Genomic DNA, 230,686 nt, shown 5'->3' on the forward strand with positions numbered 1-230,686 from the left:
CACCGGTGATCATGTTTTTAACATAGTCGGCGTGGCCTGGGCAGTCTACGTGCGCGTAGTGGCGAGTCGGGGTGTCATATTCAACGTGGGAAGTGTTGATGGTGATACCACGAGCTTTTTCTTCCGGTGCGTTATCGATCTGGTCGAAAGCACGAGCAGCACCGCCGTAGGTTTTAGCCAGTACGGTGGTGATTGCAGCGGTCAGAGTAGTTTTACCGTGGTCGACGTGGCCGATAGTACCAACGTTGACGTGCGGTTTTGTACGTTCAAATTTTTCTTTAGACACGGCTATATTCCTTACTATAGTGCTCTCCCCTTCAGGAGAGAGCACGGGACTTAGGTTTTAACCCCGGGGATTATTTACCACGGGCTTCGATTACGGCCTGAGCAACGTTGTTCGGCGCATCATCATACTTCAGGAATTCCATGGTGTATGATGCACGACCTTTGGTCAGAGAACGCAGCTGAGTTGCATATCCGAACATTTCAGACAGCGGAACTTCAGCGTGGATCTTAACGCCAGTTACTTCAGATTCCTGACCGCGCAGCATACCGCGACGACGGCTCAAGTCACCGATAACATCACCAGTGTTCTCTTCCGGAGTTTCTACTTCAACCTTCATGATCGGCTCAAGCAGAACAGGTTTTGCTTTCTTAAAGCCTTCTTTAAAGGCGATAGAAGCAGCCAGTTTAAACGCCAGTTCAGAGGAGTCAACGTCGTGGTAAGAACCGAAGTGCAGACGAACACCCATGTCTACAACCGGGTAACCAGCCAGCGGACCAGATTTCAGCTGTTCCTGGATGCCTTTATCAACGGCCGGGATGTATTCGCCAGGAATTACACCACCTTTAATGTCGTTGATGAACTCGTAACCTTTCGGGTTAGAGCCCGGCTCCAGCGGGTACATGTCGATAACGACGTGACCATACTGACCGCGACCACCAGACTGTTTAGCGTGTTTACCTTCAACATCGGTAACTTTCTGACGAATCGCTTCGCGGTAAGCAACCTGCGGTTTACCGACGTTCGCTTCAACGTTGAATTCACGTTTCATACGGTCAACGATGATGTCGAGGTGCAGCTCACCCATACCAGCGATGATGGTCTGGTTAGATTCTTCGTCAGTCCATACGCGGAATGACGGGTCTTCTTTAGCCAGACGGCCCAGAGCCAGACCCATTTTTTCCTGGTCAGCTTTGGTTTTCGGTTCTACTGCGATGGAGATTACCGGCTCAGGGAATTCCATACGTTCCAGAATGATCGGCGCATCTTGATCACACAGAGTGTCACCAGTGGTTACGTCTTTCAGACCGATTGCAGCAGCGATATCGCCCGCGCGAACTTCTTTGATCTCTTCACGTTTGTTAGCGTGCATCTGAACGATACGACCGAAACGCTCACGTGCAGCTTTCACGGAGTTCAGTACGGTATCACCAGAGTTAACCACACCGGAGTACACGCGGAAGAAGGTCAGGTTACCTACGAACGGGTCGGTAGCGATTTTGAACGCCAGAGCAGCGAACGGCTCGTCATCACTTGCGTGACGCTCAGCCGGCGTGTCTTTACCGTCGTCCAGGATACCGTTGATCGCCGGAACGTCTACTGGGGATGGCAGGTAATCAATTACCGCATCCAGCATCGCCTGAACACCTTTGTTCTTGAACGCAGAACCACAGGTTACCAGGATGATTTCGTTGTTCAGAACGCGCTGACGCAGAGCACCTTTGATTTCTGCTTCAGTCAGTTCTTCACCACCCAGGTATTTCTCCATCAGCTCTTCAGAAGCTTCCGCAGCGGATTCCAGCAGGTTCTGGTGCCATTCGTCAGCCAGTTCCTGCATATCTGCCGGGATATCTTCGTAGGTGAAGGTTACACCTGCGTCTTCTTCGTTCCAGTTGATGGCTTTCATTTTCACCAGGTCAACAACACCGGTGAAATGTTCTTCAGCACCAATTGCCAGCTGCAGCGGAACCGGGTTCGCGCCCAGACGGGTTTTGATCTGACCAACAACTTTCAGGAAGTTTGCACCCATGCGGTCCATTTTGTTAACGAACGCAATGCGTGGAACTTTATATTTGTTAGCCTGACGCCATACGGTTTCAGACTGTGGCTGAACACCACCAACTGCGCAGTAAACCATTACCGCACCATCGAGAACACGCATGGAACGTTCTACTTCGATTGTGAAGTCAACGTGCCCCGGGGTGTCGATGATGTTTACGCGGTGCGGTTCATACTGCTTAGCCATACCAGACCAGAATGCAGTAGTCGCTGCGGAAGTGATGGTAATACCACGTTCCTGCTCCTGCTCCATCCAGTCCATGGTTGCCGCGCCGTCGTGAACTTCACCGATTTTGTGGTTTACACCGGTGTAGAACAGAATACGTTCGGTAGTAGTGGTTTTACCGGCGTCGATGTGCGCACTGATACCGATGTTACGGTAGCGTGCGATGGGTGTTGTACGAGCCATTTGATTCCTCGTTTATCTTTTTAGGCGTTCAGTTAAGTAACCCAAAGCGGGCTGCTTCGCTGAAGCGCCCGCCTGGTGACTAATACTCCGAAGGGATTACCAACGGTAGTGTGCGAACGCCTTGTTGGCTTCTGCCATACGGTGAACGTCTTCACGTTTCTTAACTGCAGTACCTTTGTTTTCTGCAGCATCAGAAAGTTCGTTCGCCAGGCGCAGAGCCATGGATTTATCACCGCGTTTACGAGCAGCTTCAACGATCCAACGCATTGCCAGAGCATTACGACGGACCGGACGGACTTCAACTGGTACCTGATAAGTAGAACCACCAACGCGGCGAGACTTAACTTCGACAGTCGGGCGCACGTTTTCGAGAGCTACTTCGAAAGCTTCCAGTTCATTTTTACCAGAGCGCTGAGCCAGGGTCTCCAGCGCGCTGTATACGATAGTTTCTGCAGTAGATTTTTTACCATCTACCATCAGGATGTTGACAAATTTAGCCAGCAGTTCTGATCCGAACTTAGGATCCGGCAGGATTTTACGCTGACCAATGACGCGACGACGTGGCATGGAAATACTCCGTTGTTAATTCAGGATTGTCCAAAACTCAAAGAGTTTAGTTTGACATTAATTTAAAACGTTTGGCCTTACTTAACGGAGAACCATTAAGCCTTAGGACGCTTCACGCCATACTTGGAGCGAGCTTGCTTACGGTCTTTAACGCCGGAGCAGTCAAGCGCACCACGAACGGTGTGGTAACGAACACCCGGAAGGTCTTTTACACGACCGCCACGGATCAGGATCACGGAGTGCTCCTGCAGGTTATGACCTTCACCACCGATGTAGGAGGTCACTTCAAAACCGTTAGTCAGACGAACACGGCAAACTTTACGCAGTGCGGAGTTCGGTTTTTTAGGAGTGGTAGTATATACACGAGTACATACGCCACGTTTCTGCGGGCAGGCTTCCAGTGCAGGCACGTTGCTTTTTGCAACTTTGCGAGCACGTGGTTTGCGAACCAGCTGGTTAACTGTTGCCATTAAATAGCTCCTGGTTTTAGCTTTTGCTTCGTAAACACGTAATAAATCGCCTCATATAATATGAGGACGCAGAATTTTAGGGCGGTGTCGAAAAGGTGTCAAGAAATATACAACAACCTGGCATCTACCAGGCCATCTGAGACGCATGTTTTACCGCCAGCCTGACGAAGTCAGTATAGCCAACCCTGACGACACTGTTCGAAATTTGACCGCATAGCCCACGCGCTTCAACATCTTCATTCAGCACGAACAGGGATATGGGGGCGGAACGGAGAATATCAAGAAAGCGGCTGCCTTCAATTGCGGCCACAACGCCATCAGAGCGAAGCAGCAGGTCATCCCCCTCTTTCACCATGCGCAGTATCGCGGTGATGTCCGTATGCCAGGGAGAAGTACTTAGGGTATGCAGCATAGAGGCCTCAGAAGCGGAGAATCACATCATAGCCATCAAGCTGCTGACGAAGCGCATCGGGCTCCAGCAACTCAACGTCTGTGACAAAGGCCGTGGCCGCACTTAAGCCGCGCTCACGCAGCGACGCAGCGCACAGCCAGACGTTCTCAATATCGTAGAGCGACATCAGCTTAAAGGTAGCGATGTAATCGCGCGCCAGCACCGCTGACGGCTTTTGATCGCTCAACAGCTGAAACACCCCGTCGCCGATGAAAAATACGCCGAGCTCTTCGCTTAATGCGGATGCGGCCAGCAGGGCATCGAGCCCTTCACGCCCGGAGGCGCTCCCGTGCGGCGCCGTCGAAAAAACAAAAGCGACACGTTTCATCAGAACTGCACCATGCGATCGCAGGTCAACGCGGCTTGCGCCAGCGCACCCAACCCGCTCAGGGAAAACCCCGGCTGAAGATTAAAAGCTGGCAGTGACAGATTTTTCGCTTCGGTCTCGTCCGTCACACCACGACGTAGCGCCGCCGCCACGCAAATATGCAGCTCGACGCCCTGTTCATCATGCAGCCGCTGCCAGCCACGCACCACGTCGAACTCATCGCTGGCAGGCGCAGTAAGCTGATTGGCGTTATAGACGCCCTCGCGATAAAAGAACACACAGGCAAGCTCGTGACCTTCACTCAGCACCGCCTGTGCAAACTGCAGCGCGCTGCTGGCGTGTTGCGTCCCGTAGGCCGGGCCGGTCACCATGATGGCAAAACGCATTACTTATCTTGCCCCACAAAGTCGCCGCTTTTGAACTGGCGAATGTAGAGATACACCGTGTGTTTGGAGATGTTCAGGCGGTCGGCCACCTGATTAATCGCATCCTTGATATCGAAGATTCCTTTCTCGTAAAGATTAAGCACGATCTGGCGGTTTTTAGCGTTATTGGAAACGTTGCGATCGGCATTCACCTCTTCGATCGTGAACTCCAGCGTCTGGGTCACCAGGTCTTCAACTGAAGAGGCAAAGTTAACCTGCGAGTTCACTTCCGGCGTTTCCGGCGGAATAAAGGTGTTCATGATTTGTGAGAAAGGCACATCAAGGTTCATGTTGATGCACAGCAGCCCAATGACGCGTTGTTCGCGATTGCGGATCGCGATGGTCACGGACTTCATCAGCACGCCACTTTTGGCACGAGTAAAATAGCATTTGGAAACACTGCTATCTGCGCCGGTCATATCGTGCAGCATGCGCAGGGCCAGGTCGGTAATCGGCGAGCCGATTTTCCGTCCGGTATGTTCACCGTTAGCGATTCGAATAGCCGAGCACTTCAGGTCCTGCAAAGAATGCAGCACAATTTCACAATGGGAACCAATGAGCATCGCTAACCCGTCCACGACCGCTTCGTAGGACTTCAGGATCTCGAAATCGGTTTTATCGAAAGGACGTTGATCCAGTAAATCAAGTTCACTGGTTTCGTTGGTTAAAAGCGACCTGGACATGTAAAAAAGCACTCCTTTTCAGGAGCCTGTCGTTATGTTGTCAGGGCAGGCTCATCACTAATAGGGGGATCTAAAGTAATACGCGCACCTGGCGCTTTCCAGCATTAATTATATCAGGCAGGTAATAAAAAGCCGCCGCCCAATGGGCGGCGGCTATCAGACTCTTATTTTTTGTCTGCGGTTGCAGCTTTCTCAGCTGGCGCAGCGTCAGCTTTCGCGTCCGCTTTTGGTGCTGGCTTAACGTCTAACAGTTCAACGTCGAAGACCAGGGTGGAGTTAGCCGGAATACCCGGAACGCCGGTTTTACCGTAAGCCAGATCCGGCGGGATAACCAGCTTGATTTTGCCGCCTTTTTTGATGTTTTTCAGGCCTTCAGTCCAGCCTGGGATCACGCCATCAAGACGGAAGGAGAGCGGCTCGCCACGAGTGTAAGAGTTATCGAACTCTTTACCGTCGATCAGCGTACCTTTGTAGTTTACTACCACAGTGTCGCTATCGGTCGGCGCGCTACCGGTACCCGCTTTCTCTACTTTGTACAGCAGGCCAGTTGAAGAGGTTTTCACATCTTTCTCTTTGGCGAATTTCGCGCGGTACTCTTTACCTTTCGCTTCGTTATCCGCGGCGTCTTTCTCCATCTTCGCCTGAGCGGAAGACTTCACGCGCGCTTCGAAAGCCTGCAGGGTTTGCTCGATTTCCTGATCGGACAGTTTGCTCTTATCAGCAAACGCGTCCTGAACACCGGCGATCAGCTGATCTTTATCCAGTTTGATGCCCAGTTTTTCCTGTTCTTTCAGGGAGTTTTCCATGTAACGACCCAGCGATGCACCCAGTGCATAGGCGGATTTCTGGTCGTCGTTTTTGAAAGCGGATTTGCTTTCTGCGGCTGCTGCGGTTTTCGCAGAGTCAGCGGCAAACGCCAGCGGCGCATTCAGTGCAACGGCCATCGTGGTTGCCAGAAGCGTTACTTTAAACAGTGATTTCATCCATCTCTCCAGGGCCGGGGCCTCTCGCCCCAAGATTTACTAAGTGAGAAGCGTACTATATAGCCTTGCAGAACAAATCTACATACGAACGCTCCTGATTCTCGACACTTTTCAGACTATTTTTGTTTAAATTAGTTTCCCCATTGACGAAGGAATGCTGCGTGGGGGCCGAAAGTTAAGTAGAATCCGCGGCACCGGGAAGCACGCCGGAACTCACAGCTAAGAGGTTAATGATGCAAGAAATGAGTATTGAAGCGCGGATGGAAGAACTTGAAAGCCGCCTGGCGTTTCAGGAGATCACCATTGAAGATCTTAACCAAACGGTCACCGCACATGAGTTAGAAATGGCCAAACTGCGTGATCATCTCCGTCTGCTGACGGAAAAACTGAAAGCCAGTCAACCGTCTAATGTCGCGTCCCAGTCAGAAGAGACGCCACCGCCTCATTATTGAGACGTAAAAAAAGCGGGATTATTCCCGCTTTTTTGTTGCCGGATAGCGGCGCAAGCCCCTTGTCCGGCGAAGGCTAAATTAATGGCAACCGCAACCGCCGTTACCACAACCGCCTTTACCGTGTTCGTGACCATGGTCGTGACCGTGGCCGCCGCAGCAACCATCGTGGTCATGATCGTGATCGTGGTCGTGACCGTTCGCACCGTGAACGTGGCCATGAGCCAGTTCTTCTTCGGTTGCTTCACGGATAGCCACAACTTCCACGTTAAATTTCAGATTCTGACCCGCCAGCATGTGGTTACCATCAACCACAACGTGATCGTCTTCGACTTCGGTGATTTCAACCGGAACCGGGCCCTGGTCAGTTTCTGCCAGGAAGCGCATGCCAACCTGCAGTTCGTCAACGCCCATGAACACGTCTTTAGGAACGCGCTGCACCAGGTTTTCGTCATACTGACCGTAAGCGTCGTTCGCGCCCACAGCCACATCGAATTTATCGCCAACTTCGTGACCATCCAGCGCTGTTTCCAGGCCAGAGATCAGGGAACCGTGACCATGCAGGTAGTCCAGCGGCGCACTTACCGGAGACTCATCAACCAACACACCGTCTTCTGTACGTACCTGATAGGCCAGGCTGACCACCAGGTCTTTTGCTACTTTCATGATATCTCCTGAGCAAGGGAAGAATAGTGGCGCAGATTGTAGCGGAATTCTGCACTCGTGTACCCCTTAGCTTAAAAAAAGGCGAGCGATAACGCTAGTCGGGATGAAAAATGCCAATCACTTGCTCATCTTTGCGAACGTGATCGCGGGCTTCTTTATCCGCTTCCCGCATCTGATGACCACACTTAACGCATTCAACAATATCAACATTATTTTCGCGCCACATGGCCATGGAATCCTGCGCCTGACACGCCGGGCATTTCGCGCCCGCGATAAACCGTTTACGTACCGCCATACTTCACCTTTTATTCAAATTCATCCCAGCCATCCAGCTGACGTCGCTCCTGTTGCATCTCGCGCTGGAAGATCTCTTCCAGCTCGCGTCGCGCTTCCCGCACGCGCGAAATCTGTTGCGTATCGCTGTGCACCGGCATCAGCTCGCGCAGCATCCGCATATCGAGCCGACGGAAGTGCAGTTGCGCCCGCTGTGCCTGATGAGGATGCATCCCCGTAGAAATAAGCGCCTTACGCCCCAGTTCCAGCGCGCTGGAAAAGGTCTCACGGGAAAACTGTAACACGCCAGCCTGCAGCAGTTCGTGCGCTTCCACACGTCCCCGGGCACGCGCCATAATATTGAGGTGCGGAAAGTGCTGTTGGCAGATTTCCACCAGCTTCATGGTGTCTTCCGGATCGTTACAGGTGATGACAATCGACTGCGCCTGCTCCGCCCCGGCGGAACGCAGCAACTCAACCTGCGTCGCATCACCGTAGTAAACCTTATAACCATATTTACGCATCAGGTTTACCGCGCTGATATCCCGCTCCAGCACGGTAATACGCAGCTTGTTCGCCATCAGCAAGCGGCCAATCACCTGACCAAAACGGCCAAAGCCAACCACAATCACCTGCGGCTTATCGTCTTCCACCCACGGCGCTTCCTCTTCCTCTTCCGGGCCGTTAAAGCGGCGCGACAGCACGCGGTCGATTGCTTTCATCAGCAGCGGCGTGGTCATCATCGACAGGGTTACGGTCACCAGCAGCAGCGCCATCTGGTCGCCTTTAAAGAGCTTCACGCTCGATGCGGCGGAAAAGAGCACAAACGCAAACTCACCGCCCTGGCTGAGCACGCCAGCGAACTGCATCCGCTCGGAACTACGCAGGCCATGCAGCCGCGCCAGCACATACAGCACCAGCGTTTTCACCGCCACCAGCACCACCACGCTGCCCACCACCCACAGAATATGGGTGTAGAGCACGCCAAGATTCAGCGCCATGCCGACGGAAATAAAGAACAGCCCCAGCAACAGCCCCTTAAAGGGCTCGATAGCCGTTTCCAGTTCGTGACGGTATTCACTTTCCGCCAGCAGCACCCCGGCGATAAATGTCCCGAGCGCCATTGAAAGCCCCAGCGCATCCATAAACAGCGCGGAACCCAACACCAGCAGCAGCGTCGCCGCCGTAAACACCTCGCGCACGCCGGAGGCGGCGATAAAACGGAACACCGGACGCAGCAGGTAGCGCCCGCCAATCAACACGCCACCAAATACCAGCACCTTCATGCCGACAGCCATCCAGTCAACGTGATCGTCGCCAGCCCCCGCCAGCAGCGGCACCAGCGCTAACGCGGGGATGACAGCTAAATCCTGAAACAGTAGTACCGAAAAGCCAAGCTGCCCCGATTCGCTGCGGTTCATGCCCTTCTCGCGCATTAATTGCAGCGCCATCGCCGTCGATGACATCGCCAGGCCAATCCCGCCAATTACCGCCGTCTGCCAGGAAAAATCGGTCAGCATCAACAGGCCGCCGAGAATAAGCGCGCTGAAAATAACCTGTGCCGCGCCGATACCGAAAATAGGTCGCCGCAGTTGCCAGAGCTTGGCCGGATTCAATTCAAGCCCAATGATGAACATCAGAAAGACGACGCCCAGCTCAGAAAAATGAAGTATCTCATCAACGTCGCTGATAAATCCCAGCCCCCACGGGCCAATAGCAATCCCCGCCAGCAGGTAACCCAGCACCGCGCCAATGCCCAAACGAGCGGCAAGCGGCACCGCCACTACGGCGGCAAACAGAAACAGCACGCCGGCCAGTAACAAATCGGAACCTTCCATCAGCGGCCTCCCGGCGCAATCGGCGAGGCCAGCCACTCACCGTACGCTTTCGCGTGACTTGCAAGCTCTTCCGGCGATTGACGGCGCGCCCAGTAGATAATCATCGGGTTCATCCAGTGCATGCGGCACATCGCCGCCGTCAGCTCAAAGGGACGTAAAATATCGCTCATGGGATAGCGGTTCAGCGCGTCATAACGGTAAGCACTTTCTGGCTCGCCAGTGGTAATGACGCTACGCCAGTACTTTCCCGCCAGTTGGTTGCCCCCCACCCCGCTGGCAAAACCACGGCTTAACACGCGATCCAGCCACTCTTTCAGCAATGCCGGGCAACTGTAGGTATAAAGCGGATGTTGAAACACAATCACCTCGTGCTCGCGCAGCAGCGCCTGTTCACGCGGGATATCAATAAAAAAATCAGGATAGTTTGCGTACAAGTCATGCACGGTCACGTTGCTCAGCTGCGTGGCAGGCTTGAGCAAAACCCGGTTCGCCACCGAGTCCTGTGATTCCGGATGGGCATACAGCAGCAATACTTTCGGCGTCTGCGACATCATTCCCCTCCGTTTATCATTTCCGGGCGCACGCGCAGCAGGAATGATTTTGTGTATCGTCATCATTTTGGGCTACCATTGCGGCCCGGTGTGGCGATTCGCTCACCACATTACATTATCACAATGACAATTTAACATACCCAGAACATACGGCGCCTTATGATTGTTTTCTCCTCGTTACAAATTCGACGCGGCGTGCGCGTCCTGCTGGACAACGCAACAGCCACCATTAACCCAGGGCAGAAAGTCGGCCTGGTGGGGAAAAACGGCTGCGGCAAATCCACGCTGCTGGCGTTATTGAAGAACGAGTTAAGCGCCGATGGCGGTAGCTTTACCTTCCCCGGCAACTGGCAACTGGCCTGGGTGAATCAGGAAACGCCAGCCCTGGCGGAGCCTGCGCTGGAGTATGTTATCGACGGCGATCGCGAATATCGCCAGCTTGAAGCGCAACTGAACGCAGCCAACGAACGCAATGACGGCCACGCCATCGCCACCGTTCATGGCAAACTGGACGCCATCGACGCGTGGACTATCCGCTCGCGTGCCTCCAGCCTGCTGCACGGTTTGGGCTTCAGTAACGAGCAGCTTGAACGTTCGGTGAGCGATTTCTCCGGTGGCTGGCGGATGCGTTTAAACCTGGCGCAGGCGCTGATTTGCCGCTCCGATTTACTGCTGCTTGATGAACCGACCAACCACCTCGATCTCGACGCGGTTATCTGGCTGGAAAAATGGCTGAAGAGCTATCAGGGCACGCTGATCCTGATTTCGCACGACCGCGACTTCCTCGATCCGATCGTTGATAAAATTATTCATATCGAACAGCAGGCGATGTTCGAGTACACCGGCAACTACAGCTCTTTCGAACGTCAGCGCGCGACGCGTCTGGCCCAGCAGCAGGCTACCTACGAAAGCCAGCAGCAGCGCGTGGCGCACCTGCAAAGCTTTATCGACCGCTTTAAAGCCAAAGCCAGCAAAGCCAAACAGGCGCAGAGCCGCGTGAAAATGCTGGAACGTATGGAGCTTATCGCCCCGGCGCACGTCGATAACCCGTTCCACTTCAGCTTCCGCGCGCCGGAAAGCCTGCCAAGCCCGCTCCTCAAAATGGAGAAAGTCAGCGCAGGCTACGGTGAGCGCATTATTCTCGACTCGATTAAACTGAATCTGGTACCCGGCTCACGCATCGGCCTGCTGGGGCGCAACGGCGCAGGTAAATCGACGCTGATTAAAATGCTGGCCGGGGAACTCAACCCGATAAGCGGCGAGATTGGCCTGGCCAAAGGCATCAAGCTCGGCTACTTCGCTCAGCATCAGCTGGAGTTCCTGCGTGCCGATGAGTCACCCATTCAGCATCTCGCGCGCTTAGCGCCGCAGGAATTAGAACAGAAGCTGCGTGACTACCTCGGCGGTTTCGGTTTCCAGGGCGATAAAGTCAGCGAGCCAACCGGGCGTTTCTCCGGCGGTGAAAAAGCGCGTCTGGTGCTGGCGTTAATCGTCTGGCAGCGCCCGAACCTGCTGCTGCTCGATGAACCGACCAACCACCTTGACCTCGACATGCGTCAGGCGCTGACCGAAGCGCTCATTGAGTTTGAAGGGGCACTGGTTGTCGTCTCGCACGACCGTCATCTGCTGCGCTCCACCACCGATGACCTCTATCTGGTTCACGATGGCAAAGTTGAACCGTTCGATGGCGATCTGGAGGATTATCAAAAGTGGCTGAGCGATTCGCAGAAACAGGAAGCGCAGGCGGACGACGCCCCGAAAGATAACATCAACAGCGCTCAGGCGCGTAAAGATCAGAAGCGTCGTGAAGCAGAATTACGCACGCTCACGCAGCCGCTGCGCAAAGAGATTACCCGTCTGGAAAAAGAGATGGAGAAGCTCAATGCGAAGCTCGCCAGCGCCGAAGAAAAACTGGGCGACAGCGAACTTTACGATCAGAGCCGCAAAGCGGAATTGACCGAATGCCTGCAACAGCAGGCGCAGGCAAAAGCGGGGCTGGAAGACGCAGAGATGGCCTGGCTGGATGCGCAGGAACAACTGGAAGCCATGCTGCAAAGCGAATAAAGGCGATACACCATGAACCCGGTAACGACTAACGACATCACGTTCCGTAAACTGGCAATCTTCATGACCTTCATGGAGAAGGGCAACATCGCCCGTACCGCCGAGGCGCTGGAACTCAGCGGCGTGAGCGTGCATCGCGCGCTGCACACGCTGGAAGAGAATGTCCGTTGTCCGCTGTTCATCCATAAAGGCCGCAACCTGGTGGCACTTCCGGCGGCCTGGACGCTGCTGGAGTATTGTCAGGAAGTCACTCAACTGATGGCGCGCGGTCTGGAAGAAGCGCGTAAAACGGCGGGTGTCGGTCAGGGGCGTCTGCGCGTCGGCACGCTCTATTCATTGACGCTGGAAACCGTACCGCGCCTGATTATGGGTATGAAGCTGCGGCGTCCGGATCTGGAGCTTGACCTCACCATGGGCTCCAACGATACCCTGCTGCATATGCTGGAAGACGGCACGCTGGACGCGATCATCATCTCTATCTCTGAGAGCGATATCGACCGCAACAACATGGAAGTGCTGCCACTGTTCCACGACGACATCTTCCTCGCTGCGCCTGCGTCAGCCTCGCTGAATACCGATTCCCTTGCCGACCTGCGCGATTATCGTGACCAGAAATTTGTCTCGCTGGCGGAAGGGTTTGCCACCTACGCGGGGTTTCAGGAAGCGTTTCACATCGCCGGGTTTGAACCAGAGATCGTGACAAGGGTGAATGATATTTTCTCGATGCTGAGCTTAGTGCAGGCAGGCGTGGGTTTTACCCTGATGCCAGGGCGGATGAAGAAGGTGTATGAAAGTTCGGTGCAGTTGCTGAAGCTGTCGCAGCCGTACCAGATGCAGCAGCTCATCGCGATTGTGTTCAGCCGCAACCGCGAGCAGGACCCGAACCTCCGCGCGCTCGCCGCCGAAGGACGTATGTACGCGCGGAGCCTGGAAGAGAACGCCTGAGCCGTCGCCGGATGGCGGCGGCCTACAGACGTTATCGCCCTGTAGGCCCGGTAAGCGCAGCGCCACCGGGCAACTCACCGCAGCCGCTGCGCCAGATGCACCGCAACATCCACGCCGCTACGCTCCAGCGAAATCGACTCGCCTTCCCACGCCGCCTGACGCGTTAAACAGGTCAAAATGCCGCCCGGCGGCATCTCAATCGCCAGCCGCGCTTCGCGTTCGTTGGCGGAAATCACCGCCTCCTGCCAGCGCACAGTGCGCGCCATATTCATCGCTAAATCATCGGCGATGCGTTCCGGTTGCCACAACACGCGCCCGGTACTGCCGCTCAGATACGCATAACGCGGACGCGTCAGCGTCACGCCGTTAAATGCCTGCACCAGCTTCTGCGCCGGTTGCGCCAGCAGTTCACAGTGCGACGGTACGCTCACCGCCAGTCTCGGCGCTTTCGTCGCGCCTTTCTCCATCGCGCGTTTTGCCACGATGGCCATGCCGTCGTCCGGCCCGGCAATCACCGTCTGGGTTTCCGCATTCAGATTGGCGATGTACGTTCCCGTACCTTCCAGCAGCGGCTCAACCTGGTTCAGGGTGAGCCCCATAATCGCCGTTAACCCGTAACCGTGCGGATACGCCTGCTCCATCAGATCGCCACGCAGCGCCACCAGCTTCAGCGCATCGCGGAAATCGAGCGCCCCTGCCACCACGGCGGCAGGATACGCGCCAATCGACAAACCGCTGACGATATCCGGCGGCACACCTCGCCGCTCCAGTTCCCGCGCCCAGGCAACCCCCGCAATCAGCAGCGACAACTGCACCGCGCGCGTATGTTTCAGCGCTTCTGGCGTATCCAGCGTCAGTGCCTCGTCGCCCAGCACCTCGCGGGCCTGCGTCAGTTCATCACCGGGCAGGTTTTGCAGCATGTCGGGGTGTTGCGTGCCCTGACCGGGAAAGGTAAACAGAATTTTCATTATTCCTCCCTGCTCCAGGGGGAGCGAACCAGTCGCGGCCCCTGGCTGGTTTTTAGCAACGCTTTGCCATCGCGCAGCCACTCCGCCAGCGCAAACGCGCCTTCCGGCGTTTCCACCTGGGTATCAGCGCGACACAGCGCGCCCGTCAGTTGCTGCTGCCAGCGTTGCAGTGCCTCGCGCGTTAACGGTTCAGGCGCGCGGATCAACAAATCCAGATCGCTTTCAGCGTGGATCACCGGGATCCCCGTTGCCAGTGCATAACCGGTGCTGCCGGTGACGCCCCACGTCCACGGCCAGCGTTGCTGGGCCAGCATTAACGCCAGTTGTACGGGAGGCTGTGAGACAAACGGAGAACGGAGTAATTCGAGGGGATTGACCAGCGATTCAGGCGAGCACACGCGAACCACAGCATCCGGGTTCGCCCAGCCAGCCGCACGCTGGTCGCGCTTCATTCCGCGCACCCCAACCGGGATGCGCCCCTGCGCATCGACATCACGCCGCACCACCACCGGCAGACCGGTATGCCAGATACCGTCTACCCAATCTTCTGTTACCGATTCCAGCGCATCGCGGGAATTGAGCCAGATAAGGTCGTGCGGGCGTAATGTCGTGGTCATAACTTAGATTCCTGAAGTCAGCGAGATAAACAGCGGCAGCGACAGGATACACAGAACCGAGCTCAGCAGCAGCACCGCTTCCGCATCCGGCGATTGCACGCCGAAACGGTTACCGAATACCACGCCGAAGAAACCGGCAGAGAGCGCAATCATCAGAATAGCGGTGATGGCGACAGAACCATGCAGGCCGAACGCCAGCACGATACCCCATGCAATAAACGGCTGAATCAGCAGCTTGGCGATAGTCGCGCTGATAACCATGGTGTTGATTTGCAGTTTACGCGCAGAGAGGATCACCCCGGTCAGGAACAGTGCCGCAGCGGTTGCCGATAGGCCCAGCGGTTTAATCGACGCCAGCAGCATTTCCGGCATTTTGATGCCAATCGCCGAGAGGATCACCCCCAGCAGCGGGCCCATGACGATCGGTTTTTTCAGTGAACGCCACATCAGCACCGGCAGCATTGAGAGCGAACTGCCGCTGTTGCCGCCTTCGGCACGCGCTTTTTCACGTTCCAGAATCAGCAGGCAGAACGGCGTCATCAGTACAGAACCACAGGCAATAGAGACCGCAACAGAAAGCGAGGTCGCCGGGGTTTCACCCAGCACGCTGCCCAGAATCGGCAGGCCAAGCGCGGCATAGTTCGGCAGTGCGACGGTCAGCGTCAGCACGGCGGCATCCTGCGGCGATTTATTGAAGACTTTTACGGCCAGGAAGTAGATAGCCGCATAGATAATCCACATCGCCAGCGTCAGCACCACAATCAGCGGCGACTGGGCGACAATCCCGGCCCACGGGGTTTGTACGGTTGCGCTGAACAGCGCGGCAGGCAGTGCGAAATCCATGACAAAAATATTAAGCAGGGAAACATTCTTGTTATCGACCATTTTGGCCTTACCTGCCCAGAATCCCAGTAGCATGATCACGAAAATCGGTGCCAGGGCATGAATAATTACGTAAGTCATAAATCACCTGTAGTTAAAAAGAAAAGTCACTGACGCGATGGTTATTATTTTCAGAGTGCAGACTCCCGGTGGGCGCAGCAGCTGTGCCCACGGGGTTGACTCTGGCAGGTCTCTTTTTACTTACCAGCTGGCGCGCATACGTTCGCGTACGAGCGCCGAACTGCGGCGGTTGTCAGAACCCAGGCGATTTTTCAGCGAGGTATCCTGACGAGCGTCTTTGATGGCCTGTTGCAGTGTGCTGTTCACCTGCGTCAGATCGTTATCGGTTGGGGCATCCGGGTTGCTGATATCCAGCAGTTTCGCCAGCAGGCCAAGCGTGGCGTAGTTGCTGATGTCATACGCCATCGGCGGAATGGTCGCCGCCAGTTTTTCCAGTGCTTCAACGGTACGCAGGGTGATACGCGCGGCAGACTCTTTGCCCATCGCGTGGATCAACACGCCGGAATCGTTGAAGGCAATCAGTTGGTTGGCCTGATAACCGTGCGCCAGAAACGCGCCGGACATCGCTTTACCGACAATCAAACCAATCACCGGGTGACCGGCCAGACGCGCGTTGGCATACGCCCCGGCAGCACCGGCCAGCGCCTGGTGAATACCGAACGCTTCTTCACGACGGCCATAGGCCTGGCTCGGCACATCAATCACCGCAATGATCGGCCGTTTAACGGCTTTATCGGCATCGGCGGCAACGGTTTCGCTCACCACTTTCGCCAGCGTCCAGCCTTCGAGCAGGCCCACTTCGCCTTTCGCCGCGCGCGGGAAATGGTTATTGGCATCGGGAACAACAGCCACAAAACGCACCGCTTCTCCGTTAATTTCGCCATCAGCCGCCTGGACTGACGGGCAAAGACCTTGTACGCGTTGTGCGTTCGGGGCCAGTTTTTCCAGCCACAATGCCCCACGGCTTACTGAGTTACTCATCATTTCACCTCCCGGGCAAAAAGCGCTTTAATCTGTTCAGAATCAGCCTGTTTGCGGGTATCGAAATTCGTCAGGCGATCCAGATACCAGTCGTAGTTATCGGTGCGATGTTTCGCCGGTACGCCTTTGGCAATCGCGTCGTTCATCGCCGCTTTCACCGCGTTAACGCCGTCACCCACCAGCGCATCGACCAGACCGCTTTGATAACGCACTTCGCCACCGGTCATGCTCCAGATAAACGGACGGTCGCGGGAGTCATATTCAGCAATCCCGGCTTCCTGTTCGATAACCTGCGGGCCGTTCAGGCCGAGACGCGCTTCGCGGGTGACAATCAGATAGCTGCACAGCGCGGCCGCGATAGACATCCCGCCGAAGCAACCAACGGTACCGGCGACAATCCCGACCACCGGGGTATAACGGCGCAGATCAACAATCGCGGCATGGATATCGGCAATCGCCGCCAGGCCGAGGTTGGCTTCCTGTAAGCGCACACCGCCGGTTTCGAGGCAAAGTACAGCCTGTGTCGGGATACCGTTACGGTTATCTTCCGCCGCCAGTTCAAGCGCCGCCGCCATTTTCGCGCCGGAAACTTCGCCCATGCTGCCGCCCTGGAACGCGCCCTCAATCGCCACCACTACGGCAGGTTGACCGTTGATGGTGCCTTTGGCGACAACCATGCCGTCATCGGCCTGCGGCACGATGCCCTGCGGCCCAAGCCACGGTGAAACAATGCCTTCAAACGGGTCCAGCAGTTCGCGATAGCTGCCGTCATCCAGCAGCGCGTGCGCACGCTGACGTGCTTTTAATTCGATAAAACTGCGGTCATCACGCATAGCTCACCTCCTCAAAGACCTGTTCGATACGAATGCGAGCCACGCCCGGGGTTGCACCAAAATCGTGGATCACCAGCTTGCCGGAAGGCAGTTCGCTCACAAGGCTCAGGCGGTTAAACAGCGCTTCCCAGCGGGCGCGGCTGTTGTCCACCGAGGTGGTGATATCAATCGTCAGGGTTTTCTCCTGGTCGGCGGTGAATAACACCTCCATATCCCCGGAGCCCACAACGCCTGCCAGTGCTTTGCCGCTTACAGTGCGGCTGGCAGGCAAAGAGATCGTAATGTGTTCCATAACATCCTCTTAATTCGGTAAATAAGGCGCGGAAGACGCGTCAATACGGTCGAGAAACAGCGTGGCGGCCAGCAGGTCGGCAGCGCCGCCCGGTGACGCGTTGAGCGCCAGCATTTGTGCATCCAGCGTTGCCAGCGCCTCGCGGCCTTCCGGCTGTGCGGTACCGCCAGCCAGCAGGACAGCGCGCGCGCCGTTTTGCATGGTTTCAAGACCGTGCATTCCGCTGCGCGAGAGCACGCAGGTGTCGCTGAGCGAGGTCATAATCGCCATCAGCGCATCCAGTCTGGCGTGCGTTTCGCTGCTGCCGTTCAGGCGGCTTAAGCGAAGCTGCGGTAGAGCGCGCTGCATGACATGCGGGAAAGCCTGTTGAGCTTCTTCCCTCGCCCCTGGCACGCGGTAACGGTGCGTGGCGCGAAGCCCTTTGCTGAACACTTTCGGTGCGACGGCATCCGGCAACATTGCCAGTTTCGCCGCCGTGGTGCTGATGGCTTTCGCTGTACCGGCACCGCCGAGCATCGCCACCGCGCTGACAAGCAGGCCCAGCGCCCAAATCGCGCCACGGTGGGTATTCACGCCGTCAGTGGCGGCCATCATCTGTTGCTCGCCTTCGCGTCCCAGTCGCCCAATGGTTTGTCTGAGCGCAACATCCGCCGGACGCTGCCAGCTTTGCTGCGCCAGGGCATGAAACGTTGGGGTCAGGCTGTGGGCGGAACGCTCCATCAGCGCCAGCGTCAGGTCGTGATGCGCCCCGCTGCCCCGGCTGTCCACCAGACCGGGTTTCGGGCTTAAACGTGCTTCGTCGACAAGACATTGCGTGGCGGTTCGCGCCAGCCATTCGGCACCGCCTTCAACCTGAATCTGTGGCAGAAGTTTCATTACCAGCTCCGGAATTTCGCAGGTGGGTTGTACAAACCACCGGACCATTCCACCAGGTCGGACACGCTGCTGGCAGCCAGCAGGGAACGGGTGGCGTCGGTACGGCGAATGCCCATATCTTCCGGATAAACCACTTTGCCGCTCTTACGCAGCTCAGCGACGCGTTTGGCGTCTACGCCAAGGCCAATATCGGTAATACCGGCAACGGCAGCGACCATCGCGCGACGCTCTTCCAGGCTTTCCGCACGGTAGAGGTAAGCGATACCCTCTTCGGTCAGCACGTGGGTCACGTCATCGCCGTAAATCATGACCGGCGCCAGCGGCATCCCGGAGGATTTCGCCACTTCAACGGCATCCAGCGTTTCGACGAAGGTGGGTTTCACGCCGGCCTGGAAGGTTTCCACCATCTGGACGACGAGTTTTTTACCGCGCTGCATCGGGTCTGGTTCAGTGATCATGTTCAGCCAGGCAGGCGTTGCATGACGACGACCGTGCGGGTCATGGCCCATGTTTGGCGCACCACCGAAACCGGAGAGACGACCACGGGTTACGGTCGAGGAGTTGGCGAGGCCATCAACCTGTAACGTTGAACCGATAAACATATCCACCGCGTACTGACCTGCTAACTGGCAGAACGCGCGGTTAGAACGCATTGAACCGTCGGCACCGGTAAAGAACACATCAGGACGGGCGCGGATGTACTCTTCCATCCCCAGTTCGCCACCGAAGCAGTGCACGCTTTCCACCCAACCGCTCTCAATCGCCGGGATCAGCGTCGGATGCGGGTTAAGCGTCCAGTGTTTACAGATTTTGCCTTTCAGGCCGAGCTGTTCGCCGTAGGTTGGCAGCAGCAGTTCAATTGCGGCGGTGTTAAATCCGATACCGTGATTGAGTGACTGCACCTGATGCTCTGCGTAGATGCCTTTAATCGCCATCATCGCCATCAGGATGTGTTCTTGTTTAATCAGACGCGGGTCGCGGGTAAACAGCGGTTCGATAAAGAACGGTTTGTCCGCAACGACCACGAAATCAATCCACGAGCCGGGAATATCCACGCGCGGCAGGTCGCATTCATCGTCCACCAGTTCGTTCACCTGAGCGATGACGATACCGTCGTGGAAGGCGGCTGCTTCAACCAGCGCTGGCGTATCTTCAGTACTGGCGCCGGTGTAAAGGTTGCCTTTGCTGTCGGCTTTAAAACCGGCAATCAGCGCCACGTTCGGGGCCAGGTCAACATAGAGGCGGGAGTAGAGTTCGATGTAGGTGTGAATCGCCCCGATTTCCAGCAAGCCATCTTCCAGCAGTTGCGAAATACGCAGGCTCTGCGTACCGGAGAAAGAGAAGTCCAGCTTGTGGGCGATGCCTTTCTCGAAAATGTCGAGGTGTTCACTGCGACCGACGCTTGGCATGATCATATGCAGGTCGTGAACAATCTGCGGGTTCACTTCAGCAAGGGAACGAGACAGGAAATCTGCCTGTTTTTGGTTATTCCCTTCTAATACCACTCTGTCGCCCGGGGCGATCAGTTTTTCCAGCATTGCGACAAGGTCTGCCGTCGGTAGCACCTTGCCCTGCACCGGTACAGACGCCAGGCGGCGCTGTTTCTCAGTGCGTCGCGTGTTCCATACCCGTGCGGGTGTTTGCCCAGATAACATTATTAACCTCCTGATTCAGCGAATCATTTTGATTTGCTTAACACTAAGAAGAGTCTGAACCCTGGTGAGAAAGTCATCAATTAAGCTTAGGAAGGAATCATTAGCTTGAGAGTAATAATCACATTAAAAATTTGTGACGCAGGTCAACTCAAAAAGGGGTAAAAGAGGCTACCACCGCCCATTTTCTTAAACACAATCAAAAAGTGACGGTATAGTAGTCAGCAGATTAAAAGAGAACATCGCAACGTTATGGCCCAAATTACTCCCGCAGAGTTTGCTGTCCCGCAGGACGACTCCTCATCATTTCGCCCGATGCCCGGCGTCAGCAACCCGCACCTGCAAACCATGCTGCCGAGGCTCATCCGCCGTCGGCTACACTTTACGCCGCACTGGCAGCGCCTCGATTTACCGGACGGCGACTTTCTGGATATCGCCTGGAGCGAAGACCCAATGCAGGCGAAGCACAAGCCGCGTCTGGTCGTATTCCACGGTCTGGAAGGCAGCCTGCACAGCCCCTATGCGCACGGTCTGATTCAGGCGGCGAAGGAACGCGGCTGGCTCGGCGTGGTAATGCACTTTCGCGGCTGCAGCGGCGAACCAAATCGCCTTAACCGTATTTATCACTCTGGTGAAACAGAAGACGGCACCTGGTTTTTAAACTGGCTGAAGCAGGAACTGGGCGATGCGCCCACGGCGGCGGTCGGTTATTCACTCGGCGGCAACATGCTCGCCTGCCTGCTGGCGAAAGAAGGCCCTACGGTTCCGCTGGATGCTGCGGTGATTGTCTCCGCGCCATTTGTGCTGGAAGCCTGTAGCTATCATATGGAAAAGGGCTTTTCGCGGGTGTATCAGCGCTATTTGCTGAACCTGTTAAAAGGCAACGCCTCGCGCAAACTGGCGGCGTATCCCGGCACGCTGCCGGTCGATTTGCGCCAGTTGAAGCGCGTGCGCAAAATCCGTGAATTTGATGACCTGATTACTGCCAAAATTCACGGTTTCGCCGACGCTATCGACTATTATCGTCAATGTAGCGCCATGCCGTTGCTCAATCAGATAGCCATTCCGACGCTGATTATTCATGCGAAAGACGATCCGTTTATGGATCACCACGTTATCCCCGACGCCGACGCCCTCCCCGCCTGCGTCGAATACCAGTTAACGGAACATGGCGGTCACGTCGGCTTTATCGGCGGCACCTTCCGCCGCCCGCAAATGTGGCTGGAGCGACGTATTCCCGACTGGCTGATGCCGTGGCTTGGAGGTGAAAAATGATCATTCCGTGGCAAGACATCGACGCTGAAACGCTCGATAACCTGATTGAAAGCTTTGTGTTGCGTGAAGGCACCGATTATGGTGAATATGAACGTTCACTTGCGCAAAAGGTCGCCGACGTAAAACAGCAACTACAACGTGGCGAAGCGGTACTGGTGTGGTCGGAACTTCATGAAACCGTCAACATTATGCCCCGCAGCCAGTTTCGCGGTTAATCTTACCGACTCGGGAGTTGTTCGCTATGTCTGCCAAACATCCGGTTATCGCCGTCACGGGTTCCAGCGGGGCGGGAACCACCACCACCAGCCTAGCGTTCCGCAAGATTTTCGCCCAGCTCAAACTCCATGCCGCAGAGGTGGAAGGCGACAGCTTTCATCGCTACACGCGTCCGGAAATGGACTTAGCTATTCGTAAGGCGCGCGATATGGGGCGTCATATCAGCTACTTCGGGCCGGATGCCAACGACTTCAGCCTGCTGGAACAAACGTTCCGCGAGTACGGGCACAGCGGCACCGGACAGTCGCGAAAATATCTGCATACCTATGATGAAGCCGTGCCGTGGAATCAGGTGCCGGGAACCTTTACCCCGTGGCAACCGCTGCCTGAGCCGACCGACGTGCTGTTCTATGAAGGGCTGCACGGCGGCGTGGTCACGCCGCATCATGATGTGGCAAAGCATGTCGATTTACTGGTGGGTGTGGTGCCAATCGTAAACCTGGAGTGGATCCAGAAGATGATCCGCGACACCAGCGAGCGGGGTCACTCCCGCGAGGCGGTGATGGATTCCGTGGTCCGTTCGATGGAAGATTACATCAACTACATCACCCCGCAGTTCTCGCGCACGCATCTCAACTTCCAGCGTGTGCCAACGGTCGATACCTCCGATCCCTTCGCCGCCAAAGGCATTCCGTCGCTGGATGAGAGCTTTGTGGTGATCCACTTCCGCAATCTCGATAATATCGATTTCCCGTGGCTGCTGGCGATGTTGCAGGGCTCGTTTATCTCGCATATGAATACGCTGGTAGTGCCCGGCGGCAAGATGGGGCTGGCGATGGAATTGATCATGACGCCGCTGGTGCAGCGGTTGATGGAAGGGAAGAAGATTGGGTGAAGGGTGCAGGCTGGGCCCCTCACCCCGGCCCTCTCCCGCAGGGAGAGGGAGAAAATCAGCGCAGAACCTGAACACCGCACGGTCAGTCCCCTCTCCCTGCGGGAGAGGGTTAGGGTGAGGGGTGTCTCAACTTACCCCTCCACCACCTCATAAGAATGGGTAATGTTCACCGCTTTGCCCAGCATCAGCGCCACTGAACAATATTTCTCAGCGGACAAATCCACCGCACGGGACACCGCCGCATCTTTCAGCTCTTTGCCGGTCACAATGAAGTGCAGATTAATGTGCGTGAACAGACGTGGCGCTTCTTCGCGGCGTTCAGACGTCAGTTTAACTTCACAATCGGTCACGTCGTAACGGCCCTTTTGCAGAATAGACACCACGTCGATAGCGCTACAGCCGCCCGCTGCCATCAGCACGATTTCCATCGGGCTTGGCGCTTTATCACCTGAGTTGCCATCCATCAAAATCTGGTGCCCGGAAGCCGACTCACCCAGGAAGGTTAACCCTTCAACCCATTTCACACGCGCTTGCATAATTGTCACTCCAGAGTTGCAAATTTATTGTCAGATTACGCGCACATAACAAATCTCGCAACGGAAGTAGACCTGGGTCATGCTGAAGCGAGACACCAGGAGACACACGGCAAAAGCTATGCTAAAACAGTCGGGATGCTACAGAGATACATAAACGTACTGCATGTATGCAGAGGACATCACATACTGGTCGCGACAATCTTTGACGACCAACTTCCCAGGTAGAGGGAAGGATATTATTTCAACCAGTGGCTGCCTGATTTATGCCGCTGGCGATAGCTTATAACAGAGGATAACCGCGCATGGTGCTTGGCAAACCGCAAACAGACCCGACTCTCGAATGGTTCTTGTCTCATTGCCACATTCATAAGTACCCATCGAAGAGCACGCTGATTCACCAGGGTGAAAAAGCGGAAACGCTGTACTACATCGTTAAAGGCTCCGTGGCAGTACTCATCAAGGATGAGGAAGGCAAAGAGATGATCCTTTCCTACCTCAACCAGGGCGATTTCATCGGTGAACTGGGCCTGTTTGAAGAAGGCCAGGAACGTAGCGCCTGGGTTCGGGCGAAAACCGCCTGTGAAGTGGCTGAAATCTCCTATAAGAAATTCCGTCAGCTCATCCAGGTTAACCCGGATATCCTGATGCGTCTCTCGTCTCAGATGGCGCGCCGTCTGCAGGTCACCTCTGAGAAAGTGGGCAACCTGGCGTTCCTCGACGTTACCGGTCGTATCGCGCAGACGCTGCTGAATCTGGCAAAACAGCCGGATGCTATGACCCACCCGGACGGTATGCAGATCAAAATCACCCGTCAGGAAATCGGTCAGATCGTCGGCTGCTCTCGTGAAACCGTGGGTCGTATCCTGAAGATGCTGGAAGATCAGAACCTGATCTCCGCACACGGTAAAACGATCGTCGTTTACGGCACGCGTTAATCCCGTCTGACGGCGTATTGTTCGCGCAATACGCCGTTTTTGTCTCGTATGTGGCGCAGGCTGATTTACCATCCGGAAGTCAACTATGCACTGCGGCAAACGCTGGTGTTATGTTTGCCGGTCGCCGTCGGCCTGATTCTTGGCCAGCTTCAACACGGCTTACTGTTCTCTTTAGTGCCTGCCTGCTGCAACATCGCCGGGTTGGATACTCCCCATAAACGTTTCTTCAAACGCCTGATTATCGGTGGGTCGCTGTTCGCCGGTTGCAGCCTGATTGTGCAACTGCTGTTGGCCGATGATATCCCGCTGCCGTTTATTCTCACCGGTCTGGCGATGGTGCTGGGCGTTACCGCCGAAATCAGCGCCCTGCACGGGCGATTACTTCCGGCCTCGCTAATTGCCGCGATTTTTACCCTGAGCCTGGCGGGCAATATGCCTATCTGGGAACCGTTACTGATCTACGCGCTCGGCACGCTGTGGTACGGGTTGTTCAACTGGTTTTGGTTCTGGCTGTGGCGTGAACAACCGCTACGCGAGTCGTTAAGCCTGCTTTACCGCCAACTGGCGGAGTACTGCGAAGCCAAATATAGCCTGCTGACGCAACATACCGACCCCAATACCGCCCTGCCGCCGTTGCTTAATCGTCAGCAGAAAGTGGTCGATCTGATTTCCCAGTGCTATCAGCAGATGCACATGCTGGCGGCCAATCAGCACAATGATTACAAGCGCCTGCTGCGCGCCTTCCAGATGGGGCTGGATTTGCAGGAGCACATTTCGGTGAGTCTGCACCAGCCGGAAGAGGTGCAAAAACTGGTCGAGCGCAGCCACGCCGAAGCGGTGATTCGCTGGAACGCGCAAACCGTCGCCGCGCGCCTGCGGGTCATGGCCGATGATATTCTCTATCACCGCTTCCCGACGCGCTTCAACATGGATAAGCAAATTGGCGCGCTGGAGAAAATTGCCCGCCAGCATCCCGATAACCCGGTTGGGCAATTCTGCGCCTGGCACTTCAGCCGCATCGCCAAAGTGTTGCGTTCGCAGCGTCCGCTTTATCCGCGTAATCTGATGGCTGATAAAGAGCGCCGTCTGCCGCTGTTCCCGGCGCTGAAAAGCTATCTGTCGCTGAAATCGCCCGCGCTGCGTAATGCCGCACGTTTAAGCGTGATGCTGAGCATCGCCAGCCTGATGGGCGCAGCGCTGCATCTGCCAAAACCCTACTGGATCTTAATGACCGTGCTGTTGGTGACGCAAAACGGTTACGGCGCGACGCGCGTGCGTATCTTCCACCGTGCGGCGGGCACCCTGGCGGGGCTGGTGATTGCCGCCGCCACACTGCATTATCACTTCCCGGAAGGGTTTGCGCTGGCCGCGATGCTGGTGATCACTCTGATAAGCTATCTGATCATTCGTAAAAGCTACGGCTGGGCGACGGTGGGTTTCACCATTACGGCGGTATATACCCTGCAATTGCTGACGCTCAACGGCGAGCAGTTTATCGTCGCGCGTTTCGCCGACACCATTATTGGCTGCCTGATTGCCTTCGGCGGCATGCTGTGGCTGTGGCCGCAGTGGCAAAGCGGCCTGCTGCGGAAAAATGCGCACTCTGCGCTGGAAGCGGATCAGGAAGCAATCCAGTTAATTTTGAGTGACGACCCTTCCGCGGAAAAACTGGCGTATCAACGTATGCGCGTCAACCAGGCGCATAACGCCTTGTTTAACTCGCTCAATCAGGCGATGCAGGAACCGGGCTTTAATACGCACTATCTGGAAGATATGAAACTGTGGGTGACGCACAGCCAGTTCATCGTCGAACATATCAACGCCATGACCACGCTGGCGCGTGAGCACGACACGCTCTCGCCGGAGCTGATGCAACGTTATCTGGAATCGTGTGAAGTCGCCCTGCAACGCTGTCAGCAGCGTCTGGAGTATGATGAATCGGGCAGTAGCGGGGATGTGAACATCATGGAGTCACCGGATACGCTGTCCCACGGGCCACTCAGCACCATGGAACAGCATCTCCAGCGTATTCTGGGCCACCTCAACACCATGCACACCATTTCGTCGGTGGCATGGCGTCAGCGGCCAAGGCACGGTATCTGGCTAAACCGCCATATCAACTGACGACTTTCGCCACCGCCTGCGCAAAACGCGTCATGCCGTCGTCGATGTCTTTTTCTTCCACCACCAGCGATGGCGCGAAACGCATCACGTCTGGCCCGGCGTTCAGCACCATGACACCGGCATCAGCGGCCGCGTAAAGGAATTCACGTGCGCGGCCTTTGTACGGTTCTTTCAGCTCGGCGCCAATCAGCAGGCCCATGCCGCGAATATCGCTGAAGACATCATACTTCGCGTCGATATCCTGCAAATGTTGAACAAAACGCACGCGTTTGGCATGAACGCCATCCAGCACTTCCGGCGTGTTGATAATATCGAATGCCGCACCCGCCACGGCGCACGCCAGCGGGTTACCACCGTAGGTCGAGCCGTGGGAGCCGACGTGAAATGCGCTGGCGATATCTTCGGTAGTGAGCATGGCGCTAATCGGGAAACCACCGCCCAATGCTTTCGCGCTGGTGAGGATATCCGGCGTCACGCCATAGTGCATATAGGCGAACAGCGAACCGGTACGGCCCATCCCGCTCTGCACTTCATCAAACACCAACAGCGCCTGATGTTTATCGCACAGGTCACGCAGCCCCTGTAAAAATTCCGGCGTCGCGGCCAGCACGCCGCCTTCGCCCTGAACGGGTTCGACCACAATCGCGCAGGTATGGTCGTCAATCACCGCTTCCACCGCGTGCAAATCGTTAAACGGCACATGGACGATATCCGCCGGTTTTGGGCCAAAGCCATCGGAATATTTCGGCTGACCGCCGACGGAAACCGTAAACAACGAGCGACCATGGAAGGCGTTGTGGAAGGCAATAATCTTACTTTTGTACGGGCTATGACGCGTAGAGGCGTAGTAACGCGCCAGTTTGAACGCGGTTTCGTTGGCTTCAGTACCGGAGTTCATAAACACCACGCGCTCGGCGAAGGTGGCGTCCACCAGCTTCTGCCCCAGACGCAGCGCCGGTTCATTGGTGAATACGTTGCTGGTGTGCCACAGGGTTTCGCCCTGCGATTTCAGCGCCTCAACCAGCGCCGGATGGCAATGTCCCAGCGCCGTCACCGCAATCCCACCGGCGAAATCGACGTACTCTTTCCCCTGCTGATCCCACACGCGGCTGCCTTTACCTTTTACCGGGATAAACTCCGCCGGTGCATAAATTGGCAGGATCACCTGATCGAATGTCGCGCGGGTAATTGCAGGTTGTTTGGTTGTCATGTCATGCCCTTCTGTGATTATGTAGCAATGATTATGAAATTATAATCACAAAATATGCATAAAAAATCACTCAATGGCAATGACTAAATTAGCGATTAAGGAAGTTTGCCAGCAGTGCATGCCCTTGTTCGCTGAGAATACTTTCCGGGTGGAACTGCACGCCTTCGAGATCCCACTGGCGATGGCGAATGCCCATGATCTCGCCGCTTTCACTGCGCGCGGTCACTTCGAAGGTTTCCGGTAGCGTATCCGGGTCGATCAGCAGGGAATGGTAGCGGGTGACGGTCAGCGGGTTATTCAGCCCCTGAAAAACGCCCTGCCCGTTGTGCGTAATGGGCGAAGTTTTGCCGTGCATCACTTTTTTCGCCCGCACGATGCGCGCGCCAAACGCCTGCGCAATCGCCTGATGCCCCAGGCAGACGCCCAGCAGCGGCGTTTTTCCGGCGTAATGGCGAATGACCTCCAGCGAAATACCCGCGTCATCCGGCGTACAGGGGCCAGGGGAGATAACGATTTTCGCCGGGTTGAGCGCGTCGATTTGCGCGAGGGTGATGTCATCGTTGCGCTTCACGAGCACCTCAGCGCCCAGCTCGCAGAAGTACTGGTAGAGGTTCCAGGTAAAGGAATCGTAGTTATCAATTAGCAGGATCATGGCGGCTCCGGTTACAGCAAACCGGAGCATTCTACCGGGTCAGGCAGCGACTCTCACCACTTTCGTAAACAACGCCAGCAGCGGTTTCAAATCCCCCATCGCCCCCTGCTGGTTGGCGTCGTTCCAGCGTAGCGGTTCAATCTCCCGCCAGTCCAGCGCGTAGCCCGCGTGAATCGCCAGTTGCTCAAAGAAAATGCGCTGCGCCAGGCCGCTGCCAATGCGAAACGGATGCAGAACGTTGATTTCGCAGTAGTACCACGTCAACCGCTCAATAAACGCGTCTTTCTCCAGCCCAGTCAGCCAGTCCTCGTCTTCCAGTTCCTGCATCAGGGCGTTGCCTTCTTTTTCAATGCGCGTGAAATGGCAGAATGGTGTATCGCCGTGGTAGATATTGATTTCCCGATACTTTCCGGCCCAGTCAAACACATCCTGATAGAGCTGATAATGAATGGCGCACAGCCAGGGAAGCCCGCGCACCTGCGGGCCCAGTTCGAGGGTCGCGGCACGCAGAGAGGTAAGCTCCCAGGCGGCCTGCTCAAGGCGGGTGGCTTCGTGGATGCCCAGTTTATTACGCATCACGTTTAAACCGGGGAACAGATAAGGGTCGCGGTCGTTACCGAATTTATCGCTCATAGTGCCCCCGCAGTTGTTCAATGCGTGTCAGCGCGTCTTCGGCGCTCAGGGTGACCAACGGGATATCAACACCTTCCAGGCGGCGACTGGCCTGAAAATTCTCGTTGCGTGTCTTTTCCCAGAGCTGAGCTTTTTGCTTATCGATGAGTTTTTTCATGCAGCCTCCCTGAACTGTTCCCGTTTGCCACAAGTATAAGCAGCAATTCCAGGTTATGCAGAAAGGCAAAAACGCGCGGACGGCATCGCCCGCGCGAAGACGAATTTACGGCAGGACTTTTGCGGAGAGGATAACAACCGGTTTGGTCGGCACATTCTGGTACGGGCCAACGTTATGGGACTGCACCTGAGAAATTTTATCAGCGACGTCCATCCCTTTGACAACCTTACCAAATACCGCGTAGCCAAAATCACGCTGACCGTGATCGAGGAAGGCATTATCCGCAACGTTGATGAAGAACTGGCTGGTTGCGCTATCTTTATCAGCAGTACGCGCCATCGAGATAGTGCCACGGGTGTTACGCAGGCCGTTGTCCGCTTCGTTTTTGATAGGCGGGTTCGGTTGCTTCTGCTGCATCTGCTCGTTAAAACCACCGCCCTGCACCATGAATCCGGGGATCACGCGGTGGAAAGTGGTGTTGTTATAGAAACCGCTGTTGACGTAGTTCACGAAGTTTTCCACGGAAACCGGCGCTTTCTGGCTGTTCAGCTCCAGCTCAATATTCCCTGCGGAGGTCGTCAGCAGCACATGCGGATCACCGGTTGCAGCCAGGGCCGCCGGGGAGATCGCTGAGAGTGCAAAAACAGCCGTCATGGCCGCCAGAGTTGATTTGAGCATGAGAATTCCTTAACGGGTGCAGTAAAGAAGGCAAGTGGCTTGATTCTAAAGAGGGTTTGCACCCCAGGCCAGCCTTTTACTTAAGTTTACTTATTTGAAACAGATGTAACCAGCGTGGCGCTGAGATCTCCGCATTTTTAATGTGATGCAGGTCACGTTAGACAGTGCAATAGATAACATTGATGCAATAAAACTAGGAATGCATCACTGAAATGAATAAAATCTGCGCACCCGGCGGGGTGTCAACGCGTTTTACGTTTCTATTCATACAGGCCAGTCATGACTAACAGCAACCGTATCAAGCTCACATGGATCAGCTTCTTCTCCTACGCCCTTACCGGTGCGTTGGTGATTGTCACCGGGATGGTGATGGGAAATATCGCCGATTACTTTAATCTGCCCGTTTCCAGCATGAGTAACACCTTCACCTTCCTGAACGCCGGGATCCTGATTTCTATCTTCCTGAACGCGTGGCTGATGGAAATCGTGCCGCTAAAAACGCAGCTCCGCTTTGGCTTTGTGCTGATGGTGCTGGCGGTTGCCGGTCTGATGACTACGCACAGTCTGGCGCTGTTCTCTGCCGCGATGTTCGTACTCGGTCTGGTCAGCGGGATCACCATGTCCATCGGTACGTTCCTGATCACCCACATGTATGAAGGCCGCCAGCGCGGCGCGCGTCTGCTGTTCACCGACTCCTTCTTCAGCATGGCCGGGATGATCTTCCCGATGGTCGCTGCGGTTCTGCTGGCACGCAGCATCGAGTGGTACTGGGTGTATGCCTGCATTGGTCTGGTCTACGTGGCTATCTTTATTCTGACCTTCGGCTGCGACTTCCCGGTTCTCGGTAAAAAAGCCGCGCCCGATGCACAGCCTGTGGTGAAAGAAAAATGGGGTATCGGCGTGCTGTTCCTGTCGATTGCCGCACTGTGCTACATCCTTGGTCAGCTCGGGTTTATCTCCTGGGTGCCGGAATACGCCAAAGGCCTGGGCATGAGCCTGAACGACGCGGGTAAACTGGTCAGCGATTTCTGGATGTCATATATGTTCGGTATGTGGGCATTCAGCTTCATTCTGCGCTTCTTCGATCTGCAACGTATTCTGACCGTGCTGGCAGGCCTGGCGACCGTGCTGATGTACTTCTTCATTCACGGCGAGCCGCAGCATCTGGCGTGGTTTATTCTGACACTGGGCTTCTTCTCCAGCGCGATTTACACCTCAATCATTACGCTGGGCTCGCTGCAAACCAAAGTGGCCTCGCCGAAACTGGTTAACTTCGTTCTGACCTGCGGCACTATCGGCACCATGCTGACCTTCGTGGTCACTGGCCCGATTGTGGCTCACAGTGGCCCGCATGCGGCGCTGGTAACTGCCAACGGCCTTTATGCTGTGGTCTTCGTGATGTGTGTGATCCTCGGCTTCGTTAGCCGCCATCGCCAGCACGGCGCGGCGTCTCACTAAGACGATTGTTGTTGTGCCCGGTGGCGTTGGCGCTTACCGGGCCTACAAGGTGTGTCGCGTTGTAGGCCGGATAAGCGAAGCGCCATCCGGCATTTCATCGCCTCAGGCGTTTCGCGCGAAATTCACGCTTTCTCCCCGCACCCAGGTTTTCGCCAGCTGGGTTTCCGCAATCACCTTCCCTTCTCTTATCGACCAGCGTACCGGCACCTGACGGCGTACCGCCTCAAAACCATTCTCCGCCGGTAAAATTATCAGGTTAGCCCTATTCCCCGACGCGATGCCGTAATCCGTCACGCCAAATGTTCGCGCGCTGTGGTGCGTAATCAGCTTCAGCCCCTCGTTGATTTGCTGATACCCCATCAACTGGCAAACGTGCAGCCCCATATGCAGCACCTGCAACATATTCCCGGTGCCGAGCGGATACCACGGGTCGAACACATCATCATGCCCGAAGCAGACGTTAATCTCTGCCGCCAGCATCTCTTTCACGCGGGTGATGCCGCGACGTTTCGGATAATCATCAAAACGCCCCTGAAGATGAATATTCACCAGCGGGTTGGCGACAAAGTTAATGCCCGACATCTTCAGCAAGCGGAATAAGCGCGAGGTATACGCGCCGTTATAGGAGTGCATCGCCGTAGTGTGGCTCGCCGTCACCCGTGCGCCGATACCCTCTTTCAGCGCCAGCGCCGCCACGGTTTCGACAAAGCGCGACTGCTCGTCGTCGATTTCGTCGCAGTGAATATCCAGCGGGCGTCCATACTTCTGCGCCAGGCGAAACGCGATATGCAGCGATTCCACGCCGTACTCGCGGGTAAATTCAAAGTGCGGGATCGCCCCCACCACATCCGCGCCAAGTTTCAGCGCCTCTTCCAGTAACGCTTCGCCGTTGGGGTACGACAGAATCCCCTCCTGCGGGAAGGCCACAATTTGCAGATCAACCCACGGCGCAACTTCCTGCTTCACTTCCAGCATGGCTTTCAGGGCGGTGAGCGATGGGTCGGAGACATCCACATGGGTACGCACGTACTGAATGCCATTCGCCATCTGCCACTTCAGGGTTTTCCACGCTCGTGCTTTCACATCGTCGTGGCTCAGCAGCGCTTTGCGCTCGGCCCAGCGCTCAATACCTTCGAACAGCGTGCCAGACTGATTCCAGTTCGGCTCGCCTGCCGTTTGCGTGGTGTCGAGGTGAATATGCGGTTCGATAAACGGCGGCAGCGCTAAACCGCCCTCAGCGTCGAGAACCTGCGGGTCGTCAGCCTGCACCACCTCCATGGGGGTAATCGCGCCAAACTGGCCATTTTCTATCGCAATTTGCCAACGTCCTTCCTGATTCGGCAAACGCACATTCTGGATTAAGCGAAGCGGTAGCGTTGTCATTCCTTTCCTCTCGTTTTAGTCGCTGTTTTTTTCACCAGCACGAAATGTTCATTTACCACTATTTTGTACACAAAAAGAGCAAGCCGGAAAAGCGTGTCTTTTCCGCAACTTATAAAAATACTGACAAATCAGTAATATACCCATTAAGTGGTAGGTAAAGGTGTATTTGATTTGTATCAATAATCGCCATAGCTGAATCGTTAAGGTAGGCAGTAATAGAAAAGAAATCGAGGCAATAATGAGCAAAGTCAGACTCGCAATTATCGGTAACGGCATGGTCGGCCACCGCTTTATCGAGGATCTTCTCGATAAGTCCGACGCCAGCCTTTACGACATCACCGTGTTCTGTGAAGAACCGCGTAAAGCCTATGACCGCGTGCACCTTTCTTCCTACTTCTCTCATCATACAGCGGAAGAGCTGTCGCTGGTGCGCGAAGGTTACTATGAGAAGCATGGCGTTAAGGCACTGATTGGCGAACGCGCCATCACCATTAACCGTCAGGAAAAGGTGATCCACTCCAGCGCCGGTCGTACCGTTTTTTATGACAAATTGATCATGGCGACGGGTTCATACCCGTGGGTGCCGCCGATCAAGGGTTCTGAAACGCAGGACTGCTTTGTTTATCGTACCATCGAAGATCTTAACGCCATTGAATCCTGCGCGCGTCGCAGCAAACGCGGCGCGGTGGTTGGCGGCGGGCTGCTCGGGCTGGAAGCGGCTGGCGCGCTGAAAAGTTTAGGCGTAGAAACCCACGTGATTGAGTTCGCACCGATGCTGATGGCTGAACAGCTTGATCAGATGGGTGGCGAGCAGTTACGTCGTAAGATTGAAAGCATGGGCGTGCGCGTGCACACCAGCAAAAACACCAAAGAGATCGTGCAGGAAGGTAAAGAAGCGCGTAAAACCATGCGCTTTGCCGACGGCAGCGATTTAGAAGTCGACTTTATCGTCTTCTCTACCGGTATTCGCCCGCGCGACAAACTGGCGACCCAGTGCGGTCTGGCCGTCGCACAGCGCGGCGGTATCGTGATTAATGACACCTGCCAGACCTCCGACCCGGATATCTACGCCATCGGCGAATGTGCCAGCTGGAATAACCGTGTTTACGGCCTGGTTGCCCCTGGCTACAAAATGGCGCAGGTCGCCGTTGACCATATCCTCGGCACGCAGAATGCGTTCCAGGGCGCAGACCTGAGCGCGAAACTGAAGTTGCTGGGCGTTGATGTTGGCGGTATTGGCGATGCGCACGGCCGCACGCCGGGCGCGCGCAGCTACGTTTACCTCGATGAAAGCAAGGAAGTCTACAAACGCCTGATCGTCAGCGAAGACAACAAATACCTGCTCGGCGCAGTGCTGGTGGGCGATACCAGCGACTACGGCAACCTGCTGCAACTGGAGATGAACAAGATTGAGCTGCCGGAAAACCCGGACTCCTTGATTCTTCCTGCACACGCGGGCAGTGGTAAACCGTCTATCGGCGTCGATAAACTGCCGGATAGCGCACAAATCTGTTCCTGCTTCGACGTCACCAAAGGTGACCTCGTCGCGGCGATTAACCGTGGCTGTCACACCGTTGCGGCGCTGAAAGCGGAAACCAAAGCCGGTACTGGCTGCGGCGGTTGTATCCCGCTGGTGACGCAAGTGCTGAACGCGGAACTGTCGAAACAGGGTATCGAAGTTAACAACAACCTCTGTGAACACTTCGCCTTCACCCGCCAGGAGCTGTATCACCTGATCCGCGTGGAAGGCATCAAATCCTTCGACGAACTGCTGCAAAAATACGGGAAAGGCTACGGCTGCGAAGTGTGTAAACCGACCGTCGGTTCGCTGCTGGCCTCCTGCTGGAATGAGTACATTCTCAAACCGGAACATACGCCGTTGCAGGATACCAACGATAACTTCCTGGCGAACATCCAGAAAGACGGGACCTACTCCGTTATTCCGCGCTCTGCGGGCGGTGAAATCACCCCGGAAGGGTTGGTCGCCGTGGGCCGTATCGCGCGTGAATTTAACCTGTACACCAAAATCACCGGTTCCCAGCGTATCGGCCTGTTTGGTGCGCAAAAAGACGACCTGCCGGAAATCTGGCGTCAACTGATTGATGCCGGCTTCGAGACCGGCCACGCGTATGCGAAAGCGCTGCGTATGGCGAAAACCTGCGTGGGCAGCACCTGGTGCCGCTATGGCGTGGGCGATAGCGTGGGCTTCGGCGTTGAGCTGGAAAACCGCTACAAAGGCATCCGTACGCCGCACAAAATGAAATTCGGCGTCTCCGGCTGTACCCGTGAATGTGCGGAAGCGCAGGGTAAAGACGTGGGCATCATCGCAACCGAGAAAGGCTGGAACCTGTATGTCTGCGGTAACGGCGGGATGAAACCGCGTCACGCGGACCTGCTGGCGGCCGATCTTGATCGAGATACGCTGGTGAAATATCTCGACCGCTTCATGATGTTCTACATCCGCACCGCCGATAAGCTGACGCGTACCGCGCCGTGGCTGGATAACCTGGAAGGCGGGATCGACTACCTGCGTGCCGTGATCATCGACGACAAACTGGGCCTGAACGAACATCTGGAATCTGAAATTGCCCGTCTGCGCGCGGCGTTCGCCTGTGAATGGACAGAAACCGTGAACAACCCGGCGGCACAGGTTCGTTTCAAACACTTTATCAATAGCGAGCAGCGTGACCCGAACGTGCAGGTTGTGCCTGAACGTGAACAGCATCGCCCGGCCACGCCGTACGAACGCATCCCGGTCACCATGGTGGAGGAAAACGCATGAGCCAGTGGGTAAACATCTGCAAAATCGACGCTATTTTGCCGGCAACCGGCGTTTGCGCCCTGCTGGGCGACCAGCAGGTGGCGATTTTCCGCCCCTACGCTGACGACCAGGTTTTCGCCATCAGCAACATCGACCCGTTCTTTGAGTCCAGCGTGTTATCACGCGGCCTGATTGCAGAACATCAGGGCGATTTATGGGTCGCCAGCCCGCTGAAAAAACAGCGTTTCCGTCTGCGCGATGGGCTGTGTATGGAAGACGAAAATCACTCTGTCGCCCATTTTGAAGCTCGCGTCAAAGACGGCCAGGTGCAGCTTAAAGCCTGACGTGACAGGTCATAGGTTCCTCCTATGACCTCTTAGAGGTAACAGCAGGAAAAGTCGTATGTTTCATACGGCTTCTGCTGTTATTCTACCCGCCATATTCCCCCTGTTTCTGTCCATTTAAGAGGCTACACCGTGGATCACTTACCTATCTTCTGCCAGTTACACGACCGTGACTGTTTATTGGTTGGCGGCGGTGATGTTGCTGAACGCAAGGCGCGCTTGCTGCTTGATGCAGGAGCCCGTTTGACGGTTAACGCGCTGGAGTACGTTCCTCAGTTCAGGATTTGGGAAGAAGCAGGCATGCTGACGCTGGTTGAGGGCGAATTTGCCCCGTCTCTGCTTGATACCTGCTGGCTGGCCATCGCCGCCACGGATAACGATGTGGTGAATCAGCAGGTCAGTGAAGCGGCGGAAGCGCGCCGCATTTTCTGCAACGTGGTGGATGCGCCAAAAGCCGCCAGTTTTATCATGCCGTCGATTATCGACCGCTCGCCGCTGATGGTGGCAGTCTCTTCCGGCGGCACGTCTCCGGTGCTGGCACGTCTGCTGCGCGAAAAGCTGGAATCGCTGCTGCCGCTGCATCTTGGACAGGTGGCACACTACGCAGGCCAGCTACGTTCACGGGTGAAAAAGCAGTTTTCCACCATCGCTGAACGCCGCCGTTTCTGGGAAAAACTGTTCAGCCATGACCGTTTAGCCCAGTCGCTGGCGAATCAGGACAAAGTTGCCATTGAACAGGTCACCGAACACCTGCTCAGCGAACCGCTGGATCATCGCGGCGAAGTGGTGCTGGTTGGCGCCGGGCCGGGCGATGCGGGCTTATTGACGCTCAAAGGGCTGCAACAAATCCAGCAAGCGGATGTGGTGGTTTATGACCGTCTGGTCTCCGATGACATTATGAATCTGGTGCGCCGCGACGCGGACCGCGTCTTCGTCGGTAAACGTGCCGGTTATCACTGCGTGCCGCAGGATGAGATCAACCAGATCCTGCTGCGCGAAGCGCAGAAAGGAAAACGCGTGGTTCGACTGAAAGGCGGCGATCCATTTATCTTCGGGCGCGGGGGCGAAGAGCTGGAAACGCTGTGCGATGCCGGTATACCTTTCTCCGTTGTGCCGGGTATTACGGCGGCATCGGGTTGCTCGGCGTATTCAGGTATCCCGCTCACGCACCGCGACTATGCGCAAAGCGTGCGTCTGGTCACCGGCCACCTGAAAACCGGCGGCGAGCTGGACTGGGAAAATCTGGCGGCAGAGAAACAAACGCTGGTGTTCTACATGGGGCTGAATCAGGCGGCGACTATCCAGGAAAAACTGATTGAACACGGCATGTCGGCGGAGATGCCGGTGGCGATTGTGGAAAACGGCACGGCCATTAAACAACGCGTCGTTGACGGCACGCTGGCCGAACTCGGCGCAATGGCGCAGCAGATGGAAAGCCCGTCGCTGATTATCGTCGGCCGTGTGGTTGGGCTGCGCGAGAAACTGAACTGGTTCTCAAATCATTAATGCCCTTCGGGCGTGGTAAACCTGCCGCGCCCACATATAATACAAACGCATGACACCTACGATTATTATTAATATTTAATACATTTTTAAGTTAGTCGAATTATTCATTTCCCACCGTATGGCGTTAAATAGAGATAACTTATTCCGGCCTCACCGGAGATAAGTACAGGGATTTAATAACGTCTATCGATTCAAGGGATGATTCTATGAAAACCATACTTAAAGCCGCCGCCGTCGTGCTGGCACTCTCTACTCTCACCGCCTGCACCGGGCACATTGAGAATAAAAACAAAACCTGCTCTTACGATTATTTGCTGCATCCCGCTATTTCGGTTTCCAAAATTATTGGCGGCTGCGGACCTGCGGCAGAGCAGTAATTTAAATGATATAAAAAAGCCGGGAATATTCCCGGCTTCAGTCATTTATTATACAGGCTTACCCACAAACCCAATCGCTTCATACACCGCTTTCAGGGTTTGCCCCGCGCGCGCGCTGGCTTTGTCCGCGCCCTCTTTCATGATTTTGTTGAGCAGCGCTTCATCGTTACGGAAACGGTGATAGCGTTCCTGAAGCTCGGTCAGCATGCCGGAAACGGCTTCTGCCACTTCGCCTTTCAGGTGGCCGTACATTTTGCCTTCGAAGTGTTTTTCCAGCTCCGGAATGCTCTGGCCCGTAACGGCAGAGAGAATATCAAGCAGGTTGGAAACGCCCGCTTTCTCTTTCACATCATAACGCACCACCGGCGGCTCTTCCGAGTCGGTCATCGCACGTTTGATTTTCTTCACCACGGATTTCGGATCTTCCAGCAGGCCGATGACGTTGTTGCGGTTGTCATCAGATTTGGACATCTTCTTGGTCGGCTCCAGCAGCGACATCACGCGCGCGCCGGATTTCGGAATGAACGGCTCTGGCACTTTAAAAATATCGCCATAAATGGCGTTAAAGCGCTGGGCGATATCGCGGCTCAGTTCCAGGTGCTGTTTCTGATCTTCACCCACCGGCACCTGATTGGTTTGATACAGCAGGATGTCTGCCGCCATCAGCACAGGGTAGTCAAACAGACCGGCGTTGATGTTTTCCGCATAGCGTGCGGATTTATCTTTGAACTGGGTCATGCGGCTCAGTTCACCGAAGTAGGTATAGCAGTTCAGCGCCCAGCTCAGCTGCGCGTGTTCCGGCACGTGAGACTGAACGAAGATGGTGCTTTTTTCCGGGTCAATGCCACAGGCCAGATAGAGCGCCAGGGTATCTAACGTCGCTTTGCGCAGCGCCTGCGGGTCCTGACGCACGGTGATCGCATGTTGGTCAACGATGCAATAGATGCAATGGTAGTCATCCTGCATGTTTACCCACTGACGCAGCGCACCCATGTAGTTGCCAATGGTCAATTCACCCGACGGCTGTGCGCCACTAAAAACGATGGGCTTAGTCATTTTCTAATTCCTGATTTTCACTGTGCGGAAGCCCGAGCGCGGGCAAGAGTTCGTTAAACTGGTCGAAGATATAATCGGGCGAGCTGAGCGCGATAGATTCGCCATAGTTGTAGCCGTAGGTCAGGCCCACGGAGCAGCAGCCCGCCGCCTGTGCCGCCTGAATATCGTTGCGTGAATCGCCCACAAACAACAGTTCAGCCGGTTCGATTTCCAGACGCTTCGCCACCAGCAACAGCGGCTCCGGATGCGGCTTCTTGTTCTGCACGTCATCGCCGCCAATCACCACGCTAAAGAAACGCGCAATGCCCAGCGACTCAAGTAGCGGCGCGACAAACGGCGTCGGCTTGTTGGTCACCAGCGCCAGCAGCAGGCCTTTGTCATGCAGCGCCGTCAGCGTCTGTTCAACATGCGGGAAGAGGAAACTGCCCTCTTCGGCAAACTCGGCGTAGTAGCGATCAAACAGGCGACGCAACACGCGCAGCTGTTCATCCTGCGGGATATCCGCATGGTCAACGGAAGGTTTCCCCTGGGCCGCACGTTGAGTCGCACGCTCCTGACGCGACCAGGCCAGCGCCCGCTCCATCAGGACATCAGCACCGTTGCCAATCCAGGTGACCACGCGTTCTTCGCCTGCTACCGGGAGTTCCAGCGCGTAGAGCGCGCTATCAACCGCCGCGGTCAGCCCCGGCGCGCTATCCACCAGCGTGCCGTCGAGATCGAAGGCCACGCCGCGGAGGGTCTGCAATTTATCCATGACTTACCTTTGCCAGTTCACTGCGCATTTCATCAATCACTTTTTTATAATCCGGCTGGTCAAAAATCGCCGAGCCTGCGACAAACATATCTGCCCCGGCGGCGGCGATTTCACCAATGTTGTTCACCTTCACCCCGCCGTCCACTTCCAGGCGGATATCATAGCCAGATTCGTCAATGCGACGACGCACTTCACGCAGCTTATCGAGGGTGTGAGGAATGAAGGACTGGCCGCCGAAGCCTGGGTTCACCGACATCAGCAGGATCACGTCCAGCTTATCCATTACATAATCGAGATAGCTCAGCGGCGTCGCCGGGTTGAATACCAGCCCCGCTTTACAGCCGTGCTCTTTGATCAGTTGCAGCGTGCGGTCAACGTGCTCAGAGGCTTCGGGATGGAAGGTAATAATGCTGGCGCCTGCCGCCGCGAAATCGGGAACAATGCGGTCAACCGGTTTCACCATCAGATGAACGTCGATAGGCGCGGTAATACCGTATTTACGCAGGGCTTTCAGCACCATCGGGCCGATGGTCAGGTTCGGCACGTAGTGGTTATCCATAACATCGAAATGAACCACATCCGCACCGGCTGCCAGTGCGTTGGCGGTGTCTTCACCCAGGCGGGCAAAATCAGCCGACAGAATTGAGGGGGCAATCAAAAACTGTTTCATCCGCATCTCCTAAAAACTATTTTTTATCTGCCGGACGATACAACGCCAGCAGCTCATCCACCTTATTACGCGTGCCGCCGTTGCGGCTAATGCTGCGTCGCACTTTTACGACGTGCTGTACTGCGTTGTTATACCACGCCACCGTCTCGGGTGTGCGATGGTTTGAAATCAGTACCGGAATACGCTTTGCCACCAGCTCTTCGGCTTTATCAGCCAGCAGCTTTTGCTGTTCGCTGCTGAAGCTATTGGTGTGGTAGGCCGTAAAGTTGGCCGTTGCGGAGAGCGGCGCGTACGGCGGATCGCAATAAACGACCGCTTTCTTTGCCTGCTGCGCGCGGTCCATACACACTTCATACGACTCGCAATAGAACTCAGCGTTCTGCGCTTTTTCGGCGAAGTGATATAGCTCGGCTTCCGGGAAGTAAGGCTTCTTGTATCGGCCAAACGGCACGTTGAACTCGCCGCGCAAGTTGTAACGGCACAGGCCATTGTAACCGTGGCGATTCAGGTACAAGAAGAGTACCGCACGACGCATTTTATCCGTGCTGGCGTTAAATTCGCTACGAAACGCATAGTAGCGCTCGGAATCATTCGTTTCTGGCGTGAAAACCTTGCGGGCCTCAGCGACGTAGTCGTCAGGCTGGTTTTTTACGATGTTGTAGAGATCGATAAGATCGCTGTTGATATCAGCAAGGATATAACGAGAAAAGTCGGTATTAAGAAATACCGACCCGGCGCCCACGAAGGGCTCCACCAGGCAGTCACCTGATGGCAAGTGATGTCTAATATCTTCGAGCAGGGGGTACTTGCCCCCTGCCCATTTCAAAAAAGCGCGATTTTTTTTCATGCTGCCTAACTAATTACACTTTCTCCGGCTGTGGAGAAAGCTCCGACAGCATCCTGCGCTTGTAGCACGTCACATTACTTCAGGTCAGATTGCACCTGATGCAACGGTTTCGCCCACGGATTTTTTGCCTGTACATCGGCAGGCAGCGTGGTGACCGCGCGTTTCGCATCATCTTTCGACGCGTAAACACCCGTTACCAGCACATACCATGGCTGACCGTTACGCGTGGTCTGATAAACCACGTAGTCTTTCAGATTCTCTTTCTTCGCCCAACCGTTCAGGTTGTCGTAGTTGGAAGAGGAGCTGAGCTGCAGCGTGTAATGACCGCCTGGTGCAGATTTCAGTGAGTTCACATCACCTGCGGATTTCGCCGCGCTGCTGGACGGAGCGCTGGTTGCCGCAGTGGCAGCCGGTGCAGTGGTCGCCGCAGGGGTAGTCGTTGATGTTGCTGCAGGTGCCGTGGTGGTTGCCGTAGCTGCCGGTTTCGCCGGAGCGGTAGAGGTCGCAGGCGTTTTCGCCGGCGTGCTCGTGGCTGCGGTTTCGGTATGTTTCGGCTGCTGGGCAACAGGTTTAGGCGTTGTCACCGGAGCCGGTTTCGCCGCCGCGGTCGTTTGCGGTTTGCTCTGCGGTTTCGGTTCAATCACAGCTTGTTTACGTTCAGGACGCGTTGCCGCCGTCTGCTGACGCGGTGCCGTTTCCGTTGCCGCCGGGCGAGATGCCGCGCCGTTACGGATAGGTGCAACGGTAGCCGGTTCGGTTGGCAGCGTGGAGTTCACTACTACGTTATCGACCTGGCCCTGCTGCTGAGTCAGTGCGTTGTTCAGATCGCCCTGTACTTCCACACGCTGCTGGCCTTCAGCCGTTGCGGCTGGCTGACCCTGAGTCGGCGTGGAAGAGATAGGCGGCAGAGAAACGTCCTGCTGCGGGTTAGCGCCTGCGGTCTGCTCTGCTGAAGTGGTGCCTGGCGCAGGCTGCGTGCCATTTGCCTGATCGGCAGCATCACCGGAGAGATCGATATTTTTTTCCGTTGACGCGCTCTGGTCGCTGGAAGAGGAAGACGGCGACTTCAGCGCCGAGCCGATGCCGACGATCAGCAGCAGCAGCACCAGAATCCCGACGCCCATCATAATGTACTGGCGGGAGGCCGGTTTACGCGGTGGGGATTTACGTTTACGCGGACGACGCTCGACGACTTCTTCCGCCTCTGCATCATCTTCGTCGTCATACAGCTCATCTTCGGGCTCGACATCTTCACGTGCCTTGCGGCTACGGGCCGGACGGCGCTCATCCGCTTCCAGCTCCACATCATCAAAATTGATCTGCGGCTCATTGTCACGATCGGAAGATTGACGAGAGCGACCAGTACGACGATCGCTGGGATCGGGTTTCAGCTCGTCTTCTGGTTTAAATTCATCCATTTAACACCCCACTAAAAGGCTCACGCCCACAACTATTGCACTTCACCTGAAGATAAAACGCCGCGCGAACGCGGCTTGACCTTTCTTATTGTTGCGCCCGCTGAGTATCAGCAATAGCGCCAAGAACCACATCATGCGGCACACCGCCGCGCACTTCACTTTTACCGATTGCCAGCGGGAGGACGAGTCGCATCTCACCGGCTAAAACTTTTTTGTCGCGCATCATGTGCGGCAGATAGGCTTGTGCCGTCATCTCCTGCGGGCCCGTGACCGGCAGGTTTGCGCGCTTGAGCAGCGCAATAATACGCTGTGTCTCTTCCGGCTTAAACTGACCTAAGCGTTCAGAGGTATGCGCCGCCATGACCATGCCAGCAGCAACCGCTTCACCGTGAAGCCAGTTACCGTAACCCATCTCGGCTTCAATCGCATGTCCAAATGTATGTCCAAGATTGAGTAAAGCACGTAAGCCGGTTTCGCGCTCGTCCGCAGCGACAACTTCTGCTTTTAATTCGCAACAGCGACGAATGCAGTACGCCATGGCTTTCTCATCGAGGGCCATCAGGGCATCAATATTCTCTTCCAGCCAGTCGAAGAACGGCGCGTCAAGGATAATGCCATATTTGATGACTTCAGCGAGACCCGAAGAGAGTTCACGCGCAGGCAGGGTTTTCAGGCAGTTCAAATCGACAACCACGGAAGCCGGTTGCCAGAACGCGCCAATCATATTCTTGCCAAGGGGATGGTTTACGGCTGTTTTGCCGCCAACCGAGGAATCTACCTGCGAAAGCAGCGTGGTAGGTACCTGAATAAAGCGCACGCCGCGCTGATAGCTCGCCGCCGCAAACCCGGTTAAATCGCCAATGACGCCGCCGCCAAGGGCTACCAGGGTCGTATCGCGACCGTGCGGTTTTTGCAGTAGTGCTGTAAAGACGGTGTCCATCACGGCCAGGCTTTTGTACTTCTCGCCATCGGGAAGGATCACGCTATCGACCTTGACGCCAGCCTGTTCTAACACAGAACGGACCTTATCAAGATAGAGCGGCGCCAGCGTTTCGTTGGTGACCAGCATAACCTGGCTGCCAGACTTGAGCGGTAAGAAGGAAGCTGGATCGTTAAACAAACCAGCCGCGATGGTTATCGGGTAACTACGTTCCCCGAGAGTTACAGTAAGCCTCTCCATAACGCGACGTCCACCTTGGTTACTTATATTCGCTTAAACGCTTTACGCTGACGCAGTGTTCGCTGCCCAGTATCAGTTGCTTTCCAGCATATGAATGATCTGGTTCGCGACCACTTTTGCACTCTGATCGTCAGTACGGATAGTGATGTCGGCAATCTCTTCATACAGCGGGTTGCGCTCATCGGCCAACGCCACGAAGACATCGCGCTGCGGTGCATCAACCTGCAACAGCGGACGTTTTTTATCGCGCTGCGTACGTGCCAGCTGTTTTTCGATGGTCGTTTCGAGATAAACCACCACGCCGCGGGCGGAGAGACGATTGCGCGTTTCGCGAGATTTAACAGAGCCACCACCCGTCGCCAGAACAATGCCCTGCTTTTCGGTCAGCTCGTTGATGATCTTTTCTTCGCGGTCACGGAAACCTTCTTCGCCTTCGACATCAAAGACCCAGCCCACGTCAGCGCCTGTCCGTTTCTCAATCTCTTGATCAGAATCGTAAAATTCCATATTGAGCTGTTGGGCTAACTGGCGCCCAATAGTGCTTTTGCCGGCACCCATAGGTCCAACCAGAAAGATATTGCGTTTCTCTGCCATTTTTTTGGTACTACTAAGACTATTCGTTAATGATAAATCCGCGCCGCAAACACTTTGGCGTCGCCGGACATGAACTGAAACCTCTTGTGCGATACTGCGAGAGTCAGACTGAAAATTATCTCAATACTCCGGCTGGTTTGGCAACAGATTAAATTGCCGTCTTGAAGGAGACTGGAAAGAGGCGCCGACGCTCAAATCGGTACTCCTTGTATGCTAAATCCTGTCTCACGTCAAACACCTGACGTCAGTTCGTAAAGAAATTTCAGCGATTAACGGGCCTTCAGCGAGTAGAAATGATGCGTGGGGTGATAAACACCACCAGCTCTCGTCGCTCATTATCTTTGCCGTCATGGCGGAAAAGTTGGCCCAATAGCGGGATATCGCCCAATAAAGGTATACCATCCCGCGCGGTTTTGTTTTTTTGCGAGAATATTCCGCCCAGTGCCAGCGTTTCGCCGCTCTGGACTTCCACCTGGGTTTCAATCTCCTGTTTATCGATAGCCAGCACTTCACCATCGGCCTGTTGCAGTACCTGCCCCGGCATATTCTCACTAATGTGCAGTTTCAGGCGGACGCGGTTTTTCTGTAGCACTGTAGGGGTCACTTCCATCCCCAGCACCGCCTCTTTAAATTCTACCGAGGTCGCGCCGCTTTCGCCGCTGGAGACCTGATAAGGAATTTCGCTCCCCTGTTTGATGCTGGCAGGCTGTAGGTGCGAAGCCAGTAAACGTGGGCTGGCGATAATTTCCAGTTGCTGCTTTTGTTCCAGCGCAGAGAGTTCCAGCTCCAGCAAACGGCCATTAATGCGGCCAATGTTAAACCCCGCGCGGGTGGTCGCATCCGCCACAGACAAGTCGCTACTGAGGGTGGTCACTTTGCCCAGCCCCGGCGGATTGGCGGCATCCGCCAGCGTCCACTTCACGCCAAGCTCGCGCAGACTCTTTTCATTAATGGTAACGATGTGCGCCGCCAGCTCAACCTGACCCACGGGAATGTCCATTTCGCTGGCCCAGCTATCAAACAGTGGCAGATGATTTTCATCATCACGCAGAATGAGCCGATTAGTGCGTTTATCGACGGTGAGCGTGCCGCGCGGGCTCAGCAACTTTTCCCCGGCTTTGGCGAGTTCCCCTGCATCCGCGTGATACAGCACGATGCTGCGGCTTTTCAGCGGAAGCGCCTGCTGGCGTTTTTCCTGCTCAGCCTGCGCGCGCTGCTGACGTGCTTCCTGCCAGGCCTGCGAATGAATGGCGATAACGCTGCCTTGCTGGGTCATGATTAATCCGCTGCTGGTTAACACCGTTTGCAGCGCCTGCTTCCACGGCACATTTTTCAGCTGCAACGACAGCGTGCCCTGCACATCGGGCGCAATCACCATATTGCGTTGCTCCAGATCGGCCAGGCTTTGCAGCACCTGCGCCACCGGCACCTCATCGACAACCAGCGACACATTTTTACTGGCGGCCAGCAGCGGCAGCAGTATCAGCGCCAGCAGGCTTATCCTTTTTATCATGCTCGATTTCTCCTTTAATGATTCGCCACTGCGACGGTTCGCAGGCTTCACCCGTCTCCATCGTCAGGCTTTGTGCCGTGATTTCCGTAATACGCCAGCCAGACATGAGTCGGTCTTCTCGCTGTATTCGTCGCCACTTTCCTTTTTCGTCGCGCAAAAATGCAATCTGCCGTTGCCCGCTATCCACACTGCCCGCGTACTGCAACTGGCTGAGCTGCGCGATTCGACAGGGATCGTCTACCGGCAAAAAGGGGTCACGCATACCCAGCAACAACGGGAGGAACAGCATTAGCGCACCGCGTAAATTATTCTGCATTGATGCTCTCCAGTTGCAGCGTCAGCACATGCCGAGTCTCGCCTGCCTGAAGAGAAAAGGCCGATACCCGCATTCCCCGCTCCGCCAGAAGCATAAACACCGATGGCACCTGCTCCCATTCGGTTTCCAGCACCAGCTCACCGCCCCGCACGGCAGGCGTCCAGCTCATCAGTTCGGCCCCTGGGCGTTGAAAATCGACAGGGGAAAAGGGTTTAGTCGCAGCCAGAGTGGCGTCAGCGGCAACGTTTAGCGCCGCCTGTAGCGGCATCACGCTCTGCCAGCGGGCGATGCGCAGTATCTGCTGTTGCTTCCACGCGGCGTTCGGCGAGGCTGCTTCGGATTGCAGCAGAAACGCCACGCCGCCCGCCGCCATCAACAGCACACCTGCAAGCCCGGCATGCCAGCGTTCAGGGCGCAGCATCGGCGGATCTCCTTTTCATCTGATAGCTGAACAGCCAGCGTCCGTCTTTATCGCGCGCCATTTTTCCGGCAACGGCAGGCTGAAAACCGTCGATACGTTGCATTTGCTCATCAAGGGCGTGCAAGGCGGAAAAACGCGCCAGCACGCCGGAAAGCTGCAATACGTCGTTCTGGTAGCTCAGGCCGGTCAGCCATGCCTGCCCGGGCAACTGTTCGGCAAGCGCCACCAGCCGTGCCTGCCAGGCGAACGTTTGCTGCCGCGTGGCCTGTTGACGCTGCAGCAGCGCGCGTTCTTCCAGTTGTTGCCTGAAGTGCTCTTCACGCTGGGTCAGCGCGTGAATCAACTGGCGTTCGGCATCCACATGGCAAGCCAGCAGCGTCTCTTGCAGGCGCGATTCCACCTGCCTGCTTGCCCCAGCCACCAGCAGCGCCAGCATGACGCCAGTCACGATGAGGTATGCAAGACGGAGCCGTTTTCGCTGACGAGATTGTCGCCAGGGCAGAAAGTTAACCGCCACGCTCATTCCTGTGCTCCCAGCGCCAGGCCAATGGCGATGGCAAACGCATCGCTGTCGGCGGGCAACGGCGGCTGAATCTGCCCGATGACACTCCAGGGGTCGAAGCGAGGAGCGTCATCAGCCTGCGCGGTACAGCGCACCAGCTCAGGCATAGCCAGTCGCGTGCTGAGTTGGTGCAACGAAGACGTCTCCGCCCGCAACACGCTTCCCCAGCCTGCTGCGCCGGCCCATAGCCAATGAGCATCGTCCTGCCACGCCAGCGCGCTCGCCCCGTGGGAAAGCCAGGGCAGAAAGTGGCGCAGCGCACAGGCGTCGGGCGTAATCGCCGTCACATGCAGGCGCAGCGCGCGGGCGACGCGCTGCAACGGTTCAACGTCCTTACGCTGAGCCGCAGTTACGCTCCAGCCTTCTGCCTGCATGTTTGGCTGATAATCAAAACAGAGCGCAGAAGGCTCCATCGCCACCTGTTGCGCCATCGCGCTGGCGATCCACTGCGCCTGCTCGCTGTCACGCAGCGTCATCGACGCCTGCGGTAGCGTTTTCTGTAAGGTGCGATGCGCCGGAAACGCCAGGCTGACCGCATGCTGCCACGGAAGCTCGCGTCGCCAGGCCGCGAGGGCCGCCACCAGCGCGTTTTCCGTCTGTGGGGGAGAAAGTGTCGAGAAACCAGCGGGAAGCGGCAGAAGCCACCAACGACGCAGCGCCCAGCCGCCGCGCACGCGCTGGAGCGCAAGGGCCGCAATTTTATCCTGTTGAATGTGAAGACCTATTTGCCAGCATCCGAAAGCCATTTCGTGATATCCCTTAAACGCCATCATGGTGACGGCTATATCAATGCATCTGGCTTGCCTTTATACTACCGCGCGTTTGTTTATAAACTGCCCAAATGAAACTAAATGGGAAATCTCCGGTGAAGTTCGTAAAGTATTTATTAATCCTTGCAGTCTGTTGCATTCTGCTGGGAGCAGGCTCGGTTTATGGCCTCTACAAGTATATTGAGCCCCAGCTTCCTGATGTTGCGACGCTCAGAGACGTGCGTCTGCAAATTCCAATGCAGGTTTACAGCGCAGACGGCGAGCTGATCGCCCAATATGGCGAAAAACGGCGTATTCCGGTTACCCTCAGTCAAATGCCGCCTGAGCTGGTGAAGGCCTTTATTGCCACGGAAGACAGCCGTTTCTACGAGCACCACGGGGTTGACCCGGTGGGGATTTTCCGTGCCGCCAGCGTCGCGCTGTTCTCCGGCCACGCGTCGCAGGGGGCGAGTACCATCACCCAGCAGCTGGCGCGTAACTTCTTCCTCAGCCCTGAAAAGACGCTGATGCGTAAAATAAAGGAAGTGTTCCTGGCCATTCGCATCGAGCAGATGCTGAGCAAAGATGAGATCCTCGAACTCTATCTGAACAAAATCTACCTCGGCTACCGCGCGTACGGCGTGGGCGCTGCGGCGCATGTTTACTTCGGTAAATCCATCGATCAGCTGAGCCTGAGCGAAATGGCGGTGATCGCCGGCTTACCGAAAGCGCCTTCCACCTTCAACCCGCTCTATTCTATGGATCGCGCCACGGCCCGTCGTAACGTGGTGCTGTCGCGCATGCTGAACGAAGGGTATATCACTCAGGCGCAGTACGATCAGGCACGTAGCCAGCCGATTGATGCGGACTACCATGCCCCGGAAATCGCCTTCTCTGCCCCGTATCTGACCGAAATGGTGCGCCAGGAGATGGTGAAACGCTACGGCGAGCAGGCGTATGAAGACGGCTACCGCGTTTACACCACCATCACGCGTAAGAACCAGCAGGCCGCGCAGTTGGCCGTGCGGACCAACGTGATGGATTACGATATGCGTCACGGCTATCGCGGCCCGTCTAATGTGCTGTGGAAAGTGGGCGAGACGCCGTGGGATAGCAAGAAAATTACTGACTCCCTGAAAGCGCTGCCGACCTACGGGCCGCTGCGCCCGGCGGTGGTGATGTCAGCCAGCGCGACGGAAGCGACCGCACAGCTGGCCGATGGCAGTTCTGTCTCCCTGACAATGGAAGGCGTTCGCTGGGCGCGCGCCTGGCGTTCAGATACATCGCAGGGGCCAACCCCGCGTCGCGTTAGCGAAGTCGTGCAGGCCGGGCAGCAGATTTGGGTGCGTCAGGTTGGCGAAAGTTGGTGGCTGTCGCAGGTGCCGGATGTGAACTCGGCGCTGGTTTCCATCAACCCGCAGAATGGCGCGATCATCGCGCTGGTCGGCGGCTTCGATTTCAACCAAAGCAAATTTAACCGCGCCACGCAGGCGCTGCGTCAGGTGGGCTCGAACATCAAGCCGTTCCTGTACACGGCGGCGATGGACAAAGGCTTAACGCTCGCCAGCATCCTGAATGACGTGCCGATTTCCCGCTGGGATGCCGGGGCCGGTTCAGACTGGCGTCCGAAGAACTCCCCGAACGAGTACGCGGGCCCGATTCGCCTGCGTCAGGGTTTAGGTCAGTCGAAGAACGTGGTGATGGTGCGTGCCATGCGTGCGATGGGCGTCGATTATGCGGCGGAGTATCTCCAGCGCTTTGGCTTCCCGTCAGAGAACATTGTTCGCACAGAATCGCTGGCGCTGGGCTCGCCATCCTTCACCCCGCTACAGGTCGCACGCGGCTATGCGGTGATGGCGAACGGCGGCTTCCTGGTCGATCCGTACTTTATCAGCAAGATTGAGAACGATCAGGGCGGCGTGATTTTTGAAGCGAAACCGAAAATCGCCTGTCCGGAATGTGATATCCCGGTGATTTACGGCGAAACGCAGAAATCCGACGTACTGGAAAACAAAAACGTTGAGGATGTCGCCGCATCACAAACGCCGCAGAATTCCAGCGTACCAATGCCGCAGCTTGAACAGGCTAACCAGTCACTGGTGGCACAGACAGGCGCGCAGGAGTATGCCCCGCATGTGATCAACACGCCGCTGTCGTTCCTGATTAAGAGCGCGCTGAATACCAACGTCTTCGGCGAACCCGGCTGGCAGGGTACGGGCTGGCGCGCGGGTCGCGATCTGCAACGTCACGATATCGGCGGTAAAACCGGGACCACCAACAGCTCGAAAGATGCGTGGTTCTCAGGTTATGGTCCGGGCGCGGTGACCTCAGTGTGGATTGGCTTTGACGATCATCGCCGCGACCTCGGCAGAACCTCAGCCTCGGGCGCAATTAAGGATCAGATTTCCGGTTACGAAGGTGGTGCGAAAAGCGCGCAGCCTGCGTGGGATGCGTTTATGAAAGCTATTCTGGCCGGGGTGCCGGAACAGCCGTTAACGCCGCCGCCGGGTATCGTCACGATTAATATCGACCGCAGCACCGGACAGTTGTCCAGCGGCGGTAACAGCCGCGCCGAATACTTTATCGAAGGCACCCAACCGACGCATCAGTCGATTCGCGAGGTGGGAACGGAGATTATTGATAACGGGGAATCGCAGGAATTGTTCTAACGGTACCGCGAATTGCCTGATGCGCTTCGCTTATCAGGCCTACAAAGCACCATAAATTGTAGGCCGGGTAAGCGCTAGCGCCACCCGGAAAGCTTTAAAACCTGCCCTGCGCCTTCAACCACTCACGCACTAAAAACAGCGCGCTCACATTACGGGCTTCGTTGAAATCCGGCTCTTCAAGCAGTTCCATCATATTGGCGATAGGCCAGCGCACCTGCGGCAGCGGTTCCGGTTCATCGCCTTCCAGCGATTCGGGATATAGGTCTTCCGCCACCACGATATTCATCTTACTGGAGAAGTAAGACGGCGCCATGCTGAGCTGTTTCAGGAAGGTCAGGTTGTTGGCCCCGAATCCTACCTCTTCTTTCAGCTCGCGGTTCGCGGCTTCAAAGACGGTTTCACCCGGGTCGATGAGCCCTTTAGAGAACCCCAGCTCATAGGACTCGGTGCCCACGGCATATTCGCGGATGAGAATTAAGTGATCGTCCACTACCGGCACAATCATGACGGCTTCACGCGACGACGGTTTCATGCGTTCATAAACGCGGCGTACTCCGTTACTAAACTCCAGATCTACGCTTTCAACATTAAATAAACGGGAGCGCGCGACCGTTTCAACATGGAGAATCGTGGGTTTTTGTAATGGTTTACTCATTGGACCGTTCTTTGCTGTGATGACTGTTGTCATTGTGAGCCAAGAGGCGCATTCCGGCAATTTAAAATGGCTGTTATTTACATTTTCGTAACTATTGTTTTTGATAACCCTTATTTGTTCCAAAAAGTCAAGAAGTTGAAACAAATTTGAGAATTTGCTGATATTCGCCGCGAGAGGGGTTTGTTATCCTCGCGAGTTACGATAGTGTGCAACAAATCTGTGAAGACCTGGGTCATTCGTACTAAAAGTGAATAATAAAAAAGACGAATGAAGCGACCGACAAAAATAAGGATAATGGCAATAGCATGGGCACATTGACTCTCTTTACCGCTGCGATTCTGGTCTGTGCCTTACTGGCGGGCTGGTTTATTCGCATGCGCGCAAAGCGACGCCGTTTACCCTGGCTGCATGCATTCCCTGGCGCGACCACGCGCAAATTAACCGACGATGAGCGTCGCGGCATTGAGAACTATCTTGAAGATCTCAACCAGAGTCAGCAGATCCCCGCATCGGGTTCTACGGTCGCCCCTACGCTTATCTCGTTGAATGCGCAAAGCAATACCGTTTTCACCCTGACCCGCGCCATTACCCGCTACGGCATCACGACCGACGATCCCAATAAATGGCGCTATTTCCTCGACTCCATCGAAGTTCATCTGCCGCCCTTCTGGGAGCAGCACATCAATGACGAAAACAGCATCGAACTTATCGTCACCGATGATATTCCGCTGGTGATTGCCCTCAACGGTTATTCGCTGAAAGAGTACACCCTTGAAGGCCAGCGTAAGGCGCTGGAATCCCCCACCTCGACGCAGGCGTCTATTCGCGGCGAAGAGAGCGAACAGATCGAGCTACTCAACATTCGTCAGGAGACGCACGAAGAGTACGCGCTAAGCCGCCCGGACGGGCTGCGGGAAGCGCTGCTGATCGTTGGCGCATTCGTCCTGTTTTATTGCAGCCTGGTCCTGCCCGGCGTCTTTACGCCCTGGTTGCTCGGCGGTGCCGTTTTGCTGCTGCTGGCGGGCCTGTGGGGCCTGTTTGCGCCGCCCACCAAAACGTCGCTGCGTGAAATCCACTGCCTGCGCGGCACACCAAAACGCTGGGGTTTGTTTGGCGAAAATGACCAGGAGCACATTAACAATATTTCACTGGGCATCATCGACCTGATTTACCCGCGCCACTGGCAGCCGTTTGTCGCGCAGGATCTCGGTCAGCAAACCGATATCGATATCTATCTCGACAGGCATGTAGTGCGTCAGGGACGTTTCCTGTCGCTGCACGATGAGGTCAAAAACTTCCCGCTTCAGCACTGGTTGCGTAGCGCCGTCATTGCCGGTGGCGCGCTGCTGGTGGTGGTGATGCTGTGGGTGAGCGTGCCGCTCAACATGCCGTTTAAATTCACGCTCTCCTGGCTGAAAGGCGCGCAGGTGATTGAAGCCACCACCGTCGATCAGCTCGCCAAAGCGGGCGTGCGTGTGGGCGATACGCTACAGCTTCAGGGCACCGGGATGTGTAATATTCATTCGCCGGGTACCTGGACTGCGCAGGAGAGTTCGCCTTTCCTGCCGTTCGACTGCTCGCAAATTATCTGGAATAACGCGCCGCGCCTGCCGCTGCCGGAGTCGGATATCGTCAATAAAGCCACGGCGCTGGTGCAGGCGGTGAACCGTCAGCTGCACCCAACGCCGGATGACAGCTCCCGCGTCAGCCCGGCGCTACGCTCAGCGATTCAAAAATCAGGCATGGTGCTGCTGGATGACTTTGCCGATATCGTGCTGAAAACCAAAGATCTGTGCTCGGCGGCGGACGAGTGTTCGCGGCTCAAAAATGCACTGGTAAACCTTGGGAACACGCGCGATTGGGAAACGCTGGTCAAGCGCGCCAATTCGGGGCGTCTGGACGGCGTGAACGTTCTGTTACGCCCGGTCAGCGCCGAGTCGCTCGATAATCTGGTCGATACCTCCACCGCGCCGTTTATTCTGCGGGAAACTGCGCGCGCGGCACAGGCCCTGAACAGTCCGGCGCCTGGCGGTTTTCTTATCACCAGCGATGAAGGCAGCGATCTCGTTACTCAACCTTATCCAACGATGAGCCTGTATGACTTCCCGGCGCATCAGCAGTGGAGCGAGTTCCAGCGTCTGGCGGGCATGCTGATGCACACCCCGTTCCACGCGGAAGGCATCGTCACCAATATCTTTACCGACGCCAACGGCACGCAGCACGTTAACCTGCACCGCATGCCGGACAGCAGCGGCCTGTGGCGCTATCTGGCGACCACCCTGCTGATGATTGCGATGATTATCTGCGCCGTCTACAACGGCGTTCAGGCGCTGCGCCGTTATCAGCGTCATCGCGAACGTTTGGTCGAAATTCAGAAATATTACGAAAGCTGCACCAACCCCGTTTTGCTCTCCAACCCTGAGGATTATGAGCAAAATATGCCGCATCATTGATTCCATCCTGAATGAAGCAAAGCGGCAGGTTGTGCTAACCTGTCGCGCAATTCTATGGCTGGAGGCTCCTCATGCATTTTGACATCGCCTGGCAGGAGGTCGATACCGTTCTGCTGGATATGGATGGTACGCTGCTCGACCTCGCATTCGATAATTACTTCTGGCAAACGCTGGTGCCTGAGACCTACGGCAGCCAGAAGGGCCTGACGCCGCAGGAAGCGCGCGACGCGCTGCGCCAGGAGTACCACGATGTGCAGCATACGCTAAACTGGTACTGTCTTGATTACTGGAGCGACCGGCTGGGTTTGGATATTTGTGCGATGACCCGCGAGCAGGGGCCGCGTGCGGCGCTGCGTGATGATACTGTGCCTTTTCTCAATGCCTTACAGGCGAGCGGTAAGCGGCGCATTCTGCTGACCAACGCGCATCCTTACAACCTTTCCGTCAAGCTGGAGCATACCGGTCTTGATGCACACCTTGATTTATTACTTTCCACCCACACATTTGGTTATCCGAAAGAGGATCAGCGGTTGTGGCAGGCGGTAGCGGAACATACAGGGCTGAAAGCGGAGCGCACGCTGTTTATCGACGATAGCGAGGCGATTCTGGACGCGGCGGCGACATTTGGTATTCGCTACTGTTTAGGCGTCACTAACCCGGACTCCGGTCTGGCGGACAAAAGCTATTTACGTCATCCCGCCCTGAATGATTACCGTCGTCTGATCCCCTCACTCAAGTGAAGGAGTGACCATGAAAGAGAAATCCGCAGCGGGCGTTCGGCTGGATAAATGGTTATGGGCCGCGCGTTTCTATAAAACCCGGGCGCTGGCGAGGGAGATGGTTGACGGCGGCAAGGTTCACTATAACGGGCAGCGCAGCAAGCCCAGCAAGATAGTCGAACTCAACGCCCTGCTCACCTTACGCCAGGGCAACGACGAACGTACCGTCGTGGTGAAAAGCATTACCGAGCAGCGCCGCCCGGCAAGCGAAGCCATGCTGCTTTATGAAGAGACGGCTGAAAGCATTGAGAAGCGCGAGAAAGTCGCGCTGGCACGTAAACTCAACGCGCTGACGATGCCGCATCCGGACCGACGCCCGGATAAAAAAGAGCGCCGCGACCTGATGAGATTTAAATATGGCGACAGTGAGTGACTGGCGCCTCAAGAGAGAAAATTATGACTCAACACGATCAATTACATCGCTATCTGTTTGAAAACTATGCCGTCCGTGGCGAACTGGTCACCGTATCAGACACCCTCGAACAGATCCTCGCGAACCACGACTACCCGCAGCCGGTAAAAAACGTGCTGGCCGAGCTGCTGGTTGCCACCAGCCTGCTGACCGCAACGCTGAAGTTCGCTGGCGATATTACCGTTCAGTTGCAGGGCGATGGCCCGATGACGCTGGCCGTGATCAACGGCAACAACCAGCAGCAGCTGCGCGGTGTGGCGCGCGTGCAGGGCGATATTCCTGCCGATGCCGACCTGAAAGCACTGGTGGGGAATGGTTATCTGGTGATCACCATCACCCCGGAAGAAGGCGAGCGCTATCAGGGCGTGGTGGGTCTGGAAGGCGATACGCTGGCGGAATGCCTGGAAGATTACTTCCAGCGCTCTGAACAGCTGCCGACGCGTCTGTTCATCCGCACCGGCGAAGCGAACGGTAAGCCTGCGGCGGGCGGTATGCTGTTGCAGGTAATGCCAGCACAGGACGCGCAGCGTGATGATTTCGATCACCTGGCGGCACTGACCGAGACCATCAAAGGCGAAGAGCTGTTCACCCTGCCGGCGAACGATGTGCTGTGGCGTCTGTATCACGAAGAAGAAGTGACGATTTACGACCCGCAGGACGTGGAGTTCAAGTGCACCTGCTCCCGCGAGCGCTGCGCTGGCGCGCTGAAAACGCTGCCGGATGAAGAAATCGACAGCATCCTGGCCGATGAAGGCGAAATCGATATGCACTGCGATTACTGCGGTAGCCATTACGTTTTCAACGCCATGGATATTGCAGAGATCCGCAATAACGCCTCTCCGGCGGACCCGCAGGTACATTAATTATCCGGCTTTGAAAAATGCCATTTGTAGGCCCGGTAAGCGTAGCGCCACCGGGCTTTTTTTTAATTCTGTTGTATCCCCAGAGTAACAACCGTAGCTCTCGAACATCACATGGGGCGCGAAAGTTCAACGTTATCCATGTTGGTATCCACAAATTAGCAGTAAGCGCGATTATCGCATTACGTCTGATATCACGTTTAGAAAGTGTGGAAATTCGGAAAATGGCTCAGCGAGGTGAATCGATTTTTTCCATGAAAGGGTTACGTAATTTTCTTTCAGAAATGCGATTACATTCACATAAACATCGTATTTTAAACCATTTTTTAACCAATTAAGAACATTTACCCCAATTCAAATCATTTTCCTGCCATAATCGGTGCCGCTTCGTGACAGGAGTCACAATGAATTCGTAAGTAGACGTTTTGTCGGGATACGTAAATCTATGAGCCTGGTCGCGGTCAACACCCCTAAAATACCCATAGAATTTGTAGCAATACAATTGGCTAAGGAGCAGTGAAATGCGCAATGGTTTAACTCCGCAGGATCTCAAGGCTTATGGTATCAACGACGCACAGGAGATTGTCTACAATCCGGATTACGACACGCTGTATCAGGAAGAACTTGATCCTAACCTGGAAGGTTACGAGCGTGGCGTCCTGACCAATCTTGGTGCTATCAACGTCGACACCGGTATCTTTACCGGCCGTTCCCCGAAAGATAAGTATATCGTCCGTGACGATACCACGCGTGATACCGTTTGGTGGTCTGATAAAGGCAAAGGAAAGAACGACAACAAGCCGCTCTCTCAGGAAACCTGGCAGCACCTGAAAGGACTCGTTTCAAATCAACTTTCTGGCAAGCGTCTGTTTATCATCGACGCTTTCTGTGGCGCAAACGAAGATACCCGTCTTTCCGTGCGCTTCATCACCGAAGTGGCCTGGCAGGCGCACTTTGTCAAAAACATGTTTATTCGCCCAACCGAAGAAGAGCTGGCAACCTTTAAACCAGACTTTATCGTGATGAACGGCGCGAAATGCACCAACCCGCAGTGGAAAGAGCAGGGTCTGAACTCTGAAAACTTCATTGCCTTTAACCTGACCGAGCGCATTCAGTTGATTGGCGGCACCTGGTACGGCGGCGAAATGAAAAAAGGGATGTTCTCTATCATGAACTACCTGCTGCCGCTGAAGGGCATCGCGTCGATGCACTGCTCGGCAAACGTCGGTGAGAAAGGTGATGTGGCGGTCTTCTTTGGTCTTTCCGGCACCGGCAAAACCACGCTGTCTACCGACCCGAAACGCCGCCTGATTGGCGATGACGAGCACGGCTGGGATGACGATGGCGTCTTCAACTTCGAAGGCGGCTGCTACGCGAAAACCATCAAACTTTCCAAAGAAGCGGAACCGGAAATCTACAACGCGATTCGCCGCGATGCGCTGCTGGAAAACGTGGTGGTACGCGCCGACGGCACCATTGATTTCGACGATAACTCGAAAACCGAAAACACCCGCGTCTCCTACCCGATTTATCACATCGATAATATCGTCAAGCCGATTTCCAAAGCGGGCCACGCCACCAAAGTTATCTTCCTGACGGCGGATGCGTTTGGCGTGCTGCCGCCTGTTTCTCGTCTGACCGCTGACCAGACTCAGTATCACTTCCTGTCTGGCTTCACCGCCAAACTGGCCGGTACCGAGCGTGGTGTCAACGAACCGACCCCAACCTTCTCCTCCTGCTTCGGCGCGGCGTTCCTGTCGCTGCACCCAACGCAGTACGCGGAAGTGCTGGTGAAACGCATGAAAGCCTCTGGCGCACAGGCGTACCTGGTCAACACCGGCTGGAACGGCACCGGCAAGCGTATCTCGATTAAAGATACCCGCGCCATTATCGACGCCATCCTGAACGGTTCGCTGGATAACGCAGAAACCTTCACCCTGCCGATGTTCGATTTGCAGATCCCAACCGAGCTGCCGGGCGTGGATACGCATATTCTCGACCCGCGTAACACCTACGGTTCCCCGGAACAGTGGCAGGAAAAAGCCACCGCGCTGGCGAAACTGTTTATCGAGAACTTCGAGAAATATACCGATACTCCGGCAGGTGCCGCGCTGGTAAGCGCTGGGCCAAAGCTGTAATCGGTCTGGTGAGATGATGAAATCCCCCTTCCGTGAGGTTGGGGGATTTTTTTTGGCCAGGGTTTAGCGAGTGTGCCCGCCTGTTGCCGGGCCAACCAGCTCAGTTTTTGTAGGCCTGATAAGCGTAGCGCCATCAGGCAATACCGACGACGCGCGCTAACTCTCTTTCACCGGCCCATGCACATGTGCCACCGGAACCGGGAGCCAGGCGCGGATCAGCAGGCCGCCGCGTTCGCTGGTGTCAATTTCCAGCAAACCGTTATGGTTGTCGATAATACGTTGCACAATCGCCAGACCAAGCCCCGTGCCGCTGGTGCTGCGCGCGCTGTCGCCGCGCACAAACGGCTGGAACAGATGCTTGCGCTGCTCGGGTTTAATCCCAGGCCCGTCATCTTCCACCTGGAACCAGGCGCGGTTGAGTTCGCTGCCGCTGCTGACCTTAATCCAGCCATTACCGTAACGCGCGGCGTTCACCACCATATTGGCCAGCGCGCGTTTGATAGAGAGCGGGTGCATTCGCAGCAGAATTTCTCCTGCCTGGAGATCGGTTTCTATCTCGCGCTCATAACCACTTTCGGCGGCGATCACTTCGCCAAGAACTGCATTGAGATCCGCCATCTCCATCGGCATCTCCTGCCCGGTGCGCAGGTAGTCGATGAATTGTTCGATGATCGCGTTGCACTCTTCGATATCTTTGTTAATCGATTCCGCCAGATAGCCGTCCTGCTCGCCCATCATCTCCGTCGCCAGACGAATACGGGTGAGCGGCGTGCGCAGGTCGTGGCTGACGCCCGCCATCAGCAAGGTGCGATCATCGGCAAGCTGCTTCACGCCTGCGGCCATATGGTTAAAGGCGCGGGTTACCGAACGTACTTCCGACGCGCCATATTCGCGCAGCGGCGGCGGGATCATGCCTTTACCGACCTGTAGCGCGGCATGTTCAAGGTCAACCAGGGGCCGGTTCTGAATACGGATAAACAGCCACGCACCGCCTATTGCCAGCAGCATGATCGCGAGTGTGTAACGGAACAGCGGCGAGAAATCGCCCTGATGGATTTCAGTAAGGGGAACGCGCACCCAGATGTTGGGAGACAACCAGGTTTTCAGCCAGACGACAGGCGAGCTTTTATTAACCTCGACGCGTACTTCCGTCGGGCCACCCAGCTGCGTCGCCATCTGCTGGCTTAAAAATTCGTAATGCTGCGCCCAGCGCAGCCCCGCCTCTTCCGCCGCTTCATCGGAATAGAGCGAGATACCAAGTTCGCGGTAAATTTCGCGACGGAACGCAGGCGGCACCACCAGCTGCGTACCGTCCTCCAGCTCAAGTTTATCGGTCATCAGCATACGGACTTCGTAGGCGAGGACCTTATTAAACTGCTGGAGGCTTGGCAAAATCGCGAAGTTCAGCACCACAAGATAGGTTGTCACCAGGCTGACAAACAGCAAGGTGACAATCAGCAACAACGTGCGGGCAAACGAACTTCGCGGAGAGAAGCGCAATCGCCTCATGCCTTAGAACCGTCCGGGACAAAGACGTAACCCAGGCCCCAAACGGTCTGGATATAGCGTGGATGGGCCGGATCTTCTTCCACCATGCGGCGCAGACGGGAGATCTGGACGTCGATGGAACGTTCCATGGCGGAGTACTCGCGACCACGCGCCAGGTTCATCAGTTTATCGCGGGAGAGCGGTTCGCGCGGGTGGCTCACCAGCGCTTTCAGTACCGCAAATTCCCCGCTGGTCAGCGGCATCGGCTCGTCTTCACGGAACATTTCACGCGTACCGAGATTCAGCTTGAACTTACCAAAGGCAATCACCGCCTCTTCCTGAGAAGGCGCGCCCGGCAGTTCGTTCGCCTGACGACGCAGCACCGCACGAATACGGGCCAGCAGTTCACGCGGGTTGAACGGTTTTGGAATGTAGTCGTCAGCGCCGATTTCCAGGCCGACGATACGGTCAACTTCTTCGCCCTTCGCCGTCACCATGATGATCGGCATTGGGTTGCTTTGGCTACGCAGACGGCGGCAGATGGACAAACCGTCTTCGCCTGGCAGCATTAAATCCAGTACCATAAGATGGAAGGATTCGCGGGTTAACAGACGATCCATCTGTTCGGCGTTGGCTACACTTCGAACCTGGAAACCCTGCTCGGTCAGATAACGTTCAAGCAGCGCACGCAGGCGCATGTCGTCATCGACCACCAGAATCTTATAATTCTCTTGCATTGTTTTTACTCCCAAAGGTTCGCAACAATTATCAGTGCGTATTCTTAAAAAAGCGTAAGCCGGTCACCAGTTAAATCTGGTATAAATTCCAGGCTAAATTGTTACAAAGCATATTTTACAGCGGCTTAAGTATACATTTAATCATAAGACACATTATTCATCCTGTTGGACTCTTTTGTGCTTTCCAACAGGCCAGCAGAAGGCAGGAAACGCGGATGAAAACGCCTTTAATTACCCGTGAAGGGTATGAAAAACTGAAAAAAGAGATGGATTACCTCTGGCGCGAGGAACGCCCGGAAGTCACCAAAAAAGTGACCTGGGCAGCAAGTCTGGGCGATCGCAGTGAAAACGCCGATTACCAGTACAACAAAAAGCGCCTGCGTGAAATCGACCGCCGCGTGCGTTATCTCACCAAATGTCTGGAAAACCTGAAGATTGTCGATTATTCACCGCAGCAGGAAGGCAAAGTCTTCTTTGGCGCGTGGGTGGAAATTGAAAACGACGACGGCGATGTGAAGCGTTTTCGCATTGTCGGCTACGATGAAATATTTGGTCGTAACGACTACATCTCAATTGATTCACCGATGGCGCGCGGCCTGCTGAAAAAAGAGGTTGGCGATCTGGCCGTGGTGCAAACGCCCGCCGGTGAGGCGAGCTGGTACATCAATGAGATCGAATATGTGAAGTAGCGCGCCTGGAACAATCCGAGAGAATACGGTGTCGACTGGCATTTTTGCCGGTCAATCCGTATAACTATCCCCTGATTTTTCGACCCAACAGATGACAACACCATGATGAATGATTCGCTCTGCCGCATTATTGCGGGTGAACTTCAGGCACGCGCAGAACAGGTGGAAGCCGCCGTTCGCCTGCTTGATGATGGGAATACCGTGCCGTTTATTGCACGTTATCGTAAGGAAGTCACCGGCGGTCTGGATGACACGCAGCTGCGTAATCTGGAATCCCGACTGGGCTATTTGCGTGAACTGGAAGATCGTCGCCAGACCATTCTTAAGTCGATCAGCGAGCAAGGTAAACTGACCGAATCGCTGGAAAAAGCCATCAACGACACCCTCAGCAAAACCGAGCTTGAAGACCTTTACCTTCCGTATAAACAAAAACGTCGCACGCGCGGGCAAATCGCCATTGAAGCCGGGCTGGAACCGCTGGCTGAGCTGCTGTGGAACGAACCGTCGCATGACCCGGAAACGGAAGCCGCCAAATTTATCGATGCCGACAAAGGCGTGGCCGACACCAAAGCCGCGCTGGATGGCGCACGCTATATCCTGATGGAGCGTTTTGCTGAAGACGCGGGCCTGCTGGCGAAAGTGCGTGATTATCTGTGGAAAAACGCCCACATCGTGGCGACCGTGGTGGCAGGCAAAGAGGAAGAAGGCGCGAAATTCCGCGACTACTTCGACCATCACGAACCGATTTCTACCGTGCCGTCTCACCGCGCGCTGGCGATGTTCCGTGGCCGCAACGAAGGCATCCTGCAACTCTCGCTGAATGCCGACCCGCAATTCGACGAGCCGCCGAAAGAGAGCCACGGCGAACAGATTATTATCGATCACCTTGGCCTGCGCCTGAACAACGCCCCGGCGGATAGCTGGCGCAAAGGCGTGGTGAGCTGGACATGGCGCATCAAGGTGCTGATGCACCTGGAAACCGAACTGATGGGCACCGTGCGCGAGCGCGCGGAAGACGAAGCAATTAACGTCTTCGCCCGTAACCTGCACGACCTGCTGATGGCGGCGCCTGCGGGCCTGCGCGCGACGATGGGCCTCGATCCGGGCCTGCGTACCGGCGTGAAAGTGGCCGTTGTTGATGGCACCGGCAAACTGGTCGCCACCGACACCATCTATCCGCACACGGGTCAGGCGGCGAAAGCAGCCGTTGCAGTCGCGGCGCTGTGCGAGAAACATAACGTTGAGCTGGTCGCTATCGGTAACGGTACGGCCTCGCGCGAAACGGAGCGTTTCTTCCTCGACGTGCAGAAACAGTTCCCGAAAGTGACGGCGCAGAAAGTGATCGTCAGCGAAGCAGGCGCATCGGTTTACTCCGCGTCTGAACTGGCGGCGCTGGAATTCCCGGACCTCGACGTTTCTCTGCGTGGCGCGGTCTCTATCGCCCGCCGTTTGCAGGACCCGCTCGCCGAGCTGGTAAAAATCGACCCGAAATCCATCGGCGTCGGCCAGTATCAGCATGACGTTAGCCAGACCTCGCTGGCGCGCAAGCTGGATGCGGTGGTGGAAGACTGCGTAAACGCCGTCGGCGTAGACCTGAATACCGCTTCCGTTCCGCTGTTGACTCGCGTGGCGGGCCTGACGCGCATGATGGCGCAGAATATTGTCAGCTGGCGTGATGAGAACGGTCAGTTCCAGAACCGTCAGCAACTGCTGAAAGTCAGCCGTCTGGGGCCAAAAGCGTTCGAGCAGTGCGCGGGCTTCCTGCGTATTAACCACGGCGACAACCCGCTGGATGCCTCAACGGTGCACCCGGAAGCGTATCCGGTGGTCGAGCGTATCCTGGCGCGGACTCAGCAGGCGCTGAAAGATCTGATGGGCAACAGCAGCGAGTTGCGTAACCTGAAAGCCTCTGAATTCACCGACGAGCGTTTCGGCGTGCCAACCGTCACCGATATCATTAAAGAGCTGGAAAAACCGGGCCGTGACCCGCGTCCTGAGTTTAAAACCGCGCAGTTCGCTGATGGCGTAGAAACCATGAATGACCTGTTGCCGGGGATGATTCTGGAAGGCGCGGTCACTAACGTCACCAACTTTGGTGCGTTTGTGGATATCGGCGTGCATCAGGATGGCCTGGTTCACATCTCGTCGCTGGCGGATAAGTTTGTGGAAGATCCACACACGGTGGTGAAAGCCGGCGATATCGTGAAAGTGAAGGTGCTGGAAGTGGACCTGCCGCGTAAACGTATTGCGCTCACCATGCGTCTGGACGAGCAGCCGGGTGAAACCAACGCCCGTCGCGGCGGTAATAGCAATGAGCGCAACCAGGGTAATCGCCCGGCGGCCAAAGCAGCAAAACCACGCGGTCGCGATGCGCAACCTGCGGGTAACAGCGCGATGATGGATGCGCTGGCGGCGGCGATGGGGAAAAAACGCTAACGCGTGCGGTTTGTGTTGCCGGGTGGCGCTGCGCTTACCCGGCCTACAAACCAGAAACGTCTGTGGGCCCGATAAACGTTATCGGGCTTTTTATTTCGGAAATAGATTAATTGTTTTTATATTTAGCATTATTATCACCGCATTAACATTCAATGAAATAAACAAACATACGGTTTACCCGAATTGTTTTGAGCCAAATCAACTTTGCGCCACTTTATTCTCAGAAAGAACATCCGGTCACATTTTATCTATTGAAGATACAAACCATTCTCATTATCATCGTATTGTAGATTAATTAACCTCTCTCATGTTCGCGCGCCTTTCCGTTCGTTTCTGTTGAACCCGCGCGACAGTGACTCGCGATGAAATAAGTAGGCCCTATGCAATTTACTCCTGATAGTGCGTGGAAAATTACTGGCTTCTCCCGTGAAATCAGCCCAGCCTGGCGTCAGAAACTGCTGTCGCTTGGTATGCTGCCCGGCTCCTCTTTCCAGGTAGTGCGTGTCGCGCCATTAGGCGACCCCATTCATATTGAAACGCGTCGAGTCAGTTTAGTCCTACGCAAAAAAGATTTGGAATTTCTGGATCTTGAATCCATTTCTCGTTAATCCGATTTAGCTGTTATAGAGTTCACAAAAAATGAAAAAACTAACCATTGGCTTAATTGGTAATCCTAATTCCGGCAAGACAACATTATTCAATCAATTAACCGGCGCACGTCAGCGCGTGGGTAACTGGTCCGGGGTGACGGTCGAGCGTAAAGAAGGGTTGTTTTCAACGACCGACCACAACGTCACGCTGGTCGACCTGCCAGGGACCTACTCCCTGACCACCATCTCCTCGCAAACCTCGCTCGATGAGCAAATCGCCTGCCACTATATTCTGAGCGGCGACGCCGACCTTCTGATTAACGTCGTCGATGCCTCCAACCTCGAGCGCAACCTCTATCTGACGCTGCAACTCCTTGAGCTGGGCATTCCCTGCATCGTGGCGCTCAACATGCTTGATATCGCGGAGAAACAGAAAATCCGCATTGATATCGATGCCCTCTCCGCCCGTTTGGGTTGCCCGGTCGTTCCGCTGGTTTCCACCCGTGGCCGCGGGATCGACGCACTGAAGCTGGCGGTTGACCGCTACCAAAGCAACGATGAGATTGAGCTGGTGCACTACGCCGCGCCGCTACTGCGTGAAGCAGAGAATCTGGCGCGCGCGATGCCGGAGTCTATTCCGGCAAAACAGCGCCACTGGCTCGGTATGCAGATGCTGGAAGGCGATATCTATAGCCGCGCCTATGCGGGCGATGCGGCAGATAAACTCGATATCGCGCTGGCTAACCTGAGCGACGAGCTGGATGACCCGGCGTTGCATATCGCCGATGCGCGTTACCAGAGCATCTCCGCCATTTGCGATAGCGTCAGTAATACGCTCACCGCCGAGCCAAGCCGCTTCACCGCTGCCGTGGATAAAATCGTACTCAACCGCGTGCTGGGGCTGCCGATCTTCCTATTTGTCATGTACCTGATGTTCCTGCTGGCGATTAACATCGGCGGCGCATTGCAGCCTATTTTCGACGGCGGCTCGGTCGCTATCTTTATTCACGGCATTCAATGGATTGGCGCAACACTGCACTTCCCGGAATGGCTGACGATTTTCCTCGCCCAGGGGATTGGCGGCGGGATCAACACCGTACTACCTCTGGTACCGCAAATCGGCATGATGTACCTGTTCCTCTCCTTTCTTGAGGATTCCGGCTACATGGCGCGTGCGGCGTTTGTTATGGACCGCCTGATGCAGTCACTTGGTCTACCGGGCAAATCCTTCGTGCCGCTGATTGTTGGTTTCGGCTGTAACGTGCCGTCGGTGATGGGTGCACGTACGCTGGACGCACCGCGTGAACGTCTGATGACTATCATGATGGCGCCGTTTATGTCCTGCGGCGCACGTCTGGCGATCTTCGCCGTCTTCGCGGCGGCGTTCTTTGGTCAACAGGGCGCGCTGGCGGTCTTCTCGCTTTACGTACTGGGCATCGTGATGGCGATCCTCACCGGTCTGATGCTCAAATACACCATCATGCGTGGTGAAGCCTCCCCGTTCGTGATGGAGCTGCCGGTTTATCACATCCCGCATCTGAAGAGCCTGTTTATCCAGACCTGGCAACGCCTGAAAGGCTTTGTGGTTCGCGCGGGTAAAGTCATCGTTATCGTCAGTATTTTCCTCAGCGCCCTGAACAGCTTCTCGCTGAGCGGCCAGGCGGTCGATAACATCAACGACTCGGCCCTTGCGTCAGTGAGCCGTCAGTTGACGCCGCTGCTGAAACCGATTGGTGTGCATGAAGACAACTGGCAGGCAGCGGTTGGCCTGTTTACCGGGGCGATGGCAAAAGAAGTGGTGGTCGGTACGCTGAACACGCTCTATACCGCTGAAAATATCCAGCAAGAAGATTTCGACCCGGCCACCTTTAGCCTGACCGACGAGCTTCTGGGCGCAGCCGATGAAACCTGGCAGAGCCTGAAAGACACCTTCAGCCTGAGCGTGCTGGCGAACCCAATCGAAGCCAGCAAAGGCGACGGGGAAATGGCGACCGGCGCGATGGGCGTGATGAGCAGCAAATTCGGCAGTGCCGCGGCGGCCTACAGCTACCTGATTTTCGTTCTGCTCTACATTCCGTGCATTTCGGTGATGGGCGCAATTGCCCGTGAATCCAGCCGCGGCTGGATGGGCTTCTCGGTGTTGTGGGGGCTGAACATCGCTTACTCACTATCAACGCTGTTTTATCAGGTCACCAGCTTCAAACAACACCCGCAGTACAGCCTGGTGTGCATTCTGGCGGTGATTCTGTTTAACGTGATAGTGATTGGCGCGCTGCGCCGGGCACGCAGCCGCGTGGATGTAAATCTGCTGGCGACGCGCAAAACCGTTCACGCTCATGAAACCTCTGGCAGCTGCCACTAAGGAGAGGCGATGGCATCGTTAATTGAGGTTCGCGATATGCTGGCACTGCAGGGACGCATGGGGGCATCACAACTCAGCGCGCAGTTACACACGCCGCAGCCGATGATCGATGCCATGCTCGAACGCCTGGAAGCGATGGGTAAAGCGCGTCGCGTGCAGGAAGAGGCGGACGGCTGTCTGTCGGGAAGCTGTAAGCAGTGCCCGGAAGGGCGCGCCTGCCTGAGCGAGTGGTGGGTGCTGTGCTGATCTGCCCGGTGGCGCGTTGCTTACCGGGCCTACAAAATGGGCCAACATCCGCTTAGCCGTAGGCCGGATAAGCGCAGCGCTATCCGGCAAAAATGCAGGCACTCATGGCAAAAGCGGGTCCGAAGACCCGCTTTTTTAATTACTTATAAACGTCTGCGTTACCGTGCACAGTTTTCTCATTCTTTGAACCGGCGATAATCACATAGTACTTCCCGCCCAGCTCATCCGCTTTTTTCGACAAATCGCGCTTCGCATCCATCGGCGAGGTGGTGCGCGAAGTAGTAATTTCACCAATTTTGGTGAGATTCATCTTCGCGACATCTTCTTTCTGAATCTCTTGTGCCGCCAGCGCACCAAAAGAGAGCGAGCCCATAACCAGAGTCGCGACAATACCTGTAACAAGTTTCATAACGTTATCCCTATATAAGTTTTTGTTTTATATGCGGTACGCAACGGCTATCAACGCATTAAGCGTACCGGCAGGATAAGTATTATTCCGCTTTGAAACTTTTGCCATGTGGACGCAAAAATTAAATTTTAGCGTCGGCAAACTCGCGAATAACCTGACAAAATTCATCCGGATGCGAGATAAACGGCGCATGGGCGGCTTTGGCAAAAAGGTACGATTCACTCTGCGGCCACAGGGCATCGAGTTGGGGCACTATTTTGCGCGGCACCAGACCATCCAGTCGGCCATAAAGACGCAGGAAAGGTTTGTCCAGCGAGGTCAGCGCCTGACGCAAATCAGCGGTTTTGAGGATCTCCAGCCCGCCATTAAGCGCTTCGACGGTCGGCATCGGCAGTGACAGTACCGTGCTTTTCAGCGCACGCGCATCCTGTCTGGCGCTTTCCGTGCCCAGCGTTTGCAGTGCGAGGAAGCGCTCAACGGTACGCTGAAAATCTTCACTCAGTTGCTGCTGGAAGCCCGCCAGAATCTCGGGCTTGATGCCGACCCAGTCGTCCTGCGCACAGAAGCAAGGTGATGATGCGACGGTAATCAGCGCCTGGACGCGTTGTGGATGCGTCAGGGCTATCTGGCTCGCCACCAGCCCGCCGAGGCTCCAGCCCAACCAAATCGCCTGTTCAGGCGCCTGTGCAAGAACACGCTCCGCCATCGCATCCAGCGACATTGCACCGAAATCACGGCTGCGGCCAAAGCCTGGCAGGTCGACAAGATGCAGCGTGAAATGCGCGCTCAGTTCCGGCGTTATGCAATCCCACACCTGCGCGTTCAGCCCCCATCCGTGCAGCAGCACAAGATGACAATCTCCTTCACCTTTGGTTTGCCACCAAACGTTGTTCATCAGTTATTGTTCCCACATCCAGCTTTCGAGGTGCAATATGCTAACAGTCCACAGCTTGTGCTGGCTATGCCAAATGCCGCTGGCGATCCCACGATGGGGCGTCTGCTCCCGCTGCGCGCGAACGTTATTCAACACACAACCGCGCTGCCCACAATGCGGCCTTCCGGCAGCGATCGGGCACGTCGTATGCGGGCGCTGCCTGCGTAAGGCGCCGCCCTGGAGCCGGTTAATAGCGGTGAATGATTATGTCCCGCCGCTCAGTCATTTGATTCATGAATTTAAATTCTGCGATAAGCCGGAGCTCGCCCCGATTCTGGCACGGCTCATGCTATTGAACGCGCGGCAAAGGTCGGGATTACCCCGGCCCGACCGGCTCATCAGCGTGCCGCTCTGGCAGCGACGCCACTGGCGACGGGGATTTAATCAGAGCGACCTGTTGTGTCAGGCGCTGGCAAAATGGCTTGGCTGCGCCTGGCATCCTTTTGCCCTTAAACGGGTGCGAAAAACCGCCACCCAGCACCAGCTCAGCGCGCGGTTACGCGCCCGTAACCTGAAAAATGCCTTCCGGCTTGAATTACCGGTGAAGGGGCTCCATATGGTGATTGTGGATGATGTCGTCACTACGGGCAGCACTGTCGCCGAAATTTCCCGCCTGCTTTTGCGAAACGGCGCGGCGAGCGTTCAGGTATGGTGCCTGTGTCGCACCTTGTAGACCCCCTCTGATGGGCGTATTATAACCAACTAAAGTAGTCAACTATTAGGCCAAAGCTATGATCCGTATTTCCGATGCTGCACAAGCGCACTTTGCCAAACTGCTGGTAAATCAGGAAGAAGGTACACAAATCCGCGTATTTGTTATCAATCCTGGCACGCCAAACGCAGAATGTGGCGTTTCTTATTGCCCGCCGGATGCGGTGGAAGCAAGTGACACTGCCCTGAAATTTGAACAACTCACCGCCTATGTCGATGAGCTGAGCGCACCGTATCTCGAAGATGCGGAAATCGATTTTGTTACCGATCAGTTGGGTTCTCAACTGACCCTGAAAGCGCCTAACGCCAAAATGCGTAAAGTGTCTGACGATGCGCCGCTGATGGAACGCGTTGAGTACATGATTCAGGCGCAGGTTAACCCGCAGCTGGCAGGCCACGGTGGCCGCGTGACGCTGATGGAAATCACCGACGAAGGTTACGCGATTCTGCAATTCGGCGGCGGCTGTAACGGTTGCTCGATGGTAGACGTGACGCTGAAAGAAGGGATTGAAAAGCAGCTGCTGGCTGAATTCCCGGAACTGAAAGGCGTGCGCGACCTGACTGAACACCAGCGCGGCGAACACTCTTACTACTAAGTTTTCCCCCCTTCCCTGATTGCCCGGTGGCGCTGCGCTTACCGGGCCTACGTGTTTGTGCTCCCCTTTTGCCCGGTGGCGCTACGCTTACCGGGCCTACGGTTTGTGCTGCTGTTGCCCGATGCGCTTCGCTTATCGGGCCTACGTGACTGTGCCTGCTTTTGCCCGATGCGCTTTGCTTATCGGGCCTACGTGACTGTGCAGATTTTGTAGGCCGGATAAGGCGAAGCCGCATCCGGCAAATGCTTCACACCACACAAATCCATCCCCGTAATGTTACCGCGCAACATGGCTCGCAATTCCCTATACACATCTTTGCAAAAACCCGGCAAATAGTATGACATCCGTCTCAATTTTTACATTTATGCTGCCTGGGTAATTCTCACCCTTGCATGTTACCCGTATCATCCGCCCCATAGCGTCGTCACGCAAATCAATAGCCAGCTATCCTTTAGCAGGCAAAAGTGAGATTCCGACGCAATGAAGTGTGTCCACCCTCTCCAGGGGACAATTGGACGTTGTCACTGAAACAATGACGTTACCCATATAAATTAAAGGCCAGGTGCATCATGCCATTAGTCATAGTAGCTATCGGGGTTATCCTGTTATTACTGCTGATGATCCGTTTTAAAATGAACGGCTTTATTGCCCTTATCCTGGTGGCGCTCGCCGTCGGGTTGATGCAGGGTATGCCGCTCGACAAAGTCATCGTCTCTATCAAAAACGGTGTAGGTGGAACCCTGGGCAGCCTTGCGCTGATTATGGGCTTCGGCGCAATGCTCGGTAAACTGCTGGCAGACTGCGGCGGTGCTCAGCGTATCGCCACCACGCTTATCGAAAAGTTCGGCCGCAAAAACATTCAGTGGGCAGTGGTTCTGACCGGTTTCACCGTCGGTTTTGCCCTGTTCTATGAGGTTGGTTTCGTTCTGTTGCTGCCGCTGGTCTTCACCATCGCCGCTTCCGCGCGTATTCCGCTGCTGTATATCGGTGTACCGATGGCTGCCGCGCTGTCCGTTACGCACGGCTTCCTGCCGCCGCACCCGGGCCCGACCGCGATTGCAACCATCTTCCACGCAGACATGGGTAAAACCCTGCTGTACGGTACGCTGCTGGCAATCCCGACTGTGATTCTGGCAGGTCCGGTTTATGCGCGCTGCCTGAAAAGCATCGACAAACCCATTCCGGAAGGTCTGCACAACCCGAAAACCTTCACCGAAGAAGAAATGCCTTCTTTCGGCGTGAGCGTTTGGACAGCTCTGGTTCCAGTTATCCTGATGGCCCTGCGCGCCATTGCAGAAATGGTGCTGCCGAAAGGCCACGCGGTGCTGCCGTACGCTGAATTCTTCGGCGACCCGGTAATGGCTACGCTGATTGCCGTACTGATTGCCGTGTTCACGTTCGGCCTGAACCGTGGTCGTAACATGGACCAGGTGAACGATACGCTGACCTCTTCCATCAAAATCATTGCCATGATGCTGTTGATCATTGGCGGTGGCGGTGCGTTTAAGCAGGTTCTGGTTGATAGCGGCGTGGACAAATACATCGCGTCAATGATGCATGGCTCCAACGTTTCTCCGCTGCTGATGGCCTGGTCTATTGCCGCCGTGCTGCGTATCGCGCTGGGTTCTGCAACCGTTGCAGCCATCACTGCCGGTGGTATCGCGGCCCCGCTGATTGCCACTACTGGCGTGAGCCCAGAGCTGATGGTTATCGCGGTTGGTTCCGGCAGCGTTATCTTCTCTCACGTGAACGATCCAGGTTTCTGGCTGTTCAAAGAGTACTTCAACCTGACTATCGGCGAGACCATCAAGTCCTGGTCGATGCTGGAAACCATCATCTCCGTGTGTGGTCTGGTTGGTTGTCTGCTGCTGGGAATGGTTGTTTAAGTGTAAACCGTCATCCGACACAAAAAGAACCCGCCATCTGGCGGGTTCTTTTTTTTACTTCTTCTTACCTGCCGCTTTGCGCCGCTTATCCAGGTCCTTAATCAGCTTATTCACCCGTTCATCGGCAAACATCTGCTCAAGACTGGTGGTCAGCTTACGACGCCAGTTTTTGTACTGATCGCTGGTACCGGGGATATTGACCGGCTCTTCCATATTCAGCCAGTCTTCCGGTTGCAGCCCCAGCAGTGCGCTGTTGCTGTCAGCGATATAACGCTGCATACCGCGATTAAGCGTGTCGGTCATGCTCATCAGGCTGGCTTTATGCCCGGCACGTTTTGGCAGCACGCCATATTTGTGCAGCGCATCCAGCAAGCCCTGCTTCGCCAGTTCGCGATCCTGGTACAAACCACGTAACACCACTTCGTCAGGATAAAGCCCCAGCGCCCGACCCAGCGTCAGGTCACCGCTTTCCCAGTAACCGCGCAGCGTCGGCAGGTCATGGGTGGTGGCGACCGCCATGGATTGCTCCGGATACGCTTTTGGCGCACGGAAGGTTTTGTCGCTGTCATTTTCGAAGTAGAGCACTTTGTATGAGTAAACTCCGCTCTTGCGCAGTTTGCCGACAATCTCCACCGGTACGGTACCGAGATCTTCGCCAATCACCATGCAGCGATGGCGTTTACTCTCCAGCGCCAGAATCGACAGCAGATCGTCCACCGGATAATGCACGTACGCGCCGTGGTCCGCCGTTTCACCGTACGGTATCCACCACAGACGCAGCACGGACATCACGTGGTCGATACGCAGCGCGCCGCAGTTTTTCATGTTCGCGCGCAGCAGGTCGATAAACGGCTCGTAGGCACGCGCGGTAATGATGTGCGGGTCCATCGGCGGCAGGCCCCAGTTTTGCCCCAGCGGCCCGAGGATATCCGGCGGTGCGCCTACTGACGCTTTCAGGCAGTAAAGCTCGCGGTCACACCAGGTTTCCGCGCCGCCTTCCGCCACGCCCACGGCGAGGTCGCGATAAAGGCCAATCGGCATGTCATGTTGCTGGCTTTCCTGCCAGCAGGCCGCAAACTGGGTGTACGCCAGCCATTGCAGCCAAAGGTAGAAATCGACTTCATCGGCATGCTGCGCGCAGAACGCACGCACTTCCGGGCTATCGACATCCTGATACGCTTTCGGCCAGGCAGGCCAGCCCCAGCGCAGTTTGTCGATTTTCACCTGGTTGGCATGCAGCGCATCATACGCCGCCTGCCAGTAAAGGCTTTCACCTTCACGTTCCACAAAGTTGCGGAACTGGGTCATCTGCGCGTCATCGCGTTTAGCAAAACGCTTCCACGCCATACGCAGCGCGGTCATTTTCAGTTCTGTAACCGCCGTGTAGTCAACCCAGACCGCATCGCAGGCGGCTTTCAACGCTTTCTGCGTGGCCGGTTTTTTCCACCAGGCCTGCGCTTCTTCGCTGTGCTGGAAATCCTCCACCGCATTGACATCGATATAAATCACATTCAGCCAGCGGCGTGAAGACGGGCTGTACGGGCTGGCACTTTCCGGATTCGCCGGATAGAGCGCGTGAATCGGGTTGAGGCCGATAAACGCCCCGCCGCGTTTGGCGATTTCCGGCAGCATCGCCTTCAGGTCGCCAAAGTCGCCAATTCCCCAGTTCTTTTCAGAACGCAGGGTGTAGAGCTGCACGCAGGCGCCCCACAGTTTTTCTTTCTCTTTCAACGCCAGCGGTTCATAGCAGCGTTCCGGGGCGACAATCACCCGGCAGTGCCAGCGTTCATCAGACTGGGTCAGCGTAAGGGAGTGATAGCCCTCAGGCAGACGCGCGGGCAGCGCCAGGTTTTTGCCTCCTGTCGCCTCCCCCTGATATTGCTTGCCCTCTTCGGTGGTCAGCAGCCAGTGAAACTCACCGCTACCTTCAACCGTCAGGGCCATTTTTTTGCCATGCGTCCAGACCATGACGTTCGGGACGGGCGTCACCGCCACTTTCGTGGCGGTAGCGTGCATTGCGTCCAGCAAACGCCGTTTGGTGTCAGCACCGATAGACTGCGGTTTACCGTGCGCATTGATATAGTTGGGGCTGATCCCCGCCGCCAGCGCGGCATTGTCGAGGCGTTTGCTTTCCATAGGCCTGTCCTTAGCGTTTTGCCTGCCAGATACGTTTCTGATAATCGCGAATGGAGCGATCGGAGCTAAACATGCCGCAGCGCGCGGTGTTCAGGATAGTGGCGCGAGTCCACGCTTCCTGATCGCGATACAGCACATCGACCTGTTTCTGCGCTGCCACGTAGGCTTCAAAATCGGCCAGCACCAGGTACGGGTCGCCGCCTTTCAGCAGGCTGTGCAGCATCTGGTCGAACGCGTGTTTGTCACCATCGCTGTATTTACCGCTCTCCAGCTCTTTGAGCACCGCGTCCAGCAGTTTGTCTTTCTTACGCCATTTCAGCGGATCGTAACCTTTCGCTTTCAGCGCCTTCACCTGTTCAACGGTGTTACCGAAGATGAAGATGTTTTCATCGCCGACCACTTCCGCGATTTCCACGTTCGCACCGTCCAGCGTACCGACGGTCAACGCACCGTTCAGCGCCAGCTTCATGTTGCCGGTACCAGACGCTTCTTTGCCTGCGGTAGAGATCTGTTCGGAGACATCCGCCGCCGGGATCAGTTTTTCCGCCGCCGACACACAGTAATCCGGCAGGAAGACCACTTTCAGCTTGTCGCCCACTTTCGGATCGTTGTTGACGGCTTCTGCCACCTTGTTAATCGCGAAGATGATGTTCTTCGCCAGGTAATAGCCCGGCGCTGCTTTCGCACCGAACAGGAATACGCGCGGTACGCGGTCTGCCTGCGGGTTCTCGCGGATCTCTTTATACAGTGCCAGAATGTGCAGCAGGTTCAGGTGCTGACGTTTGTATTCATGCAGGCGCTTGATTTGGATATCAAAAATCGCCTGAGTATTGATTTCAATGCCGGTACGCGCTTTCACGAACTCAGCCAGGCGCTCTTTGTTGGCCTGTTTGATCTCGCGGTATGTCTGGCGGAATTTCGCGTCATCGGCGAATTTCTCGAGGTTGATCAACTGGTCGAGATCGTTCGCCCACTCTTTCTTCAGCGACTTATCAAGCAACGCAGCCAGTGCCGGGTTGCACTGTTTGATCCAGCGACGCGGCGTAATACCGTTGGTGACGTTGTGGAATTTGTTCGGCCACAGCTGGTGATATTCCGGGAACAGATCTTTCACCACCAGGTCGGAGTGCAGCGCGGCGACGCCGTTCACCGCAAAGCCGCTGACCACGCACATGTTCGCCATGCGCACCCGTTTGTCGTGTACCACAGCCAGTTTCGCCCATACGGCTTTGTCGCCCGGCCAGGTTTTATCAACCAGCTTTTTAAAGCGCGCATTGATTTCGTTGATGATCTGCATATGGCGCGGCAGCAGCGCTTTAATCAGTTTTTCATCCCAGCACTCGAGCGCTTCCGGCATCAGGGTGTGGTTGGTGTAGGCGAATGTTTTGCTGGTGATAGCCCAGGCGTCATCCCAGCTCAGCTGGTGCTCATCAATCAGCACGCGCAGCAGTTCCGGAATGGCGATCGTTGGGTGTGTATCGTTAAGCTGAATGACTTCGAAATTCGCCAGTTCATGCAGTTTGCGGCCCGCCAGATGATGACGACGCAGAATATCCGCCACTGAACAGGCGCACTGGAAGTATTGCTGCATCAGGCGCAGTTTTTTACCCGCCGTATGGTTGTCGTTCGGGTAGAGTACTTTCGTCAGTTTTTCGGCGTCGATGCCCTGCTGTTCTGCACGCAGGAAGTCGCCGTCGTTGAATTTGGTCAGGTTAAACGGATGCGCGTGCTTCGCCTGCCACAGGCGCAGCGGCTGTGCGATGCCGTTACGGTAGCCGAGTACCGGCAGGTCCCAGGCTTCACCGGTGATTTCAAATGCCGGGGTCCAGTGACCCTCTTTGCTGACTTTTCCGCCAATACCGACCAGCACATCCAGCGCCGCGTTGTGGCGGAACCACGGGTAGCTACCGCGCTGCCAGTCATCCGGCGCTTCCATCTGCTGACCATCGGCAAAGGACTGACGGAATAAGCCATATTGATAGTTCAGGCCATAGCCCGTCGCCGACTGACCCACGGTCGCCATGGAGTCGAGGAAGCAGGCCGCCAGACGCCCCAGGCCACCGTTACCCAACGCCGGGTCCGTTTCTTCTTCCAGCAGGTCGGTCAGATGAATATCGAACGGCTTGAGCGCATCGCTCACGCCCTCATACCAGCCGAGGTTCAGCAGGTTGTTGCCAGTCAGACGACCAATCAGAAACTCCATCGAAATGTAGTTCACGTGGCGTTGATCCTTCGCCGGTTTCGCCACGGGCTGAGCGGACAGCATTTCTGCCAGCGCACCGCTCACAGCCTGCCACCACTGGTGAGAGGTCATCTCAGAAGCAGCCTGTAAACCAAATCGTTGCCACTGACGCGTCAGGGCAGCCTGAAACAGTTCTTTATTGAAGGTTGGCTGTGACATAGGGAATTCGAGTCCTTTTTACATAAACGTTAGTGATAGTTTGCCTGGCTGACTGGGTGTCTTCCTCATCCCGTCCCGGATTAGGCGGGGAGGAGTCGCAGGGATGAGCGAAAAATGTGATCGCAGACACTATTACATGATTCACTAATTCCTGATTTGCGCAAATTTTACCCAGCATCAGGCGGCCATCCATTCTGCCTGGCGGCAGTTTCAGTTATCAGAACGAAGATATCCGCGCGGTATGTCATAAAAATGAAATGGTGTTTTTCCTAATTTATGGCCGCAAGGAAATAGTTACGCTGATGAAATAACCTGAAATGAAAATAAGATGATCCATGATGCAAATAGCGCAGCTGACTATAAATTTAATAGTTGTTTAATTAACCCCATGCCCTTTGTCGCTTTTTCAGAGTTTTACTCTTTTTGACAAACCCAGTCACCACGCGCCCTGCAACCGGTCTCCGTAATTCAAATGGGCAATAAGTAGAATTGTGACAGAGTGCAAATTCGCAGACATCAAAACCGGACATAACTTGCAATAAATTGTCATTTGGCCGACCTTTGTATTGATTAATTACGAGCCCTAAAAAAAATATTTTTCTCTCCTCACAGTGAAGTGATTGCTATGTTGATTCCGTCAAAATTAAGTCGACCCGTCCGTCTTGAACACACAGTGATTCGGGAACGGCTGCTGGCGAAGCTTTCAGGCGCGAACAATTATCGTCTGGCGCTGATCACCAGCCCTGCAGGTTATGGCAAGACGACGCTCATTTCACAGTGGGCGGCGGGAAAAAACGAACTGGGTTGGTACTCCCTTGATGAAGGGGATAACCAGCAGGAACGGTTCGCCAGCTACCTTATCGCCGCGATTCAGCAGGCGACGGGCGGCCATTGCAGCGCCAGTGAAAACATGGTGCAAAAACGCCAGTATGCGAGCCTGTCATCGCTGTTTTCTCAGCTTTTTGTCGAGCTGAGCGAGTGGCAGAAACCGCTGTATCTGGTGATTGACGATTATCATCTGATCACCAATCCGGTGATCCACGACGCCATGCGCTTTTTCCTGCGCCATCAGCCGGAAAACCTGACGCTGGTTGTCCTGTCGCGTAATTTGCCGCAGTTGGGTATCGCCAACCTGCGCGTGCGCGATCAACTGCTGGAAATCGGCAGCCAACAGCTGGCCTTTAACCATTGTGAAACCAAACAATTCTTCGACTGCCGCCTCACCTCGCCTATCGAGCTTGCGGAGAGTGGCCGTCTGTGTGACGACGTTGCCGGTTGGGCGACGGCGTTACAGCTGATCGCCCTGTCGGCGCGTCAGCGCAATAATGCCACGCAGCACTCCGCCCGCCGTCTCTCCGGCATTAACGCCAGCCATCTGTCCGATTATCTGGTCGATGAAGTGCTGGATAACGTGGAGCCTGCAACGCGTAATTTCCTGCTGAAAAGTTCGCTGCTGCGCTCGATGAACGACGCGCTCATTGTGCGCGTGACCGGCGAAGAAAACGGCCAGATGCGGCTGGAAGAGATTGAGCGTCAGGGGCTGTTCCTGCAACGCATGGATGACTCCGGTGAATGGTTTAACTATCACCCGCTGTTCTGTAGCTTCCTGCGCCAGCGCTGTCAGTGGGAACTGGCGACAGAGTTACCCGATATTCATCGCGCCGCCGCCGAAAGCTGGATGGCGCAAGGCTTCCCGAGCGAGGCGATTCATCACGCGCTTGCGGCGGGCGACCCCAAAATGCTGCGCGATATTCTGCTGAATCACGCCTGGGGTCTGTTCCATCACAGCAAACTCGCGCTGCTGGAAGAGTCGCTCTCCGCCCTGCCGTGGGAAAGCCTGCTGGAAAACCCGCGTCTGGTACTGTTACAGGCATGGCTGATGCAGAGCCAGCATCGCTATAGCGAAGTTAACACCCTATTGGCGCGTGCCGAACAGGAGATGGACTTCGAGATGGACAAAGCCCTGCATGGCGATTTCAATGCCCTGCGCGCGCAGGTGGCAATTAACGATGGCGACCCGGAAGAAGCGGAACGTCTGGCGATGGTTGCCCTTGATGAGCTGCCGCTGGCAAGCTTCTACAGCCGTATCGTCGCCACCTCCGTGCACGGCGAAGTGCTTCACTGCAAAGGGCAACTGGGGCAGTCGCTGTCGGTGATGCAGCAAACGGAGCAGATGGCGCGCCGTCATGATGTCTGGCATTACGCCCTGTGGAGCCTGATCCAACAAAGTGAAATTCTGTTTGCCCAGGGCTTTTTGCAGGCCGCCTGGGAGTGCCAGGAAAAAGCGTTCCAGCTGATCCGCGATCAGCATCTCGAACAGTTGCCAATGCACGAGTTCCTGCTGCGCATTCGCGCGCAGTTGCTGTGGGCGTGGGCACGTCTGGATGAAGCCGAAGCCACTGCGCGTACCGGCATGGACGTGCTGGTAAACTATCAGCCGCAGCAGCAGCTTCAGTGCCTGGCGCTGCTGGTACAATGCTCTCTGGCGCGCGGCGATCTCGACAATGCCCGCAGCCACCTGAACCGTCTGGAAAATTTACTCGGGAATGGCCCGTATCACAGCGACTGGGTCTCTAACGCCGATAAAGTGCGGGTAATTTACTGGCAAATGGTTGGCGACAAAAAATCCGCCGCCAACTGGTTGCGCCATACGCCAAAACCGGCATTCGCCAACAACCACTTCCTGCAAAGCCAGTGGCGCAACATCGCCCGCGTGCAGATCCTGCTCGGCGAATTTGATGCCGCTGAAATGGTGCTGGAAGAGTTGAACGAAAATGCGCGTTCGCTGCGTCTGATGAGCGATCTCAACCGTAACCTGCTGTTGTTGAATCAACTGTACTGGCAGGCAGGGCGGAAAAACGAAGCCCAGCGCGTACTGCTGGAAGCGCTGACGCTGGCCAACCGCACCGGGTTTATCAGCCACTTTGTGATTGAGGGCGAAGCGATGGCGCAGCAGTTGCGTCAGCTTATTCAGCTCAACACACTGCCGGAACTCGATCAGCATCGCGCTCAGCGCATTCTGCGTGAAATCAATCAGCATCATCGGCATAAGTTCGCGCACTTTGATGAGAACTTCGTCGAACGTCTGCTGAATCACCCGGAAGTGCCGGAGCTCATCCGCACCAGCCCGCTCACACAGCGTGAATGGCAGGTGCTGGGGCTTATCTACTCGGGTTACAGCAATGAACAGATTGCCGGTGAACTGGACGTGGCCGCCACGACCATCAAGACGCATATCCGTAATCTGTACCAGAAACTGGGCGTGGCACATCGTCAGGATGCGGTACAGCACGCGCAACAGCTGCTGAAAATGATGGGATATGGCGTTTAATATATATTTTGGTGGTAAATTATTATCACCAAAATATATTGTATATTGATACTTCTAATTAAGAAGAGATAGCTACGTCACATTAGAGAAGAAACATAAATCAGAAGTGAAAAATTAGAATATTTCTTCCCCGCCTCACCTTTTATAACTACTGCTGCGAGTTGGCACGTTATAAAAGGGTGATTATATGTCGGCATTAACCGAAAAAGTCAGTGCTAAAGAGAAGTTTGGATTTGGTTTGGGCGATGCCGCAAGCCATATTGTTTTCGATTCCTCTGTTGCTATTCTGGCGTACTTCTACACAAATATTTATGGCTTACCCCCGGCGGTAATGGGGACATTATTTTTAGTTGTCAGAGTCCTGGACGCCATTACCGACCCTATCATGGGCGCAATTGCGGACCAGACAAAAAGCCGCTGGGGGCGTTTTCGTCCGTGGCTGTTAATTATCTGCGTACCGTTTGCCGTGAGCTGCATTTTAGTTTATTCCACGCCAGACTTTGATCAGACAGGAAAAATCATTTACGCCGTCATCGCCTATATATTTATGACGCTAATGTATACCGCGATTAATATTCCTTACTGCTCACTGGGTGCGGCCATTACTGCCGATCCGTCTGAAAACCTCTCCCTGCAATCCTGGCGCTTCGCCATCGCACCTATTGGCGGTGCAATGGGTACGGCGCTGATTCTTCCGCTGGCAGACTTCCTTGCACCAGGCGATCGCGCAAGCGGTATGCAGTGGGCGATGGGGATATTTGGTGTCATTGGCTGCATTATGTTCCTGATCTGCTTCCTGACCACCAAAGAACGTATTGAACCGGTGAAAGAAGAGAACCTGAATATTCTGCGCGACGTGAAAATCCTGGCGAAAAACGATCAGTGGTGGATTCTGTCGGTTTATAACCTGGCGATGTTGTGTGGCGTCGTTGTGCGCGGCAGCTTACTGGTTTATTTCGTGCAATATATCCTGAATCAGGGTAGCAGCGTTATTTCCATGTTTATGCTGGCGACAACGGTTGCTGCGGTGGTCGGAAGCCTGGCCGCAAAACCATTGGGTTCAAAAGTGTGCAAAATCCGCGCTTCCGTGTGGGTAAACATTCTGAGTGCCTTAATTGGCTTGCTGTTCCTCGTGTTGCCAACGGAATACTGGATCCCGGCATTTATCGTTCACATTATTCTGAACGTATTGCAGGGCATTAACGCGCCGCTGCAATGGTCAATGATCACCGATGCCAACAACTACGGCGAATGGAAGACTCAGCGTCGTATTACCGGTATGAACGTCGCAGCGAATATTTTTATCATCAAACTGGGCGTGGCAATTGGTGGCGCACTGACGGGCTGGGGCCTGGCTTTCTACGGCTATCAGGCTGGCGTGGAGCATCAATCCGCCGAAGCGATTCGCGGCGTACTGATTCTGTTTACCGTGTTACCGGCTATCTTCTATCTGATTACCGCGATTTCCATTCGCTACTATCAGCTGACGGAAGACAAAATGAATGCCATCGTGACTGACCTGAGCAAAGGGCAGTTCCAGATGTAACGAATGCCGGATGGCGCTTCGCTTATCCGGCCTACAAGCACTCTGTAGGCCGGATAAGGCGCAGCCGCCATCCGGCACTTCTCACCGCTACTCCCGACACAACTCCAGCTGGATGTTATGTTCGGCAATCACCTTCATTACCCCATCCGGCGGCAACACATCTGTGTAGACTGCATCCACCATGCTGATACTGCCCATATTCACCATCGCGTTACGGCCAAACTTAGAATGGTCAACCACCAGCATCACATGACGCGAGTTCTCAATGATGGCGCGCTTGGTGCGCACTTCATGGTAATCAAACTCAAGCAGCGAACCGTCGCTGTCGATGCCGCTGATCCCCAGAATGCCGAAATCGAGGCGGAACTGAGAGATAAAATCGAGTGTCGCTTCACCGATAATCCCGCCGTCACGGCTGCGCAATTCACCGCCCGCGAGGATGATGCGAAAATCTTCCTTCACCATCAGCGTATTAGCCACGTTGAGGTTATTGGTGACGATACGCAGGTCACTATGATTTAGCAGGGCGTGGGCGACCGCTTCCGGTGTGGTGCCGATATCGATAAACAGCGTAGAGCCGTTCGGGATTTCGCTGGCCACCTTACGGGCAATGCGCTCTTTCTCCGCCGTCTGCGTCGATTTTCGGTCGTGCCACGAGGCATTTACCGAACTTGACGGTAACGCCGCGCCGCCGTGGTGGCGCAGGATCATCTTCTGCTCCGCCAGGTCGTTCAGGTCGCGGCGGATGGTTTGTGGGCTAACGGAAAAGTGCTCTACCAGCTCTTCAGTGCTGACATAGCCCTGCAATTTGACCAGCTCAATTATCGCGTCATGACGTTGTGTTTGTTTCATGGTGAGTCCCTGAAAAAATTACGCGCGCTTTCGCGCATTTAGCGTATCGACAAACGCCATCGCCAGACCGACCACCAGGCCGGTAACATGTGCGCCATTGGCAATCGACATGCCAAAAAGATCAAACCAACCGGCAACCAGCCAGACCAACGAAAAGATAATCAACCCACGCTGCAGGTAAATACCGCTGTCCGGATCGCGCTCGCCACGCAGCCAGACGTAACCCATCAGCGCATACACCACGCCAGACAGCCCACCAAACCATGGGCCACTAAACTGGTGCTGGATAAAACCGCTCAACAGCGCACTGATCGCGGTGATCACTACCAGTTTACCGCTGCCGATGCGTTTCTCCACCGCCCCACCGAGATACCACCACCACAGCAGGTTAAACAGAATATGCAGCACCGAGAAATGCATGAGCGCGTGGCTAAAGTAGCGCCAGGCTTCAAACTGCACCGAGCTGTCATAGGGCCAGGCCAGCCACATCATCACGGCCTGATCGCCCACCACATTCATCAGGACGAAAACCAGAATACAGGCGATCATCACCGCCATGGTCACCGGACCGGCATTGGCTTTCAGCGTTTCGAGGAACGGGAAACGACGATAGTGCAGCCCACTGTTGGTGTGGCCCGATTGCCAGCTCGCCGCCAGATAACGCGGATCTGCCGGGTTTTCCAGAAAGCGGGTCAGCTCGGCGCGCACACGTTCTGCCTGACTTTCATCTGCGAGCCAGACATCACTCTGAGTATGTTGTTGTATTGTCAGGATAATACCCTGCGTCGCCATATAGTCCACAAAGGCCTGGGCGACGCGCGGGTTAGTAAAAGAGGTGATCATCAACATGCAGAGGGTCGCTTATTCCACACAAAGGGGGACAGTATAACATCGCATTCAAATGCCTAAAGCGCGATGTGTTCAACCTCTGCCGGGAAGTGGCGATGCCAGGCGTCGAAGCCGCCGTCCACGCTGTAGACTTCATCGTAGCCCTGCTGTAGCAGATATTGCGCTGCGCCTTTGCTGCTGTTGCCGTGATAGCACATCACCATCACCGGCGTGTCAAAATCGTTGTCGCGCATAAATGCGCCCAGCGTATCGTTGGTCAGATGAAACGCACCCGGTGTGTGGCCCAGCGCATAACTCTGCGGGTCACGAATATCGACCAGCACGGCGGTCTGCTGGCGTAACTTCTGGTGCGCTTCTTCTACATTGATACACACAAACTGTTCCATGGTTTCTCTTCTCTTTATTGCAGGTGGGCGAACTCACGCCATTTTACCGCCAAGTGTACGTCCTGACGGCAGTGAAACGCCAATATGTTACACACATCACTGTAAATTGTTTTTTTGATGTTACCGAACGCGCGTTTATTTGCTATTATTTTCGTTATCGAGCATTATTGAGCTATAACGAAAGTGAACGAGGTAGCGAGCATGGAAACCAAAGATCTGATTGTGATAGGTGGCGGGATCAACGGCGCAGGGATCGCAGCGGATGCCGCCGGGCGCGGATTATCCGTTTTGATGCTGGAAGCGCAGGATCTGGCATGCGCCACCTCCAGCGCCAGTTCTAAGCTCATCCACGGCGGCCTGCGCTACCTTGAACACTATGAATTCCGCCTGGTGAGCGAAGCGCTCGCCGAACGTGAAGTGCTGTTAAAAATGGCACCTCATATCGCTTTCCCGATGCGTTTTCGTCTGCCGCATCGCCCGCATCTGCGTCCAGCCTGGATGATCCGTATTGGTTTGTTTATGTACGATCACCTGGGTAAACGCACCAGTCTGCCGAGCTCAGCGGGTTTGCGTTTTGGCGCAGAATCGGTCCTCAAACCTGAAATCGTGCGCGGATTCGAATATTCCGACTGCTGGGTCGATGATGCTCGCCTGGTATTAGCCAACGCGCAAATGGTGGCGCGTAAAGGTGGTGAGGTACTGACTCGCACCCGTGCCACCTCCGCGCGTCGTGAGAATGGCCTGTGGATTGTGGAAGCGGAAGACATCGATACCGGCAAAAAATACACCTGGCAGGCGCGTGGCCTGGTCAACGCCACCGGCCCGTGGGTGAAACAGTTCTTCGATGACGGCATGCATCTTCCCTCGCCTTACGGCATCCGCCTGATCAAAGGCAGCCACATTGTGGTGCCGCGCGTGCATACTCAGAAGCAGGCATACATCCTGCAAAACGAAGATAAGCGTATTGTGTTCGTAATCCCGTGGATGGATGAGTTTTCGATTATCGGTACCACCGACCAGGAGTATCACGGCGATCCGAAGAATGTCGAAATCGACGAAGGGGAAATCAGTTATCTGCTGAAGGTCTATAACGCGCACTTCAAAAAACAGCTGGGGCGCGACGACATCGTCTGGACTTATTCCGGCGTACGTCCGCTGTGCGATGACGAATCTGACTCACCGCAGGCCATTACCCGCGACTACACGCTGGACGTTCATGACGTCGATAACCAGGCCCCGCTGCTGTCGGTGTTCGGCGGGAAGCTCACCACCTATCGCAAGCTGGCAGAGCACGCGCTGGAGAAACTGGCGCCGTATTACAAAAATATCGGCCCGGCATGGACCAAAGGTGCAACGCTGCCCGGCGGCGACATCAACGGTGACCGTGATGACTACGCGGCTACCCTGCGCCGCCGCTATCCGTTTATCAGCGAATCGCTGGCGCGTCATTTCGCCCGCACCTACGGCAGCAACAGCGAGCTGTTACTGGGTCAGGCGAAAAGTGTGGCTGATTTAGGCGAAGATTTCGGTCATGAGTTTTATGAAGCTGAACTGCGTTACCTGGTTGAGCATGAATGGGTACGCCGCGCCGATGACGCGCTGTGGCGCAGGACCAAGCAGGGGATGTGGCTGAACGCCGAACAGCAGTCACGCGTGGCGCAATGGCTGCTGCAAAACGCGGGAAAGCGTGAACTGTCGCTGGCGTCTTGATGAGAATACCGCCGGGTGACGGTTAATTAATACATTGAAGGGGCCTTCCGGCCCCTTCGCATTTTTTAGGTATTACAACCTCACCGGGTCAATATGCCAGATATGTTTGGCATATTCCTGAATGGTGCGGTCAGAGGAGAAATACCCCATATTGGCAATATTGAGCATCGCTTTAGTGGTCCACTCTTCCGGGTTACGGTAGAGCTCATCGACTTTATCCTGGGTGTCGATATAGCTACGGTAATCCGCCAGCACCTGATAGTGGTCGCCAAAGTTGATCAGAGAGTCAACCAGGTCGCGATAGCGCCCCGGCTCTTCCGGGCTAAACAGCCCACTGCCGATTTGCGTCAGCACCTGATGCAACTCTTCGTCCTGCTCGTAGTAATCACGCGGTTTGTAACCGTTACGGCGCAGCGCTTCCACTTCTTCTGCGGTGTTGCCGAAGATGAAGATATTCTCTTCGCCCACTTTCTCCTGCATCTCGACGTTTGCGCCGTCCAGCGTGCCGATGGTGAGCGCGCCGTTCAGGGCAAACTTCATATTACTGGTGCCGGAAGCTTCTGTTCCTGCCAGTGAAATCTGCTCGGAGAGATCGGCCGCCGGAATGATCACCTGCGCCAGACTGACGCTGTAGTTCGGCACAAACACCACTTTCAGCTTATCGCCAATTTGCGGATCGTTGTTGATCACATTGGCCACATCGTTGATCAGGTGAATGATGTGCTTCGCCATGTAGTACGCCGATGCTGCTTTCCCGGCAAAGATATTCACACGCGGCACCCACTCCGCCGTCGGGTCAGCTTTGATACGGTTGTATCGGGTGATCACATGTAGCACATTCATTAACTGACGTTTGTACTCGTGGATACGCTTAATCTGTACATCAAACAGCGCATTCGGGTTGACCACCACGTTCAGGTGTTGGGCAATCGCCGCCGCCAGCCGTTTTTTGTTTTCCAGCTTGGCGCGATGCACGGCCTGTTTCACCGTCGGGTAATCAATGTGCTGTTCAAGGTCGCTGAGCTGGCTGAGATCGGTGCGCCAGGTACGACCAATGTTCTCATCCAGGACCTCTGACAATGGCGGATTCGCCAGCGCCAGCCAGCGACGCGGCGTGACGCCGTTAGTTACGTTGGTAAAACGCATCGGGAAGATACTGGCGAAATCGGCAAACAGTGATTGCACCATCAGGTTGGAGTGCAGTTCAGACACGCCATTAACCTTGTGACTGACCACCACTGCCAGCCAGGCCATCCGCACGCGGCGACCGTTGGACTCATCAATAATAGACGTACGACTCAGCAGCCCCATATCCTGCGGGTATTGCTCCTGCAGGGTTTTGAGGAAGTAGTCGTTGATTTCAAAGATGATTTGCAGGTGACGCGGCAGAATTTTACCCAGCATGTCGACCGGCCAGGTTTCCAGCGCTTCGCTCATCAGCGTGTGGTTGGTGTAAGAGAAGACCTGGCAGGTCACCTCAAACGCGTCATCCCAGCTGAATTTGTGCTCATCAATTAACAGGCGCATCAGCTCAGGGATCGACAGCACCGGGTGGGTGTCGTTGAGGTGAATCGCGATTTTATCCGCCAGGTTGGCATAGGTTTTATGCAGTTGGTAGTGGCGGCTTAAAATATCCTGAATGGTTGAGGAGACCAGGAAATACTCCTGACGCAGACGCAGCTCGCGGCCCGAATAGGTGGAGTCATCCGGGTAGAGAACGCGTGAGACGTTTTCCGAGTGGTTTTTGTCTTCCACCGCCGCGAAGTAATCGCCCTGGTTAAATTTACCGAGGTTGATTTCACTGCTCGCCTGGGCGCTCCACAGACGCAGCGTATTGGTCGCGTCGGTGTCGTAGCCAGGAATGATTTGGTCGTAGGCTTCGGCGATGATTTCTTCGGTTTCGACCCAGCGGCTCTTTTTGCCTTCCTGCTGGATACGGCCACCAAAGCGCACTTTGTAGCGGGTGTTATGACGTTCGAACTCCCATGGGTTACCGTATTCCAGCCAGTAATCCGGCGATTCTTTCTGGCGACCATCGACAATGTTCTGGCGGAACATGCCGTAGTCGTAACGAATACCATAGCCACGCCCCGGCAAACCAAGGGTAGCAAGGGAATCCAGGAAGCAGGCCGCCAGTCGGCCTAAGCCGCCGTTGCCGAGCCCAGGGTCGTTTTCTTCGTCGATCAACTCTTCAAGGTCTAACCCCATCCCTTCCAGCGCGTTTTTGACATCTTCATAGATGCCGAGGGATAACAGCGCGTTGGAAAGGGTGCGGCCAATCAAAAACTCCATCGACAGGTAATAAACCTGTCGCGTTTCCTGAGAAAGTTGTGCGCGGTTGGAGCGCAACCAGCGCTCCACCATGCGGTCACGCACCGCAAACAGCGTGGCGTTCAGCCACTCATGTTTGTTGGCAATGGCCGGATCTTTCCCAATCGTGAACATCAGCTTATAGGCAATAGAGTGCTTGAGAGCCTCAACGCTAAGAGTCGGTGATGCATATGTAAATGGCGCATTCATAGAAATGGTTCCTGTGATTACATCAAGCGTTGATAAAGCTCGCGGTAAGAGTGCGCCGCGACTTGCCAGCTAAAATCCACGCTCATCGCCTGACGCTGTACATAGCGCCAGAGTGATGGGCGAGACCACAACACGAAAGCACGCCGGATGGCTCTCAATAGCGACCAGGCATTACTGTCCTCAAAGACAAAACCGCTGGCTACGCCATCGGCCAGGTTTTCCAGTGAACTGTCTGAGACCGTATCCGCCAGGCCGCCGGTACGACGCACAAGCGGTAGCGTGCCGTACTTCAGGCCATAGAGCTGCGTTAAGCCGCAAGGTTCAAAACGGCTTGGCACAAGAATGACGTCCGCGCCGCCCATAATGCGGTGCGAGAAGGCTTCATGATAGCCGATCTGGACGCCAACCTGCCCCGGATGCTCCGCCGCAGCCGCAAGGAACCCTTCCTGCAGAACAGGATCGCCGGCCCCCAGCAGCGCCAGTTGCCCGCCTTGCTCCAGCAAACCCGGAAGGGCTTCCAGAACCAGGTCCAGACCTTTCTGGCTGGTTAATCGGCTGACAACGGCAAAAAGCGGCACTTTATCGTTAACATTAAGGCCCATCGCAATTTGTAGCTGGCGTTTGTTTTCCGCTTTCTCCTCAAGAGTATCGCGGTTATAGCGTGACGCCAGCAGTATGTCCTTTTCCGGACTCCATACGTTGTCATCCACGCCGTTCAGGATGCCGGAAAGCCGGCCCTCCTGGTGGCGCTGGCGCAGCAATCCTTCCATGCCGTAAGCAAACTGCGGTTCGGTAATCTCTCGTGCATAGGTTGGGCTCACCGCCGTGATGTGATCGGCGTAATAGAGCCCTGCTTTCAGGAACGAAATCTGGCCGTTAAACTCCAGCCCGTGCATGTTGAAGAACGACCACGGCAGCTCGATGTCATTCATGTGATGCGCATAGAACATGCCCTGGTAAGCCAGGTTATGCACCGTAAACACCGACTTCGCCGGGCGGCCACGCGCCGCCAGATACGCCGGGGCCAGGCCCGCATGCCAGTCGTGCGCGTGCACCACTTCCGGGCGCCAGAACGGGTCAAGCCCGCAGGCCATTTCGCAGCCTACCCACCCCAGCAGCGCAAAGCGCAGCACGTTATCGGTGTAGGCATGCAGGTTAGTGTCGTGGTACGGGCTCCCCGGGCGGTCATACAAATGCGGCGCGTCGATCAGGTAAATGCCCACTCCGTTAAAATGCCCGAACAGCAGCGAAATCGGCCCGGCAAACGTCTGACGACGCGTAACCACCTGCGCATCCGTGATGCCCCGGCGGATATCCGGGAAACCCGGCAACAGCACGCGCGTATCCGTTCCATCAGCAATTTGCGCTGCGGGCAGCGCGCCAATAACATCAGCCAGACCGCCAGTTTTCAGTAACGGGAACATCTCTGAACAAACATGTAAAACCTGCATTATCGCTCCTGTTTGACCTGCAATTTGCGCAGCATGTCACGCGTTACCAGCACAATCCCCTCTTCCGAGCGGTAGAAACGGCGTGCATCGTCTTCCGCATTTTCACCAATCACCATTCCTTCTGGAATGACGCAGGCGCGGTCGATAACGCAACGGCGTAAGCGGCATGAGCGGCCAACCCAAACGTCCGGTAATAAGACTGCCGAATCAATGTTACAGAACGAGTTCACGCGTACGCGCGGGAACAGTACCGATTGCACCACCACGGAACCTGAAATAATGCAGCCGCCGGAGACCAGCGAGTTCAGGGTCATGCCGTGGCTACCGGAGCGGTCCTGAACGAATTTCGCTGGCGGCAGAGATTCCATGTGAGTACGAATCGGCCAGTTCTGGTCATACATGTCCAGTTCGGGCGTGACGGACGCCAGGTCAAGGTTCGCTTTCCAGTACGCTTCCAGCGTACCCACGTCACGCCAGTACGGTTCTGCATTCGGGTCAGACTGTACGCAGGAGAGTGGGAATGGATGTGCATAAGCCATGCCAGCTTTGGTGATTTTCGGGATGATGTCTTTGCCGAAGTCGTGGCTGGAATTTTCATCCAGATCGTCTTCTTTCAGCAATTCATAAAGATAATCTGCATCAAAGACATAGATGCCCATACTGGCGAGCGATTTATTCGGGTCGTTCGGCATCGCCGGTGGGGTCGCCGGTTTTTCAACGAATTCGATAATCTTTTCGCTTTCGTCTACCGCCATGACGCCGAATGCTGATGCCTCTTCAATGGGCACCGGCATGCACGCAACAGTGCAGCGCGCGCCTTTTTCGACGTGGTCGATAAGCATGCGCGAGTAATCTTGTTTGTAGATATGGTCGCCCGCGAGGATCACCACATATTCCGCTTTATAGCGATTGATGATGTCGAGGTTCTGGGTCACCGCATCGGCGGTACCGCGATACCAGTTTTCGCCGTGTACGCGCTGCTGCGCAGGCAGAAGATCGACAAACTCGTTCATCTCTTCGCTAAAGAAGGACCAGCCGCGCTGGATGTGTTGTACCAGCGTGTGCGACTGATACTGCGTAATCACGCCAATACGACGAATCCCTGAGTTGATGCAGTTCGACAGCGCAAAGTCGATGATGCGGAATTTCCCGCCAAAGTGCACTGCCGGTTTCGCACGCTTGATGGTGAGATCTTTTAAGCGCGTGCCGCGGCCACCCGCGAGGATCAGCGCAACCGTTTTATTCGGTAACTGGCGCGCCAGCATTAAGGGATCGTTTTTTTCCAGCCTAACCATGATTAACTCCTTTTGTTGCTCGTCTTCATCCATTCTTTGTTGAGATGAATCAGAACTTATGACCTTTGAAATACGCACACTCCGTGCGCGGGCCCATGCCAGACAGCCATGACGACCGGATTATCCTCTCCGGCGAAGGGGGGAACAGCGCGCCACTCCCCCTCAGGTAAAACGAGTGTAGCCACGTCGTGCGTCGCATTGAGCGTAATAAGCCAGCGATGGGAAAGCAGGACTTGCATCCGCCTTACGCCGTTTTGCCACTCATCAGGATGCAGCGGTTGCGCATGCTGATTGAGCCACTGCACATTGCCGTCACCCTCCTGCCACCAGGCATCCTGCGTTAAGGCAGGGATGTTCTGACGCAGATGAATCAGCGCGGCGGTAAATGCGGTAAGCCCGGCATTGGCGTTTTCCCAATCCAGCCAGGTCAACGGATTGTCCTGGCAGTAGGCGTTGTTATTACCGTGCTGGCTGTGACCATGTTCGTCACCGGCCAGCAGCATTGGTGTCCCCTGGGACAGCAGCAGCGTCGTCAGCAAAGCGTGGAGGCTTGCCCGACGGCGCTCAATAATGTCCAGGTTACCACCTAATCCTTCTATACCATGATTGTTGCTATGGTTATTGCTAGTGCCGTCGCGATTTTCCTCACCGTTGGCTTCGTTATGCTTATTGTTGAAGCAAACACAGTCACGCAGCGTGAAGCCATCATGCGCCGTCACCAGATTTACCGCAGCCGACGGGCTGCGACCACCTCGCGCAAAAACATCGCTGGAGGCGGCAAAACGTTGGGCAAACTCGCCCAACGAGAGATTTTCCTGCAACCAAAATCGGCGCATTGCATCGCGGAAATGGTCGTTCCACTCCATAAACAGCGGCGGGAAATTACCGACCTGGTAACCGCCCATCCCGATATCCCACGGCTCGGCAATCAGCTTCACCGCTGACAGAACCGGGTCATGTTTAATCGCTTCAAACAGTGGCGCATCCTGACGAAATTCCGGCGTACGCCCCATAATGGTGGCTAAATCGAAGCGAAAACCATCAACATGGCAGACATCTACCCAAAAACGCAGGCACTGACGGGCATACTCCACGCCGCCAGGATGACTGAGATTGAGCGTGTTCCCACACCCCGTCCAGTTGTGGTAATCGCCATCTTCCCTTATCCAATAATAGCTACGGTTATCGATTCCGCGCAGCGAGAAGGTCGGACCATCAAGGTCAATCTCCGCGCTGTGGTTCAGCACGACGTCGAGAATCACTTCAATTCCGGCGCGGTGCAGCGCTTTTATGGCATCGCGAAATTCATCCAGCGCGCGCTCGGGCGAACTGGCGTAGCGTGGGTCGAGGGCAAACATCGCCATCGGGTTGTAGCCCCAGTAATTGCTTAACCCCATACGTTGCAGGCGCGGTTCGCTGGCAAAATGCGCTACTGGCATCAGTTCCAGCGCGGTAATACCCAGCGTTTTGAAGTAGTTAATCATCACCGGGTGAGCGAGCGCTTTGTAGGTGCCGCGAATTTCCTGCGGGATGCCCGGATGGCGATAGGTCAGCCCCTTCACATGCGCTTCGTAGATAACGGTTTTGCCCCACGCGGTACGCGGCGGCGCGTCGTCTTCCCACTGATAATCGAGCGCAGCAACGACCGATTTCGGCGCGATTGCGGCGCTATCGCTGTTATCCGGCTGCTGATGCCCGCCGTGCAGGCTCGGGTCATCTTTCAGCGAGCCTTCCACCTGATAGCAGCACGGGTCGATAAGCAGTTTCGCCGGGTTAAAACGGTGGCCCTGCGCGGGGTCCCAAGGGCCGTGGACGCGATAACCGTAACGCAGCCCTGGGCGCGCTTTTGGCAGATAACCGTGCCAGATATCACCGCTGCGTGCAGGCAGGTCGTAGCGCGACTCGTTGCCCTGCGCATCGAACACGCAGAGTTCCACCCGCTCAGCATGGGCAGAGAAAAGCGTAAAATTCACGCCCCTGCCGTCATAGCGTGCGCCTAACGGCGTGGGTGTTCCTGCTGCGAGTACGGTCATTCCCCCTCCCGAACCAGCCAGATGGTGGACAGCGGTGGCAGCGTCAGGCTCAGGGAGTGCTCACGCCCGTGGCTGGCAATGTGATCGCTATGCACCACGCCGCCGTTCCCGGCATTACTGCCGTGATAGTGTGCGGAGTCAGTATTCAGCTCTTCACGCCAGCTACCCGGCTGATTGATACCAAAGCGATAGTCGTGGCGCGGCACTGGCGTAAAGTTGCTGGCGACGATCATTTCGTTGCCCTGCTTGTCGCGGCGCACGAAGATAAAGACCGAACGTTCGTGGTCATCGACCACCAGCCACTCAAAACCGTACGGGTCAAAGTCGAGCTCGTGCAGCGCTTTATGGTGGCGATAGGTGTGGTTCAGGTCGCGGACCAGACGCTGAACGCCGTGGTGCCAGTTATCGCCGCCTTCCAGCAGATGCCAGTCGAGACTGCCGTCGTGGTTCCACTCGCGCCCCTGTGCAAACTCATTACCCATGAACAGCAGTTTTTTGCCCGGGAACGCAAATAACCAGCCGTAGTAGGCGCGCAGGTTGGCAAATTTCTGCCACGCATCGCCCGGCATACGGTCAAGAATCGATTTCTTACCGTGGACCACTTCATCGTGCGACAACGGCAGAACGAAGTTTTCCGTGTAGTTGTACAGCAGACCAAAGGTCATTTTGTCGTGATGATACTGACGATGTACCGGGTCAAGCTTCATGTAGTCGAGCGTGTCGTGCATCCAGCCCAGATTCCACTTGTACCAGAAGCCCAGGCCACCGGAATCCTGCGGGCGCGACACGCCGGCAAAATCGGTCGACTCTTCCGCCATACTCACCGCACCGGGAACCTGCTCGCCCAGCACGCGGTTGGTGTTGCGCAGGAATTCAATCGCTTCAAGGTTTTCACGGCCACCAAATTCATTCGGTATCCATTCACCTTCTTTGCGGCTGTAATCGCGATAAATCATCGAAGCGACCGCATCCACGCGCAGCGCGTCAATACCAAAACGCTCAACCCAGTACAGCGCATTACCGACGAGGAAATTGCTGACTTCACGGCGGCCGTAGTTGTAAATCAGGGTATTCCAGTCCTGATGGTAGCCTTCACGCGGGTCATCATGTTCGTAGAGTTTGGTACCGTCGAATTCCGCCAGTGCGAAGTCATCCGACGGGAAGTGGCCCGGCACCCAGTCAAGAATCACGTTCAGCCCGGCAGCGTGTGCAGCATTGATAAAGTAGCGGAAATCTTCGCGCGTACCGAAACGGCGCGTCGGCGCGTACAGCCCGGTTGGCTGGTAACCCCAGCTACCGTCGAACGGATGCTCGTTAACCGGCAACAGCTCCAGATGAGTAAAGCCCATCCATTTAGCGTAAGGCACTAACTGGTCCGCCAGCTCGCGATAGCTCAGCCAGAAGTTGTTATCCGTATGGCGACGCCAGGAACCGAGATGCACTTCATAGATGGAAATCGGCGCATCAAAACTGTTCGCTTTCTTACGCTCTTCCGTCTGCACCACTTTTTCCGGCAGGCCGCAAATCAGCGAGGCCGTTTCCGGGCGCATTTGGGCTTCGAAGGCGTAAGGGTCCGCTTTGATACGCAGTTTGCCGTGCGCGTCGATCATCTCAAATTTGTAGAGCTGACCGTTATGCGCGCCGGGCACAAACAGTTCCCAGATCCCCGTTTCACCACGCAGGCGCATCGGATGGCGACGGCCATCCCAGTAGTTGAACTGCCCGACCACAGAGACGCGGCGTGCATTCGGTGCCCATACTGAGAATCGCGTACCGGTGACGCCGTCCATTGTGTCGGCATGCGCGCCCAGCGTCTCATACGGACGCAGGTGTGTGCCTTCAGACAGCAGCCAGGCGTCCATCTCCTGCAACAGCGGGCCGAAGCGATAGGGGTCGTCAATCAGATTCTGCTGGCCGTGCCAAACCACCGCCAGTTGATAACGAAAAGGATTTTTACGTCGCGGCAGAACGCCGCAAAAGAAACCGCGCGAGTCTAAACACTCGAGCTTACCGACTTTACGCCCGGTTTTCGGTTCAATAACCCAAACATCAGTCGCATCAGGTAAAAGCGCCCGGACTTCCAGCCCTGCTTCGGTACTATGCATACCCAGAACGGAAAAAGGATCCGCAAAATGGCCAGCAATTAGCGCGTTAATCACGTCTCTATCAATACGATCGGACATGGTTCATCATCCTGTTGTATGTGTGTCGTCTCGTTCCAGTTAAGTGGACGACATTTTTGACCTGCACGGCGCAGCACAATGTGCTTCCTCTCTGCCCCGCCCAACCTTCAGTCAAGGTCGCAAAAATTGAACCTTGCTTACAGCATAGCCAACGCTTTATTTAACCTCAGAGAAAAATGAATACATTCGCGTTTACTCCTTGTAGTACGCAAAACCTATCAGATGTAAACAGGGGGGCATAAAGCCCCCCTGAGAATATTAAGCCAGCTGACGCAGCATGCGGCGCAGCGGTTCTGCTGCCCCCCACAGTAGCTGGTCGCCAACCGTAAAGGCAGAGAGATACTCCGGCCCCATGTTCAGCTTACGCAGACGCCCAACCGGCGTGGTCAGCGTGCCGGTGACCGCCGCTGGGGTCAGCTCGCGCATGGTGATGTCACGATCGTTCGGGATGACTTTCGCCCACGGGTTGTGAGCCGCCAGCAGCTCTTCAACGGTGGCGATAGAGATATCTTTTTTCAGTTTCAGCGTGAAAGCCTGGCTGTGGCAACGCAGCGCGCCGACACGGACGCAAAGGCCGTCAACCGGGATGGTGGACGCGGTGGCGAGGATTTTATTGGTCTCGGCCTGGCCTTTCCACTCTTCGCGGCTCTGGCCGTTATCGAGCTGTTTGTCGATCCACGGAATCAGACTGCCTGCCAGCGGTACACCGAAGTTATCGACCGCCAGATCGCCGCTGCGCGTCAGCGCGGTGACTTTGCGTTCGATATCGAGAATAGCGGAAGCCGGGTTCGCCAGTTCATCGGCGACGTGATTGTGCAGTTGGCCCATTTGGGTCAGCAGTTCACGCATATGACGCGCACCGCCGCCGGAAGCCGCCTGATAGGTAGCAACGGACGCCCACTCCACCAGGTCGTTAGCGAACAGGCCGCCTAAAGACATCAGCATCAGGCTGACTGTGCAGTTGCCGCCCACAAAGGTTTTCACGCCGTTGTTCAGGCCATCGGTGATGACTTTCTGGTTAACCGGGTCAAGAATGATAATGGCGTCGTCTTTCATGCGCAGCGAAGACGCCGCGTCAATCCAGTAGCCCTGCCAGCCGCTTTCACGAAGCTTTGGATAGATTTCGTTGGTATAATCGCCGCCCTGGCAGGTGACAATAATGTCCAGGGCCTTCAGCGCGTCAAGATCGTAAGCATCCTGCAGCGTACCACCGGTGGTGGTGCCAAAAGACGGCGCCGCCTGCCCAAGCTGGGAGGTGGAGAAGAAGACCGGGCGAATGGCGTCGAAATCGCGCTCTTCCACCATGCGTTGCATGAGTACAGAGCCGACCATTCCACGCCAGCCGATAAAACCAACATTTTTCATAACGTTTTTTTCCTGCAGAGATGTGCTGTTAATGTCACCAGATCCGGTGCGACATCCTTCACATTACAAAAAGCAGCCAAAGTCGCAAGTGAAATTAATCAATGATTGCAAAGCAATCAGAAATGCAACTTATTACCCCCATTTTGGGAGCCAACACGCGCCACTTCGGAAACCTTTCCATCGGCCACGTGTTTAGCAGAAAATCCGCAATGATTATCAGGGAATTTAGGTTATGAATGAAATCTTTTCTGCATCCGTTTTGTTGATCCTGATTATGGATCCATTAGGAAACTTGCCGATTTTTATGTCGGTATTAAAACACACGGAACCCAGACGCCGCAGGGCGATCATGATACGTGAGCTTTTAATCGCACTTCTCGTCATGCTGATTTTCCTGTTCGCGGGCGAGAAGATTTTGGCTTTTTTGAACCTGCGTGCCGAAACGGTTTCTATCTCTGGCGGCATCATTCTGTTTTTGATTGCCATTAAGATGATATTTCCCAGCAGTTCCGAAAACAGTTCCGGTTTACCGGCGGGGGAAGAGCCTTTTATTGTGCCGCTTGCCATTCCGCTGGTCGCCGGACCGACGCTGCTGGCCACCCTGATGCTGCTCTCGCATCAATATCCCAACAATATGAGCCACCTCGTTATCGCTTTGCTGATTGCCTGGGGCGGCACGGTGGCCATTCTGCTGCAATCGTCGCTGTTCCTGCGCCTGCTGGGCGAGAAAGGCGTGAACGCGCTGGAGCGCCTGATGGGGCTGATTCTGGTGATGATGGCAACCCAGATGTTCCTGGATGGCATTCGGATGTGGATGAAGGGGTGATGGAGCAGAACGACGCCGGGTGGCGGCTACGCCTTACCCAGCCTACAACAATTTCGCCATCTCGTAGGCCCGGTAAGCGAAGCGCCACCGGGCGATTTTGCCAATAAAAAAGGGCTTCCATCAGGAAGCCCTTTCGCAATAACGTTCTGTAAAACCTAGCTCAGCAGGGTAAACGCAATCATACCGACAATCGCGCCCACGGTACCGAGGATGGTTTCCATCATGGTCCAGGTTTTCAGCGTCTGTGCTTCGGTGGCATTCGTAAACTTACCAAATAACCAGAAACCAGCATCGTTCACGTGGCTGACCACAATCGAGCCGCCCGCGATACAGATAGAGAGCGCCGCCATCTGCGCGCCGTTGTAGTTCAGCTGTTCAATCACCGGCATCACCAGACCTACCGCCGTCAGACAAGCAACCGTTGCGGAACCCTGAATGATACGTACCGCAGCCGCCAGGATGAAGCAGGTCAGCGCAATCGGCAGACCCATACCGGTCAGCGCTTCGCCCAGAGCCGGGCCCACGCCAGAGTCAACCAGAACCTGTTTGAACACGCCACCTGCACCGATAACCAGCAGGATGATGCCCGCAGGTTGCAGCGCGTGACCACAGATTTCCATCACTTTGTCTTTCGCCATGCCCTGACGATACGCCAGACCATAAATGGCAACCAGACACGCAATCAGGATTGCAGTGAAGGGGTGACCGATAAATTCAAACCATTCGTACGCGGTAGAGCCTTCAGCCACAAAGCGCGCGGCAATCGTTTTCAGACCCACCAGGACCAGCGGCAGCAGAATCAGCGCGAGGCTGAAACCGAACGATGGCATTTTGCCTTCGCCCAGGTGCGGCTCGGTGATGTCTTCCGGAATGCTCAGCTCAACGTAACGGCTGATGAAGTTGCCCCACAGCGGGCCAGCAATGATCATGCCCGGAATCGCCGCGCACAGGCCAATCAGAATCATCCACCCGAAATCAGCGTGCATCTGGGAAGCCAGCAGCATCGGCGCAGGCCCAGGCAGCAGGAACGCCGCCGCCGCCGCAACACCGGCGAACAGAGGGATAACCAGTTTCACCAGGTTAGTCCCGGTGTGACGCGCCATAGAGAACGCGACGCTAATCAACAGCACAATCGCCACTTCGAAGAACAGCGGCAGTGCGCAAATCAGACCCGCCAGGCCAATCGCATAGTGCGCGCGGCTGTGACCAAAGGATTTCAGCATTTTGACGGCAATCTGATCGACCGCGCCCGTTTCATGCAGAATTTTGCCGAACATCGCGCCCAGCGCGACCACGATAGCCAGGAAGCCCAGCGTACCGCCCATCCCTTTTTCCATGGTTTGCGCGATCTTAATCAGCGGCATACCCGAGAAAAGACCTGCACCAATAGAAACCACCATCAAAGCCAGGAAGGCGTGCATACGCGCCTTCATGACTAAAAACAACAGCAGCAGAACAGAGCCTACTGCTGTTAAAACCAGCGTTAAAGTTGTCACGCGTTACTGCCTTTGTTAATCACTTCAATAGTACTGTTGATGACGCCTTCCAGCGGCTGATCGATATCAACCACCAGCACATCGCGTTCTTCAGCATTCGGTTCCTGCAGCGTTTCGAACTGCGTCACCAGCATTTGCGTTTTGAAGAAGTGACCTTTACGTGCTTTCAGACGGCTTTCGATCAGGTCGAAATCGCCTTTCAGGTACACGAAGGAGAGATTCGGGTTACCTTCACGCAGAATGTCACGGTACGCTTTTTTCAGCGCAGAGCAGACAATCAGGGAAACTTTGTTGGTACGCTGCATCGCGAATGCGGCGTCGTTCAGCGCCTGCAGCCACGGTTTGCGGTCGTCGTCGTTCAGCGGTTCGCCGGAGGACATTTTGACGATGTTGCAACGCGGATGAAGGAAATCGCCATCAAGAAACGCGGCATTCAGTCGATGCGCCACTTCACTGGCGACTGCGGATTTACCACTGCCAGATACGCCCATCAGAACGTAGACATGGTGATCATGATTAGTCGTGCTCAAAGCGTCCTCCTGCTGGACACAAGAATTTGTTACGGGTAACTGTTATCGGTAACATTGTCATGCCGGACCAGTGGAGAAGCAATCACCATTCGTGCCGGAAATGAATATGTGTGATCTAGTTCAAATTTGTCGGGGCTAAATTGAACCGCCCGGTGACAAAGTGAAACCTAAATCTAACATTTTAGGAGTAACTGCTTCACCTCGGATCCGTGCTAACAGACGTTCCGCGCCGATGCGCCCCATCCGCTCACGCGGCGTCAGGACGCTTGCCAGGCGGGGTTCCATCACTTGCCCGATGTCATGGCCGTGGAAACCGGCGATGGCGATATCATCAGGAATACGTAAGCCCAGACGCTGGCACTCAAAGGATGCGCCCACCGCAAGGTCATCGTTGGTACAGAAGATGCCGTCAAGCTGTGGATATTCGCGACGCGCCTGGCGCATCAGCTCAATCCCCGACGAGTAAGAGGATGATTGCTCGACCATCACGCTGTAAGGCACCAGCCCGGCATCGAGCATCGCCTGCTCGTAACCCTTCTGTTTGATGATAGTACGTTCATCAAGACGCGCGCCAAGATAAGCGATATGGCGATGGCCGCGCGCGATAATCGCTGCCGTCATCTGCCGCGCAGCTTCGAAGTTATCGAAACCGACCGCGATATCGAGGCATGGCGATTTGCTGTCCATCAGTTCGACAACCGGAATGCCCGCAACTTCAATCATCTTCAGAGTACGCGGCGTATGCGAACGCTCGGTAAGGATCAGGCCGTCAATATTCCATGACAGCATCGATTCCAGACGCTCCTGCTCCAGTTCCGGCTTATAGCCGTAGTGCGCAAGCATCGTCTGATAACCATAGGCGTCGGTCACGCTTTCAATGCCGCGAAGCACTTCTGCGAAAACCTGGTTGGTTAAGGAAGGAAGAAGAACGCCAACCGCACGGCTGGTCGCATTGGAGAGAATATCAGGGGCACGATTAGGAATATAACCCAGCTCATCCAGGGCCTGAGCAATTTTACCTCGCAGCGCGACGGAGACCTGCTCCGGATTGCGTAAAAAACGGCTGACCGTCATTTTGGTCACGCCGACGCGATCGGCCACATCCTGAAGTACGGGTCTTTTCTTTTTCATCGTCCTGAGAGAAATAAAAGTGAAACATCCTCTCAGTTTACCACGGAGATAAGAGAACCTCCCCGGTTGATTGGGGAGGTTCTCTTATTTATTTACGAGTTATCATACTGGCGGCAGATCGAAGAGCAGAATTTCGCTTTCGCTGTCGGCATGAACAGAAATCGCCTGCTCATCCCAAATTGCCAGGCCATCACTGGTGGTGGCTTTGGTACCATTGATGGTGACGTTACCTTTTACCACCTGAATCCACACGCGGCGGTCAGCGGCAATCTGATGCACCGACTGCTCATCTTTCGCCAGCGCCCAGCGATAGAGTTCCATATCCTGGTGCACTTTCAGCGAACCATCACGCGCATCCGGCGACAGCACCAGTTGTTTACCCTGCTCGGCGTCAAAGCGACGCTGTTCGTAGCGCGGCGTAATACCGGTTTCTTCTGGAATGATCCAGATTTGATACAGACGCAGACGGTCAGTGTTGCTCGGGTTGTACTCGGAGTGACGTACACCGGTACCCGCGCTCATAATCTGGAACTCACCCGCCGGAACCTGTTCTTTGTTGCCCATGCTGTCCTGGTGCTCAACAGCGCCTTCCAGTACATAGGTCAAAATTTCCATATCTTTATGCGGGTGCGTACCGAACCCCTGGCCTGCATCAATCACGTCATCGTTAATCACGCGCAGTGCCGAGAAGCCCATAAAATTCGGGTCGTAATAGTTAGCAAACGAGAAGGTATGCCAGGAATCCAGCCAACCATGATTTGCATGACCACGTTCATTTGCTTTGCGTAAGAAAATCATTTGTTACCCCCTCATGTTTTCGATGGAGTAAGTGTGGCCCTAAACCGCCTGGGATGATAGTGGGTGAAAATTGACTCCTCTGTTCAAAAAATGTGAACAAGAATAGAGGAGCCTTAACATCTTATTTAGCGAGGGCGATCGTGGCAGGTGATGCCTGTTCGAAGGCACGTTCGAGGATCTCAAGGTTGGTCAGAACTTCAGATTCCTTGACGTAATTCGGCGTGCCCTGGGTAAGAGTTTGATACAGCGCATCGTAGACGCGGCCATAGTCGCCGGTTTCCGGTTTCACCTCTTCTTTCACCGTCACGCCTTCAGCGTTGACGTACTCAAGCTGCCCGATGGAGTCATCAGCGGCAAAGCCCGGTTCACCCGGCATAATATTGGCTTTCAGGCTGGTTTCCTGCTGGTCGATACCGTATTTCAGGTACGAGCCTTTGGTGCCGTGCACGATAAATTTCGGGTAATCGATTTTCACCAGGTGGCTGGTTTTGACAATAGCCTTCAGATCGCCGTAGAAAAGCTGCGCTTCAAAGGTGTCGTCCGGGTTGGCTTTGTTTCGCAGGCTGCGGATGTCATAAGCAACGTGATCCGGGCGGCCAAACAGCGAAATGATCTGGTCCATTGTATGGACGCCAAGGCCGTAAAACGCACCGTCCTGCGGTAACCCAGGTTTGGTTTCCGCCACCGGGCGGAAGTAGTCAAAGTGGCTTTCGATTTCCACAATGTCACCCAGTTTTCCGCTTTCAATCGCCTTTTTCGCAGTCAGGAAGCAGGAGTCAAAACGGCGGTTCTGATACGGCGTAACCGTCAGCCCTTTGCTTTTCGCCAGCGCAAACAGTTCTTTCGCTTCGGCAAGCGTGGGGGTGAACGGCTTTTCGACCAACACGTTTTTCCCGGCTTCCAGCGCGCGCTTCGCGTAGTCGAAGTGGCTATCAGCGTGGGTACACACCACCACCAGCTTCACTTCCGGGTCATTGAGCACTTCATCCAGGTCGCTGGTGAAGTGAATGTGAGAATACTGCGGATGCTGCTCTTCCGGCTTCGCGCTGCGACGATAGATATGCGCCACATGCCAGCTGTCTTTGCGGTTCAGAACATAGGGAAGATGATAGCGGGTGGTGCTTTTACCAAAACCAATGAATGCACAATGTAGGGCCATGATGTCGTCCTTTAAAGGTATCTGGTTACACCATAGCGCAAAGCGAAGAGAGACAAAATGAGGAAGTTTGGACAAGGAATGACACCAATGCCCGCGCACCAGCCGTCGGCGTCGCAGCCAGTTTGTTTCCGGCCTGCGCGCAGCAACCGGAGCGTACTTAATGTACGTGAGGATTGCGAGCACAGCCCGGGAACAAAATGGCAAGTAAGCCAGGCTGGAACAATCCCAAAAAAAAAGCCAGCACGCGGCTGGCTAAAGTAATACTGGAAGCAATGTGAGCAATGTCGTGCTTTCAGGTTCTCCCTCAGGGGTCTTCCTGAATGCAGGACAATAATAATCATTCTCATTCGCACTTGTCCAACACTTTTTGCAAAAAATGTCAGTTGACTCCGCTTTTAAAGTCAATGATGTTGAAAGGGATAATCCCCCCACAAAGGAAACAAGGAATGAGTGAGATAGTGATACGCCACGCGGAACCGAAAGATTACGCTGCCATTCGGCAGATCCACGCCCAGCCGGAGGTGTATTACAACACGCTACAGGTTCCTCATCCTTCCGAGCAAATGTGGGAAGCGCGTCTTGCCGACCAGCCCGGCATCAAACAGCTTGTCGCCTGCATTGACGACACGGTGGTCGGGCATCTGTGCATCGACGTAGCACAACGCCCACGTCGCAGCCATGTGGCCGATTTCGGCATTTGCGTTGATGCTGGCTGGCAAAACCGCGGCGTCGCCAGTGCGTTAGTGCGCGAGATGATTGATATGTGCGACAACTGGCTGCGCGTAGAACGCATTGAGCTCACGGTGTTCGTCGATAACGCCCCGGCGGTTGCGGTGTATAAGAAGCACGGCTTTGAAATTGAAGGCACCGGGAAGAAGTATGGGCTGCGCAACGGGGAATATGTGGATGCGTATTTTATGGCGCGAGTGAAAGGATTAAGTGCGGCCTGATGCCCTCACCCCGGCCCTCTCCCACAGGGAGAGGGAGAATCGGTCCCCTCACCCTTGAGGGAGAGGGTTAGGGTGAGGGGTAAATTCAGTACCCCGCCGCCAAATCATCCACCGAACGCGGGTCAGATGCGCCATACAGCGTGCCGTCTGGCTCTACCATAATGCTCTGTGTACTGCCCATCGCCTCTTTCAAGGCCACTTTCTGCCCCTTCTGCTCCAGAAGCTTCAGCGTATCCGGGCTAAAGCCCTTCTCCACGCGCAGTTCATCCGGCAGCCACTGGTGATGGAATCGCGGCGCGTTAGTGGCTTCCGCAACATTCATCCCATAATCGATGGTATTCACCACTATTTGCAGCACCGTGGTGATAATCCGGCTGCCGCCAGGGCTACCGGTAACCAGCCAGGTTTTGCCGTCTTTCACCACAATCGTTGGCGACATCGACGACAGCGGACGCTTCTTCGGACCTACCGCATTCGCGTCACCGCCGACCAGGCCATAAACGTTCGGCACGCCCGGCTTGGCAGAGAAATCATCCATCTGATTATTCATCAGAATGCCGCTGTTCCCGGCAACAATCCCGGTACCGAAGGTGGTATTCAGTGTATAGGTCACCGCCACCGCGTTACCGTCTTTATCCACCACCGAGAAATGGGTGGTTTGATTGCTCTCGTAAGGCGCGAGCTTGCCAGGGCGAATTTCACTGGATGGTTTCGCCTTGTTGACATCAATCTGTTCGGCTATCGATTTCGCATAGGCTTTGCTGGTCAGGGCCTGCCACGGCACCTTCACAAAATCCGGGTCGCCAAGGTATTCAGAGCGATCCGCATAGGCATGTTTCTCGGCTTCCGCCATCACCTGCATGGCGTCGGCGCTGCCAAAGCCATATTTATGCATGTCGAAATTTTCGAGAATATTGAGGATTTGCACAATGTGGATCCCGCCGGAAGACGGTGGCGGCATCGAGAAGACTTGGTAACCGCGATAATCACCGCTGATTGGCGTGCGCTCTATCGCTTTGTATTCGGCGAGATCCGCTTTGGTAATCAGTCCACCGTGTTTGTGCATCTCGTCGGCAATCTGATCGGCGATGGCGCCTTTATAAAACGCATCCGGGCCGCTTTCGGCAATCAGCTCCAGGCTTTTCGCCAGATCTTTTTGCACCAGCTTGTCGCCCTTTTTCAGCGGCTCGCCATCTTTCCAGAAAATCGCTTTGCTGTTTTCATGGTTGGGAATGACTTCACTGCCGTAGGTTTTGAGATCGTCTGCCAGCGCATCGTTCACCACAAAGCCATCGCGCGCCAGTTTGAACGCGGGCTGAACCACTTTGTTGAGCGGCAGCGTGCCATACTTTTCCAGCGCCAGTGAGAAACCCGCCACCGTGCCCGGCGTACCGGAGGCCAGATGCGAGGTCAGCGATTTTTTGCTATCCGGGTTGCCATGGTCATCGAGGAACATATCGCGCGTGGCCTGGGCGGGGGCCATTTCGCGGAAGTCGATAGCCGTTGTCTTCCCGTCTTTGGTGCGCAGCAGCATAAATCCGCCGCCGCCCAGGTTCCCGGCTTGCGGATGCGTCACCGCCAGCGCATACCCCACCGCCACGGCCGCATCGACGGCATTACCGCCCTCTTTCAGGATTTGCACCCCGACCTGGGTGGCGAGCGCGTCCACCGACGCTACCATCCCCTGATGCGCGCGCACCGGGTGAAAAACATCTTCCTCTACGCCATAAGATACCGGTGGTGCAGCAGGCTCGGTCGTCGCTGCCGCCACGGCAAAACTCCCTCCGGCGGTCAGCGTGGCAATCGCCAGCCAACGCGCAAACGTCTGTTTCATCATCGTTGTTCTCCAGAATTGGGGTAACAGGTCCCGCTTAAGCCTGGTTCAAAACTCCTAAAAAATCATCGTTATGGCAAAAACGAGGTAAACTTAAGAGATCCCTCAGAAGGGAGGAGAGACAATGAAACGATTACTGATTCTGGCGGCACTGCTTCCGTTTGCCGCTTTAGCACAGCCACTCAATACCACCAACAACCCCAATCTGCCGGATTACAAAATTCCGAGCCAGCAGCGGTTACAAACCCAGATGAAATCGCAGCAGGTGCAGCAGAAAGGGATGCTGAATCAACAGTTGCAAACGCAAACGCGCGTTCAGCAGCAACAGCTTCAGACGCAGATGAATAATGACAGGCAGCGTATCCAGCAGGCCCAGCCGGGGGAGCGAAACCCCGCAGGTCAGCAAATGCTCCCCAATACTAACGGCGGGATGCTGAACCAGGGCGGGGCATCAGGGAATAGCGATTCGATGTTGAATAATCAGCAGCATATGTTGCCGCAGCGGCAGAATGGCGACATGTTGAATAACAATCCTAATCTGCCGGTGAAAACCAATCTGCCTTAAGGCTGGAAGTTCGGGCCGATGATATCAATGGCATCGGTGCAGATGCAGTTCACGCCCCAGCGCAGCAGTTGTGATGCGCGCTGGGGCTTGTTCACCGTGTACACCAGAATCTTCAGACCCGCCTCACGCAGGGCATCCACGCGCGCTTCATCCAGCAGTTTGTGGTTGAGGTGAATCGACACGCAGCCCAGCCGCGTGGTCAGTTCACGCCAGTCATCACGCCATTCATCCAGCAATAAACCACGCGGCAATTCCGGCGCGGCCTGCTGTGCCGCTTCCAGCGCATCAATTTCAAACGACGAGAGCAGCGGCGGCGTCATGCCTGCCCACAGTTCACGCGCCGCCAGCGCCACCGCTTTCCCGGTTAGCGGCCCGGTTCCGGTGGTCGGTTTGATTTCGATGTTCGCCATCATGCCGTATTCGCGGCAACGTTCCGCCACCTGCGAGAGCAGCGGCAGCGGTTCACCTTTGAATTCACCACTAAACCAGCTACCCGCGTCCACGCGCAGTAAATCGTGCCAGTTCAGTTCGCCCGCCACGCCCCAGCCGTTGCTGGTGCGCTCAAGGTTATCGTCGTGCAACAGGAAAATTTCGCCGTCTTTCGACAACTTCACGTCGAACTCAATCATGGTGTGACCGTATCGCGCCCCCACATCTATAGCCGCCAGCGTGTTTTCCGGAGCCAGTCTGCCGCCGCCACGATGGGCCGCAACGTGGGGATAAGGCCAGTTACTCATATTCTTTGTCCTGTTTCGCCATCAAAAAGATGCAAATGATTGTCCGGCAGATGCAACCACAGCGTGCTGCCTGCCGTCGGGCGTTCCTGATGAGACAGACGCACCACCAGCTTTTGCGCGCCCCAGCGACCATGCGCAAGGTTATCCGCGCCCAGCATCTCCAGAGTGTCCATCACCAGCGGTATCCCGCCTTCCGCCTGCGAGCTTAACGCAATATGCTCCGGGCGGATACCGAGGGTCATTTTACGCCCGGCGTGCTGACGAGAGTAGCCATTCAGCGGCAGCAACAGACCCTCTTCCAGTTCAAAGTGCGTGCCTTCATTGTTGATGCGCCCGGCCAGCAGGTTCATCGCCGGGCTGCCGATAAAACTCGCCACAAACAGGCTGGCGGGCTTTTCGTACACTTCTACCGGCGTACCAATCTGTTCGGCGATGCCGCCATTCATCACCATCACGCGCTGGGCGAGCGTCATCGCCTCAACCTGATCGTGGGTCACGTACAGCGAGGTGGTTTTCAGGCGGCGATGCAGTTGTTGCAGCTCAAGGCGCATCTGCACGCGCAGCTTGGCATCCAGATTCGAGAGTGGTTCATCGAACAGGAACACCGCCGGGTCGCGCACAATCGCGCGGCCCATCGCCACGCGCTGACGCTGACCGCCAGAAAGCTCGCGCGGGCGACGCTTAAGCAGGCCGTCAAGCTCCAGAATACGCGCGGCCTCTTTCACCCGCTCGGCAATCTGCTGTTTACCCATGCCGCGTATTTTCAGCCCCCACGCCATGTTCTCCTCCACGCTCATATGCGGGTAGAGGGCGTAGTTCTGGAACACCATCGCAATGCCGCGATCTTTCGGTTCCATTTCGGTCACGCGCTTGCCGTCAATCCAGATATCGCCGCTGGTCGCCCGTTCAAGCCCGGCGACCATGCGCAGCAAAGTGGATTTCCCGCAGCCGGACGGCCCGACCATCACGATGAATTCGCCATCGGCCACGTCCAGCGTCAGCGGTTTAATGACCTGGGTTTTGCCATCCCAGCTTTTGGTTATTGCCTGTAATTTCAGTCCTGCCATCTTATTTCTCACTGTCCACTAAACCGCGTACAAAGGCACGCTGCATCACTAAAACAATCACCACGGGTGGGATAAGCGTTAATAACATCGCTGCCATCACCTGGTTCCATTGGGTTGTGCCTTCGCCGGTGGCGATCATGCCTTTGATACCCGCAACGGTGGTGCCGAGATCAACATCGGTGATGATCAGCAGCGGCCACAGATACTGGTTCCAGCCATAGATAAAGGTGATCACGAAAAGCGCCGCCAGATTGGTTTTCGACAGCGGGAAGACGATGTCGCGGAAAAAACGCATCGGCGAGGCGCCATCAATACGCGCGGCTTCCACCAGCTCATCCGGGAGGGTCATAAAGAACTGACGGAACAGGAACGTCGCGGTTGCCGAAGCCATTAACGGCAGCGTCAGCCCGGCGTAGCTATCCAGCATCTTCAGGTTGGCAATGACCTCTACCGTCGGGAAGATACGCACTTCAACCGGCAGCATCAGGGTGATAAAAATCATCCAGAAGAAGAGGTTACGCAGCGGAAAACGAAACCAGACAATCGCAAATGCCGAGAGCATCGAGACGGTGATTTTTCCCACCGTTATGCTGAAGGCCATCACAAAACTGTTAAGCATCATTCGCCAGAACGGTGCGCTGTTCACACCAACACCGTTCACCCAGATGTGATGCATATTCTCCAGCAGATGCGTCCCCGGTATCAGCGTCATCGGCGTAGCGAAGACCGCCTGGTCATCCAGCGTCGCCGCCACAAAGGCGACGTACAGCGGGAAGAGGATCACCGCAATCCCCAGAATCAACATCGTATGGCTGAATATCGTCAGCCCCGGACGGTTCTCAATCATTGGTAACGCACCTTACTTTCCACATAGCGGAACTGCACCACCGTCAGCACGATAACGAGGAACATCAGCACCACCGACTGCGCGGCAGAGGCCGAGAGATCCAGCCCGGTAAAACCTTCGCGATAAATTTTATAAATCAGCGTGGTGGTCGCCTGCACTGGTCCGCCCGCCGTCGCGGCGTCAATCACCGGGAAGGTGTCGAAGAAGGCGTAGACCAAGTTCACCACCAGCAGGAAGAAGCTAACCGGCGCAATCAGCGGCAGAGCAAGCTTGAAGAAACGGCGAATCGGGCCGGCGCCATCAATCGCCGCCGCCTCAATCAGCGAACGCGGAATGGATTGCAGCGCAGCGTAGAAGAACAGGAAGTTGTAGCTGATTTGCTTCCAGACCGAGGCGAACACCACAAGGAACATCGCCTGGCCGCTGTTTTGCGCGTGGTTCCAGTCGTAACCGAATTCGGCGAGGAAATGGGTGATCAACCCGCGCCCCGGGTTGAAGAGGAAAATCCATAGCACCGCCGCGACGGCAGGCGCGACGGCGTAAGGCAGCAGCATCAGCGTTTGATACAGACGACTGCCGCGCACGATGTACTCCACCAGCGCGGCGAAGACAAGCGAGATCACCAGACCGCTGACGGTCACCATGGCGCTGAATTTGATCGTCGTCCAGAAAGAATCGAGATAGTAACTGTCCTGGAACAGGGTGACGAAGTTATCCAGGCCAACAAACTGGCTGGAAAAACCAAACGGATCGACGCTTTGCAGCGAGTACCACAGCGCTTCGCCCGCAGGCCAGATAAAGAAAATAACGGTGATAACCAACTGCGGGGCAACCAGCAAATAGGGCAGCCAGCGCGAGCGGAACACCGGACGGGATGATGACATAGTTGGACTCTTGGTTGAATTGCCCCTCACCCCGGCCCTCTCCCTGAGGGAGAGGGTGAAAAAACGCGCCGATCTGTTCCCTCTCCCTGAGGGAGAGGGTTAGGGTGAGGGGGAAAGTACGGATTAAGACTTCGTCGATTTCTCAAAGCGGCGCAGCAACTGATTTCCGCGCTCGACGGCAGAATCCAGCGCCTGCTGAGGCGTTTTCTTACCGGTCCACACGCTTTCCAGTTCTTCATCGACAATGACGCGGATCTGCGGCATGTTGCCCAGACGCAGCCCTTTGGTGAACGGCAGCGGCGGCTTGTTCAGCATCTGACGCGTGGCGGTATCCGCACCCGGGTTTTTATCGTAGTAGCCCTGCTCGCGGGTCAGGTCATAGGCGGCGGTAGTGATTGGCAGATAACCGGTTTTCTGATGCCACTCGGCGGCATTTTCCGGCTTCGCCAGGAATTCGAGGAACTTCGCCACACCGGTGTAGGTTTCTTTATCTTTACCCTGCATCACCCACAGGCTTGCCCCGCCGATAATGGCGTTCTGCGGCGCGCCTTTGGCGTCTGCATCGTACGGCATCATGCCCACGCCGTAGTTGAATTTGGCATACTGACGGATGTTCGCCAGCGAGCCCGAAGAGGCGGTGGTAATCGCGCAGTCGCCGTTATAGAACTTCTCGGTCGATTCGTCTTTGCGGCCCACGTAGCTGAAATCGCCCTTCTTGTTCATCTCCTGCAACAGCGCGATGTGTTTCACCTGCTCCGGTTTGTTGAATTCCAGCACCGCATCCGTGCCGTCAAAACCGTTGTTTTTGCTGGCAAACGGCAGGCCGTTCCAGGCGCTGAAGTTTTCCAGTTGGATCCACCCCTGCCAGCCGCTGGCGTAACCGCACTTCATCCCCGCCGCTTTCAGTTTTTCGGTATAAGCCGCTAAGTCCTGCCAGGTTTTCGGCGGCTGTTCCGGGTCCAGGCCCGCTTTTTTGAAGGCATCTTTGTTGTAGTAGAGAACAGGCGTGGAGCTGTTAAACGGCTGAGAAAGGAGATGCCCGGTTTTCGCATCGGAGTAGTAACCGGAAACCGTTGGCACAAACTGCGACTCATCGAAGTTAATTCCGGCGTCTTTAAACACCTCATACACCGGTTTAATGGCTTTCGATGCCATCATCGTGGCGGTGCCCACTTCATACACCTGCAAAATCGCCGGGGCATTCCCGGTACGGAACGCGGCGATACCCGCGCTCAGGTTCTGTTCGTAGTTACCCTTGTAGATAGGCACAATTTTGTAATCCGGGTTGGCGGCATTGAAACGCTGCGCCAGAGAATCAACTTCTTTACCCAACTCCCCTTCCATCGAATGCCAGAACGGAATGTTAGTCACTGCCAGTGCCTGGCCAACAAATACCAGACTGAGCGCCAATCCTGAGGCTGTATGTCGTAACAGTTTCATTGATTATCTCTCTTGTTGTTTCGAATGCGCGATTTCACGCGTTTTATGCTCGCGGGGGTAACATGACATGCTCGAATTACAGAAAAATAACGTTTTTATTACAAAAAAAAGATAGTCAGGCGTCAGAGGGATGGCAAGACGATGACGCTGCGGTGACAGGAAAATGGGAGGTGGGGCACGTATAGGTACGATTCAGGCACAATAAAGCCGGGTGGCGACGTCGCCTTACCCGGCCTGATGAGTATTGAATTTGTAGGCCCGGTAAGCGTAGCGCCACCGGGCATATGCGTTAACCGCCCAAATACGCACTTCTCACCGCTTCGTTCGCCAGCAGCGCGTCGCCGGTATCTTCGAGTACCACGTGACCGTTTTCGAGCACGTAGCCGCGGTCAGCGAGCTTCAGCGCCTGGTTGGCGTTCTGCTCGACAAGGAAGATGGTCATCCCCTGCTCGCGCAGTTGTTCGATGGTGTCGAAGATCTGCTGAATGATGATTGGCGCCAGGCCGAGCGAAGGCTCATCCAGCAACAGCAGGCGCGGGTTGCTCATCAGTGCACGACCAATCGCCAGCATCTGTTGCTCACCGCCGGACATGGTACCCGCACGCTGAATACGGCGCTCGTGCAGGCGCGGGAAGAGTTCGTATACCCACTTAATACGCTCCTGGAACTGATCGCGTTCGGCAAAGAAGCCGCCCATCGCCAGGTTCTCTTCTACCGTCATACGCGAGAAGACACGACGCCCTTCCGGGACAATCGCCACCGCTTCGCGCATGATTTTCGCCGTCTGCCAGTCGGTAATGTCTTTATCATCGAAGACGATGCGCCCGCTGGTGGCGCGCGGATCGCCGCACAGTGTGCCGAGCAGCGTGGTTTTCCCCGCGCCGTTGGCACCAATCAGGGTGACGATTTCGCCCTGGTTGATATGCAGACTCACCTCATGCAGCGCCTGGATCTTGCCGTAGTGGGCATTGACCTTGTCAAAAGACAACATGACTTTTTCCATTTTATGCCTCACCTAAATACGCACGAATGACGTCCGGGTTGTTACGAATTTGCTCCGGCGTACCGTTCGCCAGCGGCGTGCCCTGGTTCACCACGTAGATGCGGTCGGAAATGCCCATCACCAGCTTCATGTCATGCTCAATCAGCAGAATGGTGGTGTTATGCTCGTTACGTAGCTCGGCAATCAGCTCGTCCAGCTCTTTGGTTTCTTTCGGGTTGAGGCCCGCAGCAGGCTCATCGAGCATCAGAATTTCCGGCTGCGTGACCATGCAGCGAGCGATCTCCAGACGACGCTGGTCACCGTACGCCAGGTTGCTCGCCTGGCGGTTAGCGTGTTCCAGCAGGCCAATACGCTCAAGCCAGGTCGCGGCGCGATCGAGCGCTTCGCTCTGGGCGCGACGGAATGACGGAGTTTTCAGCAGGCCGGAGAAAACGCCGGTTTTCAGTTGTTGATGCTGCGCCACCAGCAGGTTTTCAATCACCGTCATTTCGCGGAACAGGCGCACGTGCTGGAAGGTACGCACCACGCCCATACGGGCGATTTGCTGGCCGGGCAGCCCTTCCAGGTGCTGGTCGCGCAGCATGATGGTGCCGCCTGTCGGCTTGTAGAAACCGGTCAGGCAGTTGAAGACCGTGGTTTTCCCCGCGCCGTTCGGGCCAATCAGGGAGACAATCTCCTGCGGGCGCAGCTCAAGATTGACGTTATTGACCGCCAGCAGGCCGCCAAAACGCATCATCAGGCCGCTAACGGATAATAATGGCTGACTCATGCCTGCTCTCCTTTCGCTTTCCCGTTTTTCAACTTCATCTGTACACGGGTCATCGGCAACAAGCCCTGCGGACGCCAGATCATCATCAGCACCATCAAACCACCCAGCATTAACATGCTGTATTCGTTAAAGTCGCGCATCAGTTCACGCGAGACCACCAGCAGGATAGCCGCAAGAATAACGGCAAACTGCGAGCCCATCCCGCCCAGTACCACAATTGCCAGCACGAAAGCGGATTCGGCGAAAGTGAACGATTCCGGGCTGACGAACCCCTGACGTGCGGCAAACAGCGTACCGGCAAAACCAGCGAACGCGGCGCTGATGGTAAAGGCCGTCAGCTTGATACGCGTCGGGCTCAGGCCCAGGGAGCGGCAGGCGATTTCATCTTCACGCAGCGCTTCCCACGCACGGCCCAGCGGCATACGCAGCAGGCGGTTAATCACGAACAGCGAGAACACCACCAGCAGCAGCGCCACCAGATAGAGCCAGATCACGCGATCGGACGGGTCATACTTCACGCCAAAGAAGTTGCTGAAGGTATCCCAGCCGCCTTCGCGCGCGGAACGGCTGAACTCCAGGCCGAAGAAGGTCGGTTTAGGGATCTGGCTGATCCCGTTCGGGCCGCCGGTAATTTCAGTGTTGTTGAGCAGCAGAATGCGAACGATTTCCCCAAAGCCTAAGGTGACAATCGCCAGATAATCACCGCGCAAACGCAGCACCGGGAAGCCAAGCAGGAAGCCCGCCGCCGCGGAAACCAGCCCCGCCAGCGGTAAACAGGTCCAGAAACCAAGCCCGTAATAGTGGTTCAGCAGCGCGAAGGTATACGCGCCGATGGCATAAAAACCGCCGTAGCCCAGCACCAGCAGGCCAGACAGGCCAACAACCACGTTCAGACCGAGACCGAGAATGATATAAATCATGGTCAGGGTGGCGATATCGACCGTACCGCGCGACACCATAAACGGCCACGCCACAGCGATCACCAGCAGCGCCACGAGGAACAGTTTCTGTTTAACGGTGGATCCATCAATCGCCGGCAGAACAAACTTCGGCCCGGAGACGTTTTTCAGGGTGTTCTGGAAAACAGGACGCAGCAACTGGAAGAAGAAGACCACCGCCGTACCGATGTAAACCCACTGCCAGCGAATATCCGCCGCCGAGCCCACCACCAGTTTGGTGCCATCCAGCTGTAACTGAACGCCCATAAAGACGCCCGCCAGAATAAAGAACATGACGGCAGAGAGCAGCGCCATTGCAAAATGCATCGGTTTCATACTTTCTCTACCTCCGGGCGACCCAGAATACCGGTCGGCATCACCAGCAGCACCAGAATCAGCAGGGCGAACGACACCACGTCTTTGTATTCAGTACTCAAATAAGCAGAAGAGAGCGCCTCGGCGATGCCGAGGATCAGGCCGCCAATCATTGCGCCTGGAATACTGCCGATACCGCCCAGCACCGCCGCGGTGAAGGCTTTCATCCCGGCCATAAAGCCGATATACGGGTTAATCACGCCGTAGAACTGGCCGAGCAGTACGCCCGCAACCGCTGCCATTGCCGCACCAATTACGAAGGTAAGTGCAATCACGCGGTCAGTGTTGATACCCAGCAGACTCGCCATTTTCAGGTCTTCCGAACAGGCGCGGCAAGCACGGCCCATGCGGGAATAGCGGATAAACAGCGTCAGCGCCAGCATGGAAATAAAGGTCACAATCCAGATAACCAGCTGCATGGTGGTGATGCTGGCCGAGAAGTTTTCACTGCTGCCAATCGTCCACTGACCGTTAAACAGGCTCGGCAGCGCGACGTCGCGCGAACCTTCCGTCAGGCTAACGTAGTTTTGCAGGAAGATGGACATCCCGATGGCAGAGATCAGCGCAATCAGGCGCTTGGAGCTACGCACCGGGCGATACGCGACGCGTTCAATACTCCAGCCGTAGGCGCTGGCGATAATAATCGCACCGATAAACCCGGCGGCAACCAGCAGCCAGCTGGTATCAATACCCATCATCATCAGGGCAGCGATGATCATAAAGGAGACATAGCTACCGATCATATACACCTCGCCGTGGGCGAAGTTAATCATGCCGATAATGCCGTAAACCATGGTGTAACCGATGGCGATCAATGCATAGGTGCTTCCCAGCGTAACGCCGTTAAACATCTGCTGCATGAAATAGAGAAACTGCTCTGACATAAAATGACCTTTTTCAACCCCTCCGGGTGTTGCGCCCGGAGGGTGGGATGACAGTTACTTCGCCGGGGTTGATGAGCCGTCGGCGTGCCACTGGAAGACACCAAACTCAAATCCCTTCAGATCGCCTTTTTCATCCCATTTCAGCGGCCCAATCACGGTGTTCGCACCGTTTGCTTTCAAATCTTTTACCAGCGCCAGCGGCTCATCGCTGCCGGTACGCTCCATCGCGGTTGCCAGAGACTGCACCGCCGCATAGGTGATCCACACGTACGGGCCGCTCGGATCTTTCTTCTGCGCCTTCAGTGCATCCACAATCGCTTTGTTGGCCGGTTCCTGGTCATAGCGTTTCGGCATCGTCACCAGCATGCCTTCCCCGGCATCGCCCGCGATGTTAGAGAGTGACGCGTTGCCCACACCTTCCGGGCCCATAAACTGGGTCTTCAGGCCGACGGAACGCGCCTGGCGCAGCATCTGGCCCATTTCCGGGTAGTAGCCGCCGAAGTAAACGAAATCGATATTCTCTTTTTTCAGGCGCGCGATCAGCGCCGAGAAATCTTTTTCTCCGGCGGTGATACCGTCGAAGAAGACGATATTGGCTTTACCCGCTTTCAGGCCATCCTGCACGGAACGCGCCAGGCCTTCACCGTACTGCTGTTTGTCGTGGATGATAGCGATACGCTGCGGTTTCACCTTCTCCAGAATATATTTCGCGGCGGTCGGGCCCTGAGAGGAGTCGAGACCGGCGGTACGCATGATGTGCTGATAGCCACGCTGCGTCAGTTCCGGGTTGGTTGCGCCCGGCGTGATCATCAGAATGCCTTCATCTTCATAGATGTCGGAAGCCGGCTGCGTGGAGGAGGAGCAAAGGTGACCGATAACGTACTGAATGCCGTCGTTCACGATTTTGTTGGCCACGGCAACGGCCTGTTTCGGGTCGCACGCGTCGTCATACTCCACGCCAACCAGTTTGTTGCCTTTAATGCCGCCTTTAGCGTTGATGTCTTTAATCGCCTGACGCGCGCCATTGAACTCCATGTCGCCCCACTGGGCGACCGGGCCAGACATCGCGCCGACCACGGCGACTTTAATATCCTCTGCCATCGCAACATGCGACATTGCCAGTGCGATCAACCCTGCGATCGCTGTTTTCGCATTCGGTCTCATTTTTATGGATCCCCACTCGTGACGTGATTTATTTATTTTGTAGTTTTATGGTTAAAACGCACTTTGTTCTTTTTTTAAACAACGCTATTTTTACCAGTCTCTTTAATGGTTTAGCGCAGTTTTTTGGCTACAACCAGATTAAAATCTCTATTTTTCAGTCTATTAAGCAGAGATAATATTCTGTATTTCTGTCGAGATAAACAAAAAAAGTCCAGAATTCAGCATAAAATAACGGTACATAAGGCGGAATAAATCACTACTTTTCAGGGTAAAACACTGCCTATTTTTCAATCCATACTGGATAAAACTGCCTTTATCTGGCTAAAAAAATTAATCAGCTAATGAATGGATAAAAAACAGAATCGCCCTGAAAGGAAAATTAGGTACACTCAGTTACCCGTTTTGGCAGGATTTTTTCGAATGAAACTGACCATCATCCGCTTACAGTACTTCAGCGAACAGGATCGTCTCGATCTGGCAAAAATATGGCCGGAGTACGACATCGACACGCTCACCCTTGATGACAACCATCGTATTTATGCGGCACGCTTTAACGAGCGTCTGCTCGGCGCCGTGCGCGTCACGCTTGCAGGTACTCAGGCGACACTCGACTCACTGCGCGTGCGCGAAATCACCCGCCGTCGCGGCGTGGGGCAATATCTGCTGGAAGAAACGCTGGCGGATAACGCGCAGGCATCCAGCTGGTGGATGGCGGATATCGGCGTGGAAGACCGCGGCGCAATGGCGGCGTTTATGCAGGCGCTGGGCTTTACGGCACAGGCGGATGGGTGGGAGAAGCGGTAACGCTTGTTACCACAGGTGCGGCCTGATGCCCTCACCCCATCCCTCTCCCACAGGGAGAGGGCGCAAAGACTAAAACGGCAACCATGGGTTGCCGTTTGCTTTTTATTTGGCGTCAGTCGCCGTGCCGTTAGCGTGCCAGTCGAACACACCGAACTCGAAGCCTTTCAGATCGCCCTTCTCATCCCATGACAGCGGCCCCATTACGGTTTCTACGGAGTTCGCTTTCAGGTATTTTGCGATTTCCGCCGGGTCTTCAGACTGATTCAGGCCCGCCTGCAGTGATTGCAGCGCAGCATAGGTGGTCCACACGAATGCGCCGCTCGGGTCCTGTTTCTTCGCCTTAATCGCATCCACAATCGGTTTGTTCGCCGGGACCTGGTCATAGTTCTTCGGCTTGGTCACTAACAGACCTTCCGCAGAGTCGCCCGCGATGTTAGACAGTGAAACGTTCGCCACGCCTTCCGGCCCCATAAACTGGGTTTTCAGGCCCGCCGCGCGGGACTGACGCAGGATCTGCCCCATCTCCGGGTGATAGCCGCCGAAGTAGACGAAATCGATGTTCTCTTTCTTCAGACGCGCGACCAGGGTCGAGAAGTCTTTCTCGCCTGCGGTGATGCCGTCAAAGAAGACCACGTTGGCGTTGCCTTTCTTCAGGTTGTCCTGAACGGCACGCGCCAGGCCTTCACCGTACTGCTGCTTATCATGCACGATAGCGATACGTTGCGGCTTCACTTTATCGAGAATGTATTTTGCCGCGGTTGGGCCCTGGTCAGAGTCCAGGCCGGTGGTACGCAGCAGCAGGTGATAACCGCGGGCGGTCAGCTCCGGAGCGGTCGCCGCCGGGGTGATCATCAGAATGCCTTCATCTTCATAGATATCAGAAGCGGGCTGAGTGGAAGATGAGCAAAGGTGGCCGATAACATATTTGATGCCATCGTTAACCACTTTGTTCGCCACCGCGACCGCCTGTTTCGGGTCACAGGCATCATCATATTTTACGATTTGCAGCTTATTACCCTTGATGCCGCCTTTGGCGTTGATATCCGCAACCGCCTGCTCAGCACCGGTAAACTCCTGGTCGCCATACTGCGCAACCGGGCCAGACATCGCGCCCACGACCGCGACTTTAATGTTCTCTGCGAAAGCCATGTTACTGAACGCCAGCGCAATACATCCTGCCAGTAACGCTTTACCCTTCATGTTCATCCTGAGGTTCCCCATTGTTATGGTGATTGTATTTGTTGTGATGTTGTTGTGTGACACGTTATTCTGCTTTTATCTATAAGATAAGCATATGATAGTAGTAAGAACCGATGCATGCGGTGTCATAGCAGCATAGTCTGCTAAAAACATACCCCATTTTTCGGATTTTGAAACGAGAAATTTGGAAGGGATGTAACAGATTTATGACATTCTCAGTGCCGATAGCGATTGCCGGATGGCGCTTCGCTTATCCGGCCTACCTAAGAATGTGCACGATAAAAAAACAAAAACCCCCAGACTCGCATCCAGGGGTTATCGGGTACTGCTTAACGCGTTGCGCGGTTACGCTTCAATCGCGGCGCGCAGTTTTTTCATCGCGTTCTTTTCCAGCTGACGTACACGTTCCGCTGAAACGCCGTAACGATCGGCCAGTTCCTGCAACGTCGACTTGTTGTCTTCGTCCAGCCAGCGCGCGCGGATAATGTCCTGGCTACGTTCGTCCAGACCCATCATCGCGTCAGTCAGCTTGTTGGCTGCCTGCTCTTCCCAGTTATCGTCTTCGATGCCGTCGGCAAAGTTAGACGTTTTATCCTGTAGATAAAGCACCGGCGCCATCGGCTGGCTGTCGGACTCGTCGTCGGAAGACATGTCAAAGGTCATGTCTTGTGCCGCCATACGGGATTCCATTTCACGGACATCTTTGCTGGATACGCCCAGTTCGCGCGCGACCATCTCGACTTCATCCTGGTTGAACCAGCCCAGACGCTGCTTAGTTTTACGCAGGTTAAAGAACAGCTTACGCTGTGCTTTGGTCGTTGCGACTTTCACGATACGCCAGTTACGCAGTACGTATTCATGAATTTCCGCTTTGATCCAGTGTACGGCGAAAGAGACCAGACGCACGCCCACTTCAGGGTTGAAGCGACGAACGGCTTTCATCAGGCCGATATTACCTTCCTGAATCAAGTCAGCCTGCGGCAGGCCATAGCCCGAGTAGTTACGAGCGATATGAACAACAAAGCGCAGGTGAGACAGGATCAGCGTTTTAGCTGCTTCCAGATCGCCCTGGTAATGCAGCTTTTCAGCGAGCGCCCGCTCTTCATCAGCCGTCAACATCGGCCATGCGTTCGCAGCCCGGATGTAAGACTCCAGGTTACCAACAGGGGCTAAAGCTAAATTTTGCATTTCTTTGGTCATTCAATCCTCTCAATCAATATCGTCTGGCCGTTGAGCAACAACCGTGCCAGAGCTTTTGAGCAACGAGATTATCATTCACTCTTTTATCAGACAGTGATTTTATCCACAAGTTCAATGCAACACTGTGAATAGATTACGCACAAAATGTGACACTCGATAAGCGAGGGCAGGGGAAAGGTAAGAGTGGAACGTATCCCCTGCTAACGGGAACTCGTAGCAGGGGAAGAGTATAACAGAACTTTATTACTCGGGAGTAAATCGACGTAAATGTTGTGCGGTGGCAAGCCATGCCGCAATCCATCCGATCATCGAGCAAACCAGCAGCAGTAACAGGCACTCATCGAACGATAAGCCACTGAGTTCAAACTGAGTTCCGAAAACACGCGCCACTTCAGTCACCGCAGAAGAGAGCCGCATCACCAAAATTTCTGACAGAATCAGTGAAAGAAATGCGCCGGAAAAACCGAGCAGCGCGCCACCATAAAGGAACGGACGCAGAATGAAACCATCCGTTGCGCCAATCAATTTCTGCACGTTAATGGTATCGCGACGGGCAAAGATGCTCAGACGCACGCTGTTACCGATGACGAGGAATACCGCCGCCACCATCAGCACGCCGATCATGGCGGATACGCGGCCCACCAGCCCGGTCAGCGAGGCCAGGCGCGCAAACCAGCTGTCATCCATACGCACTTCGTCCACGCCATCTACCTGCGCGACGCGGTCACGCAGGGTATTGAGCGAGTCAGTGCCCTGGAAATCGAGTTTCGGTATCACCACGGCCACCGCAGGCAACGGGTTCTCTTCCAGCATATCCAGCGCCCCACCAAAGCCGGACCAGTTGCGGAATTCGCCCAACGCTTCATCACGGGAAAGGTAGTTTACCTTTTCTACACCCTGCTCCGCCTGCAACTGCACGACCACGCGCGCCGCCGCATCGTCATCCAGCGTTTTTTGCAGATAAACCGTAATCTGCGGCGACGGGTAATATTGCGACGCCGCCGTGTTCACGTTCTTGTAGACCATATAGCACACGCTCGGCAGAGTCAGGGAGATGGCGATCACCATCACCGTCAGGAACGTGGCGAACGGCTTGCTTTTCAGGTCCTGTAATGCGCCCTGCCAGGCATAACGCACCTGCTCATTGAACACATTGGTTTTGCGGTTGGCCGGTTTCGGTGCGACTTTCGGGCGTTTTGGCGCGTTACGCCCACCGCCGCCTTTACCCACCGATTGGCGAATACGATCCAGCCTGCCGCCGAACTGGCGGATGTGATTCATTGCTTCGCGTTTATTCACCCGTGTGGCCTCCATGCAAATGGCCGTCGCTCAGCGTCAGCATACGGTAAGCGCGGCTGGAGATGAGGCCCAGGTCGTGGGTCGCCATCAATACCGTTACGCCAACGCGGTTAAACTCTTCGAACAGGCGCAAAATGCCTTCCGACAACGCGTTATCGAGGTTACCCGTTGGTTCATCCGCCAGCAGAACGGCAGGCTTGTTCACCACCGCACGGGCAATACCCACGCGCTGCTGCTCACCGCCGGAAAGTTGAATTGGGAAGTTTTTCGCTTTGTCGAGCAGCCCGACTTTATCCAGTGCCGCCGAGACGCGACGGCGGATATCATCATAGCTTGCTCCGGCAATAATCAGCGGGATCGCCACGTTATCAAACACGGTGCGGTCCATCAGCAGATGGTGATCCTGGAAAATCATGCCGATCTGGCGACGCAGGAACGGCACCTCACGGTTTTTCAGGCGGCTGATATCATGCCCGCTGAAGTAGATTTTCCCGGCGCTGGGCCGTTCAATCCCACAGATAAGCTTCAGCAGGGTACTTTTCCCTGCGCCGGAATGGCCGGTCAGGAATGCCATCTCGCCTGGTTGCATGTGGAAGGTCACTCCCTGCAACGCTTGTCTCCCGCCGAGATAGGCTTTGCTGACGTGTTCAAAGCGAATCATTGTTAATCCTCTCGGGCAAAAAGTGCCTCAATAAAATCGCCCGCTTTAAACGGACGCAAGTCCTCGATACGTTCGCCAACACCGATATAGCGAATCGGAATACCGAACTGGTCAGCCACAGAGAAGATAACCCCACCCTTCGCCGTACCGTCCAGTTTGGTGAGCGTAATCCCCGTCAGGCCAACGGCTTCATGGAACAATTTGGCCTGGCTTATTGCGTTCTGACCGGTGCTGGCGTCAATTGTCAGCATGACTTCATGCGGAGCCTCAACGTCGAGCTTTTTCATGACGCGGACAATTTTCTTCAGCTCTTCCATCAGGTGCGATTTGTTCTGCAAACGCCCTGCGGTATCGGCGATAAGTACATCGACGTTACGCGCCTTCGCCGCCTGAATAGCATCGAAAATCACCGATGCGGAGTCCGCGCCCGTATGCTGCGCGACCACCGGAATATTGTTACGCTGGCCCCACACCTGAAGCTGTTCCACCGCTGCTGCGCGGAAGGTATCGCCCGCCGCCAGCATTACCGATTTGCCCTGCTGCTCGAACTGACGCGCCAGCTTACCGATGGTGGTGGTTTTACCCACGCCGTTGACGCCAACCATCAGAATGACGAACGGGGTTTTGCCTTCAATATTAAGCGGTTCATCCACTTTTGCGAGAATATCGCCCATTTCATCTTTCAGCAGGCCGTACAGGGCTTCGGCATCGCGAAGCTGTTTGCGGCTGGCGCTTTCGGTCAGGCTGCTGATGATTTTACGGGTGGTTTCCACGCCGACGTCGGCAATCAACAGCTGTTCTTCCAGCTCTTCAAACAGATCATCGTCGATTTTCTTGCCACGGAACAGGCTGATAAATCCGGAACCGAGATTTTCTTTTGTTTTCAGAAGGCTGCGCTTGAGTCGCGCGAAGAAACCTTCTTTGGTCGGTTTTTCTTGCTCCTGTTGCTCAGGCTGTTCCTGCTGCTCTTCAACGGCTTCGGCGTCGATAGCGTTTTCTGCGGCATCAGCAGCGACCAGCGCCTGCGTCTCGAGCTCTTCATCGCTAATCACCGGCTCGTCTTCGACGAGGATTTCTTCGGCGACAGGCTCTACGGCTGCGGGCTCTTCAGCAACCGCTGTTTCTACGGCAGGCTCTTCAGCAACAGGCGTTTCAACGACGGGCTCTTCAACCACGGGTTCAACAACCGCGACCTCTTCAACCCGCGGTTCGGCCTCCTGAACAGGCTCAATCACCTCTTCAACGATAACCTCTTCCGGCTGCACTTCCGGCTCAGCAATGTCTTGCGCAATCTCTTCAGGCAGCGGCAGCTCTTCGTGCTCAATTACCGCTTCTGGCGCGACTTCAGGCTCAACCGGCTCAACGGGCTGCGGCTTTTCGCTCTCCGCAACCTCTTCGGTAACCTCTACCACCTCGGCGGCGGACGCTTCGCTCTCCTGCTGAGTGTGTTCAGCAGGCGCCTCGACAACCGCCGTATCATCCTGCGCAGGCTGCGCTTCTACCGCCGCCTGTTCTTCGATTTTTTGTTCAGATTCAACGTCCTGCTGCTGTTCTTTTTGCCCAAAGCCCAGCCAGGAAAAAAAGCCACGTTTCTTCTCTTTTGCCATTTGCGACTTAACTCCTCGCGGTTTATTTATGGCGCTGTTTCGCCATAACAGGGGCGAAAGCTAAAATAATGATGAAATTAGTCGGTTAGTCTACCACTTAACGCGGCGCGCATCACCGCCTGCGGATTAAGGTTTCGCCGAAGTAAGCAGATCGTTAGAATAGCAGGCCAAAAGAGCGACCAGAGCAATAAAATGAAGAAACCAACCTCTGCGGGCAGCGGCCAGATCCGGATTATCGGCGGTCAATGGCGTGGCCGAAAATTACCGGTTCCGGACAGCCCCGGCCTGCGTCCTACCACCGATCGCGTGCGTGAAACCCTGTTTAACTGGCTGGCGCCGTCAATGGTCGATGCCCAGTGTCTGGACTGCTTCGCCGGAAGCGGCGCGCTCGGGCTGGAAGCGCTGTCGCGCTATGCGGCTGGCGCAACGCTGCTGGAGATGGACAAACAGGTCGCCCAGCAGTTGCAGAAGAATCTCGCCACGCTGAAAGCGAATCAGGGCAAAGTCGTGAATACGAATACGCTCTCATTCCTCAACCAGCCGGGCACGCCGCATGATATCGTTTTTGTCGATCCGCCGTTCCGTAAAGGGCTGCTCGCTGAAACGCTCGCCCTGCTGGAGAACAACGGCTGGCTGGCGGACGATGCGCTTATCTATGTTGAAAGCGAAGTGGAAAATGGCCTGCCAGCGGTGCCGGTAAGCTGGGAACTGCACCGTGAGAAAGTCGCCGGTCAGGTGGCATACCGCCTGTACCATCGTGAAGCACAAGGAGAAAAGGATGCTGATTAATCTGGGCCGATTACTGATGCTGTGCGTGTGGGCGTTTTTAGTGCTCAATCTTTTCCAGCCTTTCCCGCGCCCGCTGAACATTTTCGTCAACGTCGCGCTGGTGTTTATGGTGCTGATGCACGGCATGCAACTGGCGTTATTGCAGTCCACCATTCCGAAAGATGGCCCGCAGATGACCAAAGCAGAGAAGGTGCGAATCTTCTTGTTTGGCGTTTTTGAGTTGTTGGTGTGGCAGAAAAAAATCACGCCGAAGAAGAAGTAATGTGCGGTTTTTTGCCGGATGGCGCTGACGCTTATCCGGCCTACAAATGAGTGCAAACCGTAGGTCGGGTAAGCGTAGCGCCACCCGACATCACTGCCCCAAACTCTCTGCCTCAAACGCCACAAACCGCGAACCTTTATAACTCAGCACGCCTTTGTCGCCCACCGTCAGCGCATGATACTGCACGTCGTCGAGGCGAAAATGCATCTCCAGCCCGCCCTGTTCCGGCTTAAAGCTCACGTCATAGCGCATTGAACTGCCCGCCGGGATTTCCGTTTGCTGGTGCGAGCGGCGATCGTTGAGCACTTTTTCACGCTTATTGCTGACCGTGACGCGCTTTTGCATCAGCGGCGCAGCCTCGTTTTCCTGCTTCTCCCGCCGCTGCTGCACATAGCGAAACGACGCGGCAATCACGATAATTGCGACCACGACGACAAAAAATAACGGCATCTTACTCATCATCACATCTCATAGGAATTTACGGAATTCGGGCGATACGGCATGGAAGGCGATTGTCATTAGGCGCTCATGAACACTACACTGAAGACCAAGACTACGCGTGTAATACCTAATTAATGATAACAGGGACTTAATATGCTTTGGTCGTTTATTGCTGTCTGCTTATCCGCATGGCTTTATGTCGATGCATCCTACCGTGGCCCGGTCTGGCAGCGCTGGGTATTTAAACCGGTTACCCTCATTCTTCTTCTGTTTCTCGCCTGGCAAGCACCGATGTTTGAGGCGGTTGGCTATCTGGTGGTGGCGGGGCTGTGCGCTTCCCTGATTGGCGATGCCCTTACGTTATTACCGCGCCAACGCCTGCTCTATGCCATCGGCGCATTCTTCCTGTCGCATCTGCTGTACACCATTTGGTTTGCCAGCCAAATGACACTCAGCATTTTCTGGCCGCTGCCGCTGGTGCTGCTGGTCATTGGCGCACTGCTGCTGGCGGTTATCTGGAGCAAACTGGAAGAGCTACGTATCCCGGTCGCCACCTTTATCGCCATGACGCTGGTCATGGTCTGGCTGGCGGGTGAACTGTGGTTCCTGCGTCCCACCAGCCCGGCGCTTTCGGGCTTCGTAGGTGCGGCACTGCTGTTGCTGGGGAATATCGTCTGGCTGGTTAGCCATTATCGCTATCGCTTCCGCGCCGATAATGCCATTTCGTCGGCCTGCTACTTCGCCGGACACTTTTTGATTGTCCGCGCGCTCTATCTGTAAAATGGCTCTTGACTCTGGAGTCGACTCCAGAGTGTATGCTGCGTTTAATGAAACAACGATCATTAACCGGAGGATACCATGTCGACTCCAGAGACGAAGCCCGCTAAAGCGCCGCAGTTTTCCTCGCTGAAGTTTACCCCTGCGCCTGCCAAAACGGACGACTGCTGCTGCGACGGCGAGTGCGCATCAACCGTTGCCGAAAACCTGCCGGATGCCCGCTACAGCTGGCTTGTCGATGGCATGGACTGCGCCGCCTGCGCCCGCAAAGTCGAAACGGCGGTAAGCCAGATCCCCGGCGTTAAACAGGTCAAAGTGCTGTTCGCCACCGAAAAGCTGCTGGTCGATGCCGATAACGATATTCGCGACCAGGTCGAACGCGCGGTCACCGCCGCCGGGTACACACTGCGCGGCGAAAACGCACCGAAAACGGAACAAGCCCCTTCCCGTCTGCGTGAAAATCTCCCCCTCATTCTGCTGACGCTGCTGATGGTGATCAGCTGGGGGCTGGAGCATTTCAATCACCCGCTCGGGAACGCCGCGTTTATCGCGACCACGCTGGTTGGTCTCTATCCGGTGGCACGTCAGGCGTTACGCCTGATCAAAAGCGGCAGCTGGTTTGCCATTGAAACGCTAATGAGCGTCGCAGCCATCGGCGCGCTGTTTATTGGCGCGACAGCGGAAGCGGCGATGGTGTTGCTGCTGTTTTTAATCGGCGAACGACTCGAAGGCTGGGCGGCGACCCGCGCACGTCAGGGCGTGAGCGCGCTGATGGCGCTGAAACCCGACACCGCCGTGCGCGTGCGTGGCGACCAGCGTGAAACCGTCGCGCAGCAGGATTTACGCCCTGGTGATGTGATTGAAGTGGCGGCTGGCGGGCGCTTACCTGCCGACGGCACGCTGCTTTCTCCCTTTGCCAGCTTTGATGAAAGTGCCTTAACCGGTGAATCTATTCCGGTGGAACACAGTGCGGGCGAGCGCGTCAGCGCCGGAGCCACCAGCGTCGATCGTCTGGTACAAATCACCGTGACTTCACAGCCTGGCGACAGCGCTATCGACCGCATTCTGCGTTTAATTGAAGAAGCGGAAGAGCGCCGCGCGCCGATTGAGCGCTTTATTGACCGTTTCAGCCGCATCTACACCCCGGCGATTATGGTCGTGGCGCTGCTGGTTGCGCTGGTGCCGCCGCTGGCATTTTCCGCGCCGTGGCTGGAGTGGATCTACAAAGGTCTGACGCTGCTGCTGATTGGCTGCCCGTGTGCGCTGGTTATCTCCACTCCGGCGGCGATTACCTCTGGCCTGGCAACCGCCGCACGCTACGGCGCGTTGATTAAAGGCGGCGCGGCGCTGGAACAACTGGGCCGCGTACAGCAGGTGGCGTTTGATAAAACAGGCACTCTGACCGTCGGCAAACCGCAGGTGACGTCCGTTGTCGCTACCGCGGAACTTGACGAAAACAGTTTGCTGGCGCTGGCCGCCGCCGTGGAGCAAGGCTCAACGCACCCGCTGGCGCAGGCCATTGTTCGTGAAGCGCAACAGCGCCAGCTAACGCTACCCGCAGCCGACAACCAGCGCGCGCTGGCAGGTTCCGGTATCGAAGCGGACGTTAATGGGCAACGCATTCTGATTTGCGCGGCGGGTAAATTCCCGGCGGATGCTCATCTGATGCAGATTGAAGAACTGGAAAAAGCCGGTAATACGGTAGTGCTGGTGACACGCGAAGAGACACTGCTGGGTGTACTGGCGCTGCGCGATACGCTGCGTGATGACGCCCGCGAAGCCATCGGTACCCTGCATACGCTGGGTATTCAGGGCATTATACTCACCGGCGATAACCCGCGCGCGGCGGCAGCCATTGCGGGCGAGCTGGGGCTCGATTTCCGCGCCGGGCTGCTGCCGGCGGGTAAAGTTACCGAAGTTACCGCGTTGAATGCGAAAGCGCCGCTGGCGATGGTCGGCGACGGTATTAACGATGCGCCGGCCATGAAAGCCTCCACCATTGGCATTGCGATGGGTAGCGGTAGCGACGTGGCGCTGGAAACCGCCGATGCCGCGCTGACGCACAACCGCTTAACCGGCCTGGCGCAAATGCTGCGCCTGGCGCGGGCCACCCACGCCAACGTGCGGCAGAACATCGCCATCGCGCTGGGGTTGAAAGGCATTTTCCTCGTCACCACCCTGCTTGGCATTACCGGGTTGTGGCTGGCGGTGCTGGCGGATACCGGGGCAACGGTACTGGTCACGCTGAACGCACTGCGATTGTTGCGGATGAAGCTTCGGTGATGGGTTTGCCGGATGGCGGCTGCGCCTTATCCGGCCTACGAAAACATGCATGCGTCAATGAATGCGGTGCCGGGGTTTGCCGGATGCGGCTACGCCTTATCCGGCCTACGCGAGCGATTTTGTAGGCCGGATAAGCGAAGCGCCATCCGGCAACAACGCGTACCAAACTCACATCCCCAATACCCCCGGCAACCATAGCGATATCGCCGGAACGTAGGTCACCAGCGCCAGCACCACCAACAACATGCCGTAAAACGGCAGCATCGCTTTCACCACGCTTTCGATCTTCTGTTTACTCACCGCGCTGGCAACAAACAGCACCGAACCCACCGGCGGAGTAATCAGGCCAATCCCCAGATTCACCATCATGATCATGCCAAAATGCACCGGGTCGATGCCCAGCGCATTGGTCACCGGTAGCAGCACCGGCGTCAGAATCAGGATAATCGGCGCCATGTCCATCAACGTACCAATCAGCAGCAGCATAATGTTCAGATACATCAAAATGACGTACTTGTTATCTGACAACGACGTAAAGAACCCGGTGATACGCACCGGAAGCTGCATATAGGTCATCACCGCGCCAAACGCGGCAGCAAAACCAATCAAAATCATCACGATACTGACCGTTTTCACCGTCCGGCACATCAGCTTCGGCAGCTCGCTCCACTTATAATCCCGGTAGATAAACATGGTCACGAAGAACGCCCATAGACAGGCCACCGCTGCCGATTCTGTGGCGGTAAAAATCCCGGAGAGAATACCGCCGAGAATAATGACCACCGTCATCAGCCCCCACAGCGCATCGACAAAAATCTTCACCGCTTGTTTAAACGGGATGCGCTCCCCTTTCGGATATCCGCGTTTGTGAGCGAAACCAAGACACAGGATCATCAGGCACAACCCCAGCAACAGCCCAGGCAATACGCCCGCGATAAACAGCGAAGCGATAGAAACCGTTCCACCCGCTGCCAGCGAGTAAATCACCGAGTTATGGCTGGGCGGGATCAGAATCGCCTGCACCGAACCGCTCGCCGTCACCGCCGCCGCGTATTCGCGCGGGTAGCCCTTCTTTTCCATCTCCGGGATCATCACGCTGCCGATAGACGCTGTATCCGCCACCGATGAACCGGAAATCGCGCCGAAAAAGGTCGAGGCGACGATGTTCACCAGCGACAGCCCACCGCGAATAAAGCCCACAAACAGATAGGCGAAATTGACCAACCGCCGGGCGATGCCACCCTCGGCCATGATCGCTCCCGCCAGAATGAAGAACGGGATCGCCAGCAGGGTAAACTTGTTCACCCCGCTGGTTATCTGAATCATTAATGCCTCCAGCGGCAGGTCAATCCAGAGCGCGCCGGCTACGGCACTTAAGCCCACCGCGAACGCGACAGGCATCCCCACGGACAACAGAATGGCGAGGGTGAAAAGCAAAATAAACGCATCCATCTTTCACCTCATTAACCGTGGTTACCGATGAGCACCACCGGGCGGTGTTCCTGCGAACCGAACAGCAGGCGCTCAATCACAAACAGAATCAGCACAGCGGAACCCACCGGCAGCGGCAGATAGCTCTCGCCGGAGGTCATTACCGGAAATTCCGCAACGGGCTGCTCCCACAGTTCGACACAGAGCCAGAAGCTGTACCAGAACATCAACACAGTCACCAACAGCATCAGTAAGTCCACCAGCCGCGCCGCCGCTTTTTGCAGCGCAGCGGGCAGGCGGTCGGTGAGCATATTGACCGCGATATGCGACCCGGCGCGATAGCCCACCGCCGCGCCGATAAAGGTGAAGGTCACCATGCAGATAATGGCAATCGGCTCCGGCCAGGATTCGCCCCGGTTAAGCACATAGCGAGAAAAAATTCCCACCGGGATGACAATGGTCATCAGCAGCAGTGACAGCCCGGCAACCCACATCGCCAGCATGTATAGCCGGTCCATTGCGCGCGAAAAATGCTCTGACATAGGGCCTCCGCTACTGGACATCAGCAATGGCGTTCATCAGGTCCTGATGCTTTTCGCCATACGCTTTTCGCACCGGTTCCGTGGCCTGAACAAAGAAGGTTTTGTCGATTTCGTGGAACTGCACGCCACCCGCTTTCATCTTCGCCAGCGCCTGATCATTGTAGGCTTTCCACAGTTCACGCTGCTCCAGCTGCGCTTCATGGGCCAGGGTGATGATTTTTTGCTGATCGTCCGCGCTCAGTTTGTCCCACTTCACTTTCGAGTAGAGCAGCATTTCCGGGGTAATAAAGTGGCCGCTCAGGGTGTAGTTTTTGGCGACGGGCAGGTAGTTATGGGCGATAAACGTCGGCGGATTATTTTCCGCGCCGTCAATCACGCCCGTTTGCAGGCCGCTGTATACCTCACTCACGCCCATCGCCACCGAGTTCGCCCCCATATCTTTTAGCGTCGCCAGCGCAACCGGGCTGCCCTGCACGCGGATCTTCATGCCCTTGAGATCTTCCGCCTTCAGCACCGGCTCTTTGGTGATGAGATTACGCGTACCGGAATCCATCCAGCCGAGGAAGACCAGCCGTGATTTCGGATTGTTAGTGAGCTTGTCGCCAATCTGCTTGCCGATGTCGCCGTCGATCACCTTATGCATATGATCTTCATCGCGAAAAACATAGGGCAGCGTGAAGACTTCGATATCGGGCAAAATCGCCGCGACCGGGGCCATCGATACGCGGATCATGTCGATCGCCCCCATCTGCGCCTGCTCGATCATCTGCTTCTCATCGCCCAGCACGCCGCCGGGAAAGACTTTAATCTCCAGCTTGTCACCGGTTTGCTGTTTGAGTTTGTCCCCCATGTGCTGCACCGCCACCACGTTCGGGTAGCCTTCGGGGTGAACATCAGCGGCTTTGATCACCTGCGCCGAGGAGTAAGAGGTAAACAGGAGAGTGGCGGTTGAAAGGCACAAAGCGGCCACGAATGGCTTAACAGTCATCTTCATCGGTCGGCTCCAGCGGTATTTTTGCGGTAAGAGATAAAACGTTGTTTTAGTTTTCCGCTTAAAAACTAGACGGGAAGTGCGAAGTGGGCGGTGAGATAACTCACAAAAGAAACAATTTCGAAACGCGATTTTAACGATGTGATAACGATATTTCAGGACAGATCACATAATCTGCCCTGACAAAAACTAATGGCTTTTACGCAGCAGGTAGCGATACGGCAGGGTGTCAGTCTCTTTGGCAATCAATTCATGTTCCATGAACGTGCAGAAACCGGGAATATCGCGGGTGGTTGCCGGATCGTCGGCAATAATCAGCAGCGTTTCGCCCACGGGCATCGTGCGCACGGTTTTGCGCACCATCATTACCGGCTCCGGGCAACGGAGGCCAAGGGCATCTAAAGTATGGTTTGGGCTGGCGAACAGATCGGTCATTGTGGTCTCACCGTAGAAAAATCGGCCTTAGTTTACGCCGTGATTTCTGTGACGCAAGTCAGGTTAACGATTGCGTGAAAAACAACCATTGCAATGCCGCACGGAAGCAGTATCATTCGCTCCCTTATCGCGCAGGTAACGATAAGAATACGAACAGTTTTATTGGGTTCCCTCACCCCAATCTCTAAAAAGGTACAATATGACTCCCTTTACATCCGTACAGCGCAAGCACGCGCTGGTTTGGCTATCGCTATTCCATTTGCTGGTTATTATTTCCAGTAACTATCTGGTGCAACTGCCAGTTTCTGTTTTTGGCTTCCACACCACCTGGGGCGCGTTCAGCTTTCCGTTTATTTTTCTCGCGACTGACCTCACCGTGCGCATTTTCGGCGCGCCGCTGGCTCGACGCATCGTCTTTGCGGTGATGCTCCCCGCGCTGATGGTCTCCTACGCTGTTTCATCACTTTTCTATATGGGTGAATGGCAAGGCTTTGCCGCGCTGGCGAGCTTCAACCTGTTTGTCGCCCGTATCGCCGCCGCCAGTTTTATGGCCTACGCGCTGGGGCAGATCCTCGACGTGCATGTCTTTAACCGCCTGCGCCAAAGCCGTCACTGGTGGCTTGCGCCGACAGCCTCGACGCTGTTCGGTAATATCAGCGATACGCTGGCCTTCTTCTTCATCGCCTTCTGGCGCAGCACCGACCCGTTCATGGCGCAGCACTGGGTGGAAATCGCACTGGTCGATTACTGCTTTAAAGTGCTGATCAGCATCATCTTCTTCCTGCCGATGTACGGCGTGCTGTTAAACATGCTGATGAAAAGGCTGGCAGACAAATCCGATTTGTCAGCAATGCAGCCAGGTTAAAGGTTCGTTTTCCGAGTTGTGATAAGATGGGTGAATGAGCCGTTAATGGCCGTTTATCGAAAGGAAGAAGTCAATGCGCAAATTGGTGAAATACGTTGGTATTGGCCTGCTGGTTGCCGGGCTGGCAGCCTGTGACAACAGCGATACCAAAGCTCCGGCACAGGGTGCGGCGGCAGAGAGCAACGCCTCCGGGCAGCCGATTAACCTGCTGGATGGCAAGCTGAGCTTCTCATTACCCGCGGATATGACCGACCAGAGCGGAAAAATGGGTACCCAGAGCAATAATATGCACGTCTACTCTGATGCGACCGGGCAGAAAGCCGTGATCGTTATCGTGGGCGACAACACCGATGAAGACCTCGGCGTGATGGCGAAACGTCTGGAAGAACAGCAGCGCAGCCGCGACCCGCAGTTGCAGGTCGTGACCAATAAATCCATTGAGGTGAAAGGCCACACGCTGCAACAGCTGGACAGCATCATCTCTGCTAAAGGCCAGACCGCGTACTCTTCCGTTATCCTCGGCAAAATTGATGGCAAGCTGCTGACCATGCAGGTTACCCTGCCGGCAGATAATCAGCAGCAGGCGCAGACTGCCGCTGAGAACATCATCAATACTATCGTTATCAACTAATTAGTCTGATGACGACGCGGCCTTCGGTTGTTCAACCGGAGGCCTTTTTTTTAGCCGCCACCCCAGCAGCAGCGCAATTGCCACCAGCCCGGCGGCAGCCAGGTAAATCGTCGATACGCCCATCCACGCCATCATCAGCCCGGCGAGCGGCCCGGTAATCCCGAGCGATAAATCCATAAACACCGTATAGGTGGCCAGCGCGGAACCCTGGTTTTGCTGCGGCACGGCCTTCACTGCCACTACGCCAAGCGCCGGGAAGACCAGCGAGAAGCCTGCTCCCGCAAAGAAGGTACCGATTTTCGCCATCAGCGGTGTATCGGCGATGCCCACCAGCAACAGGCCGATAATCTCAACCGTAAAGCAGATCATTGCCACGTTCAGCCCGCCCAAACGGTTGATCCCGTTGGGGAACAGCAGACGCGTGCCGACGAACGCGCAGCTAAAGAGCGTGAGCGCAAAGGCTGCGCCTTCCCAGCCTTTGGCGTCATAAAATAGCGTAATGAAGGTTGCGATAACGCCGAAGCCCGCCGAGGCCAGCGCCAGCGCCATGCCGTAGGGCCAAACGCGCCCGAGCACCGCGCGAAACGACATCACTTTGCCCTTCGCCGCTTTCACTTCCGCACGCGGCAGCGCACAAATCACCGCCAGCGCGGCAACCGCCATAATCACCAGCGCCAGCCCGTGCAGGCCGCCGTACTGATAGCAGAGCACGCCGAGCGGCGCGCCCATCGCCATCGCCCCGTAGGTCACGATGCCGTTCCAGGAAATGACGCGCCCGATATGCAGCGAGCCCACCACGCCAACGCCCCACAGCGTGGAGCCGGTGCCGGCAAAGCTTTGGCCAATACCCAGAATCACGCGCCCCAGGCACAGCAGCACCAGGCTTACCATCGGCCAGCTACCGCCCATCGCCGCCAGCAAATAACTCAGGCCGCTGAGAAAACAGCCGCACAAACCAAACACCACGATTTTCTTCGGCCCAAGCTGGTCCGCGTAGCGCCCGGCGTGAGGGCGACTTAACAGCGTGGCGAAGTATTGCAGGCTGATAACCAGCCCCGCCCAGAAGGCGCTAAACCCCATGACATCATGGACATAGCCCGGCAGCACCGCGAGCGGCAGGCCGATGGTGAGATAGCTGGCGAAGTTGAAAATAACGACGGAAATGATGCGTAAATTGAGGCGAAAACCGCTGAGTTGCGCCCCATCTGCGGCGTCTGGCATGACAAACATCCGAATTTTAAAACGATGTTTTCATTATTGCATGCGCTGAAATTGAAGTCGCGCTTTTGCGCCGCGCACTTTCAGATAATGCGCCTGCCGCTTCGCACTACACTTAAGTGCGAACGATCAAAAGGAATTCGATATGACATCCCCACAGCCTGATAAAGCGGGCCTGCATATTTTACTCAAACTCGCCGCCCTGGTGGTGATCCTGGCCGGTATTCATGCCGCCGCCGATATCATCGTCCAGTTGCTGCTGGCGCTCTTTTTCGCCATTGTGCTTAACCCGTTGGTGACATGGTTTTTGCGGCGCGGATTCTCCCGCGCCCTCGCCATCACCATAGTGATGATAGTGATGCTCTTCTTCCTTACGGCGCTGATGGCCGTACTCGCCTCCTCGATCAATGACTTCATTGCCCTGATGCCGAGCTACAACAAAGAGCTCACCCGCAAGTTTATCGAGTTGCAGGAGATGCTACCGTTTCTGCATCTGCATGTTTCGCCGGAAAGATTACTCCAGCGAATGGATTCCGATAAGGTGATGACCCTGGCGACCACCTTAATGACCCAGCTATCCGGGGCGATGACCAGCATCGTGCTGCTGATCATGACCGTGGTGTTTATGCTGTTCGAAGCCCGCCACGTGCCTTATAAACTGCGCTTTGCGCTCTCCAACCCGAAAATCCATATCGCCGGGCTGCACCGCGCGTTGAAAGGCGTTTCCCACTATCTGGCCCTGAAAACGCTCATCAGCCTGATGACCGGCGTGATTGTCTGGCTCGGCCTGTTGCTGCTCGATGTGCAGTTCGCGCTGATGTGGGGCGTGCTGGCGTTTTTGCTGAACTATATTCCCAACATTGGCTCGGTGATATCCGCCATTCCGCCGATGATTCAGGCACTGCTGTTTAATGGCTATTATGAATGTTTAATGGTCGGCGCGCTGTTCCTGGTGGTGCACATGGTGCTGGGCAACATTCTGGAGCCACGCGTGATGGGGCATCGTCTGGGGATGTCGACGCTGGTAGTGTTCTTGTCATTACTGATATGGGGATGGCTGCTGGGGCCGGTGGGCATGTTGCTGTCAGTGCCGCTGACCAGCGTCTGTAAAATCTGGATGGAAACCACGAAAGGCGGCAGCAAACTGGCGATACTGCTTGGCCCGGGGCGGCCTAAAAGCCGCCTGCCGGGCTAACATTTAGCGCAGATTTGCCGGAAAATCTTTCGGCAATTCACTGGCGGCACAGGCGATGACGCTGTCATCGTCCGGGCCGCAGTCGCGCACGAAAGTAATGGTGGCGAACTCATCAATCACTTCGGTCGGATAGGCCGGGCCTGCATCACGATACGAATTCATCAGCGGAATATGATCGTTCTGGAAGCAGACGGTTTTTTCCGGATTGTCCATTATCCAGCGCGGGAAGAAGATGGTGCCGTGGAACAGTTTGTCGCCCAGGTTCACAATCAGGCTGACGTCAGTACCGGTCGGTTCAGTCCATGAAATTTTGTAGATGCTTTCCCCGACACGCACGATGTACGCCTGCTGATCTTTCACCCAGCGATTCCCCACCAGACCGCTGTGAATGCGGTAATCAAGGGTGTTGGCGTTTTTGACGTAAATCTCGTAGTTCCAGCCGTTATCGTAGGTGTAGACCAGATGTTTACCGATAAAACCGCTCAAATCATTTTTATCAAAGCTGCTCATTATTCGTTCTCCTCTTTTCGATGGAGTTATCTTATTGCTTTAAAAACTGAATGAATAACGCTATGTTTGAATGAAATTAATCTAAATTTTAAATCAATCATGCACAAGACCACCCTGGAACAATGGGCACTACTGGAAAAAGTGGTGGCGCTCGGCAGCTTTGCCAAAGCGGCAGAAGAGACCAACCGTAGCCAGTCATCGGTAAGCTATAACTTGTCGCTGTTGCAGGAACGGCTAGGCGTTGCGCTGCTGGTGCCGGAAGGCCGCCGCGCGGTGCTGACGCCCGCAGGCGAACTGCTCCTGAGCCAGGTAAAACCCTTGTTGAAAGCCTTTTCCTGGGTCGAAACCCGCGCCGCCACGCTGCGCGACGGCATGCGTACGCGGCTTAATCTGGTCGTTGACAGCATCTTTCCTCGCAAACGCCTGTTTGCGATTTTGCGCCAGTTTCAGCAGCATTACCCGCAAACGCAGGTACGACTGACGGAAGTGCTGGAGAACAGCACCGACAACGACGCCGTGCAGGCGGAAGCGGATGTGATGGTGCTGACGCGACGCCAGGACATTACCGGGCGTGGCGAATGGCTGATGAATATCGATTTCATCGCCGTCGCCCACCGCGACCACCCGCTGTTTCTTCAGGATGCCCCGTTTAGCGATGAGATGCTGCGTAACTGGCCGCTGGTGCGCATCGCCGACCATGACAGCGCTCGCCAGCCGGGCAACGATGCGTGGACCTTTTCAACAATTGATGCGGCGATTGATGCGGCGATTGATGCGGTGATGTATCAGGTGGGCTATGGCTGGTTACCGGAGGAGCGCATACAGCGCCTGCTGGAACAGGGCGTGTTGAAGCCTTTACCGCTCGACCACGGCGCGCGTCGCGCCACGCCGCTGCATTTGATCGTGAAGCAGGATCTCGCCCCGCTGGATGAACAGGTTGAGACGCTGTTGCGGTTGTTTAGCGAGGGGTAGGGAAACGCGGTGCAGGGAAATGCCGGATGGCGGCTGCGCCTTATCCGGCAACCCCAGGCTACGCCATCGTCCCAATCGTTTTCCTGAACCGCAGCAGGGCAATCATAAAGAACACCCCGCCAATCGCCAGCAGCGTGACAAACTGCGGCCAGACGATATCAAACCCGGCGCCGCGATAGAGAATCGCCTGCGCCAGGCTGACAAAATGGGTCGTCGGCATCGACAACATAATGTCCTGCACCATCTGCGGCATGCTCTCGCGCGGCGTCGAGCCGCCGGAGAGCATCTGCAACGGCAACAGCACCAGAATCATTAACAGCCCCAGTTGCGGCATCGAGCGCGCCACCGTGCCCATGAAAATCCCGATAGACGTGGTGGCAAACAGACTTAACGCCACGCCGAGCATAAACAGCGGGATCGATCCTTCAATCGGCACGCCCAGCACCCCCTGCACCATCAGCACCAGCGACAATCCGGACACCACCAGCACCACCAGCCCCATCGACCAGATCTTGGCCATCATGATTTCAAACGGCGTAATTGGCATCACCAGCAAATGCTCAACGGTGCCGTGCTCGCGTTCGCGGATCAGCGCCGAGCCCGTCAGCACAATCGCCAGCATAGTGATGTTGTTGATAATCGCCATCACCCCGCCGAACCACGCAGGCTCAAGGTTCGGGTTAAAACGCATCCGCGTTTCCAGCGCCACCAGCGGCTCGCTGTTATCGCGGTAGCGCGCGACAAAACTGTTCACCTCGCCGTTGATAATGCTCTGGATGTAGCTATTGCCGGTAAACGCCTGGCTCATACGCGTGGCATCGACGTTCACCTGAATATCCGGCTGACGCCCGGCCAGTACATCACGCTGAAAATTGGGCGGAATGTTCACCGCGAAGGTATAGCGCCCGGCATCCAGCCCGGCGTCCATTTCATCGGCAGTGATCATCTCCGGCGGCAGAAACCACGGGCGGTAGAAGCTGTTCACAATACGGTTAGAAAGCTGCGACTGGTCCATATCCGCGATAGCAATCGGCGCCAGATGCAGCGACCCCGGCGTGACCGTTGCCGACGAGTAAACCGACAGCGTAAACGCAAACACAATCAACGCCAGCATCGCTTTATCGCCCAGCAGGCTGCGCAGCTCCTTGATGCCCAGGTTATAAATATTGCGTAATCGGCGCATCATCCCTCCTGTTTTTTCAGCAGCAGCACGCTCAGGCCAATCACCAGCGGCACGGCAATCAGCAGCGGAATGAACAGCGGCCAGAGATCGCCCAGATCCAGCGCCTTCGAAAACGTCCCGCGCGCGATGGTCAGAAAATGGCTGGTCGGGTAGATCTCGCCGATCCACCGCCCCGGCCCTTCCAGCGACGCCACCGGATCGATCATCCCGGAGAACTGCGTCGCCGGGATAAGCGTAATGATCGAAGTGCCAAAAATGGCAGCGATCTGGCTTTTCATAAAGGTGGAAATCAGCAGCCCCATGCCGGTGGCGATGGTGACATACAGCAGCGCCGCCAGCGTCAGAGTAAGGAAACTGCCTTTGTGGTCAACGCCAAATACAAACACCGACAACGCGCATAGCAGGAAGAAGTTGAGCATCCCCAGCGCGATGTAGGGCAACTGCTTGCCGAGCAGGAATTCGCTACGCGTTGTCGGCGTAACGTAGAGGTTGATGATCGACCCCAGCTCTTTTTCACGCACCACGCTTAACGCACTGAGCATTGAGGGGATCATCATCAACAGCAGTGGAATAACCGCAGGCACAATCGCCGGAAGGCTTTTTACATCCGGGTTATAGCGATAGCGGGTTTCGATGGTCATCAGGCCGTTCTGCGCGTTTGACGTCGACTGGCGGCTGGCGACGTCCTGTAGCCAGGTCTGGTGCATCGCCTGCACGTAACCCTGCACCGTTTCCGCCCGACTCGGCATCGCGCCATCCACCCAGACGCCGATTTTCACCGGCGTACCGCGCGCGATATCTCGGCCAAAGTTGGGCGGAATTTCAATCGCCACGGCCACGTCGCCTGCTCGCATTCGTTTATCCAGCTCGTCATAGCTGGTGAGCGGCGGCTGTTCGATAAAGTAGCGGGAACCGGCAAGATTGAGCGACCACGCCTGGCTGCTCATGGTCTGATCGCGATCGAGCACGGCAAAGCGCAGGTTTTCGACGTCCATGCTGATGCCGTAACCCATGATCAACATCAGAATCACCGTGCCGAGCATCGCCAGCGTAGAACGTACCGGATCGCGACGCAGTTCCAGCGCTTCCCGGCGGCTATAGCTGAACAGGCGGCGCAGGCTGAAGCCCTGACGCGGCGGTTTTGGCGCGTCATGCGTCACCGGGATGTCGTCTGGTGGCGGCACCTGCGGCGCAGGGCCGGACGCTTCCTGAAGCCAGGCGATAAACGCCTCTTCCAGATTCGCCGCGCCACGGCGCTCAACCAGTTCCTGCGGCGTGCCGCTGGCCAGCACTTTACCCGCGTGCATCAGCGACATGCGGTCGCAGCGCTCCGCTTCGTTCATAAAGTGGGTGGAGATGAAAATAGTGACTTTATCCTGCCGCGACAGATCAACCATCAGTTGCCAGAACATATCGCGCGCCACCGGGTCAACGCCGGAGGTCGGTTCATCCAGAATCAACATTTCCGGGCGATGGATTACCGCCACCGCCAGCGACAATCGTTGACGGATCCCCAGCGGTAGCGAGGCGGGTAGCGCGTCCTCGACGTCGGCGAGCATGAAGCGATCGCTCATTTCCGCGACGCGCGCCGGGATTTCCGCTTCAGGAATATGAAACAGACGGGCGTGAAGCTCCAGGTTTTGCCGCACGGTGAGTTCACTGTAAAGCGAGAACGCCTGCGACATATACCCCACACGGCGGCGGGTTTCGATGTCATTCGGATCAACGGGCTGGCCGAACAGCCAGGCTTCACCTTCGCTGGCAGGCAACAGGCCGGTGAGCATCTTCATGGTGGTCGATTTGCCGCAGCCGTTGGAGCCGAGAAAACCAAAAATCTCGCCGCGCGGAATGCGAAAGTTCACATGATCGACCGCGACAAAATCGCCGAAACGCATGGTGAGATCGCGTGCTTCAATGGCGATTTCCGCATTTTCTGCCTGATACGGCGGAATGACGACCGGTTTATGCGCCTGCCGCTGCGCCTCAGGCAACAGGGCGATGAATGCCTGCTCCAGCGTCTCGCTGCCGGTTTTATCCCGTAGCTGTTGCGCGCTGCCCGTCGCCATCACTTCCCCGGCGTTCATCGCCACCAGCCAGTCGAAGCGCTCTGCTTCTTCCATGTACGCGGTCGCGACCAGCACGCTCATGTTGCTTTGCCGTTCGCGGATGCTGTCGATCAGATCCCAGAACTGCGCGCGTGAAAGTGGGTCAACGCCGGTTGTAGGTTCATCGAGGATCAGCAGTTCCGGGTCGTGGATCAACGCGCAGCACAGCCCCAGCTTTTGCTTCATCCCACCAGAGAGCTTCCCGGCGGGGCGATCGCGGAACGGGGCCAGCCCGGTACTGTTCAGCAGTTCAGTGATCCGCGCCTCACGCTCCGCTTTGTTGTGGCCAAACAGTCGTGCGAAGAAATCGACGTTTTCATACACCGACAGCGTGTGATAGAGGTTTTTGCCCAGCCCCTGCGGCATCCAGGCGATACGCGGGCAGACATCGCGACGGTGCGCCGCATCGCGCATATCGCCGCCAAGCACAATCACATTGCCCTGCTCAATCACCCGCGCACCGGAAATCAGCGACAGCAGGCTCGATTTCCCCACGCCATCCGGGCCAATCAATCCCACCATGCAGCGTGAGGGAATGTTCAGCGTAATGTTCTTTAACGCCACCGTCGCGCCGTAACGCTGGCCGACGCCTTCAAGCTGCGCGACAGGCTCCCGTACCTGGCCGATCATTGCGGCAGCCTCACCACCAGGTCATCCGGCCAGGGTTGCTGTTCATCCAGACGCACCCACGCCATACCCGGCAGCCCGGTTTTTACATACTCAAGATGCTGTTGCAGCAGCTCCTGTGGAATACGCGCCTTCACGCGGAACATCAGCTTCAACCGCTCATCGCGCGTTTCCACGGTTTTTGGCGTGAACTGGGCGACGCTCGCCACAAAGCTGATGGTGGCCGGAACACGTAGATCGGGCGCGGCATCAAGCACCAGACGCGCTTCACCGCCAATCTTCAGCAAACCCGCCTGCTCGGTCGGCAGGAAGAAGGTCATATAAACATCGCTGAGATCGACCATATTGAGCACTCTGCCGCCCGCCGCCAGCACTTCGCCTGGCTCAGCGACGCGATACTGCACACGCCCGTCGCGCGGGGCTTTCAGTTCGCTATCGTCGATATCAGCCTGAATGCGCCGCTCGGTAGCCTGCGCCGCTTCGACGCGGGTTTGTGCCTGAATGATATTGGTGCGCGCCGCTTCAATCGCCGCATTGGATGCCGAAACCTGCGCCCTTGCCGACTCCAGCGCCGCACGTGCGCTCTCTGCCGCCGCGCGATCGTCATCTAACTGCTGCGCGGACACCGCGCCGCGCGTCGATAGCGTCTGCGAACGGGTATGACGTTTAGAGACGGATGCCAGCTCGGCATCACGCTGCTTCACCACCGCCTGCGCCGCACGCATCTCGCTCTGACGCTGCTCCAGCAAAGCTCGCGCAGCCGCGACCGCGCTTTCCGCTTCTTTAATTTGCGCGATAGCTTCCTGGCGTTGCTCGTTCAGCACGCGGGTGTCCATCTTCGCTAACACCTCGCCCTGACGCACAAACTGCCCTTCCGAGACCAGAATGGTGTCGATGCGCCCGGCGATTTTGGTCGCGATATCCACTTCCGTGGCCTCGATTCTGCCATTGCTGGCGGCGAAACCCTCCGGCACGCCTGCGGGGCGTAGCATCCACCACGCCACGGCAGCCACCACCACCACAATGCCAATGATCCACCACGTCAAATGACGCTTAATGTTGTCCATACTCGACCCGCCATAATCCCTGTTAGCTAACCACGCGTGTCACAATGCGCGCCGAACAAGCGTTCAGCGACAATTCCCCTCCGGGATAAGAAGGAAAGAAGAGAGAGAGCCAGACGGTGTACAGGCGTCAGGATGACGCTCACCGTAAAGGAGAGTGCTGGATGAAGGTATTGCGAAATCGGGTAGTAATGTTGTCATCATCAGCGTTCCTGGCCGTAAATGAAACACGCGTACTCATTGATACTGTCAATGTGATAGTAACACCTGATTTTTGTATGTCTATTGTGTTCTTTTGGCAGCATCCTTGCTGCTTTGGGTTATCAGACGGTAGCGGCAGTGGGGTTGGTGCGCAGAATTTCCCGGAAGTGCGAGACCAGCGGGCGCTGATTCGCTTTATGCCAGGCGGCCCACAACTGAGTGGAGTAGTGCATCCAGGGCAGCTCGCGCAGTACCACGCCTTCCGGCGCATTATGGCGCAGACTGTGCTGAATCAGCGCCAGCCCCAGCCCGGCGGCCACGAGCCCCAGCGCAGTTAATGGCTCTCCCGCTTCCAGACGGATATCCGGGTTAAACCCAGCCTTCACGCAGGCCGCCACAAAACCATCACGCGAATGTGCGTCATCATTATGGACAACCGCAATCCACTCCTGCTCAGCCAGTTGTTCCGGACGTAACGTATCGAGTTGCGCCAGCGGATGGTTCTGCGGTAACGCCAGCAGCATTCTGTCATCAAGCACCTGAATATATTCCAGATCCTGCTCACCTTCTGACGGCGGCGCATCCACCAGCGAAAAATCCAGGCTACGTTGACGCAGCCCTTCGATTTGCGTAGCCGGGGGCTGACTGTAGAGCGCGATATGCACATCCGGGCGAGACTGACGTAATGTGCGCAGGGCAGTGGAAAGTACGCCGGAGTGCATCGCGTTCTCTATAAAACCAATACACAGTCCGCCATCTTCACCACGCCCCAGACGCTTCCCAAGCGACTCCAGGCGCGTGGCATGCGTTAACAGCGAGCGCGTCTCCGCCAGAAACGTCTGCCCATCCGCCGTCAGGCGAATACGCTGCTGGTTACGCTCAAATAGCATCAGCCCAAGACGCTCCTCCAGTTGCGCTATCTGACGGCTGAGCGGTGATTGCGAGATATGTAACCGCTCTGCCGCACGCCCGACATGTTCCTCTTCCGCCACCGCGACGAAGTATTTCAGTTGTCGTAAATCGATCATGTTAGACCTCAAAGGACTCAAGTTAGACTAATTATGTCCTATCAAGTCACAACCTGGCAAGGTAATGTGATCAGCGTCACAGGACGAGAGCGAAAACGCCCTTCCTGTATTCCAGATAAAGAGGACATCTTATGAGCATTAAAAATCTGTTACCTGCAAACATCGGTTTTGGCGGCGCGCCGCTGGGCAATATGTTCCGTGCTATTCCGCAAGAAGAAGCGCTGGCTACCGTTAAAGAAGCCTGGGACCTGGGCGTTCGTTATTTTGATACCGCGCCGTTATACGGTTCCGGCCTTTCTGAAATTCGCATGGGTGAAGCGCTGTCACAGTATCCACGCGATGAATATGTACTGAGTACCAAAGTCGGCCGCATCATGCTGGACGAAATGGAAGATCCGGCAAACCGTGATTTCGGTGAGAAAGGCGGGCTTTTCGAGCACGGCCTGAAAAACAAAATTCTCAACGACTATTCCGCCGACGCCACCATGCGTTCGATTGAAGACAGCCTGAAACGTTTGAAAACGGACCGTATTGATATCGTCTGGATCCACGATCCTGCACAAGATTTTTACGGCGACAACTGGCTGGAGCAGTTCAACATTGCCCGTACCGGTGCTTTCCGCACGCTGTCGCGTCTGCGTGATGAAGGCGTCATCAAAGCGTGGGGGCTGGGCGTTAACCGCGTTGAGCCGCCAGAATTAACGCTGGCGCTGGATGAACCGCAGCCCGATGCCTTCCTGCTGGCGGGCCGCTACTCGCTGCTTGACCACTCTCGCGCATTGCAGCGTTTGATGCCGGAAGCGTTGGAACAGAATGTCGATATCGTAGTCGGCGGCCCTTACAGCTCTGGTGTTATGGCGGGCGGTGATTACTTTGAATACCAGAAGGCATCGCCTGAAATGCGTCAGAAAGTTGCGAAAATTCAGTCAATTGCTGCGCAGTTCAACGTCAATGTAAAAGCTGCGGCACTGCAGTTCGCGCTGGCAAACCCGGCTGTTGCCGCCGTCATTCCTGGCTCCAGCCGTCCTGGCCGCATGGCGGAAGACCTGGCCGCACTGAAAGCCACTATCCCGGCAGCTTTCTGGGAAGAGATGCGCCGCCAGAATCTGGTTGCCGAAAACGCACCACTGCCAATCCGTTAATCCTCACGGGGCCGCAAGGCCCCAACAACGCGACGAGAAAATATATGAAACTTGATCTTACCGGCAAAGTCGCCGTGGTGAGCGGCTCAACCTCGGGCATTGGCCTTGGGATCGCAACAGGTTTAGCCAAAACGGGCGCGACCGTGGTAGTGGTTGGCCGTAAACAGGATGGCGTCACTCGTGCCATTGAAAGCATCACCGCACAGGTTCCCGGTGCCGCGTTACGCGGTGTGGTTGCCGACCTGGCGACAGCTGACGGTGCCGACGCATTGTTTGCCGCGGTACCTGAAGCCGACGTACTGGTGAATAACCTTGGCATTTTCAATGACAACGACTTTTTCACTGTACCCGACAGCGAGTGGGCGCAGTTCTACAACACCAATGTGCTCTCTGGCGTACGCCTGTCCCGGCACTATGCCGCCACCATGGCGAAGCAAGGCTGGGGGCGCATTATTTTTGTCTCTTCCGAGTCTGGCGTCGCTATCCCTGGCGACATGATCAACTACGGCGTGACGAAAGCGGCCAACCTCGCCGTTTCACATGGTCTGGCCAAACGACTGGCTGGCACTGGCGTCACTGTTAACGCCATTTTACCGGGGCCAACGTTTACCGATGGCCTGCAGGCAATGCTCGCCGACGCAGCAAAACAGTCAGGCCGCAGCCTGCGCGATCAGGCCGATGAATTTGTGAAGTCCTCGCGCCCAAGCTCAATTATCCAGCGCGCGGCGGATGTCGAAGAAGTCGCGAATCTGGCCGTATACCTGGCATCACCGCTTTCATCGGCAACGACGGGCGCCGCCCTTCGCGTCGATGGCGGTGTCGTCGATACCTTAACAATGTAACCCTAATAAATTGAAAACTAAGAGAGAAAATATCATGGCTAAGACACTGGTCTCTATTGAAATCCCCGCATCCGCCGATGACATCTGGCAGTTAATGGGTGGCTTCGACACCCTGCCTGACTGGTTGCCGTTCATCCCAAAAAGCGTCATTTCTGAAGGTGGGCGCGTACGCTCGCTGACCACCTCTGATGGCGGTACCGTCATTGAGCGCCTGGAAGCGTTCGACAACCGTCAGCGGAGCTATACCTACTCCATTATTCAGGCGCCATTCCCGGTGGTGGATTATCTGTCGACGATTACCGTCGTTGCTACTGACGATAGCCGGATTTCCCGCGTGGAGTGGTCAGGAGAATTTACGCCGGTTAACGTTTCTGATGCCGAGGCTGAAGCGCTCTTTACCGGTATCTATCAGGATGGATTGGTGGCGCTGAAAAACAATTTTCACGCATAACGACAAAGCGCCGGGAAGTCTGGCGCTTTTGCCTGATGCGCTTCGCTTATCAGGCCTACGGGTTTGTGCCCTTGTAGGCCGGGCAAGCGCAGCGCCCCCGGCGCTTTTGCCTGATGCGCTTCGCTTATCAGGCCTACGGGTTTGTGCCCTTGTAGGCCGGGCAAGCGTAGCGCCCCCGGCGTTTTGCCTGATGGCGCTTCGCTTATCAGGCCTACGGGATTTGCGCCCTTGTAGGCCGGGCAAGCGCAGCGCCCCCGGCGTTAATCGCCTAACGCCTGCGCACAGGCCCAGGCGCTCGACCAGGCCCACTGGAAGTTATAGCCGCCCAACCAGCCGGTGACATCCATCACTTCGCCAATGAAATACAGCCCCGGCACCTTGCGTGCTTCCATGGTTCGGGAAGAGAGTTCGTTGGTATCCACACCGCCCAGCGTCACTTCCGCCGTGCGATACCCTTCCGTGCCGTTAGGCTGCACGCGCCATTCGGTTAAGGTTTCCACCAACGTTTGCTGATCGCGCACGTTCAACTGCTTTAACGTGACATCCGGAATCTGCCCCAACTGCTGTAAACACTCCACCAGACGTTTCGGCAGATGCATTGCCAGGGTATTTTTCAGGCTCTGATTCGGGTGTTCCGCGCGCTGCGCATCAAGGAATTCGGCAAGGTCGATATCCGGCAACAGGTTAATGGTGACAAACTCCCCTGGCTGCCAGTAGCTGGAAATCTGCAACACCGCCGGGCCGGAGAGGCCGCGATGGGTAAACAACAGGCTTTCACGAAAAACGGTGCCGTCTTCAGCGCTAATCACTGAAGGAACGGAAACACCGGAGATGGTTTGGGAAACATCCAGCATCGGTTTGTGAAGTGTGAAAGGCACCAGCCCCGCGCGAGTTGGCAGAACCTTCAGGCCAAACTGTTCAGCAATTTTGTAACCAAATGGCGATGCGCCAAGACCCGGCATTGATAATCCACCGCTGGCAATCACCAGTTTTTTCGTGGTGACCGTTTCACCGTTGAGTTGCAGGCTAAAGCCCGCTTCATCACGCTCAACGCTCAATACTTCGCTGCGCAGGCGTGTCGTCACGTTGCCTTTTGCACACTCATCCACCAGCAGCTTCACGATTTGCTCGGCAGAATCATCGCAGAAAAGTTGCCCCAGCGTCTTCTCATGCCAGGCGATGCCGTGTTTTCCGACGAGGTCGATGAAATCCCACTGGGTGTAGCGCGCCAGCGCAGATTTGCAAAAATGCGGGTTTTGGCTGAGATATGCCGCCGGTTCGACATAAAGATTAGTAAAGTTGCAGCGGCCACCGCCGGACATCAAAATCTTGCGTCCCGGCTTCTTACCGTTATCCAGCAGCAGTACGCGCAGGCCCGCCTGCCCGGCCTGCGCGGCACAAAACATTCCTGCGGCACCTGCCCCAATTACAATGGCATCAAACCTTTCCACGCACTATCCTCAACTTAGAGATTGTCGGGAAGTGTAAATTTTTCATGCATGTCCTACCAGTGAAATATAAGACAATCCTGCATATCCATTTGAAAAGTCTTAAAAAATCATTTTCACTGTTTATACAAAGATGGGGAAATATCAAAAAAAGTCTATATTTCACTTTGCCCGCGCTGCCAAAGTCCATGATAATGCCGCGCGTTCATGTCCTCAAAATGGCGTAACGTACTATGTTACATTTGTTCGCAGGTCTGGATTTACATACCGGGCTTTTGTTGGTACTTGCTCTGATTTTTGTTCTGTTCTACGAAGCGATTAACGGCTTCCATGACACAGCAAACGCAGTGGCAACCGTGATTTATACTCGCGCTATGCGATCGCAGCTTGCGGTTGCCATGGCGGCTATCTTTAACTTTTTCGGCGTTCTGCTGGGCGGCCTGAGCGTAGCCTATGCCATCGTGCATATGTTACCGACGGACCTCCTGTTGAATGTCAGTTCGGCGCACGGCCTCGCCATGGTCTTCTCCATGTTGTTGGCTGCGATTATCTGGAACCTCGGCACCTGGTATTTTGGTCTGCCGGCATCCAGTTCCCACACGCTGATTGGCGCGATTATCGGTATTGGTTTAACCAATGCGTTGATGACCGGCACATCGGTGGTGGATGCGCTTAACATTCCGAAAGTGTTAAATATTTTTGCTTCCCTCATTGTGTCACCGATTGTCGGCCTGGTCTTCGCAGGTGGTCTGGTGTTCCTGCTGCGTCGCTACTGGAGCGGTACGAAAAAACGTGCGCGTATCCACCTGACGCCAGCAGAGCGTGAAAAGAAAGACGGTAAGAAAAAGCCGCCATTCTGGACGCGTATCGCGCTGATCCTCTCGGCTATCGGCGTCGCGTTCTCTCATGGCGCGAACGACGGTCAGAAAGGCATTGGTCTGATCATGCTGGTACTGATTGGCGTGGCTCCGGCAGGGTTCGTGGTCAACATGAACGCGTCTGGCTACGAAATCACCCGTACCCGTGATGCTATCAATAACGTTGAAGTCTTCTATCAGCAGCACCCTGCGTTGCTGAAAAAAGTGACTGGCGTTGACCAAATCATTCCTGAGCCTGACACCGCCATCACGCCTTCTGGCGAGCTGCACTGTCATCCGGCAAACTCTCTCTACGCGTTAACCCGCGTGAAGAATATGCTGGCGGATATCGAGACCTACGACAAACTGAGCGTCGAGCAGCGTAGTCAGCTGCGTCGCATCATGCTGTGTATCTCTGATACCACCGACAAAGTCGCTAAGCTGCCGGAAGTGAGCGCTGACGATCAGCGTCTGCTGAAGAAACTGAAAGGCGATATGCTCAATACCATCGAGTACGCGCCAATCTGGATCATCATGGCAGTAGCGCTGGCGTTGGGCTGCGGTACGATGATTGGCTGGCGTCGCGTGGCGACCACCATCGGTGAGAAAATCGGTAAGAAAGGCATGACTTACGCACAGGGTATGGCGGCGCAGATGACCTCTGCGGTATCCATCGGCCTGGCAAGTTATACCGGGATGCCGGTATCCACCACCCACGTTCTCTCCTCCTCCGTGGCGGGTACGATGATCGTGGACGGCGGCGGTCTGCAACGTAAAACCGTCACCAACATCCTGATGGCCTGGGTCTTCACGCTGCCAGCGTCGATTCTGCTGTCAGGTGGGTTGTACTGGCTGGCTCTGAAGATTATCTAATCTTCAGGCAGACAAAAAAGACGGGTCAGGAAACTGGCCCGTCTTTTTTTATGTTGAAAGATTAATGCCAGAGAGCCAGTGCAATCAGGCTTACCACCACTAATCCACACAACGAACTGGTCAAAATGAACTGGCGGCGCACGCGTTCACAGCGGCGAATAAACTCGTCGTCATGATGGTCGCGATAACGCTGACCGTAAATGTACCAAACCAGCCTCACCTGCTTGCTGGGTTGGCCATGTGAGGTAAAAAACCCACCACCATCAACATATTGATAGAGCAAGGGATCGCAACCACGCAGTACCACTAGCAATGCACGCAACGACGAGAAATAGCGTGCCATATTCACCACACAGACGACACACAGGGCCCAAAACAGCGCGATTGTGCTGATCATACCTCCTCCCCGGCGACCCGCCCAAAGGAGACGCCTCCCGGGCTACCGCACCCCGATAACCAATAGCTCTAGACAGCTCAGTGAAAAAGGTGAGAATCCGATCACGTTTATTTGCCCGACCGGCTCATTAAATAGTGTAGGAGATTAGTGAAATTTTTTACCACAACCTTAAGCGTTATCAATACGAGTGTTGCGAAAAATTTGTTTAACAAATTGGTGATCGCGTCGCATTGACGCGCAGACCCGGTCGCTATAATGTAGAAATATCTTCTACAATGAGGTCTTTAAGATTATTACAAGGCCTGATTAGCATCCTCGGATGCAGCAGATTTTAGGCAGGGCTAAACCCCCGCGCAATCGACATGCAGGACGCGGGCGACTTAACGCCCATTGGTCATCGACAACTTTATGGAAGGAGTAACACCATGGCTTACAAACACATTCTTATCGCGGTAGACCTTTCACCAGAGAGCAAAGTGCTGGTTGAGAAAGCCGTATCTATGGCACGCCCATACAACGCGAAAGTTTCCCTGATTCATGTTGATGTGAATTACTCCGATCTCTATACCGGCCTTATCGATGTGAATCTGGGCGACATGCAGAAACGCATTTCGGAAGAGACGCATCATGCGCTGTCTGAGCTGTCCACCAATGCGGGTTATCCGATTACCGAAACCCTGAGCGGCAGCGGCGATCTGGGTCAGGTGCTGGTCGACGCCATCAAGAAATACGATATGGACCTGGTGGTTTGCGGTCATCATCAGGACTTCTGGAGCAAGCTGATGTCTTCTGCTCGTCAGCTGATCAACACCGTTCACGTCGATATGTTGATTGTTCCGCTGCGCGACGAAGAAGAGGAGTAATCGCCTCTCGCGCATAATGACAACGCCCGCTTTTGCGGGCGTTTTGTTAAGTACGTAAGCCTGATAAGCACAGCGCCATCAGGCAATTCACTACGCTTTGCGCGCCGCAATCCAGTCCTGCACCTCGATAACAAATTCATCCGGCGCTTTGCGGTACATCTTGCGGGCAAGGTCGAGGATCGTGTGCTGAGCCAGCGCCTCTTCCATCCGTTGCTGTGCCATATCCATTACCGAGCGCACGCCACAGATACCTTCACACGCCCACTCCGGCGGCTGTTCATCAAACACAGCCAGCCGCTGGCGAATTTCACGGCATTCAAAGATGCGCTTCTCACCGTCGATGGCAACAGCCACGTCTTTCACCGTGATGTGCTCCGCGGGTTTAGCCAGCTGAAAACCGCCGCCCTTCCCTTCGATGCTCCGCACCAGCCCGGCTTTTGACAGACGGGTGAAGATTTTGGCGAGGTAGTCATAAGGCACGCTTTGCAGCTCAGCAATTTCACGCACGCTCATATCACGGGCGTCGCCCTTACTGTCTACCATGCACATCAGGCTATGGATGCCGTACTCAACCCCGGAACTGTAAAATGCCATGCTTTAATCTCAGCCAATATAACTCTGAGTTATTGTAGCTATTTTGCCCTTTGCGATCCAGATGTCACGACAACACCCAAGGATCAATAAAAAATAAATAGCGTTTAATCAACGCGATACCCCTAAAACTCCCACGGTATTCTTTTTTCGCATTGCCTTTTCAAACTACGACCAATAAAATCCGAGTCAATTAATCAGCGTTAACAGAGTGAATAAGCGATGCGTAAACAAATTCTGATCGTAGGTGCCGGCTTCGCCGGGATGTGGGCAGCCCTTAGCGCGGCACGTCTGGCGGACAAAAACAACAGCCAGACGATTGATATTACAGTAATTGCCCCGCAGCCAGAGCTGCGAGTGCGTCCACGTTTTTATGAAAGTCACGTTGAAACGTTGGTTTCCCCGCTGATGCCGCTGTTCGATGTCACCGGCGTGAAATTCCTGCGTGGCACCGTATCGGATATTCACACAGACTCGCGTAGCGTGAGCTGGAAAGATGCCGATGGCGAAATGCATCAGCACCCCTACGACCGTCTGGTTCTGGCGAGCGGCAGCCACGTAAACCGTTCATTTGTCTCAGGTGTCGCAGAGCATGCGTTCGATCTCGATCAGCTGGAGAGCGCGGCCGTTTTAGAAAAACATCTGCAATCCCTGGCCTCTCAATCTGAAAGCGACGCGCGTAATACCGTCGTCGTCTGCGGCGGCGGGTTTACCGGTATTGAGATGGCGATGGAATTACCAGGCCGTCTGCGCGACATTCTTGGCTCAAATGCTAAGACCAGAGTAGTCGTAGTTGAGCGCGGCGCACAGCCAGGTTCACGTTACAGTGAAGAACTGCGTAATGTGGTCATTGATGCTTCAAACGAGCTGGGCGTCGAATGGATAGTGAATGCCGAAGTCGAATCGGTGGACGCCGCAGGCGTCACGCTGAAAGACGGGCAGCGAATCGACTCTTCGACCGTTATCTGGACCGTAGGCGTGCAGGCAAGCGGCCTGACGGCGCAGATTGATGCGCCGCGCGATCGCCAGGGGCGTCTGCATGTGGATGCGAATCTTCAGGTTGTCGGCCATGAAGAGATTTTCGCCACCGGCGACGTGGCGTATGCGGCAACAGATGACAAAGGCAACCACGCACTGATGACCTGCCAGCATGCGATTCTGCTGGGCAAATTCGCCGGGAATAACGCCGCTGCCAGCCTGCTGGGTGTGGAACCGTCGCCGTATCGCCAGGAGATGTACGTCACCTGTCTGGATCTCGGCGCTTGGGGCGCGGTGTATACCGAGGGCTGGGATCAGCAGGTAAAACTGACGCGCGAAGAAGCGAAGAAGTTGAAGGTGTCGATCGTTAGCGAGCTGATTTACCCGCCGAAAGCGGAGAGAACAGCGGCGTTTGAGATGGCCGATCCGTACGCGCCGTTTGTGTAGAGGCCCTCACCCCGGCCCTCTCCCACAGGGAGAGGGAGAAAACCGCACAACTTTCACCATTGGCACGATCGGTCCCCTCTCCCAGTGGGAGAGGGTTAGGGTGAGGGGGCCCAGGCCGCACCACCCTTATTCCGCCGTCCCCGCATAAATATCAAACCGATGCCCTTTCGTGACCACCGCGTTGGTTGTCGCCACGTCCGCGAGCGGGGGCGCATAGTCTGGCCGCTTCACTACCACGCGTTTTGTCGCCAGCAACCGCGCGGGTTCCAGCAATCCATCCGCGTCGAGATCGGGCCCCACCAGCGACTGAAATACGCGCATCTCTTTCTTTACCAGCGCGCTTTTCTGCTTATGCGGAAACATCGGGTCAAGGTACACCACCTGCGGACGCGGGGTGATATCCGCGAGCGTCGTCAGGCTGGAGGCGTGGATCAGCTGCAAGCGTTCCTGCAACCAGCCGCCAATTTCCGGGTCGGCATAGCCGCGCGCCAGGCCATCATCGAGCAGCGCCGCCACTACCGGGTTGCGTTCCAGCATCCGCACATGGCAACCCACCGAGGCCAGCACAAAGGCATCGCGCCCCAGCCCCGCCGTGGCGTCAACCACGTCCGGCAAATAGCTGCCCTTAATGCCGACTGCTTTTGCCACCGCTTCACCGCGACCGCCGCCAAATTTGCGTCGGTGCGCCATCGCCCCGCCGACAAAATCCACGAAGATGCCGCCAAGCTTTGGCTCATCGCGCTTGCGCAGTTCAAGATGCTCCGGCGTTAACACCAGCGCCATCAGGTTGTCTTCATCGTGCTCCAGCCCCCAGCGAGCGGCAAGAACAGATAAGGCGCCGTCTCCGGCGCCCGTTTCATCAAGTAAACAGATTTTCACTGACTGATTAGCCTTTGATCCCGTAGTGCTCCAGCATTGCATCAAGCTGCGGTTCACGGCCACGGAAGCGTTTGAACAGCGCCATTGGCTCCTCAGAACCGCCGCGCGTCAGGATGTTATCAAGGAACGACTGCCCGGTATCGCGGTTGAAAATCCCCTCTTCTTCGAAGCGGGAGAACGCATCCGCCGCCAGCACATCGGCCCACAGATAGCTGTAGTAACCCGCCGCATAACCACCGGCAAAGATATGGCTGAAGGCGTGCGGGAAGCGGCCCCATGACGGTCCCGGCACCACGGCAACCTGTTTCTTGATTTCCGCCAGGGTTTCGAGGATTTTCGCGCCCTGCTCTGGGTTAAATTCCGCGTGCAGGCGGAAGTCGAACAGGCCAAACTCCAGTTGACGCAGGATAAACAGCGCCGCCTGGTAGTTTTTCGCCGCCAGCATTTTATCGAGCAGTTCTTTCGGCAGCGGTTCGCCGGTTTCGTAGTGACCGGAGATAAACGCCAGCGCGTCCGGCTCCCAGCACCAGTTTTCCATAAACTGGCTCGGCAGTTCGACCGCATCCCACGGCACGCCGTTGATCCCGGAAACGCCTGCGGTTTCGATGCGGGTCAGCATGTGATGCAGGCCGTGACCGAATTCATGGAACAGGGTGATCACTTCGTCATGCGTAAACAGCGCCGGTTTGCCGTTGACCGGACGGTTGAAGTTACAGGTCAGATAGGCGACCGGTTTTTGCAGCGAGCCATCAAGCTTGCGCATCTGACCGACGCAGTCGTCCATCCACGCCCCGCCGCGTTTGTGTTCACGCGCGTACAGGTCAAGGTAGAAGCTACCACGCAGTTCGTTGTTCTCGTCATACAACTCGAAGAAGCGCACTTCCGGATGCCAGACATCAATATCTTTACGCTCTTTGGCGGTGATGCCGTAAATGCGTTTCACCACTTCGAACAGGCCGTTAACGGCTTTGTCTTCCGGGAAGTACGGGCGCAGTTGCTCGTCGCTGATGCTGTAGAGATGCTGTTTCTGTTTTTCGCTGTAGTACGCGATATCCCACGGTTGCAGCTCATCGACGCCGAATTCCGCTTTCGCGAAGGCACGCAGTTGCGCCAGCTCTTTTTCACCCTGCGGACGCGCGCGTTTGGCCAGATCGGTTAAGAATTCGAGCACCTGCTGCGGGTTTTCCGCCATTTTGGTGGCGAGTGATTTAAAGGCGTAGCTTTCGAAGCCCAGCAGTTGCGCCAGTTCGTGACGCAGGGCGAGGATTTCCGCCATCACCGCGCTGTTATCCCATTTACCGGCATTCGGGCCTTGATCGGAGGCACGGGTGCTGTAGGCGCGATACATCTCTTCGCGCAGAGCCTGGTTGTCGCAATAGGTCATCACTGGCAGGTAGCTTGGGATATCCAGCGTCAGCAGGTAGCCGTCCAGCTCTTTGGCTTCGGCCTGCGCTTTGGCGGCCGCCAGCGCACTTTCCGGCATACCGGAGAGTTCCGCTTCGTCGCTCACCTGTTTTGTCCAGCCCATGGTGGCATCGAGTACGTTGTTGCTATAGATGTTGCCCAGTTCAGACAGGCGCGTCGCAATTTCACCGTAGCGCTGCTGTTTCTCTTTCGGTAGCCCGATACCGGACAGTTCAAAATCACGCAATGCGTTATCAACCGCTTTTTTCTGTGCCGTGGAGAGCGTGGCGTAATTATCGCCGTCGCGCAGGTCGCGATACGCTTTATACAGCCCTTCATGCTGACCGACCCAGGTGCTGTATTCCGACAACAGCGGCAGAGTTTGTTCGTAAGCTTCGCGCAGTTCCGGGCTGTTTTTCACCGAGTTCAGATGGCTGACCGGCGAGAAAATACGCCCCAGCACATCATCGACTTCTGCCAGCGGCTGGCATAAGTTTTCCCAGGAATACGGTGCGCCCTGCGCTACCACGCGTTCCACATTTTCACGGCAGTCGTTCAACGCTTTGGTGACGGCGGGAACAACATGCTCAGGCTTGATTGCGGAAAACGGTGGCAGTTCGAAGGGAGTCAGTAATGGATTCGTCATATGCACAGTCCTGGTTAAAAAGGGGGAAACAAACGCGTATGCGCGTTGTTGTCGGGTGGCGACACGTCGCCATCCGCCATGTAATGTATGTAGCATGGGGTTAAGTGTAGTGAATTTCAATGATAAGCGTTGCGCTTTCGCGGCGGCGGCGACTTTTCGGTATACTGTTCGGATAGACTTTTTTGTTGCCCGGTAACGGGCCCATGTTTTACTTAGCGGAACCCCTTTACCCATGCTCAGTTATCGCCACAGCTTCCACGCTGGCAACCACGCCGACGTCCTTAAACACACCGTTCAGAGCCTGATCATCGAATCACTGAAAGAGAAAGATAAACCGTTTCTCTATCTGGACACCCATGCGGGCGCGGGCCGTTACCAGTTAAGCAGCGAGCATGCCGAGCGTACCGGTGAGTATCTGGAAGGTATCGCCCGTATCTGGCAGCAAGACGATCTGCCTGCCGAACTGGAGCCATACATCAGCGTGGTACAGCATTTCAACCGCAGCGGTCAGTTGCGCTACTACCCAGGCTCACCGCTGATTGCCCGCCAGTTGCTGCGTGAACAAGACAGCCTGATGATGACTGAACTGCACCCAAGCGATTTCCCGCTGCTGCGCTCAGAGTTCCAGAAAGACGATCGTGCGCGCGTGGAAAAAGCCGACGGTTATCAACAACTCAAATCCAAACTGCCGCCGGTGTCTCGTCGTGGCCTGATCCTCATCGACCCGCCGTACGAAATCAAAACCGATTACCAGGCTGTGGTTACGGGCATTCACGAAGGCTATAAGCGCTTTGCGACAGGCACCTATGCGTTGTGGTATCCGGTCGTCCTGCGTGCGCAAATCAAACGCATGATCAAAGACCTGGAAGCCACCGGCATCCGTAAAATCCTGCAAATCGAGCTGGCGGTACGCCCGGACAGCGATCAGCGCGGCATGACCGCGTCCGGCATGATTGTTATCAACCCGCCGTGGAAGCTGGAACAGCAGATGAACGCCGTGCTGCCGTGGCTGCACAGCAAGCTGGTGCCGAACGGTATCGGCCACACCACGGTAAGCTGGATCGTGCCTGAGTAATTGCAGACATAGCCAGAACCTATCAGTTTCAGGTATACAATCGCGGATCTTTGGCGCTGGGCGTAGAGCCCTCGCCTGACAATGAACAGGAAGGAGCGGTCATGACCAAACATTACGACTATATCGCTATTGGCGGCGGCAGCGGCGGCATCGCCTCGATTAACCGTGCGGCGATGTACGGCCAGAAGTGCGCGCTGATTGAAGCCAAAGAGCTGGGCGGCACCTGCGTTAACGTCGGTTGCGTGCCGAAAAAAGTGATGTGGCATGCCGCGCAAATCCGCGAAGCCATCCACATGTATGGCCCGGATTACGGTTTTGATACCACCATCAACGACTTCGACTGGAACAAGCTGATTGCCAGCCGCACGGCCTACATTGACCGTATTCATACGTCGTATGACAACGGCCTGGCGAAAAACAAAGTCGACGTCATTAAAGGCTTTGCCCGCTTTGTTGATGCGAAAACCGTGGAAGTGAACGGGGAAACGATCACTGCCGATCATATCCTGATCGCCACCGGCGGTCGCCCAAGCCATCCGGATATTCCGGGCGTGGAATACGGTATCGATTCCGACGGTTTCTTCGCGCTGCCGGCATTGCCGAAACGCGTTGCCGTTGTCGGCGCGGGCTACATTGCTGTGGAACTGGCAGGCGTGATTAACGGACTGGGCGCGGAAACGCACCTGTTTGTGCGTAAACACGCGCCGCTGCGTACCTTCGACCCGCTGATTGTCGAAACACTGGTGGAAGTCATGAACGCGGAAGGCCCAACGCTGCATACCCAGGCTATTCCTAAAGCGGTGGTGAAAAACGCCGACGGTAGCCTGACCATTGAACTGGAAGATGGCCGCAGCCAGACGGTAGATTGCCTGATTTGGGCGATTGGCCGTGAACCGGCGAATGACAACTTCAACCTGGCCGCAACGGGCGTGAAAACCAACGATAAAGGCTACATCGTCGTTGATAAATTCCAGAACACCAACGTTCCGGGAATTTATGCGGTGGGCGATAACACCGGTGCCGTTGAGCTGACGCCGGTTGCCGTGGCCGCAGGTCGTCGTCTCTCAGAGCGTCTGTTTAATAACAAGCCAGATGAGTACCTGGATTACAGTAACATTCCGACGGTGGTCTTCAGTCATCCGCCCATCGGCACCGTCGGTTTAACCGAACCGCAGGCGCGTGAGCAGTATGGCGACGACGCCGTGAAGGTCTATAAGTCGTCCTTCACCGCAATGTATACCGCTGTTACCACGCATCGCCAGCCGTGCCGTATGAAGCTGGTTTGCGTTGGCCCGGAAGAGAAAATTGTCGGTATTCACGGCATCGGTTTTGGTATGGATGAAATGCTGCAAGGCTTCGCCGTGGCGCTGAAAATGGGCGCAACCAAAAAAGATTTCGATAATACCGTGGCAATTCACCCGACAGCGGCGGAAGAGTTTGTTACTATGCGTTAATATATAACGCGCAATCCCCTATATGGAAACATATAGGGGATATCCGACTCTCCCGTTAATTCCCTGTGGGTTTATGAAGAATAAGAAAACTAAAATATTATCAGGCTTTATTATTGTTCTTCTTTGTATTTTCTCTTTCTATTACTACATCACAAATTACCCACAAATAGATAACTACCACGTCACGATCGACGCCAAACAGATTTCAGGTCTGGAGGGCGGATTATCCGGTCTGACCTGGAATAAAGACACACAAACGCTGTTCGCCGTCACCGATGCGCCCTCTTTAATTCTGGAACTTAGCACGGATGGGAAGGTGCTGCGCCGTATCAAAACGGATAAACCCGCAGACCTTGAGGCGATTGAATATATCGGCAATCAACGCTTTTACCTTTCCAAAGAAAAGAGCGGCACGCTGGCTATCGTCACCATTAATAACGATACACAAAAAGTGGATATCAGCCATGCCGAAACTTATCGTCCGGCAGTTCAGGCGGAAAAGGAAAACAGCGGCGTGGAAGGATTAGCCTGGAAACCCGAGCTGTCTCGCATGGTGACAGCCCAGGAGAAAAAACCCGTCCGCATTTTTAATATCCTCGATAACGAAGGGGTATTCAAAACGGATATAAGCCCGCTCAATGAATTAATGCTCTCCTGGTATGTGCGCGATATCTCCGGAATGGATTTTGATGGCTCGACGTCTAACCTCTATATTCTCTCCGACATTTCGCAAAAAGTCGTGCTGGTAGACCGCGAACATAACCTGAAATTTATGTCGCTGACGGCGGGCCATTACGGCCTTTCCCGTGATATTCCACAGCCGGAAGGTATCGCTACCGACGGCACGGGTAATCTTTACATCGTCAGCGAGCCGAATCTGTTTTATAAATTCAGTCCGCGTTAAAACCCGTTACAATCGATTGTTCTGAAAATCCCGGCGACGGTGAAAACCGGGATTCCCATTTTTTATTATTTTTCAAAAACCTGAAAAAAAACCCTCTTATCACCTCGCCATAAAATGTGATCTTCCGCACGCTTTGCTCACCCGTAACCGAAGCGAATGTCTACGCTTTATAAGTGGCCGGATAAAACCGGGATGTAAAACGACGCTCACCGGAGGTGACCTGCGATATGTTCAACCAGAAAATACGTCACGAAGAGTCCGAGGCCTTAGCCATTGATATCGAGCTGTGCTACGAAGCGGATCCGTACGAATTAAAACTGGATGAAATGCTCGATGCCGAACCGGAGCCGGAAGTCATTGAGGGGCTACCCGCCTCCGATGCCTTAACGCCAGCCGATCGTTATCTGGAACTGTTCGAAAACGTTCAGCGCGCACGCATTTTTAGCGATAGCAAAACGTTTCCTGACTGCGCGCCGAAGAAAGATCCGCTGGATATTCTCATCCATTATCGCCGTATCAAGCGTATACCTGGCTTTGATCTGCGCCGTTTTGTGGAAGAGAACTTCTGGCCGCCGGAACTGCGCGACAGTGAATACGTTTCGGACCCGGATAAATCGCTGAAGGAGCACATCGACACGCTCTGGCCGGTGCTCACCCGCGAGCCGCAGGACCATATTCCCGGTTCGTCGCTGCTGGCGCTGCCGCAGTCCTATATCGTGCCCGGCGGGCGCTTTAGCGAGACCTACTACTGGGACTCCTACTTCACCATGCTTGGCCTGGCGGAGAGCGGTCGGGAAGACTTGCTGAAATGCATGGCCGATAACTTTGCGTGGATGATTGAGCGCTACGGACACATTCCTAACGGCAACCGCACCTACTACCTCAGCCGCTCGCAGCCCCCGGTGTTTGCGCTGATGGTTGAACTGTTCGAAGAGGATGGCGTGCGCGGCGCGAAACGTTATCTCGACCATCTGAAGATGGAGTACAGCTTCTGGATGGATGGCGCGGATTCGCTCATTCCCAATCAGGCTTATCGCCACGTGGTGCGCATGCCGGACGGTTCTTTGCTCAACCGCTACTGGGACGACCGCGACACGCCGCGTGATGAGTCATGGATTGAAGATGTCGAAACGGCGCAGCATTCAGGCCGACCGCCCAATGAGGTGTATCGCGACCTGCGCGCCGGGGCAGCATCCGGTTGGGACTATTCTTCACGCTGGCTGCGCGATACGTCGCGACTGGCAAGCATCCGGACTACCCAGTTTATTCCCATCGATTTGAACGCTTTTCTGTTCAAACTGGAAAACACCATCGCTAATCTTTCTGGTTTGAAGGGCGATAAAGAGACGCAGGCGCTGTTTAAACAGAAAGCCAGCGCACGCCGTGCAGCGGTGACGCGTTATCTGTGGGATGAAGAAAATGGTCTGTTCCGCGATTACGACTGGCGTCGCGAGCAACAGGCGCTGTTCTCCGCCGCCAGCGTCGTGCCATTGTATGTCGGCATGGCGACGCATGAACAGGCAGACCGGCTGGCGCTTGCCGTCCGCGCCCGGTTGCTCACGCCGCGCGGTATTCTGGCAACAGAGTATGAAAGCGGCGAGCAGTGGGATTATCCGAACGGCTGGGCCCCGCTACAGTGGATGGCGATTCAGGGATTCAAACTCTACGGCCACGACGTGCTGGGCAACGAAATCGCCCATAACTGGCTGGAGACGGTGAATCATTTCTATCGCGACCATCATAAGCTGATTGAGAAGTATCACATCGCCGAAGGCACGCCGCGCGAAGGGGGCGGCGGGGAGTATCCGTTACAGGATGGTTTCGGCTGGACCAACGGCGTGGTACGCCGTTTGATTGGTTTGTACGGCGAGCCTTAACAGAAGCCGGGGGCGCTGCGCTTGCCCGGCCTACAATGGCTCAATAACCGCTATTTAATCACGGCATAAATCTCGCGCTGTACGTCCAGCCATCGCTTGTTGTGTGTCGTCGGCTCGGCCTTCACGCGTTGTCGGGCGTTATCCACTTCCCGTCGTTGACGTTCAACCACGGCGGGGCGGGTGCAAAACGTCTGTAAAAGATCTCTTCTTGACGACGTGAGCGCTTCACCGCCCGCCAGCGCGTGGCTTAGAGCGGTGATAAAGCGCCGACAGGGTTTTGGCTCATCCATTTGCAGGCGATATCGCAGCAGCAAAGCAATCACCTCATCGTTCTGCGCTGACAGCGCCTGCTCCGTCCAGGCAAGCTGCCAGTCCATCCCACCACGCATAAACAGCTGTACGACACCCGCATCGTTACGATCGATAGCCGAACGTAATCCGTTGATATCCCAATTAATACCGCGATTCGCCAGCTGTTCTCGCGGTGACTCACGCGACGGCGCTTCAATTCCCGGCGCAGGCGTTGTCGATGCGCTGGCCGTTGGCGCGGCAGGCGACGCATTGAGCATCCAGATGCCCCCAACAACCATCGCCACCACCATCAGGCCCACGGCGGCCCACAGCCCCGAGGAGATTAATTTATCCCGCGCTTCCACCGTTCGGGCTGATTTTTTACGAGTTCGTTCAATAGACTCATGGACAGGCTGCTCATCCGCACCGTTAAGCCGGGCAAACTCGCGTTGCTCATCCCAGAAATGCTGCACCACGTTACCGTCTGTCGCCATCAGGCTTGCGGGATTCACCAACGTTCTGCCCTGCTCAAACGCGCGCTGAATCGGCGTGGCAATCTGCCGGGCATAAATATCCAGCAGCAGAAAAGCGGTGGATGACACGGCCCGCTGGCTGACCACCGCCTTGCGCATCAGGCGGATATCATCCAGGAAAGCATGCAGCGTCAGACGAGGGTCCGCATGGAAGGTCAACAGGGTCGTACTGTGGAAAAGCGAAGCGTAGTGGCGCGAAAACTCTTTTTTATCCACCACCAGTAGCGCCAGCTCGCTGAACTGCATGCCACTGAGAATATCGCCCTCTTTGCTGCGCGAGAGCCAGCCCCGCACGCAGTCCGCGCCAAACTGTAGTTTGAGGTGATTGTGCAAACGGGTGGTATCCGGCCAGGCCTGACGAATAAGCGCGGTCAGCATCAGCTGGATCATCCGCAGCTGCCGCAGCGCCAGGGCCTCCAGCTGCTCGGCATCCGCATCAGAGTCGCTCTCAAAGACCAGCAACGGCTGACGGCGGCGCATCAGCTCCAGCGCGGCCACCATTCGCGCCGCAGCAATCAGCTGATCCTCCGTGATGGGTTGCCCGCGCTCATAGTGCGGCACCAGTTTCTGTAAATGACGGAGTTGCAGGGTGAACTCGCTCAGCTCGGCATCATTGAGGTTCAGCTTTTTCGCCACGCTCGCCCAGCCGCCAAGATTCAGCCGGGCCTGATCCAGTTGCTCCAGAAACCAACGAGGCTCCTTACCTTCCCCGACGCGCATGTCGAGCAGGTTGAGGATCTCCACAGACGCCTGGCGGATCACGCCAAGGCAATGTTCAAATAATTGATGCGATGGAGTAGGCATCATCCACGTCCTTAACCCACAGAAGGAAAATAACCTGAAGATTAGTAAGGTTTATTTTTGTTTTTTTGCCGATACAACATATACGAAACCCTTAAAATTAAAAGGCCGCTGCGCTGACACTGACGCGAAACTCGATCGCTCTCACGACTTTTTCGCAAACGGTTGGCCCGTCTTTCTATTGTTGCAGCGAATTTTACGATTGGCGGAATATATTCTCGCCACATGCAGGATTTACCCAGGCCATCTGGCGAATAGGCGCGCGATTCCCCATCCTCTACACTCGCTAACCATCTGAGTGAGGAAGAAAAATGCCAAATACGGCTCTGCGCCTCAGCCCGGAAGGGTTAGCGTTTATTAAACAATGTCAGGGGTTTTCTGCTGAGCCATACCAGGATGAATGTCATCTGTGGGTGGTGGGATATGGTCATTTAATTCAGGGGAGTGAAACGTTCGATACACCGCTTAGCCAGCCACAGGCCGACGCGTTATTGCAGCTGGATATTCACGCCTGCCAGCGCGTACTGGCGCAAGAGATAAAGGTGCCGCTGGTGCAGATTCAATATGATGCGCTGATATCGCTGGCACTCAGTTTAGGCCCCGAGACATTTGCCGCTTCCGCTGTAGTGCGCTACATCAATCAGCGCCAGTTCGCGAAAGCACTTGCAGTATGGCTGGCAGAAACAGAGTTAAACGGGGTGAGAAGCAACGGCCTGAACAAACAGCGTCAGGCCGAATGTGCCTTATTCCGAACAGATCTGGGGCGGGAGCTCATGCGCACCGAATAACATCGCCGCCTGGGTGCGGTTTTTCACATCCAGACGCCGGTACAGTGATTCCAGATGCGCTTTCACCGTACCCGCGCTGATATTCAACGTTCGACTGATCTCTTTATTCGACTCGCCGTTCGCCAGCAGCTCCAGAATTTCACGCTGGCGATGGCTAAGCTTCTCAAGACCACATCTCTCGTTTTCGTAATTAAACGTCCAGCCGCCGGGAAGACACATTAACCCGCACGCGGCGCTGTTAATCGCCTGCACAAACGTTTCGACGCTTTCATCACGTGGCACAATAGCCTGCACATTCCACGCAAGCGACTCTTTCAGCCAGGCCTGCTGGCAATCACTCGCCACAATCACCGTATGCGATGACGGAAACTGCTGCGCTTTTTCCTGCAATAACCAACTGCAAAACGATTTATCCATGTCGCCATCCAGAATAAGTAATGCCTCTGGATATTCGAGCAACCGTCGCCACAGTTCATCAGCCTGACTGACGGCGTAAATATCTACTTCAGGAATATTTTCCTGCAAACTGATCTTCATTCCATGAATAAATATCGACTGCCTGTCAAACATGATTACCTGCATACTGATTCCTCATCAGAAAAATGAACCCTACACATTGAAGGGTGAAGGGTATTACTAGCGGAGGTAAATAAGAACTCGCTGTTTGGCCTGGGCTATTTTACTGATGAAAACAAAAATAAAAACATTTTTGTTATGAATGAGTTAGAGGCATCGGGAAGTATTACTTATTCATATTGTTTATTACATCCTATTTAAGGAAATCCTGAATATAATTGTCAGCGGGATAAATATTAATTTCCAGAAGAATAGCGCGATGGCGGAAATAAAGAAAAGGCAGTGAGAAAGGTTGAGTGTTACCAGGTGTGAAATAGCACGTGTTGTTGAGGAGCCCCTCACCCTAACCCTCTCCCACAGGGAGAGGGGACTGATTGTGCATAGCCTACAGAACTGCGTCGGTTTTCTCCCTCTCCCTGTGGGAGAGGGCTGGGGTGAGGGGCCCCTACAAAAACATCCCCCCGGAGACCTCCACCCGCTGCGCGTTCATCCAGCCGAGCTTATCGCTCAGCAGTGCGGCAATCGCATCGCCGATGTCGTCCGGCATACCCACGCGCCCCAGCGCGGTTTGCGAGGCAATATACTGATTAATCTGTTCATTATCACGCACACTGCCGCCGCCGAAGTCGGTTTCTATCGCCCCCGGCGCAATCACATTGACCGCAATGCCGCGCTCGCCCAGTTCTTTCGCCTGATAACGCGTTAACACTTCCATTGCCCCCTTCATGGCGGCATAAGCGGCAAACCCCGGAAGCGCAAAACGCGCCAGCCCCGTCGAGACGTTCAGGATGCGTCCGCCGTTTTTAATCAGCGGCAGCAGGCGCTGAGTCAGGAAAAATGGCCCCTTAAACTGGATGTTCAATAATTCATCAAACTGTGCTTCCGTGGTCTCGGCAAATGGAGCATTGATACCAATTCCGGCATTGTTCACTAAATAATCAAACGTGTCGCGCTGCCACGTCTCTTTTAGCGCCTGTTGAACCTGCTGAGCAAAATCACCAAACGTGCTGATATCACTGACGTTAAGCTGTAATGCCACCGCTTTCACGCCCGTTTGCTGAAGTTCTTTCACCAGATCCTGCGCCGCCTGCTGCTGGCTATTCCAGGTAAAGATAATATCTGTTCCCTGGGCCGCCAGCTTCAATACGGCATTTTTGCCCAGTCCACGGCTGCCGCCAGTCACTAATGCGATACGTTGCGTCATGAGAAACCTCATTTCAGTGGGGTTGTTCGTTGAGAACAAGCTTATTAGGTGATAAAAGAACAATAAATATTGCTGATTACGCTTCACTGTCTCATTCAAAACAACAATAAGGGTTGGGGATGGATAAAATTCACGCAATGCAACTGTTCATCCGCGTGGCGGAACTGGAGAGTTTCTCCCGCGCCGCCGATACCCTCGGCCTTCCTAAAGGTAGCGTATCGCGCCAGATTCAGGCGCTGGAAAACCAGCTCGGCTGCCGCCTGCTGCACCGCACCACGCGGCGCGTCCAGTTGACGCAGGACGGCATGGTCTACTACGAGCGCGCCAAAGATCTGCTCAGCAATCTGGAAGAGCTCGACAGCATGTTTCAAAGCGACCCCAGCAGCGTGAGCGGGCGGCTGCGCGTCGATATGCCCGTTGCTGTAGCGCGAAATGTGGTCATTCCTCGCCTGCCCGCGTTTTTGCAGCACTACCCCGGTATTGAGCTGGAACTGAGCAGCAGCGACCGCCTGGTGGATGTCATTCGTGAAGGATTTGACTGCGTGGTACGCGTGGGTCACCTGAAGGATTCAGGATTAATCGCCAGACCGCTCGGCAAACTGACGGTGATAAACTGCGCCAGCCCGGATTATCTGGCGCGATTCGGTTATCCAGAATCGCTGGACGCACTCGGCGACCATGCGGTGGTGCATTACGCCACCAGCCTCGGCGTGCGCCCGCAGGGGTTTGAAGTGGTTATTGATAACACCACGCGCTGGGTAAAAACCGGTGGCGTGCTGACGGTCAACAGCACCGAAACCTATCACGCCGCCTGCCTTGCCGGGCTGGGGATTATTCAGGTTCCGCGCGTTGGTGTGCGGGAGGCTTTGCGCAGCGGCAAGCTGGTAGAAATTTTGCCGCAGTACCGCGCAGAACCGATGCCGGTATCGCTGATTTATCCCCATCGCCGCAACCTATCACGCCGCGTTCATCTGTTTATGGAATGGCTAACGGAGGTGATGAAAGAGTACGTTGATTAGCAGAGTCTATAATTTAGTGATAGTAAACAAGAGAAAAGGAAAACCGACCTGATGACGCCGGAAAATGACGTAAAACGTCCTACTCAGGAACTGGAGCACGACCCCATCAAATCCATTGATACCGAAACGCATCGGGCCTCTGAGGAGCCCGGAAAAGCGACGCAGGCGCTGAACAAAGTCACGCATACCGCACAGAAAATTCAGCAGCAACCGATCATCGCCCACCTGCTTCGCGCCGCCGAGCGCTTTAACGATCGCCTGGGCAATCAGTTTGGTGCTGCGATCACCTACTTTTCGTTCCTGTCGATGATTCCAATTCTGATGGTGTCCTTTGCCGCAGGCGGTTTTATCCTCGCCTCGCACCCGACGCTGTTACAGGACATCTTCGATAAAATCCTCACCAATGTGAGTGACCCGACGCTTGCCGCCACGCTAAAAAGCACCATCAACACCGCCGTCCAGCAGCGTACCACTGTCGGTTTAGTTGGGCTTGTGGTGGCGCTCTATTCCGGCGTGAACTGGATGGGCAACCTGCGCGAGGCCATCCGCGCGCAGTCGCGTGATGTCTGGGAGCGCACCCCGCAGGATCAGGAAAAAATCTGGATTAAATATCTGCGCGATTTTGTCTCGCTGATTGGCCTGCTGATTGCGCTGATTGTCACCCTGTCGATTACTTCTGTTTCCGGCGCAGCGCAGCAGATGATCATCTCAGCCCTCTATCTCGACAGCATTGAGTGGCTGAAACCGGCCTGGCGATTGATTGGCCTGGCGATTTCCATTTTCGCCAACTATCTGCTCTTCTTCTGGATCTTCTGGCGACTGCCGCGCCATCGTCCGCGCAAAAAGGCGCTGATTCGCGGTACCTTCATTGCGGCGATTGGTTTTGAGGTGATTAAAATCATCATGACCTGGACGCTGCCTGCACTGGTGAAATCCCCGTCCGGCGCGGCATTTGGTTCGGTTTTGGGACTGATGGCGTTCTTCTACTTCTTCGCACGCTTAACCCTGTTTTGCGCGGCGTGGATTGCCACCGCGCAGTACAAAGATGACCCGCGCATGCCAGGCAAAACGCACCGTTAATGCACTATCGGGCTGAATGAAAATGCAAAATTTCAGCCCGATTCATCATTTCAGCAGATAAATCCAGTTAGTAACTTTTTTTTAACCGAAAACCAGTTTTATCCACTAACGTGTAAATTCTGTGAAGCATTTCATAGAAGTGATTTCGCTGGCTTAAAAACTATTCACTTTTTGCCGTTTTTTCACGCACCCGCCCGGTCTGTTACAGATTGAAATGTCGATTTTGCTATGTCTAATATGGCCGTTCGTTCGCTATAAAATAAGAAAAGACTATGCAAGCTACCGCCACAACACTCGATAACGAACAAGACATCGCACCGGTTAACTCACGTAATAAAGTCGTCGTCGCCTCACTCATCGGCACCGCCATCGAGTTCTTCGATTTCTACATTTACGCCACCGCTGCGGTGATTGTTTTCCCGCACATCTTCTTCCCGCAGGGCGACCCGGCCGCGGCCACGCTCCAGTCGCTGGCGACCTTTGCCATTGCCTTCGTCGCGCGCCCGATTGGCTCCGCGCTGTTCGGCCATTTTGGCGATCGCGTCGGGCGTAAAGTGACGTTAGTGGCCTCGTTGCTGACGATGGGCATTTCCACAGTGGTGATCGGCCTGCTGCCGGGCTACGAAACCATCGGCATTCTGGCGCCGATGCTGCTGGCGCTGGCGCGTTTTGGTCAGGGGCTGGGATTAGGCGGTGAATGGGGCGGCGCAGCGTTGCTGGCAACGGAGAACGCACCGCCGCGTAAGCGCGCGCTGTACGGGTCTTTCCCGCAGTTGGGTGCGCCTATCGGCTTCTTCTTTGCCAACGGCACCTTCCTGCTGCTCTCCTGGCTGTTGACCGACGAGCAGTTCATGAGCTGGGGCTGGCGCGTGCCGTTTATCTTCTCTGCGGTGCTGGTGATTATCGGGTTGTATGTCCGCGTGTCGCTGCATGAAACGCCGGTGTTCGCGAAAGTCGCCGCCGCAAAAAAACAGGTTAAAGTGCCGATGGGCACGCTGTTGACCAAACATATGCGCGTGACGGTTCTCGGCACCTTTATCATGCTGGCGACCTATACGCTGTTTTACATCATGACCGTTTACTCCATGAGCTACAGCACCGCCGCCGCGCCGAACGGGCTGGGGCTGCCGCGTAACGAAGTGCTGTGGATGCTGATGCTGGCGGTAATTGGTTTTGGCGTGATGGTGCCGATTGCCGGACTGCTGGCCGACCGTTTTGGCCGCCGTTCCAGCATGATTGTCATTACCTCGTTGATTATTCTTTTCGCTCTGTTCTTCTTCCTGCCGCTGCTGGGGTCCGGCGAACCGTCGCTGATTATGCTGTTCCTGTTGATTGGCCTGAGCCTGATGGGGCTGACCTTCGGCCCGATGGGCGCACTGCTGCCGGAGTTATTCCCGACAGAAGTGCGTTATACCGGTGCGTCGTTCTCTTATAACGTCTCGTCGATTCTTGGCGCGTCGGTTGCGCCGTACATCGCGGCCTGGTTACAGGGCAGCTACGGGCTGTACTACGTAGGCGTGTATCTGGCAGCAATGGCGGCGTTGACGCTGATTGCGTTGCTGCTGACCCATGAGACGAAGCATCAGGCGCTGTAAAAACCCCCTCACCCCGCCCTCTCCCGCAGGGAGAGGGAGAAAACCGCACAAACTTAACAATTGCACCGTCGGTCCCCTCTCCCTGTGGGAGAGGGTTAGGGTGAGGGCATCAGCGCGCACCGTCCAACATCAATGCTTCATCTGTGCCAGAATCGACTGGCACTGATTCACATCCCCTTCTGACGGCGAAATCAACGCCAGCAGCGCCGCCGCAGGTGTGACGAGCGTCGCCAGCGCCGCTGCCACCGCGCCACGGGCAATCAGCGGCCCGGCTTTCACGCCCGCCTGCGGGTTCTTGAAGCTGCCGCGCACATACAGCGGTGAGCGCAGGGTAATGATACGAATCCCCTTACTTTCCGGGTCAATCGTCAAATCGAGCTGCTCTGAGGCGAAACTGGCGGTGCCGGTCACGTTAATCAGCGCATTTTCCGTATCAAAGGCAAAAATCTGTGGACGCGCTACGCCGTTCACAATATCGAGGTTGGCTGCCGCGCAGTTCACCCGCACTTCATCATCGCCAAAAATCTGCCCAACGATAAAGTTACCGACGTTAAGCCCGACAATCTCCATCAGGTTACGGCTGATAAGCCCATCGTTCATCAGCAGCTTCAGGTTGCCGTTGCTGTTGCCCAACAGCGCGGCCACGGAATTCCCGGTGCCGCGAAATTCTGCATCGCCGTTCATCTCACCGAGCGTTTTCTGCATCAGTTCCACGTTGGGCATCAGCTCTTTCAGCTTCAGGCGACGCGCCTGAATATCTGCCTGGCCGCGCATGGGTTTACGGTCGCCTTCCAGATGGATATTGCCGCTGATCGAGCCGCCCGCCAGCCCCAGTTTGATCGGTTGCAGACGCAAATCGGCATTTTTGAGGATGATATGTGTGGACAAATCGCTAATCGGCAAGGAGCTGCCGTGCTCAATGCGACGCCCTTTAAAGCGCACATCCGCATCCATCACGTTCCATTTGTCGGTTTCGAAGCGGTCATAAGGCAACACCTTGTCGACAGGCTGGACCGTGGCTTCCCCTTTACGCGCCTCGGCGCTTTTCGCTTTTTGCGCGCCTTTCCCGGAGTCCACGCCAATCAGCGGGCCTAAATCCGCCAGCCGAAGCTGGCGCGATTCCAGGTCGCCTTCCAGTTTCGGGCGCGGTTTCCCGGTGGTATAGGTCAGCGAGCCGTGGATATCGCTGTCGCCGATACGGCCGTTGAATTTGCGATAGTCAAAGACGGACGACTTTTCGCTGTCAATTTTTGCCACCAGTCGGCCATCCGTTTCAAACGGTGGGGTGTCCGGTAGCAGCACGCCGGTGAGATCGTAGAGATCGCTCAGCGAGTCGCCAGAGAATTTAAGTTGCAGATCGACCCCGCCCATCTTCATGGGATCGTTGACCGCGCCAACAAACGCCACTCGCGTATTGCCGGAGCGGAAATCGGCCTGCACCGGGAAAGGCTGTCCTTCGCTACGCAGCGCCAGCATGCCGCCAATCTTACCGGTGCCGGTAAGCGGCTCGCCGCGATAGCGCCCCTGCGCTTTCAGGCCAAACACATAATCCCCGGCTTTGGCGTTATCGCCCTGACCTTTGCTGCCGGTCACTTCACTAAAAGGCAGCGGTTTGCCGAGCGGATCGACCAGGATCTCAATGGCCGCCTGACTCACTTTGTCATCCACGGTAATGCGCCCGCGATCGAACAAAATATTATCCAGCCGGAATGACCACGCCGACGGCTGGGCGTTTTTCTCGTCCTTACCGTCGCCGATGTTGAAGGTCCAGTTATTGTTTTTTTCGGAGAGGCGAATCAGGCGCGCGTCGGGTTGTTCCAGCTTAATCCACGGCAGCCAGACCGTTTTGGTGAGCAGCGCCAGCGGCGCGAGCGTGGCTTCTACGCGCGGAAGATGCACCATGGTGACGTCCGGAATATCCGGTGGGTTGCCGAGCATGATGTCTTCAGCATGCACGTGCGGCCAGGGGATCCAGCTTCGCCAGCCGGTCTCCTGCTTCTGACGCTCCCACACCACGCCAAGATCGCCGCGAATCGCGAAGGGCCGGTGCAGTTCAGAGGACACTTTTTCGTTGATGGTTGGTTTCAGCCGGTTCCAGTCGAAGGTCGCAATAATTATCACCAGCAGGATAATCAGGGCCACTAATACCCCTGCGGTGATGGCAATCGCTTTGCTTAATTTCGTCACGCTCGCTCCTTTTGTGAAATTCCTCACCTCTCATAAAGATAGCTGAGGGAGAAGAGAGCGGGATAAATCAGGAAAATGCTATCACCACATCATCGAGCGTCTTCATGGGAACCGGGCGGGAAAGAAAGTAGCCTTGCGCCGCAAAAGCGGGCGATTCCTGCACATCCTGCCACTCTTCCTGGGTCTCGACACCTTCTACGATCACGCCACGGCAATAGCGGTTCATCAGCTGTAATAGCATGGTGAAGAGATTGCGCCCCTCGGGGGTTTTACGCAGCATGATAAACAGGTCGCGGGCGACTTTGATGTAGTCGTAGCGCACTTCGCTGAGCGAGGAGAAGTTTGCCATGCCCGTGCCAAAATCATCGAGCCACAGCGGGCCAAACTCGCAAATGGACGCATACGACGATTCCTGCGGCAGACGCGTATGCTCAACTAATTCAAAACGCAGCCAGCCGAGCGGCTCAATCATATTTTTTAGCGCCTGATCCTGCTGCATCGCCATCAGCGTGGGGCCATCCACGTTGACCGACGCCAGGATCTGGTTCTGTGCAAAGAATTCCTGCTTCAGCATCAGCATGTGCAGTTGCTCTTTTAAGACGGCGATACGTTGACTGACGGGCACTTCAGAGAAATAACGGTCTGGCGCAATGCGTTGCGAGGGATGGTTGGGATGCGTCACTACCGTCAGCACTTCAATCGCCATCAGGCGGCCTTCGGTGGTGTAGATGGGCTGGTAAGTGTAGGCGCGTTCACACTCCAGCCAGTAGTGCTGTGCCTGCAGATTCGCGAGACCTGGCTCAGGAATGCTCAACTGCGGGATGACCGGCGTTAACTTCATTTCAGCTTCCTGTTGCAATGAGGGATCGAATGGAACTCGTCAACAGGTTATCGGCGGGTTAAAGGAGAACTTTATGTGCAAAAATTTGCGCTAACACGCGCTAGCTCAAAAAAATAATGGAACGATGTTTTAATATAGTTGACCACTAAAACAGCGCAGCGCACACTAGCGCTAATATTCCGATTCAGATCAGGTTCACGACTATGTCTAAAAAAATTGCCGTGATTGGCGAATGCATGATTGAGTTGTCCGAGAAGGGCGCAGACGTAACCCGCGGCTTTGGCGGCGACACTTTAAACACATCAGTGTATATCGCTCGCCAGGTTGATTCCGCGGCGCTGCGCGTCGACTACGTCACCGCGCTGGGCACCGATACGTTCAGCCAGCAGATGCTGGATGCCTGGAAAGCAGAAAACGTCGGCACCGGGCTGATTCAGCGCATGAGCAACCGCATGCCGGGCCTCTACTACATCGAAACCGACGATACCGGCGAGCGTACCTTCTACTACTGGCGTAACGAAGCGGCGGCAAAATTCTGGCTGGAAAGCGATGAAGCTGCCGCCGTTTGCGAAGAGCTGGCGACCTACGACTACCTCTACCTGAGCGGGATCAGCCTGGCGATTTTAAGCCCGACCAGCCGCGAAAAATTGCTCTCTCTGCTGCGCGAATGCCGCGCCAACGGCGGGAAAGTCATTTTCGACAATAACTACCGTCCGCGCCTGTGGGCCAGCAAAGAAGAAACCCAGCAGGTTTACCAACAGATGCTGGAATGCACCGATATCGCCTTCCTGACGCTGGACGACGAAGACGCGCTGTGGGGCGAGAAGCCGGTTGAAGAAGTGATCGCGCGTACCCATGCGGCAGGCGTACAAGAAGTCGTGGTGAAACGCGGCGCAGACTCTTGTCTGGTAGCGATTGCAGGCCAGAACGTGGTTGATGTTCCTGCGGTGAAACTGCCGAAAGAGAAAGTTGTGGATACCACCGCAGCGGGCGATTCTTTCAGTGCGGGTTACCTGGCGGTACGTCTGACCGGCGGCGATGCAACAGCAGCAGCGCAACGTGGTCACCTGACCGCCAGCACCGTAATTCAGCATCGCGGCGCGATTATTCCGCGCGAGGCGATGCCGGCTTAAAGGCAAGCCCCCTCACCCTAACCCTCTCCCTAAGGGAGAGGGGACCGATTGTGCCAAAGGTTAAGCGTGTGCGGTTTTTCTCCCTCTCCCTCAGGGAGAGGGCGGGGTGAGGGTTGTGTTACTGTGGCGGAATATCCGACACGTCCTGGCGCACGTCATCCCCGCTTACCGGTTCTGCCGCCGCAGGCGCTGCCATCACGTTATCCCACGTGGCTTTCAGTTCCTTCATATTATGCTCCGGCTCACCGGCAGGCTGCTGCAAAATCAGCGCCATATCCTGCGACAGCTGGCTGCGCAGATCCTGGTTCACCATATCGAGCGTTAACGTATCAAGGAAGTTCTGGCGCAGTTGCTGATACTGCTCTGGCGCGATATCCACCACCTGATTCTGCAATGAACGCATACGCTGGCTTATTAGCACATCGGTGTCGGTGCGGGCGTAGGTTGCGAACAGTTTTTGCAGTTCCAGCTTTTTCTGCGCGACCAGCGCGTCAAACTCTTCGACCGGCAAACCCTTTTCGCGGACTTCTGCCAGCTCTGTCGCCACCACGCCAAGGTTACCGTCGAGCTTATCGCCTGGAGAATCCAGGTTGATGGAACACTGAGCGCGCAGATACAGCACCCGGCAATCAAAGCCTAACGCGATGTCTTTCGCATTGTTTTTGCTCAGTTTCTGCTGAACATGCCAGAACAGCGCTTCACGCGCGAGGTCCGCACGCCAGTAACGCAGCATCGCCGCAGATTCGCGGATAGGCTGCCATGGGGTATCCCACATCAGCGACAGACGATCCTGGGTGACGTTTTTGGTCATGATACTGACCGCTTCCGGACGCAGCGGCGAAAGCGTTGGCACTGCCGCAGGCGTTTCACGTTTGCCCTTCAGCTCGCCGAAGGTTTTGTTGATTTGCTCGGCAACCGTGCGGCTATCGACGTTGCCGACCACAATCAGGGTCATCGCATCCGGCGTGTACCATTTCTGGTAGAACGCTTTCACCTGTTCGGCATCCACCGGGCGCTTCAGCGGCTCTGCCGGGTCGTGGCCCAGCATAGTGGAGCCTTTCAGGCGATAGCGCCACCAGCCGTCTTTGGTATCCTGCGGCCAGGTCGCCACCATATCCTGCGTATTCAACGCATGTTCTATCGTCTGCGGCGTAATCGACACGCTGCCGCCCGCGCTGGCAAGCCAGGAGAGTGACTCTTTCAGTAAGTCTGTGCGGTTGTTCGGCAGGCTTAAATTAAAGTGGGTGTAATCATAGGAAACGATCGCCGGCGGCAGCGGCCGTTTCGGGTCGATGCCCTGCTGCCACAGTGAGCGAGCCTGCATCGGTTGTAAGCTTCCGCTTTGCGTCAGCGCAATGCGGGGAATGAGGTGGCTGTAGCCGGTTTGTTGCGCGCTTTCAGAGAGCGAGCCGATATTCACCACCAGCCGGATTTCAACGCGATCGCTGGGACGCTGAGGTGTGGAAAGCACCTGCCACTGAAAACCATTAGCCAGGGTACCCTGTTGCCAGGCGGGATCGGGCTGTAGCGCCTCTGCCTGCACATAACCCGCTGTCGCCATCATCAGCAAACTGCCAGCTAAGAGTCGAATTTTTGTGCCCTGCATGTGAACCCCTGATGAACGTTCCTGGTTACAAAGGCAATCCACACGTCGTGGTTGCCGAAAAGAATGTCGTAAACACGTCTGTTTGACCACACGATCGTCAAAACGTCACATCGCTACGAAAAATAATGTCTTACGATAGCATGACGTCGCTGCATGCAATATGCAACGCCGCCTAATTATGCGCAGGAGCCCGCACTCCAGCAAGGGAGTACGGGCTTAAGATGAGGATTTAAGAGGATAATTCGTGCGGTTTGTTGGCAGGCGTACGATTATTCAGCACATCATCCAGCTGCTGCTGGTCGAGCTGCTTAACGCGTTTCGCCACCACAATCGTTGCCACGCCGTTACCAATCAGGTTAGTCAGGGCGCGCGCTTCCGACATAAAGCGGTCGATACCCAGAATCAGGGCCAGGCCCGCGACCGGTAAATGCCCAACGGCGGAGATAGTTGCCGCCAGCACGATGAACCCGCTCCCGGTGACACCCGCCGCCCCTTTGGAGGAGAGCAACAGCACCACCAACAGGGTGATTTGATGGAAAATATCCATGTGGCTGTTGGTCGCCTGGGCGATAAACACCGCCGCCATCGTCAGGTAGATAGAGGTGCCATCGAGGTTAAACGAGTATCCGGTCGGTATCACCAGCCCCACCACCGATTTCTTACAACCCAGTTTCTCCATCTTGTCCAGCATACGCGGCAGCGCCGATTCGGAAGACGACGTGCCCAGTACAATCAGCAGTTCTTCACGGATATAGCGGATGAATTTGAAGATGCTGAAGCCAGTGGCTTTGGCGATAGAACCGAGTACCACCACCACGAACAGAATACAGGTAATGTAGAAGCAGATGATCAGCTGGCCGAGTTGCACCAGCGTGCCCACACCGTACTTACCGATGGTGAAGGCCATGGCCCCGAACGCCCCGATAGGTGCCAGGCGCATGATCATATTGATGATGCCGAAGATAACCTGCGAGAAGCTCTCGATTACGTTAAAAATCAGCTGGCCTTTGCTGCCCAGACGGTGCAACGCAAAGCCAAACAGCACCGCAAACAGCAGCACCTGCAGAATGTTACCGCTGGCGAACGCACCAATCACGCTGGAAGGAATGACATCCAGTAAGAAAGCGACAATGCCCTGATCCTTCGCCTGCTCGGCGTACACGGCCACGGCGCCCGCATCCAGACTTGCCGGATCAACGTTCATGCCCGCACCGGGTTGCACCACGTTAACAATAATCAGGCCGATAATCAGCGCAATGGTACTGACCACTTCGAAGTAGAGTAGCGCCACCGCACCGGTGCGCCCTACCGCCTTCATGCTTTCCATCCCGGCAATACCGGTCACGACGGTACAAAAGATGACAGGCGCGATGATCATTTTAATCAGCTTAACGAACGCGTCGCCAAGCGGTTTCATTTGCGCGCCTAACTCAGGGTAGTAGTGGCCCAACAGCACACCGATGACGATGGCGGTCAGAACCTGCACGTAGAGGCTTTTGAAGAAAGAGGTTTTCATAGGATGTCCTTAAGATAAAACCACAAACCAGGTAGGGGATTACCCAACTTGTGACCTCAAAATAACACCCACGAAACATTACGGAAATATATATAGCTACATTTGCAACTGAATTGTTAAAAACCTTGAGCTGACTCGCACAACTGCGAAATCATTTTCAATCGGGTTTCACCGCCGAATCCGGCAGGTAGTCCTGCTCAAAGTTTTCCGGTGACACCGCGCGCGCAAACAGGAAACCCTGTAACACATCGACATTCGCCGCCTTCAGCCATTCATATTGTTCCTGCGTTTCCACCCCTTCCGCCACCAGCCGCAGATGCAGGCTGCGTGCGAGTTGAATAATCGCCGCGACCATGCTGGCATCTTCCGGCAGGGTATCCACAAACAGCTTGTCGATTTTCAGGATATCCACCGGCAGCGACTTCATATGCTGAAGCTGCTGGAGCCCCGCATAGCCCATACCAAAATCATCCAGAGCGATACGCACCCCGGCATTGCGCAACGGGCGCAGAATCGCTACAGCGGCTTTGGGATCGTCGATACTGCGGCTTTCTGTCACTTCCAGCACCAGCGTGCCGGGTGCTATGCGGTAGCGTTCGAGCAGCGCCAGCATATCCGGCACCATGTTGTAATGCATCAGTTGCAGGGCAGAGAGATTGACCGACAGCGGCAGCATGATGCCGCGCTTCTGCCATGCGGAAAGCAGACGACACGCCTCTTCCAGCACCCAATGGCCGACGGTCACCATCAGCCCGCAGGATTCGATGGTGTCGATCAGGTCGTTTGGCAACTCCCAATCGCCGTTCACCTGCTGCTGGCGCAGCAACACTTCCGCGCTGCACACCTTGCCGGTTTCGGTATCGATTTGCGGCTGTAGCCAGATGGCAAACTGATGGTGTTCCAGCGCCGAGAGAATGTCGCTCTCCTGCGTCAGGCGTTTTTGCGCTTTTTCCATCTGCTCCGGGTTAAAAAACTCAATCTGATTTTTGCCCTTGCGACGCGCGCTAAAGGCCGCCGAAATGGCGCGACGGTAGAGTTGCTCGGCGCTCAACCCGCCTTCGAACATGGCGATACCAACGCTTGCGGTTGGGCGCAGTTGAATACCCTGCAACGGCAAACGCTCATTCATGACAGTGAGTACTTGCTGACCTAATGTGATGGCGTGCCACGGTTCGGTAACGCCTTCAGCCAGAATGGCGAAGTCATAGGCGCTGACCTGCGCCAGCACCATGCGTGGTGAGATCACCTGTTTCAGCTTCTCAACCAGGGTTAGCAACAGCATTTCGCGCTGCTCTTCTTTCAGAACGCCCGCTGTGTCCTGCAAGGTCTCGCACGCCACCATCAACAGCGCGGTGGTTTTCTGCTGGCTGACGGTTCGTTCAAGCAACGCCAGTAAAAAGGCTTTATTTGGTAATTCGGAAACCGGGAAACGCGTTGCGCGGCTGCAAAGCTCATCATACTGGCGCAAAGCAAGCTGCTGATGGCGGTTGTAGCTGCGCACCATTTTGCCGATTTCATCGTCGTGATGCAGACGCGGCAGTGTGAGCTGATGGCCCACGCGCTCTTCCGGCGAGAGGTCGTTCAGTTCATTGGCAATCGCGCGCAGCGGGCGCACAATCAGGCGGTTGATGCTCCACGTCAGCGCCACGGTGAGGATCAGCACCAAAAGTAAGTAAGCAGTCACTAACGTAGCGAGGGCGCTCATCACGAATTTGTACATGCGGTACGAATCGGACTGAAGCACCAGATAAGCCAGCGGCTGTGGGTTTGCCGGGCGTTCCAGCGAATAGAGCGGTAGCGAAATCTGTACCGGCAGCTCAAAAATACGGGTGATCATCACCGGAACCGGGCGTTCCGGAATAAAACTCATGCGCAGCGCCTGGAACTGGTTAGGCAACACCACATCGGCCCGGCTCACAATGCCGGAAGGCTGAATGCGGCCAAGAATGGTTTCCGCTTCCGGAATATCGGCCTTGAGAATGGCCGCAGAAAGCGGCTGGCGAACGGAACGGGCGATGCTTTCAAGTTGCGTGGCCGTGTTATAGCGATTCTGCTGCACAAAGTGAAAAAGCAGAATGAAACAAAAGACAAACACGAACACCATGGTTACGCCTGCAACCATTGCCATTTGTTTGATCGTAAGTGAACGGCTGACGCGCAAAAGAATTCTCCACTAAATACTTAACGCACTGCCCGTCATGAGGATAACGAGGTCGATGACAAAGTCAAAAGGTGACCAAAAGGAACAGGCCGACAAAACGACGATCCACAACAGAAAGCACTAACGTCTTACTGTGCAGATATCAGATGCGCAACAAAACAGGACAAAGCCCGCGATAACGTAACAAAGTATGACGTTTCGCGGGCCGATTATACGCTAAGAGAATGGAATTCGTGACAGTTGTCGGTTAATTTCAGCGATTAAAATCACCAGTCAGCGTATGGGACTAATGGCTGAGGCGGCATATCCAGATCGCCCTGCCAGCCTGCCGCCGAGTAACGCACGTACAACAACGCATGGCTTGGGGTGTAATCCTTCGCTTCCTGAATATCCACCGCCGCGCCAACGAACCAGTTCGACGTCACCCGACGCTCTACCAGCGCACGCGCGGTGTAACCGAAGCCCTGACTGCTGCCGCCGCTGCTGCTGTCATCACGCGCTTTTTCCCGCCAGTCGGTCGGAATCAAATTCATCAGCGGATAGCTGGCCTGCGATTTGGTGCGTGAATGCGACCACGATACCGAACCGCCGAGCTCCCACGACCAGTTTTCTGTCCGTTGACGCCAGGTCACCGGCACGGCAAACGACACATACTCTTGCGGGCTGTAGTATCCACCCTGACCCAGGGTATAGCCGCTCAGATCCTTCTGATAATGCCAAATCATATTGTTCAGGCCGACCGTCACCCGGCGATTATTTTCATTAATCACCTTGTAGTAGTAGCCGGTCATCCAGCGCACGCGCCAGTTATCGTCAACGTTCTTACCGGTTAACTGATCTGCACCCAACGACGCCCATACGCCGTTGGCCTCGCCTTTGTCATAGCTCAGGCTGAGCACGCCGCCGTCAGCGCGTACCCCGCCCCATTTCTTGCCGGTGTGACCATCTTTGCTGTTATCTTGCTGGCCGCCGAAGGCCAGCAGCGAGCTGGAGATCGGGCGACGATGACCTTCCAGGGTGTAACCAATCGGGCCCGCTTTGCTGCTGTAGCTCAGGCCACCGACCACATCCACCACATTGAAGCCCATCGGCGTGGTACCGATGTCGCCGCTCCAGGTGTCATTTTTCCAGCCCACCGCCACGCTGACGCCGTTATCGCTTGCGCTTGCGCCGCCACGACAGGCGTGATCTTTAATGCCGCAGGTACCCCAGTCCGGCGCGTAGCTGCCGTCGCTTTTACGCGAGAAGCTGCCGACGTTCATGTCCACCCAATCGGAGCGGAAGAACATTCGTCCGTCTGAGAGCGGCGCATCCACCTGAAGCATAGTGGTATGTGCTTTCAGGTCTGAATACCCGCCCGTACCGCTGGAACCCCAGTAGTCATGCTCCAGCGTCACGTTGAGATCCTGCTGACGATACAGGTCCGCGGCATCGCTGCGCACACCACGCTTGAGCCAGTCATCGCTGGCATCGTTGCGCGTCAGGCGGGTGAAGGTGTCGTTATCCTGCGGTCGCGTCGGCGTAATCCCGGTGGCGACCATCGTATCTTTATAGGTTTCCAGCGCCTGCTGCGGGTTGCCGTCCTGCGCCTGAAAACGTGCGGCATCGCGCAGCACCAGCGCGCTGTCCATTGACGGCGGCTGAGATTTCGCCTGCTGCACCAGCGTGTTAAAGGTATTCCGCGCTTTTTCGTTTTCACCGAGGCCAGACTGCACCAGCGCAATACGCCGCTGCGTACCTATCGACGGCGCTTCCCCCGTGGTGGAGAGCTGCGCCAGTTGCGCACGCGCGGCGGCCTTATCGCCCTGCGCTAAATAAAGCTCCGCCAGCCCCAGTCGCGCATCGTCATTCTGCGGCTCTTTGCTCAGCACCTCGTTGTAGAGCGCGATAGCCTGAGGCGCATCGCCGCGCTGCTGCGCCCAGTCGGCGAGGGTCAGCGTGATCCGCGTAGACGCGGGTTGTTTTCGCAGAAGCGCAATGGCCTGCTTCTCCTGACCGGCGTCACGCAGTCGGTTCGCCTCCTGCATCGTCTTCGCAAATTGCAGGCGGTCCGAAAGTTCCTGAATGTTGCTGTTCCACTGACTGCGCGGCAGCGTACCTAAATGAGAAATGGCGGCAGCATCACGTTCGGTGCTGGAAAGATACAGGCTGTAGGCATATACCTGATCCGGGTCTTTTGCCTGCTTCTGCGCCAGATTGCGCATCAGCGAATCCGCTTCGCTGCGCTTGCCCGCGCTGTCGAGGTCTTTCGCCAGACGATAGGTTATCCACACACTGTCCGGGTTGAGCGCCAGACGCTGACGCTGAACCTCGGCGGCCTGAGCCCAGTGGCCTTTGCTCTCAAGCATTTCGGCCTGCTGTTCAAGGCGATCGTTGGTCAGACCGCGCTCGATATCATCAATGCTGCGACGTTGTGCCGCAGGTAACGATTGAATGTAAGCGGTCGCTTTCTCGGGAGACTGCGCCCGATAGACATTCGCCAGCCCGCGTACCGCGAGATTATTATCCCGGTCCATGCGCAGAGTTTGTTTGTAATAGCCTTCCGCCGTCGGGTAATCCTTACGCGCGGCAGCGACGTCGCCCAGCCCAAGAATCGCATAGCTGTCGGTGTTATCCACCCGCTGCGCCTGCTGATAATAGGTTTGCGCCTGCGCCGGGTTATTGGCCTTCAGGGCGGCATCGCCCTGCTGAATCAGCAGCCAGTAGCGGTTGGTTTTCAGCAGGCTATCCCACTTGCTGCGGCTGGTGTTTTGCGGGTCGAGAGCAATCGCTTTTTGCAACTGCGCCACCGCACGCGCGCGGTCGCCTTTCTGCGAATAGGCTTCGCCGAGCGTACCGATAGCGTCGGCATCTTTATTGTTTGTTGCTACAGCGCGTTGCAAATCGGCAATGGCTGACGCTGCATTGCCCGACGCCAGCGCAGCAGCGGCTTCGCTCTTCGCGCGAACGGTAGGATCAGACAGGGTTTTCTGTTGTTCAGCCAGCAAGCCACGAGCATCATCCGCCTTCTCACCGGTGGTGAAAATTTGCAGAAAACGCTGAAGCGATTGCACGCTCGCCTGGCTCGGCGGCTGATCCTTAATGGCGTTGAACCAGACATCGCCCGCTTCATTGCGCCCGTTGGACGATTTCGCCATCTGTTCCAGCACGGCAAACGCCTCGTCGCGACGATTATCCGCCAGCAGCGTGCGCGCCAGGGTGGATTGCAGCGTGACGTTGCCCGGCATCTGCTTGTTCAGTGCCTGCAAGCGCACCAATGCATTATTGTGGCGCGCCGGGATTTTCAGCGCCGTCGCCCAGTACTCCACCGCATAATCACCGTCCGGCGGCGGGCCGTTAAATGCTTTCTCGTAGGCCGCGATGGCTTCATCGGCATGGCCGGTGGTCGCCAGCAGACGCGCCTGTTGCAGCGCCTGACGACCTTCCGCCGAATTCAACAAAAGCTCCGTACGCGAAGCGTTGTATTCCGCTGAGTTGGGTGCCAGGGTTTTTATTCGCTCAAGCTGTTTCTGCGCCCCGGCGGTATCGCCCTGGCGCAGCATGTAGCGCAATCGCGCGGCCAGCACCTGCGGGTTATTCGGGTCGATCAGCTCCAGGCGATAGAGCGACTGCTGCACGATATCTTCGCGCTTGCTGGATTCCCCCAGCCGCACCTGATTGAGCAGTTGCTCCTGTGCTGAGGGCGCGGCATAACTCGCCGGAATCAGCGTAATGCCTAAAGAGAGAGTGAGTAAACTTAGTGTGAACTTGCGCATTCCTGGCCCCAGTCAGGTAGTAATTCACCGCGGGCGCTGAAGCGAAAACGGTGTTGGTCCCAGCCCTGGCCAAAGAGGGTCAGGACATAGCTGTAATAGGCGTCTGCGCCAGGGAAGTTGTCGGCCACGCGCTGGCGCTGAACGGCTTGCGCATCACGATCCTGCAGGAACGGCAGCAGCGAGGCGGAAAAGCCCACCGGGCCATTGCCGGTCACGTTGCCGGTGAGGGTATCGACTTTTTCCGGCGGAACGCCTTCGCGAGCGGTCTGCGCCGCCATCGCTTTAAATCGGGTTAACAGACGGGCTTTTTGCGGGTCGCTGTTATGCATCATGCCCACCCATAAATAGACGCGGATGGCGTCATAGCTGCCCACCAGCGGCGTTTTACTCTGCTTCTGCCAGCCTTTGCCTTTCTCATAGTTCACCCAGTCCGGCGAATAGCCTTTCGGGGCGGTTTCCATCAGCAGGCGCTGGTTGGTTTCGCGCAGCGTCGTCCACGGCGCACCAAAGCGGGTGAAATAGCTCGCCAGCTGTGGCGGCAGGTAGCTTGGGTTGAAGCGCCAGCTATTGGTTTCGGCAAAACCAATTTTGCCCGGCAGCAGCATCGAGCCCAGCCCCGGCACATTCACCACTTCTTCACGGGCAATGCGCGAAAGCAGCGCTTTCCCGGTTTCGCTGTAATTGGCGTTCTTCCACAGACGGCCCGCTTCCAGCAGCGACCAGGCTATCCAGACGTCAGAATCGGATGCGGAGTTGGTATCCAGCACCGTCCACGCGTTGTCGTCTTTCTTGCCCCACAGCCAGGCAGGCAGCGTGCTTTTCAGGTCACCCTGCGCCAGGTTGTTCTGCGTCCAGTCGAACAGTTTGCCGAACGTTTCGCGATCGTTGGCCGCCAGCGCGAAGAACAGCGCATAGCTCTGCCCTTCGGAGGTGGTAATTTTGCGCGCATCGCTCGGGTCGATAACGCGCCCTTCGGCACTGACATAGTCTTTTTTGAACTGATCCCAGGCAGGCCAGTTACAGGCCGCCTGGGCCTGTACCATCGTGCCCAGCGCTAACAGCAAAACTATCCAGCGTACGCTTTTCATCACGGCTTACTCGTCTTCAGGGTCCAGGCGACGGCGGCTGATAATGCGCAGCAGTCGCCACAGCACCCACGCCAGCAATACGATGCTGATAGCGGCAAACAGCGCCAGCAGAATCGGATGGTTAGAGAGGGCAAACCACAGGCGCTCGAACCATGGCAGGTGACCGACGTAGTACACATCGCCCACGCGCAGGCTGCTCACGCCCGATTCACGAATCACCGAAACGGAACCAAACATCGCCGCGCGCTTACCGCTGTCGTTCAGCGCGCCGTTCAGCAGTTCATAACCGCGCGGGCTGTCTGCCAGCAGCGCAACCACGCTGCGCTGGTCGTTATACGGCGACTGGAAGCCGACGATTGCCGCCATCGGGCCGGATGAGGTGACGTCCGTCTGCACGTTCGGTTTACGTTCGTTTTCATCGAGATAGATGCTCGGCAGCTCATGATGACGCAGCGGCGTTTTCACCCAGCTCTTCGTGGCTTCAACCAGCAGGTCAATCTGCTTGTCGTTTTTCAGTTTTTCCGGGATAGAGCCAATCAGCAGCAGGTCGGTATCTTTGCCCTGAATGTCGCTGCCTTCATCGGCCAGGGTCACGTTCATCGCCGGGAAGCCGGTCTGTGCGCCCATTTCGCCAACGGTATTCAGCAGCGTGGTCACCTGTTCAACGGTCGGCGTTTTCGGCATCACCACGGTGGTATCAGAGAGATCCGCCATGCGGCTGAACGGGAAGCCCGCGTTGGCAAACGCGCGCAGGTCCGGCATCGCCAGGAAGTGATAGTAGTTCGAGAAGTCGATCGTCGAGTCGTCGCCAATCACCACATGGTTCTGCACCGGCTGGAAGGTAATACAGTTATCAATCGAGCCGCCCGGCATCGGGTTCATATACTGGAAGTCGAAACGCAGCTGGTTCATTGCGCCCAGACGCAGCGCCGGAATAGTCACTTCGTTTTTACCGTCAACCAGCCCCTGCAATACCGGCAGACGCAGCAGCAGGCTGCTCACTTCCTGCGTGCTGTTGAGGTTAAACGACTGCAGGAACTGATCGTTCAGGCTGATATCCATTCGCGAACTGTCTTTCACCGCAGGCATGGTAAAGCGATATTTGAGGTCCATATCGATACCGTTGCTGCGCAGCAGGTAGAGATCCGGCGGCAGGTTCAGCGCCACGTTAATGGACGCCGGTTCCAGCCCGGTGGATTGCAGCTGTTGCTCGTAAGTTTTTAGCTCACCAAAAGTGACCGCGCGGTCGGTACGCACCCAGTTCGGCGCATCGTATGGCACACGTGCCAGGAGCGGTTTCACATCGTCCACCACCACGCTGTCGCCACGGAACAAGATATTGCCCTGAGCAATGCCTTTCGCGGCCATCAACAGATCTTTATCATCGCGGCCCATGATCACCAGCAGCTTGACGTAAGGATCGTTCGGGTGGTTGATCATTTCGATCGTCGGGGCTTTTACCGCCGGATGATCGCGCAGGAAATCAGGACGCTTGTCATTGGTGGCAAACACAATGGCATTTTTATCCGGCAGCGTGTTGTAGCTGACCGGGAAGGTCTGCCCACGCCAGCCCGCCCGCGAACCAAACCACGAGGCGACAATGCCCGCCGCCTGCTGCTGTGGCAGATCCGGCGTCGCCGCGAAGACGATCGGCAGCGTGAGCGGTCGGTTGTCGCGGGAATCGAAGAACGGTATCGGGAAGTGCGACAGATCGTTACGCACGTTCAGCGCCTGATAGGTCAAGTCCAGCGAGCTGTTGCGGCCTACATCCAGCCAGACGGTGCTGTTAGCCGGGTTTTCACAGACGTCGCGATAGTGGCCAACAAACTCCAGACGCACGCGGTTAAAGTCGGTGATATAGAGCGGGTCGATAGGGATCTGCGCGCTGACCTTTTTCCCCAGTTGCTCTTTGGTGACCGGCAGCACATCCATCAGCTCTTCGTTCAGGTACACCTTCAGCTGCGACAGCACCGGCTGTAGCGATGGCGATGGCGTATAGGTGAGATTCAGCAGCGCTTTCGACACCACTTCGTCGCTGCGCATACCAAATTCAATGGAGCCATTAGGATTCGCACCGCGCAGCACCATGCTGCCCGGCGGCGGCGCAATTTGCGCGAAGGTGAGTTTGACATCGCGCGAGGGCACGCTTTCCACCACCACCGGCGAGGCATCGGACGGCGCAGCAGGCGTCGTCGCGCTCTCCTGAGCAGGCGGCATTACCGGCGTTGCGGTCGTCGGTTCAGACCAGGTTGTCGCAGGCAGCAGGCTGCCCATTCCCATCGCCACTGCACAAATCCAGGAGAGTTTTCTTTTCATCGTGTAATCATCATTATTGTTGAGCCATAACCGGCTGTGAGTGCGGCTGCACAGCTTCACGCTCAGGGCGACGCGGGACAAAAGAAGCCACCCAGGCCACCAGCGAAGTGAGCGTACGGAAAATTACTTTTGCAAACGGTGGAGCAAATTCCGCCAGATGGCGATAGCCCCGGAAGCCGAGCTTGAGAATATCCAGCAGGCTTTCCAGTGGTTTATCTTCCGGATAGCTGTCCTGCCAGAGCGCCCAGGTATCGGCACGCGCGAAGGTACATTGAACAAAATCGATATGCTGACGGGTGGTCATCGGCAGCAGTTTCAGACCGACTTCACTGCCAAACACGCGCACCACCTGCGTCGGGAAGACGTACTCCTGCTGGCCACGCTTGAGCAGCAGATTCACTTTCTGCTCTTCCAGCACCTGCGCATCGCCGTTAATTTTGATCCCCACCCCGCCGTCGGAGAAGTCATGCACCGTGCAGGAGAAGAGATGCCCGTCTTCGCGGGCAATCGCGCCAGGCATTTTGATCTCCACGCGATGCGAGCGGCGAACCTGTTTGCTTTCAACCGACACGGCCACCGCGCCGCCGAGGATAATCAGGTTGTAGAAGACCCACACCAGGCTGACCCAGACCGTGAGAATTTCATCCTCCGGGCCGTACATATAGCGCCAGATACCGAACGCCACGCCCACCAGGTTTATCAGAACGAGATAGATGTAAGGCCGGGAAATCACCCAGTCGACATACTCCTCTTTCACCAGCCCGCCTTTCGCCGTGACGTTGAATTTGCCTTTGTGCGGGTTAATCAACGCCACCAGCGTTGGCGGCGCGATATACCACGCCAATACCGTTTCGTAGATTTCGCTCCAGAAGGAGTGGCGGTATTTGCCCTGAATCTTCGAGTTGGTCAGGCTGGCGTGGATCATGTGCGGCAGTACAAACAGCGCAATCATCAGCGCCGGAGCGTAAATGATGTAGGCGTGCAGCAACAGGAAAGCGAGCGGCGCGGTCAGGAAGATAAGCCTCGGCACACCGGACAAGAAGTGGAACATGGCGTTGACGTAACAGAGCCGCTGCGCGAACTTCAACCCTTTGCCGGTCAGCGGGTTATCAAGACGGAAGATTTGTACCATCCCGCGCGCCCAGCGAATACGCTGGCCGATGTGCGCGGATAAACTCTCCGTCGCCAGCCCCGCCGCCTGCGGAAGGCGCATATACGCAGACGTGTAGCCGCGACGGTGCAAACGCAGCGAGGTGTGCGCATCTTCCGTCACCGTTTCGACGGCAATGCCGCCAATTTCATCCAGCGGTTTACGGCGGATGACGGCGCAGGAACCGCAGAAGAAGGTCGCATCCCACATGTCGTTACCGTCCTGCACCAGGCCGTAGAACAGCGTGCCTTCGTTCGGCGTTTTACGGAAGCGGCCCAGGTTGCGTTCAAACGGATCGGGCGAGAAGAAGTGGTGCGGCGTCTGCATCATCGCCAGCTTTTTATCCTTCAGGAACCAGCCCATGGTCATTTGCAGGAACGAACGGGTAGGCACGTGGTCGCAGTCGAAAATCGACACGAATTCACCTTTCGCCAGCTTCAACGCATTGTTGATGTTCCCGGCTTTCGCATGCTCATGGGTGCTACGCGCGACGTACTCGACGCCAACATCTTTCGCAAACTGACGAAACTCAGGACGGTTGCCGTCATCCAGTATCCAGATTGACACTTTATCCTTCGGCCAGTCGATACCCAGCGACGCGTAGACCGTGTTCTTCACCACATTGAGGTCTTCGTTGTAGGTTGGCACAAAAATGTCGACCGTCGGCCACTGATTCATGTCTTTTGGCAGCGGAACGGGCTGGCGGTTGAGCGGCCAGACAACCTGGAAATAACCCAGCACCAGCACAATCCACGCATAGGTTTCAGCGAACAGCAGAATGAGGCCGCACACCAGGCTGACCGGATCGTTCCAGTTAAGCGTCGAGGTATAGCGCCACCAGATATAGCGGCAGGACACGGTGAGCGACAAAACAATCAGCATCAATGCCGAGAAGCGCCCGGGGATGCGTCTGACCAGCAGCGCCACGCCCCACAGCAGCATCAGGAAGATGAATTGAGACAATGGGTTAAAGGGCTGCGTGATACAAATCAGCGCGAGCGACAGCGTCACCACCACGCCCAATACGATACGGCGGATTTTTGGGTTGATGTGCGCCAGCTCTTTGTGGCTATCGAGATGCCCGGTTCGCGCGTTGACCTTCGCCGGAATCGCCTCCACCCACTGATGATAGCGCCCCATCACGCCCTGCACCGCCGCCAGCGAGCGCCAGCCAGGACGTTTAGCCGGTTCAGGCCGCTTCGTCGCCAGCAGCCACACGCTTTGCAGCAGATAGCGTAGCGGGTCGAGCGGACGCGGACGCTGGGCGTCAATATGGGGATAAAGCTCATCCTGGCGGGCGATCAGCCGCTGCCAGTTCGCCTGTTCAAGCGGAATAAACGCCCACACCAGCGCCACCCAAAAGCAGCCCAGCGACGCGCTAAAACGAGATGCGCCCGCGCCCCGATAGCCCTGATAGCGCGTATGCAGGCGCGTATAGGCTTCCGGCGCAAACAGCCAGGCGCTCAGGCTTATCATGATGCGGACTCCTCAGGAGCGCGGACACCGGCGTAATGCAGCAGACACCAGCTCGCCAGTGTCAGAATCTCTTCCGCCGCCAGCGAGTCGTGACGATATTCGCCCAGCGGTTACTTCGCCGCCATACACTCGGCCATCGCTTCATCGCGATGCACGGCAATCGGTAGCAGGCGGCGTTGGGTTTGCAGCCATACCTGATACAAATCTTCCTGGAGCTGACTGCCGACGCGCAGGTCGTTAATCAGGATATGGGCATTCACCGGCAGCGCCTGCTGGTGCAGGCGCACATGGCAGTTGGTGTCCGGCTGGACAATCATCAGCGTATGATGGCAGGCCGCCATCAGGGATTGCGTCCACGGATAATAACCGTGCGGCAGGTCGAGGAGGATCCAGCGATACTCTCCCTGACGCTGGAGCGCGTCAACAATGGTGGTAATTTCCGCAAGTTTATCCGCCAGCGACAGGACATTCTCACGCTCGCCCGGCGTCAGCGCGCCAAACGGTAAAACGTCAATCAGCGTGGTGTAACGCATCCCGGCATCGCGCCAGTCGGCTCCGTCAAGCACCGCACGCGCCCAGCCGCCCTGGTGGGCAATGTCGTCATTAAATGACAGGCGCAGCAAATTATCGGGGCAGGCATCAATCACCAGCACCGATTCGCCAAGTAGTTGCAATGACCAGGCTAGCGCCGCCGTAACTGAAGTGGTGCCCACTCCGCCACGCACGCCCTGTAATCCCAGAATGGCCATTATGGCTTCCTTATTTTTGTTCGACTTTTTGTTCTGCAAACTCAGCCAGCAAAGGCCAACGCTTAAAGGCTGCGGCGAGTTGTTCGCGCTGAGAAATATCGGTGTAGTCTATATCCGGCAAAGAAAATGCTCGGCTCAATGCCAGGAAGTCATTCTGAAATGTATAACCGAGCGTCGAATCTGACGAAGTCATGGGTTCATTATCAGGCATTTTTGTCGATCCCTATGGAATAAACCAGGAACTACGCTACGGTGCTAAGTAAGCTTTTCCTGAAATTCGTTTACATGCTAAATCTGATGTTATTTAATTTCAATCTTAGGTTTATTCTGCTGCTTTCGCTAGTAAACTGATATGCAGGCTAATCAGCAAAAAGAAGGACACGATGAACCCCATATTTTCTATTGGTATTCAGTCATTATGGGACGAAGTCAGTCACATGCCCACCGGTGGTGTGTGGTGGATTAATACCGATCGCCATGAAGACGCTGTCAGCCTGCTCAACCAAACCCTTTCCGCGCAACCAAAAGAGGCGCGGGTCGCGGTGGTGTGTATGGGTTCAGATCCAAAGAAAATCATAAAGTTAGACGAAGACTGCGGGCCTCAAAAAATAGATCTTTTTTCCATGCAGGAAAATGAAAGTAGTCTATACTTTATGCGCCGCGATTTACTCTGTTCTCTCGACCCAACAAATTTTCTGGTTGTAGTTTTATGCAGCAACAATGCATGGAAAAATATTCCTCCAGAAAAATTTCACGATTGGCTCAGTAAATCCAACAAGTGGGTAAAATATCATCGTTGCACGCTCTTGATTCTCAGCCCCGGAAACAATTCTGATGCCCAAACCTCGCGTTTGTTAAGTGAGTACGGTTCGCTTGCCGGTCTGGCAAGTTTACGTTACCAGGGCGATGGAATGCTTTTTGACATTGCTTTTTGGGCAAATGAAAAAGGCGTAAGCGCCCGTCAGCAACTTCTCATCAGGCAAAACGATAACGGTCTGGAATTAGTTCAGGAAGAGCTGGCAAATGTTCAGCCACGCACTGATGAAAAAGCGGTATTTAGCAATATTGCTTTTCTGGAAGGGGCCCCGCCGCTTTCGGAGCACTGGTCCGTATTCGACACCAATGATGCCGTCTTTAATGCCGCACGCAGCGCACAGGCGGCGACAGTTATTTTCGTGATGGGCCAGAATAGCCAGATTGAACAGCTCGCGCGTTATATTCACACGCTGCGACGCCAGCGCGGTACAGCGTTGAAAATCGTGGTGCGCGAAAGCGTACCCAGCCTGCGCGCCACCGACGAGCGCCTGCTGCTAAGCTGCGGCGCAAACCTGGTGATCTCACACAGTTCGGCGCTTTCGCGCTGCCTGACCTTAATTGAAAGCGTGCAAAATCAGCAATTCAGCCGCCGCGTACCGGAAGATTTGACTACGCTGTTCAGTAATACCGAACCCCTGAAGCTTAAGGGTTACCAGAAGTGGGATGTATTCTGCGATGCGGTACAAAAAATAGTCAGCAATCCGCTGCTGCCTGCCGATGGTAAAGGCGTGCTGGTCGCGCTGCGTCCGGCGCCGGGCTTGCGCGTTGAACAAGCGCTGACCCTGTGCCGCCCGCACCGTATGGGCGATATCGCCACTATTGCCGACAAGCGCCTGATGATCTTTTTATCGTTTTGCCGGGTCAACGATCTTGATATCGCCCTGAACCATATTTTCCCGCTGCCGACGGGGGACATTTTCTCTAACCGGGTGATTTGGTTTGAAGATAAACAAATCGCGGCAGAACTGGTGAATATGCAGGACGTGAAACCGGAGCGCTGGACGAAGCCGCTGCCGGTGACCACCCAGCCGGGCAAAATTATCAACGCCACGCACGATGGCCGTCACTGGCGTCGGTATCCGGAACCGCATCGTTTATCCACTGACACGGGAGAACAGTCATCATGATGTCGATAAGCGATATTATTCAGTTAGTTGTCTTGTGTGCGCTGCTTTTCTTCCCGCTGGGATATTTGACGCGCCACTATCAGCGCCGCATCGAAAACGCCTTCCGGCTGATGTTTTTTAAACCGCGTTATGTCAAACCTGCTGGCATCGTCCGCCGGGGTTCAAGTTCCAGAGCGAAAACAGAAAAATGACCCAATCTACCCAAACCGCCACGGCCTCATCGCCGCTCTGGCAATACTGGCGCGGCTTGTCCGGCTGGAACTTCTATTTCCTGGTAAAGTTCGGCCTGCTGTGGGCCGGTTACCTCAATTTCCACGCCATGCAGAACCTGGTGTTTATGGCGTTTCTGCTGTTTCCGCTGCCCAATCGCCGCCTGCACAAATGGCGCAACTGGATTGCCATCCCGATTGGTTTTGCCCTCTTCTGGCATGATACCTGGCTGCCTGGCCCGGAAAGTATCATGAGTCAGGGCTCGCAGGTCGCCGGCTTCAGCGCGGACTATATCTGGGATCTGGTGACCCGCTTTATCAACTGGCAGATGGTTGGCGCCTTCTTTGTGCTGCTGGTCGCCTGGCTGTTCTTAACCCAGTGGATCCGCGTGACCGTGTTTGTGGTTGCCGCGATGGTCTGGCTGAACCTGATTACGCTGGTTGGCCCTTCCTTTAGCCTGTTCCCTGGCGGCCAGCCGACCAATACTGTCACCACCACCGGCGGCACGGCTGCCGCGACGGTCGCCACGGCGGGCAATACGCCGGTTGTCGGGGATATCCCAGCGCAAACCGCGCCGCCAACCTCCGCCAATCTCAACGCCTGGTTGAGCAGTTTCTATCAATCTGAAGAAAAGCGCTCAACCAAATTCCCGGACGCGTTGCCTGCCGATGCCCAGCCGTTTGAACTGCTGGTGATTAACATCTGCTCGCTGTCTAACGCCGATATTGAAGCGGCTGGCCTGATGCAGCACCCGCTGTGGTCACACTTTGATATTCGCTTTACCAACTTCAACTCAGCAACCTCCTACAGCGGCCCGGCGGCGATTCGCCTGCTGCGCGCCAGCTGCGGTCAACCGTCGCATACCAATCTGTATCAGCCTGCCGGTAATCAGTGCTACCTGTTCGATAACCTGAGCAAACTGGGCTTCGCACAGCAGCTGATGCTGGATCACAACGGCGTCTTCGGTGGCTTCCTGAAAGAAATACGTGATAACGGGGGTGTGCAAAGCCCGCTGATGGATCAAAGCAAACTGCCGGTTAATCTGTTCTCTTTCGACGGCTCGCCGGTGTATGACGATCTTGCCGTTCTGAAACGCTGGCAGGAATCGGAAGGCCAGGGGGCGGAAAAACGCACCGCAACCTTCTTTAATATTCTGCCGCTGCACGACGGTAACCACTATCAGGGCCAGAGCAAAACCGCCGACTACAAAGCGCGTGCGCAGAAGCTGTTTGATGAGCTGGATACCTTCTTTACCGAACTGGAAAAATCGGGGCGTAAAGTGATGGTAGTCGTGGTGCCGGAACACGGCGCGGCGCTACAGGGCGATAAAATGCAGGTGTCTGGCCTGCGCGATATTCCAAGCCCGTCCATTACGCATGTTCCCGCTGCGGTGAAATTCTTCGGCATGAAAGCGCCGCATCAGGGTGCGCCGATCGTCATCGATCAGCCGAGCAGCTACCTTGCGGTCTCCGAACTGGTTGCCCGCGCCGTTGACGGTAAGATGTTTAATGAGGATAGCGTGGACTGGCAGGCCTACACCAACAGCTTGCCGCAAACGGCCCCGGTCTCTGAGAACTCCAACGCCGTTGTGATGCAGTACCAGGGTAAACCGTACGTTCGCCTGAACGGCGGCGACTGGGTACCGTATCCGCAGTAAGCAAAAAAGGCCGCAGGATGTTACCCCTGCGGCCCGATTCGGGCGCGCGTTGCCATCTCGACAGCCTGACGCCCGCCTGCATGTTATCTCCGGTTACGCCACCAGCTCACGATTGCGGTGGTGATAATCCCCACCAGAATCGGCGCTGCCAGATCGTGCCAGAAGATTACACAGAGTTGTGCGAACGTCATATAGCCGCCTTGCTTGAAATGACAACGGTTCGCGGCTATTCTTGAATTGTCTAGATGCAAGATTAGCCCCCGTTATGTTGTCAGGTTAAACCTCTCAACGTGCGGGGGTTTTCTCTTTCCAGCAACCAATGCCGCCGGGGATCAAGCCCCCGCAACATTGCGCCTGACCGGGCGAACCCGGCCTGGCGTCGATACTACGCTTATCTGTTTATTCCCTTCACCTGGCAATCACGCAATTTGCGCACTGCCTTCCAGACCTTATAACGCCTTTTCAGGGTTTTCATCCTGGTCTACGGCGAAGCACGCAACCAGTTGACCGTTATACTCTTTCAGCTGCGGCGCGAGTTGGGTGCAGGGGCCAAAGCGACGACGGCAGCGGGCGTTGAAGGCACAGCCCGGCGGTGGATTCAGCGGGCTTGGCAGTTCGCCGGTGAGCTTAATCCGCTCGCGACGATCGTCCGGATTCAGACGTGGTGTCGCAGAAAGCAGTGCCTGAGTGTACGGGTGACGCGGGTTATTGAAGATTTGATCCTTGGTACCTTTCTCCACACAGCGGCCCAGGTACATCACCATCACTTCATCGGCGATGTGTTCCACTACCGACAGGTCGTGAGAGATGAAGACATAAGACAACCCCAGCTCCTGCTGCAAATCCATCATCAGGTTGAGCACCTGCGCCCGCACCGAAACGTCCAGCGCGGAAACCGGTTCGTCGGCAATCACCACGTCCGGGTCGAGCATCAACCCACGCGCGATGGCGATACGCTGACGCTGGCCGCCGGAGAACATATGCGGATAGCGGTCGTAGTGTTCCGTTTTCAGGCCCACTTTCGCCATCATCGCCAGCGCTTTTTCACGGCGTTCGGCTTTGCTGAGTGAGGTGTTAATCAGCAGCGGTTCTTCCAGAATCTGCCCCACTTTTTTGCGCGGGTTCAGTGAACCGTATGGGTTCTGGAAGACTATCTGAATTTTCTGTCGACGCAGCTTTTGCGCGTGCGGATCGTGTTTCAGCAGGTCCTGCCCCTGATAAGAAAGCGCCCCGCCAGTGGGGGTTTCAATCATCGTCAGCAGACGGCCGAGCGTCGATTTCCCGCAGCCGGATTCCCCCACCACCGCCAGCGTTTTACCGCGTTCGAGGGTAAACGACACGCCGTCCAGCGCTTTCACCAGACGCTCAGGGGCAAACAGCCCTTTCTTCACCGGGTAGTATTTTTTCAGATCGGTTGCCTGCAACAGCGGTTGTTGCAGTGCGGCCTCTTGCGTACTCATCGTGTAGGCCTCCCGGCGTCATCGAGTGGGTAGTGACATTTAGACTGACGCGCGCCGTCCAGCAGGTTCAGGTCCGGCTCCTCGCTGCGGCATTTATCCGTCGCATACGGGCAGCGCGGGTTAAGCAGGCAGCCGTTCGGGCGGTCGTATTTGCCCGGAACCACGCCTGGCAGCGAGGCCAGACGCGCTTTGTCCTGGGCAAACTCCGGCAGCGCGCGCAGCAGCGCCTGGGTGTAGGGATGGCGCGGCGCGCGGAAAATATCGTGCGCAGCGCCTGTTTCGACCACCTGGCCGGCATACATGACGATAATTTTATGCGCGGCTTCCGCCACCAGCGCCAGATCGTGAGTGATCAGGATCAGCGCCATGTTCTCTTTCTGCTGTAGCTCCAGCAGCAGTTCGATGATCTGCGCCTGAATGGTCACATCGAGTGCCGTTGTCGGTTCATCGGCAATCAGCAGTTTTGGCCGACAGGCTATCGCCATGGCGATCATCACGCGCTGGCTCATCCCACCGGAAAGCTGATGCGGATAAACGTCTAAACGCGAGGCCGGGTCAGGAATGCCGACCTGATTCAGCAGGTCAATCGCCCGCTGACGACGCGTTTTCTTATTACCGCCTTGATGTACCTTAATCGCTTCCATTATCTGGAAACCGACGGTGTAGCACGGGTTGAGGCTGGTCATCGGGTCCTGGAAGATCATCGCCACTTCGGCGCCCACCAGGTTGCGACGCTCTTTCTCCGAGATACGCTTGAGATCCTGGCCGTTAAATTCCAGGCTCTCCGCCATCACGCGGCCCGGATAGTCAATCAGCCCCATAATCGCCAGCGAGCTGACCGATTTACCGGAACCAGATTCGCCAACAATCCCGACAACTTCGCCTTGATCCACGCTATAACTGATGCGGTCTACGGCGCGGAATTCAGCACCCACTTCACCGAAGTGCACCGATAATTTATCTACATTTAATAACGCCATCTCGAACCTCTTACTGCTTCAGTTTGGGATCGAGCGCGTCACGCAGACCGTCACCCATCAGGTTAAATGCCAGCACCGTCAGCAGGATCGCCAGACCGGGGAAGGTCACGACCCACCAGGCGCTTTGCGCGAACTGCAACACGTCGGAGAGCATGGTGCCCCACTCCGGTGTTGGCGGCTGCGCACCCATGCCAAGGAAGCCAAGGGCGGCCATATCGAGAATGGCGTTAGAGAAGCCGAGCGACGCCTGAACAATCAGCGGCGCAAGGCAGTTCGGGAAGATATTGACGAACATCTGGCGCATCGCTCCCGCCCCCGCCACGCGAGACGCAGTGACGTAATCGCGGTTGACTTCCACCAGCACGGCGGCACGCGTCAGACGCACGTAGTGCGGCAGCGCAACGAAGGTTAGCGCCAGCGCGGCGTTACCAATCGACGGGCCGAAAATCGCCACCAGCACCAGCGCCAGCAGCAGGCTCGGCAGCGCCAGCATGATATCGACCACACGCATAATGACGTTATCGACCAGGCCGCCGAAGTAGCCCGCCACCAGCCCGAGGATAACCCCCAGCACCAGCGACAACACCACCACCAGACAACCGACCAGCAGTGAGAGGCGCGCGCCATACATCAGGCGAGACATCACATCACGGCCTACGTCATCCGTGCCCAGCAAATGCGCCCAGCTTCCGCCCTCCTGCCAGACCGGCGGGGAGAGCAGCGAGTCGCGAAACTGTTCGGCTGGGTTATAAGGCGCAATCCAGTTAGCGAAAATCGCAATAAACAGCACGATAACCACGTAAGCCAGGCCAACCACTGCGCCCTTGTTACGTTTAAAGTAGTGCCAGAATTCCTGCAGCGGCGTCATCGGCACCGGTGCGGACACCGTTTTATTTTCAGTGACTTGTGACATGATGGCCCCTTACTTCTTATGCCGAATACGCGGGTTCACCACGCCATAGAGGAGATCAACCAGCAGGTTGACGAGGATAATCATCGTCGCTACCAGCAGCACGCCGCCCTGTACCACCGGGTAGTCGCGGCGCTGTAAGGCGTCGATTAACCAGCGGCCCAGCCCCGGCCAGGAGAAGATGGTTTCCGTCAGGATCGCGCCTGCCAGCAGCGTACCGACCTGCAAGCCGATAACCGTCACCACCGGCAGCATGGCGTTACGCAGCGCGTGCACCACGATGACCCGCATGCGGGTGAGCCCTTTGGCGCGCGCGGTACGGATGTAATCTTCACCTAATACTTCCAGCATGGAAGAACGTGTCATACGCACAATCACCGCCAGCGGGATGGTACCGAGCACGATGGCAGGCAAAATCATATGCGCCACCGCATCGATGAAGTTGCCCTCTTCACCCCAGATGGCGGTATCAATCAGCATAAAACCGGTTAGCGGATTCGAGTCATCAAGGAACACCATGTCGCTCACGCGCCCGGAAACCGGCGTCAGGTTCCACTGCACCGAGACCAGCATGATCAGCATCATGCCCCACCAGAAGATAGGCATGGAGTAACCGGTCAGCGCCAGACCAACCGCAGTGTGATCGAAGATAGAGCCGCGTTTCACCGCAGCCAGCACGCCCACCGGGATACCCACGGCAACGGCGAACATCATGGCGCAGATACCAAGTTCCAGCGTCGCTTTAAAACGCGGCACGAACTCGTCCCACACCGGGAGACGGCTTTTCAGGGAGATCCCTAAATCACCATGCAACACGCCCCAGATATAGTGGAGGTACTGCTGCCACATCGGCTTATCAAGGCCGAGCGCGGCCAGCAGTTCAGCATGGCGTTCAGGGGAGATACCACGCTCGCCCGCCATAATCATCACCGGGTCGCCGGGGATCATATGGACAAACGCAAACGTGAGAAGGGTAATACCGATAAACGTGGGGATGACGAGTCCCAAACGTCGGAGAATAAACTGCAACATAACCCGGATTCTCTCTAGTAACACTCAGCCTGGAACTGGGTGTCTGTATTGCTCACAAATCCTGGCCCGCACGTATACTGCCACGGGCAAAGTATTACGCCGGATGGCGCTGCGCTTATCCGGCCTACAGGTGCAGGTGAGGACAAGCGCAGCAATCCAGCTTTTTAATTATTCGATGGAGACGTTGTCGAAGTGGTGTTTGCCCAACGGATCGACCACATAGCCTTTGACTTCTTTACGCACCGGCTCGTATACAGTGGAGTGAGCGATGATCAGCGCCGGAGCCTGGTCATGCATCACTACCTGAGCCTGTTTGTACAGTTCAATACGCTTGTTGTGATCGTCGGTGGCGCGCGCCGGCTGAATCAGGTCTTCAAACGGCTTGTAGCACCATTTCGAGTAGTTGGAGCCTTGCTCTGAGGCGGCACAGCTGAACAGGGTGGCGAAGAAGTTATCCGGATCCCCGTTATCGCCAGTCCAGCCCATCATGACCGTTTGGTGCTCGCCATCTTTCGCACGTTTCAGGTACTCGCCCCACTCATAGGTAACGATGTTGGCTTTCACGCCCACTTTCGCCCAGTCAGCCTGAATCATCTCTGCCATACGGCGAGCGTTCGGGTTATATGGACGCTGAACCGGCATCGCCCACAGATCGATAGTGAAACCGTCCGCATGGCCCGCTTCTTTCAGCAGCGCTTTGGCTTTTTCAGGATCGTAGCTGTAGTCTTTCACATCGTCGTTGTAGCCCCACATGGTTGGCGGGATCAGGTTTTTCGCGGCCACGCCAGCGCCCTGATAAACGGCTTTGATGATCGCTTCTTTGTTCACCGCATAGGTCAGCGCCTGGCGAACTTTCACTTCATCGAGTGGTTTTTTCTGCACGTTGTAAGAGAGGTAGCCCACGTTCAGGCCCGCCTGCTCGTGCAGGGTAATATTTTTATCCTGCTTCATGCGCGCGATGTCTGCCGGGTTCGGGTAAGGCATCACCTGGCATTCGTTCTTCTGCAGCTTGGCATAACGCACGGAAGCGTCAGGCGTGATAGAGAAGACCAGACGGTCGATCTGCGGCTTGGTGCCCCAGTAGCCCGGGAAGGCTTTGTAGAGAATACGGGAGTCTTTCTGGTACTGCTGCAGCTGGAATGGCCCGGTACCGATTGGGTTCAGGTCAACTTTATCCGGCGTACCGGCTTTCAGCATGTTGTCAGCATATTCTTTTGACAGAATAGAGGCGAAGTCCATCGCCAGGTCGGCAAGGAACGGTGCTTCCGGGCGAGTCAGGATGAACTGAACCGTGTGATCGTCGACTTTTTTCACTTCGCTAATCAGCTCCGGCAGGCCCATGCCTTCGAAGTATTCATAGCTGCCGCCAGAGACTTTGTGGTACGGGTTCTGGTCGTTTTTCTGACGGTCGAACGAGAACACCACGTCATCGGCGTTGAAGTCGCGCGTCGGTTTGAAATCTTTGCTGTCCTGCCACTTCACACCGTTACGCAGGTGGAAGGTGTAGGTTTTGCCATCTTCGCTGACTTCCCACTTTTCAGCGAGGCCAGGGATAACTTCGGTAGTACCGGTTTTGAATTCCACCAGACGGTTATAGATTGGCACCGAGCTGGCGTCATAGGTGGTTCCCGAGGTAAAGAGCTGTGGGTTAAAGCCTTCCGGCGAGCCTTCAGAACAATAAACCAGGGTTTTGGCCTGCACGCCCGCTGCGACGGTCATCGCCACCAGGCTGAGACCAAGCTTCAGCATCCCTGACTTCTTCAAGGAAATACTCATTATTGTGCTCCAGGTTATGTGTGTTGTGTTGTTGTTATTCCGCCAGCCTTTATTTGTTTTTTAACCGGTCTGGTCGGTGGTGCCCGAAGGCGTTACAGGGGATGGAGATTCCTTTCAGGTGAGCGTGTGAGTTGCAGCGCAGATCCTCCCTGAAATGCCCCTCGTGCCCTACAATCTGTCAATAGAATGTGAAAACGTCAATACACTCATCCGGGATTTACAACGAGGGTGAGAATTGGCAGGCAAAGATTAAAAAAACTCCAGGGCGGTATTTTCAGCAGAGAAATTTATGCTACTCGCCAAGAGCCAGAGTTTTGTTCTTGATATTTCCGGGTGGTCAGTGATTAACGTTTAATCACATTATGAAAAAATAATGACAGAACGGTGATTATCTGAGCGATAAATACCGCGAACGTTAAAACGCACAGGGGAAAATGCTGAGGTTATCCATAAGCAACGAAAAAAAAGATCTGACTATGTATAAAAAAAAGCAATGGAATAGGTCACAAAATGGAGAGGTCGCGGATATTCAGATGCGTAAAGGGCCTTATGTGTGATCGTCGCACGCTGTTGCCCTCACCCCGGCCCTCTCCCACAGGGAGAGGGAGAAAACCGGCATGAACCTAAACTTGCATGCGATCGGTCCGCTCTCCATGAGGGAGAGGGTTGTCTTCAAACACCAGACGCAAAAAAGCCCGCTCATAGAGCGGGCTTTTCAAATTTGGTCGGTGATAGAGGATTCGAACCTCCGACCCCTTCGTCCCGAACGAAGTGCGCTACCAGGCTGCGCCAATCACCGAATGCGGGGCGCATCTTACTGCTGTGATGCACCCTCGTCAATCCCTTACCTTAAAAAAGCCATCCGTTCGGCGAGAAAGTCGCCATCCCGGTTAATTCGTAGCTTTCTTGCTGGTATCCGGGATGTGACACCAGTTGTTATTCTCGTTAATCCCGCCGTTTGGCGAGGTGTAACCGAGGCAGCCCATAATGGTGTCGTACAGCTCAACGTGACGACGCGGCTGTTTCATATCGGCTTCCTTCTTCAACTGAGCAAACGCCGCAGCATTCGATGGATTCTCCAGATATTTATCCGACATCCACACCATCATCGGCACGCGGAACTGCTCCGGCGGGGCCATATGGCGTGGGGTGCCGTGCAGGTGCTCGCGTTCCTCAATCGACTCACCGTGGTCAGAGGCGTAGAACACGATCGCTTTCTTATCGCGCACCTGATCGATAATGGTATCGATAAAGTGATCGACGTAGGTGATGGAGTTATCAAACGAGTTGATCATCAGGTCTTTCGGACACTTACGATCGACCGCGTAGCACTCTGGCCCCCACTGGGCGAAGGCGCGCGGGTAACGCTGTGTATAGTTGTAGTGCGACCCTTTGGTATGCAACACAATCAGGTGTTTACCCTGCGGGTTATCATCCAACGAGCGCTGAACTTCGCTCGACAACAGCATATCGTCCACGGCTTTACCCCGGTTACGCGGTTCAGCGGCGATCTGCTCACGGTAGGCGATGTTATCCGCCATGGTGTTGGTATAGAACCACATCTCGCTCTGCATCGCATACAGGTCGGAACTGAAACCTAACTGCTTAAGCACCGCAAACACGTTCTGCTCTTTCAGCGTGCGCTGCGGATTATCTTCCGCCCCGCCCTGACGCACGAACATGCAGCGCAGCGACAGCTTGGTCGCGGTGTCACAGGAGTAACCACGGTACATCACCAGATTCTTCTCTTTAGAGAGTTTCGGCGTAGTATCGCGTTCGTACCCCAGCATACCCATGTGGTCCCAGCGGGTGGTTTCGCCGATGATGAAAATCACATAGGTATCATCGAGATTTTGCGTCGGCGTATAGGTAAATTTCTTCGCCGGATTCATCAAAGATTTGTTATCGGATGATTCATCCACCTGGGCAAAGGCGTAAAGCCCCAGCGCAGAGAGCCAGTTCGTCGGCAAGTAGGAGTTAGCCAGTACGCCACCGTAGCTCGGCATATCCACGCCCGCGATGCGGTCATCGCGCTTCTGACGCGTATCCAGAAAGCGAATCGGGCCCCAGACCATCAGACCCGCCAGCAGTACCACCAGCACGCTGCGCCAGCGCAGTTCCGGCGTGCGAATCTGACGCCACAGCGTCATGTTGCTGCCGTTGAACCAGATAAGGAACAGCGGAATAGCACTTATCAGCACCACCGAGATAACCAGCGTCCAGCCAACCACTTCTTTCGACAGATCGATATCCGTCGTCATCACCGACGCGACAATGCCGTAGCCAATCATGACGTTCATGGTGGTCATGTAATAACAGGCGCCAGCGGAGATCAGCACCAGCAACGATGCCAGCACCTGCCAGACACGTCTGCCGAGTAACGACAACAAGCGTAGTAAGAAGAAGCAGATCAGAACGGCGGCAATCATCTCAACGATGGCAGCGACGCCTTTCCAGAAAGTGAGGTCCTGAGCGTAGCCTTCAAAGCGACGCAGGAACACGGAAGCATTCATAAACAGACCGATGTAAACAGCCAGCAGCCAGCACAGCGTCTGCTGAGACATCGTTTTTAAATATCGCATGCAAATAACCCTGAAAAAAGGGAACAACAGATCCAGCGCCGTACCTTCCTGGTAAGCGCATCAGGCAATTGTGCGGGAGTAATAGAGTCCGTTCGGTACACGCGCGGCTAAGTAGACCACAGTAAGAGGGAAAAGTGGCAATGATGTGCGTTTTCGCTACAGATATTTACAAAAAAGCAAGTGCGGAAGTGGACAAAAAAGGGGGTAGAAACAGCAAAAGAGGAGCATAGCTCCTCTTTTTTCGGACTTGCAATTAATGAGCGTGTATCTGGCGCAGTGTTGGCTGGGCCGGCTGACGAATCGTCGTGGACAGCGCCAGCGAGATAATCAGCAGAGCGAAGATAACGCAGAAGGTCACGTAGAAGCCGCCGAACAGTGAGGCAATCAACGAACCGCAGATGCTGCCGATACCGAAACCTAAGTAAATCACACCGTAGTTTTTCGCCAGATTGTTCAGACCGAAGAACTCACTCACCAGCGATGGGAACACGGTGATGGTGCCGCCAAAGTTAAAGGCGACGCAGGCAATTGCCGCGAAGAAGGTGGTCGCGTTGAGCGGGGCGAAGAGCAGTGCAGCCATGCCCACCAGCGAAATGACCTGGCCGATAGTAATGACACGGATACGGGAGATTTTATCAGACAAGATCCCCAGCACCAGACGTCCACTCAGGTTAGCGATAGAGATAATGGTCACCGCGTTCGCCGCCGTGGCGATATCCAGATGTACCATGCCCTGGGCAATATCTTTCGCCACGCCAATCACATACAGGCCACTCATGCAGGCTGTCAGGAACATCACCGCCAGCATCCAGTACTGCGGTTTACGCATGGATTCTGCCAGGGTGAAGTCATTTTCGACCACGCCGTTAACGCTTTTCACTTCCTGCTGCGGCGCATCGGTCATCAGCATCGCGCCGAAGACAATCATCACCAGCACAATCGCGCCCCAAATCATGAAGGTTTTTTCCAGGCCGACGGTTTCCAGCAGGTGGCTGTCGATGAATTTAAAACCGAGGCTGCCTAAACCGTAAGAACCGATGGCAAACGCGGAAATCAGCCCTTTTCGTTCCGGGAACCATTTCACGCAGTTGGAGAGCGTCAGCAGATAGCCCGCGCCGTCGGCGAGGCCAACCAGCACGCCTGCGCTCAGCCACAACATCATCAGGCTGTTAGAGTGCGCCGTCAGGAAGAAGCCGATGCCCAGTAAAATCCCGGAAGCCATGGTGACGCGTTTTACGCCAAAACGTTCCTGTAATTTCCCGGCCACAGAGGAGGAAAGCGCGAGGCCAAGACTTAATAAACCGAAGGAGAAAGCGACCTGGCTGACCGGCGCATCCAGCTTGCTGGAGAGCGAGCTGTTAAACAGGCTCCAGGTGTAAACTGACCCCAGCGCAAACTGGGTAATGATGGTGCCGATAAGCGTCAGCCAGCGAGTATGGTTTTGAGTTGCAGCGTTCATGATGAAGATGCCTTCTTGAATTAACTGCGGCTACGATAACGAAACCCGCGTATTCCATGGGGGAAAAAGGCATGAAGTGCGTTGAGGACGGAATGAAATGCACTGAGAGTGGAATGAATGACATTGCGTGCAGCTTATGCCCGATGGCGCGGTCTGTCGCCCGCGCCATCCGACAATCTAAAAGCGAGCGCTCACGCCCATGGTATAGAGGTAGTTAGAACCGGTGGTCATGTTGTCGGCCTGCGAGAGAGCCGCATACGCAGCAACATGTTGATTCAGCAGCATATCAGCGCCGAGCGTCACATCGACCCAGTTGCCTTCCTGATTGGTGCCCGGCATGCGATTAAGGCCTGACTGGGCTTTCCACTGATTTTCGCCGTACTGCTGGTTATAACTGACCTGCGCCCACGGATGAACACCCCACCAGGAGCGGGAGTCCACGCGCCAGCCCAGCGTGCTGATACTGGCATGCCACATCGGATCGGTATAACTGCCAATATCACCCGCGTCAGTAAATACCGCGCCAGGGGAGCCATCGTAGCTCCACGCGGCAACCGGCCCGGTCGTCAGGCCCGCCGTCAGCGGCATATTCCAGCCGATGCTCATTGATTTGGTCGCGTCCAGCGGCGTCTCATCCGGCATCGTCATCGCCAGACCGGGCCCATCGCTGGAAGCCTTGATACGTTCCGCCAGAATATCGTCATAGCGCGGTTGGTGATCGCTATCCCATGTATAGCGTTCAGCGGTACGACTTTCTGTGTCAGTCACGATATATTCTTGCTGCCAGGCGTGCGCCTGAGCCGTAAAGAGTAAGCAAAAAAAGACAGGCGCAGTCAAAACGGCTGGTCGAAAGCCAGTGCATTTCTTATCAATCATTCAAGCGACTCCAGAGTAGAGCCGAACCCGGCGATATTGTTATGTTTTTAGGGGGTGTGTATCCCTGTATTAAATATTGTCTTTTTATTTCTGGCGTCAAGCATGATTTGCAGGTTTTATTATCAGGTCAGGACCATGAAACAGGAGAAGGGTATGCAGCGTTGTGGTTGGGTCAGTCAGGACCCGCTCTATATCGACTATCACGACAAGGAGTGGGGCGTTGCGCAGAAAGACGGGCAGCAGCTGTTTGAAATGATCTGCCTTGAAGGCCAGCAGGCCGGGCTTTCATGGATTACGGTACTTAAAAAACGGGAAAATTACCGTCACGCTTTCCACCATTTCGACCCGCGCAAGGTTGCGGCCATGACGGAAGAAGACGTTGAGCGGCTGGTGCTGGATGCCGGAATTATCCGCCATCGCGGGAAAATTCAGGCCATTATTGGCAACGCGCGCGCCTGGCTGGCAATGGAAGAAAACGGTGAACCGTTTGCCGATTTCGTCTGGTCGTTCGTGGATAACACGCCCATCATCACTCAGGCGGCAGAGCTGTCCGGCATTCCAACCTCGACGCCCGCGTCCGATGCCTTATCAAAAGCGCTGAAAAAACGCGGTTTTAAGTTCGTCGGAACCACCATTTGTTACTCCTTTATGCAGGCGTGCGGGCTGGTTAACGATCACGTAACGGGCTGCTTCTGCCATCCCGGAGGCCAGCATGATCCGCAAGTGGACAGCTAAATCCCTCGACCCGGTGCTCACTCTGTGGCTGGAAAGCACCACCTTCGCGCATCCTTTTATTGATGAGCAGTACTGGCACGACAGCCTCGCGCTGGTACGCGACGTTTACCTACCGGCGGCGCAAACCTGGGTGTGGGAAGAAAATGACACTCTGTTGGGGTTCGTCAGCGTGATGGATAACCAGTTTGTCGGTGCGCTGTTTGTGGCGCCGCAGGCGCTGCATCGCGGCATTGGCAGCGCGCTGCTCAACGAAGTTAAGCAGCGCTATCCGATGTTAAGCCTGGAGGTGTATCAGAAAAATGGCCGCGCGGTGAATTTCTACCATGCGCTCGGTTTTCGCATCGAAGACGGCGCATGGCAGGAGGAGACCAAACATCCCACCTGGATTATGCGTTGGCAGGCGGATCAAACGCCGTTAGCGTAAGCGCCGGGCCGCGGTATTTCTCCACCCACGCCAGCGCCGTATTGCCCGCACAGCCATTCCCCAGCTTCGAGCTGGGGAGGTCTTTGGTCAGTACGTTGACTGCACCGTTTTTACAGATGCCTCCGGCCTGAAGGTCAAGATCCGGCCACGCGCCTTCATGCAGGCAAATCACGCCAGGCTTAATGCCGTCATCCACCACCGCGCCCGCCAGCACCTGCCCACGATGATTCCACACGCGCACCACATCGCCATCCTGAATATTTCGTGCACGCGCATCCTGCGGATGCAGGGTAAGCGGTTCACGCCCCGTAACCGCGTACTGCTCGCGCAGGGAAGTGTGATTGAGCTGGCTGTGCAGACGATGAGCCGGATGCGCGGAGAGCAGCTGCAACTGCTCTGGCTCGGCATTGCCGTGCCATTCGTCCGGCTCCAGCCACATCGGATGCGGCGGACAATCGGCATAGTTGAAACTGGCGATGCGCTCGGAATAAATTTCAATTTTCCCGCTCGGCGTTTTCAACGGATTGGCCTGCGGATCGGCACGGAAGGCCGCGAAACGGACAAACTGAGCGTTTTGTTCGCTGGTCGGCATTTCGATAAGCTGATTCGCCTGCCAGAATTCCGCAAACGGCGGCAGCGTAACCTGCTGGCTGGCGCCCCGCTCTGCGGCGATGCGGTAGAACGTTTCCAGCCATTGCAGGTCGCTTTTGCCTTCAGTAAAACGCTCACGCCCACCCGTTTCCCAGCGCTCGCTCAGTTCAGCGAAGACCTCAAAATCATCGCGCGCTTCACCCTGCGGCATCACCACGCGCTTCATCGGCACCAGGTGCTGATTACTGTAATCCCCGGTCATGGTGAGATCGTTGCGCTCGAAAGAAGTGGTGGCGGGCAGAACGATATCGGCGTGACGCGCCGCCGCCGTCCAGTTGCACTCGGAAATCACCACCAGCTCCGGGCGCTGCCAGGCGCGAATTAAGCGGTTGGTATCCTGATGATGGGTAAAGTTGGCGCCACCCGCCCACCAGACAAAACGGATATCCGGGAAGTGCCTGTCCATGCCGTTGTGCTGATACGGTGCGCCGGGGTTTTCCAGTGCCTCGACAATCCGCGCAACGGGAATTTTATCGACTGCTTCCACCCCGCCTTTTACCGCGCCCTGCATCGACGCCAGCACGGCTGCGCGGCGCGTTGGGTTGCCGCCGTTGGCAAAGTGATAGGAGAGCCCAAAGCCCCCGCCCGGCGTACCGATTTGCCCCAGCATGGCGGCGAGCGTCACCAGCATCCAGTGCTTTTGTTCGCCGAATTGCTGACGCTGCATGCCCCACCCCGCCATTAACATGGTGGTATTTTCGTGGAACAGTTTCGCCAGTTCACGGATTTTAGCCGCACTTACGCCACAAATGGCTGAGGCCCATTCCGCGGTTTTCGGCTGCCCGTCTCGTTCACCGAGCAGATAAGCGGCGAAGGTGTCGAATCCAGTCGTGCAGCGCGCGAGGAATTGCGCATCATGCCAGTCGTTTTCCACCAGCGTATGGGCAATGCCAAGCATCATCGCCACGTCAGTGCCCATATGTGGGGCTATCCACTCCATCGACTCGCCGAAGAAATCGACGGTCTCCGATCGCATCGGATCGATGCAGATCAGGCGCTTGCCGCTTTTACGCAGTTGTTCAAAGTAAGGAATGCCTTGTTCATCCGAAGCATTCCAGGCAATTTTCAGCGTATTCAGCGGGTTGGCGCTCCACAGCACCACCACGTCCGTATGCTCCAGCACCAGTGGCCAGCTGGTTTGCTGTTGATACACTTCGCTGCCGCCGACCACGTGCGGCATGATAGCCTGCGCCGCGCCGGTCGAGTAATCCCCCAGGTGCCCGGTGTAACCGCCTGCCAGGCTCATATAGCGCTGTAGCAGCGTCGCCGCTTTGTGGAGTACGCCATTTGATCGCCAGCCGTAGGAACCGGCAAAAATCGAGGACGGGCCATAAGTCTCACGAATACGTTTGTGCTGCGCGTGAATAAGATCCAGCGCCTCGTCCCAGCTTACCCGCACGAATTCGTCCTGCCCGCGCCCCCCCTTCGGCGACGCCGGCGAGGCCAGATAACCTTTGCGCACCATCGGGTAACGTACCCGCGTTTTACTGTGCACCTGATCGCGCACGGCGCTTTGCAAAGAGTTAACAAACGAGGTTTCAAGCGCCCCGCGCGAGGAAAAAACGGTTTCACCGTCCGTCTCGACGAGCATAGGGCCCCAGTGGGCGGCAGTTAAGATGGTGTGCGTTTTCGCTGTAGTAGCCAAAGCGTGCTCCTGAGTGTTCGATGCAGGTGTTGTGGCGATGAATGAATCATCACTCATTATTTTTTACATAAATCGGAGTTATGGAGGGAATTTTCCGCTTATTTCCACGTCATAATCAACCGTCACGGACGCCGTGGCAAAGAATAAAAAAAGGATTAAGGAATTAAGATGAAAAAAAGCGTACTGATGATTGCTGCCGTTGTGAGCGGAGCTCTGGCAGTTTCTGGCTGCACCACTAACCCTTACACCGGTGAGCGCGAAGCGGGCAAATCCGGCATTGGCGCCGGGATCGGCTCTCTGGTCGGGGCTGGCGTTGGCGCACTCTCTTCGTCGAAGAAAGATCGCGGCAAAGGCGCGTTGATTGGTGCGGCAGCGGGCGCAGCCCTTGGCGGCGGCGTCGGTTACTACATGGACGTGCAGGAAGCCAAACTGCGCGACAAAATGCAGGGAACCGGCGTGAGCGTGACGCGAAATGGCGACAACATCGTGTTAAACATGCCGAGCAATGTCACTTTCGACAGCAGCAGCGCAACGCTGAAACCGGCAGGCGCTAATACCCTGACCGGCGTGGCGATGGTGCTAAAAGAGTATGAGAAAACCGCAGTAAACGTAATTGGCTACACCGACAGCACCGGCGGCCAGGACCTGAACATGCGCCTGTCTCAGCAACGTGCGGATTCCGTCGCCAGCTCGCTGATTACGCAGGGCGTAGCGGCAACGCGTATTCGTACCAGCGGGATGGGCCCGGCGAACCCTATCGCCAGCAACAGCACCGAAGCAGGCAAAGCGCAGAACCGTCGCGTTGAAATCACTTTAAGCCCTCTCCAGTAATACATCAGCCCGGTAACGCCTCGTTTACCGGGCAAATCACTTGCTTAGCCAGATTTTCGCGCTAAGGTGTTCTCACTTTGCAAAGAGAGGCCCCTATGGCGAAATCAACACGCCCGACTATCAGCGACGTCGCAAAAGCAGCGAAAACCGGTAAAACCAGCATCTCCCGTTACCTTAACGGCGAGAAGCATCTGCTTTCCGATGCGCTTCTGGCGCGTATTGAAAACGCCATCGCCGAACTCGATTATCGCCCCAGTCTGATGGCGCGCAGCCTGAAGCGTGGCCGCACCCGCCTGATTGGCCTGATTATCGCCGATATCACCAACCCCTACTCGGTTAACGTGTTAAGCGGTATTGAGGCCGCCTGCCGCGAGAAAGGCTTCACCCCGCTGGTGTGTAATACCAACAATGAGGTCGATCAGGAGCAGCATTACCTCGACCTGCTGCGCAGTTATCAGGTGGAAGGGATTGTGGTCAATGCCGTCGGGATGCGCGAAGAGGCGCTCAATCGTCTGCAACAATCCTCACTGCCGATGGTCCTCATTGACCGCAAAATTCCCGATTTCGCCTGCGACGTGGTGGGGCTCGATAATACCCAGGCGGCCACGACCGCCACCGAACATCTGATTGACCAGGGTTTCGAAGCCCTGCTGTTTCTCAGCGAACCGCTGGGCACCGTCAACACCCGCCGCGAGCGTCTGGCGGCGTTTAATGCCACGCTGGCGCGCTACCCTGGCGTGCTGGCCGAAAATGCGGAAGTGCCGCTGGCCGAGAATGCGCTGATGGATAACACTCTGCGCCAGTTCCACACCCGCTATCGCGGTATGCGCAAAGCGATTATCTCTGCCAACGGCGCGCTCACGCTACAGGTTGCCCGCTCGCTCAAACGCATCGGTTTGAACTGGGGCAGCGATATCGGCCTGCTGGGTTTCGATGAACTAGAGTGGGCAGAACTGGCAGGCGTCGGCATCACCACCTTAAAACAACCCACCTGGCAGATTGGTTTTGCGGCGGTCGAACAGGTCGTGCGCCGCATCGAAGGTGGCAGCACCGCCATCCATGAACAGGTTTTCTCTGGCGAACTGATTATCAGGGGATCAACCTCCCGTTAACGAACCTTCGTGATGACGATCATAAATTCAACATCCTGAGCTTTTCTTTGGAACCGGTTCCATCTAGCGTATTAACCATACGATGACGCTGGAGTTCCCCATGAAAAGACAAATTATCGTGGTTACTGCCGCTTACGGACATGACCAGGTCCGCGCCGCGGGTGGCCAGGCGGCGATGCTGCCGATAATCGCGAAAGCGGGCGCGGATGGTGTAGAAATCCGCCGCGAGATGTTCAACGATGCCGAGCTAAATGCCCTGCCTGAGCTGGCCCGCGCGATAGAAGCACAAAAATTACTGGCCTGTTATTCCGCCCCTGAGCCGCTGTTTCTTGCCGACGGCACGCTTAACCCGCACCTTCCCGCCCTGCTCGAAGAAGCCCGCACGCTGAACGCCCTGTGGCTGAAAGTTTCCCTTGGTCATTTCGAGCGCAAAGCGCCGCTGGAAACCCTGCGCACCTGGCTGGAAGTCAGCGGTATGGCGCTGATGGTGGAAAACGACCAGACCGAATGCGGCCAGCTGCCGCCGATGCAACGTTTCAAAGCCGCCTGCCGTGTACTCAACCTGCCCGTGCGCCTGACCTTTGATATGGGTAACTGGCTGTGGGTCGGAAACTGCCCGCAGGAAGCGGCCCAGCAGCTGGCTCCTTCAGTGTGCTACATCCACGTCAAAGCGGCGACGCCTCACCATGACAGCTTCCGCGCCGTGCCGCCGGACCCCATCAATACCGACTGGCTGGATGTACTGCGCGCCCTGCCCGCCGACGCGCCGCGTGGAATTGAGTTTCCGCTGGAAGGCAACGACCTGACCGCAGTAACCCGTCGCTATGTCGAACTGTTACGCGAGGATTAAGCAATGAATAAACAACTGGATGTCATCACCATCGGTGAAGCCATGGCAATGTTTGTGGCAACACAAACGGGCGATCTCAGTGAGGTTGAGCAGTTTATCAAACGTGTCGCCGGGGCTGAGCTCAACGTCGCGACCGGACTGGCGCGCCTGGGCCTGAATGTTGGCTGGGTCAGCCGCATTGGAGACGACAGCTTCGGCCAGTTTGTGATCAATAGCCTTAAAAAAGAAGGTATTGATGCGACAGGTGTCACCTGCGATCCGCGTTTCGCTACCGGCTTTCAGGTTAAATCTAAGGTCGAAAATGGAACCGATCCCATAGTGGAATACTTCCGTAAAAACTCAGCGGCCAGCCATCTTTCGCTCGATGACTTCAATGACAATTATTTCGCCAGCGCACGCCATCTACACTTAAGCGGCGTTGCGGCGGCGCTCTCTGACTCGTCCTACGCCCTGCTCGACCATACGGCCCGCACGATGAAAGCACAGGGCAAAACCATTTCATTCGACCCGAACCTGCGCCCGGTGCTGTGGAAAAGCGAAGCAGAGATGGTGGAAAAACTCAACCACCTGGCGTTCCAGGCCGACTGGGTTTTACCTGGTTTGAAAGAGGGCATGATCCTGACCGGCCAACAAACACCGGAAGCCATCGCCGATTTCTATCTGGCTCATGGTGTAAAAGCGGTGGTGCTGAAAACCGGGGCAGACGGCGCCTGGTATAAAACCGCAGATGGCGAGAAAGGCTGCGTCGCGCCGGTAAAAGTCGACAAGGTGGTCGATACGGTGGGTGCGGGCGATGGCTTCGCCGTCGGGGTAATTAGCGCCCTGCTGGAAGGTCGCTCACTGCGTGATGCGGTAACCCGCGGGAATAAAATTGGCGCACTGGCCATTCAGGTTCAGGGCGACAGTGAAGGATTACCGACGCGTGAGGCGTTGGGGGAGTAGCGCCCTCACCCTAACCCTCTCCCTCAAGGGAGAGGGAATAGATTGTGCAAATTATTGGTTTCCCCCTCTCCCTGTGGGAGAGGGCCGGGGTGAGGGCACCAGCGCGCACCTTCCCCAAATAACACTCTGACCCTACAACTACAGAGGCAGGACTATGAATAGCTCAACCAATGCAGCCAAACGCTGGTGGTACATCATGCCAATCGTGTTTATCACGTACAGCCTGGCGTACCTCGATCGCGCAAACTTCAGCTTCGCTTCCGCCGCAGGCATTAACGAAGATTTAGGCATCACCAAAGGGATCTCTTCCCTGCTGGGCGCCCTCTTCTTCCTCGGCTACTTCTTCTTCCAGATCCCCGGCGCGATGTATGCGGAACGCCGCAGCGTGCGCAAACTGATTTTCGTCTGCCTGATCCTGTGGGGGGCCTGCGCCTCGCTCACCGGGATTGTGCACAATATTCCGATGCTTGCCGCCATTCGCTTTATTCTCGGCGTGGTGGAAGCCGCGGTGATGCCTGCCATGCTGATTTACATCAGCAACTGGTTTACCAAATCCGAACGTTCGCGCGCCAATACCTTCCTGATCCTCGGTAACCCGGTGACGGTGCTGTGGATGTCGGTGGTTTCCGGCTACCTGATTCAGGCGCTCGGCTGGCGTGAAATGTTCATTATTGAAGGCTTCCCGGCCATCATCTGGGCGTTCTGCTGGTGGGTGCTGGTAAAAGATAAACCGGCGCAGGTGGGCTGGTTGTCTGAATCCGAAAAAGCGGCGTTGCAGGCCGAGCTCGATAAAGAGCAGCAGGGCATTAAAGCCGTGCGTAACTACGGCGAAGCGTTCCGTTCCCGCAACGTCATTCTGCTGTGCATGCAGTATTTCGCCTGGAGTATCGGCGTTTACGGTTTCGTGCTGTGGCTGCCGTCGATTATCCGCAGCGGTGGCGAAAACCTCGGCATGGTTGAAGTGGGCTGGCTGTCATCTGTGCCGTATCTGGCCGCCACAGCGGCGATGATTCTGGTCTCCTGGGCTTCCGATAAAATGCAGAACCGTAAACTGTTTGTCTGGCCGCTGCTGCTGATTGCCGGTTTCGCCTTTATCGGTTCATGGGCGGTGGGCGCTAACCACTTCTGGATTTCCTACACTCTGCTGGTTGTCGCCGGTGCCGCAATGTACGCGCCGTATGGCCCGTTCTTTGCCATCATCCCGGAAATGCTGCCGCGCAACGTCGCTGGCGGCGCGATGGCCTTAATCAACAGTATGGGCGCGCTGGGATCGTTCTTTGGCTCCTGGTTCGTCGGCTACCTCAACGGCGCGACCGGTTCGCCGTCCGCCTCTTACATTTTTATGGGGGTGGCGCTTTTCGCCTCGGTATGGCTTACTCTGATTGTTAAGCCTGCTAAGAATCAACAACTTCCCGTTGGCGCACGCCACGCTTAAATCACACTTACGGAGAGTCGCATGAAGCCGTCCATTATTCTCTACAAGGCACTGCCTGACGATTTACTGCATCGCCTGGAAGCCCACTTTACCGTTACGCAGGTGCCAAACCTGCGCCCGGAAACCGTCCAACAGCATGCAGAGGTGTTTGCTAACGCCGTCGGCCTGCTGGGCTCCAGCGAAGCCGTTAACGAAGCGCTGCTGGAGAAAATGCCGAAGCTGCGCGCGACCTCGACCGTCTCCGTGGGTTATGACAACTTTGATGTTGATGCCCTGAACGCGCGTAACATTCTGCTGATGCATACGCCCACCGTTCTGACGGAAACCGTGGCGGATACGGTGATGGCGCTGGTGCTCAGTACCGCGCGCCGGGTGGTGGAAGTCGCCGATCGCGTAAAAGCCGGCGAGTGGAAAAAGAGCATCGGACCGGACTGGTTCGGTACCGATGTGCACCATAAAACGCTGGGTATTGTCGGGATGGGCCGCATCGGCATGGCGCTGGCTCAGCGCGCGCACTGCGGTTTCGGCATGCCGATTCTGTATAACGCTCGCCGCCAGCATCCGCAGGCCGAAGAGCGCTTCAGTGCGCGTTACTGTGACCTCGACACGCTATTGCAGGAATCCGATTTCGTGTGTCTGATTCTGCCGCTCAGCGACGAGACGCATCATCTTTTCGGTAAAGAACAGTTCGCGAAGATGAAATCCTCCGCCATCTTTATCAACGCGGGGCGTGGCCCGGTGGTAGACGAGCAGGCGCTCATTGCCGCGCTGCAGGCGGGTGAAATTCATGCCGCCGGGCTGGATGTCTTTGAGCAGGAGCCGCTGCCTGTCGATTCACCGTTGCTGACGCTGCCGAACGTCGTTGCGCTGCCGCATATCGGTTCTGCGACGCATGAGACGCGCTTTAACATGGCGGCCTGCGCGGTGGATAACCTGATTGATGCATTGCAGGGGAAGGTTGAGAAGAACTGCGTGAACCCGCAGGTGTTAAGGAAATAAAACGAATAAGGCGGGAATTCCCCGCCTTATTTCTGCCGGATGGCGAATTACGATAAGACGCCATCTAACATAATGTTACTTCGTCGCTTCTACTGCCGCAGTCCAGGCCTGAGTAAATGCCTGATGCTGGGAAGCCAGCGGGCCGATCAGCGAGTTGTACTGGCTTGCCTGCTGTGAGGTCGGGAACTGAATCCCGTTCGCCACGAAGCTCACCTGCTCACCCTGCTGCGCGACAAAATCACCGACCTGGACCAGCTGCTGCGTGAAGATTTGCGCCGCCGGGATCAACGGTTGCATCGCATTTGCAGGTGCCGTCACCACTTTGCTGTACACCTGATCAAAGACCGGCTTCAGGTCATCCGCCTGTTTCAGCGCCGCATGTGCCGCATCGGCCTGCATCTTCGCATTTTCCAGCTGCTGGCTCAGTACGCCCAACGAACCGTTCGCCTGACGCAGTGGCTCGCGCTGAGTCATATAATCCTGCGGAACGCGAATGGCGTTAACGCTATCGACAACCGGGCGCAGACCCGCATCCATCGCCTGGCTCACCTGCTGCGAATAGCCGTAAATGACGGCGTAATCGGAGACAAAGGGACCAAACTGTTTTTTCTGGTCAGCGGTCAGCGTTGGCAGACGTTCGCCCCCACGCATCACTGTATTTTGCAGGAAATCGACAAACGCTTTGCGCTGGTCGCCTTCTTTATCAAAACACCCACTCAGGCTAACAACCATCAACAACGCCGCAACAGGCGCAAACCAGCGAGAGCAGGACTTTCCTGTCGCCATTTTATTACTCCTTCAGCCAAAAAAAACGCAAACAGGCACCCGCGTGCCCGACGCTGACAAGGATAGTCCAGCAGCGCGCCGCAGGATACCTTTTCCTGACAAAGTTATGGCAGGAAATCACGATGGGGAAAGGGAGAAAACACGGATGTTAATACATTGTTGCGCACATCACATTTATGACCACAACTTTTACGCGAAATATTGTTATTAATCTATTGTTTTAAAATGATTTTAATCTTCTCGCGTGTTTGTCTCCCCGCAGGGAGTACGATAATCGCACACTTCCTGATTTCCCCTGCATTGTCGCCGCAAACGTTAAGTGTTTTGATGAATTGAACGATTACCGGAAATAGGTTCGATAATCGCACAACTTCATGCGGGAGAATCCTTCTCCCCGCTGTTTTCAGGAATTGCCGCATGACGAAGACAACCACGGATATTCAGGCTTTTATCAACGATCATCCCTTTTCTAAATACCAGTGGATGATCCTCGCATTATGCTTTGTGACCGTCGCCATGGACGGTTTCGATACTGCGATTATTGGCTTTATCGCTTCTGACCTGGTGCAGGAGTGGGGCGTGCAGAAATCAGATCTCGGGCCGGTGATGAGCGCCGCGCTGGTTGGCCTGGCGGTAGGTGCATTAACGGCAGGCCCGATGGCGGACCGTATTGGCCGCAAGAAAGTGCTGGTGCTGTCGATTCTGGTTTTTGGCGGCTTTAGCCTTGTCACTGCTTTTGCCACCAACCTCACCCAGCTTACGCTGCTGCGTTTCCTGACCGGGCTGGGGCTGGGTGCGGCGATGCCCAATGCCGCCACGCTGATGAGCGAATATGCGCCAGAGCGTCGTCGTGCGTTGCTGGTGAACCTGATGTTTGTGGGCTTCCCGATCGGCTCGTCGATGGGCGGGTTTATCTCCGCGTGGCTAATTCCACACTACGGCTGGCAGAGCGTGCTGATCCTCGGCGGCGTCATGCCGCTGGCGCTGGTGGTGCTGCTGATATTCCTGCTGCCGGAATCCGCACGTTATATGGTGGTCAAAAATCAGCCTCAACATAAAATTGCCGCCATCCTCAAACACATCGCCCCGGTGGCCGATAACGCGAGTTTTGTCTTGCAGGAAGCCGGACAGGTGAAAGAGAAATCGGCGCTGGGGGTGATTTTCTCGCCTCGCTATGCTGTCGGCACGGTGATGCTGTGCCTGACCTACTTCATGGGCCTGTTGATTTTTTATTTACTGACCAGCTGGCTACCGCTGTTAATTCGCGAAACTGGTGCATCGTTAAGCCAGGCGTCGGTTATCACCGCCCTCTTCCCACTGGGCGGCGGCATTGGCGTGCTTATCCTCGGCGTGCTGATGGATAAACTCAATCCCAATAAAGTGGTGGCAGTAGGCTACGTACTGACAGGCGTTTTTGTCTGCCTGGTCGGGTTCTCAACCAACAGCCTGGTGCTGATGGGCGTGATGGTCTTTATTGCCGGAACCATCATGAACGGCGCGCAATCGTCAATGCCGGCTCTCGCGGCGGGTTTCTACCCGACGCAGGGGCGCGCTACAGGCGTGGCGTGGATGCTGGGGCTGGGCCGTTTCGGCGGCATTCTGGGCGCATTCAGCGGGGCGTTCCTGATGCAGGCGGAACTCTCCTTCCAGACCATTTTCACGCTGCTGGCCATTCCCGCCCTGGTGTCAGCACTGGCGCTGCTGGTGAAACACATCGTCAGCCAGCGGCAAACGCTGAAAAGCGAAGCGGAAACGCCGGCATTGAACCGCAATACGCAGAAAGCCTGAGTTAGCGAACCGGCGGCTCAGCCGTCGGTTTTAGCGATTTTTACAAAATTATACCTGGCGAAGCCGTCATTGATTTTTGAGCGTTTTTCGCCCGATAGTTGACGGGTGAAAATGGATCTCACAAATAGTCACATTCGTGATCATCTTCTCATCGGAAATCCCGACTATTCTTAATTAGCTCTACGATATTCACGATCCCGCTGTGTGTTTACAGGAGTTATCAATGGAAGAAAAAGATCCAACAATTGAACTGCTGAGCAGTCTGGAACAGATTGTCTTCAAAGATGCATCACATGTGATTACCCTGACAGCAAAACCGTCCGTCTTTACGGAGTTCGAAGAGTTGCGTAAAGGTACCGGTTTGCAGATGACTGAGTTTGCCAAAGCGATGGGTGTAAGCGTATCGACAGTACAGGAATGGGAGTCCAGACGGGTAAAACCGTCCGCCACCGAACTCAAGCTGATGCGTTTGATCCAGGCAGACCCACAAATTTATCATCTCCTAGTTGATTGATATATAACACTTTTTAAGTATTTTAACGGTCCTTCTCAGGGCCGTTTTATGTTTTTTCTCAGATAACGTTTGCGTTTAGAGGCCGAAGTATGCGTTAATAGCTTCACGGTTTGACGCACAGACCACAAAGCAGTTGAGTAAAGCAGTTCCCTTCAAGGTTATCCATTGGTACCCCTCGTAGCGACATTTCCTTTACGCTTTAAATTCTGTAAAGCATGCCATATCGCCGTAAGGCTCACTTAATTTATAAAGGTAATTTCTATGTCCGGTAAAATGACTGGTATCGTAAAATGGTTCAACGCTGATAAAGGTTTCGGCTTCATCACTCCTGACGATGGTTCTAAAGACGTGTTCGTACACTTCTCTGCTATCCAGAACGATGGCTACAAATCTCTGGACGAAGGTCAGAAAGTGTCCTTCACCATCGAAAGCGGCGCTAAAGGCCCGGCAGCTGGCAACGTAACTTCTCTGTAAGTTTAAGCCGCTAAAAATTCGAATCCCTGCCCTCGGGCGGGGATTTTTTTTGCCTGCGATTTATCGTCGTAGACTTTAGTGATATTCATATCATAAAAAAAAGGGTGCATTGAAAATGCATCACACCGTAAGAAAGGCGGAGATCTCTCCCCGCCAAATGCTCTTACTTTTTATTTCCACAGGCTAAAAATGCCGCCAGCTCATTACCTCCCTGCTTGATATGTAATTCACACAGTGAATCTCTTACCATCCAGGTAAATAATAATAGCGTGAAACAAATCACTACTAAGCCAAATAACAAATGTTTTTGCGGCATTCCCAGCCTCCGGTGTTGATTTCCAACAAGCAAGAGGCTACCTTTATGGTGTTCATGCATAGAGGGGCCTCACTTTGATTTATAGTCAGGTGGGGCTTTTCTCTGTCTGCCTTTCGGTGATACCTGAGACAAACAGTCTCAAGCACCCGTCGCTATTCTAGCAAACACCTCGCACTCAAAAGAATTAATGTATTCTGAAAAAATTTTAGCGAAATAAATGTGTAAGTACACACACATTAATCGAATGATTATTACTTTTTAAGTACCCAATGAAAACAGCCATCCGTGATCGTACACAACAGGGTCATTCACATCATAAATAAAAAGGGTGCATTGAAAATGCATCACACCGTAAGAAAGGCGGAGATTTCTCCCCGCCAAATGCTCTTACTTTTTATTCCCACAGGCTAAAAATGCCGCCAGCTCATTACTTCCCTGCTTGATATGTAATTCACACAGTGAATCTCTTACCATCCAGGTAAATAATAATAGCGTGAAACAAATCACTACTAAGCCAAATAACAAATGTTTTTGCGGCATTCCCAGCCTCCGGTGTTGATTTCCAACAAGCAAGAGGCTACCTTTATGGTGTCTATGCATAGAGGGGCCTCACTTTGATTTATAGTCAGGTGGGGCTTTTCTCTGTCTGCCTTTCGGTGATACCTGAGACAAACAGTCTCAAGCACCCGTCGCTATTCTAGCAAACACCGCTCACGCAAAAGAATTAATGTATTCTGAAAAAAATTTTGCGTAATAAATGTGTAAGTACACACACATTAATCGAATAATTATTACTTGTTTATATTAGCGCATAAAAAAACCTGCCATTCGGCAGGTTTTTATTTATCAGCAGTAAACTTATTGCAGCAGCGAAATATCCGCAACCTGCAGGAACAGTTCACGCAGCTTCGACAGCATAGTCAGACGGTTGATACGCAGATCTTTGTCATCAACCATAACCATCACTTTATCGAAGAAGGCATCGACAGGCTCGCGCAGTTCAGCCAGTTCAACCAGCGCTTCCTGATAACGCCCTTCCGCAAAAGCTGGTGCCAGTTTGTCGCGCAGCACCACAACCTGCATTGCCAGCGCAATTTCTTCTGGCTCTTTCAGCGTGGCGGCGTTTACGCGGTCATTCAGCACTTCATCGGTTTTCGCCAGGATGTTAGACACACGCTTGTTGGCCGCAGCCAGCGCAGACGCGGCTTCCAGGGTACGGAAGTGAGAGACGGCTTTCATACGCGCATCAAAGTCTGCCGGACGTGTCGGACGACGCGCCAGCACGGCCTGGATGGTATCGACGGTGTAACCGGCATCCTGATACCAGGCACGGAAACGGCCCAGCATAAAGTCGATGACATCATCAACCACGTTGGCGTTAGTCAGCTTATCACCGTACAGACGCGCCGCTTCTTCAGTCAGCGTTTGCAGATCGAGGTTGAGGTTCTTCTCAACGATAATACGCAGCACGCCGAGCGCCGCGCGACGCAGCGCAAATGGGTCTTTATCGCCTTTCGGATGCTGACCAATCCCGAAGATACCCGCCAGGGTGTCCATCTTGTCAGCAATCGCCAGTGCGCAGGCTACCGGGTTAGACGGCAGGTCATCACCGGCAAAACGCGGCTGATACTGCTCATTCAGCGCCACGGCAACATCTTCCGCTTCGCCATCATGACGCGCGTAGTGCATACCCATTACGCCCTGAGTGTCGGTGAACTCGAAGACCATGTTGGTCATCAGGTCGCACTTGGACAGCAGGCCCGCACGGGTGGCGTGGTTAACGTCAGCACCAATCTGTTCAGCAATCCAGCCAGCCAGCGCCTGAATGCGGTCAGTTTTGTCGCGCAGCGTGCCCAACTGTTGCTGGAACAGCACGGTTTGCAGGCGCGGCAGGTTATCTTCCAGACGTTTTTTACGGTCGGTGTTGAAGAAGAACTCGGCATCGGCCAGACGTGGGCGAACCACTTTCTCGTTACCGGAGATAATCTGCTGCGGATCTCTGGACTCGATATTGGAGACAAAGATGAAGTTCGGCAGCAGTTTGCCGTCGTTTGCATACACCGGGAAGTACTTCTGGTCACCTTTCATGGTGTAAACCAGCGCTTCAGACGGCACCGCGAGGAATTTCTCTTCAAACTTCGCAGTCAGTACAACCGGCCATTCCACCAGCGAGGTGACTTCTTCCACCAGGCTTTCGCTTAAGTCAGCGTTACCGCCAATTTTACGTGCAGCTTCTTCGGCGTCGGCTTTGATCTTCGCTTTACGCTCAGCGTAATCGGCGATGACTTTCCCGCGCTCGCGCAGAATTTCCGGATACTGATCGGCGTTATCGATGGTGAATTCCGGCTCGCCCATAAAGCGGTGGCCGCGAATCACGCGATCGGACTGAATACCCAGAATGGTTGCCGGAATAACTTTGTCGCCCAGCAGCAGGGTCACGGTGTGAACCGGACGCACGAAGTGTACGTCAGACGCGCCCCAGCGCATCAGTTTCGGGATAGGCAGTTTAGCGAGCGAAGTGGCAACCATGTTCGGCACCAGCGCTTCGGTGCTTTCGCCCTTCACGTGGGCGCGATACAGCAGCCATTCGCCTTTATCGGTAGTCAGACGCTCGGCCTGGTCTACGGTGATACCGCAGCCACGCGCCCAGCCTTCTGCCGCTTTGCTCGGTTTGCCTTCGGCGTCGAACGCCTGGGCAATTGCCGGGCCGCGTTTTTCAACTTCGCGATCGGCCTGGGCTTCCGCCAGGTTAGCGACCTTCAGCGCCAGACGACGCGGAGCAGCAAACCATTCAACGTTGCCGTGTGCGAGGCCGGCGTTATCCAGCTCCGCAGTGAAGTTCGCAGCAAAGGACTCAGCCAGGCTGCGCAGTGCTTTTGGTGGCAGCTCTTCAGTGCCGATTTCCACCAGAAAAGTTTTCTCAGACATGGCCGCCTCTTACTTGTCTTTGTTGCACATCGGGAAGCCGAGGGCTTCACGGGAAGCATAATAAGCTTCTGCCACCGCTTTGGTCAGGGTGCGAATGCGCAGAATGTAGCGCTGACGCTCGGTGACGGAGATGGCTTTACGCGCATCCAGCAGGTTGAAGCTGTGGGCGGCTTTCAGAATACGCTCGTAAGCAGGCAACGGCAGCGGATTTTCCAGCGCCAGCAGCTGCTGGGCTTCTTTCTCGTACTGCTCGAAGCAAGTGAACAGGAAGTCCACGTCCGCGTATTCGAAGTTGTAGGTGGATTGCTCCACTTCGTTCTGATGGAACACGTCGCCGTAGGTGGTTTTACCCAGCGGGCCGTCGCTCCAGACCAGGTCGTAAACGCTGTCTACGCCCTGAATGTACATTGCCAGACGTTCCAGACCGTAGGTGATCTCGCCGGTAACCGGTTTACATTCCAGGCCGCCAACCTGCTGGAAGTAAGTGAACTGCGTCACTTCCATGCCGTTCAGCCACACTTCCCAGCCCAGCCCCCAGGCACCCAGCGTCGGGTTTTCCCAGTTATCTTCCACGAAACGAATGTCGTGGATGGTCGGGTCCATTCCCAGCTCTTTCAGGGAACCGAGGTACAGCTCCTGAATGTTGTCCGGCGATGGCTTGATGACCACCTGGAACTGATAGTAGTGCTGTAAACGGTTCGGGTTTTCGCCGTAGCGGCCATCGGTCGGACGACGGGAAGGCTGCACATAAGCAGTCGCCATCGGCTCTGGCCCCAGCGCGCGCAGGCAGGTCATTGGGTGAGAGGTACCCGCGCCAACTTCCATGTCCAATGGTTGAACAATGGTGCAGCCCTGGCGAGCCCAGTAATCCTGTAAGGTCAGGATCAAGCCCTGGAAGGTCCTGGTATCAAACTTTTGCATATTATTTCGTGCTGGATACGTGTGGATTTAAAGGAAGGGATCAGTATACCCGCTGGCTGGAAGATATACAGTATGAAAGCGACCTGTTTAGGGAAAATAGAGGAAAACAGGCCGACTTTTCGTGCCATATTGCCGCGTTTAACGCATCGATAAGTGTAAAAAATCACCATTTGCGTCAAATGAGCAGACAAAACCTTCATTGCGCGCAGTATAGCCGCGTAATTCATAGCTGCCCTGAAAACGCTCAAAGCCCGTGACGTCAATTTTCTGCGCCGCCGTGTTATAGCGCTCCGCCGCCCGTTCCTTGCATAAATTTTCCATCCCCAGCGAACGGGCGGGATTCGCTTTCGCATTTTGCGCTTTCATCGGCGTCGCGGGTTCGGACGCGGCGCATCCCGCCAGTAATAGCCCCATTAGCAGGGGAAGGAGTCGCTTCATCATCATTTTTCATTACCGCCTTACGATCGGGCTGTTATTTTAGTGGGTAGTCACTGCTGTGATGGCATTCTGCGAATCACACCACAACACGACAAGTGTGGGGTGAAAAACTCAGAATAATCCAGTCAAATAGCCTAATAAATATTGAGTCACACTTTGTTTGAAAGGAGGAACCGGCCCTAATGCAGCCCAAAATAAACTGGATTGATAACCTACGCGGAATAGCCTGCCTGATGGTAGTGATGATCCATACGACAACCTGGTACATTACCAACGCGCACAGTATCAGCCCGGTGAACTGGGATATTGCTAATGTTCTCAACTCTGCCTCACGCGTGAGCGTGCCGCTGTTCTTCATGATCTCCGGCTATCTCTTTTTCGGCCCGCGCAGCGCTCAGCCACGCCATTTTCTGCGGATTGCGCTGTGCCTGCTGTTTTACAGCGTCGTGGCGCTTATCTATATCGCGGCATTCACACATATCAATATCGAAGGGTCGCTTAAGAATATCCTACAGAAGCCTGTTTTCTATCACCTATGGTTTTTCTTCGCCATCATGGTGATTTATCTGGTCTCGCCGCTGATTGAGGTGAAAGCGATAAGCGGCAAAATGCTACTGGCGCTGATGGTGGTGATTGGTATTGTTGCTAACCCGAATACAGTGACGTTGAAAACCGACGGCATCGAATGGTTACCGGTGAATCTCTATATCAACGGCGATACCTTTTATTACCTGATTTACGGCCTGCTGGGGCGCGCCATCGGCATGATGGAGACGCAAAAACGTGGGTTAAGCGGGTTATGTGGCATCGGTTTTGTGCTGGCGGTAGTGGTGATTTCGCGTGGCACGCTGCATGAATTGAGCTGGCGCGGCAACTTTGCCGACACCTGGTATCTCTATTGCGGGCCGATGGTGTTTATCTGCGCGGCAACGCTGTTTGTGGTGGTAAAAAACTGTCTGAACCATCGCGTATTGCCGGGATTAGCGCTGATTTCGCGCCATTCGCTGGGCATTTATGGTTTTCACGCCCTGATTATTCATGCTTTACGCAGCAGCGGCGCAGACATTAAAAGCTGGCCGCTGCTCGATATTGTGTGGATTTTCTGCGCCACGCTGGCGGGGAGCCTGGTGCTGTCGATGCTGGTACAGCGCGTGGATAGCAAGCGATTCGTCAGCTAGCGCCAGCGCGCCGCGCCGTACATCGCGGCAAACCAGGCGAGAACGCTAAGCCCCTTTTCCGTCAGGCTGAGGGGTAAGTTCCAGATGCCCACCAGCATTAAGCCTGTCGCCAGCAGCAGCACAAAGCGGCACAGCCCGGCAAAACACCCCTCATCTTTTTCTTTTCCGGATAATCGCTGGTACGTCAGTACGGTGAACACACCAAGTACCAGCACGGCCAGGAAATAACCTTTATCGGTCAACTGCGGGCAGTCGCCCCATAGACATACAACGTAGAGAATAACTCCGGCACACAACACGCCCTGCGGGGCTTTCAGCGCTAACTTCATGGCGGTCTCCTTATCCATAGCAATCGCATTATGAACGGAAACCACAGCGCAACATTGGAGCAACACGAAATTTCCCGCAAATTCGGAATTCATCAATTTTGGTGGAGAATCCGCCCCGGAGACGAGGCGGAATACATCAGGACATCAGCGGCAGCAGTTGCTGATAGAGTTGACGGAAGGTTTCACGACGCGGGGCATATTGCGCATGGCGCTGTGCGTCCGGATAGTGCGCCTGCTCAAGCGGTAACTGCGGCAGCAGATCAGTGAACGGCTTATCGTGGTGAATCGCCAGTTGCGCCAGGCGCGCTGCGCCCAATGCCGGTCCGACATCGCCGCCAGTGCGGTAATCCAGCTGTTGACCGCTGATATCCGCCAGCATCTGACGCCAGTAAGCGCTACGCGCACCACCGCCAATCAGGGTCACACTTTTCGGTGTGACGCCGCAGGCATGAACCACATCCATACCGTCGGCCAGCGCAAAACCTACGCCTTCGAGCACCGCGCGGGCCAGTTCCGCCGGGCCGTGCTGGTGCGTCAGGCCAAAGAAGACGCCCTTAGCCTGCGGGTTATTGTGCGGCGTACGCTCACCGGAAAGATACGGCAGAAACCACACCGGCCCGGCATTCTCATCGGCGGATTGCGCCGCGCTGATCAGCGCAGGTACGTTTTCCAGCCCGGTAAGTTTTGCCGCCCAGTCGAGGCACGACGCTGCGCTAAGCATCACCGACATTAAATGCCAGCGCCCCGGCAACGCATGACAGAAACTGTGCACCGCGCTTTCTGGCTTGCTGAGGAAACCTTCGCTTACCGCAAAGTAAACGCCTGACGTGCCGAGCGAAAGCATCGCCTGCCCGGCATCGGCCATGCCCACACCGACAGCGCCCGCCGCGTTGTCACCGCCGCCCGCTACCACCGGCACCGCGGGCATATTCCACGCCTGCGCGACGGATGGCAGCAGCGTGCCAGTAATATCACAGCCTTCAAACAGCGCAGGCATGTTGTCACGGCTCAGGCCGCAGGCCGCGAGCATCACATCGCTCCAGTCGCGTTTTGCCACGTCCATCCACATCGTGCCCGCCGCGTCGGACATATCGCTGGCAAATTCACCGGTGATACGCAGGCGCAAATAATCTTTTGGCAGCAGGACTTTATCGACCTGAGCAAAAATCTCTGGCTCATGGCGCTTCACCCACAGCAGTTTCGGCGCGGTAAAGCCCGGCATCATCAGATTGCCGGTAATCTGGCGGGAATTTTTCACCGCGTCTTCCAGCAACTGGCACTCTTGCGCACAGCGGCCATCGTTCCACAGAATCGCCGGGCGAAGCACGCACTGCTGCTTGTCGAGAAGGGTTGCGCCGTGCATCTGCCCAGCAATGCCCAGCGCTTTCACGTCCTGTAAACTGTGCTGCTGCGAAAGCGCTTTAATCGCGCGATCGGTCGCCTGCCACCACTGTTCCGGGTCCTGTTCAGACCACAGCGGATGCGGGCGTGAAACGGTGAGTTTTTCTGTCTTCGAGGCGACGACATCGCCCTCTTCACTCAGCAGGATAGCTTTAACGCCGGATGTACCCAGATCAATCCCAATATACATAGCGTATCGTTCCTTAAAAAAAGCCCGGTGGCGCTAACGCTTACCGGGCCTACAGACGGGTAGACCGGGCAAACTCGCTGCCGCCCGGCGTTTTCCATTATTTGTCGAACAGGTAGTGATTAACCAGGTTTTCCAGCAGCTCCTGGTGACCGCTCTGATGCTGCGGCGCCAGCTGATGCTGCTCGGCATATTTTGCCAGGTCCTGCAGCGACATCTGCCCTTTCAGGATTTGCTGACCCAGTTCACCGTTCCAGCCCGCGTAACGCTTAGCCACACGTTTATCCAGCTCGCCGCCTTCAATCATACGCGCCGCCACTTTCAGCGACAGTGCCATGGTATCCATCGCGCCAATGTGGCCGTAGAACAGGTCATATTTGTCGGTGCTCTGACGACGCACTTTCGCATCGAAGTTCAGGCCACCGGTAGTGAAGCCGCCCGCTTTGAGAATTTCGTACATCACCAGCGCATTCTCTTCCACGCTGTTCGGGAACTGGTCGGTATCCCAGCCCAGCTGCGGATCGCCACGGTTGGCATCAACGGAGCCGAACAGGCCCAGCGCAATTGCGGTAGCAATTTCGTGATGGAAAGAGTGCCCCGCCAGCGTCGCGTGGTTCGCTTCGATGTTCAGTTTAATCTCTTTTTCCAGGCCGAACTGTTTAAGGAAGCCGTAAACGGTCGATGCATCGTAATCATACTGATGCTTGGTCGGTTCCTGCGGTTTCGGTTCGATAAGCAGGGTGCCCTGGAAACCGATTTTGTGTTTATGCTCAACCACCATCTGCATGAAACGGCCAATCTGCTCGCGTTCCTGACGCAGGTCGGTGTTCAGCAGGGATTCATAGCCTTCGCGGCCCCCCCACAGTACGTAGTTCTCGCCGCCCAGTTTGTGAGTGGCATTCATAGCGGTGAAGACCTGAGTCGCCGCCCAGCTAAAGACTTCCGGGTCCGGGTTCGTTGCCGCGCCTGCGCCGTAGCGCGGGTTAGTAAAGCAGTTCGCCGTACCCCATAGCAGCTTCACACCGCTCTGCTGCTGTTTTTCGGCCAGCACGTCTACCATCTGCGCGAAGTTGTTCAGATACTCTTTCAGCGACGCACCTTCCGGCGATACGTCAACATCATGGAAGCAGTAGTAAGGCACGTTCAGCTTATGGAAGAATTCAAATGCTACATCCGCTTTGCGTTTCGCCAGGGCAATGGCTTCGCCCGGCTGCTGCCACGGGCGGTCGAATGCGCCCACGCCGAACATATCTGCGCCATTCCAGCAGAAGGTGTGCCAGTAGCAGGCGGCGAAGCGCAGGTGATCTTCCATCCGTTTACCCAGCACCAGTTCGTCAGGGTTGTAGTGGCGGAAAGCCAGCGGGTTTTCCGTTTTAGGGCCTTCGAAACGAACACGATCCAGTTGGTCGAAATAAGCTTGCATAATGAACTCCATAATCAGATACGCGGCGAGGAATAATTCGTTAGCTAATACTGAGTTCAGATTTCCTGTTCCTCAATTACGTTATTTCACACTGCGATTAAGAGAATCCACAAACGTGCGCTGGCTCGCAAAATAAAACGGCTCGCAAAATTTATGTAAATTTCTCTTAGGCGATATATAAAACTCGATCAAGCTCATAAATTGACAATTAAACCAAATATCGTAATGGGAAGATAAAAATCTGTAATTGCCAGCACCGCTTTCTATGTTAAAAATTTGCTGCGTGTTAAGTCGTGCTTGTTTCTTTTATCGCCAATCTCATTACCTACCCTACAAAAGGCATTACGACTATGAAAATCAAGAACCTTTGCCTCACGCTCTGTGCATCCCTTCTGCTTACCAGCATGGCGAGCAGCGCAAAAGAAGTCAAAATCGGTATGGCTATCGACGATCTGCGTCTTGAGCGCTGGCAGAAAGACCGCGATATTTTTGTTAATAAAGCAGAATCGTTAGGCGCCAAAGTATTTGTACAGTCGGCTAACGGTAACGAAGAAACCCAGATGTCGCAGATTGAAAATATGATCAACCGTGGCGTCGATGTTCTGGTTATTATTCCTTACAACGGTCAGGTACTCAGTAACGTCATTAAAGAAGCCAAACAGGAAGGTATTAAAGTTCTGGCTTACGATCGCATGATCAATAACGCTGATATCGATTTTTATATCTCTTTCGATAATGAAAAAGTGGGCGAAATGCAGGCCCAAAGCCTGGTCAATCAGGTGCCACAAGGGAACTATTTCCTGATGGGCGGCTCGCCGGTAGATAATAACGCCAAACTGTTCCGTGCCGGTCAGATGAAAGTCTTAAAGCCGTATATCGATAGCGGCAAAATTAAAGTCGTCGGCGATCAATGGGCTGATGGCTGGTTACCGGAAAACGCGCTGAAAATTATGGAAAACGCCCTCACCGCCAATAACAACAAAATTGATGCCGTGGTGGCATCAAACGATGCGACCGCAGGCGGTGCGATTCAGGCGCTGAGCGCGCAAGGGCTGGCGGGTAAAGTCGCTATCTCCGGGCAGGATGCGGATCTTGCTGGCGTGAAACGCATTATCGCGGGCACGCAAACCATGACCGTGTATAAACCGATCACCACGCTTGCGACAACCGCCGCTGAAATCGCCGTCGAGCTCGGTAACGATCAGCAACCGAAGCCTGATACTACGCTGAATAATGGCCTGAAAGATGTGCCGTCTCGTCTGCTGACGCCAATCGAAGTGAATAAGACCAATATCGACCAGACCGTCGTTAAAGATGGGTTCCATAAGAAGAGCGAACTTTAATTTCCCTGCCCCGGTAACGGGGCAGTCGTTCTCGTTCGGCCTGAATTATCGGCTTACGTGGAGCAGCTATGTCTTATTTACTTGAAATGAAAAATATCACCAAAGCCTTTGGCGCGGTGAAAGCGGTGGATAACGTCAGCCTGCGTTTAAACCCTGGCGAAGTGGTGTCGCTGTGCGGTGAAAATGGCTCCGGAAAATCGACGCTCATGAAAGTACTGTGCGGTATTTACCCGCACGGCAGCTACGACGGCGAGATTATTTTTGCCGGGGAAACGCTCACCCCAACGCATATTCGCGATACAGAACGCAAAGGCATCGCCATTATTCACCAGGAGCTGGCGCTGGTGAAACACCTTACGGTGCTGGAGAATATTTTCCTTGGGGCAGAAATCAGCCGCCACGGTATTCTCGACTACGATGCCATGACCCTACGCTGCGAAAAATTACTTGCCCAGGTCAGTCTGGCGATTTCCCCCGACACCCGCGTGGGCGATTTGGGGCTGGGGCAACAGCAACTGGTCGAAATTGCCAAGGCGCTGAATAAACAGGTGCGCCTGCTGATCCTCGACGAGCCAACCGCCTCGCTCACCGAGCAGGAAACTGCCGTGCTGCTGGATATCATCCGCGACCTTCAGCACCACGGCATTGCCTGCATCTACATTTCACACAAGCTCAATGAAGTGAAGGCTATCTCCGACACTATTTGCGTGATCCGCGATGGTCAGCACATCGGCACGCGCGACGCCAGCAGCATGAGCGAGGACGACATCATCACCATGATGGTGGGCCGCGAACTGACGGCGCTCTATCCCAACGAACCGCACACCACCGGTGACGAGATCCTGCGCGTGGAACACCTCACGGCGTGGCATCCGGTTAACCGCCACATCAAGCGGGTAAACGATATCTCTTTCAGCCTTCGGCGCGGGGAAATTCTCGGGATTGCCGGGCTGGTCGGTGCCGGACGTACCGAGGCGGTACAGTGCCTGTTTGGCGTCTGGCGCGGGCGCTGGGAGGGAAAAATCTTTCTGGATGGCAAACCCGTGACCATTAACACCTGCCAGCAGGCGATTGCCCACGGTATTGCAATGGTGCCGGAAGATCGCAAAAAAGATGGCATCGTGCCGGTGATGGCGGTCGGTAAAAATATGACGCTGGCGGCGCTCGATCAGTTCAGCGGCGCGCTAAGCAGCCTGGATGACGCCCGCGAGCAGCAGTGTATTTTACAGTCGCTGCAGCGGCTTAAAGTCAAAACATCCTCACCGGAGCTGGCGATTGGTCGCCTCAGCGGTGGTAATCAACAGAAAGCGATTCTGGCACGCTGCCTGTTGCTCAACCCGCGCATTCTGATCCTCGACGAACCGACGCGCGGTATCGACATTGGCGCGAAATATGAAATTTACAAGCTGATCAACCAACTGGTGCAACAGGGGATCGCCGTCATCGTTATCTCTTCCGAACTGCCGGAAGTACTGGGTCTGAGCGACCGGGTGCTGGTCATGCACGAAGGGAAACTGAAAGCAGACCTGGTGAACCACAACCTGACGCAGGAAAAAGTGATGGAAGCCGCATTGAGGAGCGAACGTCATGTCGAAAAACAACCCGTCTGAAATCAAGCTGGCGGCGCCGACGCCGGCCCCCACATTTAGCCTGAAGTCGCTGAACTTGCAGGTATTCGTGATGATTGCCGCCATTGTGGTCATCATGCTGTTCTTCACCTGGACGACCGAAGGCGCGTACCTCAGCGCCCGTAACGTCTCTAACCTGCTGCGCCAGACTGCCATCACCGGCATTCTGGCGGTAGGGATGGTGTTTGTGATTATCTCCGCCGAAATCGACCTCTCTGTCGGCTCGATGATGGGGCTGCTCGGCGGCGTAGCGGCGATTTTCGACGTCTGGCTCGGCTGGCCGTTGCCGCTGACCATCATTGTGACGCTGGCGATGGGCCTGGTACTCGGCGCATGGAACGGTTGGTGGGTTGCCTATCGGAAAGTACCGTCGTTTATCGTTACCCTCGCCGGGATGCTGGCGTTCCGCGGTATTCTGATTGGCATCACCAACGGTACCACCGTGTCACCCACCAGCGCCGCGATGTCGCAAATTGGCCAAAGCTACCTGCCTGATGGCATTGGTTTCTCCTTCGGGGCGATTGGCCTGATGGCGTTTATTGTCTGGCAGTGGCGCGGGCGCATGCGTCGTCAGAATCTTGGGCTCGCCACACCGGCCTCTACCGGCGTGGTCGGACGTCAGGCACTGACAGCGATAATTGTACTGGGTGCTATCTGGCTGTTGAATGACTATCGCGGCGTGCCGACACCGGTTCTGCTGCTGACGCTGCTGCTGTTGGGCGGGATGTTTATGGCCACGCGCACAGCGTTTGGACGTCGCATTTACGCCATCGGCGGTAACATCGAAGCCGCGCGCCTGTCAGGGATTAACGTCGAGCGCACCAAGCTTGCCGTCTTCGCCATCAACGGCCTGATGGTGGCGATCGCCGGGTTAATCCTCAGCTCACGTCTTGGCGCAGGTTCACCGTCGGCAGGCAACATTGCCGAGCTGGACGCTATCGCCGCCTGCGTGATTGGCGGCACCAGTCTGGCGGGCGGCGTAGGTAGCGTGGCCGGGGCGGTAATGGGCGCATTTATCATGGCGTCGCTGGATAATGGAATGAGCATGATGGACGTGCCCACTTTCTGGCAATATATCGTTAAGGGCGCCATTTTGCTGCTGGCAGTCTGGATGGATTCGGCCACCAAACGCCGCGCTTGATACGATGTACGATGACAATACCGGCCATTAAGCCGGTATTGTCATTCATGATTCACCAGGGAAATTGAACCATGTTTGAAAAGCGTCACCGTATTACCCTGTTATTCAACGCGAATAAGGCCTATGACCGACAGGTGGTCGAAGGGGTTGGCGAGTATTTACAGGCGTCGCAGTCGGAGTGGGATATTTTCATTGAGGAAGATTTCCGCGCACGAATCGAAAACATCAAAGAGTGGCTTGGCGATGGCGTGATTGCCGATTATGACGATCCGCACATCGAAGCGTTACTGGCCGACGTGAAAGTGCCCATTGTCGGCGTAGGCGGCTCTTATCATCGCCCGGAGCAGTATCCGCCCGTCCACTACATCGCCACCGATAACTATGCGCTGGTCGAAACCGCTTTCCTGCATCTGAAAGAGAAAGGCGTACATCGATTCGCGTTCTACGGCTTGCCGGGCTCCAGCGGTAAACGCTGGGCGGTAGAGCGGGAATATGCCTTTAGCCAGATTGTGGCTAAAGAGAAATATCGCGGCGTGATTTATCAGGGGCAAGAGACCGCGCCAGAGAACTGGCAGCACGCGCAGAACCGCCTGGCGGACTGGCTACAAACGCTGCCGCCGCAAACCGGCATTATCGCCGTAACCGACGCCCGCGCGCGTCATATCCTGCAAGCCTGCGAACACCTGCACATTCCGGTGCCAGAGAAGCTGTGCGTCATTGGTATCGATAACGAAGAGCTTACCCGCTATCTTTCGCGGGTGGCGCTGTCATCTGTGGCACAGGGCGCGCGGCAGATGGGGTATCAGGCCGCCAAACTGCTGCACCGCCTGCTGGATAACGAGGAATTACCGCTACAGCGCCTGCTGGTGCCCCCGATGCGCGTCATTGAACGACGCTCCACCGACTACCGCTCGCTGAACGACCCGGCGGTCATTCAGGCGATGCACTACATCCGCAACAACGCCTGCAAAGGCATTAAAGTGGAGCAGGTGCTCGATTCTGTCGGTATTTCGCGCTCGAACCTTGAGAAACGCTTCAAAGAAGAAGTGGGCGAAACCATTCACGCCGTGATACACAGCGAAAAGCTGGAAAAAGCGCGCAGTTTGCTTATTTCCACCTCGCTGTCGATTAACGAAATCTCGCAAATGTGCGGCTACCCTTCCCTGCAATATTTCTATTCGGTGTTTAAAAAAGAGTACGACACCACGCCGAAAGAGTACCGCGAACAACACAGCGAAGTGCGGTTGTAGCCGCTTTGATGCCGGGTGGCGCTGCGCGTGTCCGGTTTACTTCCAGGCCATCTCGCCGGTGTTGACCTTTGCGCTCAGTTCCAGCGAACTCTCATCGGCGAGATCCGGATACGCCTTTTTCATCACCCCAATCACGCCAGCCGAATTTTTCTGGCTGTTCAGCGCCAGCTCAAATTTTTGCAGATAATCAAGGGTAAAGGTGATGGCTTTCGCCCCGGAGGGCAACTTGCCAAGGTAATGGCCCGGAATCACCGTCTGCGGCTGTTCGGCCTGCATCGCTTTCAGCACGCTGCGCCATTCATTACGACGCGTCACGGTCTGCGTATCGGCGCTCCAGATATGAATGCCGGACGCCACGCCGGTGCCGCCAAGAATCGCCTTATTCGCCGGGATCCAAACGTAGGCGGCATAGCTTTCAGGGTGTTTGATTTCGACCGCTTCGCCATCAATGGTGAAACGCATGTCGTGGAGCGGTTTTGGCGTATAGAGCTGGTGCGGCGCATCGGCTTTCAGCTGTGGCCCCCAGTAGGCCAGTTTGGCATCACGCGTAGCCTCAATGTGAGATACCACCGCAGGCGTCGCAACAATCTCCACATTCGGGAAGGCTTTGACTATCGGTTCAAGACCAAAATAGAAATCAGGATCACCCGAGGTAATCACAATGCGCGAGAGTTTTTTACCACTTTCGCGAATCATGGCGACCAGCTTTTCACCGTCTTTCACGCTGAACTGGGCATCAAACAGCACGGCTTCTGAGGGACCGTAGACCAGCGTCGATGAGACCGGAAAAACGGCATTTTCCTGAGGGTTATACGTCTTCATCGTCAGCGGAGCGGCAAAAGTCGTGCTGCTGATAACAAGGGCGGCGATGGCGGTGAATGCACGTTTCATGATGAACCTGATGTTGTTATGTGTGAGACCGTCCATTTTACGGATTTCCCCACCTGTCAGAATTCCCGAAAACCGATATGCTTGGTTTCATAAAACGATCAGCTGGAGCCGTTCATGGATAGAGTCACCGCCGCACGCGTATTTAATCGCATCTGCGAACTGGGCAGCCTGAGCGCCGCATCACGCGCGCTGGGGATTTCGCGGCCTATGGTCAGCCGCTATCTGGAACAGATGGAACAGTGGGCGGGCGCGCGCCTGATTCATCGTACTTCGCGCCGCCTGACGCTGACGCCAGCTGGCGAAGAGATTTTGCTTAAGACGCGCCATCTGATTCAGCTCGCCCAGGAAATTGAGCTGCGCAATCAGCAGGATGAACCCTCCGGTGTGCTGCGCGTAGCCTGTGCGCACCTGACGGCTACCTGCATCATTGGGCCGATTGTCACCGAATTTCTGAATCGTTATCCGGCGCTACGCCTGGAACTGGATGTGAACAACCATCCGGTGAACCTGGTGAGCGAGCGCATTGACGTGGCTGTGCGCATTACCAATAACCCGGAGCCTGGCACCATTGCTCGCCGCCTGGGTGAATGCCGTTCAGTGCTTTGCGCCGCACCGGATTATCTGGCCCGCTACGGTACGCCGCAAACGCCTGCCGATCTCGCCCATCATAACTGCCTGCACTACAGCCGTTTCGCCGGGCAGAGCTGGCACTTTACCACTGCCGAAGAAACAGAGGTATCGGTCAATATCAGCGGTAATTTCAGCGCCACGATTTCAACGGTGTTACTGGATGCGGCCGTAGCAGGCTGTGGTATTGCGATGGTGCCGGAAATGGAAGCCAGGGAAGCATTGGCAAAAGGAAGTGTGGTAGCGCTGCTGGCAGAGTATGAACCGGCCAGGCTGGGAATTTATGGTATGTATTTGTCGCGGGAGTATCAGCCAGGGGGATTAAGGCCGTTTCTGGATATGCTGGAGCATGCATTGTTAGGGGCGTAAAAAGGGAGCTTTCGCTCCCTGAAACTGATGACAAACGCAACATTGCCTGATGCGCTACGCTTATCAGGCCTACAAGGTTTCTGCAATATATTGAATTTGCATGACTTTGTAGGCCGGATAAGGCGTTTACGCCGCATCCGGCAAGAACAAAGCGCACGTTGTCAGCAATCTGAGGGAGCTTTCGCTCCCTTTAGCATTCCAGATGAGGATTACATATGCGCCGCAATCAGACGCTGGTTATCCTGGTACATCGCGAACAGATAGTTGTTGTAGCTCGAACCTTTGGTGGAATAACCCTTCAGCTTATGAATCATCGCGCTGGCGGTGACTTCCTGGTCCGTCTTACGCAACTGCGCGCGAGACTTACGGAATGACGAGTACGCCGGATGGGTATTCAGGTTCATCGCGTAGGCCTGGACAGACGCTTTGACAGAGTCAAAGTGCGAGTAGCCATTCACTTTACCGGAACCATTTTTACACTTACCGGAACCACACTTCATCCCGAACAGATTGTTGTTGGCGCGTGCCAGTTTTGACGTCCCCCAACCACTCTCTGCCGCAGCCATGGTCGCCACCATGCTGCCAGGGATGATGTCGACACGTTCAAGCAGTGAATTCCACGGCACCTTGCGGGTGTTACCGTTCCACTTCACCTTATAGCGCGTGGTGATGTCTTTCAAACGCGCACGCTCAGACGGCGACCAGCGGCCTTCGTACTGCTTTGAAACCAGCCAGTTACGATCGGCAGTGATTGCTGCATTTTGGCTTGTAATATAAGGCATTACCGTCCGGAGAAACGCTCTTTTCCTTGGGGTTCCGGAAGGGTATTTTCGCAAATCAGGAAGTGAACTGCTCTTTACACTATTGCGAGAATACTCTTGTTTACTGCTAACCTTAGTACTACTAACCTTTTTAACTGA

205 protein-coding genes, 1 tRNA gene and 1 pseudogene (1 of these 207 cut by a window edge) are annotated in these 230,686 nt (G+C 55.5%); 77 read left to right on the plus strand and 130 right to left on the minus strand.

Features of this window, described 5'->3' with window-relative positions; translation table 11 throughout:
• The 9 genes from ACWWFX_RS04420 to fkpA all read right to left on the minus strand — a co-directional run.
• On the minus strand, positions 1-286 hold a 286-nt coding region (locus ACWWFX_RS04420; RefSeq protein ID WP_000031682.1), incomplete at its 3' end, for a GTP-binding protein.
• Positions 287-356: 70 nt separating this feature from the next.
• On the minus strand, positions 357-2,471 hold the full coding sequence (gene fusA, locus ACWWFX_RS04425) for an elongation factor G (protein ID WP_276218628.1): 2,115 nt from the start codon (positions 2,469-2,471) through the stop codon (positions 357-359).
• Between the two features lie 96 nt (positions 2,472-2,567).
• Positions 2,568-3,038, minus strand: a complete 471-nt coding sequence (gene rpsG, locus ACWWFX_RS04430; protein WP_003023657.1) for a 30S ribosomal protein S7 — start codon at positions 3,036-3,038, stop codon at positions 2,568-2,570.
• 95 nt (positions 3,039-3,133) lie between these two features.
• On the minus strand, positions 3,134-3,508 hold the full coding sequence (rpsL, locus tag ACWWFX_RS04435; RefSeq protein WP_000246815.1) for a 30S ribosomal protein S12: 375 nt from the start codon (positions 3,506-3,508) through the stop codon (positions 3,134-3,136).
• Positions 3,509-3,632: 124 nt separating this feature from the next.
• A complete protein-coding gene (gene tusB / locus ACWWFX_RS04440) occupies positions 3,633-3,920 on the minus strand; it encodes a sulfurtransferase complex subunit TusB (protein ID WP_473223307.1) in 288 nt (95 codons plus the stop codon).
• Between the two features lie 7 nt (positions 3,921-3,927).
• Positions 3,928-4,287 (minus strand): sulfurtransferase complex subunit TusC, encoded by a 360-nt coding sequence (tusC, locus tag ACWWFX_RS04445; RefSeq protein ID WP_456146962.1) that lies wholly within the window; start codon positions 4,285-4,287, stop codon positions 3,928-3,930.
• Positions 4,287-4,673, minus strand: a complete 387-nt coding sequence (gene tusD, locus ACWWFX_RS04450; RefSeq protein ID WP_473223308.1) for a sulfurtransferase complex subunit TusD — start codon at positions 4,671-4,673, stop codon at positions 4,287-4,289. The genes tusC and tusD overlap by 1 nt, the downstream gene beginning before the upstream one ends.
• Positions 4,673-5,395: a helix-turn-helix transcriptional regulator gene (locus tag ACWWFX_RS04455; RefSeq protein WP_015962730.1), complete on the minus strand. Its 723-nt coding sequence runs from the start codon at positions 5,393-5,395 to the stop codon at positions 4,673-4,675. The genes tusD and ACWWFX_RS04455 overlap by 1 nt, the downstream gene beginning before the upstream one ends.
• Positions 5,396-5,559: 164 nt before the next feature.
• Positions 5,560-6,378, minus strand: coding sequence for an FKBP-type peptidyl-prolyl cis-trans isomerase (gene fkpA / locus ACWWFX_RS04460; protein ID WP_108476640.1), 819 nt, complete (start codon positions 6,376-6,378; stop codon positions 5,560-5,562).
• 233 nt (positions 6,379-6,611) lie between these two features.
• Between fkpA and ACWWFX_RS04465 the strand changes: the two genes are divergently transcribed.
• On the plus strand, positions 6,612-6,830 hold the full coding sequence (locus tag ACWWFX_RS04465; RefSeq protein WP_276219314.1) for a protein SlyX: 219 nt from the start codon (positions 6,612-6,614) through the stop codon (positions 6,828-6,830).
• Positions 6,831-6,908: 78 nt separating this feature from the next.
• On the opposite strand, the gene slyD is transcribed toward ACWWFX_RS04465, so the two are convergent.
• From slyD to kefG, 4 genes are all read right to left on the minus strand, one after another.
• A complete protein-coding gene (gene slyD, locus ACWWFX_RS04470; RefSeq protein WP_015962727.1) occupies positions 6,909-7,493 on the minus strand; it encodes a peptidylprolyl isomerase in 585 nt (194 codons plus the stop codon).
• 94 nt (positions 7,494-7,587) lie between these two features.
• On the minus strand, positions 7,588-7,788 hold the full coding sequence (locus ACWWFX_RS04475) for a YheV family putative zinc ribbon protein (protein ID WP_015962726.1): 201 nt from the start codon (positions 7,786-7,788) through the stop codon (positions 7,588-7,590).
• 10 nt (positions 7,789-7,798) lie between these two features.
• Positions 7,799-9,604, minus strand: a complete 1,806-nt coding sequence (gene kefB, locus ACWWFX_RS04480; RefSeq protein ID WP_473223309.1) for a glutathione-regulated potassium-efflux system protein KefB — start codon at positions 9,602-9,604, stop codon at positions 7,799-7,801.
• A complete protein-coding gene (gene kefG, locus ACWWFX_RS04485; protein WP_015962724.1) occupies positions 9,604-10,155 on the minus strand; it encodes a glutathione-regulated potassium-efflux system ancillary protein KefG in 552 nt (183 codons plus the stop codon). Before kefG ends, kefB begins: the two co-directional genes overlap by 1 nt.
• Positions 10,156-10,314: 159 nt before the next feature.
• On the opposite strand from kefG, the gene ACWWFX_RS04490 reads away from it, so the two are divergent.
• Both ACWWFX_RS04490 and ACWWFX_RS04495 read left to right on the plus strand, forming a co-directional pair.
• On the plus strand, positions 10,315-12,219 hold the full coding sequence (locus ACWWFX_RS04490) for an ABC transporter ATP-binding protein (protein ID WP_473223310.1): 1,905 nt from the start codon (positions 10,315-10,317) through the stop codon (positions 12,217-12,219).
• Positions 12,220-12,231: 12 nt separating this feature from the next.
• The gene (locus ACWWFX_RS04495; RefSeq protein ID WP_015962722.1) at positions 12,232-13,164 is read left to right on the plus strand and encodes a LysR family transcriptional regulator; all 933 of its coding nucleotides are present in this window, start codon (positions 12,232-12,234) and stop codon (positions 13,162-13,164) included.
• A 74-nt stretch (positions 13,165-13,238) separates the two neighbouring features.
• Here the strand turns inward: ACWWFX_RS04495 and mdcH are convergent, their stop codons facing one another.
• The 8 genes from mdcH to mdcA all read right to left on the minus strand — a co-directional run bounded on the left by mdcH (position 13,239) and on the right by mdcA (position 20,289).
• Positions 13,239-14,132 carry a malonate decarboxylase subunit epsilon gene (gene mdcH, locus ACWWFX_RS04500; RefSeq protein WP_276218657.1) on the minus strand — a complete coding sequence of 298 codons (894 nt, stop codon included), beginning with the start codon at positions 14,130-14,132 and terminating at the stop codon, positions 13,239-13,241.
• A complete protein-coding gene (locus tag ACWWFX_RS04505; RefSeq protein ID WP_276218659.1) occupies positions 14,132-14,749 on the minus strand; it encodes a malonate decarboxylase holo-ACP synthase in 618 nt (205 codons plus the stop codon). The genes mdcH and ACWWFX_RS04505 overlap by 1 nt, the downstream gene beginning before the upstream one ends.
• Positions 14,750-14,752: 3 nt before the next feature.
• Positions 14,753-15,712 (minus strand): AEC family transporter, encoded by a 960-nt coding sequence (locus ACWWFX_RS04510; RefSeq protein WP_276218661.1) that lies wholly within the window; start codon positions 15,710-15,712, stop codon positions 14,753-14,755.
• Between the two features lie 120 nt (positions 15,713-15,832).
• Positions 15,833-16,633 carry a biotin-independent malonate decarboxylase subunit gamma gene (gene mdcE, locus ACWWFX_RS04515; protein WP_041686160.1) on the minus strand — a complete coding sequence of 267 codons (801 nt, stop codon included), beginning with the start codon at positions 16,631-16,633 and terminating at the stop codon, positions 15,833-15,835.
• Entirely contained in the window at positions 16,633-17,466 is an 834-nt protein-coding gene (locus ACWWFX_RS04520) for a biotin-independent malonate decarboxylase subunit beta (protein ID WP_276218663.1), read from the minus strand. The genes mdcE and ACWWFX_RS04520 overlap by 1 nt, the downstream gene beginning before the upstream one ends.
• Positions 17,459-17,758, minus strand: a complete 300-nt coding sequence (gene mdcC / locus ACWWFX_RS04525; RefSeq protein ID WP_276218665.1) for a malonate decarboxylase acyl carrier protein — start codon at positions 17,756-17,758, stop codon at positions 17,459-17,461. The genes ACWWFX_RS04520 and mdcC overlap by 8 nt, the downstream gene beginning before the upstream one ends.
• Before the next feature lie 9 nt (positions 17,759-17,767).
• Positions 17,768-18,634: a triphosphoribosyl-dephospho-CoA synthase gene (locus ACWWFX_RS04530; RefSeq protein WP_473223311.1), complete on the minus strand. Its 867-nt coding sequence runs from the start codon at positions 18,632-18,634 to the stop codon at positions 17,768-17,770.
• The gene (gene mdcA / locus ACWWFX_RS04535; protein WP_108476626.1) at positions 18,634-20,289 is read right to left on the minus strand and encodes a malonate decarboxylase subunit alpha; all 1,656 of its coding nucleotides are present in this window, start codon (positions 20,287-20,289) and stop codon (positions 18,634-18,636) included. Before mdcA ends, ACWWFX_RS04530 begins: the two co-directional genes overlap by 1 nt.
• A gap of 249 nt (positions 20,290-20,538) precedes the next feature.
• On the opposite strand from mdcA, the gene ACWWFX_RS04540 reads away from it, so the two are divergent.
• Genes ACWWFX_RS04540 through ACWWFX_RS04550 form a run of 3 tightly spaced genes read left to right on the plus strand, consistent with a single transcriptional unit; the run spans position 20,539 to position 22,672 of the window.
• On the plus strand, positions 20,539-21,561 hold the full coding sequence (locus ACWWFX_RS04540; protein ID WP_276218671.1) for a hydrolase: 1,023 nt from the start codon (positions 20,539-20,541) through the stop codon (positions 21,559-21,561).
• Positions 21,558-21,776, plus strand: coding sequence for a YheU family protein (locus tag ACWWFX_RS04545; protein WP_015962712.1), 219 nt, complete (start codon positions 21,558-21,560; stop codon positions 21,774-21,776). Before ACWWFX_RS04540 ends, ACWWFX_RS04545 begins: the two co-directional genes overlap by 4 nt.
• A 26-nt stretch (positions 21,777-21,802) precedes the next feature.
• On the plus strand, positions 21,803-22,672 hold the full coding sequence (locus ACWWFX_RS04550; protein WP_015962711.1) for a phosphoribulokinase: 870 nt from the start codon (positions 21,803-21,805) through the stop codon (positions 22,670-22,672).
• Positions 22,673-22,803: 131 nt separating this feature from the next.
• Here ACWWFX_RS04550 and ACWWFX_RS04555 read toward each other — a convergent pair whose 3' ends face one another.
• Entirely contained in the window at positions 22,804-23,208 is a 405-nt protein-coding gene (locus ACWWFX_RS04555; protein WP_253898969.1) for an OsmC family protein, read from the minus strand.
• Between the two features lie 302 nt (positions 23,209-23,510).
• Here ACWWFX_RS04555 and crp point away from each other — a divergent pair, with 302 nt between their 5' ends.
• On the plus strand, positions 23,511-24,143 hold the full coding sequence (gene crp, locus ACWWFX_RS04560) for a cAMP-activated global transcriptional regulator CRP (RefSeq protein ID WP_000242758.1): 633 nt from the start codon (positions 23,511-23,513) through the stop codon (positions 24,141-24,143).
• Positions 24,144-24,191: 48 nt separating this feature from the next.
• Positions 24,192-26,267: a YccS/YhfK family putative transporter gene (locus ACWWFX_RS04565; protein WP_276219317.1), complete on the plus strand. Its 2,076-nt coding sequence runs from the start codon at positions 24,192-24,194 to the stop codon at positions 26,265-26,267.
• Here ACWWFX_RS04565 and argD read toward each other — a convergent pair.
• The 5 genes from argD to ppiA all read right to left on the minus strand — a co-directional run bounded on the left by argD (position 26,260) and on the right by ppiA (position 29,597).
• Positions 26,260-27,477 carry a bifunctional acetylornithine/succinyldiaminopimelate transaminase gene (gene argD / locus ACWWFX_RS04570; protein WP_473223312.1) on the minus strand — a complete coding sequence of 406 codons (1,218 nt, stop codon included), beginning with the start codon at positions 27,475-27,477 and terminating at the stop codon, positions 26,260-26,262. The two genes, ACWWFX_RS04565 and argD, sit on opposite strands and share 8 nt — an antisense overlap.
• Positions 27,478-27,565: 88 nt before the next feature.
• Entirely contained in the window at positions 27,566-28,129 is a 564-nt protein-coding gene (gene pabA / locus ACWWFX_RS04575; RefSeq protein ID WP_456146952.1) for an aminodeoxychorismate synthase component 2, read from the minus strand.
• Between the two features lie 39 nt (positions 28,130-28,168).
• A complete protein-coding gene (locus tag ACWWFX_RS04580; protein ID WP_276218688.1) occupies positions 28,169-28,762 on the minus strand; it encodes a putative adenosine monophosphate-protein transferase Fic in 594 nt (197 codons plus the stop codon).
• Complete coding sequence (locus ACWWFX_RS04585; protein WP_473223313.1) at positions 28,752-28,919, minus strand: YhfG family protein; 168 nt, start codon at positions 28,917-28,919, stop codon at positions 28,752-28,754. The genes ACWWFX_RS04580 and ACWWFX_RS04585 overlap by 11 nt, the downstream gene beginning before the upstream one ends.
• 105 nt (positions 28,920-29,024) lie before the next feature.
• On the minus strand, positions 29,025-29,597 hold the full coding sequence (ppiA, locus tag ACWWFX_RS04590; RefSeq protein WP_015962704.1) for a peptidylprolyl isomerase A: 573 nt from the start codon (positions 29,595-29,597) through the stop codon (positions 29,025-29,027).
• Positions 29,598-29,876: 279 nt separating this feature from the next.
• On the opposite strand from ppiA, the gene tsgA reads away from it, so the two are divergent.
• The gene (gene tsgA / locus ACWWFX_RS04595) at positions 29,877-31,055 is read left to right on the plus strand and encodes an MFS transporter TsgA (protein ID WP_456146950.1); all 1,179 of its coding nucleotides are present in this window, start codon (positions 29,877-29,879) and stop codon (positions 31,053-31,055) included.
• A gap of 102 nt (positions 31,056-31,157) precedes the next feature.
• On the opposite strand, the gene ACWWFX_RS04600 is transcribed toward tsgA, so the two are convergent.
• Positions 31,158-32,438 carry a cytosine deaminase gene (locus tag ACWWFX_RS04600; protein WP_473223314.1) on the minus strand — a complete coding sequence of 427 codons (1,281 nt, stop codon included), beginning with the start codon at positions 32,436-32,438 and terminating at the stop codon, positions 31,158-31,160.
• Positions 32,439-32,676: 238 nt separating this feature from the next.
• Here ACWWFX_RS04600 and nirB point away from each other — a divergent pair, with 238 nt between their 5' ends.
• From nirB to ACWWFX_RS04620, 4 genes are all read left to right on the plus strand, one after another.
• Positions 32,677-35,220, plus strand: coding sequence for a nitrite reductase large subunit NirB (gene nirB / locus ACWWFX_RS04605; RefSeq protein WP_149464163.1), 2,544 nt, complete (start codon positions 32,677-32,679; stop codon positions 35,218-35,220).
• A complete protein-coding gene (gene nirD, locus ACWWFX_RS04610) occupies positions 35,217-35,543 on the plus strand; it encodes a nitrite reductase small subunit NirD (RefSeq protein WP_276218699.1) in 327 nt (108 codons plus the stop codon). Before nirB ends, nirD begins: the two co-directional genes overlap by 4 nt.
• 132 nt (positions 35,544-35,675) lie before the next feature.
• Positions 35,676-37,049, plus strand: a complete 1,374-nt coding sequence (gene cysG / locus ACWWFX_RS04615) for a siroheme synthase CysG (RefSeq protein WP_276218701.1) — start codon at positions 35,676-35,678, stop codon at positions 37,047-37,049.
• A gap of 206 nt (positions 37,050-37,255) precedes the next feature.
• Complete coding sequence (locus ACWWFX_RS04620) at positions 37,256-37,426, plus strand: YhfL family protein (RefSeq protein ID WP_473223315.1); 171 nt, start codon at positions 37,256-37,258, stop codon at positions 37,424-37,426.
• Positions 37,427-37,474: 48 nt separating this feature from the next.
• Here the strand turns inward: ACWWFX_RS04620 and trpS are convergent, their stop codons facing one another.
• The 12 genes from trpS to ACWWFX_RS04680 form a co-directional block, all read right to left on the minus strand.
• The gene (gene trpS / locus ACWWFX_RS04625) at positions 37,475-38,482 is read right to left on the minus strand and encodes a tryptophan--tRNA ligase (RefSeq protein ID WP_276218704.1); all 1,008 of its coding nucleotides are present in this window, start codon (positions 38,480-38,482) and stop codon (positions 37,475-37,477) included.
• Positions 38,475-39,236, minus strand: coding sequence for a phosphoglycolate phosphatase (gene gph, locus ACWWFX_RS04630; RefSeq protein WP_276218706.1), 762 nt, complete (start codon positions 39,234-39,236; stop codon positions 38,475-38,477). Before gph ends, trpS begins: the two co-directional genes overlap by 8 nt.
• Positions 39,229-39,906 (minus strand): ribulose-phosphate 3-epimerase, encoded by a 678-nt coding sequence (rpe, locus tag ACWWFX_RS04635; protein ID WP_108476607.1) that lies wholly within the window; start codon positions 39,904-39,906, stop codon positions 39,229-39,231. The genes gph and rpe overlap by 8 nt, the downstream gene beginning before the upstream one ends.
• Before the next feature lie 16 nt (positions 39,907-39,922).
• A complete protein-coding gene (dam, locus tag ACWWFX_RS04640) occupies positions 39,923-40,753 on the minus strand; it encodes an adenine-specific DNA-methyltransferase (RefSeq protein WP_456146943.1) in 831 nt (276 codons plus the stop codon).
• A gap of 74 nt (positions 40,754-40,827) precedes the next feature.
• Complete coding sequence (gene damX, locus ACWWFX_RS04645) at positions 40,828-42,171, minus strand: cell division protein DamX (RefSeq protein ID WP_473223316.1); 1,344 nt, start codon at positions 42,169-42,171, stop codon at positions 40,828-40,830.
• 85 nt (positions 42,172-42,256) lie between these two features.
• The gene (gene aroB, locus ACWWFX_RS04650; RefSeq protein ID WP_276218714.1) at positions 42,257-43,351 is read right to left on the minus strand and encodes a 3-dehydroquinate synthase; all 1,095 of its coding nucleotides are present in this window, start codon (positions 43,349-43,351) and stop codon (positions 42,257-42,259) included.
• A gap of 72 nt (positions 43,352-43,423) precedes the next feature.
• Complete coding sequence (gene aroK, locus ACWWFX_RS04655; protein WP_108476603.1) at positions 43,424-43,945, minus strand: shikimate kinase AroK; 522 nt, start codon at positions 43,943-43,945, stop codon at positions 43,424-43,426.
• A 280-nt stretch (positions 43,946-44,225) separates the two neighbouring features.
• Complete coding sequence (hofQ, locus tag ACWWFX_RS04660) at positions 44,226-45,458, minus strand: DNA uptake porin HofQ (protein WP_473223317.1); 1,233 nt, start codon at positions 45,456-45,458, stop codon at positions 44,226-44,228.
• Complete coding sequence (locus ACWWFX_RS04665; protein ID WP_473223318.1) at positions 45,400-45,774, minus strand: HofP DNA utilization family protein; 375 nt, start codon at positions 45,772-45,774, stop codon at positions 45,400-45,402. Before ACWWFX_RS04665 ends, hofQ begins: the two co-directional genes overlap by 59 nt.
• Entirely contained in the window at positions 45,764-46,195 is a 432-nt protein-coding gene (locus tag ACWWFX_RS04670; protein WP_276218721.1) for a HofO family protein, read from the minus strand. Before ACWWFX_RS04670 ends, ACWWFX_RS04665 begins: the two co-directional genes overlap by 11 nt.
• On the minus strand, positions 46,182-46,712 hold the full coding sequence (locus ACWWFX_RS04675; RefSeq protein ID WP_473223319.1) for a PilN domain-containing protein: 531 nt from the start codon (positions 46,710-46,712) through the stop codon (positions 46,182-46,184). The genes ACWWFX_RS04670 and ACWWFX_RS04675 overlap by 14 nt, the downstream gene beginning before the upstream one ends.
• Positions 46,713-46,714: 2 nt before the next feature.
• Positions 46,715-47,503, minus strand: coding sequence for a pilus assembly protein (locus ACWWFX_RS04680; RefSeq protein WP_473223320.1), 789 nt, complete (start codon positions 47,501-47,503; stop codon positions 46,715-46,717).
• A gap of 119 nt (positions 47,504-47,622) precedes the next feature.
• Between ACWWFX_RS04680 and mrcA the strand changes: the two genes are divergently transcribed.
• Positions 47,623-50,175, plus strand: coding sequence for a peptidoglycan glycosyltransferase/peptidoglycan DD-transpeptidase MrcA (gene mrcA, locus ACWWFX_RS04685; RefSeq protein WP_473223321.1), 2,553 nt, complete (start codon positions 47,623-47,625; stop codon positions 50,173-50,175).
• A 94-nt stretch (positions 50,176-50,269) separates the two neighbouring features.
• Here mrcA and nudE read toward each other — a convergent pair whose 3' ends face one another.
• On the minus strand, positions 50,270-50,830 hold the full coding sequence (gene nudE, locus ACWWFX_RS04690; protein ID WP_231826033.1) for an ADP compounds hydrolase NudE: 561 nt from the start codon (positions 50,828-50,830) through the stop codon (positions 50,270-50,272).
• Positions 50,831-51,135: 305 nt separating this feature from the next.
• Here nudE and ACWWFX_RS04695 point away from each other — a divergent pair, with 305 nt between their 5' ends.
• From ACWWFX_RS04695 to pckA, 5 genes are all read left to right on the plus strand, one after another.
• The gene (locus ACWWFX_RS04695) at positions 51,136-53,283 is read left to right on the plus strand and encodes an intracellular growth attenuator family protein (RefSeq protein WP_473223322.1); all 2,148 of its coding nucleotides are present in this window, start codon (positions 51,136-51,138) and stop codon (positions 53,281-53,283) included.
• 71 nt (positions 53,284-53,354) lie between these two features.
• Positions 53,355-54,023, plus strand: a complete 669-nt coding sequence (yrfG, locus tag ACWWFX_RS04700) for a GMP/IMP nucleotidase (RefSeq protein WP_473223323.1) — start codon at positions 53,355-53,357, stop codon at positions 54,021-54,023.
• A 10-nt stretch (positions 54,024-54,033) separates the two neighbouring features.
• Complete coding sequence (gene hslR, locus ACWWFX_RS04705) at positions 54,034-54,435, plus strand: ribosome-associated heat shock protein Hsp15 (protein WP_276218733.1); 402 nt, start codon at positions 54,034-54,036, stop codon at positions 54,433-54,435.
• Between the two features lie 23 nt (positions 54,436-54,458).
• On the plus strand, positions 54,459-55,337 hold the full coding sequence (gene hslO / locus ACWWFX_RS04710; RefSeq protein ID WP_015962680.1) for an Hsp33 family molecular chaperone HslO: 879 nt from the start codon (positions 54,459-54,461) through the stop codon (positions 55,335-55,337).
• Between the two features lie 518 nt (positions 55,338-55,855).
• Positions 55,856-57,472: a phosphoenolpyruvate carboxykinase (ATP) gene (pckA, locus tag ACWWFX_RS04715; RefSeq protein WP_276218737.1), complete on the plus strand. Its 1,617-nt coding sequence runs from the start codon at positions 55,856-55,858 to the stop codon at positions 57,470-57,472.
• A gap of 156 nt (positions 57,473-57,628) precedes the next feature.
• On the opposite strand, the gene envZ is transcribed toward pckA, so the two are convergent.
• Positions 57,629-58,981, minus strand: coding sequence for a two-component system sensor histidine kinase EnvZ (gene envZ, locus ACWWFX_RS04720; protein WP_473223324.1), 1,353 nt, complete (start codon positions 58,979-58,981; stop codon positions 57,629-57,631).
• Positions 58,978-59,697: an osmolarity response regulator transcription factor OmpR gene (ompR, locus tag ACWWFX_RS04725; RefSeq protein WP_001157751.1), complete on the minus strand. Its 720-nt coding sequence runs from the start codon at positions 59,695-59,697 to the stop codon at positions 58,978-58,980. Before ompR ends, envZ begins: the two co-directional genes overlap by 4 nt.
• 215 nt (positions 59,698-59,912) lie before the next feature.
• On the opposite strand from ompR, the gene greB reads away from it, so the two are divergent.
• The 5 genes from greB (at position 59,913) to feoC (ending at position 66,020) form a co-directional block, all read left to right on the plus strand.
• A complete protein-coding gene (gene greB, locus ACWWFX_RS04730) occupies positions 59,913-60,386 on the plus strand; it encodes a transcription elongation factor GreB (RefSeq protein ID WP_015962674.1) in 474 nt (157 codons plus the stop codon).
• A 102-nt stretch (positions 60,387-60,488) separates the two neighbouring features.
• Positions 60,489-62,822, plus strand: coding sequence for a Tex family protein (locus ACWWFX_RS04735; RefSeq protein ID WP_473223325.1), 2,334 nt, complete (start codon positions 60,489-60,491; stop codon positions 62,820-62,822).
• 380 nt (positions 62,823-63,202) lie between these two features.
• Positions 63,203-63,430, plus strand: coding sequence for a ferrous iron transporter A (gene feoA, locus ACWWFX_RS04740; protein WP_015962672.1), 228 nt, complete (start codon positions 63,203-63,205; stop codon positions 63,428-63,430).
• Positions 63,431-63,461: 31 nt separating this feature from the next.
• Entirely contained in the window at positions 63,462-65,774 is a 2,313-nt protein-coding gene (feoB, locus tag ACWWFX_RS04745) for a Fe(2+) transporter permease subunit FeoB (RefSeq protein WP_473223326.1), read from the plus strand.
• 9 nt (positions 65,775-65,783) lie between these two features.
• The gene (gene feoC / locus ACWWFX_RS04750) at positions 65,784-66,020 is read left to right on the plus strand and encodes a [Fe-S]-dependent transcriptional repressor FeoC (protein ID WP_473223327.1); all 237 of its coding nucleotides are present in this window, start codon (positions 65,784-65,786) and stop codon (positions 66,018-66,020) included.
• A gap of 139 nt (positions 66,021-66,159) precedes the next feature.
• Here feoC and ACWWFX_RS04755 read toward each other — a convergent pair whose 3' ends face one another.
• On the minus strand, positions 66,160-66,429 hold the full coding sequence (locus ACWWFX_RS04755; protein WP_149464140.1) for a YdgH/BhsA/McbA-like domain containing protein: 270 nt from the start codon (positions 66,427-66,429) through the stop codon (positions 66,160-66,162).
• Between the two features lie 121 nt (positions 66,430-66,550).
• The gene (gene bioH, locus ACWWFX_RS04760; RefSeq protein WP_276218758.1) at positions 66,551-67,324 is read right to left on the minus strand and encodes a pimeloyl-ACP methyl ester esterase BioH; all 774 of its coding nucleotides are present in this window, start codon (positions 67,322-67,324) and stop codon (positions 66,551-66,553) included.
• Between the two features lie 37 nt (positions 67,325-67,361).
• Here bioH and gntX point away from each other — a divergent pair, with 37 nt between their 5' ends.
• From gntX to gntT, 3 genes are all read left to right on the plus strand, one after another.
• Positions 67,362-68,036, plus strand: coding sequence for a DNA utilization protein GntX (gntX, locus tag ACWWFX_RS04765; protein ID WP_473223328.1), 675 nt, complete (start codon positions 67,362-67,364; stop codon positions 68,034-68,036).
• 58 nt (positions 68,037-68,094) lie between these two features.
• Positions 68,095-68,670, plus strand: a complete 576-nt coding sequence (gene nfuA / locus ACWWFX_RS04770; RefSeq protein ID WP_015962666.1) for a Fe-S biogenesis protein NfuA — start codon at positions 68,095-68,097, stop codon at positions 68,668-68,670.
• 569 nt (positions 68,671-69,239) lie between these two features.
• Positions 69,240-70,556: a gluconate transporter gene (gene gntT, locus ACWWFX_RS04775; protein WP_149464137.1), complete on the plus strand. Its 1,317-nt coding sequence runs from the start codon at positions 69,240-69,242 to the stop codon at positions 70,554-70,556.
• Positions 70,557-70,610: 54 nt separating this feature from the next.
• On the opposite strand, the gene malQ is transcribed toward gntT, so the two are convergent.
• On the minus strand, positions 70,611-72,692 hold the full coding sequence (gene malQ / locus ACWWFX_RS04780; protein WP_473223329.1) for a 4-alpha-glucanotransferase: 2,082 nt from the start codon (positions 72,690-72,692) through the stop codon (positions 70,611-70,613).
• A 10-nt stretch (positions 72,693-72,702) separates the two neighbouring features.
• Entirely contained in the window at positions 72,703-75,093 is a 2,391-nt protein-coding gene (gene malP, locus ACWWFX_RS04785; RefSeq protein ID WP_473223330.1) for a maltodextrin phosphorylase, read from the minus strand.
• Between the two features lie 625 nt (positions 75,094-75,718).
• On the opposite strand from malP, the gene malT reads away from it, so the two are divergent.
• Together malT and ACWWFX_RS04795 are read left to right on the plus strand one after the other, a co-directional pair.
• Entirely contained in the window at positions 75,719-78,424 is a 2,706-nt protein-coding gene (malT, locus tag ACWWFX_RS04790) for an HTH-type transcriptional regulator MalT (protein ID WP_473223331.1), read from the plus strand.
• A gap of 187 nt (positions 78,425-78,611) precedes the next feature.
• Positions 78,612-79,970 carry a glycoside-pentoside-hexuronide (GPH):cation symporter gene (locus ACWWFX_RS04795; RefSeq protein ID WP_276218767.1) on the plus strand — a complete coding sequence of 453 codons (1,359 nt, stop codon included), beginning with the start codon at positions 78,612-78,614 and terminating at the stop codon, positions 79,968-79,970.
• An 87-nt stretch (positions 79,971-80,057) separates the two neighbouring features.
• Here ACWWFX_RS04795 and ACWWFX_RS04800 read toward each other — a convergent pair whose 3' ends face one another.
• Genes ACWWFX_RS04800 through glpE form a run of 3 tightly spaced genes read right to left on the minus strand, consistent with a single transcriptional unit; the run spans position 80,058 to position 82,057 of the window.
• Positions 80,058-80,822, minus strand: coding sequence for a DeoR/GlpR family transcriptional regulator (locus tag ACWWFX_RS04800; RefSeq protein ID WP_231826021.1), 765 nt, complete (start codon positions 80,820-80,822; stop codon positions 80,058-80,060).
• 18 nt (positions 80,823-80,840) lie between these two features.
• A complete protein-coding gene (gene glpG / locus ACWWFX_RS04805; RefSeq protein ID WP_276218770.1) occupies positions 80,841-81,671 on the minus strand; it encodes a rhomboid family intramembrane serine protease GlpG in 831 nt (276 codons plus the stop codon).
• A gap of 56 nt (positions 81,672-81,727) precedes the next feature.
• Positions 81,728-82,057: a thiosulfate sulfurtransferase GlpE gene (glpE, locus tag ACWWFX_RS04810; RefSeq protein WP_015962658.1), complete on the minus strand. Its 330-nt coding sequence runs from the start codon at positions 82,055-82,057 to the stop codon at positions 81,728-81,730.
• A gap of 201 nt (positions 82,058-82,258) precedes the next feature.
• Here glpE and glpD point away from each other — a divergent pair, with 201 nt between their 5' ends.
• Positions 82,259-83,767: a glycerol-3-phosphate dehydrogenase gene (gene glpD / locus ACWWFX_RS04815; RefSeq protein ID WP_276218773.1), complete on the plus strand. Its 1,509-nt coding sequence runs from the start codon at positions 82,259-82,261 to the stop codon at positions 83,765-83,767.
• Positions 83,768-83,839: 72 nt separating this feature from the next.
• On the opposite strand, the gene glgP is transcribed toward glpD, so the two are convergent.
• From glgP to asd, 6 genes are all read right to left on the minus strand, one after another.
• Positions 83,840-86,287 (minus strand): glycogen phosphorylase, encoded by a 2,448-nt coding sequence (glgP, locus tag ACWWFX_RS04820; RefSeq protein ID WP_276218784.1) that lies wholly within the window; start codon positions 86,285-86,287, stop codon positions 83,840-83,842.
• 17 nt (positions 86,288-86,304) lie between these two features.
• Complete coding sequence (gene glgA / locus ACWWFX_RS04825) at positions 86,305-87,738, minus strand: glycogen synthase GlgA (protein WP_015962654.1); 1,434 nt, start codon at positions 87,736-87,738, stop codon at positions 86,305-86,307.
• Entirely contained in the window at positions 87,738-89,033 is a 1,296-nt protein-coding gene (gene glgC / locus ACWWFX_RS04830; protein WP_473223332.1) for a glucose-1-phosphate adenylyltransferase, read from the minus strand. Before glgC ends, glgA begins: the two co-directional genes overlap by 1 nt.
• Before the next feature lie 56 nt (positions 89,034-89,089).
• Positions 89,090-91,066 carry a glycogen debranching protein GlgX gene (gene glgX / locus ACWWFX_RS04835; protein ID WP_276218790.1) on the minus strand — a complete coding sequence of 659 codons (1,977 nt, stop codon included), beginning with the start codon at positions 91,064-91,066 and terminating at the stop codon, positions 89,090-89,092.
• On the minus strand, positions 91,063-93,249 hold the full coding sequence (gene glgB / locus ACWWFX_RS04840) for a 1,4-alpha-glucan branching enzyme (protein WP_276218791.1): 2,187 nt from the start codon (positions 93,247-93,249) through the stop codon (positions 91,063-91,065). Before glgB ends, glgX begins: the two co-directional genes overlap by 4 nt.
• 258 nt (positions 93,250-93,507) lie before the next feature.
• Positions 93,508-94,614: an aspartate-semialdehyde dehydrogenase gene (gene asd, locus ACWWFX_RS04845; protein WP_149464121.1), complete on the minus strand. Its 1,107-nt coding sequence runs from the start codon at positions 94,612-94,614 to the stop codon at positions 93,508-93,510.
• A gap of 232 nt (positions 94,615-94,846) precedes the next feature.
• Between asd and ACWWFX_RS04850 the strand changes: the two genes are divergently transcribed.
• Positions 94,847-95,440: a YhgN family NAAT transporter gene (locus ACWWFX_RS04850; protein WP_015962649.1), complete on the plus strand. Its 594-nt coding sequence runs from the start codon at positions 94,847-94,849 to the stop codon at positions 95,438-95,440.
• A gap of 155 nt (positions 95,441-95,595) precedes the next feature.
• On the opposite strand, the gene gntU is transcribed toward ACWWFX_RS04850, so the two are convergent.
• The 5 genes from gntU to ACWWFX_RS04875 form a co-directional block, all read right to left on the minus strand.
• Positions 95,596-96,936, minus strand: a complete 1,341-nt coding sequence (gntU, locus tag ACWWFX_RS04855) for a gluconate transporter (RefSeq protein WP_276218796.1) — start codon at positions 96,934-96,936, stop codon at positions 95,596-95,598.
• Positions 96,933-97,466, minus strand: a complete 534-nt coding sequence (gene gntK / locus ACWWFX_RS04860; RefSeq protein WP_276218798.1) for a gluconokinase — start codon at positions 97,464-97,466, stop codon at positions 96,933-96,935. The genes gntU and gntK overlap by 4 nt, the downstream gene beginning before the upstream one ends.
• A gap of 135 nt (positions 97,467-97,601) precedes the next feature.
• A complete protein-coding gene (gntR, locus tag ACWWFX_RS04865) occupies positions 97,602-98,597 on the minus strand; it encodes a gluconate operon transcriptional repressor GntR (protein ID WP_015962646.1) in 996 nt (331 codons plus the stop codon).
• 102 nt (positions 98,598-98,699) lie between these two features.
• The gene (locus ACWWFX_RS04870) at positions 98,700-99,395 is read right to left on the minus strand and encodes a pirin family protein (protein WP_276218801.1); all 696 of its coding nucleotides are present in this window, start codon (positions 99,393-99,395) and stop codon (positions 98,700-98,702) included.
• A 121-nt stretch (positions 99,396-99,516) separates the two neighbouring features.
• Complete coding sequence (locus tag ACWWFX_RS04875) at positions 99,517-100,554, minus strand: oxidoreductase (protein WP_276218832.1); 1,038 nt, start codon at positions 100,552-100,554, stop codon at positions 99,517-99,519.
• Positions 100,555-101,000: 446 nt separating this feature from the next.
• On the opposite strand from ACWWFX_RS04875, the gene yhhY reads away from it, so the two are divergent.
• Positions 101,001-101,504, plus strand: a complete 504-nt coding sequence (yhhY, locus tag ACWWFX_RS04880; protein ID WP_276218835.1) for an N-acetyltransferase — start codon at positions 101,001-101,003, stop codon at positions 101,502-101,504.
• A gap of 85 nt (positions 101,505-101,589) precedes the next feature.
• Here the strand turns inward: yhhY and ggt are convergent, their stop codons facing one another.
• A complete protein-coding gene (gene ggt, locus ACWWFX_RS04885) occupies positions 101,590-103,341 on the minus strand; it encodes a gamma-glutamyltransferase (RefSeq protein WP_473223333.1) in 1,752 nt (583 codons plus the stop codon).
• Between the two features lie 121 nt (positions 103,342-103,462).
• Between ggt and ACWWFX_RS04890 the strand changes: the two genes are divergently transcribed.
• Positions 103,463-103,903, plus strand: a complete 441-nt coding sequence (locus ACWWFX_RS04890) for a DUF2756 family protein (RefSeq protein WP_276218838.1) — start codon at positions 103,463-103,465, stop codon at positions 103,901-103,903.
• Here ACWWFX_RS04890 and ugpQ read toward each other — a convergent pair.
• From ugpQ to livK, 10 genes are all read right to left on the minus strand, one after another.
• Complete coding sequence (ugpQ, locus tag ACWWFX_RS04895; RefSeq protein WP_276218840.1) at positions 103,900-104,640, minus strand: glycerophosphodiester phosphodiesterase; 741 nt, start codon at positions 104,638-104,640, stop codon at positions 103,900-103,902. The genes ACWWFX_RS04890 and ugpQ overlap by 4 nt on opposite strands.
• A complete protein-coding gene (locus tag ACWWFX_RS04900) occupies positions 104,637-105,707 on the minus strand; it encodes a sn-glycerol-3-phosphate import ATP-binding protein UgpC (RefSeq protein ID WP_473223334.1) in 1,071 nt (356 codons plus the stop codon). The genes ugpQ and ACWWFX_RS04900 overlap by 4 nt, the downstream gene beginning before the upstream one ends.
• A 1-nt stretch (position 105,708) precedes the next feature.
• Positions 105,709-106,554, minus strand: a complete 846-nt coding sequence (gene ugpE, locus ACWWFX_RS04905; RefSeq protein ID WP_276218844.1) for a sn-glycerol-3-phosphate ABC transporter permease UgpE — start codon at positions 106,552-106,554, stop codon at positions 105,709-105,711.
• Positions 106,551-107,438, minus strand: a complete 888-nt coding sequence (ugpA, locus tag ACWWFX_RS04910; protein ID WP_456146907.1) for a sn-glycerol-3-phosphate ABC transporter permease UgpA — start codon at positions 107,436-107,438, stop codon at positions 106,551-106,553. The genes ugpE and ugpA overlap by 4 nt, the downstream gene beginning before the upstream one ends.
• A 123-nt stretch (positions 107,439-107,561) precedes the next feature.
• The gene (ugpB, locus tag ACWWFX_RS04915) at positions 107,562-108,878 is read right to left on the minus strand and encodes a sn-glycerol-3-phosphate ABC transporter substrate-binding protein UgpB (protein WP_456146906.1); all 1,317 of its coding nucleotides are present in this window, start codon (positions 108,876-108,878) and stop codon (positions 107,562-107,564) included.
• A gap of 289 nt (positions 108,879-109,167) precedes the next feature.
• Positions 109,168-109,881, minus strand: a complete 714-nt coding sequence (gene livF / locus ACWWFX_RS04920) for a high-affinity branched-chain amino acid ABC transporter ATP-binding protein LivF (protein ID WP_015962635.1) — start codon at positions 109,879-109,881, stop codon at positions 109,168-109,170.
• 1 nt (position 109,882) lies between these two features.
• On the minus strand, positions 109,883-110,650 hold the full coding sequence (gene livG / locus ACWWFX_RS04925; RefSeq protein WP_456146904.1) for a high-affinity branched-chain amino acid ABC transporter ATP-binding protein LivG: 768 nt from the start codon (positions 110,648-110,650) through the stop codon (positions 109,883-109,885).
• Complete coding sequence (locus ACWWFX_RS04930; RefSeq protein ID WP_276218853.1) at positions 110,647-111,924, minus strand: high-affinity branched-chain amino acid ABC transporter permease LivM; 1,278 nt, start codon at positions 111,922-111,924, stop codon at positions 110,647-110,649. The genes livG and ACWWFX_RS04930 overlap by 4 nt, the downstream gene beginning before the upstream one ends.
• Positions 111,921-112,847 (minus strand): high-affinity branched-chain amino acid ABC transporter permease LivH, encoded by a 927-nt coding sequence (livH, locus tag ACWWFX_RS04935; protein ID WP_276218855.1) that lies wholly within the window; start codon positions 112,845-112,847, stop codon positions 111,921-111,923. Before livH ends, ACWWFX_RS04930 begins: the two co-directional genes overlap by 4 nt.
• Before the next feature lie 54 nt (positions 112,848-112,901).
• Entirely contained in the window at positions 112,902-114,011 is a 1,110-nt protein-coding gene (gene livK / locus ACWWFX_RS04940) for a high-affinity branched-chain amino acid ABC transporter substrate-binding protein LivK (protein WP_276218857.1), read from the minus strand.
• Between the two features lie 420 nt (positions 114,012-114,431).
• Between livK and panM the strand changes: the two genes are divergently transcribed.
• Complete coding sequence (gene panM / locus ACWWFX_RS04945) at positions 114,432-114,815, plus strand: aspartate 1-decarboxylase autocleavage activator PanM (protein ID WP_276218859.1); 384 nt, start codon at positions 114,432-114,434, stop codon at positions 114,813-114,815.
• Positions 114,816-114,917: 102 nt separating this feature from the next.
• Here panM and livJ read toward each other — a convergent pair whose 3' ends face one another.
• The 5 genes from livJ to ftsY all read right to left on the minus strand — a co-directional run bounded on the left by livJ (position 114,918) and on the right by ftsY (position 120,782).
• Positions 114,918-116,021 (minus strand): branched chain amino acid ABC transporter substrate-binding protein LivJ, encoded by a 1,104-nt coding sequence (gene livJ, locus ACWWFX_RS04950; protein WP_149464102.1) that lies wholly within the window; start codon positions 116,019-116,021, stop codon positions 114,918-114,920.
• A gap of 339 nt (positions 116,022-116,360) precedes the next feature.
• Positions 116,361-117,215 (minus strand): RNA polymerase sigma factor RpoH, encoded by an 855-nt coding sequence (rpoH, locus tag ACWWFX_RS04955; protein ID WP_015962625.1) that lies wholly within the window; start codon positions 117,213-117,215, stop codon positions 116,361-116,363.
• Between the two features lie 243 nt (positions 117,216-117,458).
• Positions 117,459-118,514 carry a permease-like cell division protein FtsX gene (gene ftsX / locus ACWWFX_RS04960; protein ID WP_473223335.1) on the minus strand — a complete coding sequence of 352 codons (1,056 nt, stop codon included), beginning with the start codon at positions 118,512-118,514 and terminating at the stop codon, positions 117,459-117,461.
• On the minus strand, positions 118,507-119,175 hold the full coding sequence (gene ftsE / locus ACWWFX_RS04965) for a cell division ATP-binding protein FtsE (RefSeq protein WP_015962623.1): 669 nt from the start codon (positions 119,173-119,175) through the stop codon (positions 118,507-118,509). The genes ftsX and ftsE overlap by 8 nt, the downstream gene beginning before the upstream one ends.
• 2 nt (positions 119,176-119,177) lie before the next feature.
• Positions 119,178-120,782, minus strand: coding sequence for a signal recognition particle-docking protein FtsY (gene ftsY, locus ACWWFX_RS04970; RefSeq protein ID WP_473223336.1), 1,605 nt, complete (start codon positions 120,780-120,782; stop codon positions 119,178-119,180).
• A gap of 192 nt (positions 120,783-120,974) precedes the next feature.
• Between ftsY and rsmD the strand changes: the two genes are divergently transcribed.
• On the plus strand, positions 120,975-121,571 hold the full coding sequence (rsmD, locus tag ACWWFX_RS04975) for a 16S rRNA (guanine(966)-N(2))-methyltransferase (protein WP_149464099.1): 597 nt from the start codon (positions 120,975-120,977) through the stop codon (positions 121,569-121,571).
• Positions 121,561-121,833, plus strand: coding sequence for a DUF1145 family protein (locus tag ACWWFX_RS04980; protein WP_456146899.1), 273 nt, complete (start codon positions 121,561-121,563; stop codon positions 121,831-121,833). The genes rsmD and ACWWFX_RS04980 overlap by 11 nt, the downstream gene beginning before the upstream one ends.
• Before the next feature lie 90 nt (positions 121,834-121,923).
• Here the strand turns inward: ACWWFX_RS04980 and ACWWFX_RS04985 are convergent, their stop codons facing one another.
• Positions 121,924-122,292 (minus strand): DUF2500 domain-containing protein, encoded by a 369-nt coding sequence (locus ACWWFX_RS04985; protein WP_473223414.1) that lies wholly within the window; start codon positions 122,290-122,292, stop codon positions 121,924-121,926.
• Between the two features lie 135 nt (positions 122,293-122,427).
• Here ACWWFX_RS04985 and ACWWFX_RS04990 point away from each other — a divergent pair, with 135 nt between their 5' ends.
• Positions 122,428-123,054: a lysoplasmalogenase gene (locus ACWWFX_RS04990; protein ID WP_276218871.1), complete on the plus strand. Its 627-nt coding sequence runs from the start codon at positions 122,428-122,430 to the stop codon at positions 123,052-123,054.
• A gap of 78 nt (positions 123,055-123,132) precedes the next feature.
• Complete coding sequence (zntA, locus tag ACWWFX_RS04995; protein WP_473223337.1) at positions 123,133-125,334, plus strand: Zn(II)/Cd(II)/Pb(II) translocating P-type ATPase ZntA; 2,202 nt, start codon at positions 123,133-123,135, stop codon at positions 125,332-125,334.
• Positions 125,335-125,502: 168 nt separating this feature from the next.
• On the opposite strand, the gene ACWWFX_RS05000 is transcribed toward zntA, so the two are convergent.
• From ACWWFX_RS05000 to tusA, 4 genes are all read right to left on the minus strand, one after another.
• Positions 125,503-126,786 carry a TRAP transporter large permease gene (locus ACWWFX_RS05000; protein ID WP_473223338.1) on the minus strand — a complete coding sequence of 428 codons (1,284 nt, stop codon included), beginning with the start codon at positions 126,784-126,786 and terminating at the stop codon, positions 125,503-125,505.
• Between the two features lie 11 nt (positions 126,787-126,797).
• A complete protein-coding gene (locus tag ACWWFX_RS05005; protein ID WP_015962615.1) occupies positions 126,798-127,307 on the minus strand; it encodes a TRAP transporter small permease in 510 nt (169 codons plus the stop codon).
• A gap of 10 nt (positions 127,308-127,317) precedes the next feature.
• A complete protein-coding gene (locus tag ACWWFX_RS05010) occupies positions 127,318-128,301 on the minus strand; it encodes a TRAP transporter substrate-binding protein (RefSeq protein WP_473223339.1) in 984 nt (327 codons plus the stop codon).
• Positions 128,302-128,487: 186 nt separating this feature from the next.
• Positions 128,488-128,733 (minus strand): sulfurtransferase TusA, encoded by a 246-nt coding sequence (gene tusA / locus ACWWFX_RS05015; protein WP_015962613.1) that lies wholly within the window; start codon positions 128,731-128,733, stop codon positions 128,488-128,490.
• 199 nt (positions 128,734-128,932) lie between these two features.
• Between tusA and ACWWFX_RS05020 the strand changes: the two genes are divergently transcribed.
• Positions 128,933-129,598, plus strand: a complete 666-nt coding sequence (locus tag ACWWFX_RS05020) for a 7-cyano-7-deazaguanine/7-aminomethyl-7-deazaguanine transporter (RefSeq protein WP_276218881.1) — start codon at positions 128,933-128,935, stop codon at positions 129,596-129,598.
• A gap of 73 nt (positions 129,599-129,671) precedes the next feature.
• Positions 129,672-130,229, plus strand: a complete 558-nt coding sequence (locus tag ACWWFX_RS05025; RefSeq protein WP_015962611.1) for a DcrB family lipoprotein — start codon at positions 129,672-129,674, stop codon at positions 130,227-130,229.
• On the opposite strand, the gene ACWWFX_RS05030 is transcribed toward ACWWFX_RS05025, so the two are convergent.
• Positions 130,230-131,450 (minus strand): MFS transporter, encoded by a 1,221-nt coding sequence (locus ACWWFX_RS05030; protein ID WP_473223340.1) that lies wholly within the window; start codon positions 131,448-131,450, stop codon positions 130,230-130,232.
• 142 nt (positions 131,451-131,592) lie between these two features.
• Between ACWWFX_RS05030 and ACWWFX_RS05035 the strand changes: the two genes are divergently transcribed.
• Positions 131,593-132,642 carry an AI-2E family transporter gene (locus ACWWFX_RS05035; RefSeq protein WP_276218887.1) on the plus strand — a complete coding sequence of 350 codons (1,050 nt, stop codon included), beginning with the start codon at positions 131,593-131,595 and terminating at the stop codon, positions 132,640-132,642.
• Between the two features lie 3 nt (positions 132,643-132,645).
• Here the strand turns inward: ACWWFX_RS05035 and ACWWFX_RS05040 are convergent, their stop codons facing one another.
• Positions 132,646-133,155, minus strand: coding sequence for a phenolic acid decarboxylase (locus ACWWFX_RS05040; RefSeq protein ID WP_473223415.1), 510 nt, complete (start codon positions 133,153-133,155; stop codon positions 132,646-132,648).
• Between the two features lie 96 nt (positions 133,156-133,251).
• On the opposite strand from ACWWFX_RS05040, the gene ACWWFX_RS05045 reads away from it, so the two are divergent.
• A complete protein-coding gene (locus ACWWFX_RS05045; RefSeq protein ID WP_473223341.1) occupies positions 133,252-134,124 on the plus strand; it encodes a LysR family transcriptional regulator in 873 nt (290 codons plus the stop codon).
• A 58-nt stretch (positions 134,125-134,182) separates the two neighbouring features.
• Here the strand turns inward: ACWWFX_RS05045 and ACWWFX_RS05050 are convergent, their stop codons facing one another.
• The 4 genes from ACWWFX_RS05050 to ACWWFX_RS05065 all read right to left on the minus strand — a co-directional run bounded on the left by ACWWFX_RS05050 (position 134,183) and on the right by ACWWFX_RS05065 (position 140,332).
• The gene (locus ACWWFX_RS05050) at positions 134,183-135,307 is read right to left on the minus strand and encodes an ABC transporter permease (protein ID WP_231825998.1); all 1,125 of its coding nucleotides are present in this window, start codon (positions 135,305-135,307) and stop codon (positions 134,183-134,185) included.
• Entirely contained in the window at positions 135,307-138,042 is a 2,736-nt protein-coding gene (gene rbbA / locus ACWWFX_RS05055; protein WP_473223342.1) for a ribosome-associated ATPase/putative transporter RbbA, read from the minus strand. The genes ACWWFX_RS05050 and rbbA overlap by 1 nt, the downstream gene beginning before the upstream one ends.
• Positions 138,039-139,106 (minus strand): HlyD family secretion protein, encoded by a 1,068-nt coding sequence (locus ACWWFX_RS05060; protein WP_276218893.1) that lies wholly within the window; start codon positions 139,104-139,106, stop codon positions 138,039-138,041. Before ACWWFX_RS05060 ends, rbbA begins: the two co-directional genes overlap by 4 nt.
• A gap of 320 nt (positions 139,107-139,426) precedes the next feature.
• Positions 139,427-140,332, minus strand: a complete 906-nt coding sequence (locus ACWWFX_RS05065) for a LysR substrate-binding domain-containing protein (RefSeq protein WP_473223343.1) — start codon at positions 140,330-140,332, stop codon at positions 139,427-139,429.
• Positions 140,333-140,463: 131 nt separating this feature from the next.
• Here ACWWFX_RS05065 and ACWWFX_RS05070 point away from each other — a divergent pair, with 131 nt between their 5' ends.
• Genes ACWWFX_RS05070 through ACWWFX_RS05080 form a run of 3 tightly spaced genes read left to right on the plus strand, consistent with a single transcriptional unit; the run spans position 140,464 to position 142,767 of the window.
• On the plus strand, positions 140,464-141,474 hold the full coding sequence (locus ACWWFX_RS05070) for an aldo/keto reductase (protein WP_189624052.1): 1,011 nt from the start codon (positions 140,464-140,466) through the stop codon (positions 141,472-141,474).
• Between the two features lie 44 nt (positions 141,475-141,518).
• Complete coding sequence (locus tag ACWWFX_RS05075; protein ID WP_473223344.1) at positions 141,519-142,316, plus strand: SDR family NAD(P)-dependent oxidoreductase; 798 nt, start codon at positions 141,519-141,521, stop codon at positions 142,314-142,316.
• Positions 142,317-142,350: 34 nt separating this feature from the next.
• A complete protein-coding gene (locus tag ACWWFX_RS05080; RefSeq protein ID WP_231825992.1) occupies positions 142,351-142,767 on the plus strand; it encodes an SRPBCC family protein in 417 nt (138 codons plus the stop codon).
• On the opposite strand, the gene ACWWFX_RS05085 is transcribed toward ACWWFX_RS05080, so the two are convergent.
• Both ACWWFX_RS05085 and ACWWFX_RS05090 read right to left on the minus strand, forming a co-directional pair.
• Entirely contained in the window at positions 142,758-142,931 is a 174-nt protein-coding gene (locus ACWWFX_RS05085; protein WP_473223345.1) for a hypothetical protein, read from the minus strand. The two genes, ACWWFX_RS05080 and ACWWFX_RS05085, sit on opposite strands and share 10 nt — an antisense overlap.
• Positions 142,932-143,027: 96 nt before the next feature.
• On the minus strand, positions 143,028-144,218 hold the full coding sequence (locus ACWWFX_RS05090) for a BaiN/RdsA family NAD(P)/FAD-dependent oxidoreductase (RefSeq protein WP_473223346.1): 1,191 nt from the start codon (positions 144,216-144,218) through the stop codon (positions 143,028-143,030).
• Positions 144,219-144,448: 230 nt separating this feature from the next.
• Between ACWWFX_RS05090 and pitA the strand changes: the two genes are divergently transcribed.
• Entirely contained in the window at positions 144,449-145,945 is a 1,497-nt protein-coding gene (gene pitA / locus ACWWFX_RS05095) for an inorganic phosphate transporter PitA (RefSeq protein ID WP_015962601.1), read from the plus strand.
• 61 nt (positions 145,946-146,006) lie between these two features.
• Here the strand turns inward: pitA and uspB are convergent, their stop codons facing one another.
• Positions 146,007-146,342, minus strand: a complete 336-nt coding sequence (gene uspB, locus ACWWFX_RS05100; protein ID WP_015962600.1) for a universal stress protein UspB — start codon at positions 146,340-146,342, stop codon at positions 146,007-146,009.
• Between the two features lie 425 nt (positions 146,343-146,767).
• Here uspB and uspA point away from each other — a divergent pair, with 425 nt between their 5' ends.
• Entirely contained in the window at positions 146,768-147,205 is a 438-nt protein-coding gene (gene uspA / locus ACWWFX_RS05105) for a universal stress protein UspA (protein WP_004106650.1), read from the plus strand.
• Positions 147,206-147,295: 90 nt separating this feature from the next.
• Here uspA and ACWWFX_RS05110 read toward each other — a convergent pair whose 3' ends face one another.
• Positions 147,296-147,799 carry an RrF2 family transcriptional regulator gene (locus ACWWFX_RS05110; RefSeq protein WP_149464078.1) on the minus strand — a complete coding sequence of 168 codons (504 nt, stop codon included), beginning with the start codon at positions 147,797-147,799 and terminating at the stop codon, positions 147,296-147,298.
• A 219-nt stretch (positions 147,800-148,018) separates the two neighbouring features.
• On the opposite strand from ACWWFX_RS05110, the gene ACWWFX_RS05115 reads away from it, so the two are divergent.
• On the plus strand, positions 148,019-149,221 hold the full coding sequence (locus tag ACWWFX_RS05115) for an NAD(P)/FAD-dependent oxidoreductase (protein ID WP_473223347.1): 1,203 nt from the start codon (positions 148,019-148,021) through the stop codon (positions 149,219-149,221).
• 126 nt (positions 149,222-149,347) lie between these two features.
• On the opposite strand, the gene rsmJ is transcribed toward ACWWFX_RS05115, so the two are convergent.
• Both rsmJ and prlC read right to left on the minus strand, forming a co-directional pair.
• Positions 149,348-150,100, minus strand: coding sequence for a 16S rRNA (guanine(1516)-N(2))-methyltransferase RsmJ (gene rsmJ / locus ACWWFX_RS05120; RefSeq protein WP_108476771.1), 753 nt, complete (start codon positions 150,098-150,100; stop codon positions 149,348-149,350).
• A gap of 7 nt (positions 150,101-150,107) precedes the next feature.
• Positions 150,108-152,150, minus strand: coding sequence for an oligopeptidase A (gene prlC, locus ACWWFX_RS05125; protein ID WP_473223348.1), 2,043 nt, complete (start codon positions 152,148-152,150; stop codon positions 150,108-150,110).
• Between the two features lie 232 nt (positions 152,151-152,382).
• Between prlC and ACWWFX_RS05130 the strand changes: the two genes are divergently transcribed.
• The 4 genes from ACWWFX_RS05130 (at position 152,383) to ACWWFX_RS05145 (ending at position 157,460) form a co-directional block, all read left to right on the plus strand.
• Positions 152,383-153,225: a 23S rRNA (adenine(2030)-N(6))-methyltransferase RlmJ gene (locus tag ACWWFX_RS05130; protein ID WP_276218913.1), complete on the plus strand. Its 843-nt coding sequence runs from the start codon at positions 152,383-152,385 to the stop codon at positions 153,223-153,225.
• 101 nt (positions 153,226-153,326) lie between these two features.
• Positions 153,327-154,679, plus strand: a complete 1,353-nt coding sequence (gene gorA / locus ACWWFX_RS05135) for a glutathione-disulfide reductase (protein ID WP_473223349.1) — start codon at positions 153,327-153,329, stop codon at positions 154,677-154,679.
• A 73-nt stretch (positions 154,680-154,752) separates the two neighbouring features.
• Entirely contained in the window at positions 154,753-155,583 is an 831-nt protein-coding gene (locus ACWWFX_RS05140; protein ID WP_473223350.1) for an SdiA-regulated domain-containing protein, read from the plus strand.
• 227 nt (positions 155,584-155,810) lie between these two features.
• Positions 155,811-157,460 (plus strand): alpha,alpha-trehalase, encoded by a 1,650-nt coding sequence (locus tag ACWWFX_RS05145; RefSeq protein WP_276218919.1) that lies wholly within the window; start codon positions 155,811-155,813, stop codon positions 157,458-157,460.
• A gap of 50 nt (positions 157,461-157,510) precedes the next feature.
• Here ACWWFX_RS05145 and ACWWFX_RS05150 read toward each other — a convergent pair whose 3' ends face one another.
• A complete protein-coding gene (locus ACWWFX_RS05150; protein WP_473223351.1) occupies positions 157,511-159,091 on the minus strand; it encodes an STY4199 family HEPN domain-containing protein in 1,581 nt (526 codons plus the stop codon).
• A 305-nt stretch (positions 159,092-159,396) separates the two neighbouring features.
• On the opposite strand from ACWWFX_RS05150, the gene ACWWFX_RS05155 reads away from it, so the two are divergent.
• Positions 159,397-159,873 carry a lysozyme gene (locus tag ACWWFX_RS05155; protein WP_473223352.1) on the plus strand — a complete coding sequence of 159 codons (477 nt, stop codon included), beginning with the start codon at positions 159,397-159,399 and terminating at the stop codon, positions 159,871-159,873.
• Here ACWWFX_RS05155 and ACWWFX_RS05160 read toward each other — a convergent pair.
• Together ACWWFX_RS05160 and ACWWFX_RS05165 are read right to left on the minus strand one after the other, a co-directional pair.
• A complete protein-coding gene (locus ACWWFX_RS05160) occupies positions 159,829-160,455 on the minus strand; it encodes a helix-turn-helix transcriptional regulator (RefSeq protein ID WP_276218926.1) in 627 nt (208 codons plus the stop codon). The genes ACWWFX_RS05155 and ACWWFX_RS05160 overlap by 45 nt on opposite strands.
• 439 nt (positions 160,456-160,894) lie before the next feature.
• Positions 160,895-161,653 carry an SDR family NAD(P)-dependent oxidoreductase gene (locus ACWWFX_RS05165; RefSeq protein ID WP_276218928.1) on the minus strand — a complete coding sequence of 253 codons (759 nt, stop codon included), beginning with the start codon at positions 161,651-161,653 and terminating at the stop codon, positions 160,895-160,897.
• Between the two features lie 119 nt (positions 161,654-161,772).
• Here ACWWFX_RS05165 and ACWWFX_RS05170 point away from each other — a divergent pair, with 119 nt between their 5' ends.
• From ACWWFX_RS05170 to ACWWFX_RS05180, 3 genes are all read left to right on the plus strand, one after another.
• On the plus strand, positions 161,773-162,672 hold the full coding sequence (locus tag ACWWFX_RS05170) for a LysR family transcriptional regulator (protein ID WP_473223353.1): 900 nt from the start codon (positions 161,773-161,775) through the stop codon (positions 162,670-162,672).
• 51 nt (positions 162,673-162,723) lie between these two features.
• Complete coding sequence (gene yhjD, locus ACWWFX_RS05175) at positions 162,724-163,752, plus strand: inner membrane protein YhjD (protein WP_473223354.1); 1,029 nt, start codon at positions 162,724-162,726, stop codon at positions 163,750-163,752.
• A gap of 272 nt (positions 163,753-164,024) precedes the next feature.
• On the plus strand, positions 164,025-165,347 hold the full coding sequence (locus ACWWFX_RS05180) for an MFS transporter (protein ID WP_473223355.1): 1,323 nt from the start codon (positions 164,025-164,027) through the stop codon (positions 165,345-165,347).
• Between the two features lie 129 nt (positions 165,348-165,476).
• Here ACWWFX_RS05180 and ACWWFX_RS05185 read toward each other — a convergent pair whose 3' ends face one another.
• Together ACWWFX_RS05185 and pdeH are read right to left on the minus strand one after the other, a co-directional pair.
• On the minus strand, positions 165,477-167,513 hold the full coding sequence (locus ACWWFX_RS05185) for an AsmA family protein (RefSeq protein WP_473223416.1): 2,037 nt from the start codon (positions 167,511-167,513) through the stop codon (positions 165,477-165,479).
• Positions 167,514-167,601: 88 nt separating this feature from the next.
• Positions 167,602-168,375 carry a cyclic-guanylate-specific phosphodiesterase gene (gene pdeH, locus ACWWFX_RS05190; protein WP_473223356.1) on the minus strand — a complete coding sequence of 258 codons (774 nt, stop codon included), beginning with the start codon at positions 168,373-168,375 and terminating at the stop codon, positions 167,602-167,604.
• Positions 168,376-168,578: 203 nt separating this feature from the next.
• On the opposite strand from pdeH, the gene kdgK reads away from it, so the two are divergent.
• Entirely contained in the window at positions 168,579-169,508 is a 930-nt protein-coding gene (kdgK, locus tag ACWWFX_RS05195; protein WP_015962581.1) for a 2-dehydro-3-deoxygluconokinase, read from the plus strand.
• Positions 169,509-169,626: 118 nt separating this feature from the next.
• Here the strand turns inward: kdgK and ACWWFX_RS05200 are convergent, their stop codons facing one another.
• The 9 genes and pseudogenes from ACWWFX_RS05200 to bcsR all read right to left on the minus strand — a co-directional run bounded on the left by ACWWFX_RS05200 (position 169,627) and on the right by bcsR (position 185,536).
• Positions 169,627-171,114 carry a M16 family metallopeptidase gene (locus tag ACWWFX_RS05200; protein ID WP_473223357.1) on the minus strand — a complete coding sequence of 496 codons (1,488 nt, stop codon included), beginning with the start codon at positions 171,112-171,114 and terminating at the stop codon, positions 169,627-169,629.
• A gap of 229 nt (positions 171,115-171,343) precedes the next feature.
• Positions 171,344-172,630: a dicarboxylate/amino acid:cation symporter gene (locus ACWWFX_RS05205; RefSeq protein ID WP_276218941.1), complete on the minus strand. Its 1,287-nt coding sequence runs from the start codon at positions 172,628-172,630 to the stop codon at positions 171,344-171,346.
• 157 nt (positions 172,631-172,787) lie between these two features.
• Positions 172,788-174,791: a biofilm formation regulator HmsP gene (gene hmsP / locus ACWWFX_RS05210; protein WP_473223358.1), complete on the minus strand. Its 2,004-nt coding sequence runs from the start codon at positions 174,789-174,791 to the stop codon at positions 172,788-172,790.
• A 266-nt stretch (positions 174,792-175,057) separates the two neighbouring features.
• Complete coding sequence (bcsC, locus tag ACWWFX_RS05215; RefSeq protein WP_473223359.1) at positions 175,058-178,546, minus strand: cellulose synthase complex outer membrane protein BcsC; 3,489 nt, start codon at positions 178,544-178,546, stop codon at positions 175,058-175,060.
• Positions 178,528-179,634 (minus strand): cellulose synthase complex periplasmic endoglucanase BcsZ, encoded by a 1,107-nt coding sequence (bcsZ, locus tag ACWWFX_RS05220; RefSeq protein ID WP_473223417.1) that lies wholly within the window; start codon positions 179,632-179,634, stop codon positions 178,528-178,530. The genes bcsC and bcsZ overlap by 19 nt, the downstream gene beginning before the upstream one ends.
• 6 nt (positions 179,635-179,640) lie before the next feature.
• Complete coding sequence (bcsB, locus tag ACWWFX_RS05225) at positions 179,641-181,950, minus strand: cellulose biosynthesis cyclic di-GMP-binding regulatory protein BcsB (protein WP_473223360.1); 2,310 nt, start codon at positions 181,948-181,950, stop codon at positions 179,641-179,643.
• 13 nt (positions 181,951-181,963) lie between these two features.
• Positions 181,964-184,576, minus strand: coding sequence for a UDP-forming cellulose synthase catalytic subunit (bcsA, locus tag ACWWFX_RS05230; RefSeq protein ID WP_473223361.1), 2,613 nt, complete (start codon positions 184,574-184,576; stop codon positions 181,964-181,966).
• Positions 184,573-185,325 (minus strand): annotated as a pseudogene (gene bcsQ / locus ACWWFX_RS05235) (cellulose biosynthesis protein BcsQ). Before bcsQ ends, bcsA begins: the two are co-directional and overlap by 4 nt.
• Positions 185,326-185,335: 10 nt before the next feature.
• Positions 185,336-185,536, minus strand: a complete 201-nt coding sequence (gene bcsR / locus ACWWFX_RS05240; protein ID WP_015962571.1) for a cellulose biosynthesis protein BcsR — start codon at positions 185,534-185,536, stop codon at positions 185,336-185,338.
• A 172-nt stretch (positions 185,537-185,708) separates the two neighbouring features.
• Between bcsR and bcsE the strand changes: the two genes are divergently transcribed.
• Genes bcsE through bcsG form a run of 3 tightly spaced genes read left to right on the plus strand, consistent with a single transcriptional unit; the run spans position 185,709 to position 189,135 of the window.
• Entirely contained in the window at positions 185,709-187,268 is a 1,560-nt protein-coding gene (gene bcsE / locus ACWWFX_RS05245; protein ID WP_473223362.1) for a cellulose biosynthesis protein BcsE, read from the plus strand.
• Positions 187,265-187,459 (plus strand): cellulose biosynthesis protein BcsF, encoded by a 195-nt coding sequence (gene bcsF / locus ACWWFX_RS05250; RefSeq protein WP_253897291.1) that lies wholly within the window; start codon positions 187,265-187,267, stop codon positions 187,457-187,459. The genes bcsE and bcsF overlap by 4 nt, the downstream gene beginning before the upstream one ends.
• Positions 187,456-189,135: a cellulose biosynthesis protein BcsG gene (bcsG, locus tag ACWWFX_RS05255; protein ID WP_276218956.1), complete on the plus strand. Its 1,680-nt coding sequence runs from the start codon at positions 187,456-187,458 to the stop codon at positions 189,133-189,135. The genes bcsF and bcsG overlap by 4 nt, the downstream gene beginning before the upstream one ends.
• A gap of 83 nt (positions 189,136-189,218) precedes the next feature.
• On the opposite strand, the gene ACWWFX_RS05260 is transcribed toward bcsG, so the two are convergent.
• The 10 genes from ACWWFX_RS05260 to ACWWFX_RS05305 all read right to left on the minus strand — a co-directional run bounded on the left by ACWWFX_RS05260 (position 189,219) and on the right by ACWWFX_RS05305 (position 200,210).
• On the minus strand, positions 189,219-189,326 hold the full coding sequence (locus ACWWFX_RS05260; RefSeq protein ID WP_041686144.1) for a type I toxin-antitoxin system toxin Ldr family protein: 108 nt from the start codon (positions 189,324-189,326) through the stop codon (positions 189,219-189,221).
• Between the two features lie 258 nt (positions 189,327-189,584).
• On the minus strand, positions 189,585-190,595 hold the full coding sequence (dppF, locus tag ACWWFX_RS05265) for a dipeptide ABC transporter ATP-binding subunit DppF (protein WP_149463620.1): 1,011 nt from the start codon (positions 190,593-190,595) through the stop codon (positions 189,585-189,587).
• Entirely contained in the window at positions 190,592-191,575 is a 984-nt protein-coding gene (gene dppD / locus ACWWFX_RS05270; RefSeq protein ID WP_276218961.1) for a dipeptide ABC transporter ATP-binding protein, read from the minus strand. The genes dppF and dppD overlap by 4 nt, the downstream gene beginning before the upstream one ends.
• Positions 191,576-191,585: 10 nt before the next feature.
• The gene (gene dppC / locus ACWWFX_RS05275) at positions 191,586-192,488 is read right to left on the minus strand and encodes a dipeptide ABC transporter permease DppC (RefSeq protein WP_276218963.1); all 903 of its coding nucleotides are present in this window, start codon (positions 192,486-192,488) and stop codon (positions 191,586-191,588) included.
• A gap of 9 nt (positions 192,489-192,497) precedes the next feature.
• Complete coding sequence (dppB, locus tag ACWWFX_RS05280; protein ID WP_149463623.1) at positions 192,498-193,517, minus strand: dipeptide ABC transporter permease DppB; 1,020 nt, start codon at positions 193,515-193,517, stop codon at positions 192,498-192,500.
• A 168-nt stretch (positions 193,518-193,685) separates the two neighbouring features.
• Positions 193,686-195,293: a dipeptide ABC transporter periplasmic-binding protein DppA gene (gene dppA, locus ACWWFX_RS05285; RefSeq protein WP_231825968.1), complete on the minus strand. Its 1,608-nt coding sequence runs from the start codon at positions 195,291-195,293 to the stop codon at positions 193,686-193,688.
• Between the two features lie 722 nt (positions 195,294-196,015).
• Positions 196,016-196,092 (minus strand) — tRNA-Pro (locus ACWWFX_RS05290).
• A 91-nt stretch (positions 196,093-196,183) separates the two neighbouring features.
• The gene (eptB, locus tag ACWWFX_RS05295; protein WP_473223363.1) at positions 196,184-197,875 is read right to left on the minus strand and encodes a kdo(2)-lipid A phosphoethanolamine 7''-transferase; all 1,692 of its coding nucleotides are present in this window, start codon (positions 197,873-197,875) and stop codon (positions 196,184-196,186) included.
• Between the two features lie 253 nt (positions 197,876-198,128).
• Complete coding sequence (locus ACWWFX_RS05300) at positions 198,129-199,334, minus strand: L-lactate MFS transporter (RefSeq protein WP_276218968.1); 1,206 nt, start codon at positions 199,332-199,334, stop codon at positions 198,129-198,131.
• A gap of 177 nt (positions 199,335-199,511) precedes the next feature.
• A complete protein-coding gene (locus tag ACWWFX_RS05305; protein ID WP_276218970.1) occupies positions 199,512-200,210 on the minus strand; it encodes an autotransporter domain-containing protein in 699 nt (232 codons plus the stop codon).
• 153 nt (positions 200,211-200,363) lie between these two features.
• Between ACWWFX_RS05305 and tag the strand changes: the two genes are divergently transcribed.
• Both tag and ACWWFX_RS05315 read left to right on the plus strand, forming a co-directional pair.
• Positions 200,364-200,945 carry a DNA-3-methyladenine glycosylase I gene (gene tag, locus ACWWFX_RS05310; protein ID WP_276219327.1) on the plus strand — a complete coding sequence of 194 codons (582 nt, stop codon included), beginning with the start codon at positions 200,364-200,366 and terminating at the stop codon, positions 200,943-200,945.
• A complete protein-coding gene (locus ACWWFX_RS05315; protein ID WP_276218972.1) occupies positions 200,923-201,369 on the plus strand; it encodes an N-acetyltransferase in 447 nt (148 codons plus the stop codon). Before tag ends, ACWWFX_RS05315 begins: the two co-directional genes overlap by 23 nt.
• Here ACWWFX_RS05315 and ACWWFX_RS05320 read toward each other — a convergent pair.
• The gene (locus ACWWFX_RS05320; RefSeq protein ID WP_473223418.1) at positions 201,332-203,611 is read right to left on the minus strand and encodes a molybdopterin guanine dinucleotide-containing S/N-oxide reductase; all 2,280 of its coding nucleotides are present in this window, start codon (positions 203,609-203,611) and stop codon (positions 201,332-201,334) included. The two genes, ACWWFX_RS05315 and ACWWFX_RS05320, sit on opposite strands and share 38 nt — an antisense overlap.
• Positions 203,612-203,833: 222 nt before the next feature.
• On the opposite strand from ACWWFX_RS05320, the gene ACWWFX_RS05325 reads away from it, so the two are divergent.
• From ACWWFX_RS05325 to ghrB, 6 genes are all read left to right on the plus strand, one after another.
• Positions 203,834-204,496, plus strand: a complete 663-nt coding sequence (locus ACWWFX_RS05325; RefSeq protein WP_015962556.1) for an OmpA family lipoprotein — start codon at positions 203,834-203,836, stop codon at positions 204,494-204,496.
• 95 nt (positions 204,497-204,591) lie between these two features.
• The gene (locus ACWWFX_RS05330; protein ID WP_473223364.1) at positions 204,592-205,608 is read left to right on the plus strand and encodes a LacI family DNA-binding transcriptional regulator; all 1,017 of its coding nucleotides are present in this window, start codon (positions 204,592-204,594) and stop codon (positions 205,606-205,608) included.
• Between the two features lie 100 nt (positions 205,609-205,708).
• Entirely contained in the window at positions 205,709-206,458 is a 750-nt protein-coding gene (locus tag ACWWFX_RS05335; protein WP_473223365.1) for a sugar phosphate isomerase/epimerase family protein, read from the plus strand.
• A gap of 3 nt (positions 206,459-206,461) precedes the next feature.
• On the plus strand, positions 206,462-207,400 hold the full coding sequence (locus tag ACWWFX_RS05340) for a sugar kinase (RefSeq protein WP_473223366.1): 939 nt from the start codon (positions 206,462-206,464) through the stop codon (positions 207,398-207,400).
• Positions 207,401-207,554: 154 nt separating this feature from the next.
• A complete protein-coding gene (locus ACWWFX_RS05345; RefSeq protein WP_276218983.1) occupies positions 207,555-208,835 on the plus strand; it encodes an MFS transporter in 1,281 nt (426 codons plus the stop codon).
• A 21-nt stretch (positions 208,836-208,856) separates the two neighbouring features.
• A complete protein-coding gene (gene ghrB, locus ACWWFX_RS05350) occupies positions 208,857-209,834 on the plus strand; it encodes a glyoxylate/hydroxypyruvate reductase GhrB (RefSeq protein WP_276218985.1) in 978 nt (325 codons plus the stop codon).
• 75 nt (positions 209,835-209,909) lie between these two features.
• Here ghrB and ACWWFX_RS05355 read toward each other — a convergent pair whose 3' ends face one another.
• Positions 209,910-210,620, minus strand: coding sequence for a DUF3053 domain-containing protein (locus ACWWFX_RS05355; protein WP_276218987.1), 711 nt, complete (start codon positions 210,618-210,620; stop codon positions 209,910-209,912).
• A gap of 417 nt (positions 210,621-211,037) precedes the next feature.
• On the opposite strand from ACWWFX_RS05355, the gene ACWWFX_RS05360 reads away from it, so the two are divergent.
• From ACWWFX_RS05360 to cspE, 3 genes are all read left to right on the plus strand, one after another.
• Entirely contained in the window at positions 211,038-212,408 is a 1,371-nt protein-coding gene (locus ACWWFX_RS05360; protein WP_473223367.1) for an aromatic acid/H+ symport family MFS transporter, read from the plus strand.
• 223 nt (positions 212,409-212,631) lie between these two features.
• Entirely contained in the window at positions 212,632-212,922 is a 291-nt protein-coding gene (locus tag ACWWFX_RS05365) for an HTH-type transcriptional regulator (protein ID WP_473223368.1), read from the plus strand.
• 261 nt (positions 212,923-213,183) lie between these two features.
• The gene (gene cspE, locus ACWWFX_RS05370) at positions 213,184-213,396 is read left to right on the plus strand and encodes a transcription antiterminator/RNA stability regulator CspE (protein ID WP_000014594.1); all 213 of its coding nucleotides are present in this window, start codon (positions 213,184-213,186) and stop codon (positions 213,394-213,396) included.
• Positions 213,397-213,559: 163 nt separating this feature from the next.
• Here cspE and hokA (ACWWFX_RS05375) read toward each other — a convergent pair whose 3' ends face one another.
• The 5 genes from hokA (ACWWFX_RS05375) to ACWWFX_RS05395 all read right to left on the minus strand — a co-directional run bounded on the left by hokA (ACWWFX_RS05375) (position 213,560) and on the right by ACWWFX_RS05395 (position 218,005).
• On the minus strand, positions 213,560-213,712 hold the full coding sequence (gene hokA / locus ACWWFX_RS05375; protein WP_456146862.1) for a type I toxin-antitoxin system toxin HokA: 153 nt from the start codon (positions 213,710-213,712) through the stop codon (positions 213,560-213,562).
• Positions 213,713-214,099: 387 nt separating this feature from the next.
• Positions 214,100-214,252 (minus strand): type I toxin-antitoxin system toxin HokA, encoded by a 153-nt coding sequence (gene hokA / locus ACWWFX_RS05380; protein WP_231825956.1) that lies wholly within the window; start codon positions 214,250-214,252, stop codon positions 214,100-214,102.
• A 318-nt stretch (positions 214,253-214,570) separates the two neighbouring features.
• Positions 214,571-216,640 carry a glycine--tRNA ligase subunit beta gene (gene glyS, locus ACWWFX_RS05385; RefSeq protein WP_276219002.1) on the minus strand — a complete coding sequence of 690 codons (2,070 nt, stop codon included), beginning with the start codon at positions 216,638-216,640 and terminating at the stop codon, positions 214,571-214,573.
• 9 nt (positions 216,641-216,649) lie between these two features.
• Positions 216,650-217,561: a glycine--tRNA ligase subunit alpha gene (glyQ, locus tag ACWWFX_RS05390; RefSeq protein WP_001168551.1), complete on the minus strand. Its 912-nt coding sequence runs from the start codon at positions 217,559-217,561 to the stop codon at positions 216,650-216,652.
• A gap of 138 nt (positions 217,562-217,699) precedes the next feature.
• Positions 217,700-218,005: a YsaB family lipoprotein gene (locus ACWWFX_RS05395; protein WP_473223369.1), complete on the minus strand. Its 306-nt coding sequence runs from the start codon at positions 218,003-218,005 to the stop codon at positions 217,700-217,702.
• Positions 218,006-218,181: 176 nt separating this feature from the next.
• Between ACWWFX_RS05395 and ACWWFX_RS05400 the strand changes: the two genes are divergently transcribed.
• Positions 218,182-219,177, plus strand: coding sequence for an acyltransferase (locus ACWWFX_RS05400; protein ID WP_456146860.1), 996 nt, complete (start codon positions 218,182-218,184; stop codon positions 219,175-219,177).
• On the opposite strand, the gene ACWWFX_RS05405 is transcribed toward ACWWFX_RS05400, so the two are convergent.
• From ACWWFX_RS05405 to xylA, 3 genes are all read right to left on the minus strand, one after another.
• Positions 219,174-219,506: a YiaA/YiaB family inner membrane protein gene (locus ACWWFX_RS05405; protein ID WP_473223370.1), complete on the minus strand. Its 333-nt coding sequence runs from the start codon at positions 219,504-219,506 to the stop codon at positions 219,174-219,176. The two genes, ACWWFX_RS05400 and ACWWFX_RS05405, sit on opposite strands and share 4 nt — an antisense overlap.
• 136 nt (positions 219,507-219,642) lie before the next feature.
• Positions 219,643-221,097: a xylulokinase gene (gene xylB / locus ACWWFX_RS05410; protein ID WP_473223371.1), complete on the minus strand. Its 1,455-nt coding sequence runs from the start codon at positions 221,095-221,097 to the stop codon at positions 219,643-219,645.
• A gap of 97 nt (positions 221,098-221,194) precedes the next feature.
• Positions 221,195-222,517: a xylose isomerase gene (gene xylA / locus ACWWFX_RS05415; protein WP_015962539.1), complete on the minus strand. Its 1,323-nt coding sequence runs from the start codon at positions 222,515-222,517 to the stop codon at positions 221,195-221,197.
• A gap of 350 nt (positions 222,518-222,867) precedes the next feature.
• On the opposite strand from xylA, the gene xylF reads away from it, so the two are divergent.
• The 4 genes from xylF (at position 222,868) to xylR (ending at position 227,879) form a co-directional block, all read left to right on the plus strand.
• On the plus strand, positions 222,868-223,860 hold the full coding sequence (xylF, locus tag ACWWFX_RS05420; RefSeq protein ID WP_276219013.1) for a D-xylose ABC transporter substrate-binding protein: 993 nt from the start codon (positions 222,868-222,870) through the stop codon (positions 223,858-223,860).
• A gap of 68 nt (positions 223,861-223,928) precedes the next feature.
• Entirely contained in the window at positions 223,929-225,470 is a 1,542-nt protein-coding gene (locus tag ACWWFX_RS05425; RefSeq protein ID WP_015962537.1) for a xylose ABC transporter ATP-binding protein, read from the plus strand.
• Positions 225,448-226,629: a xylose ABC transporter permease XylH gene (gene xylH / locus ACWWFX_RS05430; protein ID WP_276219015.1), complete on the plus strand. Its 1,182-nt coding sequence runs from the start codon at positions 225,448-225,450 to the stop codon at positions 226,627-226,629. Before ACWWFX_RS05425 ends, xylH begins: the two co-directional genes overlap by 23 nt.
• A gap of 71 nt (positions 226,630-226,700) precedes the next feature.
• Positions 226,701-227,879, plus strand: coding sequence for a D-xylose utilization transcriptional activator XylR (xylR, locus tag ACWWFX_RS05435; protein ID WP_276219017.1), 1,179 nt, complete (start codon positions 226,701-226,703; stop codon positions 227,877-227,879).
• Between the two features lie 36 nt (positions 227,880-227,915).
• Here xylR and ACWWFX_RS05440 read toward each other — a convergent pair whose 3' ends face one another.
• Entirely contained in the window at positions 227,916-228,770 is an 855-nt protein-coding gene (locus ACWWFX_RS05440) for a Vmh family MBL fold metallo-hydrolase (RefSeq protein ID WP_276219019.1), read from the minus strand.
• 114 nt (positions 228,771-228,884) lie between these two features.
• Between ACWWFX_RS05440 and ACWWFX_RS05445 the strand changes: the two genes are divergently transcribed.
• Positions 228,885-229,766 carry a LysR family transcriptional regulator gene (locus ACWWFX_RS05445; protein WP_473223372.1) on the plus strand — a complete coding sequence of 294 codons (882 nt, stop codon included), beginning with the start codon at positions 228,885-228,887 and terminating at the stop codon, positions 229,764-229,766.
• Positions 229,767-229,975: 209 nt separating this feature from the next.
• Here the strand turns inward: ACWWFX_RS05445 and ACWWFX_RS05450 are convergent, their stop codons facing one another.
• On the minus strand, positions 229,976-230,686 hold the 3' portion of the coding sequence (locus tag ACWWFX_RS05450) for a protein bax (protein ID WP_149463653.1). It continues 114 nt past the right edge of the window; the window shows 711 of its 825 coding nt (coding positions 115-825); its start codon lies beyond the right edge, outside the window; the stop codon is at positions 229,976-229,978.

This window comes from Pseudocitrobacter sp. 2023LY-00077 (assembly GCF_055796175.1).

Excerpts from the sequence above, each read along its gene's own strand:
- rpoH (WP_015962625.1), bottom strand. The coding sequence starts at position 117,215 with ATGACCAAAGAAATGCAAAATTTAGCTTTAGCCCCTGTTGGTAACCTG.
- glpE (WP_015962658.1), bottom strand. The coding sequence starts at position 82,057 with ATGGAACAGTTTGTGTGTATCAATGTAGAAGAAGCGCACCAGAAGTTA.
- glgX (WP_276218790.1), bottom strand. The coding sequence starts at position 91,066 with ATGACCGTACTCGCAGCAGGAACACCCACGCCGTTAGGCGCACGCTAT.
- tag (WP_276219327.1), top strand. The coding sequence starts at position 200,364 with ATGCAGCGTTGTGGTTGGGTCAGTCAGGACCCGCTCTATATCGACTAT.
- dam (WP_456146943.1), bottom strand. The coding sequence starts at position 40,753 with ATGAAAAAAAATCGCGCTTTTTTGAAATGGGCAGGGGGCAAGTACCCC.
- slyD (WP_015962727.1), bottom strand. The coding sequence starts at position 7,493 with ATGAAAGTAGCAAAAGACCTGGTGGTCAGCCTGGCCTATCAGGTACGT.
- ACWWFX_RS05000 (WP_473223338.1), bottom strand. The coding sequence starts at position 126,786 with ATGGATGCGTTTATTTTGCTTTTCACCCTCGCCATTCTGTTGTCCGTG.
- ACWWFX_RS04900 (WP_473223334.1), bottom strand. The coding sequence starts at position 105,707 with ATGGCAGGACTGAAATTACAGGCAATAACCAAAAGCTGGGATGGCAAA.
- ACWWFX_RS04555 (WP_253898969.1), bottom strand. The coding sequence starts at position 23,208 with ATGCAAGCGCGTGTGAAATGGGTTGAAGGGTTAACCTTCCTGGGTGAG.
- ACWWFX_RS04495 (WP_015962722.1), top strand. The coding sequence starts at position 12,232 with ATGAACCCGGTAACGACTAACGACATCACGTTCCGTAAACTGGCAATC.
- ACWWFX_RS05205 (WP_276218941.1), bottom strand. The coding sequence starts at position 172,630 with ATGAAAACCTCTTTCTTCAAAAGCCTCTACGTGCAGGTTCTGACCGCC.
- pabA (WP_456146952.1), bottom strand. The coding sequence starts at position 28,129 with ATGATCCTGCTAATTGATAACTACGATTCCTTTACCTGGAACCTCTAC.
- gntT (WP_149464137.1), top strand. The coding sequence starts at position 69,240 with ATGCCATTAGTCATAGTAGCTATCGGGGTTATCCTGTTATTACTGCTG.
- envZ (WP_473223324.1), bottom strand. The coding sequence starts at position 58,981 with ATGAGGCGATTGCGCTTCTCTCCGCGAAGTTCGTTTGCCCGCACGTTG.
- ACWWFX_RS05325 (WP_015962556.1), top strand. The coding sequence starts at position 203,834 with ATGAAAAAAAGCGTACTGATGATTGCTGCCGTTGTGAGCGGAGCTCTG.
- mdcE (WP_041686160.1), bottom strand. The coding sequence starts at position 16,633 with ATGAGTAACTCAGTAAGCCGTGGGGCATTGTGGCTGGAAAAACTGGCC.
- ACWWFX_RS04670 (WP_276218721.1), bottom strand. The coding sequence starts at position 46,195 with ATGCTGCGCCCTGAACGCTGGCATGCCGGGCTTGCAGGTGTGCTGTTG.
- hokA (WP_231825956.1), bottom strand. The coding sequence starts at position 214,252 with ATGCCGCAAAAACATTTGTTATTTGGCTTAGTAGTGATTTGTTTCACG.
- pitA (WP_015962601.1), top strand. The coding sequence starts at position 144,449 with ATGTTACATTTGTTCGCAGGTCTGGATTTACATACCGGGCTTTTGTTG.
- ACWWFX_RS05365 (WP_473223368.1), top strand. The coding sequence starts at position 212,632 with ATGGAAGAAAAAGATCCAACAATTGAACTGCTGAGCAGTCTGGAACAG.
- gorA (WP_473223349.1), top strand. The coding sequence starts at position 153,327 with ATGACCAAACATTACGACTATATCGCTATTGGCGGCGGCAGCGGCGGC.
- bcsR (WP_015962571.1), bottom strand. The coding sequence starts at position 185,536 with ATGCCTGATAATGAACCCATGACTTCGTCAGATTCGACGCTCGGTTAT.
- ACWWFX_RS05180 (WP_473223355.1), top strand. The coding sequence starts at position 164,025 with ATGCAAGCTACCGCCACAACACTCGATAACGAACAAGACATCGCACCG.
- ggt (WP_473223333.1), bottom strand. The coding sequence starts at position 103,341 with ATGATGAAACAGACGTTTGCGCGTTGGCTGGCGATTGCCACGCTGACC.
- nudE (WP_231826033.1), bottom strand. The coding sequence starts at position 50,830 with ATGAGTAAACCATTACAAAAACCCACGATTCTCCATGTTGAAACGGTC.
- glyS (WP_276219002.1), bottom strand. The coding sequence starts at position 216,640 with ATGTCTGAGAAAACTTTTCTGGTGGAAATCGGCACTGAAGAGCTGCCA.
- ACWWFX_RS04665 (WP_473223318.1), bottom strand. The coding sequence starts at position 45,774 with ATGCAGAATAATTTACGCGGTGCGCTAATGCTGTTCCTCCCGTTGTTG.
- ACWWFX_RS05315 (WP_276218972.1), top strand. The coding sequence starts at position 200,923 with ATGATCCGCAAGTGGACAGCTAAATCCCTCGACCCGGTGCTCACTCTG.
- rpsG (WP_003023657.1), bottom strand. The coding sequence starts at position 3,038 with ATGCCACGTCGTCGCGTCATTGGTCAGCGTAAAATCCTGCCGGATCCT.
- ACWWFX_RS05440 (WP_276219019.1), bottom strand. The coding sequence starts at position 228,770 with ATGAAACGTGCATTCACCGCCATCGCCGCCCTTGTTATCAGCAGCACG.
- kefB (WP_473223309.1), bottom strand. The coding sequence starts at position 9,604 with ATGGAAGGTTCCGATTTGTTACTGGCCGGCGTGCTGTTTCTGTTTGCC.
- ACWWFX_RS04890 (WP_276218838.1), top strand. The coding sequence starts at position 103,463 with ATGAAACGATTACTGATTCTGGCGGCACTGCTTCCGTTTGCCGCTTTA.
- dppC (WP_276218963.1), bottom strand. The coding sequence starts at position 192,488 with ATGTCACAAGTCACTGAAAATAAAACGGTGTCCGCACCGGTGCCGATG.
- zntA (WP_473223337.1), top strand. The coding sequence starts at position 123,133 with ATGTCGACTCCAGAGACGAAGCCCGCTAAAGCGCCGCAGTTTTCCTCG.
- ACWWFX_RS04850 (WP_015962649.1), top strand. The coding sequence starts at position 94,847 with ATGAATGAAATCTTTTCTGCATCCGTTTTGTTGATCCTGATTATGGAT.
- glgC (WP_473223332.1), bottom strand. The coding sequence starts at position 89,033 with ATGGTTAGGCTGGAAAAAAACGATCCCTTAATGCTGGCGCGCCAGTTA.
- ACWWFX_RS04800 (WP_231826021.1), bottom strand. The coding sequence starts at position 80,822 with ATGAAACAAACACAACGTCATGACGCGATAATTGAGCTGGTCAAATTG.
- ACWWFX_RS05260 (WP_041686144.1), bottom strand. The coding sequence starts at position 189,326 with ATGACGTTCGCACAACTCTGTGTAATCTTCTGGCACGATCTGGCAGCG.
- ACWWFX_RS05140 (WP_473223350.1), top strand. The coding sequence starts at position 154,753 with ATGAAGAATAAGAAAACTAAAATATTATCAGGCTTTATTATTGTTCTT.
- uspA (WP_004106650.1), top strand. The coding sequence starts at position 146,768 with ATGGCTTACAAACACATTCTTATCGCGGTAGACCTTTCACCAGAGAGC.
- ACWWFX_RS04870 (WP_276218801.1), bottom strand. The coding sequence starts at position 99,395 with ATGATTTTCTTACGCAAAGCAAATGAACGTGGTCATGCAAATCATGGT.
- xylH (WP_276219015.1), top strand. The coding sequence starts at position 225,448 with ATGTCGAAAAACAACCCGTCTGAAATCAAGCTGGCGGCGCCGACGCCG.
- ACWWFX_RS04735 (WP_473223325.1), top strand. The coding sequence starts at position 60,489 with ATGATGAATGATTCGCTCTGCCGCATTATTGCGGGTGAACTTCAGGCA.
- ACWWFX_RS05035 (WP_276218887.1), top strand. The coding sequence starts at position 131,593 with ATGACATCCCCACAGCCTGATAAAGCGGGCCTGCATATTTTACTCAAA.
- dppD (WP_276218961.1), bottom strand. The coding sequence starts at position 191,575 with ATGGCGTTATTAAATGTAGATAAATTATCGGTGCACTTCGGTGAAGTG.
- glgA (WP_015962654.1), bottom strand. The coding sequence starts at position 87,738 with ATGCAGGTTTTACATGTTTGTTCAGAGATGTTCCCGTTACTGAAAACT.
- livH (WP_276218855.1), bottom strand. The coding sequence starts at position 112,847 with ATGTCAGAGCAGTTTCTCTATTTCATGCAGCAGATGTTTAACGGCGTT.
- xylR (WP_276219017.1), top strand. The coding sequence starts at position 226,701 with ATGTTTGAAAAGCGTCACCGTATTACCCTGTTATTCAACGCGAATAAG.
- kdgK (WP_015962581.1), top strand. The coding sequence starts at position 168,579 with ATGTCTAAAAAAATTGCCGTGATTGGCGAATGCATGATTGAGTTGTCC.
- feoA (WP_015962672.1), top strand. The coding sequence starts at position 63,203 with ATGCAATTTACTCCTGATAGTGCGTGGAAAATTACTGGCTTCTCCCGT.
- ppiA (WP_015962704.1), bottom strand. The coding sequence starts at position 29,597 with ATGCTCAAATCAACTCTGGCGGCCATGACGGCTGTTTTTGCACTCTCA.
- hokA (WP_456146862.1), bottom strand. The coding sequence starts at position 213,712 with ATGCCGCAAAAACATTTGTTATTTGGCTTAGTAGTGATTTGTTTCACG.
- crp (WP_000242758.1), top strand. The coding sequence starts at position 23,511 with ATGGTGCTTGGCAAACCGCAAACAGACCCGACTCTCGAATGGTTCTTG.
- ACWWFX_RS05305 (WP_276218970.1), bottom strand. The coding sequence starts at position 200,210 with ATGATTGATAAGAAATGCACTGGCTTTCGACCAGCCGTTTTGACTGCG.
- ACWWFX_RS05145 (WP_276218919.1), top strand. The coding sequence starts at position 155,811 with ATGTTCAACCAGAAAATACGTCACGAAGAGTCCGAGGCCTTAGCCATT.
- ACWWFX_RS04875 (WP_276218832.1), bottom strand. The coding sequence starts at position 100,554 with ATGGCCCTACATTGTGCATTCATTGGTTTTGGTAAAAGCACCACCCGC.
- ACWWFX_RS04475 (WP_015962726.1), bottom strand. The coding sequence starts at position 7,788 with ATGGCGGTACGTAAACGGTTTATCGCGGGCGCGAAATGCCCGGCGTGT.
- uspB (WP_015962600.1), bottom strand. The coding sequence starts at position 146,342 with ATGATCAGCACAATCGCGCTGTTTTGGGCCCTGTGTGTCGTCTGTGTG.
- glpG (WP_276218770.1), bottom strand. The coding sequence starts at position 81,671 with ATGTTGATGATCACCTCTTTTACTAACCCGCGCGTCGCCCAGGCCTTT.
- gntR (WP_015962646.1), bottom strand. The coding sequence starts at position 98,597 with ATGAAAAAGAAAAGACCCGTACTTCAGGATGTGGCCGATCGCGTCGGC.
- dppA (WP_231825968.1), bottom strand. The coding sequence starts at position 195,293 with ATGAGTATTTCCTTGAAGAAGTCAGGGATGCTGAAGCTTGGTCTCAGC.
- dppB (WP_149463623.1), bottom strand. The coding sequence starts at position 193,517 with ATGTTGCAGTTTATTCTCCGACGTTTGGGACTCGTCATCCCCACGTTT.
- malQ (WP_473223329.1), bottom strand. The coding sequence starts at position 72,692 with ATGGAAAGCAAACGCCTCGACAATGCCGCGCTGGCGGCGGGGATCAGC.
- bcsC (WP_473223359.1), bottom strand. The coding sequence starts at position 178,546 with ATGCGCAAGTTCACACTAAGTTTACTCACTCTCTCTTTAGGCATTACG.
- bioH (WP_276218758.1), bottom strand. The coding sequence starts at position 67,324 with ATGAACAACGTTTGGTGGCAAACCAAAGGTGAAGGAGATTGTCATCTT.
- ACWWFX_RS04510 (WP_276218661.1), bottom strand. The coding sequence starts at position 15,712 with ATGACTTACGTAATTATTCATGCCCTGGCACCGATTTTCGTGATCATG.
- hslO (WP_015962680.1), top strand. The coding sequence starts at position 54,459 with ATGACTCAACACGATCAATTACATCGCTATCTGTTTGAAAACTATGCC.
- ACWWFX_RS04540 (WP_276218671.1), top strand. The coding sequence starts at position 20,539 with ATGGCCCAAATTACTCCCGCAGAGTTTGCTGTCCCGCAGGACGACTCC.
- ACWWFX_RS05150 (WP_473223351.1), bottom strand. The coding sequence starts at position 159,091 with ATGATGCCTACTCCATCGCATCAATTATTTGAACATTGCCTTGGCGTG.
- ACWWFX_RS05200 (WP_473223357.1), bottom strand. The coding sequence starts at position 171,114 with ATGCAGGGCACAAAAATTCGACTCTTAGCTGGCAGTTTGCTGATGATG.
- bcsA (WP_473223361.1), bottom strand. The coding sequence starts at position 184,576 with ATGATAAGCCTGAGCGCCTGGCTGTTTGCGCCGGAAGCCTATACGCGC.
- damX (WP_473223316.1), bottom strand. The coding sequence starts at position 42,171 with ATGGATGAATTTAAACCAGAAGACGAGCTGAAACCCGATCCCAGCGAT.
- nfuA (WP_015962666.1), top strand. The coding sequence starts at position 68,095 with ATGATCCGTATTTCCGATGCTGCACAAGCGCACTTTGCCAAACTGCTG.
- ftsY (WP_473223336.1), bottom strand. The coding sequence starts at position 120,782 with ATGGCAAAAGAGAAGAAACGTGGCTTTTTTTCCTGGCTGGGCTTTGGG.
- ACWWFX_RS04505 (WP_276218659.1), bottom strand. The coding sequence starts at position 14,749 with ATGACCACGACATTACGCCCGCACGACCTTATCTGGCTCAATTCCCGC.
- ACWWFX_RS05355 (WP_276218987.1), bottom strand. The coding sequence starts at position 210,620 with ATGGCGACAGGAAAGTCCTGCTCTCGCTGGTTTGCGCCTGTTGCGGCG.
- asd (WP_149464121.1), bottom strand. The coding sequence starts at position 94,614 with ATGAAAAATGTTGGTTTTATCGGCTGGCGTGGAATGGTCGGCTCTGTA.
- feoB (WP_473223326.1), top strand. The coding sequence starts at position 63,462 with ATGAAAAAACTAACCATTGGCTTAATTGGTAATCCTAATTCCGGCAAG.
- ACWWFX_RS05340 (WP_473223366.1), top strand. The coding sequence starts at position 206,462 with ATGAATAAACAACTGGATGTCATCACCATCGGTGAAGCCATGGCAATG.
- ACWWFX_RS04600 (WP_473223314.1), bottom strand. The coding sequence starts at position 32,438 with ATGACAACGCTACCGCTTCGCTTAATCCAGAATGTGCGTTTGCCGAAT.
- eptB (WP_473223363.1), bottom strand. The coding sequence starts at position 197,875 with ATGCGATATTTAAAAACGATGTCTCAGCAGACGCTGTGCTGGCTGCTG.
- hslR (WP_276218733.1), top strand. The coding sequence starts at position 54,034 with ATGAAAGAGAAATCCGCAGCGGGCGTTCGGCTGGATAAATGGTTATGG.
- ugpA (WP_456146907.1), bottom strand. The coding sequence starts at position 107,438 with ATGTCATCATCCCGTCCGGTGTTCCGCTCGCGCTGGCTGCCCTATTTG.
- xylB (WP_473223371.1), bottom strand. The coding sequence starts at position 221,097 with ATGTATATTGGGATTGATCTGGGTACATCCGGCGTTAAAGCTATCCTG.
- glpD (WP_276218773.1), top strand. The coding sequence starts at position 82,259 with ATGGAAACCAAAGATCTGATTGTGATAGGTGGCGGGATCAACGGCGCA.
- glgB (WP_276218791.1), bottom strand. The coding sequence starts at position 93,249 with ATGTCCGATCGTATTGATAGAGACGTGATTAACGCGCTAATTGCTGGC.
- ACWWFX_RS05400 (WP_456146860.1), top strand. The coding sequence starts at position 218,182 with ATGCAGCCCAAAATAAACTGGATTGATAACCTACGCGGAATAGCCTGC.
- dppF (WP_149463620.1), bottom strand. The coding sequence starts at position 190,595 with ATGAGTACGCAAGAGGCCGCACTGCAACAACCGCTGTTGCAGGCAACC.
- xylF (WP_276219013.1), top strand. The coding sequence starts at position 222,868 with ATGAAAATCAAGAACCTTTGCCTCACGCTCTGTGCATCCCTTCTGCTT.
- livF (WP_015962635.1), bottom strand. The coding sequence starts at position 109,881 with ATGGAAAAAGTCATGTTGTCTTTTGACAAGGTCAATGCCCACTACGGC.
- ACWWFX_RS05425 (WP_015962537.1), top strand. The coding sequence starts at position 223,929 with ATGTCTTATTTACTTGAAATGAAAAATATCACCAAAGCCTTTGGCGCG.
- xylA (WP_015962539.1), bottom strand. The coding sequence starts at position 222,517 with ATGCAAGCTTATTTCGACCAACTGGATCGTGTTCGTTTCGAAGGCCCT.
- ugpE (WP_276218844.1), bottom strand. The coding sequence starts at position 106,554 with ATGATTGAGAACCGTCCGGGGCTGACGATATTCAGCCATACGATGTTG.
- ACWWFX_RS05155 (WP_473223352.1), top strand. The coding sequence starts at position 159,397 with ATGCCAAATACGGCTCTGCGCCTCAGCCCGGAAGGGTTAGCGTTTATT.
- ugpQ (WP_276218840.1), bottom strand. The coding sequence starts at position 104,640 with ATGAGTAACTGGCCTTATCCCCACGTTGCGGCCCATCGTGGCGGCGGC.
- tusC (WP_456146962.1), bottom strand. The coding sequence starts at position 4,287 with ATGAAACGTGTCGCTTTTGTTTTTTCGACGGCGCCGCACGGGAGCGCC.
- yhhY (WP_276218835.1), top strand. The coding sequence starts at position 101,001 with ATGAGTGAGATAGTGATACGCCACGCGGAACCGAAAGATTACGCTGCC.
- malT (WP_473223331.1), top strand. The coding sequence starts at position 75,719 with ATGTTGATTCCGTCAAAATTAAGTCGACCCGTCCGTCTTGAACACACA.
- ACWWFX_RS05045 (WP_473223341.1), top strand. The coding sequence starts at position 133,252 with ATGCACAAGACCACCCTGGAACAATGGGCACTACTGGAAAAAGTGGTG.
- ACWWFX_RS04465 (WP_276219314.1), top strand. The coding sequence starts at position 6,612 with ATGCAAGAAATGAGTATTGAAGCGCGGATGGAAGAACTTGAAAGCCGC.
- kefG (WP_015962724.1), bottom strand. The coding sequence starts at position 10,155 with ATGTCGCAGACGCCGAAAGTATTGCTGCTGTATGCCCATCCGGAATCA.
- greB (WP_015962674.1), top strand. The coding sequence starts at position 59,913 with ATGAAAACGCCTTTAATTACCCGTGAAGGGTATGAAAAACTGAAAAAA.
- ACWWFX_RS04695 (WP_473223322.1), top strand. The coding sequence starts at position 51,136 with ATGGGCACATTGACTCTCTTTACCGCTGCGATTCTGGTCTGTGCCTTA.
- ACWWFX_RS04490 (WP_473223310.1), top strand. The coding sequence starts at position 10,315 with ATGATTGTTTTCTCCTCGTTACAAATTCGACGCGGCGTGCGCGTCCTG.
- ghrB (WP_276218985.1), top strand. The coding sequence starts at position 208,857 with ATGAAGCCGTCCATTATTCTCTACAAGGCACTGCCTGACGATTTACTG.
- nirD (WP_276218699.1), top strand. The coding sequence starts at position 35,217 with ATGAGCCAGTGGGTAAACATCTGCAAAATCGACGCTATTTTGCCGGCA.
- pckA (WP_276218737.1), top strand. The coding sequence starts at position 55,856 with ATGCGCAATGGTTTAACTCCGCAGGATCTCAAGGCTTATGGTATCAAC.
- ACWWFX_RS05165 (WP_276218928.1), bottom strand. The coding sequence starts at position 161,653 with ATGACGCAACGTATCGCATTAGTGACTGGCGGCAGCCGTGGACTGGGC.
- mdcC (WP_276218665.1), bottom strand. The coding sequence starts at position 17,758 with ATGGAACACATTACGATCTCTTTGCCTGCCAGCCGCACTGTAAGCGGC.
- rbbA (WP_473223342.1), bottom strand. The coding sequence starts at position 138,042 with ATGATCGGCCAGGTACGGGAGCCTGTCGCGCAGCTTGAAGGCGTCGGC.
- ACWWFX_RS05020 (WP_276218881.1), top strand. The coding sequence starts at position 128,933 with ATGACTCCCTTTACATCCGTACAGCGCAAGCACGCGCTGGTTTGGCTA.
- ACWWFX_RS05110 (WP_149464078.1), bottom strand. The coding sequence starts at position 147,799 with ATGGCATTTTACAGTTCCGGGGTTGAGTACGGCATCCATAGCCTGATG.
- bcsE (WP_473223362.1), top strand. The coding sequence starts at position 185,709 with ATGAACCCCATATTTTCTATTGGTATTCAGTCATTATGGGACGAAGTC.
- ACWWFX_RS05060 (WP_276218893.1), bottom strand. The coding sequence starts at position 139,106 with ATGGACAACATTAAGCGTCATTTGACGTGGTGGATCATTGGCATTGTG.
- ACWWFX_RS05010 (WP_473223339.1), bottom strand. The coding sequence starts at position 128,301 with ATGAAGATGACTGTTAAGCCATTCGTGGCCGCTTTGTGCCTTTCAACC.
- rpsL (WP_000246815.1), bottom strand. The coding sequence starts at position 3,508 with ATGGCAACAGTTAACCAGCTGGTTCGCAAACCACGTGCTCGCAAAGTT.
- ACWWFX_RS05160 (WP_276218926.1), bottom strand. The coding sequence starts at position 160,455 with ATGCAGGTAATCATGTTTGACAGGCAGTCGATATTTATTCATGGAATG.
- tusA (WP_015962613.1), bottom strand. The coding sequence starts at position 128,733 with ATGACCGATCTGTTCGCCAGCCCAAACCATACTTTAGATGCCCTTGGC.
- ACWWFX_RS04620 (WP_473223315.1), top strand. The coding sequence starts at position 37,256 with ATGAAAACCATACTTAAAGCCGCCGCCGTCGTGCTGGCACTCTCTACT.
- yrfG (WP_473223323.1), top strand. The coding sequence starts at position 53,355 with ATGCATTTTGACATCGCCTGGCAGGAGGTCGATACCGTTCTGCTGGAT.
- ACWWFX_RS05445 (WP_473223372.1), top strand. The coding sequence starts at position 228,885 with ATGGATAGAGTCACCGCCGCACGCGTATTTAATCGCATCTGCGAACTG.
- malP (WP_473223330.1), bottom strand. The coding sequence starts at position 75,093 with ATGTCACAGCCAACCTTCAATAAAGAACTGTTTCAGGCTGCCCTGACG.
- livG (WP_456146904.1), bottom strand. The coding sequence starts at position 110,650 with ATGAGTCAGCCATTATTATCCGTTAGCGGCCTGATGATGCGTTTTGGC.
- gntX (WP_473223328.1), top strand. The coding sequence starts at position 67,362 with ATGCTAACAGTCCACAGCTTGTGCTGGCTATGCCAAATGCCGCTGGCG.
- rpe (WP_108476607.1), bottom strand. The coding sequence starts at position 39,906 with ATGAAACAGTTTTTGATTGCCCCCTCAATTCTGTCGGCTGATTTTGCC.
- ACWWFX_RS04930 (WP_276218853.1), bottom strand. The coding sequence starts at position 111,924 with ATGAAACCGATGCATTTTGCAATGGCGCTGCTCTCTGCCGTCATGTTC.
- ACWWFX_RS04455 (WP_015962730.1), bottom strand. The coding sequence starts at position 5,395 with ATGTCCAGGTCGCTTTTAACCAACGAAACCAGTGAACTTGATTTACTG.
- bcsG (WP_276218956.1), top strand. The coding sequence starts at position 187,456 with ATGACCCAATCTACCCAAACCGCCACGGCCTCATCGCCGCTCTGGCAA.
- tusD (WP_473223308.1), bottom strand. The coding sequence starts at position 4,673 with ATGCGTTTTGCCATCATGGTGACCGGCCCGGCCTACGGGACGCAACAC.
- ACWWFX_RS04550 (WP_015962711.1), top strand. The coding sequence starts at position 21,803 with ATGTCTGCCAAACATCCGGTTATCGCCGTCACGGGTTCCAGCGGGGCG.
- yhjD (WP_473223354.1), top strand. The coding sequence starts at position 162,724 with ATGACGCCGGAAAATGACGTAAAACGTCCTACTCAGGAACTGGAGCAC.
- hofQ (WP_473223317.1), bottom strand. The coding sequence starts at position 45,458 with ATGATAAAAAGGATAAGCCTGCTGGCGCTGATACTGCTGCCGCTGCTG.
- fkpA (WP_108476640.1), bottom strand. The coding sequence starts at position 6,378 with ATGAAATCACTGTTTAAAGTAACGCTTCTGGCAACCACGATGGCCGTT.
- aroK (WP_108476603.1), bottom strand. The coding sequence starts at position 43,945 with ATGGCAGAGAAACGCAATATCTTTCTGGTTGGACCTATGGGTGCCGGC.
- ACWWFX_RS04795 (WP_276218767.1), top strand. The coding sequence starts at position 78,612 with ATGTCGGCATTAACCGAAAAAGTCAGTGCTAAAGAGAAGTTTGGATTT.
- tsgA (WP_456146950.1), top strand. The coding sequence starts at position 29,877 with ATGACTAACAGCAACCGTATCAAGCTCACATGGATCAGCTTCTTCTCC.
- glyQ (WP_001168551.1), bottom strand. The coding sequence starts at position 217,561 with ATGCAAAAGTTTGATACCAGGACCTTCCAGGGCTTGATCCTGACCTTA.
- ACWWFX_RS05320 (WP_473223418.1), bottom strand. The coding sequence starts at position 203,611 with ATGCTCGTCGAGACGGACGGTGAAACCGTTTTTTCCTCGCGCGGGGCG.
- ACWWFX_RS04990 (WP_276218871.1), top strand. The coding sequence starts at position 122,428 with ATGCTTTGGTCGTTTATTGCTGTCTGCTTATCCGCATGGCTTTATGTC.
- ACWWFX_RS05005 (WP_015962615.1), bottom strand. The coding sequence starts at position 127,307 with ATGTCAGAGCATTTTTCGCGCGCAATGGACCGGCTATACATGCTGGCG.
- panM (WP_276218859.1), top strand. The coding sequence starts at position 114,432 with ATGAAACTGACCATCATCCGCTTACAGTACTTCAGCGAACAGGATCGT.
- ACWWFX_RS04580 (WP_276218688.1), bottom strand. The coding sequence starts at position 28,762 with ATGAGCGATAAATTCGGTAACGACCGCGACCCTTATCTGTTCCCCGGT.
- ACWWFX_RS05335 (WP_473223365.1), top strand. The coding sequence starts at position 205,709 with ATGAAAAGACAAATTATCGTGGTTACTGCCGCTTACGGACATGACCAG.
- glgP (WP_276218784.1), bottom strand. The coding sequence starts at position 86,287 with ATGAATGCGCCATTTACATATGCATCACCGACTCTTAGCGTTGAGGCT.
- mdcH (WP_276218657.1), bottom strand. The coding sequence starts at position 14,132 with ATGAAAATTCTGTTTACCTTTCCCGGTCAGGGCACGCAACACCCCGAC.
- ACWWFX_RS04985 (WP_473223414.1), bottom strand. The coding sequence starts at position 122,292 with ATGAGTAAGATGCCGTTATTTTTTGTCGTCGTGGTCGCAATTATCGTG.
- feoC (WP_473223327.1), top strand. The coding sequence starts at position 65,784 with ATGGCATCGTTAATTGAGGTTCGCGATATGCTGGCACTGCAGGGACGC.
- fusA (WP_276218628.1), bottom strand. The coding sequence starts at position 2,471 with ATGGCTCGTACAACACCCATCGCACGCTACCGTAACATCGGTATCAGT.
- ACWWFX_RS04980 (WP_456146899.1), top strand. The coding sequence starts at position 121,561 with ATGCTGATTAATCTGGGCCGATTACTGATGCTGTGCGTGTGGGCGTTT.
- ACWWFX_RS05345 (WP_276218983.1), top strand. The coding sequence starts at position 207,555 with ATGAATAGCTCAACCAATGCAGCCAAACGCTGGTGGTACATCATGCCA.
- trpS (WP_276218704.1), bottom strand. The coding sequence starts at position 38,482 with ATGACTAAGCCCATCGTTTTTAGTGGCGCACAGCCGTCGGGTGAATTG.
- ACWWFX_RS05115 (WP_473223347.1), top strand. The coding sequence starts at position 148,019 with ATGCGTAAACAAATTCTGATCGTAGGTGCCGGCTTCGCCGGGATGTGG.
- cspE (WP_000014594.1), top strand. The coding sequence starts at position 213,184 with ATGTCCGGTAAAATGACTGGTATCGTAAAATGGTTCAACGCTGATAAA.
- ACWWFX_RS05070 (WP_189624052.1), top strand. The coding sequence starts at position 140,464 with ATGAGCATTAAAAATCTGTTACCTGCAAACATCGGTTTTGGCGGCGCG.
- pdeH (WP_473223356.1), bottom strand. The coding sequence starts at position 168,375 with ATGAAGTTAACGCCGGTCATCCCGCAGTTGAGCATTCCTGAGCCAGGT.
- ACWWFX_RS04530 (WP_473223311.1), bottom strand. The coding sequence starts at position 18,634 with ATGAAACTTCTGCCACAGATTCAGGTTGAAGGCGGTGCCGAATGGCTG.
- ACWWFX_RS05050 (WP_231825998.1), bottom strand. The coding sequence starts at position 135,307 with ATGCGCCGATTACGCAATATTTATAACCTGGGCATCAAGGAGCTGCGC.
- ACWWFX_RS04565 (WP_276219317.1), top strand. The coding sequence starts at position 24,192 with ATGTGGCGCAGGCTGATTTACCATCCGGAAGTCAACTATGCACTGCGG.
- ACWWFX_RS04585 (WP_473223313.1), bottom strand. The coding sequence starts at position 28,919 with ATGAAAAAACTCATCGATAAGCAAAAAGCTCAGCTCTGGGAAAAGACA.
- livJ (WP_149464102.1), bottom strand. The coding sequence starts at position 116,021 with ATGAACATGAAGGGTAAAGCGTTACTGGCAGGATGTATTGCGCTGGCG.
- ACWWFX_RS05170 (WP_473223353.1), top strand. The coding sequence starts at position 161,773 with ATGGATAAAATTCACGCAATGCAACTGTTCATCCGCGTGGCGGAACTG.
- livK (WP_276218857.1), bottom strand. The coding sequence starts at position 114,011 with ATGAGACCGAATGCGAAAACAGCGATCGCAGGGTTGATCGCACTGGCA.
- ugpB (WP_456146906.1), bottom strand. The coding sequence starts at position 108,878 with ATGAAACTGTTACGACATACAGCCTCAGGATTGGCGCTCAGTCTGGTA.
- tusB (WP_473223307.1), bottom strand. The coding sequence starts at position 3,920 with ATGCTGCATACCCTAAGTACTTCTCCCTGGCATACGGACATCACCGCG.
- ompR (WP_001157751.1), bottom strand. The coding sequence starts at position 59,697 with ATGCAAGAGAATTATAAGATTCTGGTGGTCGATGACGACATGCGCCTG.
- bcsF (WP_253897291.1), top strand. The coding sequence starts at position 187,265 with ATGATGTCGATAAGCGATATTATTCAGTTAGTTGTCTTGTGTGCGCTG.
- ACWWFX_RS05030 (WP_473223340.1), bottom strand. The coding sequence starts at position 131,450 with ATGCCAGACGCCGCAGATGGGGCGCAACTCAGCGGTTTTCGCCTCAAT.
- ACWWFX_RS05065 (WP_473223343.1), bottom strand. The coding sequence starts at position 140,332 with ATGATCGATTTACGACAACTGAAATACTTCGTCGCGGTGGCGGAAGAG.
- ftsE (WP_015962623.1), bottom strand. The coding sequence starts at position 119,175 with ATGATTCGCTTTGAACACGTCAGCAAAGCCTATCTCGGCGGGAGACAA.
- ACWWFX_RS04755 (WP_149464140.1), bottom strand. The coding sequence starts at position 66,429 with ATGAAACTTGTTACAGGTATTGTCGCGACTCTGGTTATGGGCTCGCTC.
- ACWWFX_RS05130 (WP_276218913.1), top strand. The coding sequence starts at position 152,383 with ATGCTCAGTTATCGCCACAGCTTCCACGCTGGCAACCACGCCGACGTC.
- bcsZ (WP_473223417.1), bottom strand. The coding sequence starts at position 179,634 with ATGAAAAGCGTACGCTGGATAGTTTTGCTGTTAGCGCTGGGCACGATG.
- prlC (WP_473223348.1), bottom strand. The coding sequence starts at position 152,150 with ATGACGAATCCATTACTGACTCCCTTCGAACTGCCACCGTTTTCCGCA.
- ACWWFX_RS04545 (WP_015962712.1), top strand. The coding sequence starts at position 21,558 with ATGATCATTCCGTGGCAAGACATCGACGCTGAAACGCTCGATAACCTG.
- ACWWFX_RS04520 (WP_276218663.1), bottom strand. The coding sequence starts at position 17,466 with ATGCGTGATGACCGCAGTTTTATCGAATTAAAAGCACGTCAGCGTGCG.
- gph (WP_276218706.1), bottom strand. The coding sequence starts at position 39,236 with ATGGATAAATTGCAGACCCTCCGCGGCGTGGCCTTCGATCTCGACGGC.
- ACWWFX_RS05075 (WP_473223344.1), top strand. The coding sequence starts at position 141,519 with ATGAAACTTGATCTTACCGGCAAAGTCGCCGTGGTGAGCGGCTCAACC.
- nirB (WP_149464163.1), top strand. The coding sequence starts at position 32,677 with ATGAGCAAAGTCAGACTCGCAATTATCGGTAACGGCATGGTCGGCCAC.
- ACWWFX_RS05330 (WP_473223364.1), top strand. The coding sequence starts at position 204,592 with ATGGCGAAATCAACACGCCCGACTATCAGCGACGTCGCAAAAGCAGCG.
- ACWWFX_RS05395 (WP_473223369.1), bottom strand. The coding sequence starts at position 218,005 with ATGATGATGAAGCGACTCCTTCCCCTGCTAATGGGGCTATTACTGGCG.
- ACWWFX_RS05080 (WP_231825992.1), top strand. The coding sequence starts at position 142,351 with ATGGCTAAGACACTGGTCTCTATTGAAATCCCCGCATCCGCCGATGAC.
- argD (WP_473223312.1), bottom strand. The coding sequence starts at position 27,477 with ATGACAACCAAACAACCTGCAATTACCCGCGCGACATTCGATCAGGTG.
- bcsB (WP_473223360.1), bottom strand. The coding sequence starts at position 181,950 with ATGAAAAGAAAACTCTCCTGGATTTGTGCAGTGGCGATGGGAATGGGC.
- aroB (WP_276218714.1), bottom strand. The coding sequence starts at position 43,351 with ATGGAGAGGCTTACTGTAACTCTCGGGGAACGTAGTTACCCGATAACC.
- mdcA (WP_108476626.1), bottom strand. The coding sequence starts at position 20,289 with ATGTTATCTGGGCAAACACCCGCACGGGTATGGAACACGCGACGCACT.
- ACWWFX_RS05360 (WP_473223367.1), top strand. The coding sequence starts at position 211,038 with ATGACGAAGACAACCACGGATATTCAGGCTTTTATCAACGATCATCCC.
- rsmD (WP_149464099.1), top strand. The coding sequence starts at position 120,975 with ATGAAGAAACCAACCTCTGCGGGCAGCGGCCAGATCCGGATTATCGGC.
- ACWWFX_RS04680 (WP_473223320.1), bottom strand. The coding sequence starts at position 47,503 with ATGGCTTTCGGATGCTGGCAAATAGGTCTTCACATTCAACAGGATAAA.
- ACWWFX_RS05405 (WP_473223370.1), bottom strand. The coding sequence starts at position 219,506 with ATGAAGTTAGCGCTGAAAGCCCCGCAGGGCGTGTTGTGTGCCGGAGTT.
- ACWWFX_RS05025 (WP_015962611.1), top strand. The coding sequence starts at position 129,672 with ATGCGCAAATTGGTGAAATACGTTGGTATTGGCCTGCTGGTTGCCGGG.
- ACWWFX_RS05300 (WP_276218968.1), bottom strand. The coding sequence starts at position 199,334 with ATGAACGCTGCAACTCAAAACCATACTCGCTGGCTGACGCTTATCGGC.